The sequence below is a fragment of the Enterococcus sp. 7F3_DIV0205 genome (genome assembly GCF_002141365.2).
Lineage (GTDB): Bacteria > Bacillota > Bacilli > Lactobacillales > Enterococcaceae > Enterococcus_L > Enterococcus_L palustris.
The window spans coordinates 1,384,116-1,614,801 of record NZ_CP147244.1 but is presented as its reverse complement, the minus strand read 5'-3'; the positions used below and the strand labels follow the sequence as shown (position 1 = coordinate 1,614,801).

The 230,686-nt window shown below is 35.4% G+C and carries 225 protein-coding genes, 3 tRNA genes, 1 other RNA gene, 1 pseudogene, 1 CRISPR repeat array and 4 other annotated features (2 of these 235 only partly in view); of the genes and pseudogenes, 195 read left to right on the top strand and 35 right to left on the bottom strand.

Features of this window, described 5'->3' with window-relative positions; genetic code table 11:
* From A5821_RS07625 to A5821_RS07575, 11 genes are all read left to right on the top strand, one after another.
* Positions 1-2,353 carry the 3' portion of a sigma 54-interacting transcriptional regulator gene (locus tag A5821_RS07625; RefSeq protein ID WP_086313969.1) on the top strand. Its footprint begins 362 nt before the window's first position, so only the last 2,353 of its 2,715 coding nucleotides appear in the window; the start codon falls outside the window, past its left edge; it ends in the stop codon at positions 2,351-2,353.
* Positions 2,354-2,503: 150 nt separating this feature from the next.
* A complete protein-coding gene (locus tag A5821_RS07620) occupies positions 2,504-2,824 on the top strand; it encodes a PTS sugar transporter subunit IIB (protein WP_010764085.1) in 321 nt (106 codons plus the stop codon).
* Between the two features lie 35 nt (positions 2,825-2,859).
* Positions 2,860-3,180 (top strand): PTS lactose/cellobiose transporter subunit IIA, encoded by a 321-nt coding sequence (locus A5821_RS07615; RefSeq protein WP_010764086.1) that lies wholly within the window; start codon positions 2,860-2,862, stop codon positions 3,178-3,180.
* A gap of 133 nt (positions 3,181-3,313) precedes the next feature.
* Positions 3,314-4,768 (top strand): PTS sugar transporter subunit IIC, encoded by a 1,455-nt coding sequence (locus A5821_RS07610; RefSeq protein WP_086313968.1) that lies wholly within the window; start codon positions 3,314-3,316, stop codon positions 4,766-4,768.
* Positions 4,769-4,844: 76 nt separating this feature from the next.
* On the top strand, positions 4,845-5,063 hold the full coding sequence (locus tag A5821_RS07605; protein ID WP_086313967.1) for a hypothetical protein: 219 nt from the start codon (positions 4,845-4,847) through the stop codon (positions 5,061-5,063).
* 23 nt (positions 5,064-5,086) lie between these two features.
* Complete coding sequence (locus tag A5821_RS07600; protein ID WP_086313966.1) at positions 5,087-5,287, top strand: DUF3188 domain-containing protein; 201 nt, start codon at positions 5,087-5,089, stop codon at positions 5,285-5,287.
* Complete coding sequence (locus tag A5821_RS07595) at positions 5,287-5,700, top strand: DUF3284 domain-containing protein (protein ID WP_086313965.1); 414 nt, start codon at positions 5,287-5,289, stop codon at positions 5,698-5,700. The genes A5821_RS07600 and A5821_RS07595 overlap by 1 nt, the downstream gene beginning before the upstream one ends.
* Before the next feature lie 205 nt (positions 5,701-5,905).
* Entirely contained in the window at positions 5,906-7,099 is a 1,194-nt protein-coding gene (locus tag A5821_RS07590; protein ID WP_249921844.1) for a GNAT family N-acetyltransferase, read from the top strand.
* Between the two features lie 176 nt (positions 7,100-7,275).
* Positions 7,276-7,398 carry a hypothetical protein gene (locus A5821_RS07585; protein ID WP_086313964.1) on the top strand — a complete coding sequence of 41 codons (123 nt, stop codon included), beginning with the start codon at positions 7,276-7,278 and terminating at the stop codon, positions 7,396-7,398.
* A 100-nt stretch (positions 7,399-7,498) separates the two neighbouring features.
* Positions 7,499-7,572: transfer RNA gene (locus A5821_RS07580), tRNA-Arg, on the top strand.
* A 461-nt stretch (positions 7,573-8,033) separates the two neighbouring features.
* Complete coding sequence (locus tag A5821_RS07575; RefSeq protein ID WP_170922971.1) at positions 8,034-8,900, top strand: Ig domain-containing protein; 867 nt, start codon at positions 8,034-8,036, stop codon at positions 8,898-8,900.
* Between the two features lie 52 nt (positions 8,901-8,952).
* Here A5821_RS07575 and A5821_RS07570 read toward each other — a convergent pair whose 3' ends face one another.
* Positions 8,953-9,597, bottom strand: a complete 645-nt coding sequence (locus tag A5821_RS07570; protein ID WP_086313962.1) for a uracil-DNA glycosylase — start codon at positions 9,595-9,597, stop codon at positions 8,953-8,955.
* 62 nt (positions 9,598-9,659) lie between these two features.
* Positions 9,660-10,898 (bottom strand): aminopeptidase, encoded by a 1,239-nt coding sequence (locus A5821_RS07565; protein WP_086313961.1) that lies wholly within the window; start codon positions 10,896-10,898, stop codon positions 9,660-9,662.
* A 255-nt stretch (positions 10,899-11,153) separates the two neighbouring features.
* Here A5821_RS07565 and A5821_RS07560 point away from each other — a divergent pair, with 255 nt between their 5' ends.
* A complete protein-coding gene (locus A5821_RS07560; protein ID WP_086313960.1) occupies positions 11,154-11,726 on the top strand; it encodes a TetR/AcrR family transcriptional regulator in 573 nt (190 codons plus the stop codon).
* A gap of 69 nt (positions 11,727-11,795) precedes the next feature.
* On the opposite strand, the gene A5821_RS07555 is transcribed toward A5821_RS07560, so the two are convergent.
* Entirely contained in the window at positions 11,796-12,239 is a 444-nt protein-coding gene (locus tag A5821_RS07555; RefSeq protein ID WP_086313959.1) for a flavodoxin, read from the bottom strand.
* 350 nt (positions 12,240-12,589) lie between these two features.
* Here A5821_RS07555 and map point away from each other — a divergent pair, with 350 nt between their 5' ends.
* From map to glmS, 53 genes are all read left to right on the top strand, one after another.
* Entirely contained in the window at positions 12,590-13,354 is a 765-nt protein-coding gene (gene map, locus A5821_RS07550) for a type I methionyl aminopeptidase (RefSeq protein WP_086313958.1), read from the top strand.
* Positions 13,355-13,372: 18 nt separating this feature from the next.
* The gene (locus tag A5821_RS07545; RefSeq protein ID WP_086313957.1) at positions 13,373-14,287 is read left to right on the top strand and encodes a YihY/virulence factor BrkB family protein; all 915 of its coding nucleotides are present in this window, start codon (positions 13,373-13,375) and stop codon (positions 14,285-14,287) included.
* Positions 14,288-14,419: 132 nt separating this feature from the next.
* A complete protein-coding gene (locus A5821_RS07540; RefSeq protein ID WP_086313956.1) occupies positions 14,420-15,556 on the top strand; it encodes a glycosyltransferase family 4 protein in 1,137 nt (378 codons plus the stop codon).
* A 249-nt stretch (positions 15,557-15,805) separates the two neighbouring features.
* Complete coding sequence (locus A5821_RS07535; RefSeq protein WP_086313955.1) at positions 15,806-16,588, top strand: glycosyltransferase family 2 protein; 783 nt, start codon at positions 15,806-15,808, stop codon at positions 16,586-16,588.
* Positions 16,588-17,421 carry a glycosyltransferase gene (locus A5821_RS07530; RefSeq protein WP_086313954.1) on the top strand — a complete coding sequence of 278 codons (834 nt, stop codon included), beginning with the start codon at positions 16,588-16,590 and terminating at the stop codon, positions 17,419-17,421. The genes A5821_RS07535 and A5821_RS07530 overlap by 1 nt, the downstream gene beginning before the upstream one ends.
* Positions 17,422-18,135, top strand: a complete 714-nt coding sequence (locus tag A5821_RS07525) for a glycosyltransferase family 2 protein (RefSeq protein WP_086313953.1) — start codon at positions 17,422-17,424, stop codon at positions 18,133-18,135.
* A gap of 129 nt (positions 18,136-18,264) precedes the next feature.
* Complete coding sequence (rfbA, locus tag A5821_RS07520) at positions 18,265-19,134, top strand: glucose-1-phosphate thymidylyltransferase RfbA (protein ID WP_086313952.1); 870 nt, start codon at positions 18,265-18,267, stop codon at positions 19,132-19,134.
* Positions 19,135-19,147: 13 nt separating this feature from the next.
* Positions 19,148-19,720 (top strand): dTDP-4-dehydrorhamnose 3,5-epimerase, encoded by a 573-nt coding sequence (gene rfbC, locus A5821_RS07515; RefSeq protein ID WP_086313951.1) that lies wholly within the window; start codon positions 19,148-19,150, stop codon positions 19,718-19,720.
* A 24-nt stretch (positions 19,721-19,744) separates the two neighbouring features.
* Positions 19,745-20,773, top strand: a complete 1,029-nt coding sequence (gene rfbB / locus A5821_RS07510; protein ID WP_086313950.1) for a dTDP-glucose 4,6-dehydratase — start codon at positions 19,745-19,747, stop codon at positions 20,771-20,773.
* Positions 20,774-20,974: 201 nt separating this feature from the next.
* Entirely contained in the window at positions 20,975-21,817 is an 843-nt protein-coding gene (gene rfbD / locus A5821_RS07505; protein ID WP_086313949.1) for a dTDP-4-dehydrorhamnose reductase, read from the top strand.
* Positions 21,818-21,864: 47 nt separating this feature from the next.
* Entirely contained in the window at positions 21,865-23,808 is a 1,944-nt protein-coding gene (locus A5821_RS07500; protein ID WP_086313948.1) for a DUF2142 domain-containing protein, read from the top strand.
* A 30-nt stretch (positions 23,809-23,838) separates the two neighbouring features.
* Entirely contained in the window at positions 23,839-24,567 is a 729-nt protein-coding gene (locus tag A5821_RS07495; protein WP_086313947.1) for a glycosyltransferase family 2 protein, read from the top strand.
* Positions 24,567-24,908 carry a DUF2304 domain-containing protein gene (locus A5821_RS07490; RefSeq protein WP_086313946.1) on the top strand — a complete coding sequence of 114 codons (342 nt, stop codon included), beginning with the start codon at positions 24,567-24,569 and terminating at the stop codon, positions 24,906-24,908. The genes A5821_RS07495 and A5821_RS07490 overlap by 1 nt, the downstream gene beginning before the upstream one ends.
* Entirely contained in the window at positions 24,908-25,252 is a 345-nt protein-coding gene (locus tag A5821_RS07485) for a hypothetical protein (RefSeq protein ID WP_086313945.1), read from the top strand. Before A5821_RS07490 ends, A5821_RS07485 begins: the two co-directional genes overlap by 1 nt.
* Positions 25,253-25,404: 152 nt before the next feature.
* Complete coding sequence (locus A5821_RS07480; RefSeq protein ID WP_086313944.1) at positions 25,405-26,199, top strand: ABC transporter permease; 795 nt, start codon at positions 25,405-25,407, stop codon at positions 26,197-26,199.
* Positions 26,200-26,217: 18 nt separating this feature from the next.
* Positions 26,218-27,435 (top strand): ABC transporter ATP-binding protein, encoded by a 1,218-nt coding sequence (locus A5821_RS07475; protein WP_086313943.1) that lies wholly within the window; start codon positions 26,218-26,220, stop codon positions 27,433-27,435.
* On the top strand, positions 27,425-30,568 hold the full coding sequence (locus A5821_RS07470; protein ID WP_086313942.1) for a glycosyltransferase: 3,144 nt from the start codon (positions 27,425-27,427) through the stop codon (positions 30,566-30,568). The genes A5821_RS07475 and A5821_RS07470 overlap by 11 nt, the downstream gene beginning before the upstream one ends.
* 32 nt (positions 30,569-30,600) lie before the next feature.
* The gene (locus A5821_RS07465; protein ID WP_086313941.1) at positions 30,601-32,745 is read left to right on the top strand and encodes a glycosyltransferase family 2 protein; all 2,145 of its coding nucleotides are present in this window, start codon (positions 30,601-30,603) and stop codon (positions 32,743-32,745) included.
* A gap of 43 nt (positions 32,746-32,788) precedes the next feature.
* The gene (locus tag A5821_RS07460; RefSeq protein ID WP_170922970.1) at positions 32,789-34,750 is read left to right on the top strand and encodes a DUF7657 domain-containing protein; all 1,962 of its coding nucleotides are present in this window, start codon (positions 32,789-32,791) and stop codon (positions 34,748-34,750) included.
* Positions 34,751-34,778: 28 nt separating this feature from the next.
* Entirely contained in the window at positions 34,779-35,933 is a 1,155-nt protein-coding gene (locus A5821_RS07455) for an EpaQ family protein (protein WP_086313940.1), read from the top strand.
* Between the two features lie 153 nt (positions 35,934-36,086).
* Positions 36,087-37,481: a sugar transferase gene (locus A5821_RS07450; protein WP_086313939.1), complete on the top strand. Its 1,395-nt coding sequence runs from the start codon at positions 36,087-36,089 to the stop codon at positions 37,479-37,481.
* 14 nt (positions 37,482-37,495) lie between these two features.
* Entirely contained in the window at positions 37,496-38,320 is an 825-nt protein-coding gene (locus tag A5821_RS07445) for a glycosyltransferase (protein WP_086313938.1), read from the top strand.
* 415 nt (positions 38,321-38,735) lie between these two features.
* The gene (locus A5821_RS07440; protein ID WP_339099068.1) at positions 38,736-41,468 is read left to right on the top strand and encodes a GW domain-containing glycosaminoglycan-binding protein; all 2,733 of its coding nucleotides are present in this window, start codon (positions 38,736-38,738) and stop codon (positions 41,466-41,468) included.
* Positions 41,469-41,735: 267 nt separating this feature from the next.
* Positions 41,736-43,298: an ArnT family glycosyltransferase gene (locus A5821_RS07435; protein WP_086313937.1), complete on the top strand. Its 1,563-nt coding sequence runs from the start codon at positions 41,736-41,738 to the stop codon at positions 43,296-43,298.
* Between the two features lie 327 nt (positions 43,299-43,625).
* Entirely contained in the window at positions 43,626-44,510 is an 885-nt protein-coding gene (locus A5821_RS07430) for a LicD family protein (protein ID WP_086313936.1), read from the top strand.
* Entirely contained in the window at positions 44,511-45,215 is a 705-nt protein-coding gene (locus A5821_RS07425) for an IspD/TarI family cytidylyltransferase (protein ID WP_086313935.1), read from the top strand. It abuts the gene before it with no gap.
* Positions 45,216-45,224: 9 nt separating this feature from the next.
* Positions 45,225-46,280: an NAD-dependent epimerase/dehydratase family protein gene (locus A5821_RS07420; protein ID WP_086313934.1), complete on the top strand. Its 1,056-nt coding sequence runs from the start codon at positions 45,225-45,227 to the stop codon at positions 46,278-46,280.
* A gap of 1 nt (position 46,281) precedes the next feature.
* On the top strand, positions 46,282-47,262 hold the full coding sequence (locus tag A5821_RS07415) for a glycosyltransferase family 2 protein (RefSeq protein WP_086313933.1): 981 nt from the start codon (positions 46,282-46,284) through the stop codon (positions 47,260-47,262).
* A gap of 16 nt (positions 47,263-47,278) precedes the next feature.
* Positions 47,279-48,637, top strand: coding sequence for an O-antigen ligase family protein (locus tag A5821_RS07410; protein ID WP_086313932.1), 1,359 nt, complete (start codon positions 47,279-47,281; stop codon positions 48,635-48,637).
* A gap of 19 nt (positions 48,638-48,656) precedes the next feature.
* Positions 48,657-49,481: a LicD family protein gene (locus tag A5821_RS07405; protein ID WP_086313931.1), complete on the top strand. Its 825-nt coding sequence runs from the start codon at positions 48,657-48,659 to the stop codon at positions 49,479-49,481.
* Positions 49,482-49,505: 24 nt separating this feature from the next.
* Positions 49,506-50,474: a glycosyltransferase gene (locus A5821_RS07400; RefSeq protein ID WP_086313930.1), complete on the top strand. Its 969-nt coding sequence runs from the start codon at positions 49,506-49,508 to the stop codon at positions 50,472-50,474.
* 11 nt (positions 50,475-50,485) lie between these two features.
* On the top strand, positions 50,486-51,910 hold the full coding sequence (locus tag A5821_RS07395; RefSeq protein ID WP_086313929.1) for a lipopolysaccharide biosynthesis protein: 1,425 nt from the start codon (positions 50,486-50,488) through the stop codon (positions 51,908-51,910).
* Positions 51,911-52,077: 167 nt separating this feature from the next.
* The gene (locus A5821_RS07390) at positions 52,078-54,477 is read left to right on the top strand and encodes a C39 family peptidase (protein ID WP_086313928.1); all 2,400 of its coding nucleotides are present in this window, start codon (positions 52,078-52,080) and stop codon (positions 54,475-54,477) included.
* A 15-nt stretch (positions 54,478-54,492) separates the two neighbouring features.
* On the top strand, positions 54,493-55,008 hold the full coding sequence (locus A5821_RS07385) for a hypothetical protein (RefSeq protein ID WP_086313927.1): 516 nt from the start codon (positions 54,493-54,495) through the stop codon (positions 55,006-55,008).
* Between the two features lie 156 nt (positions 55,009-55,164).
* Positions 55,165-56,139, top strand: a complete 975-nt coding sequence (locus A5821_RS07380) for an NAD-dependent epimerase/dehydratase family protein (protein ID WP_086313926.1) — start codon at positions 55,165-55,167, stop codon at positions 56,137-56,139.
* A 133-nt stretch (positions 56,140-56,272) separates the two neighbouring features.
* Positions 56,273-57,013 (top strand): glycerophosphodiester phosphodiesterase, encoded by a 741-nt coding sequence (locus A5821_RS07375; RefSeq protein ID WP_086313925.1) that lies wholly within the window; start codon positions 56,273-56,275, stop codon positions 57,011-57,013.
* A 5-nt stretch (positions 57,014-57,018) separates the two neighbouring features.
* On the top strand, positions 57,019-57,939 hold the full coding sequence (gene miaA / locus A5821_RS07370) for a tRNA (adenosine(37)-N6)-dimethylallyltransferase MiaA (RefSeq protein WP_283936095.1): 921 nt from the start codon (positions 57,019-57,021) through the stop codon (positions 57,937-57,939).
* 3 nt (positions 57,940-57,942) lie between these two features.
* Positions 57,943-59,184, top strand: a complete 1,242-nt coding sequence (hflX, locus tag A5821_RS07365; RefSeq protein WP_086313923.1) for a GTPase HflX — start codon at positions 57,943-57,945, stop codon at positions 59,182-59,184.
* A gap of 162 nt (positions 59,185-59,346) precedes the next feature.
* Positions 59,347-60,669 (top strand): DUF6056 family protein, encoded by a 1,323-nt coding sequence (locus A5821_RS07360; RefSeq protein WP_086313922.1) that lies wholly within the window; start codon positions 59,347-59,349, stop codon positions 60,667-60,669.
* Between the two features lie 73 nt (positions 60,670-60,742).
* Complete coding sequence (locus A5821_RS07355) at positions 60,743-61,366, top strand: alpha/beta fold hydrolase (protein WP_086313921.1); 624 nt, start codon at positions 60,743-60,745, stop codon at positions 61,364-61,366.
* 361 nt (positions 61,367-61,727) lie between these two features.
* Positions 61,728-62,111: a MerR family transcriptional regulator gene (locus tag A5821_RS07350; RefSeq protein ID WP_010764139.1), complete on the top strand. Its 384-nt coding sequence runs from the start codon at positions 61,728-61,730 to the stop codon at positions 62,109-62,111.
* Between the two features lie 44 nt (positions 62,112-62,155).
* On the top strand, positions 62,156-63,496 hold the full coding sequence (gene glnA, locus A5821_RS07345; protein WP_086313920.1) for a type I glutamate--ammonia ligase: 1,341 nt from the start codon (positions 62,156-62,158) through the stop codon (positions 63,494-63,496).
* A gap of 216 nt (positions 63,497-63,712) precedes the next feature.
* Positions 63,713-64,021: an antibiotic biosynthesis monooxygenase family protein gene (locus A5821_RS07340; RefSeq protein WP_086313919.1), complete on the top strand. Its 309-nt coding sequence runs from the start codon at positions 63,713-63,715 to the stop codon at positions 64,019-64,021.
* Between the two features lie 130 nt (positions 64,022-64,151).
* Positions 64,152-65,171 carry a DUF3114 domain-containing protein gene (locus tag A5821_RS07335; RefSeq protein ID WP_086313918.1) on the top strand — a complete coding sequence of 340 codons (1,020 nt, stop codon included), beginning with the start codon at positions 64,152-64,154 and terminating at the stop codon, positions 65,169-65,171.
* 196 nt (positions 65,172-65,367) lie between these two features.
* Complete coding sequence (gene nifJ, locus A5821_RS07330) at positions 65,368-69,042, top strand: pyruvate:ferredoxin (flavodoxin) oxidoreductase (RefSeq protein ID WP_086313917.1); 3,675 nt, start codon at positions 65,368-65,370, stop codon at positions 69,040-69,042.
* A gap of 159 nt (positions 69,043-69,201) precedes the next feature.
* Positions 69,202-70,089: a diadenylate cyclase CdaA gene (gene cdaA, locus A5821_RS07325; protein WP_086314324.1), complete on the top strand. Its 888-nt coding sequence runs from the start codon at positions 69,202-69,204 to the stop codon at positions 70,087-70,089.
* Positions 70,086-71,234 carry a CdaR family protein gene (locus tag A5821_RS07320; protein ID WP_086313916.1) on the top strand — a complete coding sequence of 383 codons (1,149 nt, stop codon included), beginning with the start codon at positions 70,086-70,088 and terminating at the stop codon, positions 71,232-71,234. The genes cdaA and A5821_RS07320 overlap by 4 nt, the downstream gene beginning before the upstream one ends.
* 90 nt (positions 71,235-71,324) lie before the next feature.
* Positions 71,325-72,680, top strand: a complete 1,356-nt coding sequence (gene glmM, locus A5821_RS07315) for a phosphoglucosamine mutase (RefSeq protein ID WP_086313915.1) — start codon at positions 71,325-71,327, stop codon at positions 72,678-72,680.
* A 217-nt stretch (positions 72,681-72,897) separates the two neighbouring features.
* On the top strand, positions 72,898-73,755 hold the full coding sequence (locus A5821_RS07310) for an SAM hydrolase/SAM-dependent halogenase family protein (RefSeq protein WP_086313914.1): 858 nt from the start codon (positions 72,898-72,900) through the stop codon (positions 73,753-73,755).
* Between the two features lie 10 nt (positions 73,756-73,765).
* Positions 73,766-74,317 carry an ECF-type riboflavin transporter substrate-binding protein gene (locus tag A5821_RS07305; protein ID WP_086313913.1) on the top strand — a complete coding sequence of 184 codons (552 nt, stop codon included), beginning with the start codon at positions 73,766-73,768 and terminating at the stop codon, positions 74,315-74,317.
* Between the two features lie 132 nt (positions 74,318-74,449).
* Positions 74,450-76,159, top strand: a complete 1,710-nt coding sequence (locus A5821_RS07300; protein ID WP_086313912.1) for an ABC transporter ATP-binding protein — start codon at positions 74,450-74,452, stop codon at positions 76,157-76,159.
* Positions 76,156-76,989 (top strand): energy-coupling factor transporter transmembrane component T family protein, encoded by an 834-nt coding sequence (locus tag A5821_RS07295; RefSeq protein WP_086313911.1) that lies wholly within the window; start codon positions 76,156-76,158, stop codon positions 76,987-76,989. The genes A5821_RS07300 and A5821_RS07295 overlap by 4 nt, the downstream gene beginning before the upstream one ends.
* Before the next feature lie 563 nt (positions 76,990-77,552).
* The gene (glmS, locus tag A5821_RS07290) at positions 77,553-79,364 is read left to right on the top strand and encodes a glutamine--fructose-6-phosphate transaminase (isomerizing) (protein ID WP_086313910.1); all 1,812 of its coding nucleotides are present in this window, start codon (positions 77,553-77,555) and stop codon (positions 79,362-79,364) included.
* 83 nt (positions 79,365-79,447) lie between these two features.
* Here the strand turns inward: glmS and A5821_RS07285 are convergent, their stop codons facing one another.
* Complete coding sequence (locus tag A5821_RS07285; RefSeq protein WP_086313909.1) at positions 79,448-80,953, bottom strand: HAMP domain-containing sensor histidine kinase; 1,506 nt, start codon at positions 80,951-80,953, stop codon at positions 79,448-79,450.
* Positions 80,943-81,641: a response regulator transcription factor gene (locus A5821_RS07280; RefSeq protein ID WP_086313908.1), complete on the bottom strand. Its 699-nt coding sequence runs from the start codon at positions 81,639-81,641 to the stop codon at positions 80,943-80,945. The genes A5821_RS07285 and A5821_RS07280 overlap by 11 nt, the downstream gene beginning before the upstream one ends.
* Positions 81,642-81,769: 128 nt before the next feature.
* On the opposite strand from A5821_RS07280, the gene A5821_RS07275 reads away from it, so the two are divergent.
* Positions 81,770-82,114 carry a hypothetical protein gene (locus tag A5821_RS07275; RefSeq protein ID WP_086313907.1) on the top strand — a complete coding sequence of 115 codons (345 nt, stop codon included), beginning with the start codon at positions 81,770-81,772 and terminating at the stop codon, positions 82,112-82,114.
* A 243-nt stretch (positions 82,115-82,357) separates the two neighbouring features.
* Here A5821_RS07275 and A5821_RS07270 read toward each other — a convergent pair whose 3' ends face one another.
* Entirely contained in the window at positions 82,358-83,251 is an 894-nt protein-coding gene (locus A5821_RS07270; RefSeq protein ID WP_086313906.1) for a C40 family peptidase, read from the bottom strand.
* A 389-nt stretch (positions 83,252-83,640) separates the two neighbouring features.
* Between A5821_RS07270 and A5821_RS07265 the strand changes: the two genes are divergently transcribed.
* The 5 genes from A5821_RS07265 to A5821_RS07245 all read left to right on the top strand — a co-directional run bounded on the left by A5821_RS07265 (position 83,641) and on the right by A5821_RS07245 (position 87,744).
* Positions 83,641-84,222, top strand: coding sequence for a TetR/AcrR family transcriptional regulator (locus A5821_RS07265; protein ID WP_086313905.1), 582 nt, complete (start codon positions 83,641-83,643; stop codon positions 84,220-84,222).
* A 144-nt stretch (positions 84,223-84,366) separates the two neighbouring features.
* Positions 84,367-85,458, top strand: a complete 1,092-nt coding sequence (locus A5821_RS07260; protein ID WP_086313904.1) for an ABC transporter permease — start codon at positions 84,367-84,369, stop codon at positions 85,456-85,458.
* A gap of 4 nt (positions 85,459-85,462) precedes the next feature.
* On the top strand, positions 85,463-86,134 hold the full coding sequence (locus tag A5821_RS07255; RefSeq protein ID WP_086313903.1) for an ABC transporter ATP-binding protein: 672 nt from the start codon (positions 85,463-85,465) through the stop codon (positions 86,132-86,134).
* 207 nt (positions 86,135-86,341) lie between these two features.
* Entirely contained in the window at positions 86,342-86,632 is a 291-nt protein-coding gene (locus A5821_RS07250) for a hypothetical protein (protein ID WP_086313902.1), read from the top strand.
* A 134-nt stretch (positions 86,633-86,766) separates the two neighbouring features.
* Positions 86,767-87,744 (top strand): hypothetical protein, encoded by a 978-nt coding sequence (locus A5821_RS07245; RefSeq protein WP_249921842.1) that lies wholly within the window; start codon positions 86,767-86,769, stop codon positions 87,742-87,744.
* Between the two features lie 1,079 nt (positions 87,745-88,823).
* Here A5821_RS07245 and A5821_RS07240 read toward each other — a convergent pair.
* Positions 88,824-88,895, bottom strand: a tRNA-Arg gene (locus A5821_RS07240).
* 60 nt (positions 88,896-88,955) lie between these two features.
* Here A5821_RS07240 and rpoN point away from each other — a divergent pair.
* Positions 88,956-90,281, top strand: coding sequence for an RNA polymerase factor sigma-54 (gene rpoN, locus A5821_RS07235; protein WP_086313900.1), 1,326 nt, complete (start codon positions 88,956-88,958; stop codon positions 90,279-90,281).
* A gap of 79 nt (positions 90,282-90,360) precedes the next feature.
* Here rpoN and A5821_RS07230 read toward each other — a convergent pair whose 3' ends face one another.
* The 3 genes from A5821_RS07230 to A5821_RS07220 form a co-directional block, all read right to left on the bottom strand.
* Entirely contained in the window at positions 90,361-90,855 is a 495-nt protein-coding gene (locus A5821_RS07230; protein ID WP_086313899.1) for a GNAT family N-acetyltransferase, read from the bottom strand.
* Positions 90,856-90,914: 59 nt separating this feature from the next.
* Complete coding sequence (locus tag A5821_RS07225) at positions 90,915-91,238, bottom strand: YrdB family protein (RefSeq protein ID WP_086313898.1); 324 nt, start codon at positions 91,236-91,238, stop codon at positions 90,915-90,917.
* Between the two features lie 134 nt (positions 91,239-91,372).
* Positions 91,373-91,445, bottom strand: a tRNA-Thr gene (locus A5821_RS07220).
* 191 nt (positions 91,446-91,636) lie between these two features.
* Between A5821_RS07220 and A5821_RS07215 the strand changes: the two genes are divergently transcribed.
* From A5821_RS07215 to A5821_RS07185, 7 genes are all read left to right on the top strand, one after another.
* Complete coding sequence (locus A5821_RS07215; protein ID WP_086313897.1) at positions 91,637-91,897, top strand: zinc-ribbon domain-containing protein; 261 nt, start codon at positions 91,637-91,639, stop codon at positions 91,895-91,897.
* A gap of 69 nt (positions 91,898-91,966) precedes the next feature.
* Positions 91,967-92,201, top strand: a binding site (T-box leader).
* A gap of 76 nt (positions 92,202-92,277) precedes the next feature.
* Positions 92,278-92,529 (top strand) — a binding site (T-box leader).
* 70 nt (positions 92,530-92,599) lie between these two features.
* Positions 92,600-93,448 carry a MetQ/NlpA family ABC transporter substrate-binding protein gene (locus A5821_RS07210; protein ID WP_086313896.1) on the top strand — a complete coding sequence of 283 codons (849 nt, stop codon included), beginning with the start codon at positions 92,600-92,602 and terminating at the stop codon, positions 93,446-93,448.
* Positions 93,445-94,515 carry a methionine ABC transporter ATP-binding protein gene (locus tag A5821_RS07205; RefSeq protein WP_086313895.1) on the top strand — a complete coding sequence of 357 codons (1,071 nt, stop codon included), beginning with the start codon at positions 93,445-93,447 and terminating at the stop codon, positions 94,513-94,515. Before A5821_RS07210 ends, A5821_RS07205 begins: the two co-directional genes overlap by 4 nt.
* 21 nt (positions 94,516-94,536) lie before the next feature.
* A complete protein-coding gene (locus tag A5821_RS07200) occupies positions 94,537-95,217 on the top strand; it encodes a methionine ABC transporter permease (RefSeq protein ID WP_086313894.1) in 681 nt (226 codons plus the stop codon).
* A 22-nt stretch (positions 95,218-95,239) separates the two neighbouring features.
* Positions 95,240-96,073, top strand: coding sequence for a MetQ/NlpA family ABC transporter substrate-binding protein (locus A5821_RS07195; RefSeq protein ID WP_086313893.1), 834 nt, complete (start codon positions 95,240-95,242; stop codon positions 96,071-96,073).
* 16 nt (positions 96,074-96,089) lie between these two features.
* On the top strand, positions 96,090-97,289 hold the full coding sequence (locus A5821_RS07190; RefSeq protein ID WP_086313892.1) for an amidohydrolase: 1,200 nt from the start codon (positions 96,090-96,092) through the stop codon (positions 97,287-97,289).
* Between the two features lie 646 nt (positions 97,290-97,935).
* Positions 97,936-99,474: an ABC-F family ATP-binding cassette domain-containing protein gene (locus A5821_RS07185; protein WP_086313891.1), complete on the top strand. Its 1,539-nt coding sequence runs from the start codon at positions 97,936-97,938 to the stop codon at positions 99,472-99,474.
* A 93-nt stretch (positions 99,475-99,567) separates the two neighbouring features.
* Here A5821_RS07185 and A5821_RS07180 read toward each other — a convergent pair whose 3' ends face one another.
* The 4 genes from A5821_RS07180 to A5821_RS07165 all read right to left on the bottom strand — a co-directional run bounded on the left by A5821_RS07180 (position 99,568) and on the right by A5821_RS07165 (position 103,485).
* Positions 99,568-100,497: a metal ABC transporter substrate-binding protein gene (locus tag A5821_RS07180; protein ID WP_086313890.1), complete on the bottom strand. Its 930-nt coding sequence runs from the start codon at positions 100,495-100,497 to the stop codon at positions 99,568-99,570.
* Entirely contained in the window at positions 100,494-101,351 is an 858-nt protein-coding gene (locus tag A5821_RS07175) for a metal ABC transporter permease (RefSeq protein WP_086313889.1), read from the bottom strand. The genes A5821_RS07180 and A5821_RS07175 overlap by 4 nt, the downstream gene beginning before the upstream one ends.
* On the bottom strand, positions 101,348-102,103 hold the full coding sequence (locus A5821_RS07170) for a metal ABC transporter ATP-binding protein (RefSeq protein WP_086313888.1): 756 nt from the start codon (positions 102,101-102,103) through the stop codon (positions 101,348-101,350). The genes A5821_RS07175 and A5821_RS07170 overlap by 4 nt, the downstream gene beginning before the upstream one ends.
* A 185-nt stretch (positions 102,104-102,288) precedes the next feature.
* Positions 102,289-103,485 (bottom strand): serine hydrolase domain-containing protein, encoded by a 1,197-nt coding sequence (locus A5821_RS07165; protein WP_086313887.1) that lies wholly within the window; start codon positions 103,483-103,485, stop codon positions 102,289-102,291.
* A 243-nt stretch (positions 103,486-103,728) separates the two neighbouring features.
* Here A5821_RS07165 and A5821_RS07160 point away from each other — a divergent pair, with 243 nt between their 5' ends.
* The 5 genes from A5821_RS07160 (at position 103,729) to mnmA (ending at position 108,708) form a co-directional block, all read left to right on the top strand.
* Positions 103,729-104,694, top strand: a complete 966-nt coding sequence (locus A5821_RS07160) for a ribose-phosphate diphosphokinase (RefSeq protein WP_086313886.1) — start codon at positions 103,729-103,731, stop codon at positions 104,692-104,694.
* A 130-nt stretch (positions 104,695-104,824) separates the two neighbouring features.
* Positions 104,825-105,721, top strand: a complete 897-nt coding sequence (gene rarD / locus A5821_RS07155; protein ID WP_086313885.1) for an EamA family transporter RarD — start codon at positions 104,825-104,827, stop codon at positions 105,719-105,721.
* A gap of 84 nt (positions 105,722-105,805) precedes the next feature.
* Entirely contained in the window at positions 105,806-106,948 is a 1,143-nt protein-coding gene (locus A5821_RS07150) for a cysteine desulfurase family protein (RefSeq protein WP_086313884.1), read from the top strand.
* 85 nt (positions 106,949-107,033) lie between these two features.
* On the top strand, positions 107,034-107,375 hold the full coding sequence (locus A5821_RS07145) for a DUF1831 domain-containing protein (RefSeq protein WP_086313883.1): 342 nt from the start codon (positions 107,034-107,036) through the stop codon (positions 107,373-107,375).
* A 208-nt stretch (positions 107,376-107,583) separates the two neighbouring features.
* Complete coding sequence (gene mnmA / locus A5821_RS07140; protein ID WP_086313882.1) at positions 107,584-108,708, top strand: tRNA 2-thiouridine(34) synthase MnmA; 1,125 nt, start codon at positions 107,584-107,586, stop codon at positions 108,706-108,708.
* Between the two features lie 25 nt (positions 108,709-108,733).
* Here the strand turns inward: mnmA and A5821_RS07135 are convergent, their stop codons facing one another.
* Positions 108,734-109,126 (bottom strand): hypothetical protein, encoded by a 393-nt coding sequence (locus A5821_RS07135; RefSeq protein WP_086313881.1) that lies wholly within the window; start codon positions 109,124-109,126, stop codon positions 108,734-108,736.
* A 225-nt stretch (positions 109,127-109,351) separates the two neighbouring features.
* On the opposite strand from A5821_RS07135, the gene A5821_RS07130 reads away from it, so the two are divergent.
* Positions 109,352-109,717: a DUF1033 family protein gene (locus tag A5821_RS07130; RefSeq protein WP_086313880.1), complete on the top strand. Its 366-nt coding sequence runs from the start codon at positions 109,352-109,354 to the stop codon at positions 109,715-109,717.
* Between the two features lie 45 nt (positions 109,718-109,762).
* Here A5821_RS07130 and A5821_RS07125 read toward each other — a convergent pair whose 3' ends face one another.
* From A5821_RS07125 to A5821_RS07115, 3 genes are all read right to left on the bottom strand, one after another.
* Positions 109,763-110,143, bottom strand: coding sequence for a hypothetical protein (locus A5821_RS07125; RefSeq protein WP_086313879.1), 381 nt, complete (start codon positions 110,141-110,143; stop codon positions 109,763-109,765).
* The gene (locus A5821_RS07120) at positions 110,144-110,350 is read right to left on the bottom strand and encodes a helix-turn-helix transcriptional regulator (protein ID WP_010771364.1); all 207 of its coding nucleotides are present in this window, start codon (positions 110,348-110,350) and stop codon (positions 110,144-110,146) included.
* A 152-nt stretch (positions 110,351-110,502) separates the two neighbouring features.
* Complete coding sequence (locus tag A5821_RS07115) at positions 110,503-111,216, bottom strand: DsbA family oxidoreductase (protein WP_086313878.1); 714 nt, start codon at positions 111,214-111,216, stop codon at positions 110,503-110,505.
* A gap of 189 nt (positions 111,217-111,405) precedes the next feature.
* Here A5821_RS07115 and A5821_RS07110 point away from each other — a divergent pair, with 189 nt between their 5' ends.
* From A5821_RS07110 to cydC, 7 genes are all read left to right on the top strand, one after another.
* Positions 111,406-113,487, top strand: coding sequence for a DNA topoisomerase III (locus tag A5821_RS07110; RefSeq protein ID WP_086313877.1), 2,082 nt, complete (start codon positions 111,406-111,408; stop codon positions 113,485-113,487).
* 131 nt (positions 113,488-113,618) lie between these two features.
* The gene (locus tag A5821_RS07105) at positions 113,619-114,095 is read left to right on the top strand and encodes a nucleoside deaminase (protein WP_086313876.1); all 477 of its coding nucleotides are present in this window, start codon (positions 113,619-113,621) and stop codon (positions 114,093-114,095) included.
* Between the two features lie 27 nt (positions 114,096-114,122).
* Positions 114,123-114,422 carry a hypothetical protein gene (locus A5821_RS07100; protein ID WP_086313875.1) on the top strand — a complete coding sequence of 100 codons (300 nt, stop codon included), beginning with the start codon at positions 114,123-114,125 and terminating at the stop codon, positions 114,420-114,422.
* 506 nt (positions 114,423-114,928) lie between these two features.
* Positions 114,929-116,344 carry a cytochrome ubiquinol oxidase subunit I gene (locus A5821_RS07095; protein WP_086313874.1) on the top strand — a complete coding sequence of 472 codons (1,416 nt, stop codon included), beginning with the start codon at positions 114,929-114,931 and terminating at the stop codon, positions 116,342-116,344.
* Complete coding sequence (gene cydB / locus A5821_RS07090) at positions 116,341-117,366, top strand: cytochrome d ubiquinol oxidase subunit II (RefSeq protein ID WP_086313873.1); 1,026 nt, start codon at positions 116,341-116,343, stop codon at positions 117,364-117,366. The genes A5821_RS07095 and cydB overlap by 4 nt, the downstream gene beginning before the upstream one ends.
* Entirely contained in the window at positions 117,363-119,093 is a 1,731-nt protein-coding gene (cydD, locus tag A5821_RS07085) for a thiol reductant ABC exporter subunit CydD (RefSeq protein WP_086313872.1), read from the top strand. The genes cydB and cydD overlap by 4 nt, the downstream gene beginning before the upstream one ends.
* On the top strand, positions 119,093-120,853 hold the full coding sequence (gene cydC / locus A5821_RS07080; RefSeq protein WP_170922967.1) for a thiol reductant ABC exporter subunit CydC: 1,761 nt from the start codon (positions 119,093-119,095) through the stop codon (positions 120,851-120,853). Before cydD ends, cydC begins: the two co-directional genes overlap by 1 nt.
* Before the next feature lie 93 nt (positions 120,854-120,946).
* On the opposite strand, the gene A5821_RS07075 is transcribed toward cydC, so the two are convergent.
* Entirely contained in the window at positions 120,947-121,927 is a 981-nt protein-coding gene (locus tag A5821_RS07075) for a polyprenyl synthetase family protein (protein ID WP_086313870.1), read from the bottom strand.
* Positions 121,928-122,046: 119 nt separating this feature from the next.
* Between A5821_RS07075 and A5821_RS07070 the strand changes: the two genes are divergently transcribed.
* The 16 genes from A5821_RS07070 to rlmN all read left to right on the top strand — a co-directional run bounded on the left by A5821_RS07070 (position 122,047) and on the right by rlmN (position 138,685).
* Complete coding sequence (locus A5821_RS07070) at positions 122,047-122,952, top strand: prenyltransferase (protein ID WP_086313869.1); 906 nt, start codon at positions 122,047-122,049, stop codon at positions 122,950-122,952.
* Positions 122,953-122,981: 29 nt separating this feature from the next.
* Positions 122,982-124,193 carry an NAD(P)/FAD-dependent oxidoreductase gene (locus tag A5821_RS07065; RefSeq protein ID WP_086313868.1) on the top strand — a complete coding sequence of 404 codons (1,212 nt, stop codon included), beginning with the start codon at positions 122,982-122,984 and terminating at the stop codon, positions 124,191-124,193.
* Positions 124,194-124,207: 14 nt separating this feature from the next.
* Positions 124,208-124,428, top strand: a binding site (T-box leader).
* A 69-nt stretch (positions 124,429-124,497) separates the two neighbouring features.
* Positions 124,498-125,886: a Na+/H+ antiporter NhaC gene (gene nhaC / locus A5821_RS07060; protein ID WP_086313867.1), complete on the top strand. Its 1,389-nt coding sequence runs from the start codon at positions 124,498-124,500 to the stop codon at positions 125,884-125,886.
* A gap of 111 nt (positions 125,887-125,997) precedes the next feature.
* Positions 125,998-128,370: a DNA translocase FtsK gene (locus A5821_RS07055; protein WP_086313866.1), complete on the top strand. Its 2,373-nt coding sequence runs from the start codon at positions 125,998-126,000 to the stop codon at positions 128,368-128,370.
* A 451-nt stretch (positions 128,371-128,821) separates the two neighbouring features.
* Complete coding sequence (locus tag A5821_RS07050; protein ID WP_086313865.1) at positions 128,822-129,220, top strand: hypothetical protein; 399 nt, start codon at positions 128,822-128,824, stop codon at positions 129,218-129,220.
* A gap of 3 nt (positions 129,221-129,223) precedes the next feature.
* Complete coding sequence (locus tag A5821_RS07045) at positions 129,224-129,352, top strand: hypothetical protein (protein WP_283936094.1); 129 nt, start codon at positions 129,224-129,226, stop codon at positions 129,350-129,352.
* Positions 129,349-129,762: a hypothetical protein gene (locus A5821_RS07040; protein WP_086313864.1), complete on the top strand. Its 414-nt coding sequence runs from the start codon at positions 129,349-129,351 to the stop codon at positions 129,760-129,762. Before A5821_RS07045 ends, A5821_RS07040 begins: the two co-directional genes overlap by 4 nt.
* Before the next feature lie 2 nt (positions 129,763-129,764).
* Positions 129,765-130,961 carry a hypothetical protein gene (locus A5821_RS07035; RefSeq protein WP_086313863.1) on the top strand — a complete coding sequence of 399 codons (1,197 nt, stop codon included), beginning with the start codon at positions 129,765-129,767 and terminating at the stop codon, positions 130,959-130,961.
* A gap of 13 nt (positions 130,962-130,974) precedes the next feature.
* Entirely contained in the window at positions 130,975-131,283 is a 309-nt protein-coding gene (locus A5821_RS07030) for a hypothetical protein (protein WP_086313862.1), read from the top strand.
* A gap of 12 nt (positions 131,284-131,295) precedes the next feature.
* Positions 131,296-131,565 carry a hypothetical protein gene (locus A5821_RS07025; protein WP_086313861.1) on the top strand — a complete coding sequence of 90 codons (270 nt, stop codon included), beginning with the start codon at positions 131,296-131,298 and terminating at the stop codon, positions 131,563-131,565.
* Positions 131,566-131,915: 350 nt separating this feature from the next.
* Positions 131,916-132,689, top strand: a complete 774-nt coding sequence (locus A5821_RS07020; RefSeq protein ID WP_086313860.1) for a helix-turn-helix domain-containing protein — start codon at positions 131,916-131,918, stop codon at positions 132,687-132,689.
* Positions 132,690-132,753: 64 nt separating this feature from the next.
* Complete coding sequence (locus tag A5821_RS07015) at positions 132,754-133,110, top strand: VOC family protein (protein WP_086313859.1); 357 nt, start codon at positions 132,754-132,756, stop codon at positions 133,108-133,110.
* Positions 133,111-133,645: 535 nt separating this feature from the next.
* Complete coding sequence (locus tag A5821_RS07010; protein WP_086313858.1) at positions 133,646-134,347, top strand: GntR family transcriptional regulator; 702 nt, start codon at positions 133,646-133,648, stop codon at positions 134,345-134,347.
* Positions 134,348-134,615: 268 nt separating this feature from the next.
* Positions 134,616-135,365 carry an ABC transporter ATP-binding protein gene (locus A5821_RS07005; RefSeq protein WP_086313857.1) on the top strand — a complete coding sequence of 250 codons (750 nt, stop codon included), beginning with the start codon at positions 134,616-134,618 and terminating at the stop codon, positions 135,363-135,365.
* Complete coding sequence (locus tag A5821_RS07000) at positions 135,355-137,178, top strand: ABC transporter permease (protein WP_086313856.1); 1,824 nt, start codon at positions 135,355-135,357, stop codon at positions 137,176-137,178. Before A5821_RS07005 ends, A5821_RS07000 begins: the two co-directional genes overlap by 11 nt.
* 418 nt (positions 137,179-137,596) lie before the next feature.
* Positions 137,597-138,685 (top strand): 23S rRNA (adenine(2503)-C(2))-methyltransferase RlmN, encoded by a 1,089-nt coding sequence (gene rlmN / locus A5821_RS06995; protein ID WP_086313855.1) that lies wholly within the window; start codon positions 137,597-137,599, stop codon positions 138,683-138,685.
* 89 nt (positions 138,686-138,774) lie between these two features.
* On the opposite strand, the gene A5821_RS06990 is transcribed toward rlmN, so the two are convergent.
* From A5821_RS06990 to A5821_RS06980, 3 genes are all read right to left on the bottom strand, one after another.
* On the bottom strand, positions 138,775-139,704 hold the full coding sequence (locus A5821_RS06990) for a LysR family transcriptional regulator (protein ID WP_086313854.1): 930 nt from the start codon (positions 139,702-139,704) through the stop codon (positions 138,775-138,777).
* A 164-nt stretch (positions 139,705-139,868) separates the two neighbouring features.
* Positions 139,869-140,636: a DeoR/GlpR family DNA-binding transcription regulator gene (locus A5821_RS06985; protein WP_086313853.1), complete on the bottom strand. Its 768-nt coding sequence runs from the start codon at positions 140,634-140,636 to the stop codon at positions 139,869-139,871.
* The gene (locus tag A5821_RS06980; protein ID WP_086313852.1) at positions 140,637-141,416 is read right to left on the bottom strand and encodes a hypothetical protein; all 780 of its coding nucleotides are present in this window, start codon (positions 141,414-141,416) and stop codon (positions 140,637-140,639) included.
* Between the two features lie 198 nt (positions 141,417-141,614).
* On the opposite strand from A5821_RS06980, the gene ulaG reads away from it, so the two are divergent.
* The 17 genes from ulaG to A5821_RS06895 all read left to right on the top strand — a co-directional run bounded on the left by ulaG (position 141,615) and on the right by A5821_RS06895 (position 155,568).
* A complete protein-coding gene (ulaG, locus tag A5821_RS06975; RefSeq protein ID WP_086313851.1) occupies positions 141,615-142,679 on the top strand; it encodes an L-ascorbate 6-phosphate lactonase in 1,065 nt (354 codons plus the stop codon).
* 15 nt (positions 142,680-142,694) lie between these two features.
* Entirely contained in the window at positions 142,695-143,153 is a 459-nt protein-coding gene (locus A5821_RS06970) for a PTS sugar transporter subunit IIA (RefSeq protein ID WP_086313850.1), read from the top strand.
* A 15-nt stretch (positions 143,154-143,168) separates the two neighbouring features.
* On the top strand, positions 143,169-144,647 hold the full coding sequence (locus A5821_RS06965) for a PTS ascorbate transporter subunit IIC (protein WP_086313849.1): 1,479 nt from the start codon (positions 143,169-143,171) through the stop codon (positions 144,645-144,647).
* A gap of 28 nt (positions 144,648-144,675) precedes the next feature.
* Positions 144,676-144,975: a PTS sugar transporter subunit IIB gene (locus A5821_RS06960; protein ID WP_069634574.1), complete on the top strand. Its 300-nt coding sequence runs from the start codon at positions 144,676-144,678 to the stop codon at positions 144,973-144,975.
* Positions 144,976-145,052: 77 nt separating this feature from the next.
* Positions 145,053-145,691, top strand: coding sequence for a 3-keto-L-gulonate-6-phosphate decarboxylase UlaD (locus A5821_RS06955; protein WP_086313848.1), 639 nt, complete (start codon positions 145,053-145,055; stop codon positions 145,689-145,691).
* A gap of 5 nt (positions 145,692-145,696) precedes the next feature.
* On the top strand, positions 145,697-146,557 hold the full coding sequence (locus A5821_RS06950) for an L-ribulose-5-phosphate 3-epimerase (protein ID WP_086313847.1): 861 nt from the start codon (positions 145,697-145,699) through the stop codon (positions 146,555-146,557).
* Positions 146,547-147,257, top strand: coding sequence for an L-ribulose-5-phosphate 4-epimerase (locus A5821_RS06945; RefSeq protein ID WP_086313846.1), 711 nt, complete (start codon positions 146,547-146,549; stop codon positions 147,255-147,257). Before A5821_RS06950 ends, A5821_RS06945 begins: the two co-directional genes overlap by 11 nt.
* Positions 147,258-147,416: 159 nt before the next feature.
* Complete coding sequence (locus A5821_RS06940; RefSeq protein ID WP_086313845.1) at positions 147,417-148,745, top strand: APC family permease; 1,329 nt, start codon at positions 147,417-147,419, stop codon at positions 148,743-148,745.
* 572 nt (positions 148,746-149,317) lie between these two features.
* Positions 149,318-150,280, top strand: a complete 963-nt coding sequence (gene comGA / locus A5821_RS06935; RefSeq protein ID WP_086313844.1) for a competence type IV pilus ATPase ComGA — start codon at positions 149,318-149,320, stop codon at positions 150,278-150,280.
* Entirely contained in the window at positions 150,234-151,280 is a 1,047-nt protein-coding gene (comGB, locus tag A5821_RS06930) for a competence type IV pilus assembly protein ComGB (protein WP_086313843.1), read from the top strand. The genes comGA and comGB overlap by 47 nt, the downstream gene beginning before the upstream one ends.
* A gap of 47 nt (positions 151,281-151,327) precedes the next feature.
* Positions 151,328-151,561 carry a competence type IV pilus major pilin ComGC gene (gene comGC, locus A5821_RS06925; protein ID WP_249921858.1) on the top strand — a complete coding sequence of 78 codons (234 nt, stop codon included), beginning with the start codon at positions 151,328-151,330 and terminating at the stop codon, positions 151,559-151,561.
* Between the two features lie 2 nt (positions 151,562-151,563).
* Positions 151,564-152,013 carry a competence type IV pilus minor pilin ComGD gene (gene comGD, locus A5821_RS06920; protein ID WP_249921841.1) on the top strand — a complete coding sequence of 150 codons (450 nt, stop codon included), beginning with the start codon at positions 151,564-151,566 and terminating at the stop codon, positions 152,011-152,013.
* Entirely contained in the window at positions 151,988-152,311 is a 324-nt protein-coding gene (gene comGE / locus A5821_RS06915) for a competence type IV pilus minor pilin ComGE (RefSeq protein WP_086313840.1), read from the top strand. Before comGD ends, comGE begins: the two co-directional genes overlap by 26 nt.
* Positions 152,277-152,750 carry a competence type IV pilus minor pilin ComGF gene (gene comGF, locus A5821_RS06910; RefSeq protein ID WP_086313839.1) on the top strand — a complete coding sequence of 158 codons (474 nt, stop codon included), beginning with the start codon at positions 152,277-152,279 and terminating at the stop codon, positions 152,748-152,750. Before comGE ends, comGF begins: the two co-directional genes overlap by 35 nt.
* Positions 152,743-153,075: a competence type IV pilus minor pilin ComGG gene (comGG, locus tag A5821_RS06905; protein WP_086313838.1), complete on the top strand. Its 333-nt coding sequence runs from the start codon at positions 152,743-152,745 to the stop codon at positions 153,073-153,075. The genes comGF and comGG overlap by 8 nt, the downstream gene beginning before the upstream one ends.
* A gap of 272 nt (positions 153,076-153,347) precedes the next feature.
* Positions 153,348-154,355 (top strand): class I SAM-dependent methyltransferase, encoded by a 1,008-nt coding sequence (locus tag A5821_RS06900; protein ID WP_086313837.1) that lies wholly within the window; start codon positions 153,348-153,350, stop codon positions 154,353-154,355.
* Between the two features lie 25 nt (positions 154,356-154,380).
* A complete protein-coding gene (locus tag A5821_RS06895; protein WP_086313836.1) occupies positions 154,381-155,568 on the top strand; it encodes an acetate kinase in 1,188 nt (395 codons plus the stop codon).
* Positions 155,569-155,630: 62 nt separating this feature from the next.
* Here A5821_RS06895 and A5821_RS06890 read toward each other — a convergent pair whose 3' ends face one another.
* From A5821_RS06890 to A5821_RS06875, 4 genes are all read right to left on the bottom strand, one after another.
* Positions 155,631-156,107 carry a universal stress protein gene (locus tag A5821_RS06890; RefSeq protein WP_086313835.1) on the bottom strand — a complete coding sequence of 159 codons (477 nt, stop codon included), beginning with the start codon at positions 156,105-156,107 and terminating at the stop codon, positions 155,631-155,633.
* A 98-nt stretch (positions 156,108-156,205) separates the two neighbouring features.
* Positions 156,206-156,484 (bottom strand): hypothetical protein, encoded by a 279-nt coding sequence (locus A5821_RS06885; RefSeq protein ID WP_086313834.1) that lies wholly within the window; start codon positions 156,482-156,484, stop codon positions 156,206-156,208.
* A gap of 69 nt (positions 156,485-156,553) precedes the next feature.
* A non-coding RNA gene (gene ssrS, locus A5821_RS06880) (6S RNA) lies at positions 156,554-156,747 on the bottom strand.
* Positions 156,748-156,809: 62 nt separating this feature from the next.
* Positions 156,810-158,099 carry a replication-associated recombination protein A gene (locus A5821_RS06875; protein ID WP_086313833.1) on the bottom strand — a complete coding sequence of 430 codons (1,290 nt, stop codon included), beginning with the start codon at positions 158,097-158,099 and terminating at the stop codon, positions 156,810-156,812.
* A gap of 421 nt (positions 158,100-158,520) precedes the next feature.
* On the opposite strand from A5821_RS06875, the pseudogene A5821_RS06870 reads away from it, so the two are divergent.
* The 8 genes and pseudogenes from A5821_RS06870 (at position 158,521) to A5821_RS06835 (ending at position 166,840) form a co-directional block, all read left to right on the top strand.
* Positions 158,521-159,202 (top strand): annotated as a pseudogene (locus A5821_RS06870) (DNA-3-methyladenine glycosylase).
* Complete coding sequence (locus A5821_RS06865; RefSeq protein WP_086313831.1) at positions 159,156-159,641, top strand: DUF3013 family protein; 486 nt, start codon at positions 159,156-159,158, stop codon at positions 159,639-159,641. The pseudogene A5821_RS06870 and the gene A5821_RS06865 overlap by 47 nt, the downstream one beginning before the upstream one ends.
* Before the next feature lie 13 nt (positions 159,642-159,654).
* Positions 159,655-160,602, top strand: coding sequence for a 50S ribosomal protein L11 methyltransferase (gene prmA / locus A5821_RS06860; RefSeq protein WP_086313830.1), 948 nt, complete (start codon positions 159,655-159,657; stop codon positions 160,600-160,602).
* A 1-nt stretch (position 160,603) separates the two neighbouring features.
* Positions 160,604-161,353, top strand: a complete 750-nt coding sequence (locus A5821_RS06855; protein WP_086313829.1) for a 16S rRNA (uracil(1498)-N(3))-methyltransferase — start codon at positions 160,604-160,606, stop codon at positions 161,351-161,353.
* 17 nt (positions 161,354-161,370) lie between these two features.
* On the top strand, positions 161,371-162,018 hold the full coding sequence (locus tag A5821_RS06850) for a deoxyribose-phosphate aldolase (protein WP_086313828.1): 648 nt from the start codon (positions 161,371-161,373) through the stop codon (positions 162,016-162,018).
* 265 nt (positions 162,019-162,283) lie between these two features.
* On the top strand, positions 162,284-164,497 hold the full coding sequence (locus A5821_RS06845) for a RelA/SpoT family protein (RefSeq protein WP_086313827.1): 2,214 nt from the start codon (positions 162,284-162,286) through the stop codon (positions 164,495-164,497).
* Between the two features lie 11 nt (positions 164,498-164,508).
* A complete protein-coding gene (dtd, locus tag A5821_RS06840; RefSeq protein ID WP_086313826.1) occupies positions 164,509-164,955 on the top strand; it encodes a D-aminoacyl-tRNA deacylase in 447 nt (148 codons plus the stop codon).
* 124 nt (positions 164,956-165,079) lie between these two features.
* Positions 165,080-166,840 carry a choline/carnitine O-acyltransferase gene (locus tag A5821_RS06835; RefSeq protein ID WP_086313825.1) on the top strand — a complete coding sequence of 587 codons (1,761 nt, stop codon included), beginning with the start codon at positions 165,080-165,082 and terminating at the stop codon, positions 166,838-166,840.
* A 233-nt stretch (positions 166,841-167,073) separates the two neighbouring features.
* Here the strand turns inward: A5821_RS06835 and A5821_RS06830 are convergent, their stop codons facing one another.
* A complete protein-coding gene (locus A5821_RS06830) occupies positions 167,074-168,006 on the bottom strand; it encodes an aldo/keto reductase (protein ID WP_086313824.1) in 933 nt (310 codons plus the stop codon).
* A gap of 193 nt (positions 168,007-168,199) precedes the next feature.
* Here A5821_RS06830 and folB point away from each other — a divergent pair, with 193 nt between their 5' ends.
* The 7 genes from folB to aspS all read left to right on the top strand — a co-directional run bounded on the left by folB (position 168,200) and on the right by aspS (position 174,981).
* Positions 168,200-168,565 (top strand): dihydroneopterin aldolase, encoded by a 366-nt coding sequence (folB, locus tag A5821_RS06825; RefSeq protein ID WP_086313823.1) that lies wholly within the window; start codon positions 168,200-168,202, stop codon positions 168,563-168,565.
* A complete protein-coding gene (gene folK / locus A5821_RS06820) occupies positions 168,562-169,050 on the top strand; it encodes a 2-amino-4-hydroxy-6-hydroxymethyldihydropteridine diphosphokinase (RefSeq protein ID WP_086313822.1) in 489 nt (162 codons plus the stop codon). Before folB ends, folK begins: the two co-directional genes overlap by 4 nt.
* Before the next feature lie 4 nt (positions 169,051-169,054).
* On the top strand, positions 169,055-169,621 hold the full coding sequence (folE, locus tag A5821_RS06815; RefSeq protein WP_086313821.1) for a GTP cyclohydrolase I FolE: 567 nt from the start codon (positions 169,055-169,057) through the stop codon (positions 169,619-169,621).
* A 3-nt stretch (positions 169,622-169,624) separates the two neighbouring features.
* Entirely contained in the window at positions 169,625-170,233 is a 609-nt protein-coding gene (locus tag A5821_RS06810; RefSeq protein WP_249921840.1) for a non-canonical purine NTP pyrophosphatase, read from the top strand.
* A complete protein-coding gene (folP, locus tag A5821_RS06805) occupies positions 170,230-171,030 on the top strand; it encodes a dihydropteroate synthase (protein ID WP_086313819.1) in 801 nt (266 codons plus the stop codon). Before A5821_RS06810 ends, folP begins: the two co-directional genes overlap by 4 nt.
* Before the next feature lie 92 nt (positions 171,031-171,122).
* Positions 171,123-171,330, top strand: a binding site (T-box leader).
* A 549-nt stretch (positions 171,331-171,879) separates the two neighbouring features.
* Positions 171,880-173,178 (top strand): histidine--tRNA ligase, encoded by a 1,299-nt coding sequence (gene hisS, locus A5821_RS06800; RefSeq protein WP_086313817.1) that lies wholly within the window; start codon positions 171,880-171,882, stop codon positions 173,176-173,178.
* Positions 173,179-173,211: 33 nt separating this feature from the next.
* Entirely contained in the window at positions 173,212-174,981 is a 1,770-nt protein-coding gene (gene aspS, locus A5821_RS06795) for an aspartate--tRNA ligase (protein WP_086313816.1), read from the top strand.
* A 142-nt stretch (positions 174,982-175,123) separates the two neighbouring features.
* On the opposite strand, the gene A5821_RS06790 is transcribed toward aspS, so the two are convergent.
* On the bottom strand, positions 175,124-176,023 hold the full coding sequence (locus tag A5821_RS06790; protein ID WP_086313815.1) for an ROK family protein: 900 nt from the start codon (positions 176,021-176,023) through the stop codon (positions 175,124-175,126).
* Positions 176,024-176,137: 114 nt separating this feature from the next.
* On the opposite strand from A5821_RS06790, the gene A5821_RS06785 reads away from it, so the two are divergent.
* Together A5821_RS06785 and A5821_RS06780 are read left to right on the top strand one after the other, a co-directional pair.
* Complete coding sequence (locus tag A5821_RS06785; RefSeq protein ID WP_086313814.1) at positions 176,138-176,872, top strand: MurR/RpiR family transcriptional regulator; 735 nt, start codon at positions 176,138-176,140, stop codon at positions 176,870-176,872.
* 92 nt (positions 176,873-176,964) lie between these two features.
* Complete coding sequence (locus A5821_RS06780; RefSeq protein ID WP_086313813.1) at positions 176,965-177,762, top strand: ankyrin repeat domain-containing protein; 798 nt, start codon at positions 176,965-176,967, stop codon at positions 177,760-177,762.
* Positions 177,763-177,783: 21 nt separating this feature from the next.
* On the opposite strand, the gene A5821_RS06775 is transcribed toward A5821_RS06780, so the two are convergent.
* The gene (locus A5821_RS06775) at positions 177,784-179,127 is read right to left on the bottom strand and encodes a PTS sugar transporter subunit IIC (RefSeq protein ID WP_086313812.1); all 1,344 of its coding nucleotides are present in this window, start codon (positions 179,125-179,127) and stop codon (positions 177,784-177,786) included.
* Entirely contained in the window at positions 179,127-180,581 is a 1,455-nt protein-coding gene (locus A5821_RS06770) for a glycoside hydrolase family 1 protein (protein ID WP_086313811.1), read from the bottom strand. Before A5821_RS06770 ends, A5821_RS06775 begins: the two co-directional genes overlap by 1 nt.
* A gap of 229 nt (positions 180,582-180,810) precedes the next feature.
* Between A5821_RS06770 and A5821_RS06765 the strand changes: the two genes are divergently transcribed.
* The 8 genes from A5821_RS06765 to A5821_RS06730 all read left to right on the top strand — a co-directional run bounded on the left by A5821_RS06765 (position 180,811) and on the right by A5821_RS06730 (position 190,069).
* Complete coding sequence (locus tag A5821_RS06765; protein ID WP_086313810.1) at positions 180,811-181,686, top strand: YitT family protein; 876 nt, start codon at positions 180,811-180,813, stop codon at positions 181,684-181,686.
* A gap of 332 nt (positions 181,687-182,018) precedes the next feature.
* Positions 182,019-183,056 carry a sugar-binding transcriptional regulator gene (locus A5821_RS06760; protein WP_086313809.1) on the top strand — a complete coding sequence of 346 codons (1,038 nt, stop codon included), beginning with the start codon at positions 182,019-182,021 and terminating at the stop codon, positions 183,054-183,056.
* A 40-nt stretch (positions 183,057-183,096) separates the two neighbouring features.
* On the top strand, positions 183,097-184,098 hold the full coding sequence (gap, locus tag A5821_RS06755) for a type I glyceraldehyde-3-phosphate dehydrogenase (RefSeq protein WP_069634608.1): 1,002 nt from the start codon (positions 183,097-183,099) through the stop codon (positions 184,096-184,098).
* A gap of 138 nt (positions 184,099-184,236) precedes the next feature.
* Positions 184,237-185,430, top strand: a complete 1,194-nt coding sequence (locus A5821_RS06750; protein ID WP_086313808.1) for a phosphoglycerate kinase — start codon at positions 184,237-184,239, stop codon at positions 185,428-185,430.
* 65 nt (positions 185,431-185,495) lie between these two features.
* Positions 185,496-186,251, top strand: a complete 756-nt coding sequence (gene tpiA, locus A5821_RS06745; protein ID WP_086313807.1) for a triose-phosphate isomerase — start codon at positions 185,496-185,498, stop codon at positions 186,249-186,251.
* A 158-nt stretch (positions 186,252-186,409) separates the two neighbouring features.
* Positions 186,410-187,708, top strand: a complete 1,299-nt coding sequence (gene eno / locus A5821_RS06740) for a phosphopyruvate hydratase (RefSeq protein ID WP_010771434.1) — start codon at positions 186,410-186,412, stop codon at positions 187,706-187,708.
* A 176-nt stretch (positions 187,709-187,884) separates the two neighbouring features.
* Positions 187,885-188,610: a hypothetical protein gene (locus A5821_RS06735; RefSeq protein WP_086313806.1), complete on the top strand. Its 726-nt coding sequence runs from the start codon at positions 187,885-187,887 to the stop codon at positions 188,608-188,610.
* Positions 188,611-188,683: 73 nt separating this feature from the next.
* Positions 188,684-190,069: an aldehyde dehydrogenase family protein gene (locus tag A5821_RS06730; RefSeq protein ID WP_086313805.1), complete on the top strand. Its 1,386-nt coding sequence runs from the start codon at positions 188,684-188,686 to the stop codon at positions 190,067-190,069.
* 132 nt (positions 190,070-190,201) lie between these two features.
* On the opposite strand, the gene A5821_RS06725 is transcribed toward A5821_RS06730, so the two are convergent.
* Positions 190,202-190,681 carry a DUF3955 domain-containing protein gene (locus A5821_RS06725; protein WP_086313804.1) on the bottom strand — a complete coding sequence of 160 codons (480 nt, stop codon included), beginning with the start codon at positions 190,679-190,681 and terminating at the stop codon, positions 190,202-190,204.
* 328 nt (positions 190,682-191,009) lie between these two features.
* Here A5821_RS06725 and A5821_RS06720 point away from each other — a divergent pair, with 328 nt between their 5' ends.
* The 10 genes from A5821_RS06720 to A5821_RS06675 all read left to right on the top strand — a co-directional run bounded on the left by A5821_RS06720 (position 191,010) and on the right by A5821_RS06675 (position 200,561).
* A complete protein-coding gene (locus tag A5821_RS06720) occupies positions 191,010-191,717 on the top strand; it encodes a DUF975 family protein (RefSeq protein WP_086313803.1) in 708 nt (235 codons plus the stop codon).
* Positions 191,718-191,919: 202 nt separating this feature from the next.
* Complete coding sequence (locus tag A5821_RS06715) at positions 191,920-192,879, top strand: DUF4822 domain-containing protein (RefSeq protein WP_086313802.1); 960 nt, start codon at positions 191,920-191,922, stop codon at positions 192,877-192,879.
* A gap of 55 nt (positions 192,880-192,934) precedes the next feature.
* Positions 192,935-194,398 carry a sensor histidine kinase gene (locus A5821_RS06710; RefSeq protein WP_086313801.1) on the top strand — a complete coding sequence of 488 codons (1,464 nt, stop codon included), beginning with the start codon at positions 192,935-192,937 and terminating at the stop codon, positions 194,396-194,398.
* Positions 194,399-194,411: 13 nt separating this feature from the next.
* Complete coding sequence (locus tag A5821_RS06705) at positions 194,412-195,113, top strand: response regulator transcription factor (protein ID WP_086313800.1); 702 nt, start codon at positions 194,412-194,414, stop codon at positions 195,111-195,113.
* Positions 195,114-195,137: 24 nt separating this feature from the next.
* Complete coding sequence (locus A5821_RS06700) at positions 195,138-196,184, top strand: hypothetical protein (protein WP_086313799.1); 1,047 nt, start codon at positions 195,138-195,140, stop codon at positions 196,182-196,184.
* Positions 196,185-196,304: 120 nt separating this feature from the next.
* Complete coding sequence (locus tag A5821_RS06695; RefSeq protein ID WP_249921839.1) at positions 196,305-196,553, top strand: hypothetical protein; 249 nt, start codon at positions 196,305-196,307, stop codon at positions 196,551-196,553.
* A 447-nt stretch (positions 196,554-197,000) separates the two neighbouring features.
* The gene (locus A5821_RS06690; RefSeq protein ID WP_086313797.1) at positions 197,001-198,200 is read left to right on the top strand and encodes an MFS transporter; all 1,200 of its coding nucleotides are present in this window, start codon (positions 197,001-197,003) and stop codon (positions 198,198-198,200) included.
* A 35-nt stretch (positions 198,201-198,235) separates the two neighbouring features.
* Positions 198,236-199,405, top strand: a complete 1,170-nt coding sequence (locus A5821_RS06685; protein ID WP_086313796.1) for an amidohydrolase — start codon at positions 198,236-198,238, stop codon at positions 199,403-199,405.
* Between the two features lie 207 nt (positions 199,406-199,612).
* Positions 199,613-199,969, top strand: coding sequence for a DUF2200 domain-containing protein (locus A5821_RS06680; RefSeq protein WP_086313795.1), 357 nt, complete (start codon positions 199,613-199,615; stop codon positions 199,967-199,969).
* 445 nt (positions 199,970-200,414) lie between these two features.
* Positions 200,415-200,561, top strand: coding sequence for a helix-turn-helix transcriptional regulator (locus A5821_RS06675; protein WP_249921838.1), 147 nt, complete (start codon positions 200,415-200,417; stop codon positions 200,559-200,561).
* Positions 200,562-200,921: 360 nt separating this feature from the next.
* On the opposite strand, the gene galE is transcribed toward A5821_RS06675, so the two are convergent.
* Positions 200,922-201,917 (bottom strand): UDP-glucose 4-epimerase GalE, encoded by a 996-nt coding sequence (gene galE / locus A5821_RS06670; protein WP_086313794.1) that lies wholly within the window; start codon positions 201,915-201,917, stop codon positions 200,922-200,924.
* A gap of 292 nt (positions 201,918-202,209) precedes the next feature.
* Here galE and A5821_RS06665 point away from each other — a divergent pair, with 292 nt between their 5' ends.
* From A5821_RS06665 to A5821_RS06640, 6 genes are all read left to right on the top strand, one after another.
* Positions 202,210-202,464, top strand: coding sequence for a DUF3130 domain-containing protein (locus A5821_RS06665; protein WP_086313793.1), 255 nt, complete (start codon positions 202,210-202,212; stop codon positions 202,462-202,464).
* Positions 202,465-202,467: 3 nt separating this feature from the next.
* Positions 202,468-202,836, top strand: a complete 369-nt coding sequence (locus tag A5821_RS06660) for a hypothetical protein (RefSeq protein WP_086313792.1) — start codon at positions 202,468-202,470, stop codon at positions 202,834-202,836.
* Entirely contained in the window at positions 202,823-204,199 is a 1,377-nt protein-coding gene (locus A5821_RS06655; RefSeq protein WP_249921837.1) for a T7SS effector LXG polymorphic toxin, read from the top strand. Before A5821_RS06660 ends, A5821_RS06655 begins: the two co-directional genes overlap by 14 nt.
* Positions 204,200-204,205: 6 nt before the next feature.
* Entirely contained in the window at positions 204,206-204,604 is a 399-nt protein-coding gene (locus A5821_RS06650) for a YxiG family protein (RefSeq protein WP_086313791.1), read from the top strand.
* Between the two features lie 268 nt (positions 204,605-204,872).
* A complete protein-coding gene (locus tag A5821_RS06645; RefSeq protein WP_339099053.1) occupies positions 204,873-206,663 on the top strand; it encodes a DUF2075 domain-containing protein in 1,791 nt (596 codons plus the stop codon).
* Positions 206,650-206,991 carry a MazG-like family protein gene (locus A5821_RS06640; RefSeq protein WP_086313789.1) on the top strand — a complete coding sequence of 114 codons (342 nt, stop codon included), beginning with the start codon at positions 206,650-206,652 and terminating at the stop codon, positions 206,989-206,991. Before A5821_RS06645 ends, A5821_RS06640 begins: the two co-directional genes overlap by 14 nt.
* Before the next feature lie 54 nt (positions 206,992-207,045).
* Here A5821_RS06640 and A5821_RS06635 read toward each other — a convergent pair whose 3' ends face one another.
* Entirely contained in the window at positions 207,046-207,339 is a 294-nt protein-coding gene (locus A5821_RS06635) for a hypothetical protein (protein WP_086313788.1), read from the bottom strand.
* Between the two features lie 1,439 nt (positions 207,340-208,778).
* Between A5821_RS06635 and A5821_RS06630 the strand changes: the two genes are divergently transcribed.
* The 20 genes from A5821_RS06630 (at position 208,779) to A5821_RS06535 (ending at position 220,254) form a co-directional block, all read left to right on the top strand.
* Positions 208,779-209,183, top strand: coding sequence for a DUF1310 family protein (locus A5821_RS06630; protein ID WP_086313787.1), 405 nt, complete (start codon positions 208,779-208,781; stop codon positions 209,181-209,183).
* A gap of 139 nt (positions 209,184-209,322) precedes the next feature.
* Entirely contained in the window at positions 209,323-209,727 is a 405-nt protein-coding gene (locus A5821_RS06625; protein WP_086313786.1) for a DUF1310 family protein, read from the top strand.
* Between the two features lie 136 nt (positions 209,728-209,863).
* Complete coding sequence (locus A5821_RS06620) at positions 209,864-210,076, top strand: hypothetical protein (RefSeq protein WP_086313785.1); 213 nt, start codon at positions 209,864-209,866, stop codon at positions 210,074-210,076.
* 52 nt (positions 210,077-210,128) lie between these two features.
* A complete protein-coding gene (locus A5821_RS06615; RefSeq protein WP_339099115.1) occupies positions 210,129-210,335 on the top strand; it encodes a DUF1310 family protein in 207 nt (68 codons plus the stop codon).
* 16 nt (positions 210,336-210,351) lie between these two features.
* Positions 210,352-210,759, top strand: coding sequence for a DUF1310 family protein (locus A5821_RS06610; protein ID WP_086313784.1), 408 nt, complete (start codon positions 210,352-210,354; stop codon positions 210,757-210,759).
* Between the two features lie 208 nt (positions 210,760-210,967).
* Positions 210,968-211,981, top strand: coding sequence for a hypothetical protein (locus A5821_RS06605; RefSeq protein WP_139844049.1), 1,014 nt, complete (start codon positions 210,968-210,970; stop codon positions 211,979-211,981).
* Positions 211,978-212,340 carry a hypothetical protein gene (locus tag A5821_RS06600; protein WP_086313782.1) on the top strand — a complete coding sequence of 121 codons (363 nt, stop codon included), beginning with the start codon at positions 211,978-211,980 and terminating at the stop codon, positions 212,338-212,340. Before A5821_RS06605 ends, A5821_RS06600 begins: the two co-directional genes overlap by 4 nt.
* Before the next feature lie 2 nt (positions 212,341-212,342).
* A complete protein-coding gene (locus A5821_RS06595) occupies positions 212,343-212,630 on the top strand; it encodes a hypothetical protein (RefSeq protein WP_086313781.1) in 288 nt (95 codons plus the stop codon).
* A gap of 471 nt (positions 212,631-213,101) precedes the next feature.
* A complete protein-coding gene (locus A5821_RS06590; protein WP_086313780.1) occupies positions 213,102-213,524 on the top strand; it encodes an SRPBCC family protein in 423 nt (140 codons plus the stop codon).
* A 206-nt stretch (positions 213,525-213,730) separates the two neighbouring features.
* Positions 213,731-214,213 carry a hypothetical protein gene (locus A5821_RS06585; RefSeq protein ID WP_086313779.1) on the top strand — a complete coding sequence of 161 codons (483 nt, stop codon included), beginning with the start codon at positions 213,731-213,733 and terminating at the stop codon, positions 214,211-214,213.
* Between the two features lie 50 nt (positions 214,214-214,263).
* Complete coding sequence (locus A5821_RS06580) at positions 214,264-214,689, top strand: hypothetical protein (protein ID WP_086313778.1); 426 nt, start codon at positions 214,264-214,266, stop codon at positions 214,687-214,689.
* A 70-nt stretch (positions 214,690-214,759) separates the two neighbouring features.
* The gene (locus A5821_RS06575; RefSeq protein WP_086313777.1) at positions 214,760-215,164 is read left to right on the top strand and encodes a GFA family protein; all 405 of its coding nucleotides are present in this window, start codon (positions 214,760-214,762) and stop codon (positions 215,162-215,164) included.
* Positions 215,165-215,266: 102 nt separating this feature from the next.
* Positions 215,267-215,590 carry a hypothetical protein gene (locus A5821_RS06570; RefSeq protein WP_086313776.1) on the top strand — a complete coding sequence of 108 codons (324 nt, stop codon included), beginning with the start codon at positions 215,267-215,269 and terminating at the stop codon, positions 215,588-215,590.
* A gap of 48 nt (positions 215,591-215,638) precedes the next feature.
* Positions 215,639-215,902, top strand: a complete 264-nt coding sequence (locus A5821_RS06565) for a DUF2087 domain-containing protein (protein ID WP_086313775.1) — start codon at positions 215,639-215,641, stop codon at positions 215,900-215,902.
* Between the two features lie 100 nt (positions 215,903-216,002).
* Complete coding sequence (locus A5821_RS06560) at positions 216,003-217,463, top strand: amidase (RefSeq protein ID WP_086313774.1); 1,461 nt, start codon at positions 216,003-216,005, stop codon at positions 217,461-217,463.
* A gap of 9 nt (positions 217,464-217,472) precedes the next feature.
* A complete protein-coding gene (locus A5821_RS06555) occupies positions 217,473-218,318 on the top strand; it encodes a transporter substrate-binding domain-containing protein (RefSeq protein ID WP_086313773.1) in 846 nt (281 codons plus the stop codon).
* Positions 218,319-218,999, top strand: a complete 681-nt coding sequence (locus tag A5821_RS06550; RefSeq protein ID WP_086313772.1) for an amino acid ABC transporter permease — start codon at positions 218,319-218,321, stop codon at positions 218,997-218,999.
* A gap of 152 nt (positions 219,000-219,151) precedes the next feature.
* Entirely contained in the window at positions 219,152-219,340 is a 189-nt protein-coding gene (locus tag A5821_RS06545; protein ID WP_086313771.1) for a hypothetical protein, read from the top strand.
* A gap of 31 nt (positions 219,341-219,371) precedes the next feature.
* Positions 219,372-219,755 (top strand): PTS sugar transporter subunit IIB, encoded by a 384-nt coding sequence (locus A5821_RS06540; protein WP_086313770.1) that lies wholly within the window; start codon positions 219,372-219,374, stop codon positions 219,753-219,755.
* A gap of 64 nt (positions 219,756-219,819) precedes the next feature.
* Positions 219,820-220,254 carry a GNAT family N-acetyltransferase gene (locus A5821_RS06535; protein WP_086313769.1) on the top strand — a complete coding sequence of 145 codons (435 nt, stop codon included), beginning with the start codon at positions 219,820-219,822 and terminating at the stop codon, positions 220,252-220,254.
* A 96-nt stretch (positions 220,255-220,350) separates the two neighbouring features.
* Here the strand turns inward: A5821_RS06535 and A5821_RS06530 are convergent, their stop codons facing one another.
* Positions 220,351-222,357, bottom strand: coding sequence for an alpha/beta hydrolase (locus tag A5821_RS06530; protein WP_339099052.1), 2,007 nt, complete (start codon positions 222,355-222,357; stop codon positions 220,351-220,353).
* A 233-nt stretch (positions 222,358-222,590) separates the two neighbouring features.
* Here A5821_RS06530 and A5821_RS06525 point away from each other — a divergent pair, with 233 nt between their 5' ends.
* The 4 genes from A5821_RS06525 (at position 222,591) to A5821_RS06510 (ending at position 226,955) form a co-directional block, all read left to right on the top strand.
* Positions 222,591-223,850, top strand: coding sequence for a zinc ribbon domain-containing protein (locus A5821_RS06525; protein WP_086313767.1), 1,260 nt, complete (start codon positions 222,591-222,593; stop codon positions 223,848-223,850).
* A 305-nt stretch (positions 223,851-224,155) separates the two neighbouring features.
* Positions 224,156-224,698 (top strand): hypothetical protein, encoded by a 543-nt coding sequence (locus tag A5821_RS06520; protein ID WP_086313766.1) that lies wholly within the window; start codon positions 224,156-224,158, stop codon positions 224,696-224,698.
* Positions 224,695-225,021: a hypothetical protein gene (locus tag A5821_RS06515; protein WP_086313765.1), complete on the top strand. Its 327-nt coding sequence runs from the start codon at positions 224,695-224,697 to the stop codon at positions 225,019-225,021. The genes A5821_RS06520 and A5821_RS06515 overlap by 4 nt, the downstream gene beginning before the upstream one ends.
* A 180-nt stretch (positions 225,022-225,201) precedes the next feature.
* Positions 225,202-225,775: a CRISPR direct-repeat array (repeat unit 33 nt; unit sequence GTCTCACTCTATTTAGAGTGAGTGGATTGAAAT).
* 253 nt (positions 225,776-226,028) lie between these two features.
* Entirely contained in the window at positions 226,029-226,955 is a 927-nt protein-coding gene (locus tag A5821_RS06510) for a hypothetical protein (protein WP_086313764.1), read from the top strand.
* A gap of 70 nt (positions 226,956-227,025) precedes the next feature.
* Here the strand turns inward: A5821_RS06510 and A5821_RS06505 are convergent, their stop codons facing one another.
* Entirely contained in the window at positions 227,026-227,724 is a 699-nt protein-coding gene (locus A5821_RS06505) for a TIGR00266 family protein (RefSeq protein WP_086313763.1), read from the bottom strand.
* Positions 227,725-227,973: 249 nt separating this feature from the next.
* On the opposite strand from A5821_RS06505, the gene mobA reads away from it, so the two are divergent.
* The 5 genes in view from mobA to A5821_RS06480 are tightly spaced (at most 27 nt apart) and all read left to right on the top strand, a layout consistent with a single transcriptional unit that may run on beyond the window.
* On the top strand, positions 227,974-228,555 hold the full coding sequence (gene mobA / locus A5821_RS06500) for a molybdenum cofactor guanylyltransferase (protein WP_249921836.1): 582 nt from the start codon (positions 227,974-227,976) through the stop codon (positions 228,553-228,555).
* Between the two features lie 27 nt (positions 228,556-228,582).
* Positions 228,583-229,392, top strand: a complete 810-nt coding sequence (locus tag A5821_RS06495; RefSeq protein ID WP_086313762.1) for a formate/nitrite transporter family protein — start codon at positions 228,583-228,585, stop codon at positions 229,390-229,392.
* Positions 229,370-229,963 (top strand): hypothetical protein, encoded by a 594-nt coding sequence (locus A5821_RS06490; protein ID WP_249921835.1) that lies wholly within the window; start codon positions 229,370-229,372, stop codon positions 229,961-229,963. The genes A5821_RS06495 and A5821_RS06490 overlap by 23 nt, the downstream gene beginning before the upstream one ends.
* Positions 229,960-230,448 (top strand): NAD(P)H-dependent oxidoreductase subunit E, encoded by a 489-nt coding sequence (locus A5821_RS06485; RefSeq protein ID WP_086313760.1) that lies wholly within the window; start codon positions 229,960-229,962, stop codon positions 230,446-230,448. Before A5821_RS06490 ends, A5821_RS06485 begins: the two co-directional genes overlap by 4 nt.
* An 11-nt stretch (positions 230,449-230,459) precedes the next feature.
* Positions 230,460-230,686, top strand: partial view of a complex I 51 kDa subunit family protein gene (locus A5821_RS06480; protein ID WP_170922965.1) — the beginning only. The gene runs 1,072 nt beyond the window's last position; the window shows 227 of its 1,299 coding nt (coding positions 1-227); it begins with the start codon at positions 230,460-230,462; its stop codon lies beyond the right edge, outside the window.

The window sequence follows — 230,686 nt, the reverse complement described above, 5'->3', positions numbered from 1 at the left end:
GGAATGTATGTACCATTTTGCAGTTGATTCTAAGACCTTAGCAGCTGATGCTCCTTTTGTTTCGTTTAACTGTGCGGATTACGCACAAAATCCTCAATTACTATTTGGGCATATTTTTGGTGTGAAAAAAGGGGCTTATACTGGCGCCAATGAAGATAGTCCAGGTTTGATGTCGAAAGCAGATGGTGGAATTCTATTCCTTGATGAAATCCATCGTTTACCGCCAGAAGGTCAAGAAATGCTATTTACTTTTATTGATAAAGGGGTCTATCGTCCACTCGGTGAAAGTGGTCAAACATATGAAGCATCTGTTCAAATCATTGGTGCAACCACAGAATCATCTGAGAGTTTTTTGACGACTTTTAATCGCAGAATTCCAATGGCGATCACGTTGCCATCTTTAGATGCACGTTCACTTGATGAGCGCTACGATATTATCTCCTTGTTTATCAAACAAGAAGCAAACCGCTTAAATCAACGAATCGATATTAAAAGAGAAGCGATTTTGGCTTTTATGCTTTATGATGCAGAAGGAAATATTGGGCAAGTTAAAAGAGATTTGAAACTTGTGTGCGCAAAATCTTTTCTACATTATCGTACACATAATGAATCCAGTTTAGTGATCCAAAAAAGAGATTTACCACTCCAAGTGCAAAAAGGTTTATTAAAAATCAAAGAGGTTTCTGATCGTTTAGATCGTTTTGTTGATAGTAAAAGTAATTATCTAAGTTTTGAGCCGGGAACAAATGAAGTTGTCTGGTCACAAGATCCAGCTCGAGACATGCAAGTCTATAATGAAATTGAAGAAAAAGTTGCAACGTTATCAGCGAATGAACTGGAAAATGTCAATTTAGAACAATTAATTTCTAGTGACATGGATGCTTATTTTCAAACTTATGTAGATGAACTTACACAAAATCCTGTGCATAAAGAATTATTGCCAGAACCAATTTGGAAGCTGACAGATCGTTTATACGATATCGCAGAAAAAAGACTAGAGCGCACATACAATGAAAAGGCCCGCTTTGCTTTTGCCTTACACTTACAAAGTACGATCGATCGAGTGAAAGAAGGACATGTGATAGTCCATCCTAATTTAAATAATGTTCGTAAGAAAATGAAGAAAGAGTTTCAAGTCGCTATGGATTTATCTGCTATCATTGAAGAAGAGAACAATATTGAAATTCCTTTTGATGAGATTGGATTTATCAGTATGTTTTTATCGATCAATGTGGGCAGTAAAGAAAAAGTCCATGAAAATAACGTTGGTGTTGTTGTGTTGATGCATGGCGATTCAACTGCTTCAAGTATGCTGAAAACAGCGCAAGAATTGCTTGGAACAGAAACTGGTGTCGCAATGAATATGCCGCTAACGATGGAAGTTCAGACAATGTACGAACAACTGAAAAGTTTTGTATTGAGTCATCGTGAAAAACTTGTGAACGGGATGTTGCTTTTAACGGATATGGGTTCATTGAATTCTTTTGGAAACCTGATTTTTGAAGAAACTGGGATTCGAACGAAAGCCATCACAATGACTAGCACGATGATCGTGTTAGAAGCGATTCGAATGGCAAGTGTGGGAAGAAGTTTAGAAGATATTTATCAAAACATCCAAATGTCGTTTGAAAGTATCATTAGAGAACAATTCCGCAGTAGTCCGCAAAATCGTGAGGATGTAAAAAAAGCAGTGGTTGTTACATGTTTCACTGGCGAAGGCGTTGCGGCAAAATTATATCAACGCATTTTACCTGTGATCGATGAAAACAAAGTTGAAATTATTCAAATGCAGTTTTTAGAACGTGAAGCGTTTAAAAAGCATATCGATAGTTTAATGGAAGAATATGAAATCAAAGCAATTGCTGGAACAGTTGACGTTGAATATCAGAATATCCCGTTCTTTTCTGCATATGATATCTTTGATGATGAAAAATTAAACGTATTGAAGCGGATTGCAGGTGATGAGGTTCCAACTGAAAAGATTGTCAAATCATTAGGTGGAACGATCACCGCAGTTGATTCGCTGCAAAAGCTAATTGTCATGCTGCAAAAAACAGTACATCAAATTCAGACAGATATGCATATTATTGTTGAACCAGGTGTTGATGCTGGTATTGTAATCCATCTTGCATTTTTAGTAGATGCTATTTTGAAAGGTGAGAAATCAAAAGAATTTGATAACCTTACTGAATTTATGAAAAAAAATCGCCTAGAAACGGATGTTACCAGAACTAATTTAATGGTAATAGAAAAAGCCTACCGTATAGCGTTTACCGAGTCGGATATTGCACATTTGACACTATTATTTTTAGAAAATAAAATAAAAACAACAACAGAATACACACACAATTAATTAGTGTGTAAATTTATTCCTGTTAGTGTGTACACAAGATGTATAGACCAAAACCGCAGAATCACTGGGTTTGGTCTATACATTTTTTTGGCACGCTTCTTGCTTTATATAAAAGTGTAAGTACAACTAATTTAGAAGGAGTGTAATAAAATGGCTAAAAAAACAATTATGTTAGTATGTTCAGCAGGAATGAGTACAAGTTTATTGGTAACAAAAATGCAAAAAGCAGCAGAAGATCGTGGAATGGAAGCAGATATTTTTGCAGTATCAGCATCAGATGCAGATAATAACTTAGAAGCCAAAGATGTAAACGTATTACTTTTAGGTCCGCAAGTACGTTTCATGAAATCTCAATTTGAGCAAAAATTAGCACCTAAAGGAATTCCTTTTGACGTAATCAACATGTCAGATTATGGCATGATGAACGGTGAGAAAGTTCTAGATCAAGCAATTGCTTTAATGGACAAATAAGAAGACAAAATAAAAAATGAACGGAGTTACAAATCGTGGAAGATCAACAAAATTTAGAAGCAGTAATGGGATTGATTATGTATGGAGGGAACGCTAAAAGCGATGCAATGGAAGCGATTGCGGCAGCTAAAGCAGGAGACTTTGAATTAGCAGATCAAAAAATCGCTGATGCAGAAGAATCTTTAGTCCAAGCACATCATTCTCAAACAGGAATGTTAACGCAAGAAGCACAAGGAAATCATATTCAAGTGACGTTATTGACAGTTCATAGTCAAGACCATTTAATGACTTCGATCGCTTTTACAGATTTAGCAAAAGAAATCATTGATTTATATCGTCGGATGGATAACGAGTAATCTGGGCTATTTTCTTTTTTGAACGGAAGAAAATAGAAGTTAAAGTTTTTTGAACGGGACTTTGACAACTTACTTTGTTTTAAAGAGTTTAATGGCTCTTTAAATAAATATTATTTATAGGAGGAATTAAAAAATGGATGGATTAACAGCCTGGATGGAGAAGTACATTCTACCTGTGGCCGGTAAAATTGGTGCGCAAAAACACTTAGTTGCATTACGTGACGCTTTTATCGGAACAATGCCAGCAACAATGGCAGGATCGATTGCCGTAATGATCAATGCGATGATTCGTGATTTACCGCAACAATTTTTCTCTGACTATGCAGCAAACCTTGCTGCAGATAAAGGTATCTTTGCAGTTATTAACGTTATTATTGGAATCAACGGATTTGTTTGGAACGGTACTTTGGCGATTGCCGGTTTGATTTTTGCCTTTTCTTGGGGTTATAACCTAGCAAGAGCGTATAAAGTAAATGACTTAGCGGGTGGTATCGTTGGTTTAGCAACATTGATTCAAGGAATCGCATTTGCTTATTCTAATACATTAGAAACAGCAGTTCCTAAAGAACTAATGAATACAATCAATGAAAACTCAGCAACAAGTGGTTGGTCAGCAACAGCTGAAGGCTTAACAGCAGGCGGTTGGGGTTGGTTGAAACTAGATCATTTAAATGGTAATGCATACTTCACAGTTATGATCATGGGTGCTATTTCTGTTATCATTTTCTGTAAATTAATGTTGGCGAACATCACAATTAAAATGCCTGATTCAGTTCCGCCAGCAGTATCAAAAGCTTTCGCTGCGATTTTACCTGCAACGATCGCGTTATATGTTATTGCAATTATTAACTTTGTAGTAGGTAAATTAACGAACGGACAATTGATCATCGATTTAGTTCAAAAATATATTGCAGAACCATTCTTGGGACTATCTCAAGGTTTAGGTGCTGTATTGATCGTAACGATTTTCGTTCAAATTTTCTGGTTCTTCGGTATCCACGGTCCAAACGTATTGGCACCAGTTTTAGAAGGTATCTGGGGACAAGCACAATTAATCAATATCGACATTTTCCAAAAAGGCTACAAAGGATTGACTGGTACACCAGCTGTCTTGAAAGCCATTGATGATGGAAAAGCTTATATGTGGGTTCGTGGTTCATTTGATGCATTTGCATGGTTTGGTGGATCAGGTGGTACGATCGTCTTGATCGTTGCAATCTTACTATTCTCTAAACGTGCAGATTACCTAACTGTTGGTAAATTATCATTAGGACCTGGTATCTTCAATATTAACGAACCAATCATGTTTGGTTTACCAATCGTGTTAAATGCAATTATGTTTGTACCATTCTTAGTTGCACCAGTAGTTGCAACAACAATCGGATGGTTAGCAACTTACTTTGGATTAGTAGCGCCAGTTTCACAACAAGTAACATGGGTTGTTCCTCCAATCTTGCTATCATTCTTAGCAACAGGAGCTGACTGGAGAGCACCAATCGTAACAATTGTATGTATGGTTGTCACATTCCTTATCTGGACACCGTTTGTTATTGCGGCAAACAGAATGGAACCAACTGATTTCGAATAAAATAAAACTAAATAGTCTGTTACTTTCACCTCTTTAGAGGTGAAAGTAACTGCTTTATTGTTAAGGAGAGAATAAAATGATCACAATTGCGAGTGCAATGCAACAAGAAGAAATCAAAAAATTATTAGAAAGCTATGACGGTGGCGATTTCACTTACACATTTAAAGAAAAAAAAGGCATCAAATTAGCGTTTGACGTAACTGGAGACAAAGAAGAAGCAGCTAAAAAAGCAAAAGAAATAATCAAAGCACAACCTTGGGGCGGTGTCTTGTTCTTCCAAGCAGCTGCAGTTTAAAAAATAGATTGGATGGATGAAAGATGGTTAGAAACGGCTTATTTATGTGCAGTATTGGCTTCATAATAATTTTATATACAGTAAATCCTGCTTCAATGAAATATGATTTGTTAAGCATGACAACAGGGATTTTCTTAGTAGTTGTTGGCGGTTATTTCTTTTTTAAAGGGAGAAAGATTGAAGAATCTAAAGCAAAGAAACAACATAACGAGGTGAAAAAATAATGGAAATTACAAAAAAATTGAATATTCCAGCGCCTTACTTTTATGAAAAAGTGATTGATTCTGTTCTTTTTGATATTCGCAAGCACACTGGAAAAAGTTTAACAAAAAAACAATTGAACAATTTTGAATATGTAAAATCATTTTCTAAAAACAGCCGAGCAAAAATCAAAGTTGAGAAAATCGTCGACAACTCATCTTATCATTTCCAAACATCAACAACTAAAAATAATTTTTCGGTAGGCTACGAAATTGTACCGATCGATGATAAATCTTGTGAGATTCATTATACAGAGAAGATGGAATCATTCGGATTTTTACAAAAAATAAATGATGCGGTCTTAGGAACGATTTTAATGTATTTTAAAAAACGTCAGTTTCGTAAAATGCTGCAGATGATAGAAGAATCTTATTAAGAGAGTGTCGAGAGGCACTCTCTTTGCGCTTTTCTTTGATTAAAGTGCAGCAAAACATACTAGAGTACTAAGGGATGTTAAACCGTTTTTCTAGAAAATTTTCATATATACATAGATCGATCGTTAAACTATAAAAAAGTCAAATATGTTTAAACTATACCAAATTTGCGTTATCCTTAATTATGAGAGACAAGGAGTGAGTGAAATGAGTGGAGTCAAAAGAATGAATGAAGAACAAGTGGAAGAGATGTTCCAATTAGCTGTGTATGCATTCAATTCAGAAAGTACAGAGAAACGAAAAGAGCGTTTTAAAAAGATTGTAAAACATTCTTGGAATTATGGTTTCTTTTATGAGGATAACTTAGCAAGTCAGATTATTTCTACACCATTTACCGTCGCGTTTCATGGTGTAAATTATCAAATGGCTGGAATCGGCTGTGTTTCATCTTATCCTGAATATCGCGGGAAAGGCGGTATTTCCGCTATTATGAAACAATTACTGGCAGAATTAGCAGAAAATAAAGTTGAACTTTCTTACTTAGCACCATTTTCGTATCCTTTCTATAGAAAATATGGGTTCGAACAATTATTTGAACAAATTAACTATACAATCAAAGCAGCCAATTGGCCAAACGTCAAATCTCAACCTGGCTTGATGAAACGTGTAAATTATGAAGAGGCAAAAGATGTTTGTCAAATGATCTATTCTGTTTCTTCGAATCATCAAAGAGGTGGGGTAATCAGGGAACCTTGGTGGTGGGACTATACGGTTGGAATGAATCAAGAGTACCAGTTTGCCCTATATGAAGATGAATTGGGAAAGGCACAAGGATACTTGATTTACCAATCTAGTGCAGAGTCTTTTGTCATTAAAGAATGGGGATTTTTAACCAATCAGGCGTTTCAGTCTATCATCCGTTTTATCGGTTCTCATAATGGCTCATCACGAGAATTTCGTTTAGAAACAGGATTTGATGGCAAAAATTTAAGTTATTTAATTCCATCTCCGTTAATAGAGATGGAGATCACGCCATTTATGATGGCAAGAATTGTTGATTTGAACAATTTTTTGGATAAGTATCCTTTTACGCCTGGAATTAAAGAAGTTTATTATCTTAAAGTTGAAGATGAGTATGGTCCATGGAATAACGGGATATGGAAATTAGAAGTAAACGAAACAGGAGAAAGTATTGTAACGAAGTTTGACCAAGTCCCAGAAGAAATAAGAGATGAAGCGTTGATTGTAAGTTCGATCCAAGCGTTGACTCAGCTTTTCATGGGTTATCGTACTGGTAGCGAATTGAGTTTTTATGAGAAAATTACAGGCAATACGCAGCTAATCCAGTCATTAGATGCGCGCTTAGTCAAAGGGAGTCCAGTTTTGGCAGATTATTTTTAAAAGATGGGTTAAGTGAATTAGTCACGTAGTCCTATGTATATCCTTTATTTTTAACATTAGTAAGATTCTATGAGCCCATTATGTATAAGCAAATGATTAGCAGAACTTAGTTAAAATCTTTATAATAAATAATATAGAAACTTATAGAAGTCTGAAAATGAAAGGCAGTGAAGAGCATGAGTAAAACCAAAGAAGAAAAAGTTGCAAGAAACGGTAAAATCGGCAAAACATTGGCTATTGTTGTAGGTGGGCTTTATTTAGTCAAAATGCTGAAAGGCAAAAAAAATAATAGTAAATAAAAAGTTATAGAGCAAGTGATGCTGATTTTAAATCAGCATCACTTTCTTTTTAATTTTCATTGACACTGACTGAAAAGACTTCTAAAATAAACAATGAACTGTTCTCGTAGCTCAGTAGGATAGAGCAATCGCCTCCTAAGCGATAGGTCGCTGGTTCGATTCCAGTCGGGAACGTAAAAAACACCTTTCAAACGTTGTTTTGATAGGTGTTTTTTATTTGTACAAAAAATGATTATAAGTGTTTCATGCCAGTGTAAGTTTTCACCAACTTGAGCAATTTAGTTTGTAAATGATGAGTTAGTACTGGAAATTGATACAGGGAATAGTGTTATTTGTACTTAGAGTGCATATCTATACGGATCGCTGTGAATATCGTACTGTCTAAGACGAAAAATGAAATTATAGTAAGATGTTTTCATTACTGTTTTCATTTTTTTATAAAGAGAGATTAACAGATATAGCGAATAAAAACTTGATTTTATCCGCCATTTGACAATATCACACTAAAAGTTATATATAAATTCCTTAGAGGTGTGGGATGTAGAAATTAGATACTCTTTTTTTAAAATGACTATTGTAATGTAAGAGCTATATATTATATAATTATTATGTTACAAAGAAAGGATAGTGAGAAAATGAAAAAGGTTAGTTTATTGTTGTTAAGTTTGTCGTTGTCTTTTGTTGTTGGAGCAACCACTGGAAATGCAGCTGAAGAAGAGGTTTCAGTTGTTCCTTTTGGGGAACTAAAAACAAATGATGCATTACAAGCAGAGGATTCGGAGATAGTGGAACCATTTGCACAAAATGAGCGTGCCGCTGGAGCGCCGACAGTTACTTACCGCACACATGTACAAAATATTGGCTGGCAAGGCTGGAAAAACAATGGTCAAGTAGCGGGAACTTCTGGTCAAGCCAAAAGATTAGAAGCGATTGAATTGAAAGTGAAAAATTCGCCATATAGTGGTGAGATTCAGTACAGTACACATATTCAAAACATCGGTTGGCAAGGCTGGAAGAAAAATGGTCAAGTATCAGGAACTTCTGGTCAAGCAAAACGTTTGGAAGCAATAAGAATAAAATTGACAGGTGAATTAGGAAAAAGATATGATGTCTTTTATCGTGTTCATGCACAGAATTTCGGCTGGATGGGCTGGGAAAAAGGTGGAATCCCTTCCGGAACGTCAAGATATGCTTATCGTTTAGAAGCAATTGAAGTAAAACTTGTTCCGAAGAAAAACTACTTTACAATTGATTTCTCAGCTAAAACTTCATACAGAGATAATACTAAAGTAGCTGGTGAATTAGATCCTAAAAAACTAGGCATTCCAAATAAATATTTAGATAATGGGTTAAAACTTTTCAAAGATTCTAACTCAGTCGTGAAATTTGCGGATAAAGAATTGTATGATGCAAACCGTAAAACAATCGCTTATCAAACATATGAATTAAGAAAAAATCTTAAAAAAGTTGGATATACTGTTGAATTTTATTATCCATATTAATAACTAAAAAGAACTGCAACTGATCTTTTAATAGAGATCAGTTGCAGTTCTTTTAATTATATTGCTTAATAAATGCGGCTAGAGTTGACCAATCAGATTCAATGATAGTTTCAAGCTTTTGATTATAAAAAATAGCTGCAGGATGGTATATTGGAAATAATGTATAGGTATTATTTGTCTTAATAAGTTGTTCTTGTTCATTTGAATACATCAGAATCGGTGAGTGGAGCAGTTGCCCATGACACATTGAGATTGTATAATTTTTCCCCAATAAACGTTTTAAGCCAGTATTACCCATTGGTACAAGAATTTTTGGCTGAACCATTTGTATCTCGTAATCCAATAAGGGCGCATAAGCTAATACTTCTGTTTTATTCGGTGCTCGATTAGGATATTTTGTTTCAAAGAATCCAGTTTTTTTATTGAGTTCTTTTTTGATACTAAAAGGTCGACTTCTAACCGTGCTTGTAATATAAATATCTTCCCGGCATAAACCTGATTGTGCTAACCAACCATCCAACTTTTTGCCTGATCTGCCGCTAAAAGGAATTTTTGTTTTGATTTCAGTTCCTCCGGGGGCTTCTCCTATAAGCATTAAAACTGCATTTTTAGGTCCTTTACCAGAAAGAAATCCTTCTAAATTATGTCCGTTCATTTTTTGTTTAACTGCTTCAACTAGTTGTTTAGGATAGTTCATAATCGTAGGTCTTCTCTCTAAAAGAACGTGCTGATTTATTTAATCAGCACGTTCTTTTCATTTTAAGCCCAATCACCATTACGGAAGATTGGAACGCGTGTGCCGTCTTCTCTAATACCATCAATATCCATTTGATCTGATCCAACCATGAAATCAACATGGGTATGACTGCGGTTTAGACCAGCGTCTTTTAATTCCGCTTCGCTCATTTCAGTTCCACCTTGTAGATTAAATGCATAAGCTGAACCAAAGGCTAAATGATTTGAAGCATTTTCGTCAAATAAAGTATTGTAGAAAATGATTCCTGACTGAGAAATTGGTGATGGATCAGGAACTAATGCAACTTCTCCTAAATGACGAGCACCTTCGTCTGTTTCAAGTAACTTAGCTAGTACTTCTTCTCCTTGTTCTGCTGAAAAATCGATTACTTTCCCATCTTTAAAAGTAAACTTCATACCAGAAATAGTTGTTCCAGCATAACTTAATGGTTTTGTGCTAGAAACAACACCATCAACGCGTCGGCTGTCAGGAGCTGTAAAAACTTCTTCAGTCGGCATGTTCGCCATGAATTTTTCTCCACGCGCATTATCGCTGCCGGCACCTTCCCATAAATGATTTTTTGGTAAACCAATCACTAAGTCTGTACCTGGTGCTGTATAGTGTAACGCTTTAAATTGTTCTTTATTTAGTTCATCTGCTTTTGTAGCTAATTTATTGTCATGAGCTTCCCACGCAGCAACTGGATCTGCTTCATAAACACGAGTTGTTTTAAAGATTTCATCCCAAAGAGTGTCAACTTGCTGTTCACTATCTTTTAAGTCTGGAAACACTTTAGCTGCCCATTCTTTACCAGCCGCAGCTACAACTGTCCAGCTGACTTTGTTCGATTGTGTAGCTTTTCTTAAATTAACTAAGGCTTTGCCAGAAGCTGATTGGAAGGTAGCTACACGGTCCGGATCCACACCAGCTAAAGCATCAGGGTTGGATGAAACAACGCTGATTCGGCTGGCACCTTTATTGATCCAGTCATCAGTTTGATCTATTTTATGTTGTGGAATGTTTTCCAAGTATGTTTCGTCGGCATGTAATAAAAATTCACGCTGAATGATATCGTCAGTCCATTGAACAATTACTTCACCAGCACCTAATTTATATGCTTCTTCGGTAATCAATCGTGCCAAAGGTGCCTGATCAACACTAATTTGTAAAACAATGCTATGTCCTTTTTGAACATTGACCCCTGTCTCAACAATGAGTCTGGCATATTTTTTTAATGTTTCATTAAAATTTGATAATGTCATAGAATAGCCTCCTAGTATTTCGTTCGTGTAATCGACAATATCATAACACGTAAAGCCCCTGAACTCAAACAATCAAACGGCTTTATCTTCTTATTTAATTCTGAAAAAAGTCTCTTGAAAGTCCCGTATAATCAAACAAATAAAATAATATGAATCGGAGGACTAGTATTTTGCAGAATAAACAAATCGTGTTACAATAACTGTAGTATTTATATGGAAGCGTTGTAAAGGATAGGTAGAGGGGATTGAAAGATTATGGCAAGAAAAAAAACAATTACTAAAGATCAGATTTTAAATGCTGCATACGAAGTAGTGGCCACTGAAGGCTTTTCGAAATTCACCGCACGTAACATTGCAACCAAAATGAAATGCTCAACACAACCTATTTATTTAGAATTCAAAAATATGGATGATTTGAAAGAAGAATTATTTGAAAAGATTCATCAATATTTAGCAAAAGAAGTATTTCCGGTGACCCATACGGGAAATACTATTGTGGATTTAGCGTTAAACTATATTCATTTTGCTAAAAACGAAAGTAAATTATACCGTGCGTTATACTTAGAAGAATATGGCGGCGGAAAAAGAATGCAGGAGTTTTCGTATAGTTATTTTTCCAATGCTGTTAAAAAAGATCCAGATTATGAGAAGTTGAGTGATACGGAAATCAATTCTCTTCATATGGGAACTTGGATCGTTGCAACTGGCATTGCGGCATTGATGACTTCTGGCATCATTCATCCAAGTGATCAACAAATTGAACATTTGATGAAAGAAGCAATCGATCAGATATTAGAACGTGACGAACCAATCGATATCGATATTTAAATTCAATTAAAAGAGGAGGGTGTCATAAAACTCAACGAGTTTTATGACACCCTCCTCTTTTGCCAATGATTATTTTACAGCTTCTGCTAGTTTTTTAGCAAAGGCTTCAAGCTTTTGAATATCTTCTTCTTCAGCAGCTAGATCAACTTTTACACTATCCGCTCCTTTGGTAGCACCGATTTTTGTAAAAACAGCATCAAAGTCATCCACAGATTTACAAAATTCATCGTAAAAAGTATCACCAGAGCCACAAACACCATACGTTTTTCCAGATAAATCGATTTCTTGTAATTCTTCATAAAAATCTACGATTTCATCAGGTAATTCGCCATCACCATATGTGTACGTTGCGACAACACAGATGTCTGCATCTTCAAAGTCTTCAGGATCAACCTGTGTACATTCGTTGATTTCGACTTCAATATTTAAATTCTCAAGGGCTTCAGCAACAATATCCGCGATTTCTTCTGTATTTCCAGTCATGCTTGCATAAACGATTTTAGCTAAGGTCATTAAGTGTTCCTCCTTTAAATAATACAACTTTGATTATATCAGAAGAATGAAGGTTGTGTAAATTACAAAATGAAGAAGGAAAGACAAGAAGTTGCTTATATGACAATGTTTCTGGGAGCTAACTACTAGAAAAATAAATGAAATCTATTTTTAACAACTACTTTTCAGTGAAATTTTCACAAATTATGATAAAATACTCTTATATGAAGATTATCTAGCTCCGCGGGTTAGTCTCTATGAAAAAGGATAAAATATGGCTGTGATAAAAAGCGTCACAAATATATATCCCTACTTTTCTGCAAGATTAGATAGGCCCACTGTGCTTTTAAATTTTAGGAGGACACTATTAAATGATTACACTAAAATCACCAAGAGAAATCGAAATGATGGATGAGTCAGGAGAATTATTAGCGGATGTTCATCGTCATTTACGTACGTTTATCAAACCAGGTGTTACAAGCTGGGATATTGAAGTATTTGTAAGGGACTTTATTGAAAGCCATGGCGGGATTGCCGCTCAAATTGGTTTTGAAGATTATAAATACGCAACATGCTGCAGTATCAATGATGAAATTTGTCATGGTTTTCCTCGGAAAAAGCCGTTAAAGGACGGTGATTTGATCAAAGTCGATATGTGTATCGATTTGAAAGGAGCAGTATCAGATTCTTGTTGGGCTTATGTTGTAGGCGAATCAACACCTGAATTGGATCATTTGATGGAAGTGACCAGAAAAGCCTTGTATCTTGGAATCGAGCAAGCGCAAGTGGGGAATCGTATTGGTGATATCGGGCATGCAATTCAAACATATGTTGAAAGCGAAAACTTGTCAGTTGTCAGAGATTTTGTAGGTCATGGTATTGGTCCGACGATTCATGAAAGTCCAGTTATTCCTCATTACGGTGAAGCGGGTAAAGGCTTACGCTTGAAAGAAGGAATGGTCATCACGATCGAACCGATGGTCAATACAGGTACTTGGCGCATGAAGATGGATCCAAACGGTTGGACGGCTTACACTTTAGATGGTGGTATCAGCTGCCAATTTGAACATACATTAGCTATTACGAAAGATGGACCCAAAATTTTAACTTCTCAAGGAGAAGAATTGACTTATTAATGATTAGAGGAGCATTTTATGAAACTGGTGGACAAAGTAAAAAGCAATGAAAAACTAATGCGATTCATTGAAACAACACAACATCGTATGATTGATTCAGAAATTGGGAATACGTCAGTTGTTGTGGCATACTATTTACTGTTGTCCCTGTTTCCTTTGCTGATTGCGGTAGGAAATCTCTTGCCGTACTTACATATCGATCCAAACGAAGTACTACCTTATATTGCTGAAGCCATTCCAAAAGCTATTTTTGATGATTTGAAACCAGCAATTCAATCACTACTGACCCAACGTTCTGGCGGGTTACTGTCGATCTCTGCATTAGCAGCGTTATGGAGTGCCAGTCAAAGTATCAATGCGCTACAAACGGCAATGAATAAAGCGTTTGGTGTTGAACAACGTAAAAATTTTATTATTGTCCGCATTATGTCTTTACTTGTGATTCTCTTGTTTATGATAGCAATCGTAGGTGTCGTTGGTGTTTTAGGTTTAGGGAAAACGATTTTAGACTGGCTACAACCAATATTGCACTTCTCAACTGACTTTATTGATACCTTCCAAGCGTTAAAGTGGCCGATTACGACTTTGGTTTTATTGGTCATTATGTGTTTGATTTATCGCGTTGTTCCGAATGCTAAGCTGTCTTTTCGCTCAATCATACCAGGTGCAGTGTTTGCAACTGGTGGTTGGATGCTGTTGTCACAAGCCTTTGGATTATATATTAAATATTTCAGCTCAAAAATCGCAAGTTATCAAATCATAGGAAGCTTTATTATATTGATGTTATGGTTGAATTTTGCAGCAACGATCATTATTTTAGGCGGTATCATCAATGCAGTCGTCAAAGAATATATATCAAATGAAAAAATTCAGCATCGGTATGGCTTGATCAACCGACTAGTAGATAAAATAAAGGAAAAATTAAAGAAATAGACCGAACACTCTTGATTTAAATAAAGAAGTTGAAGGTTTGATTTTCACATTCAGTGGAAACACTTGTTCCAACTTGTAAATGCTGAATGATTCGGTATAATATACGATGTACATTAAGAAAGTAGGTTCATCATGTCGATGTTTATTTATGAAATTGTTATCCGTCTATTTCTGACGTTTATTTTATCGTTGATTACAACGCCGATTGTTAAATTATTAGCGTTTAGAATAGGAGCCTATGATGCTCCAGGCGAAAGAAGAGTAAATACTAAGAATATGCCAACGGCTGGTGGATTAGGTATTTATTTTGTCTTTTCATTTTCTTGTTTAGTTATGTTTCAATCGATCATACCGGTCGATTATATATGGCCGATTATTTTAGGTGCAGGAATCGTTGTTGCAACGGGACTAGTCGATGATATTTATGAATTATCGCCAAAGAAAAAAACACTTGGAATTCTGCTAGGTGCTTTAGTCATTTATTTTGTAGCCGAGATTCGAATCGATGCTGTGACATTGCCATTTTTCGGACATATCGATTTACGTTGGGTCAGTTTGCCCTTGACATTATTTTGGATATTGGCCATTACAAATGCAATCAACTTGATCGATGGGTTGGATGGCCTTGCCTCTGGAGTGTCAATTATCAGTTTAGCAACCATCGGGGTCATCGGTTATTTTTTCCTACATGCCAAAACGGTGTATATTCCCATTGTGATTTTTGTTTTAGTTGCTAGTATTGCAGGTTTTTTCCCGTATAATTTTTATCCAGCTAAGATTTTTTTAGGTGATACAGGGGCTTTATTTTTAGGCTTTATGATTGCGGTTATGTCTTTACAAGGGCTGAAAAATGCTACGTTTATTACAGTCATTACACCCATGATTATCTTAGGTGTGCCGATTACTGATACCGTTTATGCAATTATTCGGCGATTAATGAATAAGCGCCCGATTTCTTCTGCTGATAAGATGCATTTACATCATCGACTGTTGTCACTTGGCTTTACTCATAAAGGTGCGGTAATGACGATTTATGGTTTAGCATTAGTCTTTTCATTTGTGGCATTGTTGTTCAGCTATGCAAGCAATGTTGCATCGATTCTGTTAATTGTTTTTAGTGCTATCGGTTTAGAGTTATTTATCGAAATGATTGGACTGGTCGGTGAAAATCATCAGCCGTTGATGTATATTTTACGTATGTTTGGCAATCGAGAATTTCGTCAGCAACAATTAGAAAAACGATTAGGCAAACATTCTAAAAAAAAGTAAATAATAAATGAGAATCTTTGCTGGGATTTTAAGCTGTGTTATAATTTGTTGATTGAGTAAATTGAGAGAGCGGGACAAAACACTGTACGTTTTGCTCCGCTCTCCTAGAGTACAACTAATTAATGAGTGAATATGCAAATCTTATAATGACAAAGACTTAGATGTTGTTGCTACTTTACTTTTGGTAGAGATGGGCTAGGGAAGTAAGGACTAGCTGAACTCATCTTATTTTAAATGAGGGGCAAAAATATGAATGATAGAATAACGATCTCCATTGTTACTCACAATAGCCGTCATATTTTTGATGTGCTGGATAATTTAAAAATTGAATTGGGTCTAAACTCAAATTATGATATACATATATTTGACAATGCTTCTGAGCAACGTTATATAGAGAAGCTGGAAGGATACGGCTCTTTTATCTTCCTGCATAAATCTGAAGAAAATAAAGGATTTGGCTACGGACATAATCAAGTGCTGAAAAATGTTGACACACGTTATGCGGTGATTTTTAATCCAGATGTGTTGATTACAAAAGAGGCTTTGGATAAAATGATTCAGCGTATTCGAGAAGAGGATCAATTAGCGGCGGTTTGTCCCAAAGTATTGAATTCTGACGGTACAACACAATATTTAGTTCGTCAAAAATTGGATGTATTTGATTATATGTTGCGTTTCGTTCCATTTCAATCAGTCAAAAAGGTATTTAATAAGCGTTTAAGTTATTTTGAGTGCAGAGACCTGCCTGATAATCAAACAACCTATATAACCATGGGCTCCGGTTGTTTCATGCTGATTGATATCAATAAATTTAAGCAGATCGGCGGTTTTGATGAACGCTTTTTCATGTATTTTGAAGATAATGATCTGTGTATGAGTTTTGGAAAAGCAGGCTATAAGATCTTATATACCCCTTTTGAAACAGTGATTCATTTATATGAAAAAGGGGCACATAAAAACAAAAAATTATTTAAAATATTTTTGCAGTCAATGATTAAATTTTTCAACAAATGGGGCTGGAGGTTTTTCTAGTGGAGAATAAGTTGGTTATTACGATCGTTTTATATCAAACTGAATTCTCACAAACGCCTAGTTATGACTATCTAAAAAGCGTGATCATGGCAAAAAGTACAGTCTACCTATTTATTTATGATAACAGCCCAAAATCGCATGAGGATGAATTATTCCATCTAAAGAATGTTCGCTACATTCATGATGGGGCAAATTCAGGACTTGCTAAAGCATACAATGGTGGAAGTCAGTATCTTACGGAAGTTCAGGGAGACTTGATATTATTGTTAGATCAAGATACTATGCTGGATGAGAAGTATCTGGATACACTTTTAGAGTTGAAATTAGATGCAGCAATTGGCGCATATGTTCCGATTGTTATCTCTCATGGTAGACAAATATCACCAGTATTCTCAGATAAATATATCGGAGCTGGATCAGATTTGCCGAAAGTCGGGGTCTATTCAGAGAAAATCATGTGCATTAATTCTGGGACAGCGTTGCCTAAGTCCACGCTAGATAGTATGGGGGCTTTTAACTTGGCGTTTCCTTTAGACTTTTTAGATCATTGGCTATTTTGGAAAATACATCAATTGAATAAAAAAATCAGTGTTTTAGAGTTTCACCTAGGACATGATTTGTCTGTATTAGATTACCGAATGATTAGTAGCAAACGATATGAATCGATTATTCAAGGGGAAACACTTTTTTATAAGAATTATGATCAAGATAAATTTGATAGCCACAGAAGGCATTTACTTCTTAGAATGGTCAAACAATTTTTACGTGTGAAGAATCGCAAGATTTGGCGTAGAACATTTTCGGAGTATCGATCACTAATGAAAGGAAAATAAATGATCTCAGTTTGTATTGCGACATATAATGGAGAAAAATATTTAGAAGAACAACTTGAAAGCATCTTGCCCCAATTAGACAGTCATGATGAGCTGATTATATCCGACGATGGCTCTAAAGATGGAACGTTGAGGATAATCGATCGCTATACAGCAAAAGATAAGCGGATAAAGAAATTTAAAGGACCAGGCAAAGGTGTGATTGCTAATTTTGAGTTTGCTATCAATCAAAGTCAGGGTGAATTTATTTTCTTAGCAGATCAAGATGATGTCTGGCTACCTGAAAAAGTTCAAACAACACTAGAATTTTTTCATTCTCACCCTAAAATAGATTTAGTGATCAGCGATTTGGTGATTGTAGATGAACAGTTAGAAGTGATTGAACCTTCTTATTTTGAGTATCGAAATGTGACAATCGGTTTTCTTCACAATATCGTGAAAAATAAATATATTGGTGCAGGAATGGCTTTTCGTGGTAGATTGAAGACAAGAATATTGCCAATCCCTGCTAAAGTTCCTATGCACGATATGTGGATTGGTTTGATTGCGGCTTATCGAAATAAAAGTGCTTTGATCCCGCAAAAACTCACATTGTATCGCAGACATCATAATAATGCGAGTGAGATCGATACAAAAGCCAGCTTTTTTCAGCAACTAAAATGGCGCTGTGCAATCAGCTATGTATTGTTCAAACGAATATTTTTTAATGCGTGAAAAATAGCAACTTTACAGTTTTATAAAATATTCTTAAAACGAATGACAATCATAACTAATAATGCAATAATAGCATTTAGTGATGTTAGTAAATAATAATAAAATAAATTAGTATAAGGAGTTTTTTTCATGAAAGGGATTATCTTAGCTGGGGGAAGTGGAACCAGACTATACCCATTAACTAAAGCCACATCGAAACAATTAATGCCTATCTATGACAAACCAATGATTTACTATCCAATGTCTACGTTGATGTTGGCAGGTATCAAGGAAATTCTGATCATCTCTACACCAGATGACACACCTCGTTTTGAAAGTTTATTCGGTGATGGTAAAGATCTAGGCATCCACATTGAATATGCTGTTCAAGAAAGTCCAGACGGATTGGCACAAGCATTCATTATTGGCGAAAAATTCATTGGCGATGATAGTGTATGTTTAGTTTTAGGTGATAATATTTATTATGGCGGCGGGTTATCTAACATGTTGCAGCGTGCAGCATCAAAAGAAAGCGGAGCTACTGTTTTCGGCTACCATGTGAATGATCCAGAACGTTTTGGTGTAGTTGAGTTTGATGACCAAATGCAAGCTCTTTCAATTGAAGAAAAACCTGAGAAACCAAAATCTAATTATGCTGTGACTGGTTTGTATTTTTATGATAACGATGTGATCGAGATTGCCAAAAATATCAAACCATCTGATCGTGGTGAATTAGAAATCACAGATGTAAATAAAGTTTATTTGGAAAAGAATAAATTATCTGTTGAATTGATGGGACGCGGTTTTGCATGGTTAGACACAGGAACCCATGAATCGTTGTTAGAAGCATCAACTTTTATTGAGACGATTGAGAAGCGTCAAAATTTAAAAGTAGCTTGTTTAGAAGAAATCGCGTATAGAATGAGCTATATTACAAAAGAGGAGCTAATTGAATTAGCACAACCATTGAAAAAAAATGGGTATGGGCAATACTTATTAAGATTGGCAGAAACAGACTAGGAGCGAATAGAGAATGAAAGTTATTGACACGAAATTACAAGATGTAAAAATCATTGAAATGGACGTATTTGGCGATCACCGCGGCTTTTTTACTGAAAGTTATTCTAAAGAAAAATTTGCTGAGCAAGGGTTAGACTTTGATTTTGTACAAGATAATCATTCTCTATCAAGTGAAGCGGGCGTATTACGTGGATTACATTTTCAAAAAGGTGAAGCAGCTCAGACGAAACTTATACGTGTCGTGACAGGCGCAGTATTAGACGTGATCGTTGATATCCGTAAAGGCAGCCCTACCTATGGACAATGGGAAGGATATATTTTATCTGAGCATAACCATCGTCAATTATTGGTACCTAAAGGTTATGCCCATGGATTTGTGACGTTGACACCAGATGTGAACTTTATGTATAAGTGTGACAATTATTATAATGCACCTGCTGATGGCGGAATTGCTTTTGACGATCCTGATTTAGCAATTGATTGGCCGATCGATATTCAAAAAGCCATCACGTCTGAAAAAGATAAAAATCACCCAACATTAAAAGAATTTGAATCAGAAAATCCTTTTATTTATGGTGAAATCTAAAAAAATTTAGGAGAGATCTTGAAGATGAAAAACATCATTGTTACTGGTGGGGCAGGGTTCATCGGCTCAAACTTTGTTCATTATGTAGTGAACAATCACCCAGAAGTTCATGTAACTGTATTAGATAAATTAACATATGCAGGAAATAAAAAAAATCTTGAAGGACTACCAACTGATCGCGTTGAATTAGTTGTTGGTGATATCGCAGATGCTGAATTGGTCGATCGTTTAGTTCAAAAGACAGATGCAGTAGTTCATTATGCAGCAGAATCGCATAATGATAATTCACTGAATGATCCATTTCCGTTTGTACAAACGAACATTATTGGTACGTATACGTTAATTGAGGCTTGCCGCAAACACGATGTACGTTATCACCATGTTTCAACAGACGAAGTTTATGGTGACTTGCCATTACGGGAGGATTTACCAGGACACGGTGAAGGTGAAGGCGAAAAATTCACAGCTGAAACACCTTATAATCCATCAAGTCCATATTCCTCAACAAAAGCAGGTTCAGACTTGTTGGTAAAAGCATGGGGTCGCTCGTTTGGCTTAAAAGCAACCATTTCCAATTGTTCTAATAATTATGGACCGTATCAACATATTGAAAAATTTATCCCACGCCAAATTACCAACGTGTTAAGTGGAATTACGCCTAAGCTATATGGTGCAGGGAAAAATGTTAGAGACTGGATCCACACAAATGACCACTCTTCAGCTGTTTGGACGATCTTAACCAAAGGAAAACTTGGTGAAACGTACTTGATCGGTGCTGACGGAGAAGAAGATAATAAAACAGTTATGGAACTTATTTTAGAATTAATGGGTCAACCAAAGGATGCATATGAACACGTAAATGATCGCCCAGGTCACGATTTACGTTATGCGATCGATTCTTCTAAATTACGTGATGAATTGGGTTGGACACCTGAATTTACTAATTTCCGTGACGGTTTAGCAGATACGATTAAATGGTATACAGAAAATGCAGATTGGTGGGAAGCGGATAAAGCCGCTGTAGAAGCCAATTATGCGAAAAACGGTCAATAAATCGGTATCGTATTTCCAAATGATATCTTACATCAGATTTTAACCGAGTATGATTAAAATAATGAGTTGTTGAGCGTGAAACAAAACTAAAGATGGTTTTGCTTCACGCTCTAAATACGAAACGATAGTGAGAAAGCAGAAAGAAATATCTTTCATCAGCGATTTCTATTCTTGCTTTTTTTCTTGAAGGAGGAAATAAGGATGATACTTTTAACTGGCGGTAATGGACAACTTGGAACAGAGTTACGTCATTTGTTAGATGAGCAAGGTGTGGAATACGTTGCTACAGATTCAAAAGAATTAGATATTACAGATGCAGATAAAACAATGGCTTATATCACCAACCTTAAACCAGAGGTGATTTATCATTGTGCAGCATATACTGCTGTGGATAAAGCCGAAGATGAAGGAAAAGAATTAGACGAGAAAATCAATGTAGATGGCACACGTAATGTAGCTGTTGCAGCTAAAGCTGTGGATGCTACATTAGTTTATATCAGTACAGATTATGTTTTTGATGGAACAAAAAAAGAGGATATGTACAAGACTGATGACCAAACCAATCCTCAAAATGAATACGGACGTACAAAATTATTAGGTGAACAAATCGTTCAAGAAGTGATGGAAAAGTATTATATTATTCGTACGTCTTGGGTATTTGGTCAATATGGGCATAATTTTGTCTTCACAATGCAAAAATTAGCAGAAACCCGTGATCAACTGACTGTTGTTGATGATCAGTTTGGCCGTCCAACTTGGACCAGAACATTGGCTGAATTTATGGTTTTTGTTATAAAAGAAAATGTTCCTTACGGTATATACCATCTATCTAATGAGAACAGCTGTAACTGGTATGAATTTGCCAAAGAAATTCTAAAAAACACAGAGGTAGAGGTTTTACCAGTTGATTCAAGCAAATTTCCGCAAAAAGCAATTCGACCTAAATATTCTGTGATGGATCTTAGTAAGACGAAAGAACTAGGGTTTGAAATTCCAACATGGGAAAAAGCGTTAGAAGCGATGTTGACATCTATTAAAAAATAACGAAGATCGTATAAGGAATAGAAAGGGTTAGGGCGTTTTTATTCCTTATGAACTTTGTTACGTCTGCCCTTTATTTAATGGAGAAAAATAATGAAAAGGTATGGTGTAAAATGGTTGTCATTTCTGCAGATAAAAAGAAAAATTTATATAAGCTACTGACGTTACTTTTTGGCTGTATAATTTTTGTATTGTTGATTGAGTTGTTGGTGTTTAATTTTTCCTATTTTAGATATGGACGTGTTAGTGAGGACATAACAAATGTAACACTTGAGAATGTTGAAAAAACGGGAGAAAATACCTATAAACTGATTAACAAAACCGCTGAGGGCAAAATAGTTATCCCAAGTACTAAAAGTGGGGCAACAAAGCTTTCCTTCATATCATCAGTTGATCCAGGTCCAGATGCCATGGTAAAGATTACCAGTCCAGGAACAGATTATGGTGAACGAAAGATTCAGGATTCATTAGAAGTAATTAAAATCATTGATAAAAAAAATCCGTTGACATTAACGTTTCAAAATATTGGAGACCGAGAGTTTCAAATTGCCGATGTAAAACGAACAAATAAATTTCATTTTAACTTGATTCGATTTTTTGTTTCGTTGTCATTAGTTATCTTCATAGTGTTGATTGCTAGTGGGCTATTCAAGGGACGTTATGAGTATTTTTCTGTTTTTGCTATTATTTTATTTGGTTCGTTATTATCTATACTCATGCCAGTCGGCCAAACGATGGACGAACGGGCTCATATTATAAAAAGTATTTCAGTAGCAGAAGGAAACTTATTCTTTGAAAATGGGGACAAGTTACAGTTACCTGCCGGTTTTGAAACGATGTACGTAGAGGAACCTTATACCGCTTATGAAGAATTTAGAGATATGTACAATAAAAACAGTGCCAAAGGAACGTTAACACCAATAGAAGAAAAGAAAGAAACTTCTGCTGTAACGTATCCCTTTTTCTCTTATGTTTTTAGTGGAATAGGTGTAAAAGTAGCAATGTTGTTCCATCTGCCGATGATTTTTTATGTATGGCTTGCCAGAATATTTAATGTCTTGGCTTACGGATTATTAGCATTTTTCGCGATCAAAAAAATGCCTTATGGTAAAAGAGTAATGGCGTTTTTTGCAGCACAGCCAGTGATGTTGTATCTTGCTGCATCCATTGGAGTAGATGCATTACTAGTGGGTGTGGTCATGCTAGGGTTTGCTCAAATTATGCGAATACGCTATCAAAAATCACATATAAAACTATCGGAATTTATCTTGATTGCTGCCTGTTTTAGTATGGCAATTATTATTAAGGTGGTTTATGCACCAGTACTGGTTCTATTTTTCTTATTGGGAAGAGACAACTTTAAAAATAAAAAAGCGCAGTGGATATTATACAGTACATTATCGCTATTGCTCTTTGTTGTCGCTCTCTTAGTTTATAAATACTCATCTGATATGGGGATCAATCAGTGGAAATTACCGAATGTTGATTCTGACAAACAGATGACAAATATTATCAAAAATCCGATAGGCTATCTAAAAATGCTCGTTGTTTTCTTTTCAACAAATAGTGTTGGCTACTTAACCTCAACCTTTGGTTTAATGGGGTATGTGTTGGTGATCAATCCTTTGGTTACTCTTTTAAATATTTGTGTAACAGTATTCTTGTGCCTATTCGATTATCAAGAAGCTCAAACAAAAGAGAATGTTTATTTTAATTTAAAAGAAAAAACTATTGTCGGTTTTTCTATTTTAAGTATGATTATTTTGAGTGCCACAGCACTCTATATCACGTTTACGCCTGTAGGAGCACTTAAGGTTGATGGATATCAGGCACGGTATCTAACACCGATGGCACTTTTGGGAATGTACATGTTGACTTCACGAAAATTAGAATCTAAATATAGTGAAAAGACAATAGATAGAGTAACATTTTTTGGAATTGCGTTATTACTTATATTCGTTTTTATTCAACTATTATTAAAATACTATTTTTAATAGTTATCAACTGGTAAAGGAGGAGTTACTATGCGTGTTCTTTTAGTTATTCCTGCATATAATGAAGAAGAAAATATTTTAAATACAATTATGTCAATTGAAAATTTTAAAAAAGAGAATAATCATAAATATTCTTACACGATCGATTATGTTGTCATCAATGACGGCTCAACGGATAAAACTCAAGAGATTTTAGAAAAAAATGAAATCAATGCAGTTCATTTAGTAATGAATTTGGGGATCGGGGGAGCTGTTCAAACAGGGTACAGATACGCAGAAGAAAACGATTATGATATTGCGGTTCAGTTTGATGGGGACGGGCAACATGACATCCACAGTCTGGATGTAGTAGTACAACCAATCATTAAAAATGAAGCTGATTTTGCGATTGGTTCAAGATTTTTGCCAAATCAAAAAGCTGCGTTTCAAACCACTTTTATGCGTCGTGTCGGCATTAAGATTCTTTCTTTTTTGATTTATCTATCATCAGGTAAAAAAATTTATGATGTGACTTCTGGCTATCGCGCTTGTAACAAAAAAATCATCGGCTATTTTTCAAAAAAATATCCGACGAGTTATCCTGAACCAGAATCGACCGTACATCTGCTGAAAAAGAAATTTAGAATCAAAGAGGTTGCGGTTAATATGATGGAACGCTCTGGCGGTCAATCGTCGATTCGTTCCTTTACTTCAGTTAAATATATGTTTGAAGTAAGTATTGCAATCATCGTTTCAGGCTTTATGCGGGAGGGAGACTAATGAGTTCGATTTTAAGAATTGAGATGCTGATTTTTTCGATACTCTTTTTTGTATATATTATTCGCTCAGTCAACAAGAATATTTTCTTATTAAAAAATGCTATTAGATGGTTGTTTATATCAGCTGGATTAGTGATTTTTGCTATTTTTCCTCGTTTACCAGAGTGGCTCGGCAAGCATCTAGGCTTTGAAACAACTTCTAATTTCTTGTTGATCGCTGCGATTTTCGTTTTACTATTCATTGAAATTAAAAATTCTGCTATGTTGTCTAAGCAGCAAAATCAAATAAAACTGTTAATCCAAGAACTTTCAATAATGAAAGATAAAAAGGAGAAAAAATAATGTTCTTATTCTTAATATATGTCGTTTTATCAACCTCAGGCTTGATTTTAGTGAAGCTAGGTTCGCAAGCAAATTCAATTCAGATCACGAATGCCATTTTTTCTTTTTCGATGTCTTTTACAACGATTATAGGTTTTTTATGCTACATGTTTAGTTTTGTCCTGTGGATGGTGATTATCAGTAAGTCAGAAGTTTCTTATATCGTTCCTATGGGAGTAGCCTTTACAAATATTGCTGTTTTAATAGGCTCAAAACTTATTTTGCAAGAACAAGTTTCACTTGGGACTGTTATTGGAACCTGTGTGATTATTTTAGGGATCGTGATCATTCAACTAGCCAAATAAAAAGCCTTTAAAATCAGCTTTTGATCACTAAATCTTAAGAAAATACTTACATAACTTGAAAAAAGCGCGTATATTCTTTAAACTAGTAATGTTATGCAGCTTATTTTTAGTGGAAATATAAAAGCGATGGAATTAAGAAAGGAACAGAATCAATGATACGAGAAACACTATCCATTTTTAAAAATATCTTTAAAAATAGAAAACTGTTGTTACAGTTTTCGTTTAATGATTTTAAATCAAAGTATGCAGGTTCTGCGCTAGGTATCATTTGGGCATTTATTACCCCTTTGGTTACTGTGCTGACATACTGGTTTGTTTTTTCGCAAATTCGTGCACGAGGAGCGAATGAGGAATATCCATTTATTGTTTATTTAGTAACGGGATTGATTCCATGGTTCTTTTTCTCAGACTCATTGTTGTCTGCAACAAATGTTTTTAGAGAGTACAGCTATCTTGTAAAAAAAGTAGTCTTTAACGTACAAATTTTGCCAACCTCTAAAATACTATCAAATCTATATACACATCTCTTTTTTATTGTGATTGGTTTTGGTATTACTTCATTGACTGGCATTTATCCAACGTTACATGCGTTACAATTGATTTATTACCTATTCTGTTTGATTATTTTCTTAACAGGAATTACTTGGTTAACGGCTTCTACACAACCATTTTTACCAGATATCATGCAATTTATCAATGTGGCGATGCAAACAATTATGTGGACCCTTCCAATTTTATGGCAGCCTACTGGTTGGATCGAACAAGTGCTGAAATTAAACCCACTCTATTACATTGTACAAGGGTATCGTGATTCATTTACAGGTAAAGCGTGGTTTTGGGAACATTGGCAATATGGCTTGTATTTCTGGGGCTTTACGATTGTTCTTTTGTTAGTTGGTTCAACTGTATTTAGACGTTTGAAACCTCATTTTTCAGATGTATTATAAAGTATAGGAGAGTAAAAAATGTCAGAATATGCAATCGATATACAGAATATAACAAAAACATATAACATGTATAAAAAACCTTCTGATCGTTTTAAAGAAGCGCTTAATCCAATGAAAAAAACGTATCACGATCTTTTTTATGCATTAAAAGATGTCACTATGCAAATTGAAAAAGGTGAAATGATCGGATTTGTTGGAGAAAATGGTTCTGGTAAATCAACGATCCTTAAAATAATTACAGGTGTCTTAACACCAACTTCTGGTTCTATGAAGATCGACGGGAAAATTTCTGCGCTATTAGAACTGGGGTCAGGGTTTAATCCTGAGTATTCTGGCTATGAGAATATTTTTCTAAACGGTATGGTTCTGGGTTTTTCCAGAGAAGAAATGGAAGAAAGAGTAGACGATGTTATCAAGTTTGCTGATATTGGCGATCACTTATACCAACCTGTAAAAACCTATTCTAGCGGGATGTTTGTTCGTCTAGCCTTTGCTGTAGCGATCAATGTAGACCCAGATATTTTGATCGTGGATGAAGCGTTGGCAGTTGGAGATTTAGAGTTCCAATTGAAATGTATGGAGAAATTCACCGAAATCAAAAATTCTGGCAAAACGATTCTTTTTGTCTCACACGATGTGAATTCTGTCCGTCGTTTTTGTGACCGAACATTCTGGCTAAAAAACGGAGAAGTTGTTGAATACGGTGATACAATGGACGTAACAACAAACTACGAAAACTTCTTAAAGAAAAAATCAATCAAAACAGTCGACCGAGAAAAAACAATTCAAAATGAAGAAACGGTTCCTGATATTATCGAGGTTGATAAAGCAACCTTATTAAATGATGCTCTAGAGCCTCTAGAAATAGTCACTCAAGATGAGAAGGTCATTGTAAAATTAGAGTATACTGTTAAAAACGATACGATCAAATCACCTGTGTGTGGGGTAGCGATTCGAACAGTGGATAATAATTATGTGTGTGGACTAAACACGTTGTTAGACGGTGTTAAAATTCCGTGGAAAAAAGGTAAAAATGTCTTTTACCTAGAATATGGAAAAATGTCTCTTTTAACTGGCGAATATTATTTTGATATTGCTTTTTTTGAAGAACACGCCACAGTACCTTTGGTTTATAAAACGAAATACCTGACCATGTTTATTAGCGGTCGCTATGCAGGCGAAGGCATTGTCATTTTAGATCATGAATGGAAGGATACTATTAAAGATGAAATATGATTTTGAAATGGAAGTTGACGAGAGTACTAGTGTTGGTAAAATCGTTGCTCAAATTAAAGAAAACAGTCGAGTATTAGAATTTGGTCCGGGAAATGGGCGAATGACGAAATATTTGATGGAAGAAAAGAATTGTTATGTAGCAATCGTTGAGCTGGACAAAGAATTGTATGATCATGTCAGTGAGTTTTCTAATGACGGCTTTTATGGGAACATTGACGAAGAAGCTTGGACGAAACATTTTGAAGGTCAAACCTTTGATTACATTATTTTTGCGGATGTGTTAGAGCATTTGATGAATCCTAAAAATGCACTTATGAAAGTCAAACCTTTTTTAAGTGCAGGAGGTCAAATTTTGATCACTTTTCCAAATATTGCACATAATTCCGTTTTGATCGATCTATTCAATAATAAATTAGACTGGCGCGAAACAGGATTGTTAGATGCAACACATAAGTCTTTCTTCGTCCAAAGCGGTTTTGAAAAACTTTTCGATGAAATTGGTTTATTTATTGCCAAAGAAGATTTTACAATCAACGAAGTTGGTTATAATGAATTAGAATCCAATTATGAAGACTTGCCAGTGGAAGCACGTGCCGTATTTAAAGCGCGTCCATTTGGGGAAGTCTATCAGTATTTCTACGCACTTTCTGCTGAAGCTGTGGAGCATCCAATCCGCACAATACCAGAGAATTCAAGCTATAGAAAGAATATCCATTTTTTATATGACTGCGGTGAAGAAGAGCAAAAAGAATTTGACGTTCAACTGAATAACGTGTCTGGTGAAAATAAAACCTTTACGATCGAGATACCAGAAAATATCAAATTATTGAAAATTTTCCCGAGTTTGACTGGAACAGTAGTAGATGTAGAATTGACCGTCGATGGTAAGGTAATCCAACCAAGTGCAACAAATGCAGTCTATAACAAAGAAACACAGTATTTTTTCTCTGACACTCAAGTTCCTGTTATGGAAGTAAATAATAAAGCTATCGTTGGAAAAACGATGACGATTACGATAGATTATAAATACGAAGGTAATTTTTCTGATGTGGTTCATGGACTGATTGATTATGCTCTTACACAGCAGGCAGAAAATAATCAGTCAAAAAATACAGAATTAATGGTGAGTGAAAAACAAATGACAAAATATAAAAAAGTTTCAATCAGTAAATTTGATTCACTTGTTTCACTTAATATCGATGACATCGTTCGTCATGTTGAGGAGAAAAAGACCGTGATTCGTGGCTGGGCATATTCTAAAGAAGACAAACTACCAGTTTCCTTTAAAGTATCAGCTGAAACGACTGTTGACTATTCTGTAACAACAGAATACCGTAGAGATGTTATCGATATGTTTGAACTAAAAGGCGACCAAGAGTATGGTTTTGTAATCGAGGTGATCGATCCAGAAGATCAGCCAACTTATACATTGAATGTTTCTGCCGATAATGGTCGTAAATTACAATACCGTTTAGAGAAACCAAACATGGTACAGCCAGGTAATAAAATCCAACGTGCAATGCGTTCTATGCAGACACGGGGCTTGATTGGCTCTGTGAAGTGGTATTTTAAACGCCAGGAGCAACAAGAAACACCAGTTGATCCGTCGGCAATTTTAGAAGAAATCAAGACCTTTAAATTCCAACCTAAAATTTCTGTAGCTGTGCCAGTCTATAATGTGGAAGAAAAATGGTTGGATGCTTGTGTCTCTTCACTGCAAAATCAATACTATGAAAACTGGGAATTATGTTTAGCAGATGATGCTTCACCAAGTGATTATATCAAACCATTACTAAAAAAATACGCAGATGCAGATGATCGGATCAAAGTCATTTATCGTGAAGAAAATGGTCATATCTCAGAAGCAACAAACTCAGCATTAACGATTGCCACAGGTGATTACATCGGTTTTATGGACAATGATGATGAGCTAGCACCGCAAGCATTATATGAAGTAGTAAAAGCGTTAAATGAAGATCAAACAATCGATTTTATTTACACAGATGAAGATAAAGTCACTGAAAGCGGCAAACGTTTCAATGCATTCTATAAATCAAAATGGAATTCTGAGTTGATTTTAAACCACAATTACATTACACACTTCGTTGTTGTAAAACGTTCTTTATTAGAAAAAACAGGTGGATTGAAGACTGAATTTAACGGTGCTCAAGATTATGATTTTGTTTTACGAGCAACTGAAAATGCCGAAAACATCGCTCACATTCCTGGCATGATGTATCATTGGCGTGCCATTGAATCATCAACTGCTTTGAATCCTGAAAGTAAAGGATATGCTTATGTTGCGGGGCAACGCGCGGTGCAAGCTGCAATGGATCGCCGTAATATCAAAGCAAATGTTGAAATTGCAGAATTTTATGGTTCATATAAAATCAATTATATTTACGATACAGTGCCTAAAGTGTCTATTGTGATTACGAATGATACTGCTGATATCAATGACTATTTGAAAAAGCTACTGGAAAAAACAATTTATGAGAACTACGATATTGTTTTGCCAAAATCGATGAAAGAAAGAGTCAAATCATCTAGTAATAAGCTTATCTATAGTGAAGGTCAAACAAGAGATGAATTGGTCCAATCAAGTACAGGCGAATACACAGTTCTTTTAGATGCTGGCTTAGTCCCAACAAAAAGCAATTGGCTCGTTGAGATGATGAACATGATACAACAACCAACAGCGGGAATTGTAACTGGTCGGGTAGTGGATCATCGTTATCGTATCGAAAATATTGGTATTTCTATTGATACAGAGAAAAAACGTCTGATCTATCCTGAACAAGGAACACCTGGTAAGAGTTTAGGCTATTACTACCGTATCGCTTTACCAAGAAATGTACAGGCTGTTTCTGAAGCCTGTATGATTCTCAGAAAAGCAGACTATCTTGCCGTTTCAGGTATCACTGAAGAGTTCGGTAAGGACATTATGGGAGCAGATTTATCCTTGAAAGTTGCGAAAGAACTAGATAAAAAAATCATCTATTGTTCTTATGCTATTTTCAAAGCAGAGGAAAAGAATCAGACGCTTGATAAAAAAGGCAATTTTAAAGCATTAACAGATAAATGGTCTGAACAAGATTTAGTCGACATTTATAAAAATCCAAAACGTCAGTAAGATCAGACCTCTAAGTATAAGGAGAGCAAAACATGAACGATGAGATAAAGATCATTATTGATAGTATCTATCGAGAGAAACAAACCAATAACTTAACGGTAACTGGCTGGACTTTGAATACAGATTCAAAGTCCTCACCAGTTATTTCAATCAACAATCAAGAGCAAGTAACGTCTTTTGACATCAAACGTGTTTTAAGAGAAGATGTCAACCAAATCTATGAGGTAGAAGCAAATGTTTTAGCAGGATTCGAAATAAAGCTAGAAGGTATCCAAAAGAAGAATAAATTGGAAGTTCGTTTTGATTCGGAAGCTTCGCAATCTAGCAAAGTAGAATGGATCGATTTAGCGAAAAAACATCCTCTGATCCCTGGTACTGAAGATAAAATGGCAAGATTGATGATAAAAGTACATAAAGGCATCAATTATCTAAAAAGAAATGGTATCAAAAGTACGATTCAACGCGTAAAAATCGAAAAAATCAGAAATCAGTCTTCTTATCCAAGTTGGTTGGAAAGAACGGAACATTTTGATTTTGAACAAATCAAAGCTGAAATCAGCGCATTTCACTATCAACCTAAAATCTCAATTGCTATGCCAGTTTATAATGTAGAAGAAAAGTGGCTGCGTCGTTGCATTGATTCTATTTTGATTCAAGATTATTCAAATTGGGAGCTTTGCATGGCAGATGATGCCTCTACGGATCCTAAAGTGAAAGAATTATTGACGGATTATAGTGACTCAGACGAACGAATCAAAGTTGTTTTTAGACCAGAAAATGGACATATCAGCGAAGCAACAAACTCTGCCTTGGCTTTGGCTACAGGGGAATTCGTTGCATTATTAGATAATGATGATGAACTGCCGAGAATTGCTTTTTATGAAGTTGTCAAAGCTTTAAATGAAAATCCTGAATTGGATTTACTTTATAGTGATGAAGATAAAATCGATATGGAAGGCAATCGTTCAGATCCATCATTTAAGCCGGACTGGTCACCAGATTTATTATTAGGAACAAACTATATTTCTCATCTAGGTGTTTATCGTAGAACGATTCTTGAAGAAATCGGCGGCTTTAGAAAAGGCTATGAAGGCTCTCAAGATTATGATTTAGTCCTTCGATTTACTGAAAAAACAACGAGTAAACGGATCAAACATATTCCTAAAGTTTTGTATCATTGGCGTATGTTGCCGACATCGACTGCAGTTGATCAATCGTCAAAAGGTTATGCCTTTGAAGCTGGTCTAAGAGCGGTTCAAGATGCATTAGTTCGTAGAGAAATCAAAGGTCATGCGACTCATGGTCGGGCAAATGGATTATATGATGTCTATTACGATATTGAATCAGAAGAGTTAGTTTCGATCATTATTCCTACAAAAAATGGTTATAAAGATGTGAAACGTTGTGTTTCTTCGATCATTGAAAAAACAACATATCCAAACTATGAAATCATTATTGCAGATAATGGTAGTACAGATGAAAAAATGGAAGAACTCTATGCTTCATTTAAAGAACGACTTAATGATCGTTTTCGTGTACTTGTGATCGATATTCCATTTAACTTTTCTAAAATAAATAATATTGCGGCGAAAGATGCTAATGGAAAATATCTATTATTTTTAAATAACGATACTGAAGTGATCAATGCTGACTGGCTAAAATTAATGGTTTCTTTTGGTCAACAAGAACGGATCGGTTGTGTAGGGGCAAAATTATTGTATCCAAACAATACGATTCAGCATGCTGGCGTGATTCTAGGGTTAGGGGGAATTGCAGGGCATGGGCATTATGGTTATCCACACGGCGATTTAGGTTATTTTGGTAAATTAGCACTGAATGTTGATTATTTGGCGGTTACCGCAGCATGCCTGTTGATGAAAAAACAAGATTTTGATGCTGTTTCGGGCTTTGAAGAAGATTTTACTGTAGCGTTTAATGACGTTGATCTGTGTCTTAAAGTGAAGGAATTAGGCCGAGACAATGTTTGGCTTCACGAAGCAGAACTTTATCATTTTGAATCTCAAACACGAGGATATGATGATAAAGGGAAAAAGAAAAAACGCTTTGAAAAAGAAAAGGCGATGATGGAACATAAATGGTCGACCTTGATCGATGATGATCCGTTTTATAATCCTAATCTTACAAGAGAAATACCTAATTTTTCATATAGGGACTAGTAGGAAGAAAAATAATTTTTATGACTATGAAATGGAGTTAGAAATGGAAATTAATCAAGTAGAAGAGAAGAAAAGCAATGGTATAATGCATCAACTTATGAAAGGAATAGATAAACTGATAAAGGCTCGTTTTTTGATTGCTTTACTTATGTTTATTTTAATTTTGATCTTCAAATTACATGGCAGTTCGATCAATATGTGGGATCAATATGTTTCTGACTATACCGAGGGTGCAGATAAACAAGGAGTGATTTTTGGTAAACCGCGACCGATCAGATCCGATGAATGGATGGTTCAAACGCCATATAGTCTTTCTCAAACGCAAACAGGGTTAAAAAATCATAATGAAGTAATAACGATTGATGGTCAAGATATGGTCATAGGGTATAATTCTCCTGCTTTAAATCTAGCTACATTGGCTAAGCCATTTACATGGGGTTACGTTCTTCTTGGGAAAGAGCGAGGATTATCTTGGTATTGGGGGCTTAAATTGATTGGCCTGATGCTATTGTCTTTTGAAATAGGGCTGATTTTGACTAAGCGGAATAAGTATTTAGCGCTTCTAACGAGTGTTTGGATACCCTTTTCAGCTGCGCTTCAATGGTGGTTTGTTTCTCCAGTTGGCGATTTAGTCTTCTTCACTTTCGGTTTTTTAGTCGGGGTTTATAACCACTTTTATTATCATGAAAATAAGCGTTGGCGGATATTCTTTTCTATACTTGCGAGTATTTGTGCATCTGGTTTTATTCTCGTGTTATATCCTGCACTTCAAGTGCCGTTTGGCTACTTAATCTTATTATTTTTGATTGCTTTTTTCATTGAGTTTCGTCATAAGGTTAAATTAGACAAGTTTGATGCTGTCTCTATTGGGTTAGCTGTAGTTATTACAGGTTTGATTGTTACCGTTTCTCTGATCACTTCGTGGGAATCACTTATTAGTGTTATGCATACGATTTATCCAGGGAATAGAGTATCCGTTGGTGGTGATTTTTCCAAAAAAGACATCTTTCTTTTTTTAACGAATTGGAAAATGCAGTTTCAAGATGTTGTCTATGAAAACAACTCAGAATTGAGTAATTTTTACCATTTCTTTTTCGTCATTGTGCTGCTGTCACCTTGGCTATTCTATAAGAAAATCAAAGAGAATATTTACGGCTTCTTCTTATTTATATTTTGTTTGTTTAACTTGGTATGGATGAGTGTTCGTTTTCCCACTTTTTTTGCTAAGATCACATTATGGTCATATGTACCAGAAGAGCGGGCATATCTCGCGTTTGGCTTTTCCGCAATTTTACTAAGTATTTGGTTTATTCAGTTTATTTGGGAGCAGAAAAAATTATCTGTGATCGCTCAGCTTTCGATCATTACGGTGAATTTAGGCTTATATTTCTTTACTTTATACAAAGGAAACTTGAGATTGTATCTGAGTAAAATGGATATTATCATGATTTTATTATTAGCAGGTTTGCTTATTACACTGTTGTTAAATAAACGAAAATATCTATTTTCATTATTGCTGCTAGGAGTTGTTTTATTCACAGGTAGTGGTGTAAATCCAGTAGTGAAAGGCGTTAATGCTGTTTATGAGAAGAAGATTGCACAGTCGGTCATGGCAATAGAAAAGAAAGACCCAAATCAAGTGTGGGCTGGTGAACGAATGATGCATGCTTATTTACCAATGTTAGGTGTACATACATTCAATGGAACTGCCTTTACACCTAATTTAGAATCATGGAAGCCACTTGATCCTACTGGAAAATATGAGGATGTTTACAATCGTTATTCTCATATTTATGTGGAAGTCGGGGAAAATAAACCACAATTTGAATTGTTGAATGCTGATGCATTTGTCGTTAGATTAGCGTTGGAAGATTTGAAAAAATACAATATCAAGTATTTGGTTACGTATGAAAACATTGATAAACTTGCCACAGAAACGATCCAGTTGGAACAATTATATGGACCGGATACAAATGGTGCGTATATTTATCAAGTTAAGTACTGATTGAGAGATCTATTGAAAGGATGTTAATATGGATAAAATCCTAAATAGAGTGAGTAATTTAATTTTGTTGGTTACGATCGCTGCATCATATTTGATGTGGGTGGTTGGAATTGGCACTAAAACGACTTCCTTTATCTATGATAATAGTGTATACCTTTTAGTAGCTGCAATTGCTTTAGTTTTGCTGCTAAAAGTCAGAGAATTAACTAAAGCTGACTGGATACTTATTTTTTTAGCAGGTGGTCTATTTCTATTCTATACTCTGACCTCCTCTATGAGACATAGTAATCGATTTATCAATGCTTCAATTCCGTTGATCATTCTTTTCTTACTTTGTTTTAAAAAGACCCAATTTACAAAACTTGATTTTGGCCTGTTAGGAGGCATAACGGGTATTTCTTTAGGGGTGACCTTATATAGGATCTATACAGAATTACCCAAGTTAGTCCCAGCAGATGCCATTTGGAAAAATAGTAATAAATTAGAAGCGATTTGGATCAATACAAATACTATCGGAATGACGATACTTTTATCAGTGATAATGTTGACGATTTTAATAAAGTCATTCAATATTGGTTATTTTAAACTCCTAGTGATTCCCATCTATATTGTTGGAGTGCTAGCAATTTGGGTCTGTCAGTCAAAAGCCTCATTAGGAGCGTTGGCTCTGTTTATTATCGTTGATAATCTGATACCTAAGAAAATAATGAAGAATAATTATATTCTTATTTCTTGTTTTAGTCTGATGTTTATTTTAGGTCCAATTGTTTTTTATGCTTTTTCAAAATCAGATACACTTAATTTATTTACCGGAAGAGAGCGAATCTGGGCTGAGTTTTTTGAAAAATGGTTTTCTAGCATTCAGAATATGTTGATCGGTATGGAACCTTTCACTGCATCATGGAAATCATTAGGGACTCATAACAGCTACATCTATGTTTTAGGAAACTATGGGATTATTGGGTATATTTTTGTGTTTGGCGTGTTGTTATATTTTTTAAGCTCAAATATAGTTAAGAAAATTAACCTTTCATCTTTTCAGATTAGTTTATTATTAGGATTTCTAGCTATTTGTGTTCAATCTACGATGGAAGAAACATTGTTGGCAAATTATTGGATACCGATTGTTTATAGTTTTGTGGGAATCGCATTGCAAAAAACAGAAGAAAATCCCTTAAAATAGAGGGATATTTCTTTATCTGATCATAGTGTTGCCTGTTGATCGGGTGATAAGATTGTTGTTTTTTTTTAAGTCTTAGTGTGGTAACATAAAACTTGAAGTTTTACGAAAGAAATAATGTATCAAAACTTTATATAATTAGGAAGGAAGGTAAAAATGTCAACTAAAAATGAATGGAATAATGCAAAACGAATTGCGATTATTATTGTAGATGTTTTGGTCTTCAATTTTTCTGTATTGGTTGGATTTTGGATTAAATTTGGATTTAACATTCCTTCATATAATTTTGTCTCATATGAAAAGTCTGCTATTTACATTTCGCTATTTTTTATCTTTTTGAATTTACTATTAGGGGCATATGTTTTTTATAATCGAACGATCAATGACATTGTTTTTGTAACGGTTATTGGGCAGTTTCTAACGATTTTGTTTATTATGACCATTACATTTGCGGGTCGTTGGTTTACTTTTCCAAGATCGGTACTCGTTTATACATTCATTGTCAGTATCTTATTACTAAGTCTTTGGCGCATACTGGTTTATTTTTTATATTTGAAAGTTAGTTCAATAAAAAAAGTTGTGATAGTGGGTACAGAGGACAGTGTAGTCTCAGCTGCTCAAAATTTTGTTAGTCATAAGAATAAAAAACACCAAGTTACAACCGTTATTGTGGATCATTACTATGAAAATCTAACGAAGTTATTGGATCAAATTGACATCGTTTATATTTCCAGTCATATTGATGAGAATGAAAAATTCAAGATTTATAAACTTGTTACAAAAGCTGAAAAGAAGCTTTTCTTAAATACTAGTTTTGAGAATTTAATTATGTTGAAACCAAATATGATGAATTTCGAAGATGAAAGTATTATTGAGGTTTCGGATTTCAGAATCAAAGGCGAAGATAACTTCATTAAACGACTATTTGATATTATGCTATCTTTTGTTTTATTAGTGATTGCATCTCCTTTGATGCTTGTAGCAGCAATTCTTGTCAAAGTAACTTCTCCAGGACCAATTATTTATAAGCAAACAAGAATTACGTTAAACCAAAAAGAATTTCCAATTTTAAAATTTAGAACGATGTCTGCAACAGCAGAAGCTAAGTCAGGTCCAGTGCTGTCTACAAGTAATGACAGTCGAGTCACTGCTGTAGGTAAATATTTAAGAGCACTAAGAATAGATGAATTACCTCAGCTGATCAATGTAATCCGTGGGGATATGGCTATTGTCGGTCCAAGACCTGAAAGACCATTCTTTGTTGATCAATTTAATAGTGAAAATCCGCAGTATTACTTGAGACATAATGTAAGAGCAGGAATCACAGGCTACGCACAGGTATATGGAAAGTATGCATCTGACTATAATAGTAAATTGAATTTCGACTTACTATATATTAAAAATTATTCCTTGATGTTGGATTTGAAAATCTTGTTACAAACAATCAAAATTTTGTTTGATAAGGTCTCTTCACAAGGTGTAGAAGAGGTTGAACGTAGCGAAAAAGATCTTTCTTTTCTGAGTGAAAATAAAATCGATTTATTTAAATGAAACGAGTGAAAACAATGCAAAAACTAGCTGTTAGTGTATTAATGTCGATCTATGTTAAAGAGAAACCAGAATACTTTATTCAAGCTATGGAAAGTACGATCAATCAAACAGCTCAACCCGAAGAAATTCTTTTAGTAAAAGATGGTCCATTAACAGAGGAGTTAGATGAAATCATCAGGCAGTATCAAGAAAAGTTAGGGGAACAGCTGACAGTGATTTCGTTGGATGAAAATCAAGGACTCGGAACTGCTTTGGCTATCGGAGTAGAAAAGTGTAGAAATTCCCTGATTGCTCGAATGGATACTGATGACATCATGGCAGAAAATCGATTGGAAGTACAATATCAAGAGTTTTTGAAGAATAAAGATTTAACTATCTTAGGATCAAATATCATTGAATTTGAAGGAACCCCTGATAATGTATTGGCAAGAAAGCAAATGCCTGAAAGTAATGAAGCAATAAGAGCTTATTCAAAACGGAGAAATCCGTTTAATCATATGACAGTAATGTTTAAGAAATCCGCTGTGATACAGGTTGGAAATTATCAGCCTTTACCAGGATTTGAGGATTACTACTTATGGGTGAGACTTTTGAAAAAGAACTTTGTAAGCTTTAATTTGCAGCAGATGCTTGTGTATGCAAGAACAGGAGCGGAGATGTATTCTAGAAGAGGCGGCGTGTCTTATCTGGTTCCAGGACTCAAAGCCAGACAGATTATTTATAAAAATGGTTTGGGGAAAATCAATGATTTAGTCTTTGTTTCATTAGTCCACATCGTGATAAGTTTAATGCCGAATAAATTAAGAGGATCATTTTATCAGAAACAACTTAGAAATTAAAGAATCTGTAATAATGGATTTTTTATTATAGTGACCGTGCTTTTTTATGCAAAACAAGTCATTTTTATTAGAGGGTATTCCTTATGAAGACATTTTTATGAGGAACCCTGACTCGTTTTCAGTAATTAATTTGGAAGCTCAATATGCTGAATACAACTAAAAAGTGATACACAACGAGATGTAAGCCGAGTTTCTACATAATATTTAAATAATAATTTGTTTACATATGAAAACTAAATCTTAAAAAAACTGTAACAAAGAACGTATATTATAATTTATAAGGTAGATTTTTAATTCGTTAAACGATATTTAATAGACCGAATATTAGATACAACTGAGTTTAAGAGTGCGATTTTCAAGACGTACATTTTAATTAAGTTTATGGGATGTTAAATAATCAAGAGAGGAAAATTAGATGAAAAAAAGTTTTATTTTAATTGGATTGTTCATAGCCTTAGGTGGCTATAACTCAACTGTTTTAGCAGAGGAAAATGAGAGTATTTTGAGTTCTAGTGAACAGATAAGTGAGCAAACGATACCTAGTAATGAGACTGTTGAGTCAGTGAATAGAGACAAAACAGAAAATAGTGACCAAACGAAAACAGATGAAGCTAATCCAGAAAAAGATATAGAAATAACGGAGAGCAATAATTCCCCTATGGGAAAACAAGGTCAAAAAAATTCGGAGTTCTTAACATTAGACCCTAATAGACGCTCTGATTTAGCAGTGAGTCCGCAACTTCGCTCATATGCTTTTGAAGATACTTATTTTGTTGCGAACGAATCGAATAGACCTGCAATAAATTTTATCGACATATCTTCACATAATGGCAATATATCAGTAAATGATTATAATATAATGAAACAATACGGAGTGACAGGAGTGGTTGTAAAATTAACTGAGTATACAACCTATGTGAATCCCTATGCACAAGCTCAGATTGAAAATGCAAAAAAAGCTGGATTGTCAGTTTCTGTATATCATTATAGTTGGTTTTCTAATGCAGCAATGGCAGAAGCAGAGGCAGACTTTTTTGCTAGTCAGGCTGCTGCACTAGGTCTGTCTAAAAATACCGTTATGGTAAACGATGCTGAGCAAGTTGAAATGACTACAGGAAATGTAACAGCTAACTCAGTTGCGTTCAGAAATAGATTAAATGCTCTGGGCTATAATAAAGTTGCACATTATTCAATGTTTGATTGGTTCAATAGAAAAATATTAGATACAAATATTCTAGGTTTACAAAATAGTTGGGTAGCACAGTATCCATATAATCCGTTAAATAGTAATCTACTCCATACTGATTATGCTGCATGGCAATGGTCTTCAGAAGTAACATTTCCAAATGTTAACACTGGGATAGGCGGCAGATTTGATGTGAATGTTTCATACAACAACTTATTTTTAAGTTCAGGAGATTCTTATGATGTCATTGAATATGAGAAAGCAGTGAACTTTAAAGGGAAAATAAAAGATGGCCAAAATCATGGAATTTATAACAAAATCTACAACACTGAAGGAGATAACCCAAGAATAGGCAGCAGTCCAGCCTATGCCGGAAAAGATGTAGAAATCGTGAGTGAAGCGAAAACATCTAAGGCAACTTGGTATCAATTTACATTAGATGGTAATATAGTTGGTTGGATGGATGCCAAAGGCTTTGATGCCTATGATCAAATAGAGTATGAAAAACCTGTAAGTTTTAAAGGGAAAGTAAGATCGGATCAAAACCACGGAATTTACAACAAAATCTACTATACTGAGTCAAATAATCCAAGAGTAGGCAGCAGCCCAACTTATGCTGGAAAAGACGTAGAAATTATTAGTGAAGCAAAAACATCTAAAGCAACATGGTATCAATTTAGATTAGATGGTACTGTAGTTGGTTGGATGGATGCAAAAGGTTTTGATAATTATGATCCAATTGAGTACGAAAAAGCTGTAACTCTCAAAGGAAAAGTAGCAGCAGGCCAAAATCATGGGATTTACAACAAGATCTATTATACGGAAGGAAACAATCCAAGAATTGAAAGTAGTCCAACACACGCCGGAAAAGACGTAGAAATCATTCGTGAGGCAAAAACATCTAAGGCAACTTGGTATCAATTTACATTAGATGGTAATATAGTTGGTTGGATGGATGCCAAAGGCTTTGATAAGTACGACGAAATCGAATACGAAAAAGCGGTGAGCGTTAAAGGTAAAGTAGCAACGGGTCAAAACCACGGAATTTACAACAAAATCTACTATACGGAAGGAAATAATCCAAGAGTAGGAAGTAGCCCAAGCTATGCTGGAAAAGATGTTGAGATCATTAAAGAAGCAAAAACATCTAAAGCCACATGGTACCAATTTAAGCTAGATGGAAAAGTAATGGGTTGGATGGATGCGAAAGGTTTTGATCATTATGATTCAATTGAGTATGAAAAAGCTGTAGCGTTCAAAGGAAAAGTAGCAACAGGTCAAAACCATGGAATTTACAATAAAATCTACTATACGGAAGGAAATAATCCAAGAGTAGGAAGCAGTCCAAGCTATGCTGGAAAAGATGTTGAAATCATTAAAGAAGCAAAAACAGCAAAAGCCATCTGGTACCAATTCAAGCTAGATGGAAAAGTAATGGGTTGGATGGATGCGAAAGGTTTTGATAAGTATGACGAAATCGAATACGAAAAAGTAGTAAACTTTAAAGGAAAAGTAGCAACAGGTCAAAACCATGGAATTTACAATAAAATCTACTATACGGAAGGAAATAATCCAAGAGTAGGAAGTAGTCCAAGCTATGCCGGAAAAGATGTTGAAATCATTAAAGAAGCAAAAACAGCAAAAGCCACATGGTACCAATTCAAGTTAGACGGAAAAGTAATGGGTTGGATGGATGCGAAAGGATTTGACACTTATGACGCTATCGAATATGAAAAAGTAGTAAACTTTAAAGGAAAAGTAGCAACAGGTCAAAACCATGGAATTTACAATAAAATCTACTATACGGAAGGAAATAATCCAAGAGTAGGAAGCAGTCCAAGCTATGCCGGAAAAGATGTTGAAATCATAAAAGAAGCAAAAACAGCAAAAGCCATCTGGTACCAATTCAAGTTAGATGGAAAAGTAATGGGTTGGATGGATGCGAAAGGCTTTGAAGTCTAGGGTATAAGTGCATAAGTAGGAGATCAGAATGATAAGATAGATGATCTTTTTAACGAATTTTTTTTGAGAAGTTTATAGTTATTTTCTATTAGCGACCATCTCTAGCAAATTCATTTTGTTGGAGATGGTCTATACTGTAAATTTGAACAGATGAGCAAATAGTAAGGGAACGATTGAAGCTATGTTGTCTGAAAAATTACAATCGGAATCAAATACGACGGGATAAACAAGAGGAATATAAAAATAATTATTATAAAGAGGTAGCAAATGAATAAGTTTTTGAATTATATTTATAAGTTTTTCTTGGTGACAGCTATTTTCACAATGTTATGGGCTCTTTTATCAACAATGTTGACCCCTAGAATAGGCGAAATATTTTCGTTATTTAGAAATGTTCATTCAGTTAAGAGCATTATTATTATTAATATTCTTTGCTTCATTTTTACGTTGCTGTTATATCCTACAGTGGTAGGTTTTCTTAATAGAGGGAGTAAAAAATGGGAACCGGGGAATAAATTCACTTATATTTTTCTAGCAGTGGAGCTAGGGATTTATTTTGTTTCTTTATTATTGTTTCTTCAATTCATGGGTTTTAAGCAACCAGTAGATGATGCTGCAATTACACTAAAATTTTTGGATCAGTTAGTTCAGGGTGAAAAATGGGGATACAATTATATGTACTCTAATCCGCAAAATCTCATGCTTATGTACATTTTTTCGGCCGTGAGATCAGTTCTAGGAACGAACTATAGTTCAATTATTGTTGTTTTTAGTTTATTACATGTAATGACTATTTTGCTAACTTTTTTAGCGCTGAAAAAGTTAAAGCTGAGTAATTTAGTTTCTCTAGCATCTATTCAGGTTCTTATTTTTGCGATTCAAATTAATTTACATGTTCCTGTTGCCTATACAGATATACTGTCGATATTTTTTATGTCAGTAACATTGTTTTTCTTTACGTGTTACTTAAAGACGGTAGATAAAGGACTAAATAAATCTAGTTATATCTATATTACGTTAGCATCAATTTTTTGTGTAGTAGGTTTTATTAGTAAGGGAACTATGCTCATATTAGTGATTGCGTTGTCTTTATTTTTGGTATTATATAATAAAGGGAGTCGAAGATTGATCGGGTTAATGCCATTCTTATTTTTATTTTTTGGTAACTTTTTATGGAGTCAATTCATTAATTCACAAAATCTCTTTCCAGATAACAATTACGGACAACCAAATACGCATTATATTATGATGGGATTAAACAACACACCCATTCCAAAAGAACTATCAGGCAAGGATAAGTATACATGGAGTGTGGGGGCATATTCTAGTGAAGATCAGCGTTTTACTTGGGATATGTTTTTAGATGAACGAATTTCGAAGAAGAAAATTCAAGAGGAACATATCAAGGTTATCAAAAAAAGATTGCACAACATGAGTTTTGGTCAAATTGTTGAGGCGCTCAATAATAAAGTTTCAGTAACTTGGAGTTCAGGAGATTTAAAGTCTTCATTTGAGATTTTTTTAGGGACTGGTAGAAATGAAGAAAAGATGTGGGTTTTTAAAAATAATGTTAGTGGTTTGATCATCTACTCAATCATGATGGTTATTCAATATCTTGTTTACTTAGGAATTATTTTGTCCAGCTTAAAATTTTTCAAAAATATGAATCCTTTTATATTTTTCAATAGTATTTATATAACTGGCTATTTTGTATTCTTGTTAATGTGGGAAGCAAGTCCAAGGTACGCTATGGGAATTTTTATACCGGCTATTTTAGCAATTGGTTTGTTGTTACAAAAATCAAGACCAGCTAAAGAAAAACTTGAATAGACTTAGTGTGTATCTATGATAGTAGAGATAAGTTAGAATAAATAATAGTCATATTAGATCTGCATAGCATTTTGCTGATATTGTCTGATATAAAAAAGCTAATAGCTAAAACGCTGAGATTGTTATCAAAGAAATTCTGATACGTTATCTCAGCGTTTTGTTTGAAAATAGGATGTATTTCTAACAACCAAGGACAATTAAGGGACTGTCTTTTACAGTTATATTAAGATATTAGGCAAGTTATTGAAAGTTTTTATTAGATATGAGAGAATGGACAAGGTGTATTTTTGAAAAAATTGAGTGTTTTGAGGAGTTTAGTAGTAAACAATGAATGATGTAGAAAATACAGAGCAAATTAAAAAGATTCAAAAAATAAATTTAGAGATGGCTAAATACTTTGTTAGCTTTTGTGAAAAATATCAACTACTTTGTTATTTTTGTGGCGGTGGTTGCATAGGTGCCGTTAGAAATGAAGGGTTCATACTGTGGGATGATGATTTGGATTTTTTTATGCCGCGTAAAGATTATGAAAAGCTGTATGATTTGTGGACAAAGCATGCTGATTTAGAAAAGTATTCTATACTGAAACCTTCTGCAACTTTTATTGACCATAATTCTTTTACGACGATCAGGGCAAATAATACAACTTTTATTAAACCTTATCAAGAACATTTAGATATTCCCCATGGATTGCCTATTGATATTTTTCCTTTAGATGGTGCGCCTAGTTCAACGTTTAAAAGAAAAATTCAAAAAATATGGGCACTTATTTATGCATTGTTTTGTTCCCAAGTTGTTCCAGAAAAACATGGTGGCATAATGGCGTTGGGGAGCAGAGTGTTATTGAAACTCGTTCCTACAAAAAAAGGTCGCTTCATTATTTGGTCATTTGCTAGCAAACAAATGTCTAAATATGATTTTGATTCTTGTGAACATGTGACTGAACTATGCGTAGGACCACGATATATGGGAAATATATACAAGAAAAAAGATTTTGAAAAGGCAGAGTACCTCCCTTTTGAAGATACATATATGCCTGTACCAATTGGCTATGATCATTATTTGACTCAAGTCTTTGGTAACTATATGGAGTTGCCAGATGAAAAAGATCGAGTTTCACATCATGAAGCAGTCTTGATAGACACTGAACATACGTATAAGAAATATAAAGGAACCTATTATTGCGTGGAAAGTTTGAAGGAGGAAGAATAAATGATTACAGCACTTATTATTGCCGGCGGAGTTGGCAAGAGAATGGGACAAGATATTCCAAAACAATTCATTATGGTGGAAGATAAACCAATTATTATTTATACTTTGGAATCGTTCCAAAAACATCCAATGATCGATCGAATTTTAGTTGTCTGCAAAAAAGGCTGGGAAGATACGCTACAGGCCTATGCAAAAGAGTACCATATTGATAAATTAGCTTGGATCATTGAAGGTGGCAATAGCGGACAAGAGTCTATTAGAAATGGTGTTGAGTTTCTTAAAGAACATTCGACAGATGAAGATACAGTTGTGATCCATGACGGTATCCGCCCATTGGTAGATGAAATTGTGTTGTCCGATGTTATCGTAAAATGTAAAGAATTTGGTAATGCAGTTACTTCTTTGCCGTATAATGAACAAATTTTTGTCAAAGAAACTGAGGAAACAACAAAACAATATATTAATAGAGAAACATTGCGAAGAGTGTCTACACCACAAGCGTATCAATTCGATAAACTTGTCTGGGCTTATGAGAAAGCTTTTAGAGAAGGAATCGGCATTTCAGAGTCATCATATACAAACACTATGATGGTTGATTTGGGAGAGACGCTTTATTTTGCTGTGGGGTCTGATAAAAATATTAAATTGACAACACAAGATGATCTTCAGCTATTTAAAGGCTATCTTCGAATGAAGGAAGAATAGGAGAAAGTTATGTTTTCAAAAAATGCCTATTACCAAAAGGATATAGAAAAAGTTATTTCTGCAGAAATAGATTGGACTCAGCTTCAAGGAAAATCTATTCTAGTTATTGGAGCTTCAGGAATGTTGGGGACTTTTTTGATTGATTGTTTGATGGAGCAAAATATCAAAAAAAATTATAATATTTCTATTTTTGCAATGGGTAGAAATCGTAAAAAGTTAGAGGAAAGATATTCTGATTATATAGCGCATCCTAATTTTCATATATCTGTTGGAGATGTTACAGAGCCTATTACAGTCGAGCAACCAATTGATTATATTATTCATGGGGCAAGTAATACGCATCCTTTAGCTTATGCAAACGATCCTATTGGTACCATAATGACAAGTATTCAGGGAACACAACATGTTCTTGAATTTGCTCGTAAGGTTGAGGGCAGTAGAGTTTTATTTTTATCTACGGTTGAAATTTATGGCGAAAATAGAGGCGATGTTGAAGCATTTAGTGAAGAGTATTGTGGTTATATTGACTCTAATACACTAAGAGCTGGATATCCAGAAGGCAAACGCGCTAGTGAAGCACTTTGTCAGGCTTATATTAAAAAATATGATGTTGATGTGGTCATTCCTCGATTAAGTCGTATCTTTGGTCCAACTATGTTAACAAACGATTCAAAAGCCTCTTCTCAATTTATTATGAATGCAGTGAATCAAGAAGACATAATCTTAAAGAGTAAGGGAAATCAATATTTTTCTTATTGTTATGTTGCAGATGCGGTATACGGAATGCTTTATCTATTGCTAAATGGTAAAAAAGGTGAAGCGTATAATATTGCAAATCCTGCATTTAATTTGACCCTGAAAAACCTTGCCACAAAACTTTCTGAATTAGCGGGGACAAAAGTTATTTTTGATCTTCCAGATAAAGAAGAAGCTCTCGGCTATTCTAAAGCAACCAAAGCACTTTTAAATATTTCTAAAATTGAGAATTTGGGATGGCAACCACTTTATACAGTAGAAGATGGTTTAGAGCATACGATAAAAATCATAAGAAATGAGAGAACATAGGATGTGTAAGATTAGCATTATTGTACCTGTATATAATGTGGAAAGATATTTACGTAAGTGTGTTGATTCTATTTTGAATCAAACGTTTACTGATATTGAAGTTATTTTAGTTGATGACGGTTCAACGGATAGTAGTGGCGAAATTTGCGATGAATATGTGTTGCAGGATCAAAGAGTTCAAGTGATCCATAAAGAAAATGGCGGTTTAAGTGATGCACGAAATACTGGAATAGAAAGTGCTCGAGGAGAGTATTTGGGTTTTGTTGATAGTGATGATTATATCGCTTTGGATATGTATGAGCTATTGTTTAATAATATTCAAAAAGAAGCTGCTGATTTGGCAATCTGTGGAATATATGATGTTTATGAAAATAAAGAGCCGTTAAAAAAAACTCAGGAATACATGGTTTTGGATAAAGTTGCAGCAATGAAGTTGATCCTAGAAGCAAAAATAGTTTCTGTTCATGCAGTAAACAAATTATATAAAAAGAACATTTTCGATCAAATCCGCTATCCAGTAGGAATGATCACAGAAGATGCTGCAGTGATTTTATCGATCCTTGAAAATACAAAAAAAGTTGTAATTGATACCCAGCAAAAATACTACTATTATCATAGAGCAAATAGCATTTCTAGTAATCGTTTTTCTAAAAAAGATTTAGACACTATTCAGGTATGGAAAGAAAATGAGTCCTATATTGAAAAGCATTATCCTGAACTGGCATATGTTGCACATACCCGTGTATGTTGGGCTTATTTTACTGTACTGGATAAAATGATGAACAGCAAAATAGCAGATGAAGACAAACAAAAACAAAAGGAAATTGTTAGTTTTTTACGTGATAATTTCTCTTTTGTTATAAAAAATATTTATTTTACAAGAAATAGAAAAATTTCTATGGTTGCATTGAGGATAGCAGTTCCTTTATACAGAAAAATATCCTTACTTGAAGAAAATCACAGAAAAACAAAAAATGAATAGTTTAGGAGTAATGAGTATGGAGTTAAATAAATTTTTTGAAAAAACAAAACTCCCTTTTTTGGTAGCTTTTGAGGTCATGTTATTATTGAGGACAATAAATATTTATAGTTTACTGCCTAGTAAGCTAGATAGTTTAGTGTTTGGACTATTGTCAGTTTGGGCTGCACTATACATAGCAAATAAGCTATTCTTTAGTATTAAGAACAAGCAGTTTAACTACTTCGATCCTTTATTGATCATTTTTTTAGCAATGATATTTTTATCTATAGTAGTACATTATGAAACGTATCTTGTAGCAAATATGAAACTTTGGCTTTGGCAAGCAATTTATCTTTTAGTGATTTATCAGATCGGAAAAGAAAGAAACAGAAAAACGTTCGCTATCCTAGAAACAATTTTACTGGTTTCGTGGTTTATCTTAGTTGTGATCGCTATTGCGATGTTTCTTGCCCAATACACCTACTCCGCACCATTAGATAAAATATATAATGGGTTACGTGTTGGTTTTTATGAAAATAGATTATATGGTTTGTTTTCAGATCCAAACTTTGCTGCAACGATTTCTGTTGTATCAATCATTCTATCTGTGCACTTGGTATTAAAAAAAGTTGCAAAAAAGTGGACGATTTTACTAGTTATTAACGTTATTTTACAATGGATTTACGTAGTGTTATCTGGTTCTAGGACAGCATATGTGGAATTATTTGTAGTTGCTTTTGTAGGGATCTTTTTTATAGCCTATAAAAAATGGAGTCCAAAAGGATTTTTTATTGGCGTACTCTATGCGGCATTCTCTAGTGTCATTTTTGTCGTTGGAATATACTTGTTTACAATACTGATCGAAAAAGGAATGCTTTATGCATTAGATTTGTTGAGATCAATGAAATCGCATAATGTTCCCGATGTGACGCTAGATCGACCGGATGTCGAGAATAAATCGGATATTTCAAATAATCGATTTGGCTTATGGAAGAGTTCCTTTGAAATATTCAAATCAAGCATGTGGTTTGGTACGTCACCACGTAATCTAGTGACCTACGCTCAAAATGTTTTACCTAATACATTGATTGCGATTAAACAGCAAACTTCTCACAATTTCTTTTTCTATTTGCTGGCGACAACGGGATTAGCGGGTACGATTCCTTTGACTATGTTTTTGATAAATAAGATATTTAATACTGTTAAAGCCTTATTTACGCCCAAAGTTAATATCTTTGATAATTATTTATTGCGTGATACATTGATCGCGTTGACTATTTTAGTATCTGCATTTTTCTTAACGGAATTGATTCTAGTTAATAAAATTGGCACATTTTTATTTTGGTTTTATTTAGGTTCTGTCTCTAGTGCTATAAATAAAAAAAGTGAGATATAACACTTGTTTGGAGAGAAAGATGAGATTATTAACGATTGAAGAAGTACAAGAAGTCAGTACAACTATCTTAGTTTATATTGACAAGATTTGCCGAGAAAATAATATTGAGTATTCTGTATACTATGGCAGTTTGATTGGTGTAGAACGACATCAAGGTTACATTCCTTGGGATGACGATTTAGATATTGTTTTGACTCGACCTAATTACGATCGTTTGATCAAACTCTTAGCTGAAGATTCAACATACTTATTATTAAGTCTTGAGACTAGAAAAGATTATCGCTATACATTTGCAAAATTAGTAGACAAAAGAACTTGTGTTAAAACAACTCAATTTTACAATAGTGAAGATCCAGAATTAGGTGTGTTTGTGGATATTTTTCCAATTGATGGTTTTCCGGAGAGCGAAGAAGAAAGAAAAACGTTTGGTCAACAGTGTGAATTATATCGATCTAATATGTTAGCAACACTCAATTCTTCGTATGCAATTTCAAAGTCTAGATGGAAGGCTTACCTTAAACGAGTACTGCTTTATCCAAAATATTGTAAACTACTTAAAAAAGGTGATTATAATTATTGGAAGAAACAGTTTATGAATGAAGTGATTAAGTATTCTTTTGATGAAGCCTCTACGTGTGGTTATATTGAGTTTATTGATGAAGAATGGGGGCTGTTTCCGACAGATTGGTTTAAGTATTATGAAGATGTACCTTTTGCAGGGAAAAAAGTTCGTGCCATCAAAGATCGCAAAAAATTCCTGACTCTGCGTTATGGAAATTATATGGAATTACCACCAGAATCAGAAAGAATCACCCACCATCCTTATACGTTTTATTGGAAATAAACTAGAAAATAAGAGGTAATAGTAGTGGAAAAAAAGATTACGGTTTCTGTTGTTATGGCCACTTACAATGGCGAGCGAAATATTATTGAACAATTGGACTCTCTTAAAAATCAAACAAAAGTTATCGATGAAGTGATAATTTGCGATGATGGTTCTACAGATCGAACTGTAGAAATGATTCAAGAATATATAGCTTTAAATCATTTGAACAATTGGACAATGAAGATAAATAAAGTCAATAAAGGCTGGCGCCAAAATTTTATGGATTTGCTTAACGAAGCCTCTAGCGAATATATATTTCCGTGTGATCAAGATGATATTTGGTATGATGATAAAATTGAAAAAATGAGTACAATGATGAGTAAAAATCCTAAGATAGCGGTATTAGTTTCTAACTATACTGAAATTATTGAAGAAGGTGGACATTCGTCTAAGTTACAACCTTTGAAAACTCAATTAAATAGTTTATATCATCAAATTATTTTTGTTAGAGAGAATGTTATGTTAAAAAGACCAGGTTGCGTATATGCAGTTAGAAAAGATTTTGTCTTAAACGTAACTGATTATTTCAATCAAGCATTGAATTCTGCTCACGATATTTCATTATGGGCCAGTGCTCTTGCTTTTGACCGTTTATATTTACTAGATGAGCCAACTATTGTTTTTAGAAGACACGGACAAAGTACATTTAAAAAAGAAACAATTACATCAAAAAAAGAAAGTAAGTATCAATATAGAATTAACATGTTGAATCGATATAATGAACGATTAAATTCGTTGAATCAATATATCGCTAGAGAAAATGGAATAGAAAATAAGCAAAAAAAAGAAGAAATAATTAAGCGAATGATGAAAATTAATACCAATAGAGCAAACCTTCTTGAAAAAAGAAGCGTTATAAAAATTATTTTTTCTTTTGGCAAGTATGGAAAGCCTTTTGATTATTTTGCAGATATTTATCATGTATTTAAATTAAGGCTTGGAAAAGATTGAGGTAAAAGATTTTGAATGAGAAAGCCAAATCAGTTATAAAAAATTTATATTACACAGTTGCAGCTAATTTTGCTACGTTGGGTATTTCTATTCTTTTAAATTTATTTGTACCAAAACTACTTGGAGTAACGGAGTATAGCTATTGGCAGTTATATGTATTTTATTCTTCATATGTTGGTTTTCTTCATTTAGGTTGGATTGATGGGATTTATTTAAAAATTGGTGGTGAGGAATACGATCAACTAGACAAAAGAAATTTAGGTTCTCAATTTTGGTATCTAGCGATTTTTGAATGTATTGTATCTTCATTGGTCATTATTTGGTCTTTATTTTTCATGCCATCAGGAAATAAGTCTATGATTTTGGTACTCACAGCAGTTGTTTCACTTGTGACAATAGCGAAAACTTTTATCTTGTATATTTTTCAATCTACCAACCGAATCAAGGAGTATGCGCAACTATCTAGAAATGATCGATATTTATACGTATTGTTGATCGGAGCCTATTTCCTTTTGGGAGGACGCAATTTTTTCTGGCTGATTGTTATGGATATTATTTCTAAATCAATCATGACGATTTGGGGAATGTATCGAATCAAAGATATGTTAAATTTGAAACCAATCAGTTTAAGAAAAGTTTTTCCTGAAGTATTGGATAATATAAATATAGGTAGTAAGTTAATGCTTAGTAGTGTAGCCAGTATGTTAATTATCGGGACAATTCGTTTTTTTGTACAAAAAAAATGGAGTATTCAAACATTTGGTAAATTATCGTTTACTCTTAGCATTTCTAATATGTTCCTAACATTTATAAATGCGGTTGGTGTTGTTATGTTTCCGTTATTAAGAAGAACTAACCAGCAGAAGTTGCCAGCGTTATTTGTTACGTTGAGGGATCTATTTGTACCGATTACTTACGCTATTTTAGTTTTTTATGTTCCTGCTAAGTATGTTTTAGCAATGTGGCTTCCTGATTATGCAGAAAGCCTGAAGTTTATGGGCATATTATTTCCGATTATCATTTACGAAGGTAGAATGTCATTATTGATTAATACCTATTTAAAAACATTACGAAAAGAAAAGACAATTCTGTTTGTAAATGTGATGACTTTGGTGTTGTCATTGGTGTTGTCGATCATTATTATTTTTGGTTTAGATAATTTAACTTGGGCAGTTGGACTTATTTTAATAAGTTTGGCATTTCGTTGTAATCTTGCAGAGTTTTTCTTATGTAAATCAATGAATATCCGTATTGAAAAATCTATGATTATTGAAACTACCTTGACTGTATTGTTTATATTGAGTAATGTATTTTTTGGTGGTAGCTTTATTAGTACTGCTGTTTACGTTTTATTTTACGTAATTTACCTTTTAATCAATTATAAAAAAATAGAAAGAAGTTTTAAAGAGTTTCGTGGATTACTAAAAGGAACATAAATTAAATAGAGTAATTGGTAAGACATAATTCCAAAACTAATTTTTAGTTTTGAATTTATGTCTTTTTTTGGTTTCAATTAGAATGGAAAGTATTGTTTTTTTGTCGCGTGGACAAGGAGAAATAACTTTGCTACAATTGAATTATTGAAAGATAAGGGGTGGAAAATTTGAAAAAGAAACTAGGTTATTTGTTAATTGGTATTATGGCAAGTTTAATGGTTGTGCCTTCAGCTGCATTGTCAGAAGAAAAGGCAAAAGATACTGAAAGTACAGTTGAAAGCCAAGCTCTCGAGCAAACTACAGACAACGGTATAGAAGTTACCGATGTATCAGAGACACAGTCTACTCAGACAAGTGAGAGTACTAAAGAAAATGAAAGCACTAAAAAAAATGAAACAACTGAATCAGAAAGTGAAAAGCCAATTGAGCAGCCAAAATTAAATTATACGATTCATAATGAAAAACTAGGTTGGCTAGCTGGGCAGGAAAATGGTGAAAGTAGCGCGTTTCCAAATGACAGAATAGAAGCAATTAAAATTGGAATCGATGGGTTAGAGGCAGGCGTAAGTGGAATCCAGTATCGCTCTCATGTGGCCAATATTGGTTGGCAAGATTTTGTTAATGATAATGAAATTAGTGGTGTTGCTGGTCAAAGGCTGGAAGCAATCCAAATTCAATTAAAAGATGTTTTAAAAGATAAGTACGATGTATATTATAGAGTTAAGGTGCAAAATTTTGGCTGGTTGGATTGGGCCTCAAATGGACAAACTGCCGGGACTATGTCATTTGCATATCAAATTGAAGGGATTCAAATTCAATTAAAAGAAAAAGGACAGGCAGCACCAGGCTCAACCAAACGTCCATCGGTACAATATAAACAACCAAACGTGAAGTACCAAAGTCACATTAAAAATATTGGTTGGCAGTCGACAAAAAGTAATGGTCAATTAAGTGGTACAGTTGGTCAAAATAAACGATTAGAAGCTTTGAAAATAGCAGTTGATAATACTCCTGTAGCTGGGGGGATAGAATATAGAAGTCATGTTCAGGATTACGGTTGGCAAAATTATGTAGGTAATAATGTAGTTAGTGGAACAGTAGGGAAACAAAAACAAGTAGAAGCATTATCTGTTCGATTAACTGGAGAAATGGCTAATCATTTCGATTTGTATTATCGAGTACATGCTAAAAATTTTGGTTGGCTAGATTGGGCTAGTAATGGACAAAATGCAGGTACAGCTGGCTTTAGTTATCAATTAGAATCGATAGAAATGAAGCTAGTGAGAAAAGGTACTAATATTTCAGGTGCTAAGAATCGCTATTTTGTGCAGTTCAAACAGCCAGATATTTCTTATCAAAGTCATGTCCAAGATCTAGGTTGGCAAGCGCCTAGTAAAAATGGCCAAACAAGTGGAACCGTTGGTAAAAGTAAACGTGTTGAAGCAATTAAAATAAAAGTTGATAATGCGCCAGTTTCAGGTGGGATTCAATACAGAAGTCATGTTCAAGACTATGGTTGGCAAGGATATGTATCTAATAATCAATTGAGTGGAACTGTTGGAAAAGCTAAACGAGTGGAAGCATTTGATATTCGTTTGACGGGAGAACTAGCTAAGCACTTCAATGTTTATTATCGCACACATGCGGAATATTTTGGCTGGTTAGGTTGGAATAAAAATGGAGGGATTAGTGGTACTTCTGGTTATGGTTTTAGACTAGAAGGCTTGGATATCATTTTAGTCAAAAAAGAACTAAAAGGTCCTGCTGTGTCAAATAATTATAAACAAGCCCCAGCAGATATAAAAAATTATTATATGAATCCGCCAAAACGAATCGAATTAAAAACGAATCACTACTATACAGATAGATCATTACAAAGAGGCAACGATATATCTGCTGGAACAGTGATTAATGTTAAACGAAGAGTACTAGACAAAAATGGTTATCCAATCCTAGAAACACCTTATGGATATGTGACTGCAGGTAAAAATATCGTAGTAGCAACCAATAAAGGGCAAAAAACATTTATGAATGTTCCATATTACAATCAAATGAGCATGGGTTATCCAAATGGCTGTGAAGAATTTTCTTTATATATGGCATTAGAATATTTAGGAGCTACACATGGGCAAAATGTACACCAAGTGACAAATGCAGTTCCGAAAGTTCCTTCTTGGGGAAATCCACATGAAGGATTTAATGGAAGTCCTACTGATAAATATGGGTTCCATACAATCTATCCAAGAGCATTTACACCATATGCTAGAAGATATGCACCTAATTCAAGAGATATCAGTGGGGTTGACACAAGTCAATTTAAAGAAGAATTGATGAAAGGAAATCCTATAGTAGTCTGGGGGACGTATCCTTATTTAGCACCACCGATCATTGATGGAACTTACTATGGTTCTTGGAAAGTTGCGAATTTACATGTTTGGTTAGTAACTGGATTTGATGGAAATAGCTTCCATGTGACAGATCCAATTTACGGAACAATGTGGGTTAGTGAAGGAACAGTGGCACTTTCTTATAGTCCAAATAAAATGGCTGTTTCCATCGATAAATAGAATAGAGGATTAACAATGAAAAATAAAAAACTTTTGTTTTTATTTTGTCTCGTCATTTTAGTAATAGCTGTTGTTGTCTTTGTTAGAATGAATGATAAAAAAAGTACTAAAAATCAAGAAGTAGAGACAAATTCATCTCAAAGCACAGATGTTTTTGATAAGTCGAACGTGATAAATTATTCTAGTGAAACGGAAGTATCCTACAGCTATGAGGAAGTTACTCTTAGTATGGAAGAGATAGGAAAATATAGAGAAGAGATTGAGCAAGCTGGTTTTGACAGTACATTATTTACGGATCAGGAAATTCAAGTAATGCAGTCTAAAATAAAGAAAAATGGTCAATCAATTTCCCAATATTTAAAAGATCAACCTGATAAATCAATCGATGAAACTGAAATAGACAAAGCTCGTGACGAATTAAAAGCAGCGAACATCGATCCAGATAAGATGCATAATAATGAAATTGTTGAGTTGATAAAAGAAGCAAAGAAAGAAAAAAAATCAGTAGTAGAAGTTGCAAAAGAAAAATGATCTTGTCTTCAAATGTATGACTGATCAAACAATTAGGTGAAAAACTAGTTGTCCTCAGGGACAGCTAGTTTTTTAATTAAAGTAGACCTCTTTGAATATCCATGATAAACTAAAGAAGTTAAGAAATTCTATTTAAAAACTAGGAGTTACTACTACATGAATAATATATTAATTACTGGTGGTGCAGGTTTTATCGGCTCTACCTTAGCCAATTTTTATAGTAAGGATCATAAAGTTACGGTCATTGATGATTTATCTATGGGAAGTAAGAGCAATTTAGAAACGACTGCCAACCTATGCTTTATAGAAGGTAGCGTGACGGATCATGAATTAATGACTGAGGTTTTAACACAAACCCAGTTTGATTACATTTTCCATTTAGCTGCAATTGCAAGTGTGGCGGACTCTGTGGCACGTCCGTTGGAGACGCATCAAATAAATTTTGATAGTGTTTTTCAATTGTTAGAATTAGTCAGAAACAATCAATTCGGATTAAAACGTTTGTTGTTTGCTTCATCTGCTGCTGTATATGGAGATGAGCCAACGTTACCTAAACAAGAGGAATCAGTTATTCGCCCATTAACACCGTATGCAATCGATAAATTTGCAGCGGAAAAATATGTGGTTGATTATTATCATTTGTATGATATTCCAACAAGTGCTGTACGGTTCTTTAATGTTTATGGTCCAAAACAAAATCCTGAATCCCCTTATTCTGGCGTTATATCTATTATGATGGATCGCTATAAAAAGCTATTGAATAAAGAAGCGACAACTTTTACTATGTTTGGTGATGGAACCCAGTCGAGAGATTTTGTATTCATTGAAGATGTCATTCAAGCACTAAATCTTATTGCTACATCGCAAGATTCACTAGGAGAAGTGTATAATATTGGCACGGGTGAAGCAATTGACTTAAATAAATTAGTTTCTACTATAAACGATCTGTTAGAAGTTGATTTGCCAATTTGTTATGAAGAGGAACGTTCTGGAGACATCAAACATTCTCTCGCCGACATTTCTAAAGTAAAAGCAGTAGGATACCAACCCAAGTACAATATTAAATCTGGACTTGAAAAGTACGTTTCTTACGAGCTGGCTAATAGAGATAAAGAAGGTTTAGATAACTAAGTATATTTTCCAAATAGAATAGCGAAACAGGCGGGAACTGTGACTCTCGTCTGTTTTTTTATGATAGAATTTTTTTAATTGTTTGATACTGGATGTTATGAGTGATACAATGATTTCGATTGGAGGGAGAACTGTGACGAAAATAATCGCCCACCGTGGGAGCAAAGGAACCCATCCAGAAAATACTTTAGCAGCATTTCAAGAAGCTGTTCGTGTTGGTTCTGATGGAATCGAATTGGATGTTCAGTTATCAAAAGATAATCAATTGATCGTGATTCATGATGAAACGATTGATCGTACAACAAATGGACACGGAGAAGTTGGTCAGCTAACATTAGCAGAATTAAAACAATTGGATGCAGGTAGCTGGTTCAAAGAAAACCCAATGTTTCAGGAAGTGCCTACATTAAACGAAGTGTTGATGTTACTAAAAAAAGAGAATTTTTGTGGTCTATTGAATATTGAAATCAAAACAGATAAGATACATTATGAAGGCATTGAACAGATGCTCGTTCAACTCTTGCAGTCACAACAATGGCCCTTTGAATATATGTATTCAAGCTTCTATTTCAAAAGTTTGGAAAAAATTTGGGAATTGGGAAAAAATCAAAAAATTGCGTCTATATTTTATATCTCCAAAAGAGAGGAACAACGAGCAATTCAGTCAGAATTTATTGAAGGAATCCATCCTAATATTGAGTGGGTAGTCAAACACGTAGATGATTTAGTCGATTTTCCCAAAGCGATAAGACCTTGGACGGTTAATGACGAAGAAAAAATGAAACTATGTTTTGTTCACCATTTAGCAGGGATTCACACAGATTTTCCTGAACTAGCAATAAAAATACGCGAATTGATACAAAATAAAGGATGAAACGATTGAAAAAAGTATTAGTGATTGCAGGACCAACAGCTGTTGGAAAAACCTCTTTAAGTATTGAACTGGCAAAAAAATTGAATGGAGAAATCATTAGTGGAGATTCAATGCAAGTTTATAAACAGCTTGACATCGGAACGGCAAAAGTAACGGAAGAAGAGCGTGAAGGTATTGAACATCATTTGATAGATTGTCGAGAATTATCTGAGACATATTCTGTAGCCGATTTTCAAAAAGAAGGTCGTCAAGCGATTGATAACATTATCGCAAAAGGAAAGTTACCGATCGTTGTAGGTGGGACAGGGTTGTATATTCAAGCTTTGCTTTATGACTTTGAACTAGGAGCTAAGGATGAGTCGCCAGAAATACGTGAAAAATATCAAAGATTTGCTGAACAACACGGCAATCAACAATTATGGGAATTACTTCATAAAAAAGATAAGCAGGCTGCTGAAAGTATCCATTTTAATAACCAAAAAAAAGTGATTCGTGCGCTGGAAGTCTTCGATAAAACAGGTTTTAGTATTTTAACTCCTAAAGAAACGCCAAAAAAATTATACGATTATTTTTTAATTGGATTAGAAACAGAGCGCACAATGCTTTATGAACGAATCAATAGACGGGTCGATCAAATGGTGACACAGGGACTTTTAAATGAGGCTGAACAGCTTTATAGGTGTCAAACAAAACAATCCATTCAAGGAATCGGGTACAAAGAGTTTTTTCCTTACTTTGAAGGTAGGGAAACATTAGTTGAAGCAACAGAGCAAGTAAAGCAAAATTCAAGAAGATACGCGAAGAGGCAATTGACTTGGTTTAAAAATCGCATGAACGCCAGCTGGTGGGATTTAGTACAAGAGCCTGATGCTATTTCAGATTTAGAAAAGGAAATAGAGGACTGGCTGGGTTCTTCGGAAGGATAAAGTATGGACAAAATAGCAGAAAAGGTCATTTTAGTGGGGGTAGAAACAGAAGAAAATTATGCTCGCTTTGAAGGGTCTATGAAGGAATTGAAAAATTTGACTAAGACAGCACAAGGAGAGGTTGTCTTTTGTTTAACGCAAAAACGTCCCCGTGTAGATTCTCAGACTGTGATCGGTAAAGGAAAAGTAGAAGAATTAGTTCAATTAGTTGACGCTTATGAAGCAGATATCGTCATTTTTAACCATGAACTAACACCTAGACAAAATCAGTTGATTGTTGAAGCTGTAGGTGTGAAAGTTATCGACCGAGTACAATTGATTCTAGACATTTTTGCAATGCGGGCACGTTCAAAAGAAGGGAAATTACAAGTTGAACTAGCTCAGTTGAATTATTTACTGCCAAGATTGATCGGGCAAGGTAAACAATTATCCCGTTTAGGGGGAGGAATCGGTACAAGAGGTCCAGGAGAAACTAAGCTTGAGTCAGATCGTCGGCATATTCGTAATAAGATCATTGCAATCAGGCGTGAACTAAAGGAAGTAACGGCTCATCGTGAACGAAGCAGACAGAAACGCCAGTCTTCAGATATTTTTCAAATTGGCTTGATCGGTTATACAAACGCAGGAAAATCAACGATTTTAAACTTACTAACAACTGCTGGAACTTATTCTGAAGATCAACTATTTGCAACATTAGATCCTTTAACGAAGAAATGGCAGCTTCCCCAAGGAATGATCGTAACTCTGACAGATACTGTAGGGTTTATTCAAGATCTGCCAACGCAGTTGATCGAGGCCTTTCAATCAACATTAGAAGAAAGTCGAGGAATGGATTTATTATTACATGTAGTGGATGCAAGTGCAAATGAGCGTTTACAACATGAACAAACGGTTGTTGAATTACTAAACGATTTAGATTTAGAACAGATTCCTGTTTTGACTATTTATAATAAAAGTGATCAGATTGATGAGACTGACTTTGTTCCAACCTTGTTCCCGAATGTATTGGTTTCAGCAAAAAGTACTTTAGGCAAAGAGCAGCTAACAAAAGCAGTTCGAGAGAAGATGATGGAGTTGCTCGTTCCATACGAGTTTGATATTCCTTCAAACAAAGGACAACAATTAAGTGAATTAACGCGCCAGACATTGCTTTTATCAGAAGTCTTTGAAGAAGTTGAAAATGTGTATCGTGTTAAAGGATTTGCTAAAAAAAATTCTAAATGGACGAGAGAGCTAGAAAAATAAGTAACAGAATTATTCGCTATACGTAATTGAAATATTATAGTATATAACTGAGTAAAAAAACGTTTATAGCGTTTATTTACTCAGTTATTTTTTTTTAGTCAGTGTAGTTATTTGACTTGTGAAATGCTATACTAAAAAAAAGAGGTTAGGCGGTATTTTAATTTGCAAAAGGTTATTAAAAGTAATAAGGGGTACTATTTATTTTATGTTGGTTTGTTTATATTGGCGTTGTTATATCTTTTGAATTTTAACGTGGACATGGGTTCTGATGATGGTTGGTTTATGAAGGTGTCTAGAGAGCATACTTTCTGGGGATTTTTGCAATGGCGTTATGATAATTGGTCTGCTCGCTTATTTCCAGAAGCGATGCTGTATTTGATTTTTTTAGTTCCTTTATTTGTTCATCATGTAATTAGCGCCAGTGCCTGGTTGTTATATAGTTATTCGTTGGTTCGACTAATCGTAGGAACCGTTAGTCGCAAAAATTTTCTAGTCGCATTTTTATCCCTTGGTTTGATCAATATCTGGGTCATGAAAGACTCGATTTTTTGGATTACTGGATCTATTAACTATTTATGGCCTTTAGCATTAGGTCTGTTTTCAATGATTCCTTATGCGGATAATTTTTTTAGAAATAAAAAAACGTCCGTTTGGCTATATGTGTTGCCTGCATTTATTTTTTCATTTTCAAATGAGCAGTTGATTGCTTGTGTTATTGGTGTTGTTTTGGTTTATCATGGAGCAATGTTGGTTCACAAGCGAAAAGAAAATTATTTTCTTTATATTCCAACTGCATTTTTTATGTTTGGACTTACCTTTATGATTTTAGCTCCGGGAAATAAGCTTAGGATGAAGCAGGAAATTGATATGTGGATGCCGGATTTCAATGAGCTGTCACCATTTTCCAGAGTATTGAGAGGCAGTTCATGGTTATTTGAGGGGTGGCAGACAAAATTATTATTGCTATTTCTCGTTATTCTAGTGATTTCTTTTGTCATTGATTCTTCGAAACTTTTAGCTAAGGTGACAATGGGGTATACAGTATTTTTGGCTTTACTGATGTATAATTTTCCTAAAAAGCTCACTGATTTTCAGAAGATTAACGAAGGGAATTGGACCCAATCTCTAAAATCAGGAAATGTGTTAAATGGAGGGCTACTTACTCCCTTGTTACCTTATTTATTGTGGGCTGTTTTCTTTGGTTTAGTTATCTCGTTTTCTATATCAGTTGCTAAACAGAAAATTTTTATTGGTTTGAGCTATAGTGCGGCCTTATTTTCTTCATTATTGATGTGTTTTTCTCCGACGATGTACGCTTCTGGTGCAAGAGTATTTTTATGTTCATCGATTTTTTTACTAATGATTTCATTTATACTCTATCAACAAGTTCTAGTACATAGAACTCAAGATGAGAATAGACGATTACTATTTTATGCTTGCTTTGTACCTGTGATAAACTTCCTTTGTGTTCTCTGTATATCTTGAAAAGTCTAGATATTGCTATGAGAATGTTCATTTGTATTGCAAGAGGAAGGAATAGAAATAGAGGGGGATATTGATGGAGTATGTTTTTGTTCATGGTTTAGGGCAACGATCATCCAGCTGGGAGCAGACAATTTCATTTATGAGCGAACCAGAGGAGATAAGATGTCCAGACTTATTTGCACTTCTTGAAAATAAAGAATGTACATATGCTAGTTTGTATGAAGTTTTTTCAACGTATTGCGAGGCTATTCCAGAGCCGTTAAATTTATGTGGACTCTCATTGGGAGGAATTCTTGCGTTGAACTATGCAATTGATTATCCTGAAAAAGTTGATTCACTTGTATTAATTGGAGCTCAATATAAAATGCCAAAGAGACTACTTAAATTCCAAAATATGATTTTCCAAGTTATGCCTAATTCTACTTTCAAAAAAATGGGTATGCAAAAGCAAGAATTAATACAGTTAACAGGCTCTATGAGCGATTTGGATTTTAGTAGTAAATTGAAAGATATTTCTTGCGATACTTTGGTTCTTATCGGGGGAAAAGATCGTGCTAATAAAAAAGCGGCAGAGCGCTTGGCTGAAAAGATAGAGAGAGCCAAGTTGCGTATTGTGCAAGCTTCAAGTCATGAAGTGAACGTAGCGAGACCAGAAGACTTGGGACAAGAGTTAGAAGTGTTTTATAAATCGAGATAAGTAAGACTATCCTTTGCGATAGGTTTGAATAAGCATCAAGATAAATACAGTGCTTTTGAAGTCTGACCTAATTGAGTTAGATTCCAAAAGGCACTGTTTTTTATCTTTTTTGAGGAAAACCACCTGATGTATTTGTTTTTTTTCTTGAATATTTAAAGTTATGTCAGAAAACCTAACATAAATGATTGACAATAGAAAAAAGTATTGATATTCTATATCTAATCTATCAGCTATGCAGGCTAGTTCCTAAGAAAAAAGATAAAATATGTCTGTGGTAAAGAAATACTGCATCCATATCGACCTATTTTTTTGTCAGTGCTGAACAGTTTGCTGCGCTTTTAAATAAGAGAGGGGGGTGGATATGAGAGAGAAGGAACTGAGAAGATCAATGTCGGTTTTTCCAATTGGTACAGTTATGAAGCTGACTGATCTATCAGCACGTCAAATCCGTTATTATGAAGAGCAAGATTTGATTCATCCTGAAAGAAGCGAAGGAAACCGCCGTATGTATTCACTGAATGACATTGATGTATTACTTGAAATCAAGGATTATTTGTCAGATGGTCTAAATATGGCAGGAATCAAGCGCGTCTATGAAATGAAACTGGAAGAACAAATGCATGCGCAAGAGTCAAATAAACCGCTGACTGATGAAGACGTTCGGAAAATTTTATATGACGAACTTATTTCTCAAGGTGGACTTACTCAACAAAATCCATTCCAATCCAGAGGACCAAAATTGTAACAGTTGAGCTTTACACAAAAAAATGAAGGACGTGAAGGAAGACAATGACGAAAAAACAAAACACAGTAGAAGATATCAAACGAATAGCAGATGAAGAAAATGTTCGATTTTTACGATTAATGTTTACAGACATTATGGGAACAATCAAAAATGTGGAAGTTCCAGTGAGCCAATTAGACAAAGTATTGAGTAATAAAATGATGTTTGATGGTTCTTCTATTGAAGGTTTTGTGAGAATCGAAGAGAGCGATATGTACTTATATCCGGATGTATCAACGTGGATGATTTTTCCTTGGGAAAGTACGCACGGGAAAGTTGCTCGTCTGATTTGCGATATTTACAATCCAGATGGAACTCCTTTTGCAGGAGATCCTCGTGGTAATTTAAAGCGTGCATTGGCAGATATGGAAGCATTAGGGTTTACTTCTTTCAATCTTGGGCCTGAACCAGAGTTTTTCCTATTCAAATTGGATGAAGATGGTAAAATTACGACAGATCTAAATGATAGAGGGGGCTACTTTGATTTTGCGCCGACAGATCTTGGTGAGAATTGTCGTAGAGATATTGTTCTGGAGCTAGAAAGTCTTGGGTTTGAAGTTGAAGCTTCTCATCATGAAGTAGCACCAGGACAACATGAGATTGATTTTAAATATGCAGACGTCATTGAAGCATGTGATAATATCCAAACATTTAAGTTAGTTGTTAAAACGATTGCCAGGAAACATGGGCTGCATGCGACATTCATGCCAAAACCATTATATGGAATCAGTGGTTCAGGGATGCATTGTAATATGTCGCTATTTAAAGGCGATGAGAATGTTTTTTACGATGAAAATGGTCCAATGCAATTAAGTCAAACAGCGTATCATTTCCTTGGTGGTTTACTAAAACATGCGCGTGCGTATACGGCTGTTTGTAATCCAACGGTTAATTCGTATAAACGTTTAGTACCAGGATATGAAGCACCAGTTTATGTTGCATGGAGTGGTCGTAATCGTTCACCGCTAGTACGAGTTCCTGAATCACGTGGTTTATCGACTCGTTTAGAATTACGCTCAGTTGATCCTTCAGCTAATCCGTATTTAACAATGGCTGTCCTTTTACAAGCTGGACTAGATGGAATCAAAAATGAGATCGTTCCACCAGAAGCTGTTGACCGTAACATTTATGTGATGAATGAAGAAGAACGAAAAGAAGCACAAATCCATGATTTACCTTCAACGATCCATAACGCGATTAAAGAATTACGTAAAGATGACGTAATGATCGATGCACTAGGTAGTCATATCTATGCAAATTTTGTTGAAGCGAAACGTATGGAATGGGCTGCTTTCCGCCAAACGGTTTCTGAATGGGAAAGAGAGCAATATTTAGAATTATATTAATCACTATGTGAGGTTGGGACAAAAGCGCCTAGCTCCGATAAATAAGAAGGAAATACTTTTTCACTACCGTTTATTCGGATATTAAGGGGCTGAGATATAACTCGAAGAGTTATGTCCCAGCTCTATTTTTTATCGCAACAGCTCGTTAAGAAAAATGAAGTATGCTATAATTGATTGAGAATCATTATCAATTAAAAATGGAAAGGAGAGAGCTGTATGATTGTTCAGACTGTTACTTTTGTTATAAAAAAAGAAGGCAAAGAAATATTTGAAGCAAAAACAAGTAAAGATGTTGCTTCAATGTTAGGATTTTCTGGGTGCCTATCAAGTGAATGTTGGTTTTCAGAGGATAAAGATACCTGTGAGTTTATGCTGGTTTCTAAATGGCAGAGTAAAAAAGACTTTCAAAACTGGCTGAAACGACCAGAACATTTACAAGAGCATCGTGATGCCCACAAGAATAAAGAGACTAAACCGTCCATCGTTATAGAGAAAATTAGAAAAAGTTATGAAGTTTCTGCTTAAAATATACAGTTTCAGGTCCAAGGCAATTTTTATTTGTTTTGGATTTTTTCTTTTTTGCCGTTCAAATTTGTGTAAATTTAACAAAAAAGCAGGTATAGTAGAAGTCAAACAAAGACTAAGGGGAAATGATATGACAGAGGTAGATTTTTCTTCGACGATCCTCGAAAGAATAGAAAAACTTCAGCAACAAGGGTGGGATAAGGCTGCTCTAACTGTCTACATAAATAATATAAAAGAAATTAGTGATCAATCGCCATTTTTTGTTGGTTCTAAGATCTATACAGAAATGTTTAACAATAGTCAACTCTCAGATAAAGAAAAAGTGTTACTGGTTATTGACCATTTAGGTGGTTATCTGGATGAGAGGGGAGATTTACGGCTAGCAACAACTGAATATCGATTTTGCCCCCAAATGCCGCCGGGTGATCTATTTTTTTATAGCTATGCAAAAGCCGTGCAGCGAGCATATCCGACTGGTTTGATAATAGCGCAAGCAGACAAAAAATTAACAAAAGTAGCCCTCAAGAAAAAATACGCAGATGAAACCAGAATCCACCAATTTAGAAATCAATTGGATAGATGTAATATAAACTATGTGGAAAACTATAAAAAAAAATATGGACTAGAAAATGATGAAGCCGCAATAAAAATGATTCTTGGCAATGATTGGTTTTATGCAGATCCTCAATATCATAATCGTGCTCATTTAGACACAGATATATCAACAGAGGATTTAAAAAAAGGAACTAGGACTCTTAAAAATAAAGGGTTAGTAAAGAAAATCAGAAAACGTGGTTTTTATCGAAAGATTTTGTCTGCGGATTATCATAGTGAATTTATTTTAGATGAACACGGTCAGCTTTTAAGTCAATGGAGCGAACGAGTGAAAACAGGCGGTCTTTTAGACAGTGCAATCGTGAATGGTGAATCATTTAACTATGGGGAGCAACCAAAATTTGATCCCGAACATACGCACGATACATTGGATGGCAATCCACCTCGATATTTTGATACAAATAAACGAAATCATCTTAAGCAGAAGTGGCTATCTCCTACAGATAATTTATTTTATCAACTCGTTAGACGCCTAGGAGAAAAAGGGATAAGGTATAAAAGAAAAAGAAGCAACTCAAAGTTGAATAAACAATGACTAAAGTTAGGATTAGCTTGATCCTGACTTTTTTTTCACAAAAAAACTACTTATTTTGAAGTAAGAAAGGTAAATAATCGTTAAGTTTGTGAAATGTTTTCACAAACTGTTTCAAAATTGGATAGCTTCCGTTATAATAAAGAAGAATATGCGTGCAACTATTCTACTTTTAGATAGAAGGATGATGAATATTATTATGCGAAAAATGAAGACGATGGATGGAAATACAGCAGCCGCATACATTTCATATGCATTTACCGAATTAGCGGCTATTTATCCAATTACACCAAGTTCGACGATGGCTGAACTTGTCGATCAATGGTCAGCCGAAGGCAAACAAAATATCTTTGGACAACCTGTTAAAATCGTTGAAATGCAATCAGAAGCAGGTGCCGCAGGTGTGGTGCATGGTTCACTGAAAACAGGTGCGTTAACAACTACATATACTGCATCACAAGGCTTACTATTAATGATTCCAAATATGTATAAGATCGCAGGAGAACTGCTTCCATCTGTTTTCCACGTTGCGAGTCGGGCGTTAACCACGAATGCGTTGAACATTTTTGGTGATCATGGAGATGTTATGGCTGCTCGTCAGACTGGGTTTGCCATGCTATGTGAAAGCAGTGTGCAAGAAGTGATGGATTTATCTGCGGTTGCTCACTTATCATCAATTGAATCCAGTGTTCCATTTATCAATTTTTTTGATGGATTTCGGACAAGTCATGAAATTCAAAAAATCGAAGTATTAGAATATGACGAATTAGCACCATTATTGGATCAAGAAAAATTAGCTAATTTCCGCAGCAGAAGTATGAACCCAAATCATCCTTCCGTAAGTGGAACAAACCAAAATCCTGATATCCATTTTCAACAACGGGAAACGATCAATAGTTATTATGAACAGATTCCACTTGTTGTGAAGAAATATATGGATGAAATCAATGAGTTAAGAGGAACGGACTATGATTTAGTTACGTACTATGGAGCAGCAGATGCAGAAGAAGTGATTGTTTCCATGGGATCAGCTGCTCAAACAATCGAACAAACAATCGATTATTTAACGAAACAGGGCAGAAAAGTTGGGTTTTTGAATATTCATTTGTATCGTCCATTTCCTGTTGAAAACTTCTTAGAAAAAATGCCTAAAACAGTTAAAGCAATCGGCGTAATGGATCGGACAAAAGAACCAGGAGCAGGCGGTGAGCCTTTACTTTTAGATGTACAAAGTGCGATGTATGAATCAGATCTGCGTCCAATGATCATCGGTGGACGCTATGGATTGGGATCAAAAGATGTTTTACCAAATCAAATTATTGCGATTTATGACGAATTATTAAAAGACAAAAAAACAGTAAAATCTCGTTTTACAATTGGAATTGTAGACGATGTGACCTATACTTCACTTGATTGTGGGGAAGCACTGGATCTAACTAATCCAAAAACGTATCAAGCAAAATTCTGGGGTTTTGGTTCAGATGGAACAGTTGGTGCGAATAAATCGGCAATTAAAATCATTGGAGATCATACGGATAAATATGCTCAGGGATTCTTCTATTATGATTCGAAAAAATCTGGTGGACTGACAGTTTCTCATTTACGTTTTGGTGAGACGCCGATTCGTTCAACTTATTTGATTGAGCATGCGGATTTTGTTGCGTGTCATACTGCAGCGTATTTAAATACGTATGACTTAGTGAAAGGGTTGAAAAAAGGCGGCACATTTTTACTGAATACAGTTTGGAATGATGAGCAATTAGAGCGCTTTTTACCAAATAAATTAAAACGCTATCTAGCTGAAAATGACATTGATTTTTATACAATCAATGCGGTTAAGCTAGCCAGCGAAGTTGGTTTAGGTGGACGGATCAATACTGCGATGGAGACAGCCTTCTTCAAATTAGCGGATATCATGCCGTTTGGTGAAGTGTTACCGATTTTAAAAGAAGAAGCCTTCAAAAGCTACGCGCGCAAATCGATGTCTGTAGTAGAGAAAAATGTTCAAGCAATCGAACGTACGGTTGAGCTTTTACACAAGGTCGAAGTTCCGGCTGCTTGGAAAACGGTTGAAATAAAACCGAAAGCTCGTAAGGCAAACATCACTGATTACGTGCATGAAATTGTAGAACCAATCAATCGCCAAGAAGGAAATGAGCTTGCCGTTAGTGCTTTCATCAAAAATGATATGACAGACGGGCGAATGCCGCTTGGCACAACTGCTGTGGAAAAACGTGGCATTGCTGTTGAAGTCCCAGAATGGAATAGCGATCGTTGTACGATGTGTAATGAATGTGCTTTTGTTTGTCCACATGCGGCAATTCGTCCGTTTTTAGCAGATGATGAGGAAATGGAAGAAGCACCTGAAGGATACATTGTCAGAGAAATGCGTGGAGCGGATGGATTAAAATACCGCATTCAAGTTTCTATAGAAGATTGCACTGGTTGCGGACTTTGTGTGGATGCTTGTCCTGCTAAGGGGAAAGCTCTGGTTATGAAACCATACGAAGAACAAAAAGAACAAGCAATGAACTGGGCATTCTCTATGACGTTGAAACAAAAAGAAAATCCTGCCAAACCTAACACAGTTTTAGGCACGCAATTTAATAAGCCGCTATTAGAGTTTTCAGGAGCTTGTTCTGGTTGTGGAGAGACTCCTTATGTGAAATTATTGACCCAAATGTTCGGTGATCGGATGATGATTGCAAATGCTACTGGTTGTTCTTCCATTTGGGGCGGAGCGGCTCCAGTGTCTCCTTATACCACAAATGAGCAAGGTCAAGGACCCGCTTGGTCGAATTCATTGTTGGAAGATAATGCGGAATTTGGTTATGGCATGCTGTTAGCTAGTCAAACTCGTCGTGAACATTTAGCGATGAAAATGAGTGACGCAATGCATGTAGCTTCTCCTGAATTAACACTATTGATGGAAGACTGGATCGACCATATGCATACTGGTGAAGGGACACAACAACGAGCGGCAAAACTAAAAGCAGCCTTGCTTGATGAAAAAAATGGTAAACCTTTACTAGAGGCAATTTATGAAGACCATGATTTGTTTGTGAAAAATAGTCAATGGATGATTGGTGGAGATGGTTGGGCTTACGATATCGGTTATGGAGGTATCGATCATGTTCTTGCTAGCGGTGCAGATGTCAATATGCTGGTTTTAGATAATGAAGTATATTCTAATACAGGCGGACAAACATCAAAAGCAACACCTGCGTCTGCCATCGCAAAATTTTCTGCAAGCGGAAAATATGTCTCTAAAAAAGATTTAGGCATGATGGCAATGACCTATGGCAATGTTTATGTTGCTCAAATTGCGTCAGGTGCTAATCAAATGCAGACGATCAAAGCCTTTGAAGAAGCAGAGCGTTTCCCTGGACCATCGATTATTATTGCTTATACCCCATGTATTACCCATGGATTAGCGGGTGGTATGAGTAAAACTTTAGAAGAAGCAAAAGAAGCTGTTAATTCTGGTTATTGGTCATTATATCGCTACAATCCAGAGTCAAGAGAGTCAGGAAAAAATCCAATGACTTTAGATTATAAAAAACCGAATTTTGAAGAAATGCAAGCATTTATGCGTAAACAAGTTCGTTTTTCTTCATTAGAATCTACACAACCTGAATTTGCAGGTAAGCTTTTTGAAAAAACTGTTGAAGATGCGAAAAATCGCTTTTACAATTATGCCCGCATGGCTGGTCAAGAAGAAAAAATTCGTGCAAAACTAGAAAAAACAACAGATGAAGTAGTTGTTGAAAAAGCCCCACGCGTGAAAAAAGAGCGAGTGACGGATCCAGAAGCTGATGCAAGAAGAGCAGCGAGACGAGCTGAACGTGCAGCAAAACGCGGAAAAACAGAATAATAAAAAGTCCGTTTGATTTGGAATGAAAGAAGTGAGATACTTAAATCTACTTCTTTCATTTTTTATTTAAATTTTTCTATCGTTCGTACTCATCCTGTAACCAAGTAAAAGATTATGGTATACTTATTAAGAAATCTTCAGAAAGAGGTGAGGTTTATGATGTCTTTTCAACTTAGTCAATTATTTGATTTAAATTATTGGCGACAATTGATCTCATCTGATTTCTTGTCCCGTGATTATATTATTAATATTATCGATATTCTGGTAGTATGGTATCTTGTCTACAAGTTGATTATGCTTGTCAAAGGTACAAAAGCTGTCCAGCTATTAAAAGGAGTCGCAGTTTTTATTGGAATTCGTGCTTTAAGTGAAATTATTGGTCTACATACATTATCCTGGCTGATGAATCAAGTCATCATGTATGGTGTGATTGCAGCGGTCGTGATTTTTCAACCGGAAGTCCGGCGAGGGTTAGAGCATCTCGGTAGAAGTTCATTTTTCCGCACGACTAAATCTGAGCAGCAAGAAGATGAAAAAATGATTCTTGCCTTTGATAAAGCCATTCAATATATGTCCAAACGAAAGATTGGTGCTCTGATCACAGTGGAAAGAAATACTGGGTTGGACGAATATATTGAAACGGGTATTCCGCTAGATGCTGATATTACTGGGGAATTGCTGATCAATATTTTTATTCCGAATACACCGCTGCATGATGGCGCAGTGATCGTGAAGCAAGGGAAAATCGCCGTAGCAAGTGCTTATTTGCCTTTGTCAGAAAGTAACTTGATTCCAAAAGAATTCGGTACCCGCCATAGAGCAGCTGTCGGTATCAGTGAAGTCAGTGATGCTGTGACGATTATTGTGTCGGAAGAAACAGGTGATGTTAGTTTAACATTAAACAACGATTTAATTCCTAGATTAACACAGGAAGAGTATTTAAAAATTCTCAGAGCAGAATTAGTGCCAGACGAAGAAAGTAAAGACAAAAAGAATCTTTTGCAACACTTCCTCGAAGGTGTTTCGAAAGGGGCGAAGAAGCGATGAAAAAGCCCTCACAAAGTAATTGGGTATCTGGATTATTAGCATTACTTTTTACTTTGGTACTATTTTTCAATGTCAATTCATCTGGAAATATCTCCAATATGTCAGGTACAACCCAAGTGTATGACGAAATGCTTTATAATATTCCAGTTCAAGTAGAATATGATCAAAGCAAGTATTTTGTATCTGGTTATGAAGAAACCGTTAATGTCCATTTAAGCAGCGCCAATCGTATCCAATTGAATTTAGAAGCGAATGAAGATACTAGAAATTTTCAAGTTGTTGCTGATTTAACGAAGACGCCGCTTGGAACTTCAGAAATCCAATTAAGAGTTAAAGGTTTGAGTACTGCTGTGACAGCTGAAATAGAACCGAAAACGATCACAGTGACTGTCGAGAAAAAAGTAACCAAAGTATTTAACGTAGAAGCTCAATTGCCAGAGTCCATTGAGGCTGAAGGCTATAAAGTGGAGAAAATTGCAGTAAACCCTAAAACAGTAAAAATCACAACAGGTGAAGAGACTGCTAAAGCGATCACTCGCGTTATTGCACCACTATCAAATGTTAAGCAATCCGTTGACACGATCAAACAAACGGTCAATGTTCAGGCTATTGATAGTAAAGGGCAAGTGTTAAGTATTGAAAATCCGGCACCACAAGTAAAAGTTGTCGTTGATTTAACGTTGCCTTCAAAAGAAGTTGGGTTGACAATCAGTCCAACAGGGTCACCACCTTCGGGCGTTGAGCATTATACCTTTAATCTCTCTGAGCAAAAAGTTGAAATTAGAGGAACAAAATCAGTATTAGATGCTATCGACACGATAGAATTACCTATTGATGTTAGTAATATAAAATCATCAACTAAAAAGAAAATAAAGATTCCGACAAACGCAGAGTACATTGTTTTACCAGAGGAAGTAGAAGTGACGATCAATCCAATCTTTGCAGAAACGAATAATAGTTTTTCTGAAACTGGCGGACAAAGTACAACAACATCTTATTCAAGTCAAGTTTCGCCAAACCCGTTGCCGTCCAGTGAAAAAACAACTAGTTCCTCTAGTAGCTCCAGCTCGTCAAGTTCATCAAGTGTTGAGAGTACTGATGAAGAGGGGACAAGTAATGGGAGTAGTTCAGTTCCTGCAAATTAAGTTGATCGACTTAGGTGATCAGCTGTTTCGTTTGAGTTTTGCTAAATAGAAGTAGCTGTTGCTACCTTAGTAAGTAGAAGGAGAGTTATAATGGGTAAATATTTTGGAACAGATGGTGTTAGAGGGATTGCCAATAAGGAATTAACACCAGAATTAGCATTTAAATTAGGACGTTTTGGCGGATATGTATTAAGCCAACATGAAGATTCCACACGTCGTCCAAGAGTATTAGTCGGTCGTGATACACGTATCTCAGGTCAGTTATTAGAACAAGCCTTGATTTCAGGATTGTTATCTGTTGGAATCGAAGTTTTTCAATTAGGTGTTATATCAACACCAGGAGTTGCTTATCTAACAAGATTGCAAAAAGCTTCAGCTGGTGTCATGATCTCAGCATCACATAATCCAGCAGAAGATAATGGTATTAAGTTTTTTGGTTCAGATGGGTTTAAATTAGTAGATGATCAAGAACTTGAAATCGAAGCATTACTGGATGCAGAAGAAGACAATTTACCTCGTCCTTCAGCAGAAGGGTTAGGAACACTTGACGAATTTCCAGAAGGGTTATTGAAGTATTCGCAATTCTTAGTCCAAACAATTCCAGGTGATTTGTCTGGTTTGACTGTTTGTATAGATGCTGCAAATGGTGCAACTGCAACCTCAGTCAACCGCTTGTTCGCAGACTTAGAAACTGATTTTTATACAATGGGTACAAGTCCTAATGGCTTGAATATCAATGATGGTGTTGGATCTACACATCCTGAAAAATTAGCCGAAATGGTTGTTGAAAAAGGGGCAGATGCGGGTCTCGCTTTCGATGGTGATGGTGATCGAATTATTGCCGTTGATGAGTTGGGGAACATTGTAGATGGGGATAAGATCATGTTTATCTGTGCGAAGTATCTTGCTGAAAAGAATCGCTTGAAAAAAGATACGATCGTTACAACCGTCATGAGTAATTTAGGTTTCCGTAAAGCTGTTGAAGCAGCTGGAATGAAAGATGTAATCACTCAAGTCGGTGATCGTTATGTCGTTGAAGAAATGCGTAAAAATGACTATAATTTTGGCGGTGAACAATCAGGTCATATGATTTTCTTGGATTATAATACAACAGGTGATGGAATGCTTTCGGGTATTCAATTATTAAATGTAATGAAACAAACAGGAAAAAAATTGTCAGAACTTGCTTCTGAATTGACGGTTTATCCACAAAAATTAGTGAATATTCGAGTGACAGACAAACATGGTGCGATGGATGTTCCTGCAATCAAAGAAATAGTTGAATTGATGGAGACAGAAATGAATGGTGATGGTCGTATTTTGGTTCGACCTTCTGGAACGGAACCATTGTTGCGTGTGATGGCGGAAGCACCAACACAAGAAAAAGTAGATTATTATGTTGATAAAATTGCTGATGTTGTGAAAGCAGAAATCGGCATAGGCTAAAGATATTTGAATAACCTGTCTACATGGAATCATGTAGCAGGTTATTTTTCTGGTTGTATAAATGACGAATAATATTAGAATTGTTTTCGTGATCGTTCGATAATTTTATTGACAGAATAAACAGAAAAAGGTACTATGTTTGAGAATTGATGGGAAAGAGCTCCCTATCAATCCATTTTTTATAAACATATGGAACTATGAAGAGAGGAGTAATATGATGGGGAATTACTTAGTTTTACAAACCGATTTTGGACTCGGTGATGGAGCAGTAAGTGCAATGTATGGTGTAGCGCATATGGTGAGTGATGAAATCATCATTGGTGATTTGACACATGAAATTCCTCCCTATGATATCTGGGCTGCTTCTTATCGGTTGTATCAAACGGTAAAGTATTGGCCAAAGGGCACAGTTTTCGTGTCTGTTGTCGATCCAGGAGTAGGTAGTACAAGGAGAAGCATCGTAGCAAAAACCAGTTCTGGTCATTATATTATTACGCCAGATAATGGATCTCTAACACATATTTCCCATTATCAGGGAATTGAAGAAATTCGATCGATCGATGAAGTTACGAGTCGTTTGCCGCATTCAGAAGAGAGCCACACATTTCATGGTCGAGATATTTATGCCTACAATGGTGCGCGATTGGCAAGTGGTGAAATTTCTTTTGAAGATCTAGGTAGTACAGTTGCAATTGATTCTATCGAAAGATTGACTTTGATTGAAGCAAAACATGATAAACATATTTTAGAAGGTAGTATCGATGTTTTAGATATTCGATTTGGTTCTTTGTGGACAAATATTCCATTGGCTTTTATGAAACAAGAAAATATTGTTCATGACGATCAATTGCAAGTAACGATCTATCATCAAGGAAAAAAAGTTTACCAGAATATCATGAAGTTCGCTAAATCTTTTGCAGATGTGAATATTGGAGAACCTTTAGTTTATGTTAATTCTTTGGTGAATATTGGTGTAGCAGTCAATCAAGATTCATTTTCTAAATTGTATCATATTGGAACTGGAACGGACTGGACGATCCAATTAAGGAAAGCGCCAAAGATAATTTTTGAATAGGAGTGGGAATATGAAAAAAGAATTTTCAGTAAAAACAATCGTAGCAATTGGGATCGGTTCAGCGGTATTTGTTATTTTGGGTCGTTTTGTTGTGATTCCAACAGGATTTCCTAATACAAATTTAGAAACAGCTTATCCTTTTCTGGCTTTGATTTCTGTTATTTTTGGACCGGTAGCTGGTGGCTTGATTGGTTTGATTGGGCATACATTAAAAGATTTTACCACTTATGGCAGTGCATGGTGGAGTTGGATTGTTTGTTCTGGTATCATAGGAATGATATACGGTTTTGCAGGTAGAAAAATTGATCTTCAACATGGCGAATTCAATAAAAAAGACATTATTCATTTTAATATTTATCAAGTGATTGGAAATGCTGTAGTTTGGGGCTTGATTGCACCAACTTTAGATGTATTGATTTATAGTGAACCAGCTAGCAAAGTATACACGCAAGGTGTGATTGCTGTTATATTAAATATTATTGCAGTGGGAATCATTGGTACCTTATTGATGGCAGCCTATGCCGCAACGAGAACTAAAAAAGGTAGTTTAACAAAAGATTGATTATGTAGTAAAATGAAGTTAGTATAAATATCTTTTCTGAAATAAAATTAAGGGCGAGAAAAAGCAAGCTTGATTTTAAAGCTTAACAGCCTTTTCTTGTCCTTTTTTACATAGAATAAAGGAGTGGCATCAATGAAAAAACCACTGATAACGTTTAATGATTTTTCGTTCCAATATCATAGTCAGGCTGAACCAACATTACATAATATTGATTTAACGATCTATGAAGGAGAGAAAGTCTTGATCGTTGGTCCAAGTGGTAGTGGTAAATCAACTTTCGCTCAGTGTATCAATGGCTTGATCCCGTACAGCTATGAAGGAGAAATAACTGGAGAAGTAACCATTGGCGACAAAAAATTAACAGAGACAAGTTTATTTGATTTATCTTTTGATGTTGGAACTGTTTTACAAGATACAGATGGTCAGTTTATTGGGTTAACTGTTGGGGAAGATGTCGCATTTGCTCTGGAGAATGATGAAGTTCCACAAATTAAGATGAAAGCAGAAGTGGATCACTGGACTGAAGTAGTTGGTTTGAATGGCTTTTTACATCATCGACCGCAGGATTTGTCTGGCGGACAAAAACAACGAGTCTCGATGGCAGGTGTTTTGATTGATGAAGCGCCGATCTTATTATTTGATGAACCATTAGCGAATCTAGATCCCAAAACAGGGAAAGAAACAATCGCACTGATTGAAGAAATCCATCAAAAAACCAAAACAACTATTTTGATTATTGAACATCGCTTAGAAGATGTTTTATATCGTTCAGTCGATCGGGTGATTGTTTTTAACGAGGGCCGTATCGTCGCTGATTTACCTGCGGATGAATTATTGAAGACAAATATCCTCACAGAACATGGAATTCGAGAACCACTGTATATAACAGCCATGAAATATGCAAATGTTGACTTGGAAACAGTAACATATCTATCTACTATTGAAAAAGTTCAAGCACCAAATCTAAAAGAACAAATAGAAAAATGGATGAAAAATCAAACGAAAATTCCAGAGAAAAAGACATTATTGCCATTATTGGAACTAGAAAATGTGACATACCAATATGATCGAACGGATCGTTCTGTTTTAAATGATGTTTCGGTTACGTTTAATCGAGGCGAAATGCTTAGCATTGTTGGGGAAAATGGAGCGGGGAAATCAACATTGAGTAAAGCTATCTGTGGTTTTGTTACACCCCAATCTGGAAAAATGAGTTGGTTAGGAGAAGACTTTACACAATTCTCTATTAAAGAGCGTGCTGATAAGATCGGGTTTGTCATGCAAAATCCGAATCAAATGATTTCCAAGAAAATGATTTTTGAAGAAGTAGCTTTAGGGCTGACTTTGAAGGGGATTCCTAAGGAAGAAATCAATGTACGAGTTGAAAAGGTGCTGAAAATCTGTGGTTTGTATTCATTTCGTCATTGGCCGATTTCAGCGCTTAGTTTTGGACAGAAGAAGCGAGTTACGATTGCTGCAATTTTAGTTTTAGAGCCTGAAATGATTATATTAGATGAGCCAACTGCAGGGCAAGATTTCAAACATTATACTGAGATGATGACATTTTTGGAAGAGTTGAATAAGCTGGGTGTGACAATTGCGATGATCACGCATGACATGCATTTGATGTTGGAATATACAGATCGTGCTTTGGTATTGTACGATGGCAAAATCATTGCAGATACAACGCCTGTGAAGGTTTTGACTAACACTGAGTTGGTTGACCGAGCTTCACTAAAAGAAACGAGCTTATTTACTTTTGCTCAACATTTAGGAATGGATGATCCATTTTTATTTACAGAAAACTTTATGACATATGATCAGGAGGTGCGTTTGAAATGAATGAACATCAAATGTTAGGGTATATTCCTGATCATACAGTTATTCATAAATTGAACGGAACAGCCAAATTAATTTTTTTGATTCTGTTATCTGTCGCTTGTATGACGACCTATGATACACGTTTTTTAATAGGCATGACGATATTTTCATTGGTTTTATTTAGGTTTTCGAATATTAAATGGCATCAGATTTCATTTGTTGTAAAATTTATTTTTGTATTCTCATTATTGAATATTATTGCGGTTTATCTGTTTGCCCCAGAATACGGTGTAGAACTGTATCAGTCTAGAACAGTGATTTGGGAAGGGATCGGTCGATTTACCCTTACGCAAGAGCAATTATTCTACGAATTCAATTTAGTTTTAAAGTATTTTTGTACGATTCCATTAGTGTTGATTTTTCTATTAACGACAAATCCAAGTGAATTTGCTTCTAGCTTAAATCGCATCGGTGTTAGTTATAAAATCAGTTATGCTGTTGCTTTGGCTATTCGTTATATTCCAGATATTCAAGAAGATTTTATTAATATCTCTCTAGCTCAACAAGCGCGCGGCTTTGAAATGTCTAAAAAAGGCAAACTAAGCCAACGATTGAAAGGAACTGCGCAAATTGTTTTTCCATTGATTCTTTCAAGTTTAGATCGGATAGAGACGATCAGTACTGCGATGGAGCTACGTCGATTTGGAGAGAAGAAGAAAAGAACGTGGTATGCCCAACAGTCTTTTCAAACTTCTGATTTTCTTGTTATGGGATTAGCTGTTTTACTAACGATTATTAGCTTTGCTTTATTCAAAGTGAATGGCGGACGATTTTATAATCCATTTAGTTAACAATTTTAAAGATATTATGTTAAACTCTATGACTTACACTAAAAACCGCACGATGCATCTGATGCATTGTGCGGTTTTTAGACAATTTAGAAAATGAACTGCTTACTTTTTACACTTTGTATTCATTTTTTTAAATTATTTCTATCGTGTTTTATATAGACCAATTTCTGTTTTTAATAAAAAAGTTGACAAATATATTTGTTTTGAGTTATTATTATTGCAGTTTCTATTTGAATTTAAGAAAAGGAGGTCAGTTAGACCAATAACGGAATAGCGCCAGGCCTGAGTAATCAGGTGACGAGGAAAGAGCTTATCGAAAGATTCGGCGGATAGCTCTAGGGACTGTACTCTAAAAGTTGGAAAGAAAAATTAATTGCAAAATTATAACAAAACGCCAACTATGCAGAATAGAAACGCACGATGAATTATCAAGAAAATCAAACGTACTAATAGTCAAAAATCCAAAGTGAGTTTAACAGGAAATAGCTAAGGATTCTGTTAAGTCGTTCATGTTTTTTCTTGATAAATCCCCTAAGACAATTGAGAAAGTAGGATATGGAGATATGTGTGGAATTGTAGGAATTATTGGAAAAGAGAATGCGACAGATATTTTAATTCAAGGATTGGAAAAGTTAGAATATAGAGGATATGACTCAGCTGGGATTTTTGTAACAGGGAAAAATAAGGAAGATCATTTAGTAAAATCCTTGGGAAGAATTGCTGATTTACAGAGCAAAATCAATTCAGACGTTCAAGGTACAGTAGGAATTGGTCATACAAGATGGGCCACACATGGAAAACCAAGTGAAAGAAATGCCCATCCTCATACATCAAGCAATGACCAGTTTATTTTAGTCCACAATGGTGTGATCGAAAATTTTGAAGAAATAAAACAGGAATTTCTTCAAAATAAACAATTAGAAGGCGAGACGGATACTGAAATTGTGGTTCATTTGATTGAACACTTTTCAGAAGCAGGAATGGAAACAAAAGAAGCTTTTAAGAAGGCTTTGACCGTGATTCAAGGTTCATATGCTTTTGCGTTGATCGACAAAAATGATCCAGATACAATTTATGTCGCTAAAAACAAAAGTCCATTACTGATTGGTCTGGGTGATAATTTTAATGTGATTTGTAGTGATGCGATGGCAATGCTTGCTGAGACCAATCATTTCGTCGAAATTACAGATGGTGAAATGGTGATTGTCAAAGCGGATAAGATAGAAATCGAAGATGAAAAAGGCAACCTTGTTTATCGTGAGTCGTATGAAGCGCAATTAGATTTAAGTGACATTGAAAAAGGCACATATCCTTATTATATGTTAAAAGAGATCGATGATCAGCCGACTGTTATGCGTCGAATTATTCAAGAATATACGGATACATTTGGAACAACAGTGATCGATAAAGAAATTATTGAAAAAATAACTGCTAGTGATCGTATCTATATCATTGCTTGTGGTACTAGCTATAACGCTGGATGGGTTGGCAAAGCAATTCTTGAGCAAATGACAAACATCCCAGTTGAAGTCCATCTTTCAAGTGAGTTCGGCTATAATATGCCGTTACTATCCGAAAAACCATTTTTCATTTTTTTGAGTCAAAGTGGAGAAACAGCGGACAGTCGTCAAGTATTGGTACAGACGAATAAACTAGGATTGCCATCACTAACACTAACCAATGTAGCAGGGTCTACTTTATCTAGAGAAGCTGATCATACATTACTTCTTCATGCTGGACCAGAAATAGCTGTTGCGTCAACAAAAGCATACACTGCACAAATAGCTGTTTTAGCAGTTCTTGCTAAAGCTGTGGGAGACAACAAAGCACATCAAGCATCACTGGATTTTGATATCGCTCATGAGTTAAGTGTGATTGCAGCTGTTATGGAGACCATAATCGATGAAAAAATGCTTATTAGTCAGTTAGTTGAAGATTATTTATCAACAACGAGAAACGCTTTTTATATCGGACGGGGCGTGGATTATTATGTATCGATGGAAGCTTCATTGAAATTAAAAGAAATTTCTTATATTCAAGCTGAAGGTTTCGCAGCTGGTGAGCTAAAACATGGGACAATCGCCTTGATTGAAGAAGGAACACCTGTGTTTGGTGTGATTACAGATGAAAAAACGGCAACACATACTCGAGGAAATCTAAAAGAAGTTGAAAGTCGTGGAGCGCATAATTTTGTGATTTCTCTAGCAGCGTTGTCTAAAGAAACAGATCAGTTTATCATCCCGGACGTGCATCCCTTATTAACGCCATTAGCTAGTATTATTCCGACACAATTAATTGCTTACTTTGCGACATTACAAAGAGGCTATGATGTAGATAAGCCACGTAATTTAGCGAAAAGCGTCACAGTAGAATAAGAAAAAATAAGCTTTGGATAAAACTAATTTTTAGTTTTATCCAAAGCTTTAAATTCGAAAAAAATGGTTCTATTATTATGTTATTAATCTTGTTTTATCGGTATCATAACATAAAAAGTTGTTCCTGTTTTTTTATCACTACGAACGTTTAAGCCAAAATGATGACGGTCAGCAATTTCTTTGGCAATTGCTAAACCAAGTCCTGTACCATCTAATTGTTTTTTTGAGTGAACTTGATGGAAACGTTGGAAAATTTCTTTTTGTTCCTTTGGAGAAATATAAGAATCAGGATTATGAACCCGAATGACTAAATGCTCTTTTTCAAGAGTCGATTGAACAGTAATAGTTGCTTTTTTTGGAGAAAATTTGATTGCATTTTCAATCAAAATAACAAAAAGTTGGCGAATTCTACCGTAATCACCATTGACAATAACGGGGTGTTTTAGAGAATTCTCTAATAATAATTGTTGTTCTTTTTCTGCCGCTTTTAACCGTAAACTTCTCAAACTATCTGACAGAATATCGTTGATTGAAACAGGCTCCATAGCAATTGTAAACTCAGGATTTTCAAGTCTAGACAGTTCTAATAAATCATTGATCAATCGTTCTAAAACAATTGATTCAGTTAAAAGTTGTTGATGATATTGCTTGATTTTTTCGGGTTGATTAATCAGGCCATCATTCAATGATTCGAGGGAACCTCGAATAACAGTTACTGGAGTTCGTAATTCATGAGAGATTGTAGATAAGAAGTTTTTCTGTGCCTGTTCACGGTTTTCTCTCTGAAATTTTGCTTCAGCAAGGCGATTTTTTAGAATTGTTAATTTTTCTCCTAGTTGTCCCATTTCATCTTTTGTATGGATATCTAAAGATTCATCATATTTTTCGACAACAAGGTCTTCAGTGAAGTGACTCATTTTATTGATAGGAGCGATGAATTTTTTTGATAGTAAAATAGAGAGTAAAAGGCCGATGATCCAAGCCATCAAAATACTGACTAAAAGCAGTAAATAGCCTTGACTCTCTTCCTTCTGGACAGTAGAGATGGCTGAATGAAGTAAGACTACAGCTAGAACGTCTCCAGTATTATTTTTTATAGGTGCTCCAACAGTCACAGTCGGTTCGCCAATAAAATTACTAAATGCATCACTTGTTGTCGTTTTACCAGTATAAACTTTTCTGATAACGTCTCGAGCGTTATCAGGCAATTCATTATACTCTTTAGTATGCATACCGTGACCAACCGTAATGGTATCAGCATTCTCATCAACGATCCAAATATCGTCCATTGCCAATTGATCCATAAATTTAAGAAATGAAGAATACCCCATGCCCATTTTCATCGAAGAGTTTGAGCCCATCATGCCATGCATGGAAGAACTACTATCATTAGTCGTTTCTTCTTGTTCGGTAAAATAATCATTCAACGTATCTGCGATAACAGTTGCACGTCGAGTCATTTCTTCTGTATGGATAGTAACTGTTTGTCTTGAAAATAACGTACTGAATGCTAGACCGATCACTAAAGAAAAAAGAAGTAGCGTAAGCGAAAAGTAAAGAATGAGTTTTCTTGTTAGTTTATTTTTCATTTTTCCCCTCAAATTTGTAGCCTTGCCCCCACACTGTAGCGATTTCCCAGTTTGGATGATCGGCTTCATCTAATTTTGCTCGTAATCGTTTGATATGGGTATCGACAGTTCTTGCATCACCAAAATAATCAATACCCCATAAACTATCCAGCAAGTTGTCTCTAGAAAACACTTTTTCTCGGTTAGCTAAAAGTAACCAAAGAAGCTCTAATTCCCTTTTGGTCAAAAGAATTTCGTGCTGAGAGATAGTGACTCTTTTCTCTTCCAAGTAAACAATCAAGTTATCGTAGACCAGTTGTTTCATCGTGTGTTGATTTTCTTCAGTACGTTCGATTCTTCTTAGAATTGCTCGAATTCTTGCCATGACTTCGCTAGGTGAAAAAGGTTTAACGATATAATCATCTGCTCCAATATCCAATCCCATGATTCGGTGATAGTCTTCACCTTTTGCTGTGACCATAATGATGGGTACATTGGATGTTTCGCGTATTTTTTTGCAAACGCCAAATCCATCAATTTTTGGAAGCATGACATCCAGTAAAATCAGCTCGATCGAATGGGTAAAAAAAGCAGTTAAAGCTGCTTGCCCATCGGAAGCTACAATTGGATAAAAGCCTTCCTTTAGGACATATTCTTTTAGAACCTCTGTGATTTGTAAATGATCGTCAACGATCAAAATATTTTTCATGAGATTATCCTCCTCGTTTCTCCTTTCATTATAGTCAATTATTGTCTATTTGGGGAATTTATTTTCGACACATATTTGACACATGTATTCATTAAACTAAAGTAAAGTCATAAAGGAGGAATTAAGTAATGAAGAAGAAAATGATTAGTGGATTACTTGTAATATCGTGCCTAGGGGCATTAGGTTTTGCCGCTGTTAGTGAGGCTGTGGGAAGTATGGAAAATAGTCGGATGAATAGCTTTGAAATGAGACACAGGGATAGAAGATATCGCGAGTCTAGAAATGATGAAGAAGTTGAATTAGAGAAAAAAACAAATTATGATGAGGTAACAAAGGACGAAACAAAAGAAATTCAAACTAATAGGGAAGAAGTAAAGGATTATTCATATAATAGAAGGGAAAGTAGAAACCGAAATCATATGTCTGGCATGAGACAAAGACAGCATGATAGGATGAACAATTCTTGTTGGTAAAACAATAAAGAAGGCAAAAAAAAAGCATTCCCCCATCGGAGAGATGGAGGGAACACAAATCAAATTACACACAACCATAAAATACCATACTTTCTCATAATTCTCAACAATTTCGATCGTTGTGTAAAAAAATGAGAATTATTTTAGAGTAAAAATGTATTTTATTAAAAATAGTGTGAATTTCATTGTTGAATCGATATTTGATTTATAAAAATAAATAGACAATCGTGCTGTGGGATCGATTTACAAAACTCTCACAGCAAAATCAGGAGCATAAGAAGCAACTGTTGCGACTTGTACAACATCTCCAGGAACAGGTGCGTGAATATAAGAACCATCACCAGTGGAGATTCCTACATGATAGGTCCCGCCATGACTTCCCCAAAAAACTAAATCACCAGCTTGTGCCTCTGACACTGAAATCGTAGCCCCAGCAGTTTCTTGGTCAATCGTAGTTCGACCTAAAGAGCGTCCTGCAGAAGCAAAAGCGACTTGGACTAAACCAGAACAATCAAATGAATCAGGACCAGCAGCACCATATACATAGGGCTTGCCCAAATGTGTTTTTGCAGCAGCAACAACAGCCGACCGTATGTCGGTTTGTTTTGCTTGTTCTTCTTTTTGTTTTTCTATCTGAACAATTTTTTCTGATAACTGCGTCTCTTGCTTGGTTAATTCAGACTGCTGTTTGGAAATAGCTTCTGTATCTGATTGTAACGAGCTTTGTTTTTGTTTTAATTTCGCTAACTGTTCTTCTTTTTCAGTGGAAGAGTTCCTTGTGACCATGATTGGTGAAAGAGTAGATGTAAGTGTCATGTTCTGACTATTATCAAGTTCTGATAGTTCAGAAATAGTGCTACTGGACTTGATTTTTTCTAACTGATCAAGGTCAATTTTAATTTTTTGAATTTTTTTCTCTATACCTGAAAGCTGCTTGTTTTTCTCTAATTGTTGGGTTGAAAATTTTTGTTTGGTTTCTTTTAATTGTGTTAATTTTTTGGATGATTCTGTAATGAGCTGCTCTGAAGAGGAAGTAGTTTCTGTCGATGTTGCGAAGGCATGGTCGCTTAACAATAGACCGGCAGAAAGAGTTAGGCAGCTGAGAAGAAATTTAGTAATGAATTTTTTGTTTTTCAAAAAAAAAACGCTCCTTAAATAGTTGTATTTTCAGTATTGAATTTTTGAGAATGCTTAAAATAAACTTGTTGATCATGCATCTGCTATTTTAAAGCCAGTTACCATTTAACCACAAAGTGTTTAGAAAGTATGTAAAAGGTAGGTTAAATGTTTATTTCTTGATTTACAAAAAAGGATCTTTTATTTCAAATTAACAGGTTACTGTAATATAAAGAGGTTTAGATTTCAACAACAAGTGTTTTTAATAGCTAAGTTTAATAAACTTCAACAGCGATAATATTCTATCAATTGCCTACTCGTTTTTATTGACTATCTTTTTTTCTGATTTTGATTTAAAATAGTTCGTACAGTAAATAATTACGATTGTATGTAAAATTGGGGGCAAGGACATGAAAAAAGAAACCGTATTTGACGTCACTCATCAATCGATTTTAGAAATTGCGAAGGAACTTTTTTTAACGAATGGCTATAAAAATACTTCTACTCGTGATATTGCCAAAGCAGTAAAAATCACACAGCCGGCATTGTATTATCATTTTTCTAATAAAGAAGTTTTATTTATTGAAATAAATAAACAGATTGGTAATCAATTAAAATACGAAATAGAGCAGATTCAAAAAGAAGCAGATTCACTTGAAAATCAGTTGATTAAATGTACGAATGCATTGCTGAATGTTTATCATAGAGATATTTTTTCTTTCATTCATCAAAGTGCAGCTGAAATGGAGCAAGAAAATAAGCAGCAATTGTTTTATATTTTAAATGATTATTATCTAAAACCATTACAGGGGATTTTTGAATCAAGTCCTAGTCCGCTAAACCGTAAAGTGTCATCGCAAAAGGCGGCACAGTTTTATTTAATGAGTTTGTCATTGCTATTTTCAACGATTCATCAACTTTCTACAGAAAAAGAACGTTCAGAACAAATTGCTGAATTGATGGACATGGTTTTACATGGTGTTTTGTCTTAAAGAATTAACCGATTTTTTATCGAGTGATAAAAAAGTGTTGTTTAATTCTTTTTTTCATGATAGAATTTTTATCAACCGATAAAAAATGTTTGATTTATTTTTTTAAGCATTTTTTTATCAATTGATAAAAAAGAGGTGGAATCAATGTTTTTAGGTTTAGAAGAAATGAAGTTTTTTAAACTTAGGTATACGTTAGTAGTGGGTGTTATTGTATTAGTTGCTTATGTTGCATTTATGCTGTCTGGATTAGCGAATGGGTTAGCACAAGGTGTAAGACAAGGTGTTGATCAGTGGGATGCTACTAGTATTATTTTATCTGAAGATGCGAATAAGAGTTTGAATGCTTCAAGCTTGGTTATAGATGACTTAAATCAAGTTGAAGCTAAGGAAAAAGAACCACTTGGACAATACGCAGGAGCACTAAATAAAGTGGGACAAACCAAAGAGACTGATAAGATTAATATCTCACTTTTTGGGGTGACTGAAAATAGTTCGATAAAACCTAAATTAGTTGAAGGACGCTATTTTGAAAATTTAGGAGAAATTATTATACCGCAAAACTTGGTAGATAAAGGTATCAAGTTGGGAGATACTGTAAAAATTGGAAAACTCGACAAAGAATTAAAGGTCGTTGGAATCACCAAACAAAATAGTTTTAGCATTGTTCCGTTGATTTATACATCGATCGATCAATGGCAAGAGCTTAAATTTGGCAAGATTCTGGAAGGAGCTAAAGCACCGATCAATGGAATTGTTGTACGCTCTACCAAGACAAATGATATCAAATTTAAGAATGAGGATACTCATTTAGCTAAATACGAAATTGAAGAGTTTATTGAAAAACTCCCTGGTTACAGTGAACAAAATCTCACATTAAATGCTATGATTTATTTCTTGTTCGTCATTACTGCTGCGATTATTGGGATTTTCATCTATGTGATGACGTTGCAAAAAACAAGTTTGTTTGGTGTGATGAAAGCACAAGGAATCTCTAATGGATATATTATCAAATCAATTATTGCTCAAACTTTTATTTTAGGTGTGATCGGTGTTGCAATCGGTGTGGTGTTGACGTTGTTGACAAATCTTGTGTTACCTTCTGCTATGCCGTTTGAATTAGATAGCACTAACTTGTTGATTTACAGTATAGTGTTGATCGTAGTTGCTGTATTAGGCGGCGTTTTTTCAATCCGGACAGTAACCCATGTCGATCCGATGAAAGCAATAGGAGGGTAAAAAAATGACTGATATTTTATTAATGAATAATATTCGTAAAACATTTGGTAAAGGCCATGCGGAAGTAGAAGCTTTAAAAGGAATTGACTTAAAAGTTAAAGCTGGAGAATTTGTCAGTATTATTGGTCCTTCCGGTTCTGGTAAAAGTACATTTTTAACAATTGCTGGCGGTTTGCAAACACCTACATCGGGTTCTATTATGATCAATGGGAAAGATTTTACTCATTTAAATGAAAAAAAACGTTCGAGATTGCGCTTTGAAGAAATTGGATTTATTTTACAAACATCGAATTTAATCCCATTTCTAACAGTAGAGAATCAGTTCAAATTAGTAGACAAAATTGAAAAGAAAAAAACAGAGACACAACGAATAAACGAGTTATTATCTTCCTTAGATATTGCAGATTTGATCCATAAATTTCCAAGAGATCTATCTGGTGGAGAACGTCAACGTGTCGCTATTGCTCGCGCGTTGTTCAATGAACCAAGTTTGATCTTAGCAGATGAGCCAACAGCTAGTTTGGATACAGAACATGCCTATGAAGTCGTAAAAATTCTAGCAAAAGAAGCACACGAAAAACAAAAGGCAACAATTATGGTGACTCATGATCCAAGAATGATTGAATGGAGCGACAATGTCTATCGTATTGAAGATGGCGAATTGACGAAAGAGTAGTAAAAGATAAGCTGATAATAGTTAATTTAATTTTATATGACTGGGATATAACTCATAGAGTTAGGTTCCAGTCATTTCTTTTTAATTTTAAGTGTTATAAAAACTGATTTTAGGTTATGATGATAGTGGAGAAAAGTAAACAGTTAGGTATATATGTAGTTGGTATAAGAGATAAAAGAATCAAATAACAGAAAGAGAGGCAGTACAATGGATAATCGAGTAGAAGTAATGACCTTTTCGCAATTAAAAAAAATTGTAGAAGAATTAGATGCAAACACTGCTATCAATGATAATACAAAAGTATTTATTGATACTGGGTGGGACAGTGTTCAAGAGGTTGAACCAGAGGCTTTCCATGTAGAAGAAGTTGTGGAATTTAAAGTACAAGATGAGTTGACTAAAGAATTTTATGTTGGCTATACATTGATAGAAAAAGCAGAACGAATGCAGGCAAACGGTCAGGCAGAAGCCGCTGTCATTATTAGAAATCTATATTAGAAATTACTAGATTCTATAGTATACCTAGTTTCAAGCAAAAGTCTTTCCTTTTTAAAGGATACACACTATTTCCCTTTTATCTATTATTTATAAAAATAAGTGCTAAAATAGGGGAAATAATCATTAGGAAGGTGGTGTTTCTTTTGACAAATCAAATTCCATTTCCAAAGAATTACGAACGGTTTATTGAGTTGGGACAAGAAGCAGTAAAACAGAATAATTTGATTGAAGCAGTTGACTACTATGAACAAGCGTACGCAATCAAACAGGACTTTTCGCTGAATGTAGTGTTGGTAAATATATATTTAGAAATAAGTGAAAATGAACAAGCATTATCGTTAGCTTCAGAAATGAAAGAAAAGTATTTTTCATATTTAGATTATTTGGAGCTGTACATTCAAATTTTGATCCAAAATCATATGTTTATTCAAGCACATAGCATTATTAATGAACGAATTTTGATAGAACAAAGCGGAGAAATGAGGAAATTGATTTCTTTGAAGAAAAAAATTCGTCATGTTGAGCTAATGTATCAACAGTTTGAAGTTGGGAAAATCAAAGAACTTAAGGAAGAGTTGGATCGTTTAAATACGCATAATTACTATGAACAGTTGGCTATAGTGAAAAAAGCTGGTCAGTTGCCTCAAGATGAATTTATTGCGATTGGAAAAAAGATTTTATTGGATGCACAGGTACATAATTTGGTTCGGTCATGGATACTTGAAGAACTTGTAAGACTTCATGTTAAAGAAGAAGTTGATTTTTTGTGGAGAGATAACAAAAAATATACAGTAGTTCCAGCTTCTGTGGGCACCCCTTTGGATAGTGCAGCATATCAAAGAATTCTTTTGTTTTTAGAAAAAGAATTGATCAATGATGATCCTATTTTATTAGTAGATGTCATGGAAGAAATCAGACTGCATTTTGCATTACTTTATCCTTTGGCGGATGAAGTTATTGAAAATCCTAGGCTGTGGGCAGTGAGTTATATTATTTCCTATAACCATTCAATTGCGCAAAAGTATCAACTTGATGAAGATCGATCAGAAATGGAAAAAATCCAAAAGATCCAAAGCCAGCTTCGTTTTGAACTGGAGACAATGATTTTATAGTAAAAAAGAGTAAAGAGCTGAAAAGTCTCTTTACTCTTTTTTCGTTTAAAATGGCAAAAGCCGATTTACTTTCTAGTCATATGATTTATGAATAATAGCAACAGAAACGAAAGTAGGAAATATAAAAGAATACCTCCTTGGATAAAAGTGATGACTAAAAATAAAAGCTGATAATCAATATTTGTGAACTGATTAAAATAACGGCTAATAATAAACTCTGTAAAAGCTAACAGAAGTGACATAACGAATAACCTTGTGTGACGCTGACTCAATAGTATCAACTACCTAACTAAGATATTATAATAAAAATATATAATAACATATAAAAATAGTTTATTTTTTCATATTTTAAGTTGTATGAATAGATATTTGAGAAAAATATTTTCAGCATGAGTAGGAAGAAGATTGAGAGACAAAAGTAAGATAAACTTTGAAGATAATAGGTTTTTATCCTATCTGTTTTTTCTTACCTGAATATATATTAATGTATTTTGGTAAAAAGAGATTGTTTGCGAATTATTATACTTTTTTAAGAATATAAAAAATGAATTTGCCATTCGCTATGTCAGGTTGTTTTTATACGGACACAGACTAATTCTCTCTAATTTAGTGGGAAGAATAGCGATCAATGATGCGGTAAAAATAAATAGTATACAAGAAAAAGGTAATCTGTTATTTACAATAGAATGTCTATCTGTTTGTTATGACGTCGTTATGGAGGAAAGAGGAGTCATAAAAAAAATATATGTGGAGGACTCTAGAGTTGTGATGTACAAAACACCGATCATACTTTTAGAAGTAATCGATTAGTTTTGACAGGGTTTAACTAAACTTGGGTTGTTAATAAAAAAATTGCTCATCATTTAGTAGAGTAGTCTGGGTATAAAAACCTAGACTTTTTCTTTTTGGAAAAAAATTAAAAAAAGCATACCTAGCAAGAGTTAATTGATTGATAATAAATTAGTAGTTAGAAATTGAAAAACATAATGGTATTTTTTGTGATACAATAGAGGAGGAAAAAAGAGTTGATTTGAATAAAAAAATACCCCCTTTAAATTAAAGGGGGAAAGATTAGAAAACGCGCCCTGAGGGAATCGAACCCCCGTCTCAAGAACCGGAATCTTACGTGATATCCACTACACTAAGGGCGCAAGCACGTTTACTAGTTTAGCTGATATTTTGATAAATTACAAGGGGGAGGGGAAAAAATAATGAAATTTGAACAACATTTGTCACAACAACAAAAACAAGTTCAAAAGCTAGCTATGACACAACAATTACAGCAGTCTATTCAAATCTTACAATACAATTCAGAAGAACTTTACGCATACATAGAAGCAAAGTCCTTAGAAAATCCTTTAATTGATGTTCAATCAGAGACAAATTTTGGAGATCTTCCCTATTCCAGTGGTAAAACATATACCAATGAGGAACATAACTATTTAAATCAAATTCCTGATAACCATACATCGCTTTTTGAATATTTGATCGACCAAATTCATTTAAATTATCGAGATACCTATCTGCGAACATTGGTATTATTTTTAGTTGAGTATATCGATTTAAATGGTTATTTGATGATCGACTTAGAGGAAGCCGCTCTAAAAACAGGAGCAAAAGCAATTGAAATGCTAGATGCTTTGACGCTGATTCAGCAATTAGATCCAGCAGGAGTTGGGGCAAGGGACTTACGGGAATGTTTGATGTTGCAGATTGAGCGAGATGATACAGCTCCTGAATTGGCGTATATTGTCATTGAAGAAGAGTTTACTCATTTGGCTAATCGAAAATGGGGACTGATTGCTAAAAAATTTGATGTAGCATTGTCAGAAATTCAAACGATTTTTGATTATATTCAGACATTAACACCATCTCCTGGAAGCATTTTTGAATCAACTTCAGGGTTATACATACGTCCAGATCTAACGTTACGAATCGAAGAAAATCAGCTAACAGTTCTTTCAAATAAGACTGGTACACCGACCATTCAGTTTCAGCAAGCGTACTTTGAAAGAATGGAAGCAACGGATGATAAAGAAGTTCAAGAATACATCAAAGAAAAGAAAAATGAATTTGAGTGGCTGGAGAAAACGATTATTCAACGTGGGGATACGATTTTAAGAGTTGGCACGGAAATTGTCCAACGTCAGCAGGATTTCTTTTTTAAAGAGGATCGTCCATTAAAACCAATGACCTTAAAGGAAATTGCAGAATCATTGAACGTACATGAATCGACAGTTAGTCGGTCAGTTAATGGGAAATACCTAGAAACAGAATTTGGGGTTTTTGAGTTGCGTTCATTCTTTTCCCATGGTTTATCAAATGACGATACAGGAGAAGAGACCTCAACCAGTAGTATTAAAAAACAACTGCAAGCTTTAGTTGATAATGAAAATAAAGCGAAGCCACTTTCCGATCAGAAGTTGGTAGACTTGTTAAAAGAACAAGAAATTGAAATTTCCCGTCGCACTGTTACAAAGTACCGAGAAGCTCTGGGCATCCCTTCTTCTTCCAAGCGTAAAAGATATGACGAATAAAACATTAAGAATCGAAAAAGTGTCTAACTCTGAGAAAATAGAGCTAGACACTTTTTTAATTATTCAATAAATGAACGGGTTACGGCTGCCAAACTAAATGTTCCGAAGGTAAACCATCTTCAATACCTTGCCAAACAGAAATAAAGTGATACTTTTCCAATAGGTGCTTTGATGCACCATTTTTAGGATCAATAATGGCATAAAGAGTGGCTTGAGATAAGGTTTCTGATTGTTTTATCAAGTTTAATAGGGCTGAAATGATTTGAGTGGCATAGCCTTTTCCCCAGTGTTCAGGCAAAAGCATATAACCGATCTCTATTTTATTTTCTTCATCCCAAGACAATTTACCGAAACCAATATAGTCTTCTTGATCAAAAAATTTGTAATAGCCTGTTTGATCATTATGGGTTTTATTATAAGTTAAAATTTTGTCGAAATTTTCAATGGCTTCAAGTTCAGGCTCTACCTTTTCAGTGATGTAGCGCATCACACGAATATCTTTGGTGAGAACGGAATACAGGTGTTGATCATTTTTTTGATAGAATTCAAATAGTAGATTGCTATCATTGAACATTATGATTTACCTCCCAAGTTTTATTGTACGTATTTTTAAATTAAAATATGTTAATCTATTCAAAGTATATGGTCTAAAATAGTATTGACTGTTGTAACTAATAGATAGAGTATAGCAATTTTTTTATTTCCGACGATATAAGAAATGAAACCAACGCCGCCGAATAAGGTGATTTCAACAATAATTCGTTCAATTTCAGTTAACCGATCAGGCGATAAAGGAGCCATATATTTGCCCCAAAAAAGAACCGTACAAATGGGAAAACCAATACTGAATATAAGCTTTAGCATGAGTGTATTTATGTTTAAAGCCGCTGTTATCATTAAACCGATCGTGATTAATTCCAGTATGAATCGAACGCTGTCATTAAGTGTTTTGACCATGTTAGTCACCTACTTTTTTCTGGATTTTCGTTTGTCTTGTTTAATAATAACATTGGAGTTAAGGGGATAGTCAATACAACTATATCAAAAATGCTGCATCCTTGAATAATAAAAGGATACAGCATTTCTCAGTAAGCCACCTGACGGATTCGAACCGTCGACCCCCACCTTACCATGGTGGTGCTCTACCAGCTGAGCTAAGGCGGCAATATTAGTAATACAGGTAACAGATTACCGTAGATAGTAAGGTTTGTCAATATATTTCCTTGTACAATATAAGAACAAGAATGTTTATAACTTGTTATATAACTAAAGTATAATTCTATCTTATATCAAAATATTCTATTGACACAGAACTGCATGTATTGCTAAACTGAAACAAAGGGGAGAAAATAAATATGTTTATTGTTTGGGGTAGTACAGGATTTGAAAGAGATTTGGGAGATACAGTGATTCAATGCGATTGCAGTCACTGCAACAACGAAGTAATCATGCAAGGAAAGCAAGTAGGACGAAAATTCACGTTATTTTGGATTCCACTTTTTACCACATCGTCTAGTCACTACTTGTTGTGTCCAATTTGTGGATATGGCAAAGAATTATCTAAAGATGTCTTAGAGCAGTACTTAGTTAGCTCTGTAGAAACTATTACTGAGTAGACAAATTTAAAAAAAGGTTTGACAGGGAATTTATTTTCTAGTAATATACAACGTAACAACAAAAAGAATAACAGTCCGTTGAAGAGAAGAGTAAATTTGGACGTGCTTTACAAGAGAGTCTCGGTTGGTGAAAAGAGATAAGCGCATAAGAGTTGAAGATGGCCTCACGAGGACAAGCTGTTGATAGGTAAGCAGCTTCGGGAAAGCACCCGTTATCAAAGCAGCAAGTTATAAGACTTGGTCTAAGAAAAGTAATGATGATTACTTTAAAACAAAGGTGGTACCGCGATTATTCGCCCTTTACTAGTGTAAGCTAGTAGAGGGCTATTTTTATGCTCATCATGGAAATAGCGTCATTAGATTTTTTAAACAACTGAATAAATAAAGCAATGAAATGGAAAGTACGGATGAAACGATATCTAACAGAGAGCTTGGGTAGCTGAAAACAAGCGATAAACGAAATCTGGAAAATGGCCATTGAGCAGCGCTTCGAGTGAATTATTCATAAGACAGCGACGGATGTACCCGTTATAGTACTAGAGTATAATCGATCATTGATCGCCGTACTTGATGAGGATATCTATGTGAGTAGATATCAAATAGAGGTGGTAGCACGCAAAAGCGTCCTCAAATGTATAATTTTTATACATTTGAGGACGCTTTTTTTCTTTTTATAAATAACAATAATGGAGGGATAATAGTATGAAGAAAAAGTTATTGTGTATTGCATTGGTATTAGCAGGAATCGTTGGAATTGCAGCGTGTGGAAATACTGACAAGGCTTCATTAAACAAAGAAAAAGAAACGAAAATCATTCGAGTCGGCACATCACCTGGACCCTATAGTGAATTATTTTTAGAAGCCGTCAAACCTATTTTGGAGAAGGATGGCTATCAAATAGAACAAACAGAATTTACAGAATTGATCCAAGCTGATGTGGCACTATCAGAGGGGACTATCGATTTAAATGTTGACCAACATACCGCTTATCTAAACAATTTTAATGAAAATAAAGGAACTCACTTGGTTGGTATCACACCAATTCCAACTGTTCCAGCAGGGCTGTTTCCAGGGAAAAGAACTACGCTAGATGAAGTGAAAGAAGGCGATAAAATTGGGATTCCAGATGATGCTTCAAATACTGCACGAGCCTTCAATCTCTTACAAAAAGCTGGCTGGATCAAGTTAAAAACAGGAATCGATCCAGTAAAAGCAACAAAAGAAGATATTGTGAGTAATTCGAAGAATCTGGAACTGGTCCAAATGTCATCCGCTCAAATCCCTAGAAGTCTAGCAGATTTAGATTTTGCAGTGATTCCAGGAAGTATTGTATACAGCGCCAAGCTTGATCCAAAAGACAGTTTACTTTCGGAAGATGTGTTAAAAGACTACGAATTAGTCGCCACGATTGATGAGAAAAATTCAAAGAGTGATTGGGCTCAAGCTGTAGTGAAAGCTTATCATTCAGAAGAGTTTCAAAAATATTTAAAAGAGCATAATCAAGGAAATTACTGGTTTATTCCAAAAGAATTACAGGGGGAACAGAAATGATCGAATTAAAAAATATAGACGTTACTTTTTACCAGAAGAAACAGCGAATCGATGCAGTAAAAAATGTTTCTCTAACAATTGAAAAAGAAGATGTATTTGGAATTGTGGGGTATTCAGGTGCAGGAAAAAGTACTCTGGTTCGGGTAATCAACTTACTACAACGACCAACAGCTGGACAAGTGATCATCAACAACCAAAATATACTTTCTTTTTCAGCAAAAGAATTAAGGGCTCAACGGAAAAAAATCGGGATGATTTTCCAGCATTTTAATTTAATGAAAGAACGCTCGATTTTTGCGAATGTTGATTTTTCTCTAAAGTATTCTGGATTGTCGAAAGAACAACGTAAAGAAAAAATCGAACGACTGCTCGACCTAGTCGGTCTTTCAGACAAGAGAGATGCTTATCCTAGCCAACTGTCGGGCGGACAAAAGCAACGTGTAGCTATTGCTAGGGCATTAGCGAATGATCCCGAAATATTATTATGTGATGAAGCAACGAGCGCTTTAGATCCTAAAACAACAATTCAAATTTTAGACCTATTGAAGAAATTAAATAAAGAATTAGGCTTAACGATTGTTTTGATCACTCATGAGATGCAAGTAGTGAAAGAAATTTGTAATAAAGTAGCAGTGATGGAAGACGGACAGGTGATTGAAGAAAATGATATTGTATCGATTTTCAGCCAACCTAAAGAAACCTTGACGAAGGACTTTATCCGGACAGCAACACATATCGATCAAGCATTGGAAACAATTATTCAACATCCTAGTTTGACTGATTTGAGTGGAAATGAAGTGTTGGTGGAATTTTCTTATGTAGGAGAACAAACAAGCGAACCGCTGATTGCTCAGCTTTACAGTAAATATCATGTGGTGACGAATATTTTATATGGAAATGTAGAAATCTTGCAGCAAGTGCCAATTGGTAATCTGATCGTCATTCTTTCGGGAGAAGAAACTCAGCGAGATAGAGCTTTGGACTTTCTGCAAAAACAGGGTGTGAAAATCAAAGTTTTGAAAAAGAGCGAACCAAAAGAAAGTGTTATCCCGTTACATGTTATCTAAATAAAAAAAGGAGTGACCTAAATGCAGTCATTTTTACAACAATATTTTCCAAATGTTTTACTACTAAAACAAGAGTTTATCGATAGTACGATTGAAACACTTTATATGGTCTTTTGGACGGCGGTTATCGCTGGTATTCTAGGGACATTACTTGGCGTCGTTCTAGTTGCAACAGGTCCTGAGGGGATTTTAAAAAATAGTGTTCTGTATAATATTTTAGAAAAAATTATCAACGTTTGTAGATCCATTCCCTTTATCATCATGTTGGCATTGATTCAGCCGATCACTCGTTTTTTAACAGGAACAACGATTGGTACAACTGCTGCGTTAGTGCCGCTGGTGATAGGGGTGATTCCATTTTTTGCTCGCCAAATCGAAAATGCCTTATTAGAAGTCGATTCGGGTGTGATTGAAGCGGCGGAATCAATGGGAACTAGCCCTTTGGGAATTATTTTTAGAGTGTATTTAGTAGAGGGCTTACCAAGTATCATTCGAGTTTCATCGGTTACGATCATTAATCTGATTGGGTTAACGGCGATGGCTGGAGCGATTGGAGCAGGTGGTCTGGGGAATCTTGCAATCACTAGAGGTTATAATCGATTCCAAACAGACGTCACAGTTGTTGCAACGATGATTATTTTAGTTTTGGTTTTTGCCAGCCAGTTTATTAGCAACACATTGATCAAAAAAACATCACATTAAAAAAACGAAAAGAGGAAATAGAATGAAAAAAACAGTGAAAATTATCGGATTAGCATTAACAATTGGGTTTGTATTAGCAGGATGTTCTGCTGGAAGTGCCAAAAGTGAAAAGAATGAAGTTGTAAAATTAGGTGTAGTTGGCGCGAATAATGAAGTACTAGAATCAGTCAAAGAACGATTGAAAGATGAGGGAATCGATTTAGAGCTTGTTGAATTCTCTGATTATACACAACCAAACGCGGCCTTAGCTGAAAAAGAAATCGATTTAAATTCATTCCAGCATCAAATTTTCTTAGATAACTATAATACAGAACATAAAACAGACCTAGTCTCCATTGGTAATACTGTTAGTGCGCCACTGGGAATATATTCTTCAAAAATCAAAGACGTTAAAGAATTAAAAGAAGGTGCTGAGATCGCGATTCCAAATGATGCAACAAATGGCGGACGTGCCTTACTATTGTTACAAAGTGCTGGATTGATCAAAGTTGATCCTGCTAAGAAGCAAACACCGACAGTAAGTGATATTACTGAAAATAAATTAAACTTAAAGATCACAGAATTAGATGCTTCACAAACGGCTAGAGCACTTCAAGATATCGATGCTTCTGTAATCAATAGCGGAATGGCTGTTGATGCTGGCTTTGTTCCAGCAAAAGATGCAATTTTCTTAGAGCCTGTGGATAAAACGTCTAAGCCCTATGTGAATATCATTGTTGCGCGTAAAGAAGACGAAGACAATAAAACATACAATAAAGTAGTGGACACATATCAACAAGAAGAAACCAAAAAAGTGATTGAAGAAACATCAAAAGGTTCTAGTGTTCCAGCTTGGGAAACATTTGGCAGAAAATAAAAAGGAGGACGATTAGATGACTACATTGACAAAACAATCGATTCAAGCAGAAATCCAACAAAACACAGATGAAGTGATCGCACTTAGACGTCATTTTCATCAATATCCAGAAGCTAGTTTAAAGGAATTTGAAACAATCAAACGAATCAAAGAAGAACTAAATAAACTAGGTATTCCATTTGAAGAAGTAGGCGAAACAGGTGTACTTGGAACCATTGAAGGAGCAAAACCTGGTAAAACAATTATTTTAAGAGCAGATATTGATGCGTTAGAATTGGAAGATGCTACAGGAAAAGAATACCAATCTAAAAATCCTGGATTAAATCATGCCTGTGGACATGATGGACATGCAGCGGCCTTATTAGGCGCTGCAAAAGTGTTAAAAAACCATCAAGACGATTTTGCTGGGACCATCAAATTAGCTTTTCAGCCAGCAGAAGAAATCGGAGCTGGAGCCTGTCAGTTTGTCGATGGTGGTTTTGTAGAAAACATCGATCAAGTTTTTGGTATTCACTTAGATTCAAGCGTTCCTGTGGGGAAATTAGTAGCAACAAAAGGGGCAACTAATGCCTCATGCGATATTTTTAAAATTGAGGTCGAAGGACTAAGTAGTCATGTAGCACAACCGAATGTCGGACGGGATGCTTTACTATCGGCGGCAAGTATTGTCGTTGAATTACAGAAAATTGCTGCAAGAGAGGTAAGTCCTTTAGACCCGATTGTTGTTGGTATTGGAGTACTTGATGCTGGAACGAGATATAATATTGTTGCTAACCATGCAAGAATCGAAGGAACAGTTCGAGCATTCAGCCATGAAACAAGAGCGTTCGTTTTAAAACGTGTTGAAGAAATAGCAAATCAAATTGCTGAAGCACACCGAACAAAAATCTCATCTTTTCATATTCATGATGCAGCAGGACCTTTGATCAATGATGATACTGCAACTGAATTAGCGCAAAAGGTAGCGGCTGAAATTGTTGGAAGTGAAAATGTTGTCACTGATCATACGAAGAGTTTAGGTGCAGATGATTTTGCGGATTTTTTACTGAAAGCGCCAGGCGTATATGGAAGAGTAGGCACTCGAAACCTGGATAATCCAGATACACAATATGGCCATCACCATGAAAATTTTGATATCGATGAAGCGGGACTTGCATTGGCAACAGAATTTCACGTGCGTTATGCTCTGACTTATTTAAATTTATTTGAATCGTAATATGAACAAACATAAGTATTGATACTGGAAAGAGTTCAATACTTATGTTTTTTCTTTATGTAAGACCATTATTATTAAAAGTGTTGACTAGAGATATAAGCAAAATAATTCAATATATTGTACAAAGAGCGAAAGTATTGCTCAACAATATTCTTGCTTTTCAAATCAATTATGGTAGACTATTTTTGTAAAGAAAGGTGATTAAGAATGTTTTTTCTTTCAGATAAATTTGTGAAAAGAAGCAGCTCCCAACAGATGAATGTGATGAAGCATTGTTGTGGAGCCTAATAAAATGAACGCTTCATCGTCAAAATAAAGACTGAATTTTTGAGACTAAGCGGTAGTCTTATTTAGTGTTGCTTTTGACGATGATCATGATTTTTATAGTGCTGAACAAAGGACAACGTGTTTCGTACGTTGTCCTTTGTCGATATGACAAGGGATAAGATAGGTGAACCTATTTGATCGCTTGTTTTTTTATCTGAATAAACAACAAATGACCTTTACGTTAAACGTACGAAAGCGTTGTGCAAAACAACTTTAATTTTTGAGTAGATAAAAACTGATAGTTACTGAAATTTACAATGAATGAAGAGCAAAGCATTTCAAAGGAAGCTTTGCAAAAATCGAAAAGAGGAATAAAAAAATGAGTTTATTAACAATCGAACATCTAACCCAACGTTTTGGCGAAAAAATTCTGTATGAAGATACATCCCTTCGTGTCAATAAAGGTGATCATATGGGGCTAACTGGACAAAATGGTGTAGGGAAATCTACTTTAGTCAAGATCTTAACCGGTGAAATTTTGGCAGATGATGGTAGCATTACTTGGCAAAATAATACGAAAATCGGGTACTTGGATCAATACGTTGAGGTGATTGGCAATAGTACGATCAATGAATTTTTACATCAAGCGTACAAGGTACTTTATGAAATCGAAGAGAAGATAAATGAGTTGTACACAGAGTATGGTGAAACTGGTGCAGACAAATTGTTAGAGCGGGCAGGGAACTTACAAACGCAACTAGATGAAAGTGATTTTTATCAAATCGATCCGATCATCAATGATCTTGCGAATGGTTTAGGAATTGAAGCAATCGGATTAGAGCGACCAATGAATGAGTTAAGCGGTGGACAACGATCCAAAGTTATTTTGGCAAAGTTGCTACTAGAAGAACCTGATGTTTTATTATTAGATGAACCGACAAACTATTTAGATGATACTCATATTCAATGGCTGATCGATTATTTAAATGATTTTGATGGAACGTTTATTTTAGTGTCCCATGATTATCACTTTTTAAATGCTGTTACGAATTGTATTTGTGATATTGAATTTGGTAAATTAACGAAATATACTGGGAATGTGGAAAAATCTTTTGCTCAAAAGGAACAAAATAAAGAAAGCTACTTAAAACAATACCATGCCCAACAAGCAAAAATTGAAAAAGCAGAAGCCTATATTCGTAAATACAAGGCCGGTAATCGCGCGACTATGGCAAAAAGTCGACAAAAACAATTAGACCGTGTAGAACGTATGGCACCTCCAGGCAGTTTAATGAAACCACAAATTCAATTTCCCTATCAGCCAATCGTCGCAAGCCTAGCATTGATTACAGATGAATTAGTGATTGGATACAACGAACCATTATTAGCTCCGATCAATTTATCTGTGCATAGTGGAGAAAAGGTAGCCATTAAAGGATTTAACGGCATTGGTAAATCAACGCTGATCAAAACTCTAACTGGTAGAATTCAACCGATCAGTGGGGAGTATCAGTATCCAGCGAATACTAAAATCGCTTATTTCTCCCAAGAGTTGACGTGGGAAAATGACTATTTGACTCCATTAGCCTATTTAAGTGATTGCTTTCCTAAAAAAACAGTGAAAGAAATCCGTACGTATTTAGCGAAATGTGGATTGCCTGATAAGTTAGTAAATCAACAACTACGTCTACTAAGTGGGGGAGAACAAACAAAAGTAAAACTAAGTGAGCTGACAATGGATTCAAGTAATCTTATTTTCTTGGATGAACCAACGAATCACATTGATGCAGCAGCGAAAGACAGCTTGCGTCAAGCGATTCAACAGTATCAAGGAACGATTGTGATCGTTTCCCATGAGGAAGAATTTTATACAGATATCACAGATCGTGTCATCAATATTGAAGAAATGATCAGATAATAAAAGAGGTCGAGACAAAAGGTCTTATCTCCGATTATTCAGAGTTAAAGCCCGTAACAAAACTAACAAGCAGTTTTGTTACGGGCTCTTTTCTTATTTCATCAGTCCATCATGGATCTTATCTAAATTCCATTTCATCATGGCGTAATAACTGTCACCATCTTCGCCTTTTTTAGCAATAGAATCAGTAAAGATCGTACTGTAAATCGGTAAGTCTGTTTCTTTTGAAACTCGTTCCATACTACGTTTGTCTACACTTGTTTCAACAAATAGAGAAGGGACTTTTGTTTTATGAATTTTATCGATGATTTGTTTCATTTGATCTGGTGTTCCTTGACTTTCTGTATTGATTTCCCAAATGTAAGCAGCCGTCAATCCGTATGCTTTCGAGAAGTATTTAAAAGCACCTTCACTTGTGACTAGTAACTTTTTGTTTTCAGGAATATCTGCGAATTTTTCTTTAGCTTCTTTGTCTAAAGCAGACAGTTTTTCAATGTATTCTTTGGCATTTTTTTCATAGGTTTCTTTATTTTTAGGGTCTTTTTTGCTCAATGTATCTCTGATCGATTCTACATAAGCAATTCCGTTTTGGATATCTAACCAAGCATGTGGATCTTGTTCATTTTCTTGTCCAGCACTCGTTAAGTACATTGGTTCAACATTTTTACTAACGGAGAAAAAGTCTTGATCTTCTGTTTTCTTAGCTGTTTCCATTAGTTTACTGAACCAGCCGTTTCCCCCTGTTTCTAAGTTTAGTCCATTGAAGAATAAAACGTCCGCTTCAGAGGCTTTGGCAACATCTTCCGGTAATGGTTCATATTCATGTGGATCTGTTCCTACGGGTACGATACTGTGTAAATTGACTAAATCTTTCCCCACATTATCGACCATATCAGCAAGAATCGAGTTAGTGGCAACAACATTGATTTTTTCTTTATCTGAGGTATCTGCAGACTTAGACTGACAAGCAGCTAGTAAAAATAAACTAGCTAGTGCCGTAATAAAAAGTATTTTCTTTCTCATAATGTAGGTTCCTCCGTTTTCTGTTTATTGATAAAAAATAAGCCTTTTTTAGGGGAAAATAGAAAAGCGATAATGAAAAATGCCGCTGCGGTTAAAACGATCGTAGCACCTGAAGCTAAGTTATATGAATAACTAAAGAATAAACCGATGATCGAACTTAGTATCCCAAAAAGAGAAGCTAAAGCAATCATTGTAGGCAAGTGATTCGTCAACAAGTAAGCAGTAGCGGCAGGCGTGATCAACATGGCAATCACTAAAATCGTTCCCACTGTTTGTAAAGATGAAACAGCCACTAATGTTAATAAAAACATCAATGCATAATGGAAAAATTGAACATTCAGCCCATAAGCTTGCGCCATTGTTGGATCAAAAGAGGTGATTTGCAGCTCTTTATAGAACAAGCCAACGAATATCAACACGATGATTCCAACGACAATAGTAATCAAAATATCAGAATCTCGAACGGCTAAAACATTCCCGAAGAGAATATGATAAAGGTCAGTTGAACTTTTTGCGAATGAGATCATAATGATTCCTAACGCGAAAAATGAACTAAAAACAACACCAATAGCTGTATCATTTTTTAACTGACTTTTTTGAGTAATAAACCCAATCAATAAAGCCGCTAAAATACCAAAAATCGAAGCGCCGAAAATATAATTGACACCAAACATATAAGAAGCCGCAACCCCAGGTAAGACAGCATGAGAGATGGCATCTCCCATCAAAGACATTCCTCGTAATACGATAAACGACCCAATGATTCCTGAAACCAATCCAACGATGATCGAGGTAATCAAAGCATTTTGTAAAAATTGGTAGCGAATCAGCCCGTCAATAAAATTTGTAATCATGCATCAGCCACTCCTTTGATAATTATATCGCCCATTGTTTCACCATATGCTAATTGGATATTTTTATTTGTAAATGTAGTTGCAACGGGTCCACAAGCAATTAGTTTTTTCTTTAAGATGATAACTTCGTCAAAATAGTGAGCGACTTTGTGAAGATCATGATGGACGATCACGATTGTTTTTCCAGCTTCTTTTAATTGTTTTAGAATATCCATGATGACTTTTTCGCTCGTCATGTCAATGCCGACAAAAGGTTCATCTAATACAATAATATCAGCTTCTTGAGCAAGTACTCTGGCAATAAATACTCGTTGTAATTGCCCACCAGATAACTCACCAATCTGGCGCTTAGCAAATTCTTCTAATTGCACTGTCTTAAGTGCTTTTAAGGCTTGTTCCTTTTCTTGTTTTTTAGGGCGCTTCATCAATCCTAATTTTGGATAGGTACCTAGAAGAACAACCTCCAAAACATTGATGGGAAAAGACAGGTCTAATGCGCTACGTTGTTCCACGTAAGCGATTCGTTTCTTTTGAGTATCAAGAAGTTGTTCTCCTAATAAAACTGTTCTTGAATCTGTTTTAAGTAATCCAAGCATTCCTTTTAGAAAGGTAGATTTTCCCGCACCATTTGGCCCGATAATTCCTGTGATTTTTCCAGCGGGAATTTGTAAAGAAATATCGTTTAAGGCCTTTTGCCCTTGATAACTAACTGTTAAATGTTTGATTGTAAGAATATTATTATTTATAGACATAAAAAAACCTCCTTTTTAGGTTTGCCTTAAAATCAGTATAAGATAAACTTAAATTAAAATCAATCCATTTTTTAGGTTAGCCTAAAAATAAATAAAAAAAGTAAGTGGGACATAACTTTTCGAGTCATATCCCACTCACTTAGAATCTGTATAAACGCTTCTGTTCTAACTTCCATTTCTTACTATCATTTACTTTGATAAGGTCCAAGTAAATTGAAAATCGATTTTGCTAATTCTGAATGTGTGTTATCTTTAGGGTATTGATTGGATAATAAGATTACGGCATTTTGAAGATCTTTTGAAACCATTGCATTTGATTCAAAACCACCTTCTGTACCATGCCCTTTAATATAATTAGGGAAATTGTAAAGTCCACCCATGTATTTTGTTTCAGTGTCAGGCGTCCAAAGTTCATCGATGATTTGTTGGTCAACAATTTTCCCTTCAAATAAACTAGAGTAAAATAAATAAAGATCGCCAACAGTCATTCCAACATTTCCCGTACCAATTTCTTGATCGAATGTTAAGGTATCATCACGGATGATAGAACCAAAATTTTTACCATCAACTTTCTCATAGGCATAGGTTCGGTTACTTGACTTGATGAAGTCATTATAAAAGCAGGTATGAGATAATTTAAGACCTTGGTTGAATGTTTGAGTAAATAAAGTTCGGTAAGAAGTGCCAGTCAATTGTTCTAGAATACCAACTAAAATTGAATAGTTGACCGCCTCATATTTATATTTCCCATAGATGCCCATCGCTGCATTTGAAATCGAAAATTGAAGAAAGGCATCATCAGACATCATGATCGTCGGCTTGATTTTTTGATATAAGCCGGAAGTCATCGAAAGTAATTGGCGAATCGTGATTTTTTCACTACCTTCAATAGTTGGATAAAAACGATCTAAAGTATCATCTAATGAGAGCTTCTGTGCTTGTACTTGTTGTAAAATAAGAGAAGCAGTAAAGGCTTTTTGAATTGACCCAATTTGAAATGTAGATTCGTAAGTGTTGGGACGATTTTCCGAAAAATTCGCGTAACCAAACCCTTTCTGCAAAATAATCTGTCCATTGTGAATAACAAGAGCGGTACCGATAAATTGTTTATCTTCCAATTCCTGATTTATTTCATTAGCAAAATCAGAAGTGGGTTGGACTTCTTTATTAAAATTTTCTGCTTGTTGTGCATCTGGTGTAAGGGATGTAGAAGACTGCGTTGTCTCTGTGATGGACTCACTTGAACCAGTTTGAGAAGCAGGTGTAGTCCGATTTTGAAAAAATAAAAGATAAAGTTCTATTCCTACCAAAATGATTAAGAGCAAAATAATTAATATGGGCGTATAAGGGCTTCTTTTTTTATGATGTTTCTTGTAGTGCATGTCTTCGACCACCTCCGATTAGTACTTATTTTACTTGTACAATGGAGAAACGCAAGATGATTGTATAGGATTTAACGAACACTTTTGTAAGCACAAATTTAATTCGATTAAAAGTCGTTGGATTTTCATATATTTGTCACAGGAAAGAAAAAGATCCATGATTTTTTATGGAATCAGTGTTAAAATAGAAAATGAAGTGTTTAATTATAAGAATAGAAAAATATCTAGATCACGGAGGAAATCATGACCCAAAAATACCAGGATAAAACATTACGAATCTTTAGTTTGAATGCAAATCGCCCTTTAGCAGAGAAAATTGCTGAAGTCGTCGGGACTGAACTAGGAAAAAGCACGGTGCGTCAGTTTAGTGATGGAGAGATTCAAATCAATATTGAAGAGAGTATTCGTGGGGACCATGTTTTTCTTGTTCAATCAACCAATCTTCCTGTCAATGACAACTTAATGGAGTTGTTGATTATGATTGATGCGTTAAAACGAGCAAGTGCTAAAACAATCAATGTGGTATTACCTTATTATGGGTATGCTAGACAAGATCGGACTGCTAAACCAAGAGAACCGATCACAGCAAAATTAGTGGCTAATTTATTAGAAGAAGCCGGGGCAACGCGCGTACTGACGCTAGATCTACATACAGTTCAAGTCCAAGGATTTTTTGATATTCCAGTAGATAATCTGTTTACAATGCCATTATTTGCCCATAATTATCGTGAGCAGCAATTGACAGGGGAAGATATCGTTGTCGTTTCTCCTAAAAATAGCGGGGTACAGCGTGCGAGAAGCTTGTCTGAATACTTAGATGCGACATTAGCAATCGTGGATCAAGATGAAGTTGATGGTGTACGCTCAGGTTATGTTATTGGTGAGGTCAAAGGCAAGACATGTATTTTAGTAGACGATATTTTAAATTCCGGCGGTACGATGGCGACAGCTGCAGAGATTTTAAAAGAAAATGGAGCAAAACGTATCTATGCTTGTGCTTCTCATGGGTTACTATCTAAAGGAGCTAAAGAAACCTTAGATGCATCACCAATTGAACAGATTTGTGTGACTGATTCTGTCTTTATTTCTGAAGACCGCAAACCAGTTGCGTTGAATATTGTTTCTTGTGCTGAGCTGATGGGCGAAGCAGTAAAACGAATTCATGAAAATACACCAATGAGTCCGTTATTTCGTTTAGAAGAAAAATAAACATCGTAATCTGTTTAAATCAAGAAAGAAGTTCAGCTATTGCTTTAGACTGGACTTCTTTTTAGTATTTATTTGGTTAAATAAAAGTACTCATTAAAAATGATACAAGCAAAGGAAAGGGGCTACACGTGTGAAAGAACAGAAAAAGGGAGTTTTATTAGGCTTTATTGCGTATGTATTTTGGGGGATCATTCCGATTTATTGGAAGTTATTGCCTACAGTCGATCCGTTGGATATATTATGTTATCGCATCGTTTGGTCTTTTCTATTTATGATCGTTTATATTTTAGTGACGAAGAGATGGTCGTTATTTTTAGCCGAGGTCAAAATGGTTATACAAGATAAGAAAAAATTATTTGCTATTATTTGTGCGGCTATTTTGATTTCAGTAAATTGGTTCACCTTTATTTATACAGTTAGTCAAGGGCACGTTACCCAAGCGAGTTTGGGCTATTATATGAATCCACTAGTGAACGTTTTATTGGCAACTCTGATTTTGAAAGAGAAATTAAGTCGTTCAGGGATGATTGCATGCGGATTAGCTTTGCTGGGGGTTCTTTTACTAACGATTCAAACAGGTGAAATTCCGTTAGCGCCACTTATCATGGCTGTGACATTTAGTTTTTATGGATTGATCAAAAAAGGAGTTACTGTGAGTTCGTATACAGGGTTGACGATTGAAACATTTGTCATTTTACCCGTGGCTTTGGTCTATCTACTATTCTTTTCACGACAAGGATTTATGCACTACGAACTATCTACTAATCTGCTGCTGATGGGTGCAGGAGTCGTTACGGCAATTCCTTTATTGCTTTTTGCACAAGCGGCAAAACAGATTTCTTATATTATTTTAGGCTTTATTCAGTATGTAGGACCAACCTTAATGCTGATATCTGCACTATTTTTATACCATGAGCCTTATTCAGCCGATCAATTTATCGCATTTGGTTTTATTTGGGCAGGGATAGCTGTTTTTACGTATGGCAATATTTATACGTATCGAAAAGAAAAACGTTTTGTAAAATAGTTGATAAAAGAATCATTCTTTGAGGAACATTTCCAGTTATGTTAAACTAATCCCATTAAAAAGGATTCAGAAAGGACGAGTTCAGTGGAAACCATTTATTTAGATCATGCAGCAACAACACCTGCGCATACAGCAGTTATTGAGATAATGGCCAGTGAAATGGCCAATACCTTTGGCAATCCGTCTAGTATCCATACATTTGGCAGACAAGCCCATCGTAAGTTAGAAGACATCCGTCAAGTGATTGCGGCAAGCCTTGAAGTAAAGCCACACGAGATTATCTTTAATAGTGGTGGAACAGAAGGGGACAACACGGCAATCATTGAGACGGCATTTTCTAGAAAAGAGCAGGGAATGCATCTGATTACAACAGCGATCGAGCATCCTGCTGTTTTAGAAACAATGAAGTATCTGGAAGAGTTGGGGTTTGAAGTGACCTATCTACCTGTTGACATAGATGGAAATCTGTCCATCGCAGATTTTGAAGCTGCTTTGCGGGATGATACAATTTTGGTTTCCGTGATGTATGGCAATAATGAAATTGGTAATTTAATGCCGATCAAAGAAATCGGGGAATTATTAAAAGAACATCCAGCAATTTTTCATACAGATGCTGTACAAGCATATGGCTCTGAACGGATTTTACCACATGAATTAGGGATTGATTTATTGAGTATTTCTGCTCATAAAATCAATGGACCAAAAGGTGTAGGCTTCTTATTTAAAAATGATGCCATTTCTTTACCGTCATTTTTACACGGTGGAGAACAAGAAGAAAAACGCCGAGCAGGGACGGAAAATTTAGCTGGTATTGCTGGAATGGGCAAAGCAGTCGAACTTTTGACAGAGGCTGAAAAAGAAATACGGCATGAAAAATATATCAAATTTGAACGAATTATTTTAACTGAACTGGATAAAGCTCAGCTTGATTATCGGATCAACGGTAATCCTGAAAATAAGTTGGCTCATATTTTAAATGTACAATTTAAAGGCGTGCCAAGTGATTTATTGTTGATGCACTTAGATTTACAAGGTGTGGCGATATCAACAGGTTCAGCTTGTACTGCAGGCACAGTCGATCCTTCTCATGTTCTACAAGCGATGTATGGCGAAAATGATCCAGCCATCAAGGAATCTGTACGAATCAGTTTTGGATTAGGAAATGATGAAGCACAGATCCAACGATTAACAGCTATATTAGTCGACATAATTCAAAAAATTAAGTAGTAATTAAAGAAAAGTCAGATTAGAACTAGCAAAAAGAAAGCGTACCAACTATAATAAAAGAGACAATAAATAAAGAGGTGGAAAAATGGCATTTAAAGAAAAAGCAACAGTAGAAGGTTGTACGGTATTTTATAAAGTAAATGAACAAGCAAAAAAATACACGTTAAAAGATAATGGCTTCACTGAAACGAATTCAGGGAATTTTCAGTTGATTCGTCCATTGGATGCAACACCCCAAAGTAAAGAAGGCTTTAAATTAAAAATCACGATCGCAGAAGATTTAAAAACATTGAAAATGTCTGTGACAACAGCTAATGGTTTAAAATCAATGAATATCTTCAAAAGTGAATCTCATGCAATGAGTCAAGAGAAGTTTTATTTCTTGATGGATGGTATGATCAGTCGCGGGGTTTTTGAGAAAGCATAATGCTATATTCTGAAAATAAGACAAGATCGACAAGGTCTTGTCTTATTTTTTTGCGTTCAAAATGAAGAATAATTTTACTGAGAAGCAAGTTGTTCACTCTTAATACCTTTACTTCTTCAAAAATACTAGTATAATAAGTATCACTGAAAAGTTACGACCTTCAAATCGTAGATGAGTTCAGAATCTAAATTGAAATGATGGTGATCAAATGACAGATAACAGCAAAACTCGTGTTGTTGTAGGCATGAGCGGAGGTGTAGATTCTTCTGTTACAGCACTGCTTTTAAAAGAGCAAGGCTATGATGTCGTGGGTATCTTTATGAAAAATTGGGATGACACGGATGAAAATGGTGTGTGTACAGCCACCGAAGATTACAAGGATGTAGCGAAAGTTGCCGACCAAATCGGTATTCCTTACTACTCTGTAAACTTTGAAAAGGAATATTGGGATCGCGTATTTGAATATTTTCTTAAAGAATATCGCTTGGGACGGACGCCAAATCCTGATGTGATGTGTAATAAAGAAATTAAATTCAAAGCTTTTTTAGAGTATGCGATGCAACTAGGGGCAGATTATGTAGCAACTGGACATTATGCCCAAGTAGAACGAAAAGAAGACGGCACCGTACGTATGTTACGTGGTGTGGATAATAATAAAGATCAAACATATTTCTTGAGTCAATTGTCTCAAGCGCAATTAGCTAAAACGATGTTTCCTTTAGGAGGCATGGAAAAATCAGAAGTTCGAGCAATCGCAGAACGTGCTGATTTAGCAACTGCAAAGAAAAAAGATTCAACAGGTATTTGTTTTATCGGAGAAAAGAACTTCAAACAATTTTTAAGTACCTATTTACCTGCTAACAAAGGGAATATGGTTACTTTAGATGGAGAAATCAAAGGGCAACATGATGGTTTGATGTATTATACGATCGGACAACGCCAAGGCTTAGGAATTGGCGGCGGCAAAGGCTCACAAGAACCTTGGTTTGTAGTGGGAAAAGATCTAGCAACGAACACATTATATGTTGGACAAGGGTTTCATCATGAACAATTATACGCAACGCATTTAGATGCAAGTGAAATTCATTTCACAGTGGATACAGAAATGCCAAGAGAATTTGAATGTACAGCGAAATTCCGTTATCGTCAAGATGATATTCCAGTTAAAGTTGTGTTAACGGGTGATGGAACAACAGCTAAAGTTATTTTTTCAGAACCAGTTCGAGCAATCACTCCTGGACAAGCAGTCGTATTTTATGATGGGATGGAATGTCTTGGTGGCGGTTTGATCGATCAAGCGTATCAAGAAGAAAAAGTGTTGCAATATATTTAATCAAAAAACGAGTAGGGACTTTTTCCTACTCGTTTTTTTGATTATAGTTACGAAAATATGCTCTCGATTCTGGTGAAACAATAAGATAAAGCATTGAAAATAACTCAACGACACGAAATGCTAGCATAATCATTTTCGGAAACATACTGACCATCATTGGTGGGTAAAAGTACATTAAAAAAATAAATGGAATGAAAAGTATAGAGATGACGTAGCCTTTTTTTCCCCCTGTTATCAATCCAGCTATTTCAATAATATAAATTAGAAAAACAGCTATCTGATACCAAACATCTGATCCAAAGCTTCCATTTCCTTCAACTACAGTTTTCAATGCCAAGATCAACGATAGGATGAGCAAAATATTATTATATAATAGTAAATAAATAGCTATCGAATTCCAAAATACAGGTTTTTTCATAATCAGAAACGTTCCTTTCTATTCTTTTCATATTTTAGCAAATGCTCTTTCTATTCGCAATGATAGAAAGAGAAAAACAAGTTTATTCTTACGGCTATTCCAATTTGTGGTAAACTTAAAATAATGAACGTTTAAACAAAAAAGTATTTCACAAGCACTTAAGTTGAAAGTTTCCCCCTAAGTGACTAAAATAGCTCTTGTAGAAAGAATTGGAGTGATAGATCAATGTACCAAGTGGTTACCATGTACGGCGATAATGAGCCTTGGTGGTTTTTTGAGGACTGGCAAGAAGATATCGAAGAAAATAGAACATTTGACTCTTTAGAAGATGCGGAACGTTACTACATAAAACAATGGCAAGAACTTTCTTCAACATATGAGTACATAAATACAAAAGTGAATTACTTAGCAGCGTTTTGGAACAATGGTGACGAACGCTGGTGTGAAGAATGCGATGAAGATCTGCAACAATATAAAGGATTAGCTTTGTTAAAAGATCTGCAGGCTGTGACATTCGAAAGTGGCGATGATTTTCATGAACGCCATAATGATTGTGCGAAACCGAAATGTTGTAAATCGAGCTTAGTTTAAAAAAATTAAGAAAAATATAGAGAGTAAGATAATGGGAACATTATCTTACTCTTTATATTTTCGTTTTCTGAAGAAGTAGATAACTGAGAAAATGAGGCAATCAAAAAAAAGTGATTCAAAGTGCCACGGATCATTACTAATAATACTTCTATAAGGTACTCCACTAGAAATGATTGGACGATAGTGAAAGCCACTATTTGGTATCATATTCGCTGCGATGCCAAGAACAAATTGAAGCGTATGCACTATGAAGAGCGTAATCATTGCATAAACTAAGGAGTCTAAAACAGTTTTTTTCTCTAATTCATCCAGACGACCTTTCTTTACTTGAACCAAGGCTTTAATAGCATTAAAAATTGAGCTAATTGTAAAAACCCCTATTAGTAATAAAATAGTGGCTTGTGTTATTTGTAAAGCTGTATTCATTTATTCTTCCTCCTCTAGCTGAAAAATTTCTTCAACATGCATATTAAAATATTTCGCTATTTTTAAAGATAGCTCCAAGCTTGGATTATACTTTGTTTTTTCAATAGCATTCATGGTTTGTCTAGAAACGCCTAAATCAGTGGCCATCTGAATTTGGGTTATTTTCTTACTTTCACGTATTTCTTTGATCTTATTATGAACGTTCATGATGGTAAACTCCTAATTTTTAGTAAAGATATCTTTACTTTATTTTAGCATAGTTAAATCGGTTTGTAAAGATATCTTTACGTTATTTTGAACAAAAAAAGAAAAGCAACAAATAAACTTTAAAAAGTTGCTTTTCTTCACACTAGTTCAGACTAATCTTTACAAACCCATTTTCCATCTTCCATAGTACAAGAACCATTTTCCGATTCACCATTTTCGATCACTTCAATAATCGGTGTCTCTTTTTCTTTGATTGTCTCAATTGCTTGGATGATTTGATCCATTGGCTGGGCGCCGTTGATCAGATATTTTCCATTAACGATCAACGCTGGAACACCACTAAGTTGATAGGCATTTGCTAAACGAAAATCATCTTCAACTAAGGCTAACGTTTCTGGATTAATAAAAGCTTGCTGCCATTTTTCAAAATCAATGGAACTGTTTTTGACGATTGATTCAATCACGGCAATGTCATCAATATTTTGACTATAGACGAATAATCCTGTTTGTAATGCATCAAACATGTCCCAATAACTAGCTTCTCCGCCTACAACTCCTGCCGCTTTTGCAGCGAGTAAACCATTCATCGAAGTTGGAAAAAGAAAGTCAGCTGCTCTCATTCCTTCAATGTTAAACCGATGAAGGTCATCATTTTGATTAGCATGAACCCAGTGGGATAGGATTTCATTTTTAGCATTTTCTCTAGAACCAAACATCCGCTCATGATCTTCCTCATCTCTAGCTAAAGCAAAAGAGCGATGGATGATGTTTAATTCAGGCATCTCTTTTTGAATTTGTCTCATTCTATACGACATTGGAAAACAGAAACTACAGATAACGTCGTGAAAAAACTCAATTGTAATCATAGTATCTCCTTGATAATCTTTATTTTTATGCACTTACAATTAGTAAGTATATAGTTCTTCTATTTACATTTCAATTAAAAAGCTTGAATAAGAGGCGAAAAGAACAAGCCGAGTGTGGTAAAATCAACATATTGACATTTTAGCGATTAATTCAATTGACATATGGAATACAGAAAGTGAGTGAAATAAATGGCGAACAAACAACTGATTATTGCCGAAAAACCTAGTGTTGCCAAAGATTTAAGCAAAGTACTAGGAGCAAATCAAAAGAATAAAAGTTACTACGAAGGCCCTAATGTGATTGTGACGTGGGCATTAGGTCATCTACTAGGACTAAAGATGCCGGAAGACATCAATAAAGAATGGCAATCATGGCAAATGGAAACTCTGCCGATGGTACCGAAAAATTTAGGAATCAAGCCTTTACCAAAAACAGGACATCAATTAAAAGCTATTAAGCAATTAGCAAACCGTAAAGACGTCACAGAAGCGGTGATCGCAACTGATGCAGGACGTGAAGGGGAATTGGTCGCTCGTTGGATTTTAGAATATGTTCATTTTAACAAGCCAGTTAAGCGTCTTTGGATTTCTTCGCAAACAGATAAGGCAATAAAGGATGGTTTCAAAAAACTGAGACCTGCTAAAGAATATGATAACTTGTATTATTCAGCTTTAGCTCGCGCCAAAGCAGACTGGTTAGTTGGTTTGAACGTCACCAGAGCCTTAACGGTAAAATATCAAGATAGCCTTTCAGCTGGACGGGTACAGACACCCACACTATCTTTAGTCCGACAACAAGAAAAGAAAATCGAAGGCTTTAGACCACAAACGTATTTTTCAGTAGAACTACAAGTCCAAAAAGAAAAAGCGAAGCTGGTTCAAAGTAATCCATACGCATTTAAAGAACGAAATGATGTAGAAGCATTCGTAAAAAAACTAAGCGAAGGCAAAGGGAAAGTAACAGATATCCAAGAAAAAACGAAAACAGAACAAGCACCACTTCCTTATGATTTAACTGAAATTCAAAGAGAAGCCAATCAACGCTATCAATTTTCAGCGAAGAAAACTCTTTCCCTCGTTCAAAGTCTCTACGAATTTCATAAAATCGTGACGTATCCAAGGACGGATAGTAAGTATCTAACAACGGATATGAAAGCAACGATGAAAGAGCGTTTGCAAGCAGTGAGTGATTTTGCACCCGAAGTGAAAACGTATATTAAAGACGGTGGTCAAGTCAAACTGACGAAAGTCTTCCAAAACGAGAAGGTCACAGATCACCATGCCTTGATTCCAACAGAACAGCGTCCTCGTTATGAGAAGTTAAGTGGAGACGAGCAAAAAATCTATAATATGATCGTTACACGTTTCTTGGGGATGTTTGCTGAACCTCACCGCACAAAACAAACAAAAGTAACAGTAAACTTTAATAAAGAACAATTTATTTTCCGTCAAAGCAAAGTAGAAGTTGCAGGATGGAAGCAAGAAAAAGAAGAAGTAGCACCATCTGTCGACTGGAAATTAGGCATGATCGTACCGCCAAACTTCACCATTAATAAAGAACTAACAGCACCACCAAAACCTTTGACTGAAGGTTCCTTACTAGGTTTAATGGAAAAACATAGCTTAGGTACTCCTGCTACGCGCGCTGAAATCATTGAAAAACTGATCAAATCAGAATTGATGGAACGCACGACAAATGGTTTAAGTGTTTCACCAAAGGGCAAACAATTGCTTGAATTGGTCAATCCATCCTTAGTTACGCCTGAATTAACCGAAAAATGGGAGAAAACATTAGAAGCTATCGCCAAGGGGAAACAAAGCAGTACTGTTTTCCTTAAAGAAATTGAACAAGATACGAAAAAATTAGTCAACGAGATCAAACAAAGCGAAAGTAAATACCAAGATTTTTCTATCACACAAAAGAAATGCCCAGAATGTGGCTCAAACTTGCGCGAGAAAAATACCAAAGACGGTAAAATCTATGTTTGTTCCAATCAAGATTGTAGCTATCGTCGTAGAAAAGACCCGAAAGTGTCCAATCACCGTTGTTCGCAATGCCACCGTAAAATGGAAATTATCGATGGTAAAAATGGTTCTTACTTTAAATGTAAATACTGTTCGATCACTGAAAAAATGCAGGATAAAAAAGAACGCAGTAAAAAACTGACGAAACATGAAGAACGTAAGCTGATGAAAAAATATTCACAAAAAGAAGAACCAGAAGAAAGTGCACTAGCACAAGCTTTAAAAGCGGCTATGAAACAAGACTGATTTTCAATTAAAGACACCCATCATCAGAAATTTTGATGATCGGTGTTTTTTAGTAGATAAGGAGGCATGAAACCGCTTGATTTCATGTTATAATTTAGTCAAAATATTAAATAGAGAAGAGTGAAAGAATTATGGTTGCCAACAATAAACAAGAAAAATTAGACGGAAAATTCATGAAACAAGCACTAGAACTTGCCAAAGATGCTGCTAAAAAGGGAAATGAACCCTTTGGCGCATTACTTGTAAAAGATAATAAAGTTGTCCTAACTGGTGAAAATCAAATTCATACAGAAAGTGACCCTACTTATCATGCAGAATTAGGAATCATTCGAGATTTTTGTTCTAGCAAAAAAATATCAGATCTATCTGAATATACACTTTATACAAGTTGTGAACCATGCTGTATGTGTGCAGGAGCAATGGTTTGGAGTAGTTTAGGTAGAATGGTCTATAGTTTAGGTCATGATGAATTAGCCGAGATTGCAGGATTTAATATTATGATCGGCAGCGAAGAAATTTTTGAAAAAAGTCCAAATAGACCAGAAGTTTCTAAAGGTGTATTAAAAGAAGATTCAGTTCCTGTCTATGTCGATTACTTTCAAAAATAGAAAATTAGAAGAGAAAGGGAAAGAAAGATGAGAAAAAATGACTATTTAGCTTTAGTTGCGATGGAAGAGTGTGCAGAAATCCAACAAGCATTATCAAAAGCAATCAGATTTGGTTTTGATGATCACCATCCGTCCAGAGCTGATGAAACAAATGAAGAACAAATGTTGACAGAATTTTATCAATTGACTGCGATGATCGAAGAGTTACAAAAGCAAGGAGTCATTGCAGGCTTTACTCAAGAGAAGATAGAGAAGGTAAAGCAGAGCAAAATAGAGAAAGTCTACAAATATATGGACTATTCAAAGGAAAAAGGGGTATTAGAATAAACGAACTTTTTTTATTCTGATTTTATGCTAGGCCTAATTATAAAAGTTGAATGTGGTTGAGGAAAAGGAAATTTTAGGGTTTAAAGCAATGATCATCACATACGCAAATGGATCATTAGCAAAAAGTTATTTTCGAAAAAAATGAGCGTTTTATTCATATAGGTAAGCAAAATTTTAAGTTGAGAAAAAGCACTTCAATCGAAGTGGTTTTTTCATATTCGGTCTTTTATCTTCTCTTTTCTTATTTTTCCACAAGAACAAAGGAATATTTTGATGAAAAAAGCGTAGAAACATTTGTAATTTACAATAAAAGGAGTATACTCTAAATTGGAATCATTCTAAATTTAATAAAAAGAGTTTCCACGCAAATAGTGTATTTAGGTTTATTTTATTCTTGGTTTTGATTCATTTTGGCAGTCCCAACCAGCTGTGCAAATGAATTATTGTAATGAATAAAATCAGCTTCTTTCTTTTTGTGGAGACCGTAAAAACAAGGGGGATTATTGATGTTTGATATTGTAACATTAGCAAGATTCCAATTTGCAATGACGACAGTCTTTCATTACTTCTTCGTACCGTTTTCAATAGGATTAGCACTTGTAGTCGCAGTCATGGAAACAATGTATGTCGTGAAAAAAGATGAACGTTATCGCAAAATGGCGAAGTTTTGGGGCAACATTTTTCTATTAAGTTTTGCAGTAGGAGTCGTAACAGGAATTATTCAAGAATTCCAGTTTGGTATGAACTGGTCAGATTATTCACGCTTTGTCGGAGATATTTTTGGTGCTCCACTGGCAATTGAGGCCTTACTTGCATTCTTTTTAGAATCAACATTTTTAGGTTTATGGATCTTTACTTGGGATAAAGTAAGTCCTAAACTACATTTAACATTTATTTGGTTGGTTGTATTTGGTTCAATGATGTCAGCGTTCTGGATTTTAGCTGCCAATAGCTTTATGCAACATCCAGTTGGATATACGCTAAACAATGGTCGTGCAGAATTGATCGATTTTGGTGCAGTCATTGCCAATCCGAAAGTCTGGTATGAATTTACGCACGTGTTAGCGGGTGCTATCGTAATGGGTGGTATGATCGTAGCAGGCCTAGCTGCGTTCCAAATCCTGAAAAAACGTGATGTCAGCTTCCACAAGGTTTCTATGCGTATTGGATTATGGATTGCGTTATTTGGTTCTCTAGGCGTATTACTTGCTGGAGATTTACAAATGAAAGCATTGATTGAAGGGCAACCAATGAAATTTGCAGCCATGGAAGGTTCTTATGAAGATTCTGGGGATCCAGCCGCGTGGACTTTGATTGCTTGGGCTGATGAGGCTGAGCATAAACAGGTCTTTGGTATTCAAATACCTTATGTATTAAGTATTCTATCGTACAATAGCCTTTCTGGTTCGGTAGATGGAATGGAAACAGCAAACAAAGATTTAATTGAAAAATATGGTGATAGAAATTACTTCCCACCAGTTAACACGTTATTCTGGAGCTTTAGAATAATGGCTGGATTCGGCGTATTAATGTTATTAGTATCCGCTTTAGGATTGTTCTTTACCCGTAAGAAAAAACCATCACTTTATGAAAAACGCTGGATGGTTTGGATCGTAGCGTTATGTACATTTGCGCCATTCATAGCGAATACAACAGGTTGGTTGATCACAGAACTTGGTCGTTATCCTTGGACTGTTTATGGTCTATTCACGATCGAAGATAGTGTGTCACCAAATGTATCTGTGGCTTCATTATTAACATCGAATATTATTTACTTTATTTTATTTGCAGGTCTTGGTTCAGTGATGGTTTACTTAGTTACTGTTGAACTTAAAAAAGGACCAGATTATGAGGAAAAGAAATTAGCAGAGGCGAACTCTACTGATGTAGATCCATTTGATAAGGAGGTCTTTGGCGAATGAGTACGTTACAATTACTTTGGTTTGTACTAATTGGTATTTTATTCTCAGGCTTCTTCTTCTTAGAAGGTTTTGACTTTGGTGTGGGTATGTCGGTTCAAACATTAGCTCATGATGAAGAAGAAAAAGAACAAATCATCCAAACGATTGGACCGGTTTGGGATGGTAATGAAGTATGGTTATTAACAGCGGGAGGCGCGATGTTTGCTTCTTTCCCATACTGGTATGCTTCATTGTTTAGTGGTTTTTACTTGATTTTGTTTATTATTCTAGTTGGGTTGATCATTCGTGGTGTGTCATTTGAATTCCGTCATCGTATGCCGGATGGTAAAAGACGCAGAATGTGGAACTGGACATTATCGATCGGTAGTTTTATCGTACCATTTTTCTTTGGTGTGTTATTCATCAGCATGGTACAAGGTATGCCGCTTGATAAAGATGGGAATATGATGGCTTCTTTTACAGATTACATTAATGTGTTTTCTGTAGTTGGCGGCGTTGCATTAACATTATTGTGCTACCTACATGGGTTGAACTATATTACGCTTAAGACAGAAGGTCCTGTGAGAGAACGTGCGCGTAACTATGCGTCATTCTTCTATTGGATTTTATATGTTGGCTTAGTTGTATTTGCAGCATTGTTGTACTTTAAAACAGATTTCTTCGATAATCATTTCGTCGTGACGTTATTGTTAGTAGTAGGAATCGTTGCATTAACTGTTGTTGCCAATGTAAGTGTCTTTAAGAAAAAAGAAATGTTGGCATTTATCGCAAGTGGTTTAACATTGATTCTTTTAGTCGCTCTATTATTCAGTGGATTATTCCCACGTGTCATGATTGGTAGTGAAGGATACTATGACATCTTGATCAAAGACGCATCAAGTACTCCTTATACGTTAAAAACAATGACTTGGTTATCATTAACAATCTTACCATTTGTATTAGCCTATACAGGTTGGTCTTACTATGTCTTTAGAAAACGTATCAAACATCCAGCTATTGAAGCTGCGGGGTATGAAGGATGATCGATAAAGCCATCTTAAAAATGCCGAAAATCAAAAATATCATGATCTTGCTTGCAGGTTTTTCTTTCCTGCAAGCAGTATTTATTATAGGACAAGCATTTTATTTATCTAAAGCCGTTGTTGGGTTATGGGAAGGTGGTCATTTACGTGACCAGCTGTTGAATATTTTGGTGTTCTTTTTGTTTTATACTGGCAGACATGTGGTGACGTATCTTCGTGAAAAAATGTTGGATACCTTTAGTTATGAGCGTTCTCGTGAATTAAGAGAAGCTTTGCTGCAAAAAGTTTTTCGCTTAGGTCCAACGGTGGTTCAAAAAAATGGAACAGGAAATATGATTACCATGGCACTTGAAGGAATCAGCCAAGCTGAAAATTATCTTCACTTGATTTTGATGAAAATCATGAATATGATGATCATTCCGTGGATCATTTTGATTTTTGTTTTTACATTAGATATTCGTTCAGGTGTTGTGTTACTCGTTGTCTTTCCGATGATTATCATATTTATGATTATTTTAGGATATGCGGCTCAAAGTAAAGCAGATAAACAATACAAAGCGTTTCAGATTTTATCCAATCACTTTATTGATTCATTACGAGGATTAGATACGCTAAAGTTATTTGGATTAAGCAAAAAATACGCAGGTAGTATTTATAATACAAGCGAGCGTTTCAGAGAAGCGACGATGAGTACCTTGAAAATTGCAATCTTATCAACGTTTGCTTTGGACTTTTTTACAACATTATCAGTCGCTGTTGTGGCGGTATTTTTAGGCTTGAGTTTGCTGGAAGGCGGTATTTTACTATTTCCAGCTTTGACGACGTTGATTTTAGCACCAGAGTTCTTCTTGCCAGTTCGAGATTTTGCAAGTGATTATCATGCAACCTTGGATGGGAAAAATTCATTTCAGGCAATTCAAGCTGTATTAGATTTACCAGAAATGACGGAAACGGATCGCCTTACTTTAGGGGATTGGACAGCGTTGAGTGAATTATCAGCTGAACAATTGACGTTTCAATATGAAGAAGCAGCGCAACCTGCTTTAAAAGGCTTGGATTTTGCTGCAAAAGGGTATCAAAAAATCGGAATCATCGGTGCTAGCGGTTCGGGCAAATCGACTTTGATCAATGTACTAAGTGGATTTTTAGAACCAGATGCTGAAACGTCAAAAATCGAAGTCGATGGACAAGTCATTCCGCACTTTCTGCAAACAGAATGGCAGAAGCAAGTTCTTTATATTCCACAGTCTCCGTATATTTTTCAAGATACCTTAGCAAACAATGTTCGTTTCTATACACCTGAGGCAACAGATGAGCAAGTATTAGCTGCTATTCAGTTGGTAGGATTAGAAACGCTTGTAACAGGTCTAACAGACGGTATAAACACGGTGATCGGTGAAAGTGGGAGAATGTTAAGTGGTGGTCAAGCACAGCGTGTGGCGCTTGCTAGAGCTTTTTTAGATAAAGAACGTCGAATTTTATTATTTGATGAACCGACTGCTCACTTAGATATCGAAACAGAAGTTGAATTAAAGATGAGAATGTTGCCGCTAATGGAAGATCATCTTGTCTTTTTTGCCACTCATCGATTACACTGGATGGCGGAAATGGACTATATTCTTGTAATGGATAAAGGTCAGCTGGTGGAGGCAGGAACTTTAGCTGAATTGACCGAGAAAAAGGGTTACTATGTGACCTTAGTCAATCAAATGAGGGGGACAGAATAATGGAAAATACCCCAACAAATAAAGAATTATACGAAAAAGATCAATGGGTCAGACCGTTCTTGAAAAAGTATAAGGGCTTATTGTATCTAGCATTGATATTAGGTTTTTTGACCTTTTTCAGTGCGGGAGCCTTGATGTTTAACTCAGGTTATTTAATTAGCCGAGCAGCATCACTTCCAGAAAATATTTTGATGATTTATATTCCAATCGTTTTAACTCGAGCTTTTGGGATCAGTCGTCCGGTATTTCGATATATTGAGCGTTTAGTCAGCCATAATTGGGTCTTGAAAATGACTTCTGACTTGCGTTTGAAGCTGTATATGGTTTTAGAAAAAGATGCGATTTTCTTTAAATCAAAATACCAAACAGGGGACATTTTAGGGTTATTGTCAGAAGATATCAATCACTTGCAAAATTTGTATTTACGTACGATTTTTCCAACAGTGATTGCTTGGTTGTTATATATTTTTATTATTATTGGATTAGGGTTATTTTCTTGGTGGTTTGGTTTATGTATGCTATTGATGTTAGGGGTCGTGATTTTTCTATTGCCTTTGATCTCAGTTTTAGTGAACGGGGCCAGACAAGAGAAACAAAAAGTCTCTAAGAATGAATTATATAAAACACTGACAGATAATATTTTAGGCGTTTCTGATTGGGTATTTAGCCAACGGGGACATGAGTTTGTTCATTCATATGAAAATGAAGAAGCAAAGTTACGCCAACTGGATGAACAGATCAAACGCTTTAATCGTGCTCGTGATTTTGTGTTACAAGTAGCTTTTGGTGTGATCACTGTTGCAATTTTAGCTTGGACAAGCATTCGCTTTCCTGGTAATCATGGTGGTGCAGCTAACTGGATCGCAGCGTTTACGTTGACGGTATTCCCGTTGATCGATGCATTTGCACCGCTACCTGATGCAGCACAAGAAACAAATATCTATAAAGATTCCATCAAACGTTTGAATGATTTACCGGAACCAGAAGAAACAAAAGCAGTGACAAAAGAATTCACAATCAAAGATACTGAAATTAAGGTCAGTGATGTATCATTTTCTTATGAAGGAACGTCTAAACTCGTTTTAGATGACTTGAATTTAACCATTCATTCTAAAGAAAAACTCGCGATTTTAGGACGTAGTGGTTCAGGAAAAAGTACATTGGCTACCTTGATTCGTGGCGATTTACTACCGGATAAAGGAAGTATTACGCTAGATGGAATACCAACGTCTGAATTTGGCGATCAAATCACGAAATCAATTGGTGTGATTCATCAAGCACCATATCTTTTCCGAACGACAATTCTAAACAATGTCCGAATTGGACGCGAAGAAGCGTCAGAAGAAGAGGTTTGGCAAGTGCTAGATCAGGTTGGGTTGAAAGAAATGATCAAAGGATTACCAGAAGGATTACTGACAATGGTGGATGAAGCTGGTTTACGTTTTTCAGGTGGTGAACGTCATCGCTTGGCATTGGCTCGTATTTTACTTCAAGACACACCAGTTGTCTTGCTGGACGAACCGACGACAGGTCTTGACCCGATTACAGAACAGCAATTGTTAAACACATTCTTTGATACATTAGAAGATAAAACGATTATTTGGATCACCCATCACTTGCAAGGTGTTCACATGATGGATCGAGTGATTTTTATTGAAGATGGTCAGTTGGAAATGAGCGGTTCACCGCAAGAGTTGTTAGAAAATAATTCGCATTATCAACAATTATATGCAATTGATCGAGGAATGAATAAGAGTTGAGTATTGACGAAAGTATTTGTTGAGGAATAAAATAAAAAGATGAGGCAAAACTCTATGAGCTTTGCCTCCAGCTTTTAAAAAATGGATAAATGCTTAAAATGATCGTTGCAGTAAAAGTTGAGTCAATTGAGTCAAGTGTTCTTTGCCTAAGCAATCAGGTAGTTTTTCAATATCTGTCAAGGCTTTTTCAGTTACTCGTTTAGCAAAGGCTTTAGCATCATTGACACCGCCTAGCTCGTGAACAAGCTGAGACGTTTCGATTGCTTGTTCTGTTGTGATATCAGAACCTTTATCCAGATAAAATGAGAACCGTTCTGGTGCTTTTTGCAGCGCAAAGATCAAAGGTAGAGTGTAAACGCCTTGGGCCAAATCTTCTAAAACAGGTTTTTTCAACGTTTTTACATCAGCTGTGTAATCTAGGATGTCATCATAGACTTGAAAAGCAATCCCAATATGCCGACCAATCCGTCTTGCTAAACGTTGCACCTCAGAAGAGGCAAAACCAAAATGAGCACCTTCAAGACAACTTAAAGAAAATAATTCAGCGGTTTTTCCATTGACGCTGCGTAGATAGTCTGAGACCGTCATGTTTTTTTTGTAGCGGGTATGCATTTGATCTAATTCGCCAAGTAATAATCGTTTCATTGCTTGAGCATTCGTATGTAAGAAATCAGAACCGTTCATTGTATCAGCAAGTAATTCAAAGAACTCAGTGAATAATAGATCGCCTGTATAAACAGCGATATCTTTACCGTAGCGAGATTGGATCGTTACATTTCCTCTACGAAGAGGCGAATCGTCAATGATGTCATCATGTACTAAAGTTGCCATATGCAGGATTTCGATCGATGCAGCAATCTTGATTAGTTGTTTATGATCTTGCTTTTGTTCGTCACCGATTTGTGCAAACAAAAAAAAGAATGCTGGGCGTAGTAATTTACCCCCTGAATACGTGAGCTCGATCAAAGCTGCTTCAATTTCTTTGTTTCGTATTTTAACTTGGTGTTTGATCAATTCACAAGTTTCATTCAATTGTTGTTGGATAATAGGAAATTCTTTCCAAAAATCATTCATAACACAATAGTCCTTTCAATCGTTCAATACTATTGATTGTATACGATGTTGGTAAAGAAATACAAGCAAATTATTCCATGAGCATAAAACTAAATTTTGTCAGGAGAGAAGAGTATAATTTGAATAGAGAAGTATTTTTTGAATTAGTCGAACTAAAAGCAAAGACAGCCAGTGTTCTACCCTTTCTTTTAGGGATTTGTTTTAGTTGGTATCATTATGGAAGTTTGCATTTATTTTATGTTCTTATTTATTTTATTGCGATGTTTATTTTTAATATGGCTGTTGATATTTTAGACAATTATAATGATTACCATCATGCTAAAGAAGGGCATGATTATAAAGAAAAGACCAATATTATTGGACGAGAAAATTTATCTCTTAAAACAATTCGCCGTTGGATCATTTGGATGGTGATAATTTCTGCGTTGATGGGGATTGGTCTGTCTACGATTGTTGGCTGGCCATTGTTGTGGATGGGCCTATATTGTTACTTAATCGGAATTTTTTACTCATCAGGTCCAAAACCCTTATCAAGTTTACCTTTGGGTGAAGTTTTTTCTGGATTTACGATGGGGTTTATGATCATGTTGATTTGTGTATATATCAACACGTTCGACTCTTTTCAGTGGACAATGAGTAATCTCGGTAGTATCTTTTTAGTGTCGCTGCCTAACACTTGTTTGATTGCTAATTTAATGTTGGCTAATAATATTTGTGATTTAGAAGAAGATGAGATGAATCATCGTTTTACCTTGGTTCATTATTTAGGAAAAAAAGTTTCAATTGGTCTGTTTGTAGGATTGATCGTGCTTGCATTTGCAGCAATTATTTTGAGTGTTGTTTTAGGCTTAGCACCAATTACTATGCTATTGACTCTTTTGGTACTGCCTTTCATTTGGAAGCAAACGAAGCTATTTTTAAACGAACAGATCAAAACAAAAACATTTATTTGCGCCATAAGAATTTTAGCAGTAGGCGCACTGGCACAAGTTGTATTTTTCGCCATAGGATTGTGGCTTAAATAATAAAATAAAAAGGTTAAGAGGGGATTTAAATGAGTAAGCACGTCGTTATTTTGGGCGCTGGCTATGCCGGTTTAAGAGCGCTCCATGAATTACAAAAAGGCAATAATGAGTTGAAAATCACATTAGTCGATCAAAATGATTATCACTTTGAAGCAACAGATATCCACGAAGTTGCTGCAGGTATCCAAACATCGGAGAGAATCACGTATCCGATCAAAGATGTTGTAAAATCAGCATGTACAACTTTTGTACAAGGCAGAGTAGAGAAAATCGATAGTGAAAACCAACGCGTTCATTTAAAAGACCAAGAAGCGATCTCTTATGATTATTTGATCGTAGCATTAGGCTATGAATCAGAATCATTTGGTATTCCTGGTGTTGAAGAGTTTTCATTAAAAATGGTCGATATTCCGACATCAGAAAAAGTGTATCAACATCTAACGGAACAAATGGAAGCTTATAAAGAAACGAAAGATGAAAATTGTCTGAAAGTCGTTGTCTGCGGGGCTGGTTTTACAGGGATCGAATTATTAGGTTCACTACATGAAGGTAAGAAAAAATTAGCAGCGATTGCTGGAGTTGAACCTGAAAAAATCCAATTATATTGCGTTGAAGCAGTGACTCGTTTATTGCCAATGTTTAGCGAAAAACTTGGTGGTTACGGCATCGATCATTTGAAAAAATGGGGCGTCAATTTCTTAGTGGGCAAACCTATCAAAGAAATCAAGCAAGATACTGTTGTTTATTTAGATAATCAAGAAACCAACGAATTAAATGAACTGAAAGCTAATACAATCATTTGGACAACAGGAGTTAGTGGTAGTCATGTGGTTGGAGATTCTGGTTTTGCAGCTAAACGTGGTCGTGTCATGGTTCAACCGGATTTAACTGATGCAGATCATAGCAATGTTTATATCATTGGAGACTGTTCTGCAGTCATGGATAAAGAATCAAATCGTCCTTACCCAACAACTGCACAAATTTCACTTAAAATGGGTGAACATGCAGGTAAAAATATCAAAGCGCAATTAAAAGGTGAACCTACCAAAGAATTTACCTTTAAATCATTAGGTTCTGTTGCTTCAATCGGGAACAGCCATGCCTTTGGTGAAGTTGGTAAAATGGAAGTCAAAGGCTATCCAGCTTCTGTGATCAAAAAAGTGATCATGGATCGTTCATTATTTGAAACAGGTGGTATCAAAGAAATGTTAGCAAAAGGTCGTTTTGATTTTTACCGTTAACAGTTATAGTAGTAATAAGCGCGATGAAAGATTCCTAGTAGAGTGTTGTTTTGAAATGACAGAAAGTCAACGGATGATGGAAGTTGACCAAAGCAATGACTTGAATTACAAATCTGGAGCGAAATGATAGAGTCGGGTAAGATCCGTTAGCGTCTTTTGAGAGGAAATTATTTTTTAATTTCAATTATGGGTGGTACCGCGTATAGCTTTTGACCCGTCGCTATTCGTCCCTGACAGTCTTTTTTGATTGTCAGGGATTTTTTTGTTTTCAACAATTAATTTATAAGAAAAATGGGGAAAGTAAATGAAGAAAGAATTAAGTGTAAAAGAAGCATTAATTGTATTTTTGTCATTATTATTGATTATTAGTATTTGTGTGATTGGTGTCGGTATGAGTCCGATTTTTCCAGTCTTATGTGCATTAGGTTTACTGATTGGTTGGAGTAAGTGGCGTGGTGCTTCTTGGGATAAGATTCATGAAGGAATTATTGAAGGGGTGAAAACTGGGATCGTACCGATGGTGATCTTTATTTTGATTGGTGCTTTGATTGCCGTGTGGATTGCAAGTGGTGTCATTCCGACGATGATGTATGCAGGGTTTTCAGTGATCAGTATAAAAATCTTTTTACCGTCGGCTTTTGTTAGTTGTGCGGTTGTTGGAATTTCGATCGGAAGTGCTTTTACAACTGTTTCGACGATTGGTTTGGCTTTGATGGGAATGGGCATTTCTATGGGCTTCAACTCTGCTATACTGGCTGGAGCAATCATTTCAGGTGCTGTTTTTGGTGATAAGATGTCTCCTCTTTCTGATACGACAAATTTAGCTTCGGCTGTTGCTGGGGCAGATTTATTTAAACATATTAGAAATATGATGTGGACGACTGTTCCAGCTTTTGTTATTTCGTTTATTCTATATGCAGTACTTGGATTTCAAACGAAAATTGGACAGACTGATTTGGAAACGAAACAGTTTTTAGAAGTGTTGCAAGATAATTTTGCTATTAGTTGGTGGGCGTTGCTGCCTATTCTATTACTTGTTTTTTGTTCGATCAAACGGGTACCAGCGATTGCATCACTGTTGGTCACAATTTTAGTTTCAAGTGTTATGTACATGATCCAAATGGGAAATGTTGATTTGAAACAATTAAGTACAATTTTAGAAAATGGTTTTGTTTCAGAGACGGGGATGGATCAAATCGATGCTTTGCTGACTAGAGGCGGTATCCAAAGTATGATGTGGTCGGTATCACTGATTCTTTTGACATTGTCATTAGGTGGCTTGTTAATGAAGATGGATGTAATCACAGTGCTAATGACGCCGCTTGCTCATAGATTAAGATCAACAGGTAGTTTGGTTGCGGCAACCGTATTTAGTGGAGCATTGGCCAATTTGATGATTGGTGAGCAATATTTATCAATTATCCTTCCTGGTCGTGCGTTTAAAGACAGTTATGATAAAGAAGGACTTGCACCGGAAGTTCTTTCTAGAGCATTGGAAGATTCTGGTACTGTCTTAAACTCACTGATTCCATGGGGGGTAAGTGGCGTGTTTATGGCAAGTACGTTACAAGTTTCTACATTAGACTACGCGCCGTTTAGTTTCTTTATCCTACTATGCCCACTATTATCAATCCTTTCAGGAATAACAGGCATCGGTATTCACAGACAATCACCTAGTGAATCTGTTAATTAAAATTGGGAAATCGACTTAAAATCATTAAATTTTTAAGAGAAACAATGGGGGTACTTTTGTTCGGCTCGTTTTTTAGGTATAATGGATACTGATTGAAAAGAGGGATGTTACATGGCACAAAAACGGAAAAGTGCAAAAAAGAAAAAAACAAAGAAACAACAACAGCAGCAAGAACATCTTAATTTCATTTTTCTCGGTATCTTTTTTATCTTCTTTGGATTATTTGGACTCTTAAAATTAGGATTTCTTGGTACCTTAATTGCCAATGGATTACGTGTGGTTATAGGAAATACATTTTCAATAGCAGCTATTTTACTCATGCTTTACGGTCTTTCTTTAGTTATTTTTGGAAAAGAGTTTCCTATTAAAAAGAGCCGTCCGATGATTGGTGGACTATTTGTTTACTTAGGCGTATTACTATTTTTACATGCGTATATGTTTCGCAATGTTGGGACACAGACGCCAGATATTATGGGAACAACCTGGGAATTTCTTAGAATGGATTTAAAAGCGAGTACTGTAGCACAAAATGTCGGTGGTGGCATGATCGGTGCTGCATTGTACAGTTTGACGTTCTTTTTAGTTGCTCAATTTGGTAGTTATTTGATAGCCAGTTTACTGATCGTAGTAGGTTTATTCTTGATGAGTATGCTTGACTTTCAGCAAGTGATGAATGGATTGCAGATCATTCGTGAAAGACTTGGCCATTTAAGTGCTAGAAGTGGTGAACGCCAAGCAGAAAAAGAAGCGAAACGTGCAGAAAAGCGTGCAGCGAAACAAGCCAAAATGGAACAAATGGCACAAGAACGTCTGAAAAACGATGTACGTGAATTAACACCTGGTGAAAAATTAGCTCAAGAAGCATGGGAGCAAGAAGAAAAAGAACTGCAGGAACCGGAACAGCTTACACTAGTTCCAATCGACAGTTTCCAAAGTCAAACACAAGCGCAACCTGTACCACAAAAAGCAGTTGCCGAGCCTGAAATGGATGAAGGCGGCGAACTAGACTTTGAAATTTCAGAAGAAGCAGAAGATCGTGATTACGAGCTGCCGCCTTCAACATTATTAGATTCGATCCCTTCTGCTGATCAAAGTGGAGAGTATCAAAAAATCGAAAAAAATATCGGTGTGCTAGAACAAACATTCAAAAGCTTTGGTGTAGATGCTAAAGTGGTGAAAGCAAGCTTGGGTCCTGCTGTAACTAAATTTGAAATTCAGCCGGCAGTGGGTGTGAAAGTGAGTAAGGTCGTTAGTTTGACAGATGATATTGCCTTAGCACTTGCTGCCAAAGATGTGCGGATGGAAGCACCGATTCCAGGGAAGTCATTAATTGGGATCGAAGTGCCGAATAGTACTGTGAGTACTGTTTCATTTAGAGATATCATTGAAGCTCAACCTAGCCATCCTGATAAATTATTGGAAGTGCCGCTTGGACGAGATATTTCGGGGATGGTTCAGTCAGCTGATTTAGCGAAAATGCCTCACTTACTGATTGCAGGATCAACTGGTAGTGGTAAATCTGTGGCAATCAATGGCATTATTTCTAGTATTTTAATGAGAGCAAAACCTCATGAAGTAAAACTAATGATGATCGATCCAAAAATGGTAGAGTTGAATGTCTATAATGGTATACCACATTTATTAACACCTGTGGTTACTAATCCTCGAAAAGCTGCTCAAGCTTTGCAAAAAGTTGTACAGGAAATGGAATTTCGGTATGAAAAATTTGCTGCCACTGGGGTTCGTAATATTTCTGGTTATAACGAATTAGTCATTCAAAAAAATCTGGAAGATGGCGAAAACCGTCCAATCTTACCATTCATTGTAGTGATTGTCGATGAATTGGCAGATTTGATGATGGTTGCAAGTAACGAAGTAGAAGATGCGATCATTCGCTTAGCACAAATGGCTCGAGCAGCTGGGATCCACATGATTTTAGCAACACAGCGTCCAAGTGTGGATGTCATTACTGGGATCATCAAAGCAAACGTACCTTCAAGAATGGCTTTTGCGGTCTCAAGCGGAACAGATTCACGAACTATTATTGATAGTAATGGAGCGGAAAAACTTTTAGGGCGCGGAGATATGTTGTTCTTACCGATGGGGGAAAATAAACCAATTCGAGTTCAAGGCGCCTTTATTTCCGATCATGAAGTTGAACGAATCGTTTCCTTTGTAACGGAGCAACAAGAAGCAGACTATCAAGAAAATATGATGCCGACAGAAGAAGAGACTATTGGAAGCGGTAGTGAAGCATCACAGGATGAATTGTATGAAGAAGCGAAAGCATTAGTTGTAGAGATGCAAACAGCTAGTATTTCCTTACTGCAAAGACGTTTTAGAATCGGTTATAACCGAGCGGCCCGTTTGGTTGATGAATTAGAAGATCATGGTGTGATAGGGCCATCCGAAGGTAGTAAGCCAAGAAAAGTATTTCTTGAGCCAGAATCAGAAGGCATGCCGATGGATCATGGTCCTGAATAAAGAGAACTATCGAGGAAAAATCTTGGAGCACAAGCATATTTCGGCTACCTTCAAATCGGAGTGTTTTAACACTTGGAAGATAAAGGAAGCAGACACCTTGTATTGTGTATTATCGATTGGGAATAAAAGAAAAGAGCGAAGACTCCTTTATTTATAAGGGGTCTACGCTTTTTTTTGATATTACGCAATCATTTTACAACCAATCGGGCAACAAATGATTTTTATATTCAACCTTAAAATAATTTCATAAATTTTGCTCTACATTATTTTTCCTAGTAAATGATTACTTTTCCAACAACGAAGATGATTTCTTATAAATTCCTTTCTAACTAATTATCACAATTAAAACATTGACTCTTTTTAATTTAGTTGGGATAATTAGTTATAGTAATGTTTTTTTTACATATCTGTTCTTGTACTAATGTCTTGATAATTAAAGGAGAGTGAGCCTTTGAAAAAGAAAAAATGGTTTATTGTTTTACTTGTACTTATATCAATTGGAGGTGTTAGTTTGTTTACTTTTAATCAAAATGCGAAGGAAAGAAAAGAGCAACAAATGATAGAAATGGAAACAATAACTGCAAAACAAATTAAAAATACCTTTGCGAATGTGACAAAAATTGAATTCGATGAGGAATACGGTGAAAATAAATTAACAGGCTATACAGAAGTTATGGTTACAGTATCAACTAGCTATGGCGTAAGTTCAGAAATTGGAGTAAGTATGTCTCCTAAAGATAACATTGATGAGTCCTATTTAGGAAGTGGAGAATTGCCTGTTTTGAAAAAGGGGCTAACAGAGACTAAGGTTATAGTTATTTTCTCTAATAAAGAGGAAAGGAGTTTTTAATCAATGGCGACAGAAAAGGTATTAAAAGACTTAAATCAAGAAGTTTATAAAGTTGATTCTGATTATAAAGACAATGGAAATAAAATTAAATACACTGATAAAACAGATAGTCAAAGGAGCATGAGACTTTGAAAAAGAAAAAATGGTTTATTGTTTTACTTGTACTTATATTAATTGGAGGTGTTAGTTTGTTTACTTTTAATCAAAATGCGAAGGAAAGAAAAGAACAGCAAGTTATAAAGATGGAGACAACTATTGTTAAACTAATAAAAGATAGATTTGCAGATGTGAAGGTTGTAGATTTTATTTCCGAAATGTCGGGAGGATACAATGATAAAACTGGCTATTGGACTTTTACTGTGAATATTACGACCGATAAAGGCACTTCTAGTCCTGGAACAATCCATTTCTCGAGCAATCAACAGAAGGAGTTAGGTGCTTTTGGGCCTATTGATTCTGATTTTGATAAAATTGTCCTGAATGGAAAAACACAGGATAAAGTTAGGGTAATTTATTCAAATGGTTCTGAAAGCGAGGTGTAAACGTGGCTACAGAAGAACAGTTAAAAGACTTGAATGAAATTGTATATTCAGTCGACCCAAATTTTAAAGATAACGGGAAACCAGTTAAGCAATTAGAAAAAAATACAATTTTCGAAACTACTGATAAGCAAAGGTTTAAAGTACTTTCAGTAAAAGATGGTGACTACGGATTTCAAGGGATGGCTGTAGCACCGATAGTAAACGGTACACCAGATATATCTCAAGTAACAGTTGTAGCAGCTGGAACGTATCCTGACGACGGAAGAGATTTTAAAGCTGCTTTAAAAGGTATGTCTCCCAACGGTTCTCCTCAAGATGATGTGGCATTAAAGTATGTTGGTGATCTTATTTCTGATCACCCAGACTGGACGATTAATCAGTTGTCAGGCTATTCTCAATCAGCTTATATGCTAAAGGTGGGAGCTCATTTTCAAATCCCAGCTACAGTGTTTAGTGGCTGGTTTCAATATCGCTCCTTAACACCAGCGGAAGAAAAATTTATGAAAGAAAATCCTCACTTATTTTTGAATTATCGCCAAAAAAATGATGATGTCACACTATGGAATGACTTTAATACTCGTTTTGGAAATAGTGATGATTTTGGAACAATTGTATGGCTAGATGGTAATAGTCATAAATTAAATAGTTGGACATTTGATAAAAAAACAGGACAACTAAAAATTTCAGATAGTTTGGGCAATTCTGAAGGAGCTATGATACAAGCCAGTCATTTTCTAATGCGCGGATTTTTAACTCAATTGACTATGTTAGATCAACTAAAAGCCAAACTAACTGCCAGTGGTGGTGGACTATCAAAGAATGAAAAAATTTATTTAGATGACCAACAGGCGTTACTAGCAGTTAATACAGGGCGAGCAGCTTATCAAAATGCGATGGCTAATGCTATAAAAGTATATCAAAATGCCATTACAGATGCAGAAGATATCTGGCAAGAAACATTACGGGAAGCCCGTTCTCAAATAGAAGTACTGTCTGATAATGAAATGAAGGATAGTTTATCAGCGATAGGAGCTACTGAACAACGAATAGTCGGTGAACCAACCGAATTTTTTCAGCAAAAAATCAATAAGGCAAAAACGATGGATGAAACATTCGAATCGTTAGCGAAAGAAATCAAAAGTAAAATCGACAAAATGGTTCAAACAGATCAACAACTCGCGCAACAATTAAAGCCTTAAAAGGAGCTAATAGATGAAAGAGGAACAGATTACAGCCGATTATCAGCGAAAACGTCGTGAACTTGAAGAGGATGAAGATATCCTAAAAGATACGCAACGAAAAGGAGAACAATTGATACAAGAAACGTTATCAGATATCTATCAAATTGTTCAACAATCAGCTGTAGATAGCGAGCCTTTTGATTGTGCAAAACAGTCAATTATACAAGTAGAAAATGACTATCACGAAGAGTTATCAAGAGCAAAAAAACAGCTGTATCAACAACAAGAAAAACTGGAACAAGACTATCGAAATGACCTCCAAAAAGCAAATAAAGAATAAGGAGTTGTTCTATTGGAAGAATTAGCAAAAAAGTTATTGAAAGAGTTAAAAAGGAATTTAGAAAAAATACGTGTTCAAGCAATTGGCTCAGCCAAAATACAGAAATCTCATTCAAAGAAACAAGAAGCTAAGAAACAAGGTGAAACAGTGATAGAAAGTGCTAAAAAGGCATTATCTTCTTCCTCCCAAACACTAGAAGGAGCGGTTAAAGGTCAGTTTGGAAAAAAAGTAACAGAGGCTTTTGAGAAGCAACAACAAACTTTAGATAAGCTATCTTCTTAGCATTCAATAATTAAATTGATAACACTCTATTAAATTTGTACTTGTTTTAAATGCTTTTAAGTCCCTTAAAACAGTGTAATATCAGCTATTCAATGTTGTACAAAACTAATTTATTTTTGAGTGGGAATAAGTTGAAAAGTCTTAGAAATCCTTATTTAATTGGAGTTTAAGGCTTTTTCTTTGCTCCTGATAACAGTTTAAATTTCATTAGATTTACAACAATTAAATTATTTTTGTTTGTATGTTATATTGTTAGTAGAAAACTTTTTTTGTGCGAACTAAGTAGTTGATATAGATTATTTATCCAGACGATTTTTAGAAAATAGTGCTCTGAGTAAGGAGGGATGAAAATGAAAACGAAGATGCCTGAAATTTTGTCTTTCATTTCAGAAGAAGCTGTTAATAGAAAAATGACAAGTGAGGAAATTGCCATTCACTTTGGTTATGATAAACATCACTTTAGTCGAAAATTTAAAGAAATAAATGGATTCAGTGTTGTTGAGTTCCTCTCTAGTTTAAAAGTTGAAAAGGCAATTGTTGAATTTGATGAAGAAAAGAGAATCATCGATCTACAAGAACATTCAGGTTTTGAAAGCAGTGGTAGTTTCACGAATACGTTTAAAAAATATACAGGTAGCTCTCCTAGAGCGTACAAAACTGAAATGAGCGACATTTTTTATGATATTAAAAATTTTGAAAATAATGAGAAGGATAAGTCGATAGCGCATTTTGAAGAAAAGAATCATTCTTTTTGCACAGTAACGATCGAAGTACCTGATGGATTTGAAACAGGGATCATATTTATCGGACTTTTCCGTACACTTATACCGAATCATATGCCTCTATCTGGATTAGCTACTAAACATTTAATAGGAAATAAATTGAAAAATATTCCAAGTGGAGACTATTATTTACTAGCTTGTGCGATAAGCCGCTCCAATAATGTTCTATCTTACTTTAACTTAAGCAATAGTTTAAGGGGGAAAGAAGATGAAAGGTTATCTTTTCCAAACTGTTCTGGTAATCATTACACTATTATGCTGAGAGAACCAATACCAGAAGATCCACCAATATTAGTGAATGTGGGGAAACTTTTGATCTCCCGTTTAAAGAACACAATCTAGAATAATATTATTTGACCGTGAAATGATAAAATAATTGTAAGCTGATGAAATGGAGGAAATAGTTATGACATTAAATGCAAAGAGCATCACTGTAGGTTTACCAGTAAGTAATTTGGAAAAATCTGCTAGTTGGTATGAAAAACTTCTGATGAGTGATGAAAAACTGGTACCTGTTGAAGGTGTTATTGAGTATCCAATTGGTTCTGTTTGGATTCAACTTTTCGAAGAAAAAATAAATGTTTCAGAGAACGTTTTACGTTTAGAAGTGGAAGATTTAGACACAGAATTTGAACGTTTAAAAACACTTGGCGTAATCGTTGACGAAGTGATAGAGGATGTACCAGGTATCATTCGATACGTTGATTTCTCTGATCCTGATGGCAATAAGTTGTCGTTCTACTGGTTATACGAGCAAGAATAGATTTAAACAATACTTATATAATGAATATAATGCTAAAACGACGACGGATAAATGATTCGTCGTTTTTTTAATTTTAGAAAGAATGCTAAGATATGACTCTCCTTACTGGCTAATAATACAGAAATGTATTTTACTCAATTACCGATAGTTGATGTTATGGAAAAAAGGAATAGAAGTAGTTGAAAAGCAAGCTTGTAAACAAATTTCCGTCTTAATATTTAACAAGAAAATTGATAACACGCTATTAAAATCACATTTATTTCAATCAATTTCAAATCACATCAAATGGCTTTAAATCAACTACTCTATATTGTATGAAACACATTTTTTGATTTTGTAGACTTTATTCGGACTACTGCTCGAAATAGGTTTTCCATAAATGTAATCTTTGGTATAATGTACGAAATACTATTAGATAGACAGAAGGAAAGTTGAATTAAATCATAAATACGATTAGAATTAGGATAATCTAAATGAATAACTAATAAATTTAAATGAAACGATAGATTAAATAATGAGCATAAGGATGGAGCAAATGAGAAGAAAAAGCGTATTATATTTAGATGTAGCAGAGCAAATCAAAGCAGATATCATGAATGGTACATATCCTGTAGGTTCACTATTACCCACAGAAGCAGAACTTGAACAATTATTTGATGTGAGCAAAATTACTGTTCGCCGAGCAATTGAGTTATTATCCTCAGAGGAATTGGTAGAGAAAAAAAGTGGGAAAGGAACCACTGTTTTAAGTAATCGTCCTTATAATAAACTATCAAAAGCGGGGACATTTACAGAATATTTAAATGATTCAGGACAAAAAGTAGCAAAGAAAATTCTAAAATTAGAAACGGTGAGATTAGCATCAGATTCTCCTATTTATTCGTGTCTTGGAGAAAAGGCAGTCAAGGTCTCGCGATTGTATACATTAGATGATCAACCTTACATCTATTTTAATTATTATCTACCCACCATTTTAGGGGATGTTCCATTAGAAGATTTCGAACAGGAATCCTTATACCGCTTGATGGATCAGCATGGAATTGAAATCGTGAAGTTTGAAGATAGTTTTCAAACAGTTGAATTGACTGCAGAACAACAGCAAATTTTAGCTACTTCTGAAAAAAATGGACTAAAGAGAATTCGTAAATCATTTGGTATTTCAGGAAAAGTGGTTGAGTATTCAGAAGCAATCTATAATACAGCACTGTACCCGTATGTTATTGAGTATGAAGCATAGAAAGTAATAGTTAATAGTGCAGGACATCGAAATCATAAAAACCTAATTAGAGAAGAGTCCGCTAGTAAAACTAGTTGATAGAAGGGTTTCTTTCATTGTCTAAACCATTTATGTTGAAAAAGATAGACATTCTGGTATGAATAGAGTTTTAGTGAACGAAGCTTATAACAAGTTACTTACAAAAGTGTAAGTAACTTGTTATTTTTTTCTATGGTACGTTAGTTGTAATTAGATTAGACTAACCAAGTAGAGAAAAGGAGCGATAAGAATGTTACAAGTAGAAAATCTAACAAAAACATATGGAACAGAAATTAAATATGAGGCATTAAAAGGATTGAACTTAACTGTAAATGACGGTGAATTTATTGGAATAATGGGTCCTTCTGGAAGTGGGAAAAGTACTTTTTTAAATCTTCTTGCTACAATCGATCAACCAACATCTGGACACGTTTTATTAAATGGCAAAGATCCAAATCAGTTAAATCAAGAAGAGATTGCCAAGTTCAGACGAAGAGAATTAGGTTTTATTTTCCAAAGTTTTAATCTAATGCCGACGTTGACTGTAGAGGAAAATATTGTGTTGCCGTTGACTTTGGATGGAGAAAAAATTTCTGTTATGAAAAAACAGCTGAATCTACTAGCTGATCGCTTAGGAATTGCTAGTTTATTAAAAAAACGTATTGCAGAAATATCTGGAGGTCAAGCGCAACGCGTTGCTGTCGCTCGGGCAATGATTCATCAACCACAATTGCTACTTGCGGATGAACCCACAGGGAATTTAGATACGAAATCATCGAAAGATGTGATGCAACTGTTACAGCAATTAAATGAAGCAGAAAAAGCAACCATTTTGATGGTCACACATGACCCGTTAGCAGCAAGTTACTGTAAACGGATCGTATTTATTAAAGATGGCCAATTGATAGACGAGATCCATCACAATGGAAATCAAAAGATGTTTTATGATGAGATCATGATAAAACTATCCGAGATTGAAGGTGTCGATAATGAGTTTTAGTCAATTTGTTATTCGAAATACATTGAGAAATAAGCATTTATATATGGCTTATTTTCTAAGTACCTTATTCTCTGTAATGGTTTTTTTCACATTTACAGTATTTGCATTTCATCCAGCACTAACTAATGGTCTAAATCAAAAAGTTCAAATGGGGATGCTAGCAGCAGCAATCATTATCTATGGCTTTTCATTTTTCTTTGTTCTATACTCGATGGATGTGTTCATCCAGTCAAGGAAAAAGGAATTTGGACTATTGATGATTCAGGGGATGAGCCCTAGACAACTGAAAAAGATGGTTTTTATTGAAAACTTAGTTATTGGTTTTTTTGCCACAATTATCGGAAGTATTGCAGGAATTGGATTTTCTCAAGTGATTTTGTGGTTGAGTAATAAATTGATGCATGTAAACTTTGGTTTTTATTTTCCGATACAAGCATTTGTATTAACGGTTATTTCTTTTGCTGTTTTATTTTTGGCTATTTCTTTTTTCATTCAATTTCGTTTGCCGAAGTTAAGTTTACAAGAGTTGCTAAAAGCAGGAGACCTTGGAAAAGGGACAATCAAAAGCTCACATGTCAAAACGATACTGGCTATTTTGTTGATTGGTATAGGATATGCAATTGCGCTAATGGTCAAAGGAATGATAGTACCTTTTGTGATGATTCCTGTGATTTTCTTAGTTGTTGCAGGTACACGTTTTTTATTCAATCAACTAAGTGTGTCAGTGATTGAGCGTTTGAAAAAGAAACAATCTATTTTTTGGAAGAAAACGAACATGGTTGTTTTTTCTGATTTGGCATTTCGAATGAAGGACAATGCTCGCTCATTTTTCTTAGTATCGATTATTTCAACAGTTGCATTTGCTGCGATCGGTACATTATACGGATTACAAAATATGATTTTAAGTGGGTTAAATCAAAACCCGTATGAGTTCCATGTAACTGGATCATTAGAGGATACAGCATCAATCAAGCAAGAGTTCACCCAGTTATTGGCAGATAAAGGAATACACGCAGAGCAAAGTGAACTGACTATCTATATGAATGCCGATCATGTTAATTTTGTTAAAGAGTCTGACTATAATCGTCTAGCAGAAGTAATTAAAAAACCAACGATTAAAACGGAAGGTAAAGTCATTCAGTTACTATCGAATAACACTATTTATGGGCAAGAATCGGTAATAAAAGATGCCAAGTTAGCTGATGGATCAGATTTATCTGTAGATAAATCTGAAAACTCAGATGTTATTTCGACATATGGAGCAACTGTGCTTGTCCCTGATGAGACTAATCTTCAAAATATGGAAAGTACGATAACCACAGTTTGGCAACCGGAAAATGTTCGTTATGATAAACTTGTAGAAATTGGTAAATTTCAAGAAAAAAATATCCCTTTTATGGCTAAAAGCTATTCAAAACAAGCAATCACTGACGAGTATGCACCAATCTTATTTGTTGGAATTTTTATAGGAATTGTCTTCTTCGTTTCAGCTGGAAGTTTCTTGTATTTCCGATTGTATAGTGATATGGATGTGGATGTAGAAAAATTCAAGATGATCTACAAAATGGGATTAACTAAAAAGGAACTGAAAAAAATGATCTATCAACAGGTAGGAATTCTATTCTTCACACCGATAATTGTCTCTGTGATTCATGGAGCAGTGGCATTGACCGCAATGTATCACATGTTTGATCAAGGAATGCAGGGTACTGGGTGGCTGGTATTAGGAATGTTTATTCTGATTCAGATGGTCTACTACTTAATCGCTCGCATATTTTATTTCAAAAAAGTCTATCATTTAGTGCAAGTGTAATAATGAAAGAAGAGGATAGTGGGACAGCTGTAGGTACTTTACAGCAATCAGAGGCAATTTTAACTTGTTCCGAAAGGATTGCTTCTGCTTCCACCGTGTATCCAGATTTCAAGTGAGTGGAATATGACTCGAAGAGTTATATCCCACTCGCTTCTTTTGCTATTAAGGAAGGAATAAAAGGCGTTGTGTACAGGAACGAAAAGTTACCAGTATTTTTATTGATAGCCTTGCGAAAAAAACTTTGATTTAGGAATAAAATTGGGTAGGAAAATAATCATTGTAAATGTCGTAGAAAATAAAAATGGAGGTATTGAGAAAAGTCTAATTCTGCTAAGTAACCTAGATAACGTATAGACAAATCGAGTACAATAAGTTATAGTATGAAGCGAATGTTTAGAAGAAATGAGGAAGAAAACTAGTGGAAAAAGCATCCATTTATGGTTTAACAAAAGAAGAACTGATCGCATGGTTCATCGAACATGACGAAAGAAAGTTCCGGGCCACTCAAGTATGGGAATGGCTTTATATCAAACGTGTCATGGCATTTAGTGAAATGACGAATTTATCAAAAGATGTAATCAATTTATTAGAAGAAAATTTTATCATCAATCCCTTACGTCAGGTGATCATCCAAGAAGCGAAAGACGGTACCGTGAAATATCTTTTTGAGTTGCCAGATAAAAATATGATTGAAACAGTCTTGATGCGTCAAGAATATGGGATGTCTGTTTGTGTAACAACACAAGTTGGTTGTAATATTGGTTGTACGTTCTGTGCAAGTGGTTTGCTCAAAAAACAACGTGATTTAACAGCGGGGGAAATCGTCGCTCAAATCATGTTAGTTCAGCATTATTTTGATGAGCGCGGACAAGATGAACGAGTAAGTCATATTGTTGTGATGGGAATCGGTGAGCCGTTTGATAACTATGATAATTTAATGAATTTCCTACATACGATCAACGATCCTAAAGGTTTGGCAATTGGAGCACGTCACATTACAGTTTCAACAAGTGGCTTAGTACCGAAGATCAAAGAATTTGCTAATAATGGACTGCAAGTGAACTTAGCGATTTCTTTACACGCACCAAATAATGATGTTCGGACATCGATCATGCGAATCAATCGCAGTTTCCCGATTGAAAAGTTAATGGAAGCTGTTGACGAGTATCTGGAAAAAACAAATCGTCGGATTACCTTCGAGTATATTATGTTAAGTCATGTGAATGATCGTCCTGAACATGCGCAGCAATTGGCAGATCTATTGAAAGATAAGAAAAAATTAACGTTTGTCAATTTGATTCCGTACAACCCAGTCAGTGAACATGATCAATATAGCCGCAGTGAAAAAGCGGATGTGTTAAAATTCTATGATGTTTTGAAGAAAAATGGAATTAATTGTGTTATTAGAAAAGAATATGGAACAGATATCGATGCGGCTTGCGGACAACTAAGAAGTAAGCAAATCAAAAAAGCTGATAAAAAAGTTCGACCAGCTAAAACTAGATAGTTTGACTATCAGAGGTTCATGTTTAAATTTTTTTATTCAGATTTTAAAGAGCTGAGGTGTAACTCTTTGAGTTATGTCTCAGCTCTTTTTTAGTCGGCATTTAAAATCGTAAAGCCATAATCAACAATATGCTCTTTCAAATAGCGTAAGTATTCTTCCCCCATTGGAGATAACGACATTTGAGCAGGATGAATCCAGCCAATCTCCATTGTTTCATCAACCTCTAAAGGCAATGCAACAATATTTTCATCATTCAATTCTCGACTTAATACTCCAGAACTGATTGTATAACCATCAAGACCAATCAAAAAATTGAATAAGGTTGCTCGATCACTGACTCGGATACTTTTCTTACGGTATAGGGTACTTAATATCTCTTCTGAAAAATGAAAGGAGTTAAATTGTCCTTGCTCAAACGAAAGATAAGGAAAGTCTTCCAAGTCTTTCAATGTTACGGATGTTTTCCCCACTAAAGGATTCTTTTTACTGACGAAAACATGTGGATTAGCCGTGAATAAGGGATGGAAAACAAGTTGTTTTTCTTTTAATAATTTTCTGATCACTTTTTCGTTGAATGTATTTAAGTACAAAATACCTAATTCGCTCTGAAAAGTGCTGACATCTTCAATAATATTATTGGTTTGTGTTTCACGAAAAGTGAATTCGTATTCATTTTTTTCGTAAGATCGGATCAATTGTACAAAGGCGTGAACGGCAAAGGCATAATGTTGCGCAGAAACAGAAAATAGTCTTCGGCGAGTCTCAGCTCCTTTATATTTTTCTTCCATCAAATCGACTTGTTCTAAGATCTGACGAGCATAGGATAAAAATTCGGTCCCCTCAGTTGTAAGAACCATTCCTTTTTGTGTTCGTTGAAAGATCTGAATATTCATTTCTTGTTCTAACTCTTTGATCGCAGTTGAAAGGCTAGGCTGAGTAATGAAGAGATGTTTAGCTGCTTCATTAACTGAACCTAATTCAACAACTTTTATAATATAATCCAATTGTTTGATCCTCATGATCCAATCCTCCTTAAATTTAAAAGCGCAGCGAACTTATCCATTTTTGAGAAAATAGAAGGGGTGTAATTTATTTTTGACTAGATTATATCATAAACCAAATAGTTTTATTGAATAAAACTATTATGAAAAAAGAGTTGCTTTCGTGGTACGATCTTTGGATGTTAGATTTCAACTTGAATCACTTGTACGCCTTGTTTTTCTATTTCTCGAATCACTTCAGGCGAAGCGAATGTGTCTGTAATTAAATAATTGATATCTTTGATATTCCCACTAGTAAAATTAGATGAAAACCCGATTTTGCGATAATCAGCAACAACGATCACTAAGCCATTTGTTCGCTCGATAATCAGTGAATTTATTTTTGATTCATGTAAGACAGGTGTTGTGATTCCATTTTCAATACTAAGACCGGAACAGCCGATAATAGAGATATCAGATGACATTTTCGAAAATGAATCGATAGCAATATCGCCAACTAAGGCTTCTTTTGGAAAGCGAATTTCGCCCCCAGATAGAATAACTGTTGAGTTTGGATTGTGATCCAGATTAGCGACTTTTACATTATTTGTGACGATCGTTACACGTTTATCTTCTAAGTGTTTCAAAGAGGATAACGCTGTCGAACCTGTATTGATAAACAATGTATTTCCATCCTTAACAAACTCAGCTGCCTTTTTAGCAATCGCATTTTTCAGTACTTCAATTTCTTCATTGTAATCTTCTGTACCAGTTTTCTGCACGATCTTAGCTTTCCCGTGCTCTCTTTGGACTAAACCCATTTTTTCTAAAGCAATCAGATCACGGCGAACAGTTATTTCTGAAACTGTTAGCTCAAGACTGATCTCTTTCACCAATAAACTTGTTTCTTTTTTCAATAATTCCAGTAGTTTATCTCGACGATTTTTGATTGTTTTGTGTGAACTTTTCATTTAAATTCCTCCTCTCTCATTCAGTTGAGCAACTGCAAGTGTATTTCCTAGTGCTTTGGCTTCTTTTAATAAACGATAACCTTCCGATGTCTCATTTAGTTTAAGTAAACAGTGGCCTTTTAGATACAAAACGTAGGTCAGCTCTCGGTTATTCAATCGGTTTTTATCAATCAAATCCAGTTCGCTTAAACATTTTTTATTTCTATTTTGGTGGAAGTATCTCATTCCTGTAATTTCATTCCATGAAAACAAGTTGTTCATTTGCTTTTTTTTAGCGTTTTTCAATTTAAACAACTTTTCTAGACAACTTTCTAAATTTTCTTCATCTTTTAAAAAAGAATAGCAATACATTTGCGTATGATAATAAATGAAGAGGTAATCCAATGTGGAATGGAAGAAATGCTGATTCTTATGTAAATGCTCCAAACAAGTTGCATAACTTCCTTCGTCTAACAAAAATAAGCTGTCAAAAATAATAATAGACTGTTTGAAGCCATTAAACAAATCTTTTTTCTGTAGCTTTTGTTTTAAAGCAACCGCTTTTTTTAAATCACAGTCAACAGTCAAAGCATAAATCATTTTTTCATACAGATTTTTTAAATATTCAAAAAGTATAACAATGCTCAATACAATACATCCTAAGCTGCCAAAAATTATTTTTGCGCCCAATGCTTGAGAGCTCGTAACTAGGTAGCAGATATAAATAGCAAATAACAAATAAACAATCCACAATAAACTTTTTTTCCCATAGTAAATACTCTTCCAAGCTAAATTTTTCATATTCCTCACCTCAACGAAACTATATCATAAAAAGATATATATGAACATAAAAAAAGATGTTATGATCGGGAATAAATTCATTTTCGATGTAAACGTTCTTAAAAATGAATAAACGATCTTATAAATGGATTGAAAACGGTTAAAAATATTGTAGAATGAAAAGTGTAATCGAGATTGAGATAATGTGGAGGGATCAATATGGCAACAATTCATGATGTAACAAAAGAGAGCTGGATTTTAAGTACTTTTCCCGAATGGGGAACGTATTTGAATGAAGAAATCGAACAAGAAGAAGTTAAAGAAGGAACCGTTTCTATGTGGTGGCTAGGATGTACAGGGATTTGGTTGAAGTCACATGAAGGTACTAATATCTTATGTGATTTATGGTGTGGAACAGGGAAAAGATCGCATGGTAACGGAAAGATGAAAAAAGGACATCAGATGATGCGAATGAGCGGATGCGAAAATATGCAGCCTAACCTTAGAACCCAGCCTTTTGTCATTGACCCATTTGCTGTGACAGATGTTGACGCATTGGTCGTCACTCATATTCACTCAGATCATTTAGATATCAATACGGCAGCAGCGGTTCATCAAAATTGTCCGAATGCACGCTTTATCGGACCAAAAGAAGTAGTTGAAACTTGGTTGAAATGGGGAATCCCGGAAACGAAAACAACGATTGTAAAACCTGGTGACCGTGTATCAATCAAAGATGTTGATATCGTTGCTTTAGAAGCTTTTGACAGAACTGCGTTGGTGACTTGTGAAGATCCAGAAATGACGCTAAAAGGAAAATTACCTCAAGACATGGATGAAATCGCTGTCAATTACTTGTTTGAAACAAGTGGCGGCAATATCTATCATGCGGGGGATTCTCATTATTCTAATATGTTTGCTAAACATGGGAACGAACACAAAATCGATGTGTGCTTAGGAGCTTATGGAGAAAACCCTCGAGGAATCACGGACAAAGTCACCTCAGTAGACATGTTACGAATGGCAGAATCATTGAATGCCAATGTTGTGATTCCAGTTCATTATGATATTTGGGCAAATTTTATGGCAGATCCAAAAGAAATAACCGAAATATGGAAGTTTAAAAAAGATCGTTTGAACTATCAATTTAAGCCGTTTATATGGCAAGTTGGTGGGAAATTCACGTATCCAAACGATAAAGACAAACTTGAATTCAATTTTTATCGTGGGTTCGATGATGTCTTTACAACGGATAACGATACACCATTTCCATCATTCTTATAAGAAAGGAGAAAGTGAATGTTAAAGTATTTTTATGATAATGATTTAATTCGATTTTGTGAAGAAACGCCTTCAAATTGGGAAGATGCTGTGATACTTAGTTGTCAGACATTATTAGAAAAAGAGATTATAACGCAACAATATGTGGATGAAATTGTTGAATGTGTTCAAAAATATGGCCCTTATATCGTGATTGTGCCAGGTGTTGCTATGCCTCATTCATCAGAAGATAGTCAAGGTGTTTTGGGAACAGCTATTTCATTTACAAAAATGAGTAAAGATGTTGTTTTTGAAGAAGGAAATGCTGAGAAAAATGCGCGTTTATTTTTTACATTAGCAGCCAAAGATAGTGAGGCGCATGTAGAAAATATTTCTAAACTGTCAGAAATGTTGATGACTGATGGAATAATCGATGCATTGATGGCGGTAGAGACGATGGAGGATTACCAAAAAGTAATGGCATCTTTTGACAGATAGAAAGAAGGGGAGTAAATGACACAAGTATTAGATTTTCTGATGGGTATTTGGGATTATTTTGCTGCAAATATTTTGACACAGCCAGCATTTTTAATCGGATTTATTGTTCTATTAGGGTATGTTTTACTTAAAAAACCATTGTATGAAAGTATCGCAGGTTTTTTAAAGGCTACTGTTGGTTATTTGATCTTGACTGTTGGTTCAGGTGGATTAGTCAATAATTTTCGACCGATTTTAGTGGGACTAAAGGAACGCTTTGATTTAGATGCAATGGTTATCGATCCTTATTTTGGTCAAAATGCTGTAACAGCAGGCATAGAAGAAACTTTTGGACGAACATTTAGTGATACGATGATTTTATTATTGATTGCGTTTGTCATGAATATTTTATTGGTTCGTTTTAAGAAATACACAAAATTGCGGGCTGTTTTTACAACTGGGAATGTTCAAATTCAACAAGCAGCAACTGCATTTTGGATTTTATTATTCTGTTTTCCTGATTTAGGTCAAATTCAAATATTGTTGATCATGGGACTTATTCTAGGCTGCTATTGGGCAGTAGGATCGAATCTAACTGTGGATATTACACAAGATTTAACTGAAGGTGCAGGATTCGCAATTGCCCACCAACAAATGTTTGGCGTTTATATATTTGCGCGTTTATCTGAAAAAATGAAAAAAGACAAAAACAATCGAAAATTGGAAGATGTCCAATTACCTGGTTTCTTATCGATTTTCAATGAAAATATGGTTGCAACGTCAATCCTAATGCTTTTTTTCTTTGGGATCATATTAGTTGTGTTAGGACCAGCTTACTTGATTGAAGCAGGTTTCATGGTGGAAGGACAAAGTTTCTTTTTCTATATTTTACAGACAGCACTATACTTTGCTGTTTATCTGGCGATTTTACAGTTAGGCGTTCGAACATTTGTTTCAGAGCTGACAGAGTCATTTCAAGGGATTTCCAATACCTTACTACCAGGGGCAGTTCCTGGAATCGACGTCGCGGCAACGTTTGGTTTTGGTTCCCCAAATGCTGTGACGATAGGCTTTTTATTCGGTGCACTAGGACAATTTATTACGATCGGGTTATTGATTCTTTTTAAATCTCCTGTGATCGTTATTGCGGGTTTTATTCCACTATTCTTTGATAACGCAGTAATTGCTGTTTATGCAAATAACCGTGGCGGATTTAAAGCGGCCTGTATCTTCCCATTTATTTCAGGTGTGATTCAAGTCCTAGGATCTGCTTTGATAGCAGCATTTATCGGGTTATCTCAATATGGAGGATATATCGGGATGTTTGACTGGGCGACTGTTTGGCCAGTGATGACAATATTAATGAAATATTTAGGTTATTTTGGAGTGGCTTTAGTAGTAATTTTACTGTTAGCAATTCCACAGTTCCAATATCGAGCAAATCCAGAAGGATACTTTTTGATTGCAGAAGATTATGATGCGTACGTTAAAAAAATGATGACAAAAGCAGCTTGAGTATATTTAAATTTAGGAGGAAATTAAAATGAGAGTATTAGTATCGTGTGCAAATGGATCAGGAACAAGTTTGATGATGAAAAAAAGTGTAGAAAAAGCACTGAAAGAGTTAGGGTTTAATATTACGAATATTCATCATTGCGCCATTTCAGAAGGAAAAAGTACGGCAGGACAATATGATGTTGTCTTTTGCCCAATGAATTTTTTGAATATGTTTGAAGATGCTAAAAAGAAGGGAATAACAGTGGTCGGTGTCAGAAATGTCATGTCTGCTAAAGAAATTAGTGAACGTGTACAAGAAACTGAATTAGCTGCAAAATTTAAATAATTATAGCAAAAGGAATCAGTCAGGGTGGATAGTTTTTCCACCCTGTTAATGAAAGTTAAAGGTAGGGAGAGAAATAAATGAGTAGACCTAATTTACAGGTAGCTTTAGATCATTCTGATTTAGCTAGTGCAATCAAAGATGTAGTAACAGTTGGTGACATTGTAGACATTGTGGAAGTGGGCACTATCCTTTGTTTACAAGCTGGTGCAGAAGCTGTTCGTTGTATTCGGGCATTATACCCACATAAAAAAGTAGTTGCAGATACTAAATGTGCAGATGCAGGTGGCACTGTGGCAAAAAATTGTCGTGAATCTGGAGCAGATTGGATGACAGTCATTTGTTGTGCAACGATTCCAACTATGAAAGCAGCAGCTAAAGAAGTGGAAGAAGTTCAAGTTGAATTATATGGAGACTGGACATATGAACAGGCACAAAATTGGCTAGATGCAGGCATTACTCAAGCTATTTATCATCAGAGCAGAGATGCACTTTTGGCAGGTGAAACATGGGGAGAAAAAGATTTGGCCAAAGTGAAAAAGCTAATTGAGATGGGCTTTAGAGTTTCCGTTACTGGTGGTTTAGATGTAGAAACATTGAAATTATTCAAAAATCTTGATGTGTATACCTTTATTACAGGACGTGGCATCACAGCTTCTGCTGATCCCCAAAAAGCCGCACAAGATTTTCAGGATGAAATCAAACGCATTTGGGGGTAAGGTTGATGACGACAATAGGAATTTATGAAAAAGCACTCCCGAAAAATATAACTTGGAAAGAGCGTTTATTATTGGCAAAAAAATTAGATTTTGATTTTGTCGAAATGTCTATTGATGAGACTGATGAACGTCTTCAAAGGTTGGACTGGACGCAAGAAGAGCGAAAAGTAGTGAGAGAAGCAATTCATGAGACTGGGATTAAAATATTATCGATTTGTTTAAGTGGGCATCGGCGTTTCCCCTTTGGATCTGAGGATCAAGATAAACGAACAGAAGCATTAGTTATAATGGAAAAAGCAATAAATTTAGCTTCGGACTTAGGGATACGAACTATTCAACTAGCAGGTTATGATGTTTATTATGAAAAGAAAACATTAACATCTAGAGAGTATTTTATTGAAAATTTAAAAAAGGCAGTTGCGATGGCTGCGGCTAAAGAAATTGTTTTATCAATAGAGATTATGGATGATCCATTTATTAATTCTATCTCTAAATTTTTAAAAATCAAAGAACAAATTCGCTCCCCTTATTTACAAGTATATCCTGATGTGGGGAATTTATCAGCATGGCCAGAGAACGATGTTGGCTACGAGTTAGAAATCGGAATTGACCAGATTTCTGCAATCCATTTAAAAGATACATTGGCTGTAACAGACCAGTTTTCGGGCAAATTTAAAGAAGTTCCGTTTGGAGAAGGGTGTGTTGATTTTTTAGGATGTCTTAAAACCTTAAAACGATTGGAATATAATGGACCATTCCTAATTGAGATGTGGAGTGAAAATAGCCAAACACCTGAAAAAGAAATTGAAAACGCAAAGTTATTTCTATTTCCTTGCTTGAAGGAGGCGGGATTTAATGATCAATAAATTGTTAATTAATGAAATGAAGGAACGAGTTTTTGTTGCAAATCTAGCCTTACCTGAAGCAGGATTAGTAAAACTTACTTGGGGAAATGTTAGTGAAATCAATCGAGAAGCAGGGTTGATTGTAATTAAACCAAGTGGTGTTCCTTACCAGACGATGAAGGCACAAGATATGGTGGTAACTGATTTGAATGGGGATGTGTTGGAAGAAGGAATGAAGCCTTCGTCTGATTTAGCGACACATGTTGAGTTATACAAAGCCTTTAAGGAAATCAACTCAGTGGTACATACACATTCAAAACATGCCGTAATGTGGGCACAAGCAGGTAGAGAAATACCAGCATACGGCACTACTCATGCGGACACTTTTTATGGTGTTGTTCCCTGCACGCGCCAATTAACATCGGAAGAAGTAACCTCTGCCTATGAATTTGAGACAGGAAAAGTAATTATTGAAACGTTTAAAGATGGAGCTCTTGATCCTCTGGCTGTTCCTGGGATACTAGTATACGGTCATGGACCGTTTACGTGGGGGCAAACCCCTAAAAAAGCTGTAGAAAATAGTATTGTATTAGATGAAATAGCTGAAATGGCATGTGTAACGGAAGCTGTAAATGAAGCCGTCCGGCCAATTCCTCAATATCTTTTAGATAAACATTTTTTTAGAAAACATGGTACAAATGCATATTATGGGCAAATTTAAAAGAATAGTTTCGGTTAATGGTACAGATAGGTCTGATAAAGGCTTTATCTGTATTTTTTATTTTATGGAAATCTGTTCTGAACATTTATGAAATACTTGAATTTAAATTCAGAAAAGCTATACTAGAAAAATAACTTAAAAGAGAGAATGAGGAGAAGTATGAACGAGAATCGATTAAAGCGGGAAATTTCGCTGTTTGGTGCTTTTGCAACAGTGATGGGGACTGTTATTGGTGCAGGTGTTTTTTTTAAAACAGCAAGTGTGGTCAGTTTTGCTCAATCACCAAGCCTAACAATTTTTGCTTGGGTACTAGGTGGTATTTTAACTTTATGTGCAGGTTTGACAAGTGCTGAATTGGCTACGGCTATTCCAAAAACAGGAGGCGCAGTTAAGTATATCGAGTATACTTACGGTAAGTTACCAGGCTTTTTGTTAGGATGGGCGCAAAGTGTGATTTATTTTCCTGCTAATATTGCAGCATTATCGATTATCTTTAGTACGCAATTTATTCACTTATTTCATTTATCTACTGACTTTCTTATACCGATAGCACTAGGAACAGGTTTAAGTGTAACTATATTTAATTTGCTAGGAACTAAGTTGGCAGCCAATTTACAATCCTTTACATTGATAATAAAAATGCTGCCTATTGCTTTGATTGTAGTAGTTGGACTTTTGATGCCAACTAATGTGGAAGTTTCACTATTTCCTGTAAAAGCTGGTGGAGATAATAATTTTATTCAGGCACTTAGCGGGTCTTTATTGGCAACCATGTTTGCTTATGATGGGTGGTTAGGTGTTGGTGCTGTAGCTGGTGAAATGAAGCAGCCAGAAAAAGATTTGCCTAAGGCAATATTTTTTGGATTGACATTTATTACGATTGTTTATGTTTTAATCAATTTTGTTTTCCTTAAAACATTGCCAATCGAGCAACTTTCGGGAAATTTGAATGCAGCTTCAGAAGCTTCCAATCAAATATTTGGTTCAATGGGTGGTAAGTTAGTAACCATTGGGATATTGATTTCTGTTTATGGTGCTCTAAATGGTTACACGATGACGGGGATTAGAGTTCCTTATGCATTAGCTTTGGAAGAAATGATTCCTTTTAGTCAGCAGTTCCAGAAACTATCTAAAAAGTATGTTGTTCCTTATGTGTCGGGAATTTTTCAATTTAGCATCGCTGCGATCATGATGTTTGTGGGGAGTTTTGATTTGTTAACAGATATGTTAGTTTTTGTTATGTGGCTATTTAGTCTGTTGATTTTTTTGGGAGTATTGATTTTGAGAAAAAAAGAACCAGAACTGAGTCGCCCTTACAAAGTACCTTTTTATCCAGTAATCCCTATTATAGCAATTGTTGGAGGCCTGTTCATTTTGATCACGACATTATTCACACAAACACTATTAGCCAGTATTGGTATTGGGGTGACATTATTGGGAATCCCAGTTTATCTGCTCAACAAAAAAATGAACGAGTCAAAAATCTGATAAGGTTTATTTTTTGTCAAAAATTTATCACTTCGGACTAAGAGATTGAGAAAACTATCAAGAATAATTTGGTATAATGGTTTTGATCTAAGTCTTTGTCACTAGATAAAGCAGTGCTCCTGCCTAACCCTTTTAAGCAGGAGCTCCTTTTTCTCAAAAATTTTAATAAAATTAACAATTTCTGAAAGTTATTCCGGTCAATTTTTTAGTATAATAGGTATATCAAAACGATAAACTATTTTGGGGAAGATAGTGCATCAGAACTCTTGGTAAAGCTGTAAGTGTTGATATTTCAACATTTACAGCTTTATTTTTTACTGTAAAAGTTAAAAATAAGTGGAAATAAATGAGGTTCATTTCCTTGTTTTCACTACTAAATAAGTAATTTTCAATAAATAATAAGCTAATATAAGTCAAATGCAGAATAGGAATTTGAAAATATACTTGATTAAATAAATAATTAACTCTTTATTTCATAAGCAAACCTAGGACAAAACTTAAAAAGTTTTGTTCTAGGTTTTTTTCAATAATTTTTTATTTAGTTGCGTATATTACTATAAGGAGGGGAAAAAATGGATATTAAAGAGTTTTCACTGAAATTAATTGAATGGGGTGTAGCAGAGTGCATACAAGATATCTATGTTTTACCTATTGAGAATAAAATCCAAGTTTTTGCGAGGAAAGGGAAAAGTCGAATTATTTATAAAGAGTTAAATGAACATGAAGGAGAAAAATTAATTTTTCATTTTAAATTTATGGGGAGCATGGACGTTGGTGAAAGAAGGAAAGCACAGGTTGGAGCTGCGACGTACGCAATCAATCAAAAGGAAATACGATTAAGATTGTCAACAGTTGGTGATTTTAGACAAAGGGAGAGCTTAGTTATTCGCTTTTTGCATGTTTTTGGAAACAGTCAAGAGAATTATTTTTTGCCGCAGCAATTAACGATTGTTAGAAGGTATATCAGACGCCGCGGATTACATTTATTTTGTGGACCGGTGGGATCTGGTAAAACAACGTTGATGTATAAACTAGCGAAAGAAACAGATCAATTTCAGCAAGTGATCACAATAGAAGATCCAGTCGAAATCGAAGAAGAGACCTTTTTACAATTACAGACTAACACTAAAATTGATTTAACTTATGATGTGTTGATCAAGGCTTGCTTACGTCATCGTCCTGATATTTTGATTATTGGAGAAATTCGAGATGGTCTCACAGCGCAAGCAGCAATCAGAGCAGCACTTACTGGGCATACGGTATTTGCGACGATCCATGCAAGAAGTATTACTGGAGTGTATGAACGGTTAGCTGAATTAGGGGTTCAACAAAGAGAAATGATTGAATGTGTATCTGGGATCATCTATCAAAGATTGTTACCATTTCAGTCGACTAAGAAAGAAGAAATCAGCGGGCTGCTGATAGATTTTATATTTTCTAATAAAATGACATCTAAGTGGTCGAAAGATTTAAGAAAGGTTTGGGCATATGGATTTATCGACAATCAAACATTTGAGGAAGAAAAAGAGCATTAAACTATCTAAACAACAGCAACCATTGTTGATTCAATTACTGGCAGACTTATTAAGTAATGGATTTACAGTTCAAGAAAGTTTGATCTTTATGAAGAAATCGCGATCAATTTCAAAAATAACAATCGACTATTTGATTGCCATTATGGAAGGAGGAGAGTCTCTCCATAATGGGTTAGCACAGATTGGGTTTAAGACAACGATCATTACCCAAATTGAGTTTGCTCAAGCGCATGGAGATATAGCTGGGACACTAAATAAAATCAAAGAACACATGAAAATTGTGGATAAGCAACAGCAAAGTTTCTATAAAGTAATCAGTTATCCTGTACTATTATTACTTTTTTTGACAGTTGTTTTGATTAGTATTCGTCAAATTCTCTTGCCTCAATTGATGACAAATGGAATGATTCAAACAGATAATCTAGGGATTCGATTTATTCAGCAAAGTCCTTATTATATCCTGACTTTTTTATTCAGTTTAGCAATATCAACGGTTGCGTTTCGCTTTTATTTGAGTAAAAAAACTTTTTTGCAAAGAGCTATGTTTGTTGCTAAGGTACCTTTTTTAGGGAATTTTTATAAAGAATACAATTCAGCTTTTTTTGCACTTGAATGGGGAAAATTATTTTCTCAAGGTTTGGAAATCAAAATGATTATTCAATTGATGCAAACAACAGGTCAACAATCACTAATGAGCGAATTAGCGAAAATGATTGAGGAGCAATCGATATCAGGGCAAACATTTTACGAACAATTACCCAATTTTTCTTTCTTTTCCCCAGAGCTGTCTTTGATTATTCAACAAGGGCAAGTCAAAGGAAACTTAGGGAAAGAGCTGATTTTGTATAGTGAACTCTGCTGGCAACGTTTTTTTAAGCGAATGGAAAAAATGATTCAATGGATTCAACCAATTATTTTCTTAGTTGTTGCATTATTGGTTGTGAGTATTTATGCTGCAATGCTATTACCAATTTATGGTGGAATGGAGGAATTTTTGTGAAAAAGAAAAAGCAACGACTCAATTACAATGGGTTTACTTTACTAGAAATGCTCGTCGTACTTCTGATAATTTCTGTTTTGATTCTATTATTTGTTCCAAACCTTTCAAAACATAAAGAAGGCGTTGATAAAAAAGGAAACGATGCGATCGTTAAAATAGTCGAAACACAAATAGATCTGTATATTTTAGAAAAAAATCAAACTCCTACAGTCGATCAATTGCTGAAAGAAGAGTACATTACACAAGAACAATATGACAAATATCAAGAAAGCAAGAAATGATAATGAATAATATGAAAGGTTTTACTTTAATCGAATCTTTATTCGTTGTATTCATATGTTCGATTTTTATAATGTTGCCAACACTTTCGATAAGAAACTGGCAACATATGTTAGAAGTTGAACATTTTTTATCTTCTTTTGAAAAAAAAATCTTGTTTACTCAGCAAATGGCTGTTGTAAATACAATGGATACACAAGTTATATTTTACGAACATAGCCAGCAGTTTAATTTTTTGATTCCTAAAAATACTAACGCAATGGAGGAAAAATTAGTGGAGATCCCAACCAGACTAAAGGCTGTTGGGCCAGATAAGATTACCTTCAAGAACGGTTCTGGAAATAACGGGAAATTATCAAAATTTTCATTTTTATGGGCAGAAAAAAATCAATTGATCGAATTCCAATTTCAATTGGGGAGTGGTCGCTATGTTAAAAAAATCAAATCATTATAAAGGGTATATTTTGTTTGAAAGTCTTATTGCGTTAAGTCTGATTTGTGTAGTGATTGGAAGTTATATTTCATTAAATACATTCTTATTAAAAAAGAATAAACAATCATCAGATCAATTAGTGCTTTACAGGGTCTTATATGAAGAGATGAAATACTATGAAAATCATGGCGGACCTTTGATTCAAGAAAGATACTTAGATCATAGAAGTTATCAATTACGTTTCAATAAAGTCGGGAACAAGTTGATTGAGGTGGAGATTATAGATGGAAAAGAGAGTGTTACAATCAAGAAAGAGTGATCTGAAAAATAATTTTTTAGGATTTACGTTAATAGAATGCTTGCTCGCATTATTTTTACTATCAATTATATGTTTGCTTTTTTCGGCCTCACTCAAGAATGCTGCTGTGATAACAAAACATTTAAAAAATGAAGGGGAAAAAGAATGGCATATATTTGTGATTCAATTAGAAAATGAGTTGAAGCATTGCATTTATGAGAAAACACAAGCAAATAAAATTATTCTTAAAAATAAAAAGAATAACAAGACGGTTTGGATCGAGCATAAGTTAGGGAAAATTGTAAAGGTAGAAAATGGAGGCTATCATCCACTTCTGATGGGAGTAAGACAAGTAAATTTCATTGAGGAAGGGAAATCGATCATCGTAAACGTAACCTTTGAAAATAACTTGAAAGTTATGGCTAAATGGATCATTACACAGGAGCATGAACATGAATAATAAGTATAAAGGTGGGGTTTTATTTACGGCATTACTATTTGTTTTTTTATTCAGTTTTATTTTTATGCTAGTTTTGGAGGACTTTCAATTGACACAACGATTTACGAAAAAGACTAGAGATTACTATGTAGCTAAAACAATGGTAAGCATGTTTCTTTCCGATGTTAAACAAGAACTGCGACCGCTTGAAAAAAGTTGTCAGTTACGGTACTCAGTAGGTCTGTTGCAGTATGAATATGATCAGTCAACAATAAATTTTTTAGTTCATGTAAATCAAACCACTTACAGATTTCAAGAAATTTATCGAAAAGAGACAACGGATTAATCATACACATGGATGCAGTTAGTGAAATAGCAAAAATAATGACCATTGAAAATTTGTGAAACGTGTATCAAACTGGAAATAAAAAAACTAATACAGAGGTTGATTTTTTACTCAGAATTTGATTACCTCGGTTTAGTATTCGAGTGGAAATAAGAGTTGTTCATTGATTTATAAATATTATTAGGAAATTGATTGATTATTGTCTGGTTTTTCGTTAAAATAGAACAGGTATGAAAATTGTTATATTATAGATGGAAATTGAGGTGTTTCTTTTGTTCCCTGAGAAAATAGAAAAGGCTTTCGGTTTAATGGAACAAGCTATAGGATTGCTTAAACGATCTTTAGATACTTCTTTTCTAGATGCATATACTGAAAATGGTGAAAATATCATTGATAATTACCAAGTACGTGTGTTGGATGGAGTACCAGATGAGCAAACGGTTCAAAAACTTAAAACCATTTATCAACAACTACAAGCAATCGAATTGGAACCAGAGGAAATGAGACGTTTATCTCAGTTGATTTTACTTAAAGGGAATAAAGCAGAGTCCTTACAGGCAAATCATCAACTAACACCAGATAGCATAGGTTTCTTGTTTGTTTATTTGATTGAGCAACTATTCAGCCCAGAACAATCGTTAAAAATATTAGATATTGCAACAGGTATGGGCAATCTTTTGTTGACGACTGTCCTCAACTTGAACATTGCGAAGTATTCAGTTCAAGGTTTTGGTGTAGATATTGATGATACATTACTTTCAGTTTCAGCTACCAATAATGAGTGGACTAAGGCTGCAATACAACTATTCCATCAAGACGGATTGCAGGACTTACTTGTTGACCCTGTTGATGTAGCGATCAGTGACTTACCAATTGGGTACTATCCAAATGATGAGAAGGCCAAAGAATTTGATTCAGCGGCAGAAGAAGGTCATAGTTATGCTCATCATTTATTGATGGAGCAAGCGATGAAATTTGTTAAACCTGATGGCTATGGACTATTTCTGATACCAACCAATATTTTGGAAACAGAACAGAGTACGTATTTCAAGAATTGGCTGCAAAAGAATGTTTATCTGCAAGGGATGATTCAATTGCCAGATGAATTGTTTAAATCAGTACAATCAAGAAAGAGCATCTTATTTGTACAAAATAAAGGTGAACATAGTGAACAAGCGAAAGAAGTACTTGTAGCAAAATTAGGTTCATTAAAAGATCCTGCTAAAATCACACAATTTTTTCAACAATTTGAGGCTTGGAAGTCTTCAAATTTAAAATAAAACAACTGATAAAGAGGAGAGTATTATGTCTAAAACAATTGCAATCAATGCTGGAAGTTCAAGTTTAAAATGGCAATTATATCAAATGCCAACTGAAGAAGTTATCGCTAAAGGAATCGTTGAACGTATTGGTTTGAATGATTCAATCTTTACAATCAAATATGGCAATGACGAAAAATATGAAGAAATCGTTGATATCAATGATCACGATGTTGCTGTAAAAATGTTATTGGATAAATTAACTGAATTGAACATTTTAGCATCTTTCGATGAAATTACAGGTGTTGGTCACCGTGTCGTTGCAGGTGGAGAAGACTTTAAAGATTCTGTTGTTATTGATGACGAAGTTTTAGCAAAAATCGAAAAATTAGCAGATCTTGCACCATTACACAATCCAGCGAATGCAATGGGAATCAAAGCATTCAAAAAAATCTTACCTAATATTATCAGCGTTGCTGTTTTTGATACTGCTTTCCACACAACAATGCCAAAACACAACTTTTTATATAGTATTCCGACTGAATACTATGACAAATATGCAGCTCGTAAATATGGTGCACACGGTACAAGCCACAAATATGTTGCAGATCGTGCAGCAGAAATGCTTGGTCGTCCAATCGAAGAGTTAAAAATCATTACTTGTCACTTAGGCAATGGTGCATCGATTACAGCAGTTGATGGTGGTAAATCAGTAGATACATCAATGGGCTTCACACCACTTGCTGGTGTAACTATGGGTACTCGTTCTGGGGATATCGATCCTTCTTTACTTGCTTACCTAATGGAAAAACTTGAATTGACAGATATCAAAGACATGATCGATATTTTAAATAAAAAATCAGGTCTACTTGGTTTGACTGGTATTTCTAGTGATATGCGTGATTTAGAAGCAAACATGGATAAGGAAGCCGTTCAAGTAGCTTACGACATTTTTACAGATCGTATCCGTAAATATATCGGTAGTTATGTAACTGTTTTAAACGGTGTGGATGCAATCGTCTTTACTGCTGGAATCGGTGAAAATGATTCACACGTTCGTAGTGAAGTAATCAAAGGCATGACTTGGTTTGGTTGTGAACTAGACGATGAGAAAAATAATGTTCGTGGAAAAGAATCAGTGATTTCAACAGAGGATTCTAAAGTTAAAGTATTATTGATTCCAACTGATGAAGAATTAATGATTGCTCGTGATGTTGAGCGTTTAAGAAAATAATAATCATAAGCAAAGTAGCAACTCGATTTTAGTCGAGTTGCTTCTTTTTATTGTCTATAAAGTTAGTCTTCATCTTGTGGAGCAGGTATTTTATTTTCTAAATCAGTACGAACGACTAATACATCACAAGCCGCATTACGGATAACATATTCAGAGACAGATCCAATAAACAATCGTTCAACGGCGTTTAAACCAGTTGCTCCTAACATGATTAAATCAACTTCTTGATCTTGTGGTAGTTGTTTTGCGATCAAGGGTTTTGGAGAACCATATTCAATGATGGTCGATACTCTTTCACAGCCATGTTCTTTAGCTTGTTTTTTGTAACCTTCAAGTGTTTGTTTTGCCATTTCTGTTGCTTGTTCTGCTAAGACACCGTCAAAGGAAGAAACTGATTGAAATGCTCGTGTATCAATAACATGAGCGAGTAATAATTCTGCATCATTTCTCATAGCGACATTCATTGCTTTTTGAAACGCTAGTTCTGCCTCAGATGATCCGTCAACAGCAACCATGATTTTACGATAATTTTGTAACATTGTGACCACTCCTTTTCAAATAGTTTAAAATAAATCGTTCTTGACAGTTTAATTGTAGAACAAAACAGTGAAAAAGGAAAATAAAAAAGAAGATACTGTTATAGAATCTTCTTGGCAAACATAACACTAAATACAGCAGAAATCACAAGCAAACTAAAAATGTAAAACAGTGAAAAAAACTTTAAATTAAAGAGACCAACCAAAATACCAATGGCAGCTAAAATAAGATAAAAAACACCAAATTGATGTAAAAACTGTTTGTTTTCATCTGGCTCGCCGTTGTGCATGATTGGTAGAAAGACAGTTGCTTTTTTTAATAAATAAATACCAATAATAACTAACAACGCTACAGAAACAAAAATAAGTACGCGAATCATGTGTTGAACCTCCATCAAATAAAAAACAATTTGCACTTCGCAAATTGTTCGATAATCTAAATAAAAATGGTAAAATCCGTCGATGCCGTTATTCGTCCTATAGTATTGAACCCGCAAACAAAGCAGGTGGGTTCCACGACTGACAGCTTCGAACTACCAAATGATAAGGCATGTTACCAGCTTAGGTACCAGAAGGATCCCTAGATATCAATAAAATGTTCGGTCAACACACAAAAAAGACAACGCGTACATCACAGATTTACCATCTTTATAATAGCACAACATGGAGCAAACAGCAACGAGGGTGCTTGAATTTGAAAGCGGATTATTTTTTGTTTTTCTTTCCCTTTTTCCAGTCTTGAATTCTCTGATATTGTTGGTGCAGTGCTTGTTCATATTTTCCTGTATCGATTGCTTCATAGTAATGGGCGTTTTTTATTTTATCTGGAAGGTACTGTTGATCGACCCAAGCATTTTCAAAGTTATGAGGATACTGATAACCGATTCCACGATTCAATTCTTTAGCGCCAGAATAATGACTATCACGTAAATGATCAGGAACATCTCCAGCTTTTCCTTCACGAATATCGGCTAAGGCAGCATCGATTGCACTGATGGCTGAGTTTGATTTTGGTGATAAACACAAATCGATAACCACACTTGCAAGCGGAATACGTGCCTCAGGAAAACCAAGTTTTTCAGCTGCCTGAACAGCTGTTATGGTGCGAGCAGCAGCTGGTGGATTACCTAAACCAATATCTTCATAAGCGATGACCATCAAACGGCGGCAAATAATCGGCAAGTCACCTGCTTCAACTAATCTAGCTAGATAGTGGAGTGCAGCATCCACGTCACTGCCACGAATCGATTTTTGAAATGCTGAAATTACATCATAATGTGCATCACCATTTTTATCATGAGTTAAGGCTTTACGTTGGACACATTCTTCAATGATTGAAAGTGTGATTTCAACTTTTTTATCGTCATTTTCAGGAGTTGATTTCACAGCTAATTCCAGTCCATTTAGGGCACTCCGCAAATCCCCATTTGTCGCACGAGATAAATGTTGCAGCGCTTTTTCTTCTAAGTTAACAGGGAATGCACCTAAGCCGCGCTCTTTATCTGCTAATGCTTCTTGAATGGCTTTTTGAATGTCTAATTCAGTCAGTGGTTTGACTTCAAAAATTTGCGTCCGACTTCTAATTGCTGGATTGATTGTAATATAAGGGTTCTCAGTTGTTGCTCCGATCATAATGATTCGACCACTTTCAAGGTGAGGCAACAGAAAATCTTGTTTTGTTTTGTCTAAACGATGGACTTCATCTAATAATAAGATCACAGTACCACTCATTTTGGCTTCTTCTGCGACAATTTGCAAATCTTTTTTAGTGTCAGTTGCTGCATTCAACAGACGAAAGGCATAATTTGTAGAACCTGCGATCGCACTAGCAATACTTGTTTTACCAGTACCAGGGGGGCCATATAAAATCATGGATGAAAGCATCCGAGCTTCAACCATTCGACGAATGATTTTCCCTGGACCAACAAGATGTTGCTGACCAACGACTTCATCTAAATTACGTGGTCGCATGCGATAAGCTAATGGTTTTTGCATCGTTGAACCTCCTTATTTTAAAAGCGAAGCGGGCTCGTTTAGCCTTGACAGAAAAATAGGAAAATAAGAGTGGGGTGCTTTTTACCCCAGTCGTATTTTATCTTTTTTCCGAAAGGCAAGCCCGCGTAGCTAGATAATATAAAAGCGAAATGGGCTCGTTTAGCCTTGACAGAAAAATAGGAAAATAAGAGTGGGGTGCTTTTTACCCCAGTCGTATTTTATCTTTTTTCCGAAAGGCAAGCCTGCGTAGCTGAATAATAAATTCTTTATGCATACATTATACCACAAAGAACATACGTTTGCTTTTTTGTATAACCTACTAGCAAAAACAAGGAACAACAAGTATTTATCTTACTAATCGTTTGTTATTTCAATGGATAATGAACTTAGATTCGTGTATTATAGAAGGTGGTGAAAAATAATGAATGAAACGATAAAGTTTTTTAATACAAAATCAACAGAAGAAATCGCCCAATTTTTATTAGGCATGTACTTAGAACATGAAACGGAGTCGGGCATACTAGCAGGTTATATTGTGGATACAGAAGCATATCTAGGACCAGAAGATGAAGCAGCTCATAGTTTTGGCTTACGAGACACACCACGACTAAAAGCGATGTATGAGAAACCGGGAACGATTTATTTATATACAATGCATACTCATCTGATTTTAAATATGGTGACTCAAGAAAAAGGCAAACCTCAAGGAGTCATGATTCGCGCTATTGAACCTGTTGAAGGAATCGAAAAAATGGAAGCAAATCGCAAAGGACGAAAAGGAATTGAGCTATCTAATGGACCAGGCAAATTGGTAGCGGCGTTAGGTATTGATAGAGAATTATACGGACAATCGATCTTCGACAGTACATTGCGAATTGTTCCTAAAAAAAGAAAAACACCTAAGGAAATTATTTCACTTCCTAGAATTGGAATCCCTAATAAAGGAATCTGGACAGACTTACCATTACGTTATGTCGTTTCAGGAAATCCTTATATTTCTAAACAAAGAAGAAGTGATATCGATCAAAAGGCCTTTGGCTGGAAGGAAGAATAGAAATGAAAAAAGAAACAATGCTGACTTATTTAGATCAACAAATCACTAAAAAAATTACAGAGTACGATGTAGCTCTAGATTGGAACACAAGAAACCATTCAATCGAAGTCGTTTTCCGCTTGTTTGCTGAAAATACGGCTCACGAACAAATCGATGATGCTACAGGGACTGTTTCAGAAGAAGAAATTATTGAATTTGAAGATGGAATTTTATTTTATAACCCTGAAAAAACTAGTGTAGAGACAGAAGAGTATTTGGCTGTAATTCCTTATGAAGGAAAAAAAGGCATCAAGCAATCTGTACTAGAAGGTTTTGTTGAGTATTTAAATGAAGTTTTAACAGAAGGTCAAAGTGATCTATTAGATTTTTTAACGGATGAAGAACAAGAAGTATTTGAACTGAAATGGTCTACTGAGGACTTTGAAGCAGCAGTACAAAAGTATCAAAAAGTAGATGGCGACGTGTATATCGCTTATCCTAGCTATTAGAAGAGGTGATCATATGAAGTGGACAGAAGTAAAAGTTGAAACAGCCAGTGAAGCAGTTGAAGCTATCTCAAATATTATGATGGAAGCAGGAGCCAGTGGTGTTGCTATCGAAGATTCTTTAGATGTGGAAAATTTTCAAAGTGATTTGTATGGCGAATTGCTGGATAAAGAACAATTTACTCATATCAAAGATGGGGCTTTAGTAATGGCTTATTTCCCTGAAACAACATTTTTACCAGAAATACTTCCTTTCATCGAAGAGAGTATCACTCGTTTACCAGAATTTGGACTTGAAATTGGTAAGAATGAAGTAAGTGTTAGCGAAGTAGCAGAAAGTGATTGGGCGACTGCATGGAAAAAATATTATCATCCAGTTCGTGTAACTCGCTTTTTGACAATCGTTCCAAGTTGGGAGAAATATGAGGCGCAAGATGCCGTTGAAAAAATAATCACTTTAGATCCAGGAATGGCTTTTGGAACAGGTACGCATCCTACAACGCGTTTAACATTACAAGCATTGGAAACTGTTTTGCGAGGCGGTGAAACGCTGCTTGATGTTGGAACTGGATCGGGTGTGCTAAGTATTGCCAGTAAATATTTAGGTGCAAAAGAAGTTTATGCTTATGATTTAGATGAAGTGGCTGTAAGTGCGGCTAAAGAAAATATGGACATGAATCCGATCGCAAGTGAGGTTCATGTTTCTGCAAATGATTTGCTAAAAGGGGTAACAATCGAAGCGGATGTCATTGTGGCAAATATTTTAGCTGATATTATCACATTAATGATTGAAGATGCTTGGCGTTTATTGAAAAACGACGGAACATTGATTGTTTCTGGAATTATTCATGAGAAGAAAGCCATGATCGTGGAAAAAATGACAGAGGCAGGTTTTCTTGTGGATCAGGTTTTCCAACAAGGAGATTGGTATGCGATCATCTTAAAGAAAACAGAGGAAGAGTAAAATGCAACGTTACTTTTTAACGGAACCTTATGAAACTAAAGAACAATATATCGTCACAGGAGAAATCTATCATCATATTGTACGGGTGATGAGGATGGAACCGAAACAGCAGGTTTTCTTAGCTTTTAGTGATCGATTGGCCATAATTGCTGAAATTACTGAAATTACTGAAGATGCTGTTTATTTAAAAGAACTTAGTAAAGAACTGGCTGAAAAAGAATTACCAATCAATGTCACCATCGCCTGCGGCTATCCTAAAGGCGATAAATTTGAATGGGTCGTTCAAAAAGGAACGGAGCTTGGCAGTCATAAATTTATTGGGTTTCCGGCTAAATCATCTGTTGTGAAATGGGACCGCAAAAAGTTGGCGAAAAAGACGGAGCGATTGAAAAAAATTGCAATAGAAGCTGCTGAGCAATCTCATCGTCAGTTTGCACCAGATATTGTATTATTAGAGAAAGAACAAGCGTTGATCGATGTTTTTTCTAATTATGATAAAGTGTTGATCGCATACGAAGAGTCTGCCAAAGTTGGGGAACGCAGTCACTTTGCAACAGCACTTTCAGAGTTAACTGCTGGAGAATCAATTCTGATTATTTTTGGTCCAGAAGGTGGTTTTGCACCAGATGAAATAGCTGTTTTTCAAGAGCACAACGGTATCATTTGTGGATTAGGTCCGCGTATTTTACGTGCAGAAACGGCGCCTTTGTATGTATTGAGTGCCATTAGTTATCAATTTGAATTAGTGTAAGGTTTAGGGGGTTATTTATGGAGTTAGAGTTACAAAGACTTTCAATAATGTTGATGGATCCAACATTTACAGATCAACAGTTCACAGAAGAAATTCTTTTTTTAAAAGAATTTCCTATTCGTTCAATTTTTGTTTTACCTTATAATGTTGCAAGGGCAAAACAGTTATTAACTGGAACGATGATCCAAGTGGGGAGTTTCGTTGATTTTCCGCTTGGTGGAGGGACTTTAGCAAAAAAAGCGTTTGAGACAGGACAGTTATATAGAGACGGTGCGTCAGATGTTTTTGTGACTATGGCGCCTGAGCAATTGAACCTTTATGGAAATCAGAGTTATGAGGCATTAGAGCAGTTGTCGTTTGGAAGAAATGCTCTAGGGTTCTTTATAGATAGCAGCCATTTAACAGAGAATCAAAAGCAGATACTAACAATGGATCTTGCAGAGTTGAATGTTAGTGCTATTTCCTTAGGAGTGAACTTGACCATGGAGCAAGCGATTTATGATATGAGTATTTTCCGAAGCGGTCGAAAAAAACGAATGACCTTTCAAGTAAATGTTAAAGCGCCGACTTTACTTGAAATTGAACTTCTTTTTCAAGCTGGAGCATCGTATATTGGGATTAGCAATGGTCGAGAAATTTTGCCGTTGATTTCGAAATGGAATTAACAATTTGAGGAATTGAAAATCCAGAAAAATGTTAGTATAATAAAAGATGTTGGAAGTGCTACTGTTTCAAGTGGTGCTTTTCTTTTTTTAAATAATTTAAGTATTTACATAAACATAAGGGACATTGTCATAAATTACGAAGTGGAAAGTATTTTGACGATACGCCATACAAACAGTTAAAAAGATAAGAAAATTCCTGTAGGCTTTAAGCGATTAAAGCAAGAATAGCGGGAAATTAGACCCATAAGTAAAAGGAGTGAGAATCATGCCAAAAGAGGAAATCATGACAGGTCCAGGAGTTATTAAACTCGTGTCAAAATATATGGCGCCTCAACATGTTGCTTTCGTTCAAAAAGCATGTGATTATGCTGAAAAAGCGCATGAAGGTCAAATCAGACAATCAGGTGAGCCCTATTTTATCCATCCGATCCAAGTGGCAGGAATTTTAGCTGAATTACGGATGGACCCACATACAGTTGCAACAGGTTTTCTACATGATGTAGTAGAAGACACAGATGTAACGCTCGAAGATTTATCAAATGAATTTGGTGCGGATGTCGCAATGTTAGTTGACGGCGTGACAAAGCTTGGAAAAATAAAATATAAATCTCACGAAGAACAACTAGCTGAAAATCACCGTAAAATGTTATTAGCAATGGCTCAAGATCTACGTGTAATCATGGTGAAATTGGCTGACCGTTTGCATAATATGCGTACCTTAAAGCATTTACGCGAAGATAAACAGCGACGAATCGCACAAGAAACAATTGAAATTTATGCGCCGCTTGCTCATCGCTTAGGGATTAGCCGCATTAAATGGGAGTTGGAAGATACGGCATTGCGCTATATCAATCCAAATCAGTATTATCGAATCGTTAATTTGATGCAAAGTAAGCGGGATGAGCGAGAAGCATACGTTGAAGAAGCTGTTGAAGACATTCGTTTGGCTACAGAAGATTTAGATATTTACGCCGAAATTTATGGTCGTCCTAAACATATCTACTCCATCTATCACAAAATGAAAGATCAAAAAAAACAATTTAATGAAATTTATGATTTATTGGCTATTCGTGTGATCGTAGATTCTATTAAGGACTGTTATGCTGTATTAGGTGCGATTCATACGAAATGGACACCGATGCCTGGACGTTTTAAAGATTATATTGCGATGCCTAAAGCAAATATGTATCAGTCTATTCATACGACTGTTATCGGGCCTAAAGGCAATCCAGTAGAAGTACAGATTAGAACGCATGAAATGCATCAAATTGCTGAGTTCGGGGTTGCCGCTCACTGGGCGTATAAAGAAGGTAAGACAGAAAAAGTCGATGAAGACAATGATACAAAACAATTAAGCTGGTTTCGTGAAATACTTGAACTGCAAGATGAAAGCTATGATGCCTCTGAATTTATGGAAAGCGTCAAAGGCGATATTTTCAGTGATAAAGTGTATGTTTTCACTCCGACTGGTGAAGTAACAGAATTACCTAAAGGTTCGGGCCCTCTAGATTTTGCATATAGTGTGCATACTGAAATCGGCAATAAAACAACTGGGGCTAAAGTCAATGGGAAAATGGTTCAGTTGGATTATACACTGAAAAATGGCGATATCATCGAAGTTTTGACTTCACCAAATTCTTTTGGACCAAGTCGAGACTGGCTGAAAATGGTTGCCACAAGCAAAGCACGAAATAAAATCAAACGATTCTTTAAAGTTCAAGATCGTGAAGTCAATATTATCAAAGGCCATGATGCAATTAGTAAATATTTGAGTGAACATGGTTTTGCAACAAAGGAATTTTTAGGTAAAACCAAAATGGCTGAAGTGTTGGATCGTTTTAATTTCCAAACAGAAGATGATTTGTATGCAGCTGTTGGTTATGGTGAAATCAGTGCTCAAGTTGTCTTTAATCGTCTGACTGAAAAAGAACGTAAAGAACAAGAAATTGAACGCCAAAAACAAGAAGCAGAAGAATTAATGACACAACCTGTCAAAAAAGAATCAGATAAAATGAAAGTTCGTCATGAAGGCGGAATCGTGATTCAAGGCGTTGAAAACTTACTTGTCCGTATCAGCCGTTGCTGTAATCCAGTACCAGGAGATGAAATCGTCGGTTATATCACGAAAGGGCGCGGTGTATCAATTCATAGGGCAGATTGTCCTAATGTTCAGCACCAAGAAGAACTTGCTCAACGTTTGATTGAAGTTGAATGGGAAGATACGGATAATTCAAATAAAGAATACGATGCTGATTTAGAAATTTACGGCTATAATCGCAGTGGCTTATTGAATGATGTTCTGCAAGTTATTAGTTCTATGACTAAAAATTTAGTCAGTGTAGAAGCTAAGCCGACAAAAAATAAAATGGCGATGATTCATGTTACTGTAAAAATCCAAAATCTAGCCCATTTAAAAACAATCGTAGATAAAATCAAAAATATACCGGACGTTTATAATGTCCGTCGAACCAATGGCTAGGAGGGGTAGTTATGAGAGCAGTCATCCAACGAGTCAGTCAAGCTGAAGTCAAGATCGACCAAAAAAGTGTTGGAAAAATAGATCAAGGATTTATGATTTTACTAGGAATCCATCAAACAGACAGTATAGAAGATGTTGCCTATTTAGTCCGTAAAATTAGTAAACTTCGAGTATTTGAAGATGGTGGTGGTAAAATGAATCTGAGCATTCAAGAAATTAAAGGAAGCATTTTGAGTGTTTCTCAATTTACATTGTATGCAGATACTAAAAAGGGGAACCGCCCTAGTTTTATAGAAGCAGCAAGACCTGAGGTAGCCATCCCTTTATATGAACAATTCAATGAACAGCTTAAAGAACTGGCTATTCCTGTAGAAACTGGGGAATTCGGTGCGGATATGGCTGTTTCCTTGATCAATGATGGTCCTGTAACTATCATTATTGATACAAAAGATAAATAGTCAAAAACATCATTCTTACAATGTATAGCAGTAAGAATGATGTTTTTTTATAAGTTACTGAAAAAGCACATAGGAAGAGAAAATAATTGGTATAATAAATGTAAAGTGATTGTTGAGGTGTAAGATGGAAAAATATAAAGAAGAATTATTACCAAAACTAAAGAAATTACCTGTACCAGAATTACACGAAACCCTTGTTGCATTAAGTGAGTGGCTAAGACCATTGGTTACATTAGAAGAATTAAAAGACTTTCAAAAAAGAGCCATAGCATTTAGCGTATCGGATGGTATATTATTGCAAAAAGATTTGGTAGCGCATGCAAAAAATAGAACTGGAAGCTGGCTAGCACCTTTTTGGGAAGAGAGCTATTTAGAAAATCGCGGCTATTTACAAAGTGGCTCAAACTTTGCCTTGATCATTGATGAAAGTTATTATGATCAAATTGAATCGAAAGAAATGCGAGCAGCTCAGCTGATTTATCAAATGACCAATCGTTATCTGAGTTTAGCGAATGGAACATATCCAATCGAATATACAAAAAAGAATCAAAATGTCGATATGTCATTTTATTTGAATTTCTTCAAAAGTTGCAGAATACCTGGAAATGAACGAGATTCTTTTTACAGAGGGGAAATAACAACTGCTGGAAACTATATTGTGATTTTTATAAACGGACTCTATTTCCGCTTAGATGTGACAAATGATTTAGGAGAAATCTATTCTTTGACGCAAATACTGGAAAGTTTGAACTATTTATTATCTATAGATCTTAGTTCCACACAAGGGGAGCATCTAATTCCATATCTGACAGGCGTTGAAAGAGAACAGTCGAATTTGATTTATCAACAGCTCAAAAAAGAGGAACGGAACAATCAAAATTTCAAGGAAATCGAAGAAGCATTATTTATTTTGAGTTTTTCTGATGGGGAAGATCAATCAAAAGAAGAACGAATCACAGATGTTTTATTGAATACAAATCATCAATTTCTAACAAAAACGACACAAGCAATTATCACGAAAAACGGTCATATCGGTTTTAATATGGAACATACCGCAATCGATGGTGTGCCAACATTAAACCTACTGACTAAAATTTTTGAACCTTTTAATGATTTCAAGCAAGAAGAAACTAAAAAACGTTCTTCTGATTTGGTTCGAAAATTTGACTGGATATTAGATAGTCACATGATCGATAGCTTAGAAGAGGCTAAACAGCTGGTAGACACTGAGAATAATTCATATACTATTAAACACCGAGTTGTTTCAGAAATTGGTAAAGAACGGATGAAAAAAGCAAAAGTAAGTCCAGATGCTTATTTTCATATTGCGCTGACAATGGCGCAGCAAAAGGTTTTTGGCTCATTAAAATCTGTTTATGAGCCAGTTGCTATGCGGATGTATTATGAAGGCCGAACCGAATCTGCACGTTCAGTAAGCCAAGAGAAAAAACAGTTTGCAGAAGCCTTTTATAATGAAATAAAGTCAATGTCTAAGGCGAAATTAAGAGAACTGTTCATAGAAGCTGCGGAGGCTCATTCTGATCGGATCGTCCAATGTCAAAATGGTAAAGGATTAGAACGCCATTTGTTTGGCTTACAAAAAATGGCACTTAATCCAGAAGAAGGGGCGAAATTCTTTTCAGCGAAAGCACTTAGCTTATTAAGTGAGGATTTTATCTCTACCACAGGACTCCCATATGAGTTAATAGAATCATTTAGTTTTGGGCCCGTCAATAAAGAGGGTTTTGGGATTTATTATGGTATTCTAGATGAAAAAGTGATTTTGACTCTCTCCGTAAAAAAATCATATGACAATAACGCAACTCAACTGCTTGAAGCAATTTCAGAAGCACTGATTTCATTAGCTGACCTTTTAGGTATTTAGTAAAAAAATAATACTGCACATAATAAGTAGGGGGATTTTCGTGTCCGATCATTATGTGTAGTTTTTATATTTCTACTGAAAGAATTAGATAATTGACCAACTTATTATAAGAGTGATTTATTCGGTTCTGATATTGTTCATGATATGTTGTACCATCAGTAAACATAGAAAAAGTGATTGGGAGATAACTCTATGAGTTATCTTCCAATCACTTGGAATCTGTTCCACTTAACTTAACTAAACAGTCTGTCAATTCGTTGATAATCCTCTGTGGTCAAATGAACCTCCAAGGCTTTTGCATTGTTGATGACTTGTTCTGGTTTTTTCGCACCTGGAATAACAACGTCGACAAAAGGGTTCTTGATATACCAAGCGAGTACGATTTCTGCCACACTCGCATTATAGTCAGCGGCAATCAATTTAAGATGGCTGACTTTTTCTATAATGGCTTTAAAGCGTTCACCTTGAAAATCTGGTTTTTTACTACGCAAATCTTCTGGTGAAAAAGTTACGCTACTTTCATATTTACCAGTCAATAAGCCAGATGCTAATGGGAAATAAGGCACAAAAGAAATCTGATTTTCTCTAAGATAAGGCAGCAGTTCATGTTCTGCTTCCCGATGAATCAAGCTGTATTCATCCTCAACAATATCTACATAACCATCTTGATTTGCTTCTTTAATTTGGTCTAAACTAAAATTAGAAACGCCGATTGCTCTGATTTTTCCAGCTTCTTTTAACTTTTGTAAGGCAGCTGTGGCTTCATTTTTAGGTGTTGCTTCATCTGGGAAATGAATATAAAAAATATCGATATAATCTGTTTGCAGTCGTTTTAGCGCTTCCTCAACAGAACGAGTTAAAAATTCAGGTGTATTATTATATGAGCCAGCTTTAGCGGGGTCATGAGCAGCTTTTGTGGCGATTACCACTTTACTGCGATCAAAATCTTTCAAAACTTCTCCAATCAACTCTTCAGAACGTCCCATTCCATAAGCAAAAGCTGTATCTAGTAAGGTGATGCCATTAGTTAATGCTGTTCGGACGATTTCTTTTCCTATCTCATCATTTAAATTTGGAAACAAGTTATGACCGCCAACAGCATTTGTCCCTAAACCTAAAGGGGTTGAATAAACTTCAGTTTTTCCAATTTGTATCGTTTCTGTCATTATGATTCCTCCTGACTTTCTATTACTAGTGTAGTTGATTAAAGATAAAGAAGAAAGTTTTTCCGCTTACTTCTAGAATTTATTTTAACAAAATGACGTAAAAAGCAAGAATCTAAAGTTTTCAGCTATTTCTATAGTATAATGATTGCAACTGAGTTTATCAGTGACTAAAAAGATGAAGGATGGGAGCAAATTGGGAAAAATTAGAATCAATAATATGAAGTTTTACACTAAAAATGGAGTCTTACCAGAAGAACGAGTTTTAGGGCAACAATTAGAAGTTGATGTTGAGTTAAGACTGTCATTAGATCAGGCTGGCAAAACGGATAATGTGAACGACACCGTTAGTTATGCTGAAGTGAATGATCAAATTGCTGAACGTCTAACAACACATTCTTACAACTTAATAGAAGCTGTGGCTTCCGCTATTTTAGATGATATTGAAACAGAACATGGCAAAAAGTTGGAAAGTGCTCTTGTTCGGGTTCGAAAATATAGTGTACCAATGCCAGGAGTATTTGATAATATTGAAATCGAAATGGAAAGAGAGTTCGTATGACGATTAGTTATTTAGCTTTGGGCAGTAATTTGGGAAATCGTTTAGAGACGCTGCAAAAGGCAGTTGAATTGCTGGATCAAGAAAGCGATATTCAAGTAATGAGAAAATCAAAACTTTACGAAACATTACCTTATGGAGATGTTCCACAAGAAAATTATTATAATGCTGTGATTCAAATCAGCACAACTTGTGAACCTCTTCAATTACTCGAAAAAACACAAGCAATTGAAAAGTCTCTTGGTAGAGAGCGCTTGATTCATTGGGGACCGCGAACATTAGATATCGATATTTTATTGATGGGTGATGAACAAGTAGCGACAGAACGTTTGACTATTCCTCATAAGGAAATGCTTAAGCGATCATTTGTGTTAGTTCCATTAAAAGATATCTATCCAGAAGCTACCTTCCAAGGAAAGTCTTTTGATGAACTGATCGCAAGTACAGGGAATCAAGCTGAGGTTTGGCTTAGTAAAGAAAGTTGGTAAAAAGATGGATGAAAAACAACTAGAAGCAATCGAGCAGGCAGTTAAACAAATTCTAAATGCGATCGGCGAAGACCCCGATCGAGCGGGTGTTAAAGATACGCCAAGACGTGTATCCAAAATGTATAACGAAGTATTTTCTTCTTTAAGAGCGCCAGAATTTGATGATTATGCTCTATTTGATAGCCTGAATGAAGACGATATGGTGTTGGTCAAAGATATTCAATTTTATTCTATGTGTGAACATCACCTATTACCATTTTATGGGAAAGTACATATCGCTTATATTCCTGATGAAAGTAAAGTATTAGGCTTAAGTAAGTTACCACGATTGGTAGAATATTGTGCCAAACGTCCAAGTGTTCAGGAAGATTTAACGATAATGATCGCAAACAAACTTGTCGAACATGTACCTGTTAAAGGGGTGGCTGTTGCAATTGAGGCGGAGCATATGTGTATGACAATGCGTGGTGTTAAATCACCGCACAGTTTAACGAAAACTTTCCATTATCAAGGGGTGTTCAAAACGAATCGAGAGTGTAAGGATGACTTTTTAAGAGCGATTGAAGCGTAAAGGATGAATGGAATGGATATTATTGTCGGCACAAATAATCAAGGGAAGCTACAAGAAATACAAACTGCCTATCCTAAAGAGGAAATCACATTTGTTCCATACACGAACTACACACACAAAAGCTATGATGTAGCAGAAACAGGCAAAACATATACAGAAAATGCGCTGATCAAAGCGCAATTTTATGCCAAAATGCTTGGAAAGCCAGTATTGGCAGATGATGGTGGTTTAGAAATTGAAGCTTTTCCTGATCTTTTGGGAGTTGAGACTGCGCGATTTTTTAAACCGAATATGACAGATTCAGAAAAGAACCACCAGCTGTTTACATTATTTGAAGGACACGAATCATTCACACGAGGGATCAGTCTGCATGCTGTAGTAGCCTATGCTTGGCCAAATGGGGAGTATCTTACTTCAGAACAAGAACTTAAAGGAGAACTAACAACAAAAGAAGTCGGCGAAATGGGTTATGGGTTTGATAAAATTTTTTATTTACCGGAAAAACATAAAACTCTTGCTCAACTACCTAAAGTGCAACGGAATCATTTAAGTCCGAGGGTATCGGCTTTAAAACAATTAATTGAAACATTAAAGGAGCAACAAAGAGGATGAAAGAGGGATATTTTACTAATAAAACAACTCAAATCATGGGGATTTTAAACGTAACACCAGATTCATTTTCAGATGGCGGGTATTTTAATCAGCTAGATAAAGCACTAGCCCATTGTGAAGAAATGTTGGAGGCAGGCGTTGACATCATTGATATCGGCGGACAATCCACACGTCCGAACTATCAAGAAATTTCAGCGGAAGAAGAAAAAGAGCGGATCTTGCCAATAGTAGAAGCTATCAGAAAAAGAACAGAAAAACCTATTTCTATTGATACGTATTTTCCAGAAGTTGCAGATGCGGCATTAGCAAAAGGCGCCAGTATCATCAATGACATCAAAGGGTTGGATACAAAAGGAATGATCGAAGTTGCGCAAAAATACCCAGATAGCGGCTTAGTGATCATGCACTCACGTAAAAGACGTAGTGAGCTGTCAGTAGCCGTGGATATTCAACAGTTTTATCAAGAAAAAATCGATCTCTGTCAAAAGGTCGGGATTGATTCGACACGGATTTGTTTTGACCCGGGGATTGGTTTTGGCAAATCACAGGAAGAAAATATTGAGATTTTAAAATATCCTAAAGTGTTTCGCTATAAAGAGTATCCCTTGTTGTATGGTGTATCTAGAAAAAGAACGATCGCTGCATTGACGAATGAAAAAAATCCATTAGAGCGGGACTTTGGTTCGATTTCCGCTTCATTATTTGCTGCTAATCAAGGAGTAGAAATTGTCCGAGTCCATAATGTTAAAGGAATGCGGGATGCGTTAACTGTTTGGGAAACCTTAAGTAGTCAGTAATAATTGTTATTCGTTTTACATTGGTTAGTGTAAACTAAACTGAAATTCTGCTTGACTTTATATACAATCTCTAGTAATTTATAGATACTATAAAAAAATCGATGAAAGAACGAGTAGATTTTTAACTGATCGTAGAAGAGAAAGTTGCCGAGGCTGAAAGCAACTTCGTTAGATAAATCGAAAGACATTCTGGAGATGAACGGAGGAAAAGCCGTTCCGTTGCGAGCGTTAATCGTTGGAGGAAAGAGCAATCTTTCGAACTTAGGTGGTACCGCGTGTGTCTATTCACTCGCCCTTGTATTTATACAAGGGCGAGTTTTTGTTGTGAATCACCACGATTGGCTTCGCCAGAGTGGATGATGAACAATACTTGGCGAACGAAGTGAGAGAAGTTACCGTACTAGAGAATCACCCAACGCTTAAGGTAGAAAAAGAAGCGGTGATGACTATTTAAGTTGTTTATTAGGTCTTGAAGTACTACGATTGGCTTCGCCAGAGTGGATGATGAACAATACAAGGCGAACAAAGTGAGAGAAGTCACCGTACTAGAGAATCACCCAACGCTTAAGGCAGAAAAAGAAGCGGTGAGAGCTATTTAAGTTGTTTATTAGGTCTTGAAGGACCACGATTGGCTTCGCCAGAGTGGATGATGGACAATACAAGGCGTTCAAAGTGAGAGAAGTTACCGTACTAGAGAATCACCAAACGTTATAATCCAAACCATACATTGAGTCGATCAATTAAAAAGCGCTACCTACTCTTTCAAGTAAGCATAGAGTAATCAAATTCTTAACCGATCTTTATCAAAATAGAATACAAACAATGAACAATAATTAGGAGATGAAAAAAATGAGTTATCAAAAACCAAAAGGAACCAATGACTTATTGCCAGGAACTTCAGAAAAGTGGCAATTTGTTGAAGAAACAGCTCGTTTGATTTTTCGCGATTACCAATATGAAGAAATCCGCACGCCGATTTTTGAACATTATGAAGTCATTTCTCGTAGTGTCGGGGATACGACCGATATCGTTTCAAAAGAAATGTATGATTTTTACGATAAAGGAGATCGTCACGTAACACTTCGTCCAGAAGGAACAGCGCCAATCGTTCGTTCGTTTGTTGAAAACAAATTGTTTGGACCAGAATTTGCCAAACCGTATAAAACATATTATATGGGACCGATGTTTCGTTATGAACGCCCTCAAGCTGGACGTTTAAGACAATTTCACCAAATCGGAGCAGAAGCTTTTGGTAGTGTAAATCCAGCTGTAGATGTTGAAAGCATGGCAATGGCTCTAGACTTTTTCAAACAATTGGGAATCAATCAAATTCGATTAGTAATCAATTCTTTAGGAGATAAAGCAACCAGATCGGCTTATCGTCAAGCTTTGATCGATTATTTAGAACCGAGATCAGCTGAACTAAGTGAAGATTCAAAACGACGTTTGCATGAAAATCCTTTACGAGTTTTAGATAGTAAAGATAAAAAAGATCAAGCAATCGTAGCTGATGCACCATCGATTTTAGATTATTTAAGTGCTGAGTCAAAAGAGCACTTTGAAACAGTTCAAACGATGTTGAATGAATTGAATATTCCATTTGAAGTGGATAGCAATATGGTTCGTGGATTAGATTATTATACGAACACGATTTTTGAAGTCATGAGTGAAGCACCAGGAATGGGCGCTCAAGCTACGATTTGTGCGGGTGGGCGCTATGATGGTTTAGTAGAAGAATTAGGTGGACCTGCAACTCCTGGTTTTGGTTTTGCAATGGGGATCGAGCGTGTCTTGATTACGATGGAAGCAGAAGGTGTTGTCGTTCCAGTCATCAATGAAATCGATGCTTATGTGGTTGGAATCGGTGAACAAACGAATATCGAATCGCTAAAATTGGTTCAAGCAATCCGTAACTTTGGTTTTTCAGCGGATCGTGATTTTATGGATCGTAAAGCAAAAGCGCAATTTAAAACAGCTGCTAAATTAAATGCTAAACTTGCCCTAACTTTAGGTGAAACAGAATTAACAGAAGGCATTGTAAATGTAAAATCAATGGCTAATCGTAATGAAAAAGCATTCCCACTTTCAGATATTTATGAAAGATTTGATGAAGTCTATGATGAAATGATGACCGTGATGTTTGATTAATAATAAGGAAAAAATGAAGAGGAGCAAAGGCTAATGACAAAAAGAACAGTATACTGCGGGGAAGTTTCAGCAGATTTAGTAGGTCAGGTAATCACATTAAAAGGGTGGGTCCAAAAACGTCGTGACCTAGGCGGAGTTATTTTTATCGACTTACGTGACCGTGAAGGAATCGCACAAGTTGTATTCAACCCAGCGCATTCAAAAGAAGCGTGGGAAATTGCGGATAAATGCCGTAGTGAATATGTAATTGAAATCACTGGTGAATTAGCTTATCGTGATAAAGAAGCAATCAACCCTAAAATGAAAACTGGTGAATTTGAAGTGATGGCAACAGCTATCACGATTTTAAATACAGCAAAAACACCACCATTTTTAATTGAAGATGAAAATAATGTCGGCGATGAAATTCGTATGAAATATCGTTATTTAGATTTACGTCGCCCACAAATGACAGCAAATCTAAAATTACGTCACGAAATCACAAAATCGATTCGTCACTATTTAGATGACACTGATTTTATTGATATCGAAACACCTTATTTTGGTAAATCAACACCAGAAGGCGCTCGTGACTATTTAGTTCCTTCACGTGTGCATGCAGGACACTTTTACGCATTACCGCAATCACCGCAAATTTTCAAACAGTTATTGATGAACGCTGGTTTTGATCGTTATTACCAAATCGTTCGCTGTTTCCGTGATGAAGATTTACGTGGTGATCGTCAACCAGAATTTACCCAAGTGGATTTAGAAACAACCTTCTTGTCACCGGAAGAAATCCAAACAATGACTGAAGAAATGCTAGCAAAAGTGATGCGTGAAACAAAAGGTATCGAAGTAACAGTGCCATTCCCACGTATTAGCTATGACGAAGCAATGGCTCGTTATGGTAGTGATAAGCCAGATACTCGTTTTGATATGGAATTGATCGATATCGCTGATGTAGTAAAAGATGTTGATTTCAAAGTCTTCCAAATGGCTTTGGAAAATGGCGGACATGTGAAAGCTTTGAATGCTAAAGGTGCTGCAGATAAATATTCAAGAAAAGATATGGATAACTTAGGTACTTATGTAAGCCAATTTGGTGCCAAAGGATTAGCTTGGTTAAAAGTGGAAGAAGATGGTCTAAAAGGCCCAATCGCAAAATTCTTAACAGAGGTTTCTGACGAGTTGATCAAAGCAACGAATGCTGAGGTCGGTGACATTTTGATGTTTGGTGCAGATAAACCAGAAATCGTTGCCGCAGCATTAGGTGCCGTGCGTTCTCGTTTAGGGAAAGAACTAGGCTTGATTGACGAATCTAAATTCAACTTCTTGTGGGTCGTTGACTGGCCATTGTTTGAATATGATGAAGAAGCAGGTCGTTATGTTTCTGCTCACCATCCATTCACGCAACCTAAAGAATCTGATATTGAATTACTTTCAACAGACCCAGCGAAAGTTTATGCTGAAGCATACGATATCGTTTTAAATGGTTATGAATTAGGTGGCGGTTCATTACGTATCCACAAACGTGAGTTACAAGAAAAAATGTTTGAAACATTAGGGTTCACTAAAGAGTCAGCCCAAGAACAATTTGGTTTCTTATTAGATGCTTTAGATTATGGTTTCCCTCCACATGGCGGAATTGCGTTAGGTTTAGACCGTTTAGTGATGTTGTTAGCTGGTGAAAACAATATCCGCGAAGTGATTGCCTTCCCTAAAAATGGGAAAGCAGCTGACCCAATGACAAGTGCTCCAAGTGTGGTTTCACCATTACAATTATTTGAATTGAACATCGATGTAACAGCGATTGATGAGTAGATAGTAGAAACAGTAAAGCGAGGTTGGGAAGAAAGCGCCTAGCTCAAATAATTTAAGAAGGATCTGCTTTTTTACCACCGTTTAGTCGGATTTTAAGGGGCTGAGATATAACTCGAAGAGTTATATCTCAGCCCCACTTTTTTTATTTTCCATGCTTGCTTATGAAATGATAATAAGCGCCAATCAAGTTGGCATCATTACCTAATGAACTTAAAACGACATTTGGAGCAATGATACTAGCAAGTGGGCCAATATTTAGACTAGTCACGTTTTTTTGCAGACTCTGCTTAATATAATCCAATAGAATCGCTTGACTACTGATACCGCCTCCAATCACGATTTTTTCTGGGTCCAAAATGGCTTGTAGATTCCAAATTTGCACAGCTAATGAATCACAATAGTCTTGTAAAATAATTTGTGCAGCGGGCTCTTCATTTTTGATTGATTCAAAAAAAGCTTCGCCACTAACTTTATCGACTGGTTTATTCAGCATTTTAGCGAAGGGTTTTAATAAACTATAGACACTATTTTTTACAGCGAATAAATCAGTAAGGCGCATAGCTGAATCTGTTTGGACTAAGGAGAGTTCTCCAGCTGCTTGATGGAAGCCTTTAACTAGCTGACCATTCACGATCAAGCTTCCACCAACACCTGTACCTAAAACAATCATAGCGGCATTTTCAATTCCTGTTAGTTGACCTTGATTCATTTCCCCGAGGATTCCACTGCGTGCATCATTTTCCACTGCAACGGTGCAATCAAAAATGGCTTCGTAAAATGTGCGAATATCCATCTGTCGAACAAATTCAAGTGAACCACCATGAACAGCAAAACCACTTTCAGCATCAATAATTCCTGGCATGGAAATTGAAACACCGTCAAAAGGCTCTGGAAATTCCTTTTTTATCCTATTTAAACAAACGTTAAAAGCATCCATCGTTTTAGGGGTCGCTTGTTTTTTTACCTGTTCTAATTGACCAGATACAACTAGTCCATATTTAATAAATGTCCCGCCTATATCCAAAACAAGAATTTTTTTCATCAGAATCGATCTCCTTCATTTTTAAATTTGCGTAATATGAATTTGGTTCCTTTACTTATATCAGTGGCTCCACTATAATGTACACATAAATTTTAACGTAAGTAGGTTAAGCCAATGCTAGAAAAAATCTCAGCAGTCAAGAATTTATCTGATGCCGACGAAGTGCTGCAAAATTATATTTTTAGAAATTTAGAAACGATCTTTACTCTTTCTGCTCGTGAAATTGCGACTCAAATTCCTTGTTCTCCTTCCACTGTAACACGATTCGTAAGAAAATGCGGATTTGATTCTTACCACGATTTTCAGCGCTATGTTAAAAATGAAGTGAGCAAACTTGCAGGTAAAGGGATAACCGATACCATTTCACTTGAGCAAATCTTTGTCAATCAAGTATTTGCTGAGAATGTTATTGAGCAAGTAGAAATAGTGAGTAGTCTCTTGAAGCAATCAAGTTTCATTTATTGTGTGGGAATGGGTTCATCTGGAATCATGGCTAGTTATGCTGCTAGAAAATTTAATACGATCGGTTTTAAAGCAATGCATTCAAATGAACCGTATGCGCCATTTCTTTCTACTCAAATGAAAGAAGATAACAGCGTCATCCTTATATTCTCTAGTTCAGGTGAAACAGCTGAAATTATTGAGATGGTTCAACTTTTGAAATCAAGTAGTAGGCAAATTATCAGTATTACAAATACACATGACAATACCTTAGCCAAGCTTTCTACGATCAACATTCCATACTACATTGAAAATCAACGGCTACCGTATAACTTTGATTTATCCTCTCAGATTCCAACTGTTGCTTTAATAGAATATTTAGTGGCTTTTTGTTTTAACAAGCAATAATCATCCTTACGTTTTCTAAGGCAAAGTGTGTTTATAGTTTGTTTATATTTATGTCTTATACTGAATATAAATAAAACTAAAGGAGGATGCTTATGCGTAGGAAAAAAAATTTGCTAAAGATATCATTACTGATATCACTGGTCCTTATTTTTTCGGCGTGCCAATCTAAAAAAGCGAATCTAAACCAACCAATAAAGGAGAGTACAAGGATGACGACTGATAAAAGTAGTACAAAACAATCAAGTGAAGCGAAAGATGAACAGGCAATGAACGCAACTGAATCATCAACTCCATCTTTTCCAGCAGGTTCTTTGATTCAAGCAGTAACGGATAATGATGCTGCAAAAGTGCAAGCGATATTGGCAGATAAAAACTATACGATCGATGAAGTCAACGCTCAAGGTGAAACGCCACTTTTAGTTGCAACGCATCAAAACTTCGTTGCTATTGCAAAGATGTTGATCGATGCAGGAGCCGATATTAACTTACAAGATCATATTTCGGATAGTCCTTATTTGTATGCCGGAGCCCAAGGAAAAACAGAAATTCTGGCTTACATGCTAGAAAAACAAGTACCAGATCAGCAAAAAGTGAATCGCTTTGGCGGGAATGCCTTGATTCCAGCAGCTGAAAAAGGTCATCTTGAAAATGTTAAACTGCTATTAAAAGATGGAAGAGCAGCTATCGATCATCAAAATAATTATGGTTATACCGCTTTGATCGAAGCCGTTGCGTTAAGAGACGGATCTGAAATCTATCAACAAATCGTCAAAGTTCTGTTAGAAGGCGGCGCAGATAAGACATTGAAAGACAATACTGGACGAACAGCTGAAGATTATGCTAGAAGTTTAGGTTATACTGAAATGTTAAATACACTTAACGCTTATTAATAGCGGCAAAACAGCAGGGGATTAAACCTCTGCTGTTTTTGCGTTTTCTTGTTCTAACAGATACTCTTTTTTATCTGCCATTTTAAAGAACGGATACCACACAAGTACATTCACGATCAATAAAACAATGAAGATCAGTAGGTAATTAAATCCACCTTTCAAGGCCATCGCAATTGGTGCTGGTGTTGTCCAAGGTAGAGCGATCAATGGATTGTATTTGGAAAAGTCTAAGATCGATAACATGCCCCAAGCAATGCCGCCCATTAATAAAGGAGAAGCGACCATTGGTACAAAGAAGAATGGGTTTAGCATCAACGGCATACCGAAAATCAACGGCTCATTCACGTTAAAGATAACTGGCGGACCTGCTAATTTAAACAACGATTTGTATCGCTCTGATTTTGCAGTAAACATGGAAATCACTAAGCCATACGTACTTCCTTGACCACCAAAAGAGTTTCCGCAAACATAAGAAACAACGGCCATGGCAAGATACGGTAGTTCTTGGTGTTGTTGATAAGCGGTCATATTCGCTAACATATTGGCTGTCATCACGGGCATCACTACACCATAAACCATATTTGGATGAATCCCGAAAAACCACAACATATTTGCTAACGTAAAAATAAGGATGATGGCAATTGGAGAGCCTGTCAATGATTGCAATGGTGCTTGGATCAAGGTAGTAATGAATGCGAAAATACTACCAAATGGTGTAAAGGAGAAAACGACTCTAACAATGAAGAAGAACGCTAGAATCACGCCAGATAGGATAGCAGGACTTAAAGATTCTGAAACATTTGAAGGCACTGTATCAGGCATTTTGATCGTTAGATTTTTTCTGATTAAAAATCCATATAAAACAGCAGTGAAGTAGCCAACAATAATAGCTACGAAAAGTCCAGTTCCACCAGTATATTGACTAGCAAAAGCTTCCACATTATTGCTTGCAGTTACAACCGTTTGAGCTGGGAATTCTGTAACAGCTTTTTCAAGTGTATACGTTTGGATCATTTGCGGCATCAGGATGAAAAACGAACCAATTGCCAAAAGTCCAGCAGGCAGTGGATCGTATCCTTCTTTTTTAGAATAAATATAAGCAAAGTTGAAGGTCACGTAAACTGAAAGTAAATTGATCGTAGCACCTAATGCGGCATTAAAGTGAGCAGTCATGCCTGTTTTAGCTAAAAATTCGATCCATTGAGGGATCGGGAAATTCCCAATGATCATGAGCAAAGCGACACCTAATGTAATTGGTGTTGTTCGCATAAATGCTTCGGCTAATGCACTGAAAAATTTACTACCATTCATTTTTTGAGCAATCGGACCAATAAATTTATTCAGAAATTTTTCTAAAGCTTCCATCATTTGTTCCCCATTTCATTTAAGTATTCACCGTTTGTTTCAATCACTTTTTGATACCAATAAAAACTCTCTTTTTTGTAACGATTTAAAGTACGCTCAGAACGTTCATCCCGATCAATATAAACAAAACCATACCGTTTTTGATAGCCATTCAACCAACTAAGCAGATCAGTAAAACTCCAAGTGCAATAGCCTAACACTTGAACTCCGTCTGTGATTGCTTCTTGGATCTCATGTAAATGTTTTTGTAAGTATTCGATACGGTAAGGATCATGGATTTCGCCGTTTTCTAATTTGTCGTATTCTCCTAAACCATTTTCTGTGATCAGAACGGGTAGCTGATAACGACTTTCGATTGTTCTTAAGGCCACTCGAATGCCGACCGGATCAATCGTCCAATCCCAATTTGTTTGTTCTAGATAAGGATTTTTGACAAATTTACTCACTCTAGGAATTTCCATTTCTGTACTGGTTCCTTTTTTACCAGAGTTATTCATTTTCATTTCTCCTGAGAAGGAATCTGTGGTACTAGCTTTGACTGTTGCAGTTTGATAATAATTTAAACCGATGAAATCTGGAATACCGCATGCTAGTAATTCTTGATCGGATTCGGTAATAACGGGCGCTAGCTGTAATTTTTCTAATTGCTTGATAACGGTTCTTGGATATTTGCCTGTTGCATAAACATCTAGCCAGAAAAATCCCATCAGTTCTTCCGTATCAATTTTAGCTAAAACATTCAGTGGATTACTATCAAAAGCATAAGCAGGACCATAATTGAAACTTGGGCCGATCTGTCCTTTATAACCACCGTTTTTAAACGCTTTGATCACAGACGCATTAGCAAGATTGGCAATATGATTGGCCGCAAACATTCGTTTAACATCACGAACAGCAGGTGGATGAGTACCCAGTAAATAACCATGAGTGATAAAAACATTCTGTTCATTCAAACTTACCCAATAGTTTACTCGATCAGAAAAGGCATCAAATAATACCTTGGCATAATTGGTAAAATCTTCAATAATTTGTCGGGATTCCCAGCCCCCATACTCATCTTGCAGTGCTTGAGGGAGATCCCAGTGGTAAATTGTTACGATCGGTTCAATGTTGTATTTCAAAAGCTCATTGATCAACTGATTGTAAAAATCAAGACCTGCTTGATTGGGCTCGCCTTTACCGTTTGGAAAAATACGTGACCATGCTATGGAAAAACGATAAGCTTTCAAGCCAATCTCCGCCATTAAAGCGACATCTTCTTTAAAGCGATGATAGTGATCGACTGCAACATCTCCATTCGTATCTTGGAAGGTCGTACCAGGTTGTTTCACAAAAGTATCCCAAACAGAAATACCTTTACCAGCTTCTTTATAAGCTCCTTCAACTTGATATGCGGCAGAGGCACTACCCCATAAAAAATTTTTAGGAAATTGATCTAATTCTGTGTGGCGCATAATCATTCCTCATTTCAATAAAATTTGTATAAGTCGATCATAGCGGAAAAACATTTTTTTGTAAGCGTTTTTCTTCAACGTGCAACACGTTGCAAGATTATGAAACACACAGATACAAATGAAAAAAAGAAAATACTTTTCTTCTATTTAAACAATTGTGCTTTTTTTCCTACTCTAAAGCACGTATAATGGAAACCAAACGAATCAAGTAAAGTGAGGCTACTTCTACATGAAAAAATTCTTTGAAAGTTTACCTGTCCATGATTACACGACAAAACTTTCAGTGTCGATCGTTTATGCGATCTTGGCATCTGTTGCGATGAACTTCTTTTATCAACCAGGAAATATTTATTCTAGCGGGATTACAGGCCTCGCTCAAATTCTAACGACCTTATCAACAAAGGTTGTAGGGTTTAAAGTACCTGTTTCGATTACGTTATATGCCTTGAATATTCCCTTGTTTTTTGTGGCTTGGCGTAAAATCGGGAAAAAATTTACGGTCTTTACTTTTCTGACTGTTACACTGACTTCTATTTTTATGCAGATCGTGCCGCAAACAAGTCTCTCTAATGATCCAATTATCTGTGCGATTTTTGGTGGAGCAGTGATGGGTTCAGGTATTGGTTTTGCTTTGAAAAATGGTCTTTCTTCAGGTGGACTAGATATTTTTAGTATCACGATCCGTAAAAAAACAGGGCGTTCTGTTGGATCGATATCCATGTATTTTAATGGTTTGATTATTTTCGTGGCAGGGTATTTATTTGGCTGGCAGTATATGTTTTACAGTGCTTTGTCTATTTTTGTGAGTGGAAAAGTGACGGATGCAGTCTATACAAAGCAAAAGAAGATGCAAGTCATGATCATTACGAAAAATCCAGATGCTGTGATCGATGGAATCCAACAGAAAATGAGACGGGGAATTACGATTATTCATGAAGCAGAAGGGGCCTATCGTCATGATAAGCAAACATTATTATTGACGGTTGTGACTCGTTTTGAATTACCATCATTAGAAGCGGCTATGAAAGAATCTGATCCGTCTGCTTTTGTAAGTATTTCAGATAACGTCAAAATTCTTGGGCGTTTTTATGAAGAGGATTTATAAGATAAGAGACACACGAAAAATCCAGATGTTAGGTCTGGATTTTTTTATTCGATTGTCGCTTTGAATGAAATTTTTAGTATACAAAGGATTTTAAGGAGACACAACAAATAATAAATCTCAAAGAAAAGACTGTTAATTTCAAAAAAATAATCTCTTTTTCTTGAAAAGAAAGATGAAAACTGTTAAACTATGTATGTAAGATTGAGGGACGCTTTTAAGACTGTTAATAGAATTTAACAATGCGAAAGAAGAACGTCAATCCTATTTTTTTAAAGTTCATAGGTCGTTTTAAGTCTTACTTGGACGTTTTTAGACCAACGAAGGAGCGCATCATGCTAGATGAATTGAAAATGATTGAAGCAGTTGCTCCAGATTTGCTCGATGTAATGCAGGAAAGGTTTCATATTCTTCGTAATATTTACTGGATGCAGCCTATTGGACGTAGAAGTCTATCTGATAGTATGGGAATTACAGAACGGGTCTTGAGAACAGAGACTGACTTTCTGAAAAATCTGCAACTGATAGAAACTTCTAAAAGTGGAATGACATTAACTGAAAAAGGTTTAGACGTTTACCAAGGGTTAGAGACCGTGATGAATCAATTACTTGGCATGCATCAAATCGAAAAAGAAATCAGTCAGTATTTCGGAATCAAGCGTTGTATCGTTGTCGCTGGCAATAGTGACAATCAAGAGAAGGTTTTGTATGAGTTTGGGGATGTTTTGACTGACTCACTAGACTTACTTTTACCTGAAGGCAATAATATTATTGCAGTTATGGGTGGTACGACAATGGCGATGACAGCTGAGCATATGGGGACTTTAGAAACGGAAAAAAGACATAATCTTTTTGTTCCAGCTAGAGGCGGAATTGGTGAAGCAATGACGGTCCAAGCCAATTCAGTAAGTGCTGTAATGGCAAGCAAAACTGGTGGACACCATAGAGCATTATATGTTCCAGAGCAATTAAGCTTAGAAACATATAACTCATTGTTGCAAGAACCCTCGATTCAAGAAGTTTTGACACTGATCGAGCAAAGTAATTGTGTGGTTCATAGTATTGGACGCGCATTACACATGGCAGCACGTCGCAAAATGTCTGACGATGAAATGGTTATGCTAAAGCAAAACAATGCTGTAGCAGAATCTTTCGGCTATTTCTTTGATGAAGAAGGGGAAGTTGTTTATAAAATCCCACGAATCGGACTTCAGTTAAAAGATGTACAAAAAATTCCGAATGTCGTTGCGATTGCAGGCGGTAAGACAAAAGCTAAAGCAATCCACGCATATATGAAGAACGCACCAAAACAAACGTGGCTCATCACAGATGAAGCTGCTGCAAATGAGATTTTAAAAGGGGCAACCCTTTAAAATAAAAAAATTTTTGATTTTCATAAGGAGGAAATCTTTAATGACAGTTAAAGTAGGTATTAATGGATTTGGACGTATCGGACGCTTAGCATTCCGTCGTATCCAAGATGTAGCAGGAATCGAAGTAGTAGCAATCAACGATTTAACAGATGCTAAAATGTTGGCTCACTTGTTAAAATATGACACAACTCAAGGTCGTTTCAACGGAACTGTTGAAGTTCATGATGGATCTTTCAACGTTAACGGTAAAGAAGTTAAAGTTCTTGCTAACCGCAACCCAGAAGAATTACCATGGGGCGAATTAGGTGTAGACATCGTTCTTGAATGTACTGGATTCTTCACTTCAAAAGAAAAAGCTGAATTACACTTAAAAGCTGGTGCTAAACGTGTTGTTATCTCTGCTCCAGGCGGAAATGACGTACCAACAATCGTTTATAACACTAACCACGATATCTTAACAGGTAAAGAAACAGTTATTTCAGGTGCTTCATGTACGACTAACTGTTTAGCTCCTATGGCTAAAGCTTTACAAGACAACTTTGGTGTTGTTGAAGGTCTTATGACTACAATCCACGCTTACACAGGTGACCAAATGACTCTTGATGGACCTCACCCAGGTGGAGACTTCCGTCGTGCACGCGCTGCAGCAGAAAACATCGTACCTAACACAACTGGTGCTGCTAAAGCAATCGGTCTAGTTATCCCTGAATTAAATGGTAAATTAGACGGAGCTGCTCAACGTGTTCCTGTAGCAACTGGTTCATTAACTGAATTAGTAACAGTTCTTGACAAAAAAGTAACGGTTGAAGAAGTAAACGAAGTTATGGCTAAAGCTGCTAACGAATCTTACGGATATAACACAGACGAAATCGTTTCTTCTGATATCGTAGGTATGACTTTCGGTTCATTATTCGATGCTACTCAAACTAAAGTAATGACTGTTGGCGATCAACAATTAGTGAAAACTGTTGCTTGGTATGACAACGAAATGTCTTATACTGCACAATTAGTTCGTACTTTAGAGTACTTCGCTAACTTATAAGAATAACTCTTATCATTAGTGAAATTTGAACAACTGTGAAATAATAAGCGGGGAAGCAACGCGCTTCCCCGCTTTTTTTATAAGTTTAAGAAAAATCATTCTTTTCAAAATCAAAAAAATAGATAGGGGTAACTTTTAATGGCTAAAAAGACTATCAAAGATGTAGACTTAAAAGACAAAAAAGTTCTTGTACGTGTTGACTTTAACGTGCCTTTGAAAGATGGCGTGATTACGAACGATAACCGTATCGTAGCAGCACTTCCAACAATCAAATACGTGATCGACAATGGCGGAAAAGCAATTTTATTCTCTCACTTAGGTCGCGTTAAAACAGAAGAAGATAAAGCTGGTAAATCATTGAAACCAGTAGCAGAGCGTTTAGGTGAATTACTGGGTAAACCAGTAACATTCGTTCCTGAAACTCGCGGTACTGAATTAGAAACAGCTGTTAACAACATGAAAGACGGCGATGTTTTAGTGTTTGAAAACACTCGTTTTGAAGATATCGATGGTAAAAAAGAAAGCGGAAATGACGCTGAATTAGGTAAATACTGGGCTTCTTTAGGTGACGTATTTGTAAATGATGCATTTGGTACGGCTCACCGTGCTCACGCTTCTAACGTAGGCATTGCTTCAACTGGTATTCCAACAGTTGCTGGATTCTTAATGGAAAAAGAAATCAAATTCGTTGGCGAAGCAGTAACTGCACCAAAACGTCCTTTTGTAGCTATCTTAGGTGGCGCAAAAGTTTCTGATAAAATCGGTGTTATTGAAAACTTGATTTCTAAAGCAGATAAAATCCTTATCGGTGGCGGAATGACTTACACATTCTACAAAGCGAAAGGGATCGAAATCGGTAACTCACTTGTTGAAGAAGATAAAGTTGCTTTAGCAAAAGAATTGATCGAAAAAGCTGGTGATAAACTAGTATTACCAATCGATTCAGTATGTGCTAATGAGTTCAGCAATGATGTTGAAACAGTTATCACTGATGGCGAAGCTGTACCAGAAGGCTACATGGGCTTAGACATTGGACCTAAATCAATCGAATTATTCTCTAAAGAGTTAGCAGGCGCTAAAACAGTTGTCTGGAACGGACCAATGGGCGTATTCGAAATGAGCAACTTTGCTAAAGGTACAATCGGTGTATGTGAAGCAATCGCTAACTTAGAAGATGCAACAACGATCATCGGTGGCGGAGACTCTGCTGCTGCTGCAATTCAATTAGGCTTTGCTGACAAATTCACTCACATTTCAACTGGTGGAGGCGCAAGCTTAGAATTGCTAGAAGGTAAAGAATTACCAGGATTAGCGGCAATTAACGATAAATAAAGAGGTTGTCTTTTGAACACCGTTTAACCAATCCATACCATAATAAGAAAAGGATGTGCTTTTCCATGCGTAAACCAATCATCGCTGGTAACTGGAAAATGAACAAAACTTTAGCAGAAGCGCAAAGCTTTGCTGAAGCAGTAAAAAATGCTGTTCCATCAAAAGATGTCGTTGATTCAGTAATCGGATCTCCAGCATTATTCTTAGCACCACTTGCTTGGAGTCTAAAAGATTCTGACGTTCAATTATCTGCACAAAACTGCTACTGGGAAAACTCAGGCGCATTTACAGGTGAAAACTCACCAGCTGCTATTGCAGATTTAGGTATCCAATATGTAATTATTGGCCACTCTGAACGTCGTGAGTATTTCCACGAAACAGACGAAGACATCAACAAAAAAGCAAAAGCAATCTTTGCTAACAATATGACACCAATCTTCTGTTGTGGCGAATCTTTAGAAACATATGAAGCAGGTAAAACTGCTGAATGGATCGAAGGACAAATCACAAACGGTTTAGTTGGTTTATCAAATGAGCAAGTATCTTCAATGGTTATTGCTTATGAACCAATCTGGGCAATCGGAACTGGTAAATCTGCTGATGCAAACATTGCGGATGAAATCTGCGGCGTTGTACGTGCAACTGTAGAAAAATTATACGGTAAAGAAGTATCAGAAGCTGTACGTATCCAATACGGCGGTTCTGTAAAACCTGAAAACATTGCTGAATATATGGCGAAAGAAAACGTTGATGGAGCTTTAGTAGGCGGAGCAAGTCTTGAAGCCGATTCATTCTTAGCCTTGTTAGAAGCTGTTAAATAAGACACGCTTATAACAATATACGCAATAAAAAGAAAAATCATTGAATAATCTATGAATTATGCAAAAAATGTTTGCATAGCACGCGTTTATTCACTACAATCATAATTAAGGGAATCGAATCCCCTTAGTATAAAACAAACTCAAAGGAGAGACAAAACATGTCAATTATTACTGATGTTTACGCACGCGAAGTCTTAGACTCACGCGGTAACCCAACAATCGAAGTAGAAGTATACACTGAAAGCGGTGCTTTTGGTCGTGGAATGGTTCCATCTGGCGCTTCAACTGGTGAATACGAAGCCGTTGAATTACGTGATGGTGACAAAGCTCGTTACTTAGGTAAAGGGGTTGTTAAAGCAGTTGACAACGTGAATAACATCATCGCTGAAGCTATCATTGGCTACGATGTACGTGACCAAATGGCAATTGATAAAGCAATGATCGATTTAGATGGAACTCCTAACAAAGGTAAATTAGGCGCAAACGCTATTCTTGGTGTTTCAATCGCTGTAGCTCGTGCTGCTGCTGATTACCTAGAAGTACCTTTATACCACTACTTAGGCGGATTCAATACAAAAGTATTGCCAACACCAATGATGAACATCATCAATGGCGGATCTCATGCTGACAACAGTATCGACTTCCAAGAATTCATGATCATGCCTGTAGGCGCTCCTACATTCAAAGAAGCTTTACGTTATGGTGCTGAAGTATTCCACGCATTAGCTGGAATCTTAAAAGCTCGTGGCTTAGCTACTTCTGTAGGTGACGAAGGTGGTTTCGCTCCTAACCTTGGTTCAAACGAAGAAGGTTTTGAAGTAATCATCGAAGCAATCGAAAAAGCTGGCTATGTACCTGGTAAAGATATCGTTCTTGCTATGGATGCTGCTTCTTCTGAATTCTACGACAAAGAAAAAGGCGTTTACGTTTTAGCTGATTCAGGCGAAGGCGAAAAAACTACTGAAGAAATGATCGCATTCTACGAAGAATTATGTGCGAAATACCCAATCATCTCAATCGAAGATGGATTAGATGAAAATGACTGGGATGGTTTCAAAAAATTAACAGTTGCTTTAGGCGACAAAGTTCAATTAGTTGGTGACGATTTATTCGTTACAAACACAACTAAATTAGCTGAAGGTATTGAAAAAGGAATCGCTAACTCAATCCTTATCAAAGTGAACCAAATCGGTACTTTAACTGAAACATTCGAAGCTATCGAAATGGCTAAAGAAGCTGGCTACACTGCAGTTGTATCTCACCGTTCAGGTGAAACAGAAGATTCAACAATCTCTGATATCGCTGTTGCAACAAACGCTGGTCAAATCAAAACTGGTTCATTAAGCCGTACAGACCGTATTGCTAAATACAACCAATTATTAAGAATTGAAGACCAATTAGGCGAAGTTGCTGAATACAAAGGTTTGAAATCTTTCTACAACTTAAAAAACAAATAATTTTAGTTGACTATAAAGCCAAAAGGGACAACTGATTTTTGAATCTTTTCTCCTTATACTCATACTTAAAAACTCCTCTTGTGAAGACAAGGGGAGTTTTTTACATAGTTGATTAACGGATTCTTTCAGTTATACTTAAAGAATAAACTGGTATTTTAAAGGAGATGATGGATAATATGAAAAAAATTTTAAGGGTTGTAGTTGTATTCTGCATGTTCACTTCAATTTTTTTAGCTTTTTGCACTGCTCAAAAAGGAACAGTAGAGGGGGCAAAGAAGGATATTGACAAGAAGTTAGTTCATAAAGTAGCGGGTTCTTGGGTAGCGAATAATTACGATTATGGGAACTATGAACTAGTTTATGATGGCAAAACGTTGACATATAATTCAATGAAACTGGAGATTGAATATACTGAAGGAAATAGAGTTTTTACACATCAAGCACATGATAAAACAGCTCATTACATTTTTGAAGCAAAAGAAGATGAGATTATCGTGTACCCTAGTTATAAAGTCGAGCAGAGTGGTGATGAACTAGTTGTCGGTGGAGATTTAGCTCCAATCGAGTTGAAAAAAACACGAACGATATCCAAGGAAAGTATTTTTGGAAGATGGAAATCGGTAGAATCAGACTTTCCAGCGTTTATTCAGGTAAGGGCTACGTTTGATCCTAATAAAATAGATTTGCTGATAGCTCAAACTGAAGAATCTGAGAAGAATGAAATAATCCCCTTAACTTTTGAAACTGGTGAATCTGAGTTGATTTATTTAAATAAAGAGAAGACGATTAGATACAGCTTTTCCTATTACGAAGAAACTAAAATGCTGCTCAACTCCGCTACAACGGAGGAGGGCGTAGAAGGAACTGCACGACCATGGATTTTAGAAAGAGTTGTTGAGTAATAAAGAAAGACAGTTCTATTATCCAAAAGAAAAAAACGATGCTATACTAAAAAGAAAACAAGGAGGACCTATCATGAATCAAGCAGATCTCCAAACAATAATGACAAAACAACGCAGATTTTTCAACTCAAACCAAACAAAATCGATTTCTTTTAGAAAAGAACAACTGGAACAGCTATTGATTAATGTACAAAAGCATGAAGAAGATTTCTACTGGGCTTTTGAAAAAGATTTGAAAAAACCTAAAGCTGAAGTATATGCGACTGAATTAGGGTTAGTTCTTTCAGCAATTAAAGATATGCTTAAAAACCTTGATAAATGGACTAAGCCTGTAAACAAACCCAGGGCTATCTCATCTTTACTAAATAAAAACATGGTCTTTTTAGAACCTTATGGAACGGTTTATATTATTGGTCCCTTTAACTATCCACTTCAATTGACCTTAGTTCCTTTGATTGGCGCACTTGCAGCTGGTAATTGTGCAATTGTAAAACCATCATCTAAAACACCAAATGTAGCTGCAGTGATCGGTGCTGTTCTTGGTGAAACGTTCGATGAAGAATACGTCAAAGTGCTTTCACCTAATTCCATTGATAATGCCACCGTTTTAAAAGAGCGTATGGACTTTATTTTTTTTACAGGAAGTACCAAAGTTGGAAGAATTGTGATGGAAGCAGCTGCTAAACATTTAACGCCGGTTGTCCTAGAACTTGGAGGTAAGAGCCCTGCTATTGTTACGGAACAAGCTGATATTGAGTTAGCTGCTGAACGAATTATCTGGAGTAAACTACTTAATACAGGGCAAACTTGCATTGCAACAGATTATGTTTTAGTAGATGAAAAAGTAAAAGGTCAACTAATTATCTCGTTGAAAGAAAAAATCCGCGAATTTTATGGAAAAGAGATCCAAGAAAATCTTGATTATGGTCGTATTGTTCAAGGTGATGCTACCAATAAGTTTAGTCAATTGATCAACGAAAATCGTCAATTTCTGATATATGGTGGAGAATATGATTTAGAGACAAGATTTGTAGCGCCTAGTCTTTTTGATATTGGCTTAAGCCGAGAGAATAGTTTGATGAAAGAAGAATTATTCGGACCGCTGTTGCCAATCTGTACATATCAACACTTGGACGAAGCGATTAACTTTGTTAAAGACGGTGAAAAACCGTTAGCATTGTATCTATTTTCCGATGATAGAGAGGTTCAAAAAAAGATTTTACATGAAATATCTTTCGGTGGTGGTGGAATCAATCAAACGATCCTTCATGTAGCCAATGACGACTTACCTTTTGGCGGAGTTGGAGCGTCTGGAATGGGGAATTATCATGGGAGATATAGTATTGAAACCTTTTCTCACGAAAAATCAGTTGTTTATGGTAGAAAAGACACTATGGCAAAATTGATCTATCCTCCTTATGATCAGAAGAAATTTGATTGGTTAAAACGACTATTATAAAACAAGTCCAGAATGTAACCTAATTGTTTTCAGTAGCGTTAAAACATGCTAAAAATAGAGAAGAAGCTTATCGATTGATGAGCTTCTTCTCTATTTTCTTAAGCTCCCACTAGACAAATCAAGTTCATGTTACTATTTTTTTGAGCGAAAGCTATCATTAATAAATTTGATACCCGTAACTAAAAAGACAATCATGCCAGCAAAAATAAATAGAAATCCTATCGGCAAAAGATAAAAATTTTCATGTAAAGTACCTGATGCATCAACATACTCTACTGAATTTGCTTTGATAAAGATACAAGCAAACCCAAAAATCAGTAAGAATGCCCCAATCAATGTTGTAACCATATTCAGCTTTGCCCGCCTTGTTTTACTACCATCTTTTATTAATTTTTCGGTCATGTTGTTCACGTTATTTCCCCCTAGAATTAATTCATCAAGCGAAATATGAAAAATAGTAGAAATTAGGATCAATAGTTCGAGGTCTGGAAGATTACGATTATTTTCCCAGTTAGAGACTGCTTGTCTTGTTACATTTAAACGAATCGCAAATTTTTCCTGTGTCAGTTGATTTTTTGTTCGTAGTTCTTTAATCTTGTCTCCAAATTCCATAGTATAAATTCCTTTCGTTGATGTATCTCAAGCATAGAGGGATATCTTGTTAATCACAAGAAAGCATTCCTTGCACACTCCTAAAATAAAGGGAAAGCAATCCTTGCTTAGTGGTTTTCTTCATAGAATACTGCGTTTTGTTCGCGGTTAAATTATAGCATCTATAAATGATAAATAGAAATTTGACAGTCTTCTCTTGTTTTTTATGTTACAAGTTTAATAATAAAATTGATTCCTTTATTGAAGAGTTCTCCATAAACGCATATGTTTTTTTCAAAAACTATTTATTTGTTATACTGAATGTAACAAATTGAAAGGAGGAAATTTTATGAAAACAAGAGCTGAATTAAAAAATGAAGCGAAAGACGTTTTACGTGGACGTTGGAAAGACAGTGTATTGATGTGTTTGGTACCAACATTGATTTCCATTGCAATTGGACTACTTGTATTTTTTCTACTATTATTACCAACTATTACTTTTGTTCAAAATAACCCTGATTTTGTAAGTGGTACTACAAGCTATGAAGGGAGTTCTGGCAGTGGCGGGAGTGGCTTCTTTGGTGGTGTTATAGGAGCGTTATTTAGTGCTGGGATTTCTTGGACATTCCTTGATCTTTTAAGAGGAAAAAGAAAAGAAATCAATCCCTTTTCAGATGCATTCCGCGGTTTTGCTGGACCTGTGATTTTAGGCGTGATTTGTATTAGTTTATTAACACTTGTCTTTGTTACGCTATGGTCATTACTATTGATTATCCCAGGAATTATCAAAGGTTATTCTTATTCACAAGCATATTTTGTTTATTATGATGGTTATGAAGAAACTGGTGTACGTCCAGGCTTTTTAGACTCGATCACTCGCAGCAGAAAGCTTATGAATGGCTATAAAGGTCAATTATTTTTATTAGATCTAAGCTTTATCGGTTGGCATATCTTAGCGATGTTAACGTTAGGAATCGGTTATCTATGGTTAACACCATACATCACTGCCACAAAAGCTGCATTCTATGAAAATTTACCGAAAACGATAACTGCTTAAAAAATCAAAAGCCCGAAACAAAACGGATTGTTCGTTTTTGTTTCGGGCTTTTTAATCTGACTAATTATTTAAGTAAAATGATGAGCGAATTGAATTGTTTATAATTTGTTTATTTTCTTGTTAGCACCTGTTTACATTGGCTCTTTATAATAAAGGTAAGCAATAAGAAGATTTACCTAATTATAGGAGGGAGCAAGAAATCATGAACAATAAAAAAATCATCGTAGGCGTTTCAAGTTTAGTTTTACTACTAGCAGGTTGCAGTGTTGGAACTCAGGAATCTATGGGGGCAAAAGGAAGTAGTCAACCGCAAACGGAACAATCAAAAAATAGTCAGAACAAAAATAAAGGGGACAAATTAACTAAAACTTTAGGTAAAACTAATTGGCAAGGCACAAAAGTTTACGACAAAGACAACAATGATTTAACAGCAGAAAATGCCAATTTTATTGGTTTAGCAAAATATGATGCTGAAACAGGACGCTATGAGTTTTTCGATGCTAAAACAGGTGAGAGCCGTGGCGATCGCGGCACATTTTTCATTACAAATGATGGAACAAAACGGATTTTGATTTCTGAAACGATGAATTATCAAGCGGTTGTCGGTTTGACTGAGCTAACTAATAAAAAATTCACCTACACAAGAAAAGGCAAAGACAAAGCTGGAAATGAAGTAGATGTATTTGTTGAACATATCCCGTATAATAAAACTAAGTTAGCTTTTACAGAGAAAGAAAAACCATTGGATACAACAACAGGTAAAATCGAGACGAAGAAACCTGGTGCTGAAATCTTAGGACAAACCTTATGGAACGGCACAAAAGTATTAGATGAAGCTGGCAATGATGTAACGGAGTTTAATAAAAACTTTATCAGTTTGGCTAAATTTGCGGCTGATACAAATAAATATGAATTTTTCAACTTAGAAACAGGCGTTAGCCGTGGTGATTTTGGTTACTTTGATGTATTGAATCATAATAAAATCCGAGCACATGTATCAATTGGTCAAAATAAATACGGAGCAGCGTTAGAATTAACCGAGCTGAATAACAAAAAATTTACGTACAAACGCATGGGGAAAGATCAAGCGGGCAATGATATCACAGTATTTGTAGAACACGAACCTTATACTGGTGACTTTAAACCTGAATTCAGTTTCTAAGCTGTTCTGACCAAACGCAATTGATCCCCTAATAAATGAACCAAAGGAGAACGAAATGACAATAAAAAAACGATTTCTCATTTCATATATTGGGGGCATTGCGATTGCGTGCCTTTCGCTTTTTTCAATCATTTGTATAGTGTTTTATGTGACAACAGGAAGAATTCCTAGTCCGAGTACTTTATATAAAACCTTTACAGAGCAACGCTCGTTGAGTCCAGAAGAAGAGTTAGCCTATATCAAATTACGCGGAATAGCGAAAACTGATCCAGATCAGCTACTTGCACCACAGGAAGAATTAAAGAAAACCATCAGTCAATTTGAAAGTGAATCTTTAGGTGTTGTTGTACGCAAACAAGAAAATATTGCCTATTATTCACAAGATTTGGTAGAGAAATCATTGATCGTTCATTTTCCTAAATTCGATGACAATAATCTTGAAACAAAAGGCACCATCGATAATGCAGGCCGTTTGTATCGTTATATGAAATTTGATTTTTATTTTAGTGATCAAGTACCAGGAAGTTTATTGGTCTTGAAAAAAGAAAATAATTTTTTAGAGTTTATGACAAAATGGGGCGTATTAGTTATTGTAACGATTTTACTTGTGGCACTTAGCGGCTTACTTTTTCTCAATCATTTATTGAAAAAAACAATTATTAGTCCTTTAGAAAACCTAGGTGTAGGAATGTCTGCGATAAGCAATGGTCAATTAGAAGTGTCGATGACAAAACCTGTTAAACAAACAGCAATGGAAGTAAAGCAGTTGACGGATGATTTTGAAAAAATGCGGGAAGCGTTGATCTACTCAACTGAAGAACAAGCAAAACTTGAAAATAACCGTAAAGAACTGGTTGCAAGCATTTCTCATGATCTAAAAACGCCGATCACCTCAATTATTGGCTACGTTGAAGGCTTACTGGATGGAGTAGCTGACTCTCCTGAGAAACAGGATAAATATCTGCAAACGATCCATACAAAAGCTATTTCATTGAATGAGTTGATCGAAGAACTATTTTTATATTCTAAATTAGATGCAGCAGCTATTCCTTTTCACTTTGAACGAATCAATATTAATGAATTCTTGAAACATATCATTGAAGAATTTCAGTTGCAAGATAACCAAGTTTCGTTCCAATTATCTAATCAGCAAACGAACGCAAGTTATGTTTTAGCGGATCGAATGCAGTTAAACCGAGTTTTTATCAATTTAATCGAAAATAGTCTAAAATTTAAAGCAATGAACCGCCCACTTTTGATTGAAATCGGCATCTCTGAAAGTGCTGGAATAGTGAAAGTCAGCGTATCTGACAACGGACAAGGGATCTCGGCGGAACAATTACCGTTTGTTTTTGATCATTTTTATCGGGGCGAAGAAGCGCGGCCAACAAATACTGGCGGTAGTGGCTTAGGCCTTGCCATCGTCAAGCAAATTATCGATATGCATGACGGTCAAGTCGAGATTGAAAGTCAATTACATCATGGAACGACTGTCACGATTATATTAAAAAAAGCCTGAGGAGGACAGCCAAATGTCAAACGAAGTATCACGCGTTTTATTGATCGAAGACGATGCAAGTATTGCAGAATTACAAAAGGATTATTTAGAAATCAATCATATAGAAGCAGAGATCGCAAGCGATGGATTGGTTGGGCTAAATCGGGCATTAAATGAATCCTTTGATTTGATCGTGATCGATATCATGTTGCCGTCAATGGATGGCTTTGAGATTTGCCGTCGTATTAGAGAAAAGAAAAATATTCCACTGATGATCGTTTCAGCTAAAAAAGAAGATATCGATAAAGTCAGAGGCCTAGGGCTGGGTGCGGACGATTATATGACCAAACCCTTTAGTCCGAGTGAATTAGTTGCTCGGGTCCAAGCACATATTAAACGTTATCAGTTATTGACTAAAACAGATCAAGTGAACGACACGATAGAAATTGGTCAAATTAGGATTGATAAAAGTGCCCGTAGAGTATTTGTGTTAGGGGAAGAAATCATTTTTACAACGAAAGAATTTGATTTACTCCTATTTTTCATGGAACATCCAAATCGAGTTTGGATGAAAGAGCAATTATTTCGTCAAGTTTGGGATATGGATGATCTTGATAGTGATATCTATACGGTCGTTGTTCATGTTGGGCGCATCAGAGAAAAGCTCAAAAAAGGCAAATTATCAGAAATTCCAATAGAAACAATTTGGGGTAGCGGTTATCGCTTCAATACCTAGTGAAAAATTAAAAGGAGAAAATTTATGAAAAAAAGCTATCTACTTGCTGTTTTCATTTTATGTAGTATCGTAGGTCTTTCTGCCTGTAAACCAGATCAAAGAAAAGATGCAGACAAATCCAATACGCCATTAAGGGCACCGTTGGTTAACTCCTCTTCATCGGAGACCATTCCATCAAGTGAAGAGACAAAAGAAAAAGGCGTGAATGATTTATCTTTTGAGAATACTTCTTATAATTATGACGTTGTGACCGGTGCCACTCAAACAACCTTTGGCTCAAATCCAAAACCTCTTTATACTTATGAAGAGAAACTCGAGAAAATGTTTTGGTCAAATCAGCCTCCGTTAGGCTTGATGGAAGGCAATTATTATACGAATGATGGCTATTTTGATGTTGGCAATAAAGGCATTGTTGAGATCGTTACCGATGATACGCATAAAATCATTAACGTTGAATTTAACGAATACGGCGCTGAAAATTATTATGCCTCAAAATATGCAGGAGCTAATAAACGTCTTTCTGATTATGCTTTCTTTCAAGCACAAAATCCAAGAACGGATACTACTTTAGTAACGGTCGTTAACGGAATCACGTTTGTAGAAAGACAAATGCGTGAGGAAAATCGGATAACAGGGAATTTTGAAACAGTCAAAGGTTCCTCAACAACTGCAAGAGAAGGATTAATGGCGATTGCTGCCGAGTTAGCAGATGAAATCAAACAACCATCAAAAACGAAATATATCGGCTACGCTGAAGATTTTGGTAATGGCTTAATCGGCAGAATACAGTTGACTGTGACGGATGGAAAAATCGACAGCGCACGTTATGATGAATATTTTGCAGATCAGCCTGAAAAAATTGTGGCGGATAATCTGAAAAAATATTATCGGCAGTCAAAGTATTTCTCTTTAGAATATAAGGAAGAAACAAACGATGATTTTGTTTCTTTTGCGGATAGTTTGACTAAAGCAATTATTGAGCAACAGAAGCTAGTGCTTGAAAACAGTGAACTCACAAAGCATCCTTCATTTGTCTCTTATCAAAAATTGATCCAGCATATTGAACTTTAAACAGAATCCGCTAATTTTTCGACACACTTTTGACATATTTTTATTTTATACTAAATAAAAATACGTTAGGAGCGATTATAGATGGGTTATTGTTCAAGTTTTTTCAATGGAGGACGTGGCATGATGCGAGGAGGGATGTTTGGTATGGGACTTTTTTGGTGGCTCTTGATAATCATTGTGATTATTGGCGCTGTTTATTTTATGAGAAATAAAACGAATCAACAGGAAAATATAAGCAATAGAACGCAACCAGAGGTATCACATCAACCAGTTCGTCCTTCAGCATTTGATGTGCTAGATGAAGAATTTGCGAAAGGAAATATCACGGAAGAAGAGTATTTGCATAAAAAAGAAGTCTTGAAGAAATGAAAAGAAACAAAAAGCTGACGATTATCATCAAGTCAGCTTTTTGTCTTTTTTATATCTAATTTTCTGTTATTTTAATAAAAGTAAAATAGGAAAATGAAAAATATTTTTTGGAGTCTCGCTTTTTCATTCCTAAACGTGTTGGGTACGGCATTGGGATCAATATGCATAATAGTTTGGGATTTTATATCATTAGCTTCATAACTTTTTTTATTAATTGTAAATTCATAATATTCTCATTTATCTCTTCATTTTAAAGGGATTATAGATTATACTTAACTAATAGCATTTATTTTGTTTATAAGATAAAAGGATTGGTGTCATTGATGGGGAGCAGTATCTCGGAAAAAAGATAAATGATGAATGAGGAAAAAAGCGCCATAGTCATCATTTCCTATTTTTCTATCAAGGCTGGACGAGCCTGCTCCGCTTTTAAATTAAGGAGGACGTATGGAAAATAATGGATCAAAGAAAACTGGGTTGTTATTAATTGCACTGTTTTTAGGTTACACAATGGTTTACATCGATAAGCTTTCAGTAGGGTATTCGCTGATTCCAATTTCGACAGAATTTGGATTGGAACCTGCAGCTAAAGGGATGATCATGAGTTCTTTTTTCTTAGGATACGCAATTATGCAGATTCCAATGGGGCTAGTCATCAATAAAGTAGGTTCACGAATTGTATTGATCGGTTCAGTCATTGGGATGGGCATATTTTCATTCTTATTTGGCTTTGGTACATCATTGATCATGTTTATGTCGTTACGATTTTTGACAGGATTGTTGGCACATTCAGGTTATGCATCATCAGCGAGTAAGGAAGTTACGATGAATTTCCCGCCGGAGAAGCGCACATTTGCTCAAGGTATTTTGCTGTCATCCTCTGGGGTAGCTGGTTTTATTGGACCGTTGGCATTATCACCGATTATCACAAATGCTGGTTGGAAGAACGCCTATATGATTTTAACTGGAGTGGCCGTTGCAATTGCAATTTTTCTGATTATTGCTATTCCTAGAAATGAAAAAACGAAAGAAAAAGCAGATGCGGTCGCAACAAAAACGGATAAGATTTCGATTTTAGTGATTTGGTCGGATATTCGGGTTTGGATTTTATTTCTAAGTTCATTTTTCATCAACTGTTTGTTATATGGACTTTCCAGTTGGGTGCCTAGTTTCTTAACGGGTGAGCGTGGCTTAGACCTAAATGGTGCGGCTGTGATCAGTAGTGTAAGTGGCCTATTTATGTTGGTCGGTTCGATTGGCGGTAGTTATGTTGTAGGGAAATTTTTCCAACATAAAGAAAAAGCAGTCGTTGCGATCACTGCTATTTTAGGTGCACTATCAGCATTCGGTTCTTATTACATTGGTAATCTGGTTTTATTATCGATCGTGATGGGCTTAGCGAATTTCTTTTTGATCATCTCATTTGTTACAATGATGAGCATTCCACTGAGAATTTTTGAAGGGGCAAAATTTGCGCCAAGTTATGGAACACTGGCAACTGGGGGGATTCTTGGCGGCTTTGTTTCACCGACACTTATCGGAAAATTAGTGGAACTGTCAAATGGACAGTATATTTCGACCTTTATTTTCTTTCTAGTTGTTGGCTTATTGACAGCTGGGACAATCATGTTTATTAAACAAAAATAGAGAAAAATAGTTTTAAACTAAAAGGAGGAACTACAATGACAACGATTCAAGAAAAAATGCCGCAAGCAGATATGGTGAAATGGAGAAGACATTTACATCGTCATCCAGAATTATCTTTTCATGAAGTAGAAACTGCTAAATATATTCAAAAAGTATTAGCTGATTTTCCTAATTTAGAGGTTAGCTCGTTGACTGAAAATAGTGTGATTGCTATTTTAAAAGGCGCTAAACCAGGAAAAACCATTGCATTAAGAGCGGATATCGATGCATTGCCGATCGTGGAAGAATCAGATGTTGATTTCCCATCTGAAAATCCTGGTGTGATGCATGCTTGTGGTCATGATACGCATACTGCTATGCTTTTGGGAGCAGTTAAAGTATTGAGTGAAATGCAGGATAAAATTGCTGGCACAGTCAAATTTATTTTTCAACCAGCAGAAGAAGAACCGCCAGGTGGCGCAAAATTATTAGTTGAAGCGGGCGTGATGGATGATGTAGACATGGTTTTTGGTCTACATATCGCTCCGAATATTCCCGTTGGGATGGTAGGAACAAGAAAAGGCCCTGCTAGTGCGGCATCAGATGTATTCACCTTGAAAATCCAAGGAAGAGGTTCACATGGTTCTACACCAGATCTTTCTGTCGATCCAATCATGATTGGAGTAGAAATCATCAATAATTTGAACAATATTGTATCAAGAAATATTAGCCCATTTGATAATGCAGTTATTTCGATCGGTGAATTTAACGCAGGAAAAACGGCAAATGTCATTCCTGATACGGCGCAAATCCAAGGAACGGTTCGGACGAATGATAAAGAAGTTCGGATGTTCATCAAAAAACGGATTGAAGGAATCATCGATGGAATTTGTAAGATGTATGATGCGACTTATGACTTAGATTACTTATTAGGCTATAGTGAGGTCAATAACGACAGTGATGCAACGGATATCGTCGTGGCAGCAGCTGAAAAAGTTGTTGGTAAAGAACGGATGTTTGAAGCACCTAAAATGATGGGTGGCGAAGATTTCTCTGCCTATACAGATGTTAAGCCAGGATCATTCTTTATTTTAGGTGGCGGAACAGCGGCTGAAGGTTGCGGCTATATGAATCATCATCCAAAATTCAAAATCATGGAAGAATGTTTCCCCGTCGGATCTGGCATGCATGCACAGATTATTTTGGATATTTTAGGACAAGACTAGAAGATAGAAGAAGAACTTTAACATCACTGTTGAGGTTCTTTTTTATTTTTAGAAAAGGTATACTATGATAATAGAAAAAACGCGATATCAACTAGCCTAGATTCGTTCAAAAATATGAGGTAAAGAATGAAACTGAAACATTAAAATGTAACAATTAGCAAAATAAAGTTATAATAAGACAAAATACCCAATAAAGGATGAGAAAAAATGGAAGCGAAAAAACCAAGAATATTTACAATGTCTTTTGCTAGTGTCTACCCGTTATATATCAAAAAAGTAGAGAGAAAAGGTCGGACTAAGGCAGAAGTAGATGAAGTCATTACTTGGCTGACAGGCTACGATGAAACGGGTCTACAAAAACAAATAGATAAAGAAGTTAATTTTGAAACATTTTTTGCGGAAGCACCAGAACTAAATCCTAATGTTTCATTAATCAAAGGTATGATCTGTGGCTATCGTGTGGAAGAGATAGAAGATGAATTGATGCAGAAAATTCGCTATATGGATAAGCTAGTTGATGAATTAGCGAAGGGCAAGGCAATGGAGAAGATACTAAGAAAATAACCGTAATAAAGCGGATCTATGATTTTAAGCTAGCTATCCTCTAGTTTAAAATGATAGGTCCCTTTATTCATTTTATCACTAATAGCTTAAATAACATTCAAGAGAAATCTTCCCAAAAAACGTTTCTCAATCATGTGTTCTATTAACTGTGAAATTTATATAGTAAGAAAAAAAAGACAAATGATCGTATAAAACTGCTTATACTCTATGAATATCCAACAATGTAACATCAAAATTGCTTTTTTAATTCGCCTGACTATGTGATATTTAAGATAACATAGACAGGAGGAAGAATCCATGAAGGAATATTTTTTTTGACGGGAGAAGTGTCTCAATAATGCAAATTGCAAGAATAGGAGTGAGCAAAATAATTACGTAGTTCTATCTATGAAGTCTTGAGAGAATTTCGTAGATAAAAAACGTTTTGAAGGTAGGATGACATTTTATGGAGATTGGAAAATTGCTGAAAATCCGCAGAGAGCAAAAAAATTTAACACAGCAGCAAGTTGCTGATAAATTTCATGTAACGAGACAAACCGTCTCACGTTGGGAAAATGAAAAATCTTATCCTACATATAGATACATTAGTTGAGCTAAGTTTCTTTTTTGACTTTTCACTTGATGAAATCTTAAAAGGAGAGGATTTGAATGATTAAAAAGATAGTTGCGAGAGTTTAAGATAGTATGAACATAAATGTGCTGATGGAACAACCAATCCAAAAATTAGTGGTCAGACATTGGTCGGAAACCATTCAGGAGAAATGGCGCTATCGAGTAGAGGGGAATATCGTGTAATTTGCAAAATCGAGGATGACCAGTGGATGATACTGGCATTAGGAGTGAGACATAGACAGGAAGTTTATAAATAAGTATATTATTGTCCTTAGAAAAAAGAGAGACGACATGTAAGTTGTTGATTTTACATGTCGTCTCTCTTTTGCTTTCAAACTATCTAGCAATCATTTTCATAACCATCCGGATGATTGATATGCCATTTCCACGCACTATCGATGATGGCATCTAAATCAGTATAGTGAGGTTTCCATCCTAGAACAGCTTCAATTTTTTTACTTGAAGCAATCAAAGAATGAGGATCACCTTCTCTACGGCTGCCATATCTTATAGGAATTTTTTTCCCCGTGTATTCTTCGACTTTATTAATAATCTCCAATGTTGAAAAACCAGTTGAACTGCCGATATTGAAAATAGTACTTTCTTTTCCCTCAAGTAAATAATCCATCGCCAACAAATGAGCTGTAGCTAAATCCACCACATGAACATAATCACGCACAGTAGTTCCATCTTTTGTATCGTAATCATTACCAAAAATAGTAATAAATTCTCTTTTTTCTAAGGGAACCTGCAATACAATTGGAATCAAATGGGTTTCTGGTCGATGATCTTCCCCGATTATTCCAGCTAAATCAGCACCTGCCACGTTAAAGTAACGCAATACGACATAATTGATGTTATAGGCAGTGTGACACCACTGAATGATTTGCTCCATCATGCGCTTGCTTTCTCCGTAAGGATTTTTAGGGATGGTTACAGTATCTTCTGTGATTACCTCTTCTGGAGTATCTCCGTAGACTGCTGCGGTGGAAGAGAAAATGATTGTTTTTACAGCAAATTCATTCATGATTTCTAAAAGAGCGATCAAGCCAGAAACATTATTATCGAAATAAAGTAGCGGATCTTTCATGGATTCTTCCACTGACGAATTAGCAGCAAAATGAAACACGACATCAAAGGACGTTTCAGTGAAAATCTTTCTAAGTAGGCTTTTGTCTTTGACATTTCCTTTGATAAACGTTGCTGGTTTGGTCACAGCTTCAGCGTGTCCTGTTTGTAGATTATCTAAAACGATGACGTTGTGGTTTGAATCAGTTAACTGTTTGACGATATGTGAGCCGATATAGCCAGCTCCTCCGACGACTAAAATATTCATGAATTACCTCCTTGATTTAAGAGCATAGAGAGCATGTTTAGTTTTGATAGAAAAATTGTATCTGCTTTCATTATAAGTTATCGAAATTTATATAGATAGATTTCAGCTGTGTAGTTATGAAATCATTAATGATTTCAGTGGAAATTTAAATAAGTTTAAGGATAAATAATTTATAGGGAAGTTATAATATGAACATGAAATTTTACTATAATAGTATTATTTCGCTCTTTTTTATTATTTTAGTTAATGATAAGATTGTATTATATTACTAAAAGTCGTAAGGGGTTTTTGAATGACAAAAATCAGTACAGATCAGGGAATTGTTAGTGAGATTACAAATAAATTTACTAGTAGTTTATCAGATGTTTCCTTTTCACAAAAAAAATCATTTTCTTTCTCTCAAAGTTCTGCTGCTTCGGGATTAAAGAGTAGTTTATCCTTCTTATCTTCAAGTATTAGTAATTTTGAAAGCTATGCATCTAGTGATGTGCAAAAGCTTACAACGATTCATCAAGCGATTGAAAAAGCTGAAAGTGGAAAAGGATAGAGGATGACTGAAGACAAGACAAGAAAACTACGATGGCAAGCAGAAGAAGTAGAAGATCGTGTAAGAGACTTGAAAAAGAAAGAAACTGAAACGACGCATCTGGTACAGGATATTGCTCGTTTGCATCAAAGGCAAAGAGAAGTCTTAAATGAAATTCTGTATTACAGCAAAGGAACGCATGCAGAGCGTTCAGCAACAATTGATCTAGAAGATTTAGAACAAGAACAGCATTCAGTCATGCACCATTTCGAAGAAGGGCAAGAGGCGTTACATATATTAAGAAAATCAGAACAAACGAAGCAAGATCAACTAGAAGATGACCTCCTCATGCTGCAACGAAAAGAAGAGGAGGAAAAAGATGCCGAAAATTGATTATAGCGAATGGACGGAATTATCAAGTGAAATTACCACACAACGATTAAAAATCGTCAGTCAGTTCAAATCATTCAATCAAGCACAGCAACATTTTAAAGGAGCAAAAGAATTATCTGGAACAGGCTGGGATTCTTCGAGAGATTACTTTGAAGGATATACAACAGTATCAGATGCGATATTTAACGCTCTCTATGAAGTGGATGATGCAACAACGGAATATGTCTCGGCATTTACATCAGAAGTCGGTGCAGCTGAAAATCAGTTAGACACAGATCATTTGGAACGATTAAAATCAGAATTACGAAGCCTGCAAGCCGAGAATGATATGTTGATGGAAGCGGCTGCGAAAGCCTTTGAAAATGTGCCGTTTATCAATAAATTTTTTATGGAACGCAGTATGCTTGGAAAAGCGAAAGAAATCGAGATTTTGGAAAAGTATCAAGCCTTTGAAGCAACGCACGGAAGTGATTTTTCAGAAGTCCAAAGCGTTATTTCTTCTATCGAACAAGGTTTAGCATTACTTGGAAACTCTGGCAATTTTATTGGCGGTGTGAATGGTTATAAGAAAATTTCATGGAAAGATCAAAACTGGTTTAAAACTATTCAAGCATTTAATGAAAAAAATAAAGAAGACCGTTATGAGATCGTTGTGATTCATGAAGATCATGATGGAAAACAGTTTGCGATTTATAAAAATGGAAAACTGGATGAAGGACGAACGCTTGATTATAATAAGTTGTTAGGGAAACAAGACTGGGAAATGTTGATGAAGCTTGGACCTGAGACCATCAAGATGTTGCTCAATTTAGATGATGTGGAAGTTTTACTGGATGATGGATCAAGCACTGGGCAAAAAGTAAAGTCGAGTATTTTTCTTATTTTAGCAATTACGCCTGCTGATAAGGTGAAAGATCTGATTAGGGCAGCGAAGTTGTTGAAAAGAGGAGATCACTTATTAGATGGTGTGAAGTTGACTGCCAAAGAGTTGGATATGTTAAGGGATTTGGAAAAATCTGGTGAACGGGTTAAGATAGTGGAGAAGGCAAGTGGGACTAAAATTCCAACTTTAAATTCTTTGTCAGATGAAGTAGCGAGTTCTTTAGGTGGCAAAGCTTCACCATTAAAGAATGGCTATAAAGTTGAAATTTTGAACGGAAGAAAGCCTATTGTTGTACGAATTATGGATGAAGGAAGTGGCGGACGAGGTAAACCATATTATAGAGTTAGTATAGATGGTAAAGGTTCATTAACACCTGAAGGTATAATTTCTAGTGATAGAGGGTTAACTCATATTGACCTTAGCGAGAACTCAATGGGTGAAATTACTAATATCATAAATAATTATTTGGGAAGGAAGTAAATCAAAGTGTCTATTCAGCAAAGAATGAATGAATTATTTGAATCAAAAATAGTATCTTATTCAATGGATATTTTAGAAAATAAGTTAAGTTTGGAATTAGAATTGTTAGAAAATGAGGTAATAACAAATTATAGTGTAGAATTCATGAACATTAGCACATTCTATTTTATAAATAATACTACTGATGAGCGAAAAGAGATATTTCCTCCTGAAAAAGATGATTATTTAGAATTAACAAGTATCAATCTATCAAATGACATAATCAATATTTCTTTGGATTGTGAAGAAGAAGTCTGGCTGAAACAATACAATGGTTGTGGAAAAGTTATATTAGAAATTTGGAGTAAATTAGTAGTTTTAGAAGCCGATAAGTTTAAAGTAAATAATGATATATATGATTTATAAGTGTTATTAAATAAAAAGGCACTCAATCACAAGAAAAGAAGTAATCGGAATTGAAAGTATTAATGTAGATGGTTCAATCTTAAATGATTTTTTGAAGAACACTTGTTTAAATGACGCTGAGAGACTTAGAAATTATATTAATGAGTTTTGAGTAGGAAAAATCATTAATATAATTTTTATTATAAAGAAGGGGCTTTTTTTTATTTCCAATAAAATGTTATAATTAATTGATTTTATAATTTAGCAAAATATATAAGGACGTGTTTCAATGAAAAAAATTTCTTCTCCCGTCATACGTGAGATAAAATACAGTGAGAAGGATTTAAGTAAGTTTGAAGATATAATTTGCAAAGAGGAAGATACTAATAAAAAGATTCTTCTAAACTACCCAACTGTATACATTATCAATGATAAAAACAATAATGAAAAATTTTCTGTTTATATAGGAGAAACTGCCGATATTAAACGTAGAACTATTCAACACCTTAATATTGATCCAAAAAAACGTGTTGAGTGGAAAAAACTTTCAACATCGGATACTTCCAAAATGCTTGTAATTGGTCATGATCATTTTAATAAATCGTTAACATTAGATATAGAGAATCGGTTAATGTTATATTTATCCAGTGCGGATAAAGTTGATTCTCTATATAACCGACGTATGAATGAACAGAATGAGTATTACACATCTAATGAATTAGATTCGATTTTTTCAAAAGTATGGACTGGTTTACGTAAAATCAATAAGGACTTATTTCCAATAGAAAGAATAATTAAAGATTCTGCTATTTTTAAAGCTTCACCTTTTCACAAATTAACAGATGAGCAAATACGTGCAAAAGATTTTATATTATTAAGAATAATGGAAGCATTGACAAGAGAAAAAACGGGACAGTTAATTTTAGTAGCTGGTGAAGCTGGGTCTGGAAAAACTGTTTTAATGAGTAGTTTGTTTTATGAGCTAAGCCAATTAGAACAAGATGGTGATGAGAACATCATTTATAAAGATCTGAGTAGCTTTTTGCTAGTTAATCATGATCAGCAATTAAAAGTATATCAGCAAATTTCAAACAAATTAGGTATTACCTCTAAAAAGAAATCTAACTTAGTTAGTAAACCAACAACATTTATAAATAATCATTCACCAGAAGAACCTGTTGATGTTGTAATTGTTGATGAAGCGCATTTGCTTTGGACTCAAGGCAAACAAGCTTATAGAGGAAAAAATCAACTATATGATTTATTAGAACGTGCCAAAGTTGTAGTTGCAGTTTTTGATCCAAATCAAGTGTTAACGACAGAACAATTTTGGGAAGCTGAAGAGTTAGCCAAATTACAGCATGAAGCGATTCAAAACAATAACTATATTCTTCTTACTAATCAATTAAGAATTAATTCAGATAAACAAACGGTAGAGTGGATTCGATTGTTGATAGATGAACAGAAAATTAATGTCATTCCTCAAGATAAAAAAGGATACGACTTACAAATATTTGACAGTCCTGATGAATTACATAAGGCAATAAAGGAAAAAGCGAAAAATCAAAATGCAGGAATTTCAAGAGTCATTGCAACTTTTGATTGGGATTACGTTAGCAAAAAGAAGCCTAAAAATGAAGATTATTGGAACGTCAAAATTAATGATTGGTCACTTCCATGGAATTTACAGCTTCCTCAAACGAAAGAACAGAAGATAAAAAATAGAAATTTATCATGGGCTGAACAAGAACAGACGATAGATGAAGTTGGCTCAACGTTTACAATTCAAGGATTTGATCTTAACTATGCGGGTGTTATTATCGGACCCTCAGTCAAGTATAGAAATAATAAAATTATTTTTGATAGAGACGGTAGTAGAAATAAGAAAGCTACTCAAAAAAGAAAGTTAAAGGATAATAGCAAAGAATATTTTTCTGATACTCTCCTAAAAAATGAACTTAATGTATTACTGACTAGGGGAGTTAATGGCCTATATATTTATGCAGTTGATGAAGAGTTGCAGCAAGCGTTAGTAAATGCAAAAAAAGAAATGAGTGAAAATAAGAATGAATCAAACTAAAAATAGTATGCAAAAGATTAAAGCGTTTCGTGATGATCGTAACTGGCGCCAGTTCCATAATGAGAAAGATTTAGCTATTTCAATTTCACTTGAATCTTCCGAATTGCTAGAATTATTCCAATGGAAAACATCTGAAGAAGTAAAAGCCTCAAAAATTGAAAGAATCAAAGAAGAACTTGCAGATGTGTTGATTTATTCATACATGTTAGCTGATAATCTTGATTTTGACATTGATGACATAATCGAAGAAAAATTGGTCAAGAATAATATTAAATATCCAGTTAACAAAAGTAAAGGTAGCAAAAAAAAGTACACTGATTTTAATTAAGACGATAAACTAGGAACACTCCACGAAGTGAACCTAGTTTATTTTTTATCAACATCACTTCCTCAAAACTCCAACCGAAACCTTCCTCTCCCCATCCAACTTCCTAACTTTCTCCCCCTCAATCGCCATCAACCTCAAAAACTCCTCAAAAAAAGCATGAAACAAATGCCCACAAGCATAATACTCCTTCACAACCTGCTTCTTATTAATCGGCCCTTTCCGAAACTGAAAAAAATGATCCAACACAGCAAGCGGCTCCTCCCAAGACTGCAACCGATCCAACGTATGCTGCAAATCCGTAATATCCTGATAAGGAATCACCTTTAAACTCTGACCTTCTTTTTTCATAACCCATTTCCTCCCTTTTTAAAAGTACTCTTAAAATCAGTAATACGAAGCGCTGAACAACAACATCCAACGCCCCAATACTTAACTCATTTATCTACGCATTGACCAAGGCAACGATGAAACAAACCAGTGATAAAAACGACTTACGCATGGTTTTTCTAAGCCTGTCCGTATTCCTATCACTTTCTTCTCAAAGCAAAACAAAAAACGCTATTGTAGTTTTTGCGAACCACCAATACCGTCATCAATCCCCTAGATAAAGCCCAAACCCTCCATAAAATACCAAACCCTAACCAAAAATTTCCAGACAGACTAGAAAATCCTAGTAAAATTAGGTACAATAAAAAGAGCTAGTGCTTATGTGCTAGCAATTGGCAACTTGTATAGATAGTTTGCTCTGTCTATGCAAGGCTTCATCATGTGATTGCTGTCAGATGATGAAGTGCCTTTTTCTATTTAATTGGTTGTTTTGCGTTTGAACGAAACCTCCTTTCATTAAATTTGTAGAATAGAAAAAAACGATACCAGGTAACCTCACCCAATATCGTTCACAATAGTCCCAAAGAATCATCTACCACTTTTTCAGCATAACCCAAAGAGAATCCAAGAAACCTATAGAAAAATAGGCAAACTTTAGGTACAATGAAAGAAGCTAGTACATGTTGCTAGCACTATTGGCAACTTGTTTGGGCAGTTTGCTCTGTCTTTACAAGGCTTCAACTGTCTGGTTGCTGCCGGACGTTGAAGTGCCAATTTATTTTTATATTCAGATTAGAACAGTTCATGTGGATATGAACTGTTTTTTTATTGCAAATCACAGCGATTACTTGAAGAGCTGATGATACGCAATACTTGGCGACCGAAGAGAGAGAAGTCTCCCTCATTCTATTCTACCTCTTAAGTATATCCGAAAAGAATACGAACACGCAACATAATTTTTCTTACACATACCATTAAATAACACTAAAAATCGTTCCCCTATATATAAGAAAAAATAACAAAAAAATTCTTCTGAAACCATATCAAAATCTTCTAATAACAACCCTATAAAAGTAAAATTAATCATTTTAAAAATTCGAAGAGTAAAAAATGCTCACTGTTAGAAAATCAACTTGAGAACATCAATGCAAAAAAATAGAGATTAGATTGGAAAATTCTAACATCGGTACTGGAAACATACTAGAGATAAAGTTCTCATAAAAACAAGAGTTTCAAAAATATATTGGTAAAAATAAGTGTGTTCATATGTTAGACTGGTAAATGGAATGGATTTTATACAATAAGAATAAAAAATGGTTGGGGATCTAATTCAATTATTCCCACAAGAAATACGTACAAACAAAAATGCACAGAAAATTCGCAACAAGTTTAAGAACTTTTACCGAAACTGCAATCGGAGCAAACCGCGATTCGATTAAATTAGAAAGGTAGAAATTAGAATGAAAAAGAAACATAGAGTTTTGTTAGTTATAACAATTATCGTACTAATAATATTAACGATAGGTGGCAAAATATATCTTGATGAAAAGTCTTTTAACGATGAAATGGTGAAGGTTGTAAAGAGTGAGGAAGCAAAAAAAGTTTACGAAAAAACGATTAAAAATAATGATCCTAAAGCTTTTACAGCAGATGGTATTATTCAATCTTATGAAATAGATTACGATACGATCAAACATAATCCGATGGGAGGAATTATGTTTAATTTAATTATTAATGATAACAAAAATCTATATATACACGTGACTTTAGATAAGGAAAGTGATGGAAGATTACGAAATAGTTCTGGAGGTCCTTCTTCTGAACTAGATGATTTATTGAATGAGAGGGAAGCTACTAATGATTAGTTTTTCGAATAGGGAAATGGTTCTAATAGCTGAACAAGAATATTCTAAAGAAGTAGTAGCTAATATCATTAACTCGAGGGGAACAACAAAGAAATAGAAGAACTCTAGTCACCCAAAAAAAATACGGGGAGTAGTCAGAATGAAAAAGAAACATAAAATGTTATTAGTTATAACAATAATTTTAATAATAATCTTAGCTATAGGAGGAAAAACATATCTGGATGAAAAGTCCTTTAACGATGAAATGATGAAGGCTGTAAAGAGTAATGAAGCAAAGAAAGTTTATGAGAGAACTATAAAAAATAATGATCCTAAAGCTTTTACTACTGCTGGAGTTATTCAATCTTATGAAGTTGATTATGATACTGTCAAACATAATCCGATGGGAGGAATTATGGTAGATTTGATTGTTAACGGCAATAAAAATTTGATAATAGACGTAATTTTAGATAAAAACAATGAAGGTATTTTAAAAAGTAGTACCGGTGGTACATCTTCTGAATTAGATGACTTGTTAACTAATGAGAAGGTAGATGATGAGTAAAGGGGCGAGATAGCTAAGTAATAATCTGAAGAAGGTAAAACAATAAAGATTGATAGCGGATCCATAGTAATCCGCTATGTCTCAAAATTATTCAATAATAAAAAGTAGAAGAATTGTTAGTTGAGGGGTTATTAGAGTGAAAAATAAACGGTTGAAACGTTTATTGATAATAATGATGATGCTAGGATTAATTATATTAGGCATAGGTGTTAAGGCATATATGGACTCAAAAAAATATATGACTGAAATAGTTAGAAAAAATGAATCGCTTATAGAAAAGGAACTAAAAAAAGTGGCAAAATATATTTTGATGAAAAGTCCTTTAATGATGAAATGGGGAAGGTTGTAACGAGTGAGGAAGCAAAAGAAGTTTTTTAAAAAATAGAGATCCAAAAGCCTTTATAACAGAAGCTATTATTCATTCTTATAAAAGTGTTGAGCATAACCCGATGGGAGGAATAATGCTTGATTTAATTATTAATAATAATAAGTCTCTAAACATAGCCGTTATTCTAGAAAAAGAGAATGAAATAAACACATTAAGAAATGGAGCGGGTGGAGCTTCTCCTAAGTTGAGTCAACTGTTAGAGGGCATAGAAGATTTTTAGTTAAGGAGCTATTAAAATGAAAAGTAAGCAGCTAAAATATTTAGTAGTAGTAATAGTGACAATTATGGTAATAGGAATCGGAATCGGAGGAAAGATTTATATGGATAGAAAAACTTTAAAGGATGAGATGTTGAAAATTGTAACTGATAATAAAGACATAGTAGAAAAAGAATTAAAAGCGCAAGATACATCCAATAGGATCCATAAAATCGACATTGATTATTCTACGATAAAGCACAATCCAATGGGAGGAATAATGTTTGAAGGATATATTAATGGTGAAAAAAAATTAGCATTTTCAACTGGCTTGAATAAATATGTTATGTCAGAAACTGGAGAATACAGTGATGTTCAATCTACAGGTGTAGATATAACAAAAGAATTAGATCATTATTTATCAGGAGGTCGTTTAAATGACAGGTAATCTTACAGATAAGGATAGAGAAAATATAGCTTGAAAGCAATATTCTAATTATAAAGAAGGGCAATCAATTAGTATTCCAGATAAAGGAAATATAGGCTACGTCGCAAAAGCAGTAAACAACAAAGAAACAGGCGAACAAGCCTACATCATTACTGATATAAAGCTACCCGATAACCCAACGCCAGAACAAAGAGCAAGTGTGAGCAATGTGACTGTAATTTACCGCGGATCTTCTGAACCATTTAAAGAAGATGACTGGTTATTAGATTGGTTAGATAACGACATACCTATCGGACAACAAATTTTAACAAATGAATTTACTGGACCAACGCCTCAATTGAAATCGTCTGCAAGAACGCTTGACGAACAAATGTGGTTATATGCAAATGCTTATTTCGATATTTATGGTCATTCTCTTGGTTCAATGAATGGACAGTATGCTTTAGCATCCAGTAAGTATCCAGAACGAATACGTGGTGCTTATCTGTACCAAGGACCAAATATTTACAGTTTACTAACTAAAGAACAAAAACTACAAGCCGACAAACTACGAGATCAAGTATTTAATTATGTCGATTTTAAAGATATGATTCCGATTGGGTATGATCTTAAAGGAATTGGGATCATCATACCAGTGAATTCAAAAGAAGACATTGGGTTTGTTGATCGCCATATGTGGGGTGGTTATCAGTATGATAGTAATGGAAACCTTAATGTACCAGAAGGAAAAATGATTGCGATCAGAACCGCTCAAACAAAGATATTTATTAAGGATCAATTAAATACCTTAGGAAAATTGGCAGCTAAATTAAAAGCAAGTGGAGGCGGATTATCTTCTTCGGAAGAAATATTTTTAGATAGTCAATGCGTATTGGCTATTGCGAACGGCGTTTATCAACTCGTACAACAGGCGATTCAAGATCTATCAAAAGAATACGATACACAGATAACAGAGATTGAAGAATTATGGGAGGATACATTGGATATTGCTAGAAATGTAGGAGCCCATTTAAATGAAAGTGAAAGAATAGATGCTTTATCAGCTGGAGGATGCACCAAACAAACTTTAGTTACTCAGCCGATTAAGGATCTTAAAGATAAATTTTCTGAAATTAAAAGTATTGGCGCAGACTATGTGTCTTTGGTGGATCAAATAAAAGCTGGAGTCCAAGAACAGTTAGCTGCTGATCAAGACCTTGCCAGACAAGTGGGCAATCTATGAGTATGGATCAAGAAAAAGGCAAAATCAAACAAGCGATGTCCGATATGGAATCAGATTTTTTGAAAAGGAAGCGACTGTTTGAAGAACAAGAAGAAGAATTGATGTACGGACGTGATCGAACAAATCGTTCATTTGATGACCTAGCAGAATCTACAAGCTATTATTTAAGAAAATTTGAAGTAGAGGATCATGAATTTCGAATAGCCATGTCTATCATTGAAGTAAATAAAGCAGATCTTTTAACAGAAATTAAACAAGAGCAAAAAAATCTGGAGTCAATTTTCGAAGACGAAAATTATGACTATAAAAAACAACGAGATAGACTGGAAGACCAGTTATTAAGCGTTAGGAGTGAATGAAAATGAGTCGAAAAGGGTTAGTTGATGGAGAAGCACTAGATGCTTTATTGAAAGAAAAACAAAAACAAGCAGAAAAAGCAATAATTCAAGCATCAATCGCAAGTGCAGCACTTTCAAAGATGCAAAGAAAAGTAAATAAAATAGAGCAGAGTACCAAAGATACCATGAATGTAACAAAAGAAAGTGTTAACAATGTAACGGCGGACATGTCCAGTTCTTTAAAAGGATCTTGGGGAAATAAAGCAAAAGAAAGTTTTAAAAACAATAGTCAAAAATTAGATGGTGTTTAAAAAATAAAAGTAAATCAGAAAAAATAACAATTCTAGGTGGTATAACAGACGATATAAGGAAAATAAAAAGGTTTATTCAAAAAATCTGTACTTATGTTACACTTTTCATTGTAGAAAAGTTATGATGGTGGCGACTTCCGAGAGGTGGTGGTACTTATGAAAGTGAGTACTGAAATTTCGAAAGAAGCAACGCCTCTAAAGTCGCCTTGTACTGTTCAACATCAGTTCACAAATCAAAACCATTATTAACTTAAGTTATATTTTTGCTAAAGAACGATTCTCTTTGGTTAAGTACTATCGGATATGAAACGATAGCTTTCTGGTTTTAAACCAAATCAGAGTATCAAAAATTGAAATAGAGAATATACAGCAGTACGTATAATACTATGTTGAGCCCGCTTACATGGTATACTTTATACAGACTAATATACTAAAAAATCTCCACAAAAAGATGCAAAAGGAGGATTTACAATGAAACATATAAAAAAAGAATTCTTACTTAATTGTACTCCAGAAAAAGCTTGGCAGCTTGTCGTTGATCGTAGCAAATATGAAAAATGGGCTGATGCATTTCAAGAAGGGTCAACCTATTCTGGTGAGATGAAATTGAACGAAACGATTTCATTTGTTGATGAGACAGGGAATGGTCTAGTTTCTAAAGTCGTCGTTTTTGAACCAGAAAAAGAAATCAAATTTACCTTCTTAGGAGAGGTTACAGATGGTAAGTATGTGGAAGTACCTGGATTTTCGGAGATGCTTGAACACTATCTATTTGAGCCTGTGGGCAATCAAACGAAAATGTTCGTGGATGTTGCGATGGATGATGAGTATTATGATATGATGAATGATTTATGGGATAAAGCAGGAACGGAATTGATAAAATTAAGCAATTGATGTATGAGCAGAGTGAAATAGACAGTTAAAACGATAAAAATTAAGACGAAAAAAGTGAGACAATAATCGGGAAAAAATGATTATTGTCTTACTTTTTTCAATTTAAGAGTACACAAAGCGCATTCAAACCTGTAGAATTAGAGTAAGGATCGTGATAGAGAGCCTAATAAGAAGTTTAGGTTTTACAAAGAAGGGATGAAATCAACATGAAAAAGAAGGTCTATTTATTCAGCTTTATATTAGTTATGCTAATCGGTTTTGTAACATTTACTATCTACAACAAAATAAATACACAGTCTCAACATAATGAAGAAACAAAACGCCAAAACCAAGCACTAGACAAAGAATCGATTGAACAATTCAAGAAAAAAATAAGTGCGAAAAATACAGAATCATTCTCAATCGACCTTAAAAATGCAGACGCCGAAACGATATACAACACATTTAACGGACCAAATGCAGATTCGATTATTGATCTGTTAGAAATGGATCGTGATGATTCGGATCGAATTTTAGTATTACCAGATGGAACGATATTATCAGGACAAGTAATTATAGATGAAAATGGCACTGAAGTTGATTCTAATACAGATAAAAATAGTATAACGGTTAAAGAACTGAAAGACTTAATTCTACTAAACAAACAAAAAATCGATGAATTAGCAGCTCAAAATAGCCCGATAGAATAGCACTGAAAGACAGAAAATATTGTAATGTTAGCTACGGAAAAGGAAAAATAATGAAAAAAATTAGACCTCAAAACCCAATCTATCTTATATTCAGTTCAATCGTTCCCTGGCGGTTCATCAATACATACTATATTTTAAGCAAGGATCACCTTGTAATAAGTCGCTACTATGCAAGAAAGAACTCAAACGCTTTCAACAGAAAAGTTGATATCTTAGACATAAAAAAATTAGTGAAGTTTGGTTTACCAAAAGATTTAGGTACAGTAATTCAAGAACCTACATTACGTGGAACAAAAGGAACTTATGTTTCTCAAGAGATTCAGTTTCTTTTTGAGGATGGAACGATCATTGGTTGGAATGTTCGTCCGTATACAAAAAAGCAAATAAGACAGCTATCAGAATTGCTATATCTAAGACACGGGGTTATGGCATGTGATGAATTACAAAAAGAAGTGAGAAACAACAGATTCAATTGAATTTAATTTTCTGTTCGCTAGACAAACTCAAACCTATCATCTAAAATTTAGATTAAAGGAGCGTGAGAATATGGATCGTTATAAAGGGGCGTGTTTTTGTGAAGCTGTCCAATTTGAACTGAACTTAAAAAATTTGGATTTAACGATTTGTCACTGTTCCATGTGTAGAAAACTGACTGGTTCTACAGGTTTCGCCAGTTTAGAAGCAGGAGAAAGTCTTCATTTAATGAATACAGATGGCCTATCTATCTTAGATTCTTCTACGGTAGGAGAACGCGCTTTTTGCAATAAATGTGGGACGAGCTTATTCTATCGATTTAAATCTTCAAACGAATATTTTGTACCGCCAGCAATCATTTCTGATTTGCCTGAAGAAAATATTAAGTTGATTGAAGAAATATTTTATGATAATAAACCGTGTTACTATGAATTTTCAAATAATACAATCAAGAAAAATGAAGCAGATTTTCAATAACGGACTGTTGAAATAGAATAAAAAAGAGTTTAGGAACAAAACCTGAACTCTTTTTAATACCCTTAAAAATAATTTAAGTAGACAGTAGGAGATGGTTCAGAGATGAAAAACAAAAGCTTAAAAAATCAATTACTTATTTGCTTCCTTTGTATTGTAATTCCTTTAATACTAGGCGCAATTGCAAGTATCTGGATCAAATTATCAATTTTCGCTATCATAGCGATTATCTACGGCATCATGCTTGTTTTCATGATTCCCTCAGATGTTTTTTTCAGTAGTACTTTAGATTACAATATAAAGTCTGTCAATCCAAGTTATAAAGATGAGAAGCCGGATTTTATTGGCGGAACGAAGCAGCAACTACTCAATTTTGCTGTTGTGGCACTTGGATTAGCTGTTTGTTTACTAATCCTTTTGATAAATTAATGATAAACAATAGGAAAATACTAAAAAGTAAAGTCAAGGAGGAATCAAATGGAAAAGAGATTTTTTGATGAAGATGGAATCCTAAAAGTAATACCCAAAAAGAATAAAATGAAAATGGAAATATTTAATATTCTTATTAGTAATTTTGAAGAAGGAATTACTTACTCAGAAAATGAAGTGAATCATATTCTTAAAGGTTTTTATCATGATTATGCCATATTAAGAAGATATTTAGTTGACTACGGCTTGTTATCAAGAGATGACTATGGAACAAAGTATACAAAGGTTTGCGATAAAGAGGATATACCTTAAAATAAATTGATTTCTATACAAAAAGCTCTCCGAGCAAAATAACCTAAAAATCTCTTATGAACCTGTATAATAAGTTTATCGGTTTATAAGGGGGATGATCATGAAAGACGGCTTGTACTACGCAACACAATTTCGCGAGAAAAAACTAAGCGTAACAGAATGGATCGATGAGCGAGCGCAACAAGTAAAAAAGCTAAATCCTGAATTGAATGCATTTGTGGATTGGGATGTTGAATCAGCGAAAAAACAATACGAAACAAAAGGAGCAGAAACTGGTCCTTTTTTTGGCTTGCCTATTCCTTTGAAGATGTTAGGACAAGATAAAGCAGGCATGAAATCAACGTCTGGTTCTCGTTTATTCACAGAAAATCGTGCTGCTTCTACGGATAATTTTGTAAAAGGCTTAGAGCGATTAGGCTTGATTCCATTAGGGAAAACCAATGCGCCTGAGTTTGGATTTAAAAATATTTCAGATCCAACGATTTATGGCCCCGCTAGAAATCCGTGGAATCTTGAGTATTCGCCTGGTGGTTCTAGTGGCGGTGCGGCAGCGGCGGTTGCTAGTGGTTTGTTTCCAATTGCTGGAGCAAGTGATGGCGGCGGTTCGATTCGGATTCCAGCGTCTTTTAGCGGTTTGATTGGCTTAAAACCAACACGCGGCAGTATGCCAGTTGGACCTGATGGCTGGCGTGGTTGGCAAGGCGCTTCGATCGATTTTGCTTTGACTGTTTCGATGCGCGATACAGAAACGCTGTTCTATCATTTACGCGGAACGGAAAAAGCAGCACCGTATCAAGCACCAAAAGCGGAGTGGAACCATCAATCAGCAGCAGATAAAAAAGTTTTAAAGATTGCCTTTTTAACAGAATCTCCAGTAGAGACACCTGTTTCAAAAGAGGCGATAAAAGCAACACGCAATGCAGCAAAATTTTTAGAGCAACAAGGACATGAAGTAACTGAAATTCCTTATCCAGTAAATGGTCGTCAATTGATCGACAGCTATTATTTGATGAATGGAGCAGAAACAGCTGCCATGTTTGAAGGGATTCAACAAGTCATTCAACGACCTGTTACTAAAACAGATATGGAATTAATGACTTGGGGGATTTACCAATATGGGTTACAGATACCTGCAAGTCAGTATACAAGGTCTTTACAATTATGGGATCAAGCGGCGTATAAAATGGAGCAATTATTTGAAGAATATGATGTATTGTTAACGCCAAGTACTGCGGATACCGCACCTAAAATCGATGCGGAGTTACAAAGTGATCAGATCCGTGAAGATTTAGGACAAGCAGAGGCACTGTCGATTTTACAATTAAAAGATTTAATCTATGATATGTTTGAAAAAAGTTTGACGATCACCCCCTTTACTCAACTTGCAAATCTAACGGGACAACCAGCAATCAGTTTACCTACTCATGTAGCAGAATCAGGGTTACCATTAGGCATTCAATTTATGGCATCAAAAGGGAGAGAAGACATCCTTTTTCAAGTCGGCAAGTTATTCGAACAAGAACAAAAATTCTTATTACCAAACTATTATCGTGAATCATAGGAGGTTCAAATGAAGAAAGTATTTGCTAGTTTTAGTATTGTTGTATTGATTTTAGTGTTAGTGGCGTGTGGCGGGAAAAAAGACGAGACAGCTGGAAAAGATAAAAGTTGGAAAAAAGTCGAAGAAGCGAAGAAATTAACGGTTGCTACATCAGGAACCCTGTTCCCATCCTCTTATTATAATGATAAAAATGAATTAACGGGTTATGATGTGGATGTCATCACAGAAGTTGCCAAACGATTAGATCTTGATGTTGAATTTAAAGAATACAATGTCGATGGTCAAATTACGTCTGTAGATAAAGGTGAATCAGATTTAGCAGCGAATGATTTTGGTCTGTCTGGAGATAGAGGGAAGAAATTTATCTTATCTTCACCGATCAAGTATTCTTTTGACAGTATGATCGTTAGAAAAAGTGATGACTCTGGGATTGCTTCTCTTGAGGATTTAAAAGGAAAGAAAGCAGCAGGTGAGCCAAATACAAATTATATGAAAATCGCTGAAAAATATGGCGCAAAATTGGTAACTTATGATAATGCGACGAATGATCAATATTTGACAGATGTAGCGAATGGTCGAACAGATGTTATTTTAAATGATTATTATTTACAAAAAATGTCAGTAGGTGCATTGCCGGATATTCCAGTCAAAATTTTAGAAGGTGTCTATTTTAATGCGAACTCTACTGGATTTTTAATGAAAAAAGACAATGTGGCATTAAGTGAAAAAATTGATGAAACACTAAAAGAAATGCAAAACGATGGAGCAATGAAAAAAATCTCTGAGAAGTATTTCCAAACAGATGTTTCAGTTGAACCAAAAGAAAAAGTGACAGAAAGTGTTTCAGCAGAATAGATGTATATACCAAAAATCGATTTTCAGTTAATGATTGATTCTATTCCCTTTCTTTTGACTGGTTTGCCGTATACATTAGGCATTAGCTTGGTGACGTTTTTGATGGGGAATGTTTTAGGCATTCTTTTGACTGTCTTAGGGATGTTGCCTTCAAAAGTAATCAAAGGATTTGTACGTTTTTATATTTCTTTTTTACGAGGCGTTCCTGGTTTGGTGTTGTTGTTTCTTTTGTATTTTGGTTTGCCATATCAATTAAGTGCGTTGACTGCAGCCTGTATTTGTTTTAGCTTGACGAGTAGCGCTTTTATTGCTGAAATTTATCGAGGTTCAATCGCAGGCGTTGAAGCAGGGCAGTGGGATGCAGCTTATGCCTTAGGATTACCGTTTGGGAAAGTGATGCGTAAAATTATTTTGCCGCAAGCGTTTCGGATTTCGATCCCAGCGCTAGGGAATGTTGCAATGGATCTGCTAAAGGGAACATCGTTAGCTGCGATGATTACCATTCCCGATATTTTTCAAAAAGCCAAAATCGTCGGAGGGAGAACGTTTGACTATATGACGATGTATATATTAGTGGCAGTGATTTATTGGCTGCTTTGTGTGGCAATCGGTTGGGGGCAAGGGTGGTTAGAGCAACATTATGCTAATCGTTATAAAAACAAGCCTGAAGTGAAAGTGTAAATGATTCTGTGTAAGTAGCCGAGTATCTTAAGGCTGCTTATACAGTTTTTATTTTATCGTCATAATGTCTACTTATCATTCTTTTATTCTTAAAAACGAGTATAATCAATAGAGAGGGATTTACGAAGACAAAAAAGAAAGTAGGAAAGAAAATGGATATGAAAGACATAAAAGAAACAAGTCAGTTTTTAGTGACGGAGTATAAGGATAGTCTTATCAATGGATTCGTTGAAACGCCAAGTCAATTTATGATACGAATGAATGTAGAACCAAAAGTTGAACACTATCTACGACCATTATTAAATCAAGCGGAACAAGAATTTAAAACTAGCAAAAAATAATTTAGACTTGTTGTTGAAGGAGAAGAAGAGCATGTTCGTTTATATTTGCTGTGCTGGTGGGATGACTTCCAGTATGTTTTGTCAAAAAATTGCGAAAGCGGCCAATCCTGAGGAAGTTTATTTTGGGCATCTTCATGATTTAATTGCTGACTTTCAACACTTATCTGAAACATACCCGACACTTATTGCATACGGTGGCGAAGGGGAGATCAATCAGCTAACACTTGAACCAACCTTTAAACCCTATGTTGATCGTGTACTAGTTTGCCCCCAAGTTCGATATAAAACAGCAAGTTTGCAAAAGCTTCTGAAGACTATCGATATTCCTTGTGCAGATATCGATATGAAGACATTCGGGAATATGAATGGAGAAAAAGCGTTAAAAGATATTTTGGATTTTCAGAAAGAATCTTAGGTATCTTGCAAATAAAAATGTTTACTGCATGATCATCAAAGCTTGCCAAAAAGGAGTTATATAGATGATTGTAAAACAATTAGACAAAATGAACATAAAACAAGCGACAGAACTTTATATTTCTGTATTTTCAGGAGAACCATGGCATGATGAATATGACTCTTTTGAAGAGGTAGAACAATTCATACAAAATTTTATGACTAGTGAAACGTATTTGAATTTTGTTGCACTAGAAAATGAAGAAATAATAGGATTATGTCTAGGAATGAAAAAGCCTTGGATCAAAGGAATCGAGTATTACATTGATGAATTTTGTATTAAAAGAGAGCGACAAGGTTCAGGTTTGGGGAGTACTTTCCTAGCTAAGATAGAAAATGATATTTCTTTATTAGGGATGAATGGGTTGATCTTAAATACGGAAGCAAGTTTTGAGTCCACTAATTTTTATCTTAAAAATGGTTTTCATAAGCTGTCTGATTTAATTGTGTTAGGAAAATAGGCAGAACTGAGAGATACATCAGTGTACTCAAAGAACCGTCAAAAATTGCCTGTTTTACAGGCAATTTTTGACGGTTCTTTTTTACGAGTAACTAGTTTAATTTGAAACTAAGACAACGGAGGCACTTGTATTTCCTTTAATATCTTTATTGAGCAAGTGTAAAATGGTGCCTGATTCTTGCTTTGGAATGGCTAAACTAAAGTAGCCGTTGTGATCTGTAGAAACTTCTAAGAGCACTTCGTGAGTAGCAAAAACAAGTTGAATCATTGTTTCAGGTTCACCTTGACCTTTAATAAGTGTCTCGCTTGGCGTAGTCGTGACTTCATTTATTTTGACTAGGTCTGGGGCTGTTTTATCTGCATTTATTAATTTTACATTTGATAAATACATCACAGTACTTGTGCGACCAAGTAGGCTATAGTGTGTCATCTCGGAGCCTAATGTGATGTTTTGCGATTCGTTTGCTTGAGGCGTGTAGATCATTTTTTTATTGATTTTATTTTTAGCTGTTTGCGTTTCTTGCGTCAAGCGTTGCCCAAATCCGTATTTTATGACTTGTTGACTATATTCTTTTGGATTTGGATTATAAGCGTCAAAACTTAGCTCATATGGTTGGCCCTTTATCAAGTCTACTTCTTGTCGAACATAAGCTGCTGAGTTTTTCCACTTTTTGTAGAATTTTAAGCCATTCTGATCTGTAGAAAGAGCGGAGATAATTTCTTTTTTATATTTTTTTAAGACAAATTCATAAGGATTAGACTCTGTAATCGAATGAAAGGTATTTCCATTATTGCTTAGTTGCCAAGCATCAAAACTAGTTTGGGCTGCGTTGCGCTTAAATTCGGTATTAAGGAGTAAATTTGTATCTTCAGCTAGTTGGGGACGTAATGACTTCATTTCATTAACGCTAGCTAAAAAGGACTGGACTTTTTCTTTGTAAAGAGTGCCGCCAACTTTTAAATTCACGCCATGTCCTGCATCTGGAATTGCCAACTGTTCTTTGTACCCTAAAGAGGCTGTATATAATTTGTCTTTGGCAACTGGAGGAATAAACCAATCAGCTGTACCATGAATAAATAGCTTAGGTACGTTTGATTTAGAAACTGCATCAAGAGGTGCAATAGAAAATAAATCGACTTTTAGAATGGGTTTTACAAATTCATTATTCAGAGCATCGATCAATTCATTTTCGCAATTATACCAATCGATTTTATTAACCAAAGGAATGTATTGCAGTTTTGAGGTAAGTAGACGCATAACATCTCGTGCTTGTTGTTCGATTGAGTAGTAACCGCAATCTTCAATGACAGCCTCTACATTAGGATGTGGTTTCTCTTGAGACATCATAACAGTTGCCGCACCCATGGAAACACCGAATAATAAGAATTTTTGATTCGGTTTTCCCGCAAGTTCTTGATCGATCCAAGCGTTTATATCATTTTTTTCATAAGCACCAAATGTGATATAGCTACCTTCACTTTTTCCATGTGAGCGTGCATCTGGAATAATGACATTGTAGCCTAGCTCATAAAGAAATTCCGCTTCTAACATGATCTGCATTGGATTAGAACGGTACCCATGCTGGACCACAGCTGTTTTGTTGGAGTGATTGTCTACATAATAAGCGTGAAGTTTTAAATTCGACTGGGTCGGTTCATCAAAAACAGTGATATAGCGCTCACTTTTATCAGCAACTGTTTCAAACCAAGGGCTGGTCATCTCTATTTTATCCAATCCAGATAAGTCAGAAAAAAGTGTGTTTTCTCTTTTTACAGTGATATCGAAAGCTAAAGAAGCAATCAACTTATTTAACACTGGGCCAAAATTACGTGCATTTGGATTAGAATTTTCTGTTAGATACTTTTCAATCTGATCAATGATTTCCTGTTCTTTTTGTGGTAACTGTTCTCTTTCGGCTGGAGTTTTCGCTTCAAAAGGGTCATTTTGTTGTTCTTGAAGAATCCTTCTACTAGCAGAATTCAAATGTTTATCGGGTTCGTTGTTAGCCTCGATAATTAGAATATTTTCGTTAGCAGCTGCAGTAGTTGGTATTAAAAAACTGAGTAAAACCAATCCAACAATAAATTTTAAGATTTTTTTCATTTTTCATTTTTATCCTTTCTGTGATTCAATAATCACTAATAGTTTATTATAATTATCTAAAAAGTCAATAAAAATTTCTAATTAATAAAAATAAATATATTTATATACTATATAAATGACTATGAGATTTTTAAATATGGGCTTTCTTGCAGGAAAAAATACCATCTATTTACCTTCGATCCAAACAATGAGATAATTATTCTGAAAAAAGTTTAATTATGGAGGGGAATAAGTTGGGGGAATCATTAGTTCAAAATCAGTGTTCATCTTGTGGGGGAGCGATCACTGATCCAAGTTTTAAAAATTGTCCGCATTGCGGAACATTGTTGGATAAGGTACAAAAGACAATCAACGAAAAAAATAAAAATATCGAGCTTTGTCAAAATTGTGGCTCACCGGTGACCTTTAACATTGAAAAACAACAATTTGCTTGTGACTTTTGTCATTCCACATTCACGACAAAAACAGAAAATGATCTTGATAATCTGATATTTGAGGCAGATAATTTGATTCCGTTTCAAGTACCGGAAGGTCTAGTGAAGAAGCAATTTCTTGAATGGTTGATCAAAGGAGTAAATGTACCGTTAGATATTTTGGGGAAAATCAATACAATCCAGCTTGAACAAGTTTATATTCCATATATGGGCGCAAACGTTACGTATGAAGGAGCTTGGGGAGCAGATATTGGGTATAATCGATCAGAAACATATACGGAGTACGAAACAAGGGAAGATAAAAAAGGAAATAAATATTCTGAACCAGTCACAAAAACACGCACAGTTGTTGACTGGAATCATTCAAGTGATATTTTTTCTGGTACCGCGTTTAAGAGCTTTCTGATCAATAGTGAGTTGACTGGATCGGTTGCGGAGTTCGCTGAAAAAGTGAGCCATTTGGTTTTTTCAAGTGATGTAAAACCGTTTGATGACCATTATACTGCTGGCACTAGACAGTTAAAGATTTCATCAGATCGAGTTTCTGAAGTTCTGCGTTCAATTCGTGGTTTTACTGAGAAAGAAGCAGCTAAAAAAATGCAAAGTATTTTACCAGGTGATAGCAACAAAAATGCTAAAATAACAAAATTGACGTATAAATTGACGTCTAATTATACGTATGTACCGTTTTGGAAAATCACATATAAATATGAAGGTATTGATTATATCGTGATTGCTACGGCAGTCAAGAAAGACAAAATTGAAATGGAAGGCAATAGACCAGTAAGTCAAGAAGATTCAAGTGTTGAACGGAGAATGAAGAAAAATGGTCGATATGGTCTTTTGGCAAGTCTACTATTTTTCTTGATCAATATATTTGATGTTTTTTCAGATGCTGCAGGTCCAGTTCTTGCGGGACTGGTTTTAGTTGGGATTGGTGTCTGGATTTATTATGCCGTTAGGAGACATCATTTCTTAAGTACAAATAAAAATTATCTGAAAAATAATCTACTTGAATACCCAGAATATACAAGTTTACTAAAAGAATATCCAGAATGATGTAAAACGAGGTTGGGACAGGAGTGTTTAATCCCGAGAACCAAGTAGGTACTGTGCAACATCAACTCATTCCTCGTTGTGTTTTGCGACAGTTTCAGCTTATTTTCGAAAGGATTGCTCCTGCTCTCACCGCTTATCTGGATTCCACGTGAGTGGGATATGACTCAAAGAGTTATGTCCCACTCCTATTTTTTTGTAGTGAAATTATTTTATTTTAATTCTAGAATGATATTCTAAACCTTTTCGTTTTGTGCTATTATTATGTGTAATTGTTAAAAATAAATTATCGTAGGAGGGGAAAATAAATGGAAATGACAGATATGTTAAGTAAACTAAATCTAAATTCTACTTCAAAGAACAAGCTAGATTTAGACCACATTTCAATAGAAAAAAATGTCATCGCTCTCGATGATCGCACACTTCAAATCAGCAATGTCTCCCAAATATTTGTAGCAGAGCCTGATTCAAAGATTCCTTGGTTAGCAGGGCTTTTATTTATGATTTCTGCAGGTTGGTTTTCACAACGCCATTTTTCGGGTATTTTAGGAATGATTATTACTGGTTTTTATATCTTTTTAGTAATTATGGGCAATTTAAATAAGGGTTATTATATCTATTTCAATTTGAATTCTGGATTCACCTATTTGATCCATTGTGAAAATAAAGAATTTGCTGAAAAAGTGCGAGAAGTGATAGAAGGGTGCATCAATGATGTTCATCGCAAAGAAAAAGTAGTTATCAATATGAGACAAGAAAATATCCAGATCGACAATCGAGTCGTAAGTGTTGACCAAAGTATCAAGGATAGTACAGTTGTAGCGGGCGATAATAATGAGGTGAATAGATGAAGATAAGAGGAAATGATTTTGGCGGCATCAATAATTCAACAGTTGTGATAGGAAATAATAACAAAGTCACGAATGGAAAAAGTGAAGATATCGATTGGGATACGTTTTCAGCAGAACTTAAATCATTGTTAATGGCGCTTCCACAAAATAGTGAAGAATTTCAAGCTTGTATGGAATTGCTGACGGAGTCGACTTCAAAGGATGAAGGTAAGGTAACGACATTTTTGAAAAAGCATGTGCCCCAGTTTACATCAGATGTTTTTAGTAGCTTAGCAAGTACACTTCTTTCTGATACAATCAAGAAATTGATGGTCGGTATGTAAGCAAGTTGGCAAAGTAAGTTAGGTGCGAGTCCTAAGCTCACATGAAATCACTGGGAGACCCGCACCAGTTTTTGGTGGAGAAGAAGTATTTTTAGCAGGATTTCTCATTGAAATCACATTTTTCGGTTTTTTTTTAGTTGGGAATATAGTGTTTTGATTGGGAAATACTGTATTTTCACGGTCTCACTCTATTTAGAGTGAGTGGATTGAAATAATGCTGCTTCTTGCTCCATTACTTGTGTCTGTGCTGTCTCACTCTATTTAGAGTGAGTGGATTGAAATAAGTCTAACTCATCCGGCGAAGCTCGAAAGTGGCAGTCTCACTCTATTTAGAGTGAGTGGATTGAAATTGAACATCAACTGCAAAACTGGAAATCAACTGATGTCTCACTCTATTTAGAGTGAGTGGATTGAAATCTATTTCGTTTAGGCTGTTAGGTTAGTTCGCTTGCGTCTCACTCTATTTAGAGTGAGTGGATTGAAATACAGGTAATTGGCAACAAGCTTGGCAAGGTTTATGTCTCACTCTATTTAGAGTGAGTGGATTGAAATGCCGATTTGTCTGAGCTGCCCTTTGATGTCTTTGGTCTCACTCTATTTAGAGTGAGTGGATTGAAATATGCTCCGCTATGTGTATGGCTTATCTGTTCCGCGTCTCACTCTATTTAGAGTGAGTGGATTGAAATGTCAAAAACTGCATCAGGAAATTCTTTTTTTAGATGTCTCACTCTATTTAGAGTGAGTGGATTGAAATAGCAATCTCCTTAATGGTCCTAATTCCCAACCAATGTCTCACTCTATATAGAGTGAGACAATTTGAAACTAACAAATAAAAACTATTCAAAATCATTAATTATCCGAGATGGAAGCAGTTCACCATACATAATTGTAATAATCAAGTTGTAAAAGAGATGGACGCGGTTCCTATTTTTCGATACTATGAGTATACATAGGATTTTTATATAAAAATCCTATGTATGTTTTTTTAATCAAGGAGGAGTTACAGAATGAAAAAATCAGTAAAATCATCAATGATTGTATTGGCTCTAGGGTTGGGATTGTCGATTGGAACCTCTGAAGAAGTGGAAGCGGTGGCTGAGCCAGCTTACTCTTATTTTAATGATATTGGAGTAAGAGTTTCTTTATTTTCTGGCGTTGAAAAAGTTTATTCCGATCGTTACCAAGCTGAGTTGACTGAGTTGAGTGAAGAGTATGAGAACGGGTTGATTACTGGGGAGGAATTTGATAAATTAGTAGATCAACTGAATGAAAAGGATGAAAAAAGTTTTCTTGAAAGAGAAGCACTGTTTAATACCTATAGTTTGCTGAAGAAAGATGATATAAAAAAAGTGACTCACTTTGATACAGATTTTGACGAATATTCCTCTCTTACTGGGTTTGAGCAGATGGAAGCTTTAGAACAAGTCCAAGGTGAAGGTGGAAAATTCAATAGTTTTAGAGAACTAGGTGAGTTAAAAAAATTGAAAACAGTTATGTTGGAAGCAAACAATCAACTAACGTTAAACAGTTTTAAACAATTAACTAACCTAGAAACCATCGTATTGTGGTTCGATGGATTTGAAAATAGTGAGGAACGTAGTAGTCGGGAATATACACAAGCTTTAACGACCGACATTTCAGCATTGTCCAATTTGGATAAATTAAATGAATTACGAATTAATGCTAGAGGGAGAATGGCAACAATCACTTTGAAAAAGGGAACCACTTCTTACCAATTGTTCGATCCAATCGTGCCATCAAAACAATTTTCTGGTGCTACGATGAAGTATTCATCAGGAATTGAGAGCAGTGAGTGGTTGGAATGGAACGATTTAAAAGGGGACGAAAAATATTTGGAATTTAGCTGGCAGATAGAAAAAGGACAGAATATCTCTTATTCTGGAGAGGGCCAAATTCCTATTCGCTGGAAGTGATACTCTTTGAGCAAATCAGTGTAGAAAAAGAAGTAGGAAAATCTTATTCAAGATTTTCCTACTTCTTTTTTTATGAACCTGAACTAACAAACGGGCTGATCAAACCAGCAAGTCCTTCGATATTTCTCGTTTGGATCATGATTGTACCTACACCGTGGAATTCATTGACCACGCCTTCACCTGTTGTAAACCCGAAAATGCCGGAAGCTACTTTAATAGAGTAGTCCAGTGATTCTGACCAAGCGACAACATGCTGATTATCAACAACAAATGGTTTGGTTCCATCTAAATGGATTTCTACGATATCACCATAGCTATTGATCAACAATGAACCTGAACCTGCTGTTTCCATCACGAATAAGCCGCCAGTACCGCCAAAAATTGCACCGCTGAGTTTTTGGCGCTTCATATTATAAGAAACAGAGGCATCACAAGCTAAAAATGCTCCTGTATTTAAACGCCAATGTTCTGCTCCCACTTGGAGTTCTTTGATTGCCCCTGGTGTTGCTGGTGCTAAAGCGACTTTAGCTGTGTCGGTCAAACCAGTTGCTTTTGTAATAAAAAAGCTTTCGCCACTAGACATTGAACGGCCTAATGCGCGGATTGCTCCACCTAAACCAGATTTTCCATTGCTATTCATTTTTCCTTCAAGATTGATCTCACTGTTATGATAAACCATTGCGCCACTTTCTAATTGAATGCTTTCACCAGTTTTTAAATCCACCTCTACTAATGGAAAAACGGTGTTTTCGGTCATTTTGTAATCCATTAACCCAACCTCCTTTATAATTTCATCTACTAGTATACCGTATATCTAGTTGACTTTCTTCTGAATTTTTTTATTTTTCTAAAAAGAACTGAGCACGATAAAATACTATAATTAGTCAAATAAAGGTAAGGAATAGTAAAAATAATAATTGACTTGTTGGAAGGATGTTTTATAATAGAATAAAAGCAGGTGCTAAAAAATATTTTTTAGCCTTTATAAATATTTAGTTTTCTGATTGTTGAATGAGAGGTGATCATTATAAATCAGATAGCAAACACAACCGCGGTTGTTTTATGTGGCGGAAAAAGTTCACGGATGGGATTTGATAAGTCGTTATTGCAGATAGACGGTGAGTTTATGCTTTTAAGAACTGTGAAGCAGCTCAAAAAAATTTTTCCAGAAATTGTACTAGTGGCAGATAAAAAAGGCAAATTTCCAGTTGTTTTCTCACAAGTTGAAATCCTTGAAGATCACTATTTTGAAAAAGGACCTCTTGGTGGATTAGTGACAGCATTAGAGCAAATTGAAACAGAGTATCTATTTCTACTTGCATGTGATATTCCTAACTTGAATGTTGATCTCATTAGAAAAATGGCGGAATCTATCGCAGCTAATGACATCGTTATTTATGAACAAAATGATCGCTTAGAACCTTTATTTGCTTTTTATCGTCGTTCTTGTTTACACGTTTTTAAACAGCAACTTCAGACAAATGATCGTCGTATTAGAAAAGAATTTGACCGATTTTTAGTAAAAGTGATACCTCTAGAATCGTGTGTTTCGTTAAAAAATGTAAACTCACCAAAAGAATTAGCATTATGGAGACAGTGAGAGTGAGCTGTATGAAAGGAGTTCAGGATGGATTTTGAAAGTAGCGAAGATGTTGTGACAAGTTTAGGCAATAAAGCGGTGGAAAAAAGTCAGTTATCTTTTTTTAGATTGAGTATATTAGGAATCATGGCTGGAGCTTTTATTGCATTGGGGTATTTGTCATTTATTAGGATTTCAGGGACGATGCCTAAAAGCTGGGGAGGTTTCTCAACATTTTTAGGTGGTTGTTTATTTCCAATCGGATTGGTAGCGCTTACTTTCGTTGGAGGTGAGTTAGCAACTGGAAATATGATGGTGATGACATTAGGTGTGTTGCAAAAAAAGATTAGTCGTACAAGTTTGCTCTACAATTGGTTGGTTGTGTTGGTTACTAATTGTATCGGCGGGTTTTTAGTAGCTTATTTCTTTGGACATGTTGTCGGATTAACGGAAGGAGCTTTTTTAGAAAAGACGCTTTCGGTTGCGCAAGCCAAGATCAGTGAGCCGCCGTTGGTAGCATTTATTTCAGGAATCGGTTGTAATATTTTTGTTTGTTTAGCAGTCTATCTTGGTGCAATGGGTAAAACATATCTTGGAAAAATGTTTGGTCTTTGGTTTCCAGTCATGGTGTTTGTAGTTTGCGGTTTTCAACATGTGGTAGCCAATGCGTTTATCGTACCAGCAGCAATTTTTACGACCGTTAGTAATATTCAGTGGTCAGAGTACCTTATCAACACATTCTTTGTTTTTATAGGAAATGCTGTAGGAGGTAGTTTATTTCTAGCTGTTCCGTTGATGTTTGTAACAGCTGGAAAGAAGGAAGCGAGTGAGCCAGATGGTGTTTACGAAAAGTATTGAGATTCCTAACATGATCCAAATCGGTTCAACTGGGCGAAATAGTGGTAAGACAATGATTGCTAAACAGTTAATCACTGAAAATCATCAACGTTTTGCGATCTATGGTTTAAAAATCATTACAATCAGCGGGGCACGCGGCAAATGTCAACGTGGAGAAGCCGGCTGTGGTATTTGTACAAGTATTGATGAAGGGTATGAGCTGATAGAAGAGAGCAATTCTGGTGGAGCAAAAGATACGATGCAGCTGTTAAAAGCTGGATGCAAGAAAGTATATCTCTTAAAAGTATTTCATGACCATTTGTTGGAAGGCTTTTTAACGTTCTTACAGTTTGTTCCAAGAGATACTTTGATCGTTTGCGAATCAAACTCAATTCGTGAGGTGGTCAAACCAGGATTGTTTGTCATGATGAATAATCAAAAGAGTATTAAAAAATCAGCAGCCAAGGTGATAGGTTTTGCAGATATTATTTTAGAGAATCCGAAGCTGCCAAATAGATTCAAACCTATAAACACAACGAACGGTGTTCGATTTTCTCGCAAAAAGAAAGAAGATAGGAGAGAAAAAGTATGAGTTCATTAAGTTTGTCAGAAAAAGAAGCAATTATTTTAGAAAATGATTCAGATCCACAGCGTATATTGAACATGTTGATTGCGATTCAATATGCTTCAGAAGAAGGGTATATTGACGAAGAAACAGCTAAATTAGTAGCGGATCGATTGCATTTATCACAAGCTCGTGTGTATGAGATCTTAAGTTTTTACGCAATTTTGAAAACGGAACCACAAGCGAGATATGTATTGAAAATTTGTAATAGTACGCCTTGTCTATTTACTGGCGGAGATAGGTTAGCTGAGCTGCTAGAAATGATATTAGAAGTTCCAGAAGGCCAACCAACACCAGATGGATTGTTTATGTACCACAGCATTCCTTGTATTGGTGCCTGTGACCAGGGACCTGTGATCAAAATCAAAGATACTGTTTTTGGGAAGTTGACAGAGGCGAAAGTCTATCAATTGATCGATGACCTCCAGAGTGGACGTTATCAAGAACTATAGGGGGAAGAAAAATGATCAAACGAAATCAACAAGTTCTACTAGCGCGCATAAATAAAATGAAACAAGCGACAGATGTTGAAGAATATCAGAAATATAATGGTTTTTCAGGGTTATTGAAAGCAATCGATATGGATAAAGAAACGATTTTAGATGAGTTGGATTTAGCTCAGTTGCGAGGACGTGGCGGAGCAGCATTTCCACTTGGAAAAAAATGGCGGCATTTATATGGAGCGAAAGG

Coding starts and splice junctions, on each gene's coding strand:
- A5821_RS07620 (WP_010764085.1), top strand. CDS start 2,504: ATGGCTAAAAAAACAATTATGTTAGTATGTTCAGCAGGAATGAGTACA.
- A5821_RS07610 (WP_086313968.1), top strand. CDS start 3,314: ATGGATGGATTAACAGCCTGGATGGAGAAGTACATTCTACCTGTGGCC.
- A5821_RS07605 (WP_086313967.1), top strand. CDS start 4,845: ATGATCACAATTGCGAGTGCAATGCAACAAGAAGAAATCAAAAAATTA.
- A5821_RS07600 (WP_086313966.1), top strand. CDS start 5,087: ATGGTTAGAAACGGCTTATTTATGTGCAGTATTGGCTTCATAATAATT.
- A5821_RS07595 (WP_086313965.1), top strand. CDS start 5,287: ATGGAAATTACAAAAAAATTGAATATTCCAGCGCCTTACTTTTATGAA.
- A5821_RS07590 (WP_249921844.1), top strand. CDS start 5,906: ATGAGTGGAGTCAAAAGAATGAATGAAGAACAAGTGGAAGAGATGTTC.
- A5821_RS07585 (WP_086313964.1), top strand. CDS start 7,276: ATGAGTAAAACCAAAGAAGAAAAAGTTGCAAGAAACGGTAAAATCGGC.
- A5821_RS07575 (WP_170922971.1), top strand. CDS start 8,034: ATGAAAAAGGTTAGTTTATTGTTGTTAAGTTTGTCGTTGTCTTTTGTT.
- A5821_RS07570 (WP_086313962.1), bottom strand. CDS start 9,597: ATGAACTATCCTAAACAACTAGTTGAAGCAGTTAAACAAAAAATGAAC.
- A5821_RS07565 (WP_086313961.1), bottom strand. CDS start 10,898: ATGACATTATCAAATTTTAATGAAACATTAAAAAAATATGCCAGACTC.
- A5821_RS07560 (WP_086313960.1), top strand. CDS start 11,154: ATGGCAAGAAAAAAAACAATTACTAAAGATCAGATTTTAAATGCTGCA.
- A5821_RS07555 (WP_086313959.1), bottom strand. CDS start 12,239: ATGACCTTAGCTAAAATCGTTTATGCAAGCATGACTGGAAATACAGAA.
- map (WP_086313958.1), top strand. CDS start 12,590: ATGATTACACTAAAATCACCAAGAGAAATCGAAATGATGGATGAGTCA.
- A5821_RS07545 (WP_086313957.1), top strand. CDS start 13,373: ATGAAACTGGTGGACAAAGTAAAAAGCAATGAAAAACTAATGCGATTC.
- A5821_RS07540 (WP_086313956.1), top strand. CDS start 14,420: ATGTCGATGTTTATTTATGAAATTGTTATCCGTCTATTTCTGACGTTT.
- A5821_RS07535 (WP_086313955.1), top strand. CDS start 15,806: ATGAATGATAGAATAACGATCTCCATTGTTACTCACAATAGCCGTCAT.
- A5821_RS07525 (WP_086313953.1), top strand. CDS start 17,422: ATGATCTCAGTTTGTATTGCGACATATAATGGAGAAAAATATTTAGAA.
- rfbA (WP_086313952.1), top strand. CDS start 18,265: ATGAAAGGGATTATCTTAGCTGGGGGAAGTGGAACCAGACTATACCCA.
- rfbC (WP_086313951.1), top strand. CDS start 19,148: ATGAAAGTTATTGACACGAAATTACAAGATGTAAAAATCATTGAAATG.
- rfbB (WP_086313950.1), top strand. CDS start 19,745: ATGAAAAACATCATTGTTACTGGTGGGGCAGGGTTCATCGGCTCAAAC.
- rfbD (WP_086313949.1), top strand. CDS start 20,975: ATGATACTTTTAACTGGCGGTAATGGACAACTTGGAACAGAGTTACGT.
- A5821_RS07500 (WP_086313948.1), top strand. CDS start 21,865: ATGAACTTTGTTACGTCTGCCCTTTATTTAATGGAGAAAAATAATGAA.
- A5821_RS07495 (WP_086313947.1), top strand. CDS start 23,839: ATGCGTGTTCTTTTAGTTATTCCTGCATATAATGAAGAAGAAAATATT.
- A5821_RS07490 (WP_086313946.1), top strand. CDS start 24,567: ATGAGTTCGATTTTAAGAATTGAGATGCTGATTTTTTCGATACTCTTT.
- A5821_RS07485 (WP_086313945.1), top strand. CDS start 24,908: ATGTTCTTATTCTTAATATATGTCGTTTTATCAACCTCAGGCTTGATT.
- A5821_RS07480 (WP_086313944.1), top strand. CDS start 25,405: ATGATACGAGAAACACTATCCATTTTTAAAAATATCTTTAAAAATAGA.
- A5821_RS07475 (WP_086313943.1), top strand. CDS start 26,218: ATGTCAGAATATGCAATCGATATACAGAATATAACAAAAACATATAAC.
- A5821_RS07470 (WP_086313942.1), top strand. CDS start 27,425: ATGAAATATGATTTTGAAATGGAAGTTGACGAGAGTACTAGTGTTGGT.
- A5821_RS07465 (WP_086313941.1), top strand. CDS start 30,601: ATGAACGATGAGATAAAGATCATTATTGATAGTATCTATCGAGAGAAA.
- A5821_RS07460 (WP_170922970.1), top strand. CDS start 32,789: ATGGAAATTAATCAAGTAGAAGAGAAGAAAAGCAATGGTATAATGCAT.
- A5821_RS07455 (WP_086313940.1), top strand. CDS start 34,779: ATGGATAAAATCCTAAATAGAGTGAGTAATTTAATTTTGTTGGTTACG.
- A5821_RS07450 (WP_086313939.1), top strand. CDS start 36,087: ATGTCAACTAAAAATGAATGGAATAATGCAAAACGAATTGCGATTATT.
- A5821_RS07445 (WP_086313938.1), top strand. CDS start 37,496: ATGCAAAAACTAGCTGTTAGTGTATTAATGTCGATCTATGTTAAAGAG.
- A5821_RS07440 (WP_339099068.1), top strand. CDS start 38,736: ATGAAAAAAAGTTTTATTTTAATTGGATTGTTCATAGCCTTAGGTGGC.
- A5821_RS07435 (WP_086313937.1), top strand. CDS start 41,736: ATGAATAAGTTTTTGAATTATATTTATAAGTTTTTCTTGGTGACAGCT.
- A5821_RS07430 (WP_086313936.1), top strand. CDS start 43,626: ATGAATGATGTAGAAAATACAGAGCAAATTAAAAAGATTCAAAAAATA.
- A5821_RS07425 (WP_086313935.1), top strand. CDS start 44,511: ATGATTACAGCACTTATTATTGCCGGCGGAGTTGGCAAGAGAATGGGA.
- A5821_RS07420 (WP_086313934.1), top strand. CDS start 45,225: ATGTTTTCAAAAAATGCCTATTACCAAAAGGATATAGAAAAAGTTATT.
- A5821_RS07415 (WP_086313933.1), top strand. CDS start 46,282: ATGTGTAAGATTAGCATTATTGTACCTGTATATAATGTGGAAAGATAT.
- A5821_RS07410 (WP_086313932.1), top strand. CDS start 47,279: ATGGAGTTAAATAAATTTTTTGAAAAAACAAAACTCCCTTTTTTGGTA.
- A5821_RS07405 (WP_086313931.1), top strand. CDS start 48,657: ATGAGATTATTAACGATTGAAGAAGTACAAGAAGTCAGTACAACTATC.
- A5821_RS07385 (WP_086313927.1), top strand. CDS start 54,493: ATGAAAAATAAAAAACTTTTGTTTTTATTTTGTCTCGTCATTTTAGTA.
- A5821_RS07380 (WP_086313926.1), top strand. CDS start 55,165: ATGAATAATATATTAATTACTGGTGGTGCAGGTTTTATCGGCTCTACC.
- hflX (WP_086313923.1), top strand. CDS start 57,943: ATGGACAAAATAGCAGAAAAGGTCATTTTAGTGGGGGTAGAAACAGAA.
- A5821_RS07355 (WP_086313921.1), top strand. CDS start 60,743: ATGGAGTATGTTTTTGTTCATGGTTTAGGGCAACGATCATCCAGCTGG.
- A5821_RS07350 (WP_010764139.1), top strand. CDS start 61,728: ATGAGAGAGAAGGAACTGAGAAGATCAATGTCGGTTTTTCCAATTGGT.
- glnA (WP_086313920.1), top strand. CDS start 62,156: ATGACGAAAAAACAAAACACAGTAGAAGATATCAAACGAATAGCAGAT.
- A5821_RS07340 (WP_086313919.1), top strand. CDS start 63,713: ATGATTGTTCAGACTGTTACTTTTGTTATAAAAAAAGAAGGCAAAGAA.
- A5821_RS07335 (WP_086313918.1), top strand. CDS start 64,152: ATGACAGAGGTAGATTTTTCTTCGACGATCCTCGAAAGAATAGAAAAA.
- nifJ (WP_086313917.1), top strand. CDS start 65,368: ATGCGAAAAATGAAGACGATGGATGGAAATACAGCAGCCGCATACATT.
- cdaA (WP_086314324.1), top strand. CDS start 69,202: ATGTCTTTTCAACTTAGTCAATTATTTGATTTAAATTATTGGCGACAA.
- A5821_RS07320 (WP_086313916.1), top strand. CDS start 70,086: ATGAAAAAGCCCTCACAAAGTAATTGGGTATCTGGATTATTAGCATTA.
- glmM (WP_086313915.1), top strand. CDS start 71,325: ATGGGTAAATATTTTGGAACAGATGGTGTTAGAGGGATTGCCAATAAG.
- A5821_RS07310 (WP_086313914.1), top strand. CDS start 72,898: ATGGGGAATTACTTAGTTTTACAAACCGATTTTGGACTCGGTGATGGA.
- A5821_RS07305 (WP_086313913.1), top strand. CDS start 73,766: ATGAAAAAAGAATTTTCAGTAAAAACAATCGTAGCAATTGGGATCGGT.
- A5821_RS07300 (WP_086313912.1), top strand. CDS start 74,450: ATGAAAAAACCACTGATAACGTTTAATGATTTTTCGTTCCAATATCAT.
- A5821_RS07295 (WP_086313911.1), top strand. CDS start 76,156: ATGAATGAACATCAAATGTTAGGGTATATTCCTGATCATACAGTTATT.
- glmS (WP_086313910.1), top strand. CDS start 77,553: ATGTGTGGAATTGTAGGAATTATTGGAAAAGAGAATGCGACAGATATT.
- A5821_RS07285 (WP_086313909.1), bottom strand. CDS start 80,953: ATGAAAAATAAACTAACAAGAAAACTCATTCTTTACTTTTCGCTTACG.
- A5821_RS07280 (WP_086313908.1), bottom strand. CDS start 81,641: ATGAAAAATATTTTGATCGTTGACGATCATTTACAAATCACAGAGGTT.
- A5821_RS07275 (WP_086313907.1), top strand. CDS start 81,770: ATGAAGAAGAAAATGATTAGTGGATTACTTGTAATATCGTGCCTAGGG.
- A5821_RS07265 (WP_086313905.1), top strand. CDS start 83,641: ATGAAAAAAGAAACCGTATTTGACGTCACTCATCAATCGATTTTAGAA.
- A5821_RS07260 (WP_086313904.1), top strand. CDS start 84,367: ATGTTTTTAGGTTTAGAAGAAATGAAGTTTTTTAAACTTAGGTATACG.
- A5821_RS07255 (WP_086313903.1), top strand. CDS start 85,463: ATGACTGATATTTTATTAATGAATAATATTCGTAAAACATTTGGTAAA.
- A5821_RS07250 (WP_086313902.1), top strand. CDS start 86,342: ATGGATAATCGAGTAGAAGTAATGACCTTTTCGCAATTAAAAAAAATT.
- rpoN (WP_086313900.1), top strand. CDS start 88,956: ATGAAATTTGAACAACATTTGTCACAACAACAAAAACAAGTTCAAAAG.
- A5821_RS07230 (WP_086313899.1), bottom strand. CDS start 90,855: ATGTTCAATGATAGCAATCTACTATTTGAATTCTATCAAAAAAATGAT.
- A5821_RS07225 (WP_086313898.1), bottom strand. CDS start 91,238: ATGGTCAAAACACTTAATGACAGCGTTCGATTCATACTGGAATTAATC.
- A5821_RS07215 (WP_086313897.1), top strand. CDS start 91,637: ATGTTTATTGTTTGGGGTAGTACAGGATTTGAAAGAGATTTGGGAGAT.
- A5821_RS07210 (WP_086313896.1), top strand. CDS start 92,600: ATGAAGAAAAAGTTATTGTGTATTGCATTGGTATTAGCAGGAATCGTT.
- A5821_RS07205 (WP_086313895.1), top strand. CDS start 93,445: ATGATCGAATTAAAAAATATAGACGTTACTTTTTACCAGAAGAAACAG.
- A5821_RS07200 (WP_086313894.1), top strand. CDS start 94,537: ATGCAGTCATTTTTACAACAATATTTTCCAAATGTTTTACTACTAAAA.
- A5821_RS07195 (WP_086313893.1), top strand. CDS start 95,240: ATGAAAAAAACAGTGAAAATTATCGGATTAGCATTAACAATTGGGTTT.
- A5821_RS07190 (WP_086313892.1), top strand. CDS start 96,090: ATGACTACATTGACAAAACAATCGATTCAAGCAGAAATCCAACAAAAC.
- A5821_RS07185 (WP_086313891.1), top strand. CDS start 97,936: ATGAGTTTATTAACAATCGAACATCTAACCCAACGTTTTGGCGAAAAA.
- A5821_RS07180 (WP_086313890.1), bottom strand. CDS start 100,497: ATGAGAAAGAAAATACTTTTTATTACGGCACTAGCTAGTTTATTTTTA.
- A5821_RS07175 (WP_086313889.1), bottom strand. CDS start 101,351: ATGATTACAAATTTTATTGACGGGCTGATTCGCTACCAATTTTTACAA.
- A5821_RS07170 (WP_086313888.1), bottom strand. CDS start 102,103: ATGTCTATAAATAATAATATTCTTACAATCAAACATTTAACAGTTAGT.
- A5821_RS07165 (WP_086313887.1), bottom strand. CDS start 103,485: ATGCACTACAAGAAACATCATAAAAAAAGAAGCCCTTATACGCCCATA.
- A5821_RS07160 (WP_086313886.1), top strand. CDS start 103,729: ATGACCCAAAAATACCAGGATAAAACATTACGAATCTTTAGTTTGAAT.
- A5821_RS07145 (WP_086313883.1), top strand. CDS start 107,034: ATGGCATTTAAAGAAAAAGCAACAGTAGAAGGTTGTACGGTATTTTAT.
- mnmA (WP_086313882.1), top strand. CDS start 107,584: ATGACAGATAACAGCAAAACTCGTGTTGTTGTAGGCATGAGCGGAGGT.
- A5821_RS07135 (WP_086313881.1), bottom strand. CDS start 109,126: ATGAAAAAACCTGTATTTTGGAATTCGATAGCTATTTATTTACTATTA.
- A5821_RS07130 (WP_086313880.1), top strand. CDS start 109,352: ATGTACCAAGTGGTTACCATGTACGGCGATAATGAGCCTTGGTGGTTT.
- A5821_RS07125 (WP_086313879.1), bottom strand. CDS start 110,143: ATGAATACAGCTTTACAAATAACACAAGCCACTATTTTATTACTAATA.
- A5821_RS07120 (WP_010771364.1), bottom strand. CDS start 110,350: ATGAACGTTCATAATAAGATCAAAGAAATACGTGAAAGTAAGAAAATA.
- A5821_RS07115 (WP_086313878.1), bottom strand. CDS start 111,216: ATGATTACAATTGAGTTTTTTCACGACGTTATCTGTAGTTTCTGTTTT.
- A5821_RS07110 (WP_086313877.1), top strand. CDS start 111,406: ATGGCGAACAAACAACTGATTATTGCCGAAAAACCTAGTGTTGCCAAA.
- A5821_RS07105 (WP_086313876.1), top strand. CDS start 113,619: ATGGTTGCCAACAATAAACAAGAAAAATTAGACGGAAAATTCATGAAA.
- A5821_RS07100 (WP_086313875.1), top strand. CDS start 114,123: ATGAGAAAAAATGACTATTTAGCTTTAGTTGCGATGGAAGAGTGTGCA.
- A5821_RS07095 (WP_086313874.1), top strand. CDS start 114,929: ATGTTTGATATTGTAACATTAGCAAGATTCCAATTTGCAATGACGACA.
- cydB (WP_086313873.1), top strand. CDS start 116,341: ATGAGTACGTTACAATTACTTTGGTTTGTACTAATTGGTATTTTATTC.
- cydD (WP_086313872.1), top strand. CDS start 117,363: ATGATCGATAAAGCCATCTTAAAAATGCCGAAAATCAAAAATATCATG.
- cydC (WP_170922967.1), top strand. CDS start 119,093: ATGGAAAATACCCCAACAAATAAAGAATTATACGAAAAAGATCAATGG.
- A5821_RS07075 (WP_086313870.1), bottom strand. CDS start 121,927: ATGAATGATTTTTGGAAAGAATTTCCTATTATCCAACAACAATTGAAT.
- A5821_RS07065 (WP_086313868.1), top strand. CDS start 122,982: ATGAGTAAGCACGTCGTTATTTTGGGCGCTGGCTATGCCGGTTTAAGA.
- nhaC (WP_086313867.1), top strand. CDS start 124,498: ATGAAGAAAGAATTAAGTGTAAAAGAAGCATTAATTGTATTTTTGTCA.
- A5821_RS07055 (WP_086313866.1), top strand. CDS start 125,998: ATGGCACAAAAACGGAAAAGTGCAAAAAAGAAAAAAACAAAGAAACAA.
- A5821_RS07045 (WP_283936094.1), top strand. CDS start 129,224: ATGGCGACAGAAAAGGTATTAAAAGACTTAAATCAAGAAGTTTATAAA.
- A5821_RS07030 (WP_086313862.1), top strand. CDS start 130,975: ATGAAAGAGGAACAGATTACAGCCGATTATCAGCGAAAACGTCGTGAA.
- A5821_RS07020 (WP_086313860.1), top strand. CDS start 131,916: ATGAAAACGAAGATGCCTGAAATTTTGTCTTTCATTTCAGAAGAAGCT.
- A5821_RS07015 (WP_086313859.1), top strand. CDS start 132,754: ATGACATTAAATGCAAAGAGCATCACTGTAGGTTTACCAGTAAGTAAT.
- A5821_RS07010 (WP_086313858.1), top strand. CDS start 133,646: ATGAGAAGAAAAAGCGTATTATATTTAGATGTAGCAGAGCAAATCAAA.
- A5821_RS07005 (WP_086313857.1), top strand. CDS start 134,616: ATGTTACAAGTAGAAAATCTAACAAAAACATATGGAACAGAAATTAAA.
- A5821_RS07000 (WP_086313856.1), top strand. CDS start 135,355: ATGAGTTTTAGTCAATTTGTTATTCGAAATACATTGAGAAATAAGCAT.
- A5821_RS06990 (WP_086313854.1), bottom strand. CDS start 139,704: ATGAGGATCAAACAATTGGATTATATTATAAAAGTTGTTGAATTAGGT.
- A5821_RS06985 (WP_086313853.1), bottom strand. CDS start 140,636: ATGAAAAGTTCACACAAAACAATCAAAAATCGTCGAGATAAACTACTG.
- A5821_RS06980 (WP_086313852.1), bottom strand. CDS start 141,416: ATGAAAAATTTAGCTTGGAAGAGTATTTACTATGGGAAAAAAAGTTTA.
- ulaG (WP_086313851.1), top strand. CDS start 141,615: ATGGCAACAATTCATGATGTAACAAAAGAGAGCTGGATTTTAAGTACT.
- A5821_RS06970 (WP_086313850.1), top strand. CDS start 142,695: ATGTTAAAGTATTTTTATGATAATGATTTAATTCGATTTTGTGAAGAA.
- A5821_RS06965 (WP_086313849.1), top strand. CDS start 143,169: ATGACACAAGTATTAGATTTTCTGATGGGTATTTGGGATTATTTTGCT.
- A5821_RS06960 (WP_069634574.1), top strand. CDS start 144,676: ATGAGAGTATTAGTATCGTGTGCAAATGGATCAGGAACAAGTTTGATG.
- A5821_RS06955 (WP_086313848.1), top strand. CDS start 145,053: ATGAGTAGACCTAATTTACAGGTAGCTTTAGATCATTCTGATTTAGCT.
- A5821_RS06950 (WP_086313847.1), top strand. CDS start 145,697: ATGACGACAATAGGAATTTATGAAAAAGCACTCCCGAAAAATATAACT.
- A5821_RS06945 (WP_086313846.1), top strand. CDS start 146,547: ATGATCAATAAATTGTTAATTAATGAAATGAAGGAACGAGTTTTTGTT.
- A5821_RS06940 (WP_086313845.1), top strand. CDS start 147,417: ATGAACGAGAATCGATTAAAGCGGGAAATTTCGCTGTTTGGTGCTTTT.
- comGA (WP_086313844.1), top strand. CDS start 149,318: ATGGATATTAAAGAGTTTTCACTGAAATTAATTGAATGGGGTGTAGCA.
- comGB (WP_086313843.1), top strand. CDS start 150,234: ATGGATTTATCGACAATCAAACATTTGAGGAAGAAAAAGAGCATTAAA.
- comGC (WP_249921858.1), top strand. CDS start 151,328: ATGCTCGTCGTACTTCTGATAATTTCTGTTTTGATTCTATTATTTGTT.
- comGD (WP_249921841.1), top strand. CDS start 151,564: ATGAATAATATGAAAGGTTTTACTTTAATCGAATCTTTATTCGTTGTA.
- comGE (WP_086313840.1), top strand. CDS start 151,988: ATGTTAAAAAAATCAAATCATTATAAAGGGTATATTTTGTTTGAAAGT.
- comGF (WP_086313839.1), top strand. CDS start 152,277: ATGGAAAAGAGAGTGTTACAATCAAGAAAGAGTGATCTGAAAAATAAT.
- comGG (WP_086313838.1), top strand. CDS start 152,743: ATGAATAATAAGTATAAAGGTGGGGTTTTATTTACGGCATTACTATTT.
- A5821_RS06895 (WP_086313836.1), top strand. CDS start 154,381: ATGTCTAAAACAATTGCAATCAATGCTGGAAGTTCAAGTTTAAAATGG.
- A5821_RS06890 (WP_086313835.1), bottom strand. CDS start 156,107: ATGTTACAAAATTATCGTAAAATCATGGTTGCTGTTGACGGATCATCT.
- A5821_RS06885 (WP_086313834.1), bottom strand. CDS start 156,484: ATGATTCGCGTACTTATTTTTGTTTCTGTAGCGTTGTTAGTTATTATT.
- A5821_RS06875 (WP_086313833.1), bottom strand. CDS start 158,099: ATGCAAAAACCATTAGCTTATCGCATGCGACCACGTAATTTAGATGAA.
- A5821_RS06865 (WP_086313831.1), top strand. CDS start 159,156: ATGAAAAAAGAAACAATGCTGACTTATTTAGATCAACAAATCACTAAA.
- prmA (WP_086313830.1), top strand. CDS start 159,655: ATGAAGTGGACAGAAGTAAAAGTTGAAACAGCCAGTGAAGCAGTTGAA.
- A5821_RS06855 (WP_086313829.1), top strand. CDS start 160,604: ATGCAACGTTACTTTTTAACGGAACCTTATGAAACTAAAGAACAATAT.
- A5821_RS06850 (WP_086313828.1), top strand. CDS start 161,371: ATGGAGTTAGAGTTACAAAGACTTTCAATAATGTTGATGGATCCAACA.
- A5821_RS06845 (WP_086313827.1), top strand. CDS start 162,284: ATGCCAAAAGAGGAAATCATGACAGGTCCAGGAGTTATTAAACTCGTG.
- dtd (WP_086313826.1), top strand. CDS start 164,509: ATGAGAGCAGTCATCCAACGAGTCAGTCAAGCTGAAGTCAAGATCGAC.
- A5821_RS06835 (WP_086313825.1), top strand. CDS start 165,080: ATGGAAAAATATAAAGAAGAATTATTACCAAAACTAAAGAAATTACCT.
- A5821_RS06830 (WP_086313824.1), bottom strand. CDS start 168,006: ATGACAGAAACGATACAAATTGGAAAAACTGAAGTTTATTCAACCCCT.
- folK (WP_086313822.1), top strand. CDS start 168,562: ATGACGATTAGTTATTTAGCTTTGGGCAGTAATTTGGGAAATCGTTTA.
- folE (WP_086313821.1), top strand. CDS start 169,055: ATGGATGAAAAACAACTAGAAGCAATCGAGCAGGCAGTTAAACAAATT.
- A5821_RS06810 (WP_249921840.1), top strand. CDS start 169,625: ATGAATGGAATGGATATTATTGTCGGCACAAATAATCAAGGGAAGCTA.
- folP (WP_086313819.1), top strand. CDS start 170,230: ATGAAAGAGGGATATTTTACTAATAAAACAACTCAAATCATGGGGATT.
- hisS (WP_086313817.1), top strand. CDS start 171,880: ATGAGTTATCAAAAACCAAAAGGAACCAATGACTTATTGCCAGGAACT.
- aspS (WP_086313816.1), top strand. CDS start 173,212: ATGACAAAAAGAACAGTATACTGCGGGGAAGTTTCAGCAGATTTAGTA.
- A5821_RS06790 (WP_086313815.1), bottom strand. CDS start 176,023: ATGAAAAAAATTCTTGTTTTGGATATAGGCGGGACATTTATTAAATAT.
- A5821_RS06785 (WP_086313814.1), top strand. CDS start 176,138: ATGCTAGAAAAAATCTCAGCAGTCAAGAATTTATCTGATGCCGACGAA.
- A5821_RS06780 (WP_086313813.1), top strand. CDS start 176,965: ATGCGTAGGAAAAAAAATTTGCTAAAGATATCATTACTGATATCACTG.
- A5821_RS06775 (WP_086313812.1), bottom strand. CDS start 179,127: ATGGAAGCTTTAGAAAAATTTCTGAATAAATTTATTGGTCCGATTGCT.
- A5821_RS06770 (WP_086313811.1), bottom strand. CDS start 180,581: ATGCGCCACACAGAATTAGATCAATTTCCTAAAAATTTTTTATGGGGT.
- A5821_RS06765 (WP_086313810.1), top strand. CDS start 180,811: ATGAAAAAATTCTTTGAAAGTTTACCTGTCCATGATTACACGACAAAA.
- A5821_RS06760 (WP_086313809.1), top strand. CDS start 182,019: ATGCTAGATGAATTGAAAATGATTGAAGCAGTTGCTCCAGATTTGCTC.
- gap (WP_069634608.1), top strand. CDS start 183,097: ATGACAGTTAAAGTAGGTATTAATGGATTTGGACGTATCGGACGCTTA.
- A5821_RS06750 (WP_086313808.1), top strand. CDS start 184,237: ATGGCTAAAAAGACTATCAAAGATGTAGACTTAAAAGACAAAAAAGTT.
- tpiA (WP_086313807.1), top strand. CDS start 185,496: ATGCGTAAACCAATCATCGCTGGTAACTGGAAAATGAACAAAACTTTA.
- eno (WP_010771434.1), top strand. CDS start 186,410: ATGTCAATTATTACTGATGTTTACGCACGCGAAGTCTTAGACTCACGC.
- A5821_RS06735 (WP_086313806.1), top strand. CDS start 187,885: ATGAAAAAAATTTTAAGGGTTGTAGTTGTATTCTGCATGTTCACTTCA.
- A5821_RS06730 (WP_086313805.1), top strand. CDS start 188,684: ATGAATCAAGCAGATCTCCAAACAATAATGACAAAACAACGCAGATTT.
- A5821_RS06725 (WP_086313804.1), bottom strand. CDS start 190,681: ATGGAATTTGGAGACAAGATTAAAGAACTACGAACAAAAAATCAACTG.
- A5821_RS06720 (WP_086313803.1), top strand. CDS start 191,010: ATGAAAACAAGAGCTGAATTAAAAAATGAAGCGAAAGACGTTTTACGT.
- A5821_RS06715 (WP_086313802.1), top strand. CDS start 191,920: ATGAACAATAAAAAAATCATCGTAGGCGTTTCAAGTTTAGTTTTACTA.
- A5821_RS06710 (WP_086313801.1), top strand. CDS start 192,935: ATGACAATAAAAAAACGATTTCTCATTTCATATATTGGGGGCATTGCG.
- A5821_RS06705 (WP_086313800.1), top strand. CDS start 194,412: ATGTCAAACGAAGTATCACGCGTTTTATTGATCGAAGACGATGCAAGT.
- A5821_RS06700 (WP_086313799.1), top strand. CDS start 195,138: ATGAAAAAAAGCTATCTACTTGCTGTTTTCATTTTATGTAGTATCGTA.
- A5821_RS06695 (WP_249921839.1), top strand. CDS start 196,305: ATGATGCGAGGAGGGATGTTTGGTATGGGACTTTTTTGGTGGCTCTTG.
- A5821_RS06690 (WP_086313797.1), top strand. CDS start 197,001: ATGGAAAATAATGGATCAAAGAAAACTGGGTTGTTATTAATTGCACTG.
- A5821_RS06685 (WP_086313796.1), top strand. CDS start 198,236: ATGACAACGATTCAAGAAAAAATGCCGCAAGCAGATATGGTGAAATGG.
- A5821_RS06680 (WP_086313795.1), top strand. CDS start 199,613: ATGGAAGCGAAAAAACCAAGAATATTTACAATGTCTTTTGCTAGTGTC.
- A5821_RS06675 (WP_249921838.1), top strand. CDS start 200,415: ATGGAGATTGGAAAATTGCTGAAAATCCGCAGAGAGCAAAAAAATTTA.
- galE (WP_086313794.1), bottom strand. CDS start 201,917: ATGAATATTTTAGTCGTCGGAGGAGCTGGCTATATCGGCTCACATATC.
- A5821_RS06665 (WP_086313793.1), top strand. CDS start 202,210: ATGACAAAAATCAGTACAGATCAGGGAATTGTTAGTGAGATTACAAAT.
- A5821_RS06660 (WP_086313792.1), top strand. CDS start 202,468: ATGACTGAAGACAAGACAAGAAAACTACGATGGCAAGCAGAAGAAGTA.
- A5821_RS06655 (WP_249921837.1), top strand. CDS start 202,823: ATGCCGAAAATTGATTATAGCGAATGGACGGAATTATCAAGTGAAATT.
- A5821_RS06645 (WP_339099053.1), top strand. CDS start 204,873: ATGAAAAAAATTTCTTCTCCCGTCATACGTGAGATAAAATACAGTGAG.
- A5821_RS06640 (WP_086313789.1), top strand. CDS start 206,650: ATGAATCAAACTAAAAATAGTATGCAAAAGATTAAAGCGTTTCGTGAT.
- A5821_RS06635 (WP_086313788.1), bottom strand. CDS start 207,339: ATGAAAAAAGAAGGTCAGAGTTTAAAGGTGATTCCTTATCAGGATATT.
- A5821_RS06630 (WP_086313787.1), top strand. CDS start 208,779: ATGAAAAAGAAACATAGAGTTTTGTTAGTTATAACAATTATCGTACTA.
- A5821_RS06625 (WP_086313786.1), top strand. CDS start 209,323: ATGAAAAAGAAACATAAAATGTTATTAGTTATAACAATAATTTTAATA.
- A5821_RS06610 (WP_086313784.1), top strand. CDS start 210,352: ATGAAAAGTAAGCAGCTAAAATATTTAGTAGTAGTAATAGTGACAATT.
- A5821_RS06600 (WP_086313782.1), top strand. CDS start 211,978: ATGAGTATGGATCAAGAAAAAGGCAAAATCAAACAAGCGATGTCCGAT.
- A5821_RS06595 (WP_086313781.1), top strand. CDS start 212,343: ATGAGTCGAAAAGGGTTAGTTGATGGAGAAGCACTAGATGCTTTATTG.
- A5821_RS06590 (WP_086313780.1), top strand. CDS start 213,102: ATGAAACATATAAAAAAAGAATTCTTACTTAATTGTACTCCAGAAAAA.
- A5821_RS06585 (WP_086313779.1), top strand. CDS start 213,731: ATGAAAAAGAAGGTCTATTTATTCAGCTTTATATTAGTTATGCTAATC.
- A5821_RS06580 (WP_086313778.1), top strand. CDS start 214,264: ATGAAAAAAATTAGACCTCAAAACCCAATCTATCTTATATTCAGTTCA.
- A5821_RS06575 (WP_086313777.1), top strand. CDS start 214,760: ATGGATCGTTATAAAGGGGCGTGTTTTTGTGAAGCTGTCCAATTTGAA.
- A5821_RS06570 (WP_086313776.1), top strand. CDS start 215,267: ATGAAAAACAAAAGCTTAAAAAATCAATTACTTATTTGCTTCCTTTGT.
- A5821_RS06565 (WP_086313775.1), top strand. CDS start 215,639: ATGGAAAAGAGATTTTTTGATGAAGATGGAATCCTAAAAGTAATACCC.
- A5821_RS06560 (WP_086313774.1), top strand. CDS start 216,003: ATGAAAGACGGCTTGTACTACGCAACACAATTTCGCGAGAAAAAACTA.
- A5821_RS06555 (WP_086313773.1), top strand. CDS start 217,473: ATGAAGAAAGTATTTGCTAGTTTTAGTATTGTTGTATTGATTTTAGTG.
- A5821_RS06550 (WP_086313772.1), top strand. CDS start 218,319: ATGTATATACCAAAAATCGATTTTCAGTTAATGATTGATTCTATTCCC.
- A5821_RS06545 (WP_086313771.1), top strand. CDS start 219,152: ATGGATATGAAAGACATAAAAGAAACAAGTCAGTTTTTAGTGACGGAG.
- A5821_RS06540 (WP_086313770.1), top strand. CDS start 219,372: ATGTTCGTTTATATTTGCTGTGCTGGTGGGATGACTTCCAGTATGTTT.
- A5821_RS06535 (WP_086313769.1), top strand. CDS start 219,820: ATGATTGTAAAACAATTAGACAAAATGAACATAAAACAAGCGACAGAA.
- A5821_RS06530 (WP_339099052.1), bottom strand. CDS start 222,357: ATGAAAAAAATCTTAAAATTTATTGTTGGATTGGTTTTACTCAGTTTT.
- A5821_RS06520 (WP_086313766.1), top strand. CDS start 224,156: ATGGAAATGACAGATATGTTAAGTAAACTAAATCTAAATTCTACTTCA.
- A5821_RS06515 (WP_086313765.1), top strand. CDS start 224,695: ATGAAGATAAGAGGAAATGATTTTGGCGGCATCAATAATTCAACAGTT.
- A5821_RS06510 (WP_086313764.1), top strand. CDS start 226,029: ATGAAAAAATCAGTAAAATCATCAATGATTGTATTGGCTCTAGGGTTG.
- A5821_RS06505 (WP_086313763.1), bottom strand. CDS start 227,724: ATGGATTACAAAATGACCGAAAACACCGTTTTTCCATTAGTAGAGGTG.
- A5821_RS06495 (WP_086313762.1), top strand. CDS start 228,583: ATGGATTTTGAAAGTAGCGAAGATGTTGTGACAAGTTTAGGCAATAAA.
- A5821_RS06490 (WP_249921835.1), top strand. CDS start 229,370: ATGGTGTTTACGAAAAGTATTGAGATTCCTAACATGATCCAAATCGGT.
- A5821_RS06485 (WP_086313760.1), top strand. CDS start 229,960: ATGAGTTCATTAAGTTTGTCAGAAAAAGAAGCAATTATTTTAGAAAAT.